General features: G+C 34.8%; 189 protein-coding genes, 2 tRNA genes and 2 pseudogenes (2 of these 193 only partly in view). 93 read left to right on the top strand and 100 right to left on the bottom strand.

Annotated elements, in window-relative coordinates:
* The 5 genes from ACNQGG_RS00275 to ACNQGG_RS00295 form a co-directional block, all read right to left on the bottom strand.
* A protein-coding gene (locus ACNQGG_RS00275; protein WP_417960419.1) for a TonB-dependent receptor crosses the window boundary here: on the bottom strand, nt 1-49 show its 5' portion. 2,171 nt of this gene lie to the left of the window's left edge; the window shows 49 of its 2,220 coding nt (coding positions 1-49); it begins with the start codon at nt 47-49; its stop codon lies beyond the left edge, outside the window.
* A 152-nt stretch (nt 50-201) separates the two neighbouring features.
* Nucleotides 202-555, bottom strand: a complete 354-nt coding sequence (locus ACNQGG_RS00280) for a hypothetical protein (protein ID WP_417960421.1) — start codon at nt 553-555, stop codon at nt 202-204.
* 220 nt (nt 556-775) lie between these two features.
* Nucleotides 776-1,765 (bottom strand): aspartate-semialdehyde dehydrogenase, encoded by a 990-nt coding sequence (locus tag ACNQGG_RS00285; RefSeq protein WP_039110375.1) that lies wholly within the window; start codon nt 1,763-1,765, stop codon nt 776-778.
* 232 nt (nt 1,766-1,997) lie between these two features.
* On the bottom strand, nt 1,998-2,414 hold the full coding sequence (gene mscL / locus ACNQGG_RS00290) for a large conductance mechanosensitive channel protein MscL (protein WP_417960424.1): 417 nt from the start codon (nt 2,412-2,414) through the stop codon (nt 1,998-2,000).
* A gap of 88 nt (nt 2,415-2,502) precedes the next feature.
* Entirely contained in the window at nt 2,503-4,950 is a 2,448-nt protein-coding gene (locus ACNQGG_RS00295; RefSeq protein WP_417960426.1) for a bifunctional UDP-N-acetylmuramoyl-tripeptide:D-alanyl-D-alanine ligase/alanine racemase, read from the bottom strand.
* Between the two features lie 301 nt (nt 4,951-5,251).
* Between ACNQGG_RS00295 and ACNQGG_RS00300 the strand changes: the two genes are divergently transcribed.
* Entirely contained in the window at nt 5,252-5,857 is a 606-nt protein-coding gene (locus ACNQGG_RS00300; RefSeq protein WP_417960428.1) for a hypothetical protein, read from the top strand.
* Here the strand turns inward: ACNQGG_RS00300 and ACNQGG_RS00305 are convergent.
* From ACNQGG_RS00305 to uxuA, 3 genes are all read right to left on the bottom strand, one after another.
* A complete protein-coding gene (locus ACNQGG_RS00305; RefSeq protein ID WP_417960430.1) occupies nt 5,852-6,553 on the bottom strand; it encodes a porin family protein in 702 nt (233 codons plus the stop codon). The two genes, ACNQGG_RS00300 and ACNQGG_RS00305, sit on opposite strands and share 6 nt — an antisense overlap.
* Nucleotides 6,554-6,841: 288 nt before the next feature.
* Complete coding sequence (locus tag ACNQGG_RS00310; protein WP_417960432.1) at nt 6,842-7,657, bottom strand: SDR family oxidoreductase; 816 nt, start codon at nt 7,655-7,657, stop codon at nt 6,842-6,844.
* A 1-nt stretch (nt 7,658) separates the two neighbouring features.
* Nucleotides 7,659-8,834 (bottom strand): mannonate dehydratase, encoded by a 1,176-nt coding sequence (gene uxuA, locus ACNQGG_RS00315; RefSeq protein ID WP_417960434.1) that lies wholly within the window; start codon nt 8,832-8,834, stop codon nt 7,659-7,661.
* Nucleotides 8,835-9,180: 346 nt separating this feature from the next.
* Between uxuA and gnd the strand changes: the two genes are divergently transcribed.
* From gnd to ACNQGG_RS00330, 3 genes are all read left to right on the top strand, one after another.
* A complete protein-coding gene (gnd, locus tag ACNQGG_RS00320) occupies nt 9,181-10,080 on the top strand; it encodes a phosphogluconate dehydrogenase (NAD(+)-dependent, decarboxylating) (protein WP_417960436.1) in 900 nt (299 codons plus the stop codon).
* 88 nt (nt 10,081-10,168) lie between these two features.
* A complete protein-coding gene (locus ACNQGG_RS00325) occupies nt 10,169-11,488 on the top strand; it encodes a gluconate:H+ symporter (RefSeq protein WP_417960438.1) in 1,320 nt (439 codons plus the stop codon).
* 18 nt (nt 11,489-11,506) lie between these two features.
* Nucleotides 11,507-12,925 carry a gluconokinase gene (locus tag ACNQGG_RS00330; protein WP_417960439.1) on the top strand — a complete coding sequence of 473 codons (1,419 nt, stop codon included), beginning with the start codon at nt 11,507-11,509 and terminating at the stop codon, nt 12,923-12,925.
* A gap of 192 nt (nt 12,926-13,117) precedes the next feature.
* Here ACNQGG_RS00330 and ACNQGG_RS00335 read toward each other — a convergent pair.
* From ACNQGG_RS00335 to ACNQGG_RS00360, 6 genes are all read right to left on the bottom strand, one after another.
* Nucleotides 13,118-13,204 (bottom strand) — tRNA-Ser (locus ACNQGG_RS00335).
* Nucleotides 13,205-13,260: 56 nt separating this feature from the next.
* Nucleotides 13,261-14,289 (bottom strand): asparaginase, encoded by a 1,029-nt coding sequence (locus ACNQGG_RS00340; protein ID WP_417960440.1) that lies wholly within the window; start codon nt 14,287-14,289, stop codon nt 13,261-13,263.
* Nucleotides 14,279-15,415: a 1-acyl-sn-glycerol-3-phosphate acyltransferase gene (locus ACNQGG_RS00345; protein ID WP_417960441.1), complete on the bottom strand. Its 1,137-nt coding sequence runs from the start codon at nt 15,413-15,415 to the stop codon at nt 14,279-14,281. The genes ACNQGG_RS00340 and ACNQGG_RS00345 overlap by 11 nt, the downstream gene beginning before the upstream one ends.
* 65 nt (nt 15,416-15,480) lie before the next feature.
* Nucleotides 15,481-16,260: a TatD family hydrolase gene (locus ACNQGG_RS00350; protein ID WP_417960442.1), complete on the bottom strand. Its 780-nt coding sequence runs from the start codon at nt 16,258-16,260 to the stop codon at nt 15,481-15,483.
* A 150-nt stretch (nt 16,261-16,410) separates the two neighbouring features.
* A complete protein-coding gene (locus tag ACNQGG_RS00355; protein WP_417960443.1) occupies nt 16,411-17,136 on the bottom strand; it encodes a tetratricopeptide repeat protein in 726 nt (241 codons plus the stop codon).
* A 2-nt stretch (nt 17,137-17,138) separates the two neighbouring features.
* Complete coding sequence (locus ACNQGG_RS00360; protein WP_417960444.1) at nt 17,139-17,726, bottom strand: RNA polymerase sigma factor; 588 nt, start codon at nt 17,724-17,726, stop codon at nt 17,139-17,141.
* Between the two features lie 388 nt (nt 17,727-18,114).
* Between ACNQGG_RS00360 and ACNQGG_RS00365 the strand changes: the two genes are divergently transcribed.
* The 6 genes from ACNQGG_RS00365 to ACNQGG_RS00390 all read left to right on the top strand — a co-directional run bounded on the left by ACNQGG_RS00365 (nt 18,115) and on the right by ACNQGG_RS00390 (nt 26,149).
* Nucleotides 18,115-19,092 carry a hypothetical protein gene (locus ACNQGG_RS00365; protein WP_417960446.1) on the top strand — a complete coding sequence of 326 codons (978 nt, stop codon included), beginning with the start codon at nt 18,115-18,117 and terminating at the stop codon, nt 19,090-19,092.
* Between the two features lie 209 nt (nt 19,093-19,301).
* Nucleotides 19,302-21,254 (top strand): PKD domain-containing protein, encoded by a 1,953-nt coding sequence (locus ACNQGG_RS00370; protein WP_417960448.1) that lies wholly within the window; start codon nt 19,302-19,304, stop codon nt 21,252-21,254.
* Nucleotides 21,255-21,396: 142 nt separating this feature from the next.
* On the top strand, nt 21,397-21,813 hold the full coding sequence (locus ACNQGG_RS00375) for a GxxExxY protein (protein ID WP_417960450.1): 417 nt from the start codon (nt 21,397-21,399) through the stop codon (nt 21,811-21,813).
* Nucleotides 21,814-22,177: 364 nt separating this feature from the next.
* Nucleotides 22,178-24,838, top strand: coding sequence for a CHAT domain-containing protein (locus ACNQGG_RS00380; RefSeq protein WP_417960452.1), 2,661 nt, complete (start codon nt 22,178-22,180; stop codon nt 24,836-24,838).
* 78 nt (nt 24,839-24,916) lie between these two features.
* Nucleotides 24,917-25,354: a retropepsin-like aspartic protease gene (locus ACNQGG_RS00385; protein ID WP_417960454.1), complete on the top strand. Its 438-nt coding sequence runs from the start codon at nt 24,917-24,919 to the stop codon at nt 25,352-25,354.
* Between the two features lie 27 nt (nt 25,355-25,381).
* Nucleotides 25,382-26,149 carry a hypothetical protein gene (locus ACNQGG_RS00390; protein WP_417960456.1) on the top strand — a complete coding sequence of 256 codons (768 nt, stop codon included), beginning with the start codon at nt 25,382-25,384 and terminating at the stop codon, nt 26,147-26,149.
* Nucleotides 26,150-26,226: 77 nt separating this feature from the next.
* Here ACNQGG_RS00390 and odhB read toward each other — a convergent pair whose 3' ends face one another.
* The 3 genes from odhB to ACNQGG_RS00405 all read right to left on the bottom strand — a co-directional run bounded on the left by odhB (nt 26,227) and on the right by ACNQGG_RS00405 (nt 30,915).
* A complete protein-coding gene (gene odhB, locus ACNQGG_RS00395) occupies nt 26,227-27,465 on the bottom strand; it encodes a 2-oxoglutarate dehydrogenase complex dihydrolipoyllysine-residue succinyltransferase (RefSeq protein ID WP_416855614.1) in 1,239 nt (412 codons plus the stop codon).
* 81 nt (nt 27,466-27,546) lie between these two features.
* Nucleotides 27,547-28,128 carry a hypothetical protein gene (locus tag ACNQGG_RS00400; RefSeq protein WP_417960458.1) on the bottom strand — a complete coding sequence of 194 codons (582 nt, stop codon included), beginning with the start codon at nt 28,126-28,128 and terminating at the stop codon, nt 27,547-27,549.
* A 6-nt stretch (nt 28,129-28,134) separates the two neighbouring features.
* Nucleotides 28,135-30,915, bottom strand: a complete 2,781-nt coding sequence (locus tag ACNQGG_RS00405; RefSeq protein ID WP_417960460.1) for a 2-oxoglutarate dehydrogenase E1 component — start codon at nt 30,913-30,915, stop codon at nt 28,135-28,137.
* 117 nt (nt 30,916-31,032) lie between these two features.
* Here ACNQGG_RS00405 and ACNQGG_RS00410 point away from each other — a divergent pair, with 117 nt between their 5' ends.
* Together ACNQGG_RS00410 and ACNQGG_RS00415 are read left to right on the top strand one after the other, a co-directional pair.
* On the top strand, nt 31,033-31,575 hold the full coding sequence (locus ACNQGG_RS00410) for a hypothetical protein (protein WP_417960462.1): 543 nt from the start codon (nt 31,033-31,035) through the stop codon (nt 31,573-31,575).
* Between the two features lie 9 nt (nt 31,576-31,584).
* Nucleotides 31,585-32,916 (top strand): alkaline phosphatase D family protein, encoded by a 1,332-nt coding sequence (locus ACNQGG_RS00415; protein ID WP_417960464.1) that lies wholly within the window; start codon nt 31,585-31,587, stop codon nt 32,914-32,916.
* On the opposite strand, the gene ACNQGG_RS00420 is transcribed toward ACNQGG_RS00415, so the two are convergent.
* On the bottom strand, nt 32,917-33,267 hold the full coding sequence (locus ACNQGG_RS00420; protein ID WP_417960466.1) for a hypothetical protein: 351 nt from the start codon (nt 33,265-33,267) through the stop codon (nt 32,917-32,919).
* A gap of 151 nt (nt 33,268-33,418) precedes the next feature.
* Nucleotides 33,419-34,393 carry a polyprenyl synthetase family protein gene (locus tag ACNQGG_RS00425; RefSeq protein WP_417960468.1) on the bottom strand — a complete coding sequence of 325 codons (975 nt, stop codon included), beginning with the start codon at nt 34,391-34,393 and terminating at the stop codon, nt 33,419-33,421.
* Between the two features lie 206 nt (nt 34,394-34,599).
* Here ACNQGG_RS00425 and ACNQGG_RS00430 point away from each other — a divergent pair, with 206 nt between their 5' ends.
* The 6 genes from ACNQGG_RS00430 (at nt 34,600) to ACNQGG_RS00455 (ending at nt 42,316) form a co-directional block, all read left to right on the top strand.
* On the top strand, nt 34,600-35,121 hold the full coding sequence (locus ACNQGG_RS00430) for a YceI family protein (RefSeq protein ID WP_417960470.1): 522 nt from the start codon (nt 34,600-34,602) through the stop codon (nt 35,119-35,121).
* 140 nt (nt 35,122-35,261) lie between these two features.
* Entirely contained in the window at nt 35,262-35,858 is a 597-nt protein-coding gene (locus ACNQGG_RS00435) for a TetR/AcrR family transcriptional regulator (RefSeq protein ID WP_417960472.1), read from the top strand.
* Nucleotides 35,858-37,201: a TolC family protein gene (locus ACNQGG_RS00440; protein WP_417960474.1), complete on the top strand. Its 1,344-nt coding sequence runs from the start codon at nt 35,858-35,860 to the stop codon at nt 37,199-37,201. Before ACNQGG_RS00435 ends, ACNQGG_RS00440 begins: the two co-directional genes overlap by 1 nt.
* Nucleotides 37,202-37,205: 4 nt before the next feature.
* Nucleotides 37,206-38,267: an efflux RND transporter periplasmic adaptor subunit gene (locus tag ACNQGG_RS00445; protein WP_417960476.1), complete on the top strand. Its 1,062-nt coding sequence runs from the start codon at nt 37,206-37,208 to the stop codon at nt 38,265-38,267.
* An 86-nt stretch (nt 38,268-38,353) separates the two neighbouring features.
* On the top strand, nt 38,354-41,530 hold the full coding sequence (locus tag ACNQGG_RS00450; protein WP_417960478.1) for an efflux RND transporter permease subunit: 3,177 nt from the start codon (nt 38,354-38,356) through the stop codon (nt 41,528-41,530).
* Between the two features lie 306 nt (nt 41,531-41,836).
* Entirely contained in the window at nt 41,837-42,316 is a 480-nt protein-coding gene (locus ACNQGG_RS00455) for a regulatory protein RecX (protein WP_417960480.1), read from the top strand.
* 19 nt (nt 42,317-42,335) lie between these two features.
* On the opposite strand, the gene ACNQGG_RS00460 is transcribed toward ACNQGG_RS00455, so the two are convergent.
* The 4 genes from ACNQGG_RS00460 to ACNQGG_RS00475 form a co-directional block, all read right to left on the bottom strand.
* A complete protein-coding gene (locus ACNQGG_RS00460) occupies nt 42,336-43,490 on the bottom strand; it encodes a beta-ketoacyl synthase N-terminal-like domain-containing protein (protein WP_417960482.1) in 1,155 nt (384 codons plus the stop codon).
* A 101-nt stretch (nt 43,491-43,591) separates the two neighbouring features.
* Nucleotides 43,592-44,863, bottom strand: coding sequence for an adenosylmethionine--8-amino-7-oxononanoate transaminase (bioA, locus tag ACNQGG_RS00465; RefSeq protein ID WP_417960484.1), 1,272 nt, complete (start codon nt 44,861-44,863; stop codon nt 43,592-43,594).
* A 56-nt stretch (nt 44,864-44,919) separates the two neighbouring features.
* Entirely contained in the window at nt 44,920-45,540 is a 621-nt protein-coding gene (bioD, locus tag ACNQGG_RS00470; RefSeq protein WP_417960486.1) for a dethiobiotin synthase, read from the bottom strand.
* A gap of 52 nt (nt 45,541-45,592) precedes the next feature.
* Nucleotides 45,593-46,732 carry an aminotransferase class I/II-fold pyridoxal phosphate-dependent enzyme gene (locus tag ACNQGG_RS00475; RefSeq protein WP_417960488.1) on the bottom strand — a complete coding sequence of 380 codons (1,140 nt, stop codon included), beginning with the start codon at nt 46,730-46,732 and terminating at the stop codon, nt 45,593-45,595.
* Nucleotides 46,733-47,028: 296 nt separating this feature from the next.
* On the opposite strand from ACNQGG_RS00475, the gene ACNQGG_RS00480 reads away from it, so the two are divergent.
* From ACNQGG_RS00480 to ACNQGG_RS00505, 6 genes are all read left to right on the top strand, one after another.
* A complete protein-coding gene (locus tag ACNQGG_RS00480) occupies nt 47,029-47,568 on the top strand; it encodes a hypothetical protein (protein ID WP_417960490.1) in 540 nt (179 codons plus the stop codon).
* Between the two features lie 484 nt (nt 47,569-48,052).
* Entirely contained in the window at nt 48,053-49,258 is a 1,206-nt protein-coding gene (locus tag ACNQGG_RS00485; RefSeq protein WP_417960492.1) for a hypothetical protein, read from the top strand.
* A 109-nt stretch (nt 49,259-49,367) separates the two neighbouring features.
* Entirely contained in the window at nt 49,368-50,291 is a 924-nt protein-coding gene (locus ACNQGG_RS00490; RefSeq protein ID WP_417960494.1) for a hypothetical protein, read from the top strand.
* Nucleotides 50,281-51,837: a vanadium-dependent haloperoxidase gene (locus tag ACNQGG_RS00495; protein ID WP_417960496.1), complete on the top strand. Its 1,557-nt coding sequence runs from the start codon at nt 50,281-50,283 to the stop codon at nt 51,835-51,837. Before ACNQGG_RS00490 ends, ACNQGG_RS00495 begins: the two co-directional genes overlap by 11 nt.
* 230 nt (nt 51,838-52,067) lie before the next feature.
* Nucleotides 52,068-52,490 carry a DoxX family membrane protein gene (locus ACNQGG_RS00500; protein ID WP_417960498.1) on the top strand — a complete coding sequence of 141 codons (423 nt, stop codon included), beginning with the start codon at nt 52,068-52,070 and terminating at the stop codon, nt 52,488-52,490.
* Between the two features lie 269 nt (nt 52,491-52,759).
* The gene (locus ACNQGG_RS00505) at nt 52,760-52,978 is read left to right on the top strand and encodes a hypothetical protein (protein ID WP_417960500.1); all 219 of its coding nucleotides are present in this window, start codon (nt 52,760-52,762) and stop codon (nt 52,976-52,978) included.
* A gap of 52 nt (nt 52,979-53,030) precedes the next feature.
* On the opposite strand, the gene ACNQGG_RS00510 is transcribed toward ACNQGG_RS00505, so the two are convergent.
* From ACNQGG_RS00510 to ACNQGG_RS00540, 7 genes are all read right to left on the bottom strand, one after another.
* Complete coding sequence (locus ACNQGG_RS00510; protein ID WP_417960502.1) at nt 53,031-53,312, bottom strand: F0F1 ATP synthase subunit delta/epsilon; 282 nt, start codon at nt 53,310-53,312, stop codon at nt 53,031-53,033.
* Between the two features lie 69 nt (nt 53,313-53,381).
* Nucleotides 53,382-54,893 (bottom strand): F0F1 ATP synthase subunit beta, encoded by a 1,512-nt coding sequence (atpD, locus tag ACNQGG_RS00515; protein ID WP_073204939.1) that lies wholly within the window; start codon nt 54,891-54,893, stop codon nt 53,382-53,384.
* Nucleotides 54,894-55,147: 254 nt separating this feature from the next.
* Complete coding sequence (locus tag ACNQGG_RS00520; protein WP_417960504.1) at nt 55,148-56,713, bottom strand: G-D-S-L family lipolytic protein; 1,566 nt, start codon at nt 56,711-56,713, stop codon at nt 55,148-55,150.
* 28 nt (nt 56,714-56,741) lie between these two features.
* Nucleotides 56,742-59,576 carry a TonB-dependent receptor domain-containing protein gene (locus ACNQGG_RS00525; RefSeq protein ID WP_417960506.1) on the bottom strand — a complete coding sequence of 945 codons (2,835 nt, stop codon included), beginning with the start codon at nt 59,574-59,576 and terminating at the stop codon, nt 56,742-56,744.
* 351 nt (nt 59,577-59,927) lie between these two features.
* Nucleotides 59,928-61,775, bottom strand: a complete 1,848-nt coding sequence (glmS, locus tag ACNQGG_RS00530) for a glutamine--fructose-6-phosphate transaminase (isomerizing) (RefSeq protein ID WP_417960508.1) — start codon at nt 61,773-61,775, stop codon at nt 59,928-59,930.
* Nucleotides 61,776-61,784: 9 nt separating this feature from the next.
* On the bottom strand, nt 61,785-63,380 hold the full coding sequence (locus ACNQGG_RS00535; RefSeq protein WP_417960510.1) for a DUF4270 domain-containing protein: 1,596 nt from the start codon (nt 63,378-63,380) through the stop codon (nt 61,785-61,787).
* 21 nt (nt 63,381-63,401) lie between these two features.
* The gene (locus ACNQGG_RS00540) at nt 63,402-64,208 is read right to left on the bottom strand and encodes a glycogen/starch synthase (RefSeq protein WP_416855642.1); all 807 of its coding nucleotides are present in this window, start codon (nt 64,206-64,208) and stop codon (nt 63,402-63,404) included.
* Between the two features lie 78 nt (nt 64,209-64,286).
* Here ACNQGG_RS00540 and panC point away from each other — a divergent pair, with 78 nt between their 5' ends.
* From panC to ACNQGG_RS00590, 10 genes are all read left to right on the top strand, one after another.
* Nucleotides 64,287-65,165 carry a pantoate--beta-alanine ligase gene (gene panC / locus ACNQGG_RS00545; protein ID WP_417960512.1) on the top strand — a complete coding sequence of 293 codons (879 nt, stop codon included), beginning with the start codon at nt 64,287-64,289 and terminating at the stop codon, nt 65,163-65,165.
* A gap of 14 nt (nt 65,166-65,179) precedes the next feature.
* Entirely contained in the window at nt 65,180-65,530 is a 351-nt protein-coding gene (panD, locus tag ACNQGG_RS00550; RefSeq protein ID WP_035668843.1) for an aspartate 1-decarboxylase, read from the top strand.
* A gap of 129 nt (nt 65,531-65,659) precedes the next feature.
* Entirely contained in the window at nt 65,660-66,805 is a 1,146-nt protein-coding gene (locus ACNQGG_RS00555; RefSeq protein WP_417960515.1) for an alpha/beta hydrolase, read from the top strand.
* Nucleotides 66,805-68,166: a DNA repair protein RadA gene (gene radA / locus ACNQGG_RS00560; protein ID WP_417960517.1), complete on the top strand. Its 1,362-nt coding sequence runs from the start codon at nt 66,805-66,807 to the stop codon at nt 68,164-68,166. Before ACNQGG_RS00555 ends, radA begins: the two co-directional genes overlap by 1 nt.
* Nucleotides 68,167-68,244: 78 nt before the next feature.
* Entirely contained in the window at nt 68,245-68,487 is a 243-nt protein-coding gene (locus ACNQGG_RS00565) for a hypothetical protein (protein ID WP_417960519.1), read from the top strand.
* Nucleotides 68,488-68,489: 2 nt separating this feature from the next.
* Nucleotides 68,490-69,677 carry a hypothetical protein gene (locus tag ACNQGG_RS00570; RefSeq protein WP_417960520.1) on the top strand — a complete coding sequence of 396 codons (1,188 nt, stop codon included), beginning with the start codon at nt 68,490-68,492 and terminating at the stop codon, nt 69,675-69,677.
* Between the two features lie 234 nt (nt 69,678-69,911).
* Nucleotides 69,912-71,555: a carboxylesterase/lipase family protein gene (locus ACNQGG_RS00575; RefSeq protein WP_417960522.1), complete on the top strand. Its 1,644-nt coding sequence runs from the start codon at nt 69,912-69,914 to the stop codon at nt 71,553-71,555.
* A gap of 271 nt (nt 71,556-71,826) precedes the next feature.
* Nucleotides 71,827-72,231, top strand: a complete 405-nt coding sequence (locus tag ACNQGG_RS00580) for a hypothetical protein (protein WP_417960524.1) — start codon at nt 71,827-71,829, stop codon at nt 72,229-72,231.
* 73 nt (nt 72,232-72,304) lie between these two features.
* On the top strand, nt 72,305-72,745 hold the full coding sequence (locus tag ACNQGG_RS00585; RefSeq protein WP_416834924.1) for a hypothetical protein: 441 nt from the start codon (nt 72,305-72,307) through the stop codon (nt 72,743-72,745).
* 209 nt (nt 72,746-72,954) lie between these two features.
* Nucleotides 72,955-74,922 (top strand): transglycosylase domain-containing protein, encoded by a 1,968-nt coding sequence (locus ACNQGG_RS00590; RefSeq protein WP_417960526.1) that lies wholly within the window; start codon nt 72,955-72,957, stop codon nt 74,920-74,922.
* Between the two features lie 89 nt (nt 74,923-75,011).
* On the opposite strand, the gene ACNQGG_RS00595 is transcribed toward ACNQGG_RS00590, so the two are convergent.
* The 3 genes from ACNQGG_RS00595 to ACNQGG_RS00605 form a co-directional block, all read right to left on the bottom strand.
* Entirely contained in the window at nt 75,012-76,049 is a 1,038-nt protein-coding gene (locus ACNQGG_RS00595; RefSeq protein WP_417960528.1) for an aldo/keto reductase, read from the bottom strand.
* Between the two features lie 165 nt (nt 76,050-76,214).
* Nucleotides 76,215-77,156 carry an OmpA/MotB family protein gene (locus tag ACNQGG_RS00600; RefSeq protein ID WP_417960530.1) on the bottom strand — a complete coding sequence of 314 codons (942 nt, stop codon included), beginning with the start codon at nt 77,154-77,156 and terminating at the stop codon, nt 76,215-76,217.
* 145 nt (nt 77,157-77,301) lie between these two features.
* Nucleotides 77,302-78,063, bottom strand: a complete 762-nt coding sequence (locus tag ACNQGG_RS00605) for an exodeoxyribonuclease III (RefSeq protein ID WP_417960532.1) — start codon at nt 78,061-78,063, stop codon at nt 77,302-77,304.
* A gap of 202 nt (nt 78,064-78,265) precedes the next feature.
* Between ACNQGG_RS00605 and ACNQGG_RS00610 the strand changes: the two genes are divergently transcribed.
* On the top strand, nt 78,266-80,068 hold the full coding sequence (locus tag ACNQGG_RS00610; RefSeq protein WP_417960534.1) for a GNAT family N-acyltransferase: 1,803 nt from the start codon (nt 78,266-78,268) through the stop codon (nt 80,066-80,068).
* Between the two features lie 55 nt (nt 80,069-80,123).
* Here ACNQGG_RS00610 and ACNQGG_RS00615 read toward each other — a convergent pair whose 3' ends face one another.
* The 3 genes and pseudogenes from ACNQGG_RS00615 to ACNQGG_RS00625 all read right to left on the bottom strand — a co-directional run.
* Complete coding sequence (locus ACNQGG_RS00615) at nt 80,124-80,405, bottom strand: TM2 domain-containing protein (RefSeq protein WP_416855654.1); 282 nt, start codon at nt 80,403-80,405, stop codon at nt 80,124-80,126.
* Nucleotides 80,406-80,451: 46 nt separating this feature from the next.
* Nucleotides 80,452-80,889, bottom strand: coding sequence for a VOC family protein (locus ACNQGG_RS00620; RefSeq protein WP_417960937.1), 438 nt, complete (start codon nt 80,887-80,889; stop codon nt 80,452-80,454).
* Nucleotides 80,863-81,801 (bottom strand): annotated as a pseudogene (locus tag ACNQGG_RS00625) (2-hydroxyacid dehydrogenase); the annotation flags it as partial. The gene ACNQGG_RS00620 and the pseudogene ACNQGG_RS00625, both read right to left, overlap by 27 nt.
* Before the next feature lie 115 nt (nt 81,802-81,916).
* On the opposite strand from ACNQGG_RS00625, the gene nhaA reads away from it, so the two are divergent.
* A complete protein-coding gene (nhaA, locus tag ACNQGG_RS00630; protein WP_417960536.1) occupies nt 81,917-83,068 on the top strand; it encodes a Na+/H+ antiporter NhaA in 1,152 nt (383 codons plus the stop codon).
* A gap of 188 nt (nt 83,069-83,256) precedes the next feature.
* Here nhaA and ACNQGG_RS00635 read toward each other — a convergent pair whose 3' ends face one another.
* From ACNQGG_RS00635 to ACNQGG_RS00695, 13 genes are all read right to left on the bottom strand, one after another.
* On the bottom strand, nt 83,257-83,853 hold the full coding sequence (locus ACNQGG_RS00635; RefSeq protein WP_417960538.1) for a hypothetical protein: 597 nt from the start codon (nt 83,851-83,853) through the stop codon (nt 83,257-83,259).
* Between the two features lie 62 nt (nt 83,854-83,915).
* Nucleotides 83,916-84,296 (bottom strand): Dabb family protein, encoded by a 381-nt coding sequence (locus tag ACNQGG_RS00640; RefSeq protein WP_417960540.1) that lies wholly within the window; start codon nt 84,294-84,296, stop codon nt 83,916-83,918.
* A gap of 274 nt (nt 84,297-84,570) precedes the next feature.
* A complete protein-coding gene (locus tag ACNQGG_RS00645) occupies nt 84,571-85,164 on the bottom strand; it encodes a hypothetical protein (protein WP_417960542.1) in 594 nt (197 codons plus the stop codon).
* A gap of 138 nt (nt 85,165-85,302) precedes the next feature.
* Nucleotides 85,303-86,205, bottom strand: a complete 903-nt coding sequence (locus ACNQGG_RS00650; protein WP_417960544.1) for a hypothetical protein — start codon at nt 86,203-86,205, stop codon at nt 85,303-85,305.
* A gap of 560 nt (nt 86,206-86,765) precedes the next feature.
* Nucleotides 86,766-87,542, bottom strand: coding sequence for a pyrroline-5-carboxylate reductase (proC, locus tag ACNQGG_RS00655; protein WP_417960546.1), 777 nt, complete (start codon nt 87,540-87,542; stop codon nt 86,766-86,768).
* A gap of 223 nt (nt 87,543-87,765) precedes the next feature.
* Complete coding sequence (gene mgtE / locus ACNQGG_RS00660) at nt 87,766-89,115, bottom strand: magnesium transporter (protein ID WP_417960548.1); 1,350 nt, start codon at nt 89,113-89,115, stop codon at nt 87,766-87,768.
* The gene (gene rsmA, locus ACNQGG_RS00665) at nt 89,105-89,884 is read right to left on the bottom strand and encodes a 16S rRNA (adenine(1518)-N(6)/adenine(1519)-N(6))-dimethyltransferase RsmA (RefSeq protein ID WP_417960550.1); all 780 of its coding nucleotides are present in this window, start codon (nt 89,882-89,884) and stop codon (nt 89,105-89,107) included. The genes mgtE and rsmA overlap by 11 nt, the downstream gene beginning before the upstream one ends.
* Nucleotides 89,885-89,980: 96 nt before the next feature.
* The gene (locus ACNQGG_RS00670; protein ID WP_417960552.1) at nt 89,981-90,511 is read right to left on the bottom strand and encodes an ORF6N domain-containing protein; all 531 of its coding nucleotides are present in this window, start codon (nt 90,509-90,511) and stop codon (nt 89,981-89,983) included.
* A 181-nt stretch (nt 90,512-90,692) separates the two neighbouring features.
* Nucleotides 90,693-91,004, bottom strand: a complete 312-nt coding sequence (locus tag ACNQGG_RS00675) for a DUF4286 family protein (protein ID WP_417960554.1) — start codon at nt 91,002-91,004, stop codon at nt 90,693-90,695.
* A 63-nt stretch (nt 91,005-91,067) separates the two neighbouring features.
* Nucleotides 91,068-92,846 carry a tetratricopeptide repeat protein gene (locus ACNQGG_RS00680; protein ID WP_417960556.1) on the bottom strand — a complete coding sequence of 593 codons (1,779 nt, stop codon included), beginning with the start codon at nt 92,844-92,846 and terminating at the stop codon, nt 91,068-91,070.
* Between the two features lie 71 nt (nt 92,847-92,917).
* Complete coding sequence (gene serS, locus ACNQGG_RS00685) at nt 92,918-94,189, bottom strand: serine--tRNA ligase (RefSeq protein WP_417960558.1); 1,272 nt, start codon at nt 94,187-94,189, stop codon at nt 92,918-92,920.
* Nucleotides 94,190-94,281: 92 nt separating this feature from the next.
* The gene (locus tag ACNQGG_RS00690) at nt 94,282-94,821 is read right to left on the bottom strand and encodes a DMP19 family protein (protein WP_417960560.1); all 540 of its coding nucleotides are present in this window, start codon (nt 94,819-94,821) and stop codon (nt 94,282-94,284) included.
* A gap of 68 nt (nt 94,822-94,889) precedes the next feature.
* The gene (locus ACNQGG_RS00695; protein ID WP_417960562.1) at nt 94,890-95,060 is read right to left on the bottom strand and encodes a hypothetical protein; all 171 of its coding nucleotides are present in this window, start codon (nt 95,058-95,060) and stop codon (nt 94,890-94,892) included.
* Between the two features lie 409 nt (nt 95,061-95,469).
* Between ACNQGG_RS00695 and metG the strand changes: the two genes are divergently transcribed.
* From metG to ACNQGG_RS00720, 5 genes are all read left to right on the top strand, one after another.
* Nucleotides 95,470-97,530, top strand: a complete 2,061-nt coding sequence (metG, locus tag ACNQGG_RS00700; RefSeq protein ID WP_417960564.1) for a methionine--tRNA ligase — start codon at nt 95,470-95,472, stop codon at nt 97,528-97,530.
* 81 nt (nt 97,531-97,611) lie between these two features.
* Nucleotides 97,612-98,298 (top strand): HAD family hydrolase, encoded by a 687-nt coding sequence (locus tag ACNQGG_RS00705; protein ID WP_417960566.1) that lies wholly within the window; start codon nt 97,612-97,614, stop codon nt 98,296-98,298.
* Nucleotides 98,299-98,597: 299 nt separating this feature from the next.
* Complete coding sequence (locus tag ACNQGG_RS00710) at nt 98,598-99,854, top strand: OmpA family protein (RefSeq protein WP_417960568.1); 1,257 nt, start codon at nt 98,598-98,600, stop codon at nt 99,852-99,854.
* 391 nt (nt 99,855-100,245) lie between these two features.
* The gene (locus ACNQGG_RS00715; RefSeq protein ID WP_417960570.1) at nt 100,246-100,755 is read left to right on the top strand and encodes a ferritin; all 510 of its coding nucleotides are present in this window, start codon (nt 100,246-100,248) and stop codon (nt 100,753-100,755) included.
* A gap of 48 nt (nt 100,756-100,803) precedes the next feature.
* Nucleotides 100,804-100,974, top strand: coding sequence for a hypothetical protein (locus ACNQGG_RS00720; RefSeq protein WP_417960572.1), 171 nt, complete (start codon nt 100,804-100,806; stop codon nt 100,972-100,974).
* Between the two features lie 192 nt (nt 100,975-101,166).
* Here ACNQGG_RS00720 and ACNQGG_RS00725 read toward each other — a convergent pair whose 3' ends face one another.
* Nucleotides 101,167-101,499 carry a single-stranded DNA-binding protein gene (locus tag ACNQGG_RS00725; protein WP_417960574.1) on the bottom strand — a complete coding sequence of 111 codons (333 nt, stop codon included), beginning with the start codon at nt 101,497-101,499 and terminating at the stop codon, nt 101,167-101,169.
* 220 nt (nt 101,500-101,719) lie between these two features.
* Here ACNQGG_RS00725 and ACNQGG_RS00730 point away from each other — a divergent pair, with 220 nt between their 5' ends.
* From ACNQGG_RS00730 to ACNQGG_RS00785, 12 genes are all read left to right on the top strand, one after another.
* The gene (locus tag ACNQGG_RS00730) at nt 101,720-103,249 is read left to right on the top strand and encodes a carbon-nitrogen hydrolase family protein (protein WP_417960576.1); all 1,530 of its coding nucleotides are present in this window, start codon (nt 101,720-101,722) and stop codon (nt 103,247-103,249) included.
* On the top strand, nt 103,246-103,596 hold the full coding sequence (locus ACNQGG_RS00735; protein ID WP_417960578.1) for a hypothetical protein: 351 nt from the start codon (nt 103,246-103,248) through the stop codon (nt 103,594-103,596). The genes ACNQGG_RS00730 and ACNQGG_RS00735 overlap by 4 nt, the downstream gene beginning before the upstream one ends.
* A gap of 102 nt (nt 103,597-103,698) precedes the next feature.
* Entirely contained in the window at nt 103,699-106,020 is a 2,322-nt protein-coding gene (locus ACNQGG_RS00740) for a M28 family peptidase (protein ID WP_417960939.1), read from the top strand.
* Between the two features lie 139 nt (nt 106,021-106,159).
* Entirely contained in the window at nt 106,160-106,981 is an 822-nt protein-coding gene (locus ACNQGG_RS00745) for an SDR family oxidoreductase (protein ID WP_417960580.1), read from the top strand.
* 1 nt (nt 106,982) lies between these two features.
* Nucleotides 106,983-107,912 (top strand): DMT family transporter, encoded by a 930-nt coding sequence (locus ACNQGG_RS00750; RefSeq protein WP_417960582.1) that lies wholly within the window; start codon nt 106,983-106,985, stop codon nt 107,910-107,912.
* A gap of 783 nt (nt 107,913-108,695) precedes the next feature.
* The gene (locus ACNQGG_RS00755; RefSeq protein WP_417960584.1) at nt 108,696-111,014 is read left to right on the top strand and encodes a TonB-dependent receptor; all 2,319 of its coding nucleotides are present in this window, start codon (nt 108,696-108,698) and stop codon (nt 111,012-111,014) included.
* 149 nt (nt 111,015-111,163) lie between these two features.
* Nucleotides 111,164-111,829, top strand: coding sequence for an SCO family protein (locus ACNQGG_RS00760; RefSeq protein WP_417960586.1), 666 nt, complete (start codon nt 111,164-111,166; stop codon nt 111,827-111,829).
* Nucleotides 111,830-111,996: 167 nt separating this feature from the next.
* Nucleotides 111,997-112,239, top strand: a complete 243-nt coding sequence (locus ACNQGG_RS00765; protein WP_039108275.1) for a FeoA family protein — start codon at nt 111,997-111,999, stop codon at nt 112,237-112,239.
* The gene (gene feoB, locus ACNQGG_RS00770; protein WP_417960588.1) at nt 112,233-114,335 is read left to right on the top strand and encodes a ferrous iron transport protein B; all 2,103 of its coding nucleotides are present in this window, start codon (nt 112,233-112,235) and stop codon (nt 114,333-114,335) included. The genes ACNQGG_RS00765 and feoB overlap by 7 nt, the downstream gene beginning before the upstream one ends.
* A 6-nt stretch (nt 114,336-114,341) precedes the next feature.
* Entirely contained in the window at nt 114,342-114,473 is a 132-nt protein-coding gene (locus ACNQGG_RS00775) for a FeoB-associated Cys-rich membrane protein (RefSeq protein ID WP_417960590.1), read from the top strand.
* 670 nt (nt 114,474-115,143) lie between these two features.
* Nucleotides 115,144-115,665: a YfiR family protein gene (locus ACNQGG_RS00780; protein WP_417960592.1), complete on the top strand. Its 522-nt coding sequence runs from the start codon at nt 115,144-115,146 to the stop codon at nt 115,663-115,665.
* 135 nt (nt 115,666-115,800) lie between these two features.
* The gene (locus ACNQGG_RS00785) at nt 115,801-118,254 is read left to right on the top strand and encodes a PAS domain S-box protein (protein WP_417960594.1); all 2,454 of its coding nucleotides are present in this window, start codon (nt 115,801-115,803) and stop codon (nt 118,252-118,254) included.
* Nucleotides 118,255-118,404: 150 nt separating this feature from the next.
* Here ACNQGG_RS00785 and ACNQGG_RS00790 read toward each other — a convergent pair whose 3' ends face one another.
* The 3 genes from ACNQGG_RS00790 to ACNQGG_RS00800 form a co-directional block, all read right to left on the bottom strand.
* On the bottom strand, nt 118,405-118,719 hold the full coding sequence (locus tag ACNQGG_RS00790; RefSeq protein WP_417960596.1) for a hypothetical protein: 315 nt from the start codon (nt 118,717-118,719) through the stop codon (nt 118,405-118,407).
* 142 nt (nt 118,720-118,861) lie between these two features.
* Nucleotides 118,862-119,515, bottom strand: coding sequence for a metal-dependent transcriptional regulator (locus tag ACNQGG_RS00795; protein WP_417960598.1), 654 nt, complete (start codon nt 119,513-119,515; stop codon nt 118,862-118,864).
* Between the two features lie 166 nt (nt 119,516-119,681).
* Complete coding sequence (locus ACNQGG_RS00800) at nt 119,682-121,553, bottom strand: Nramp family divalent metal transporter (protein WP_417960600.1); 1,872 nt, start codon at nt 121,551-121,553, stop codon at nt 119,682-119,684.
* A gap of 107 nt (nt 121,554-121,660) precedes the next feature.
* Here ACNQGG_RS00800 and ACNQGG_RS00805 point away from each other — a divergent pair, with 107 nt between their 5' ends.
* The 4 genes from ACNQGG_RS00805 (at nt 121,661) to ACNQGG_RS00820 (ending at nt 126,097) form a co-directional block, all read left to right on the top strand.
* Nucleotides 121,661-123,922: a TonB-dependent receptor gene (locus ACNQGG_RS00805; protein WP_417960941.1), complete on the top strand. Its 2,262-nt coding sequence runs from the start codon at nt 121,661-121,663 to the stop codon at nt 123,920-123,922.
* Nucleotides 123,923-124,390, top strand: a complete 468-nt coding sequence (locus tag ACNQGG_RS00810) for a thioredoxin family protein (RefSeq protein WP_417960602.1) — start codon at nt 123,923-123,925, stop codon at nt 124,388-124,390. It abuts the gene before it with no gap.
* A gap of 35 nt (nt 124,391-124,425) precedes the next feature.
* Entirely contained in the window at nt 124,426-125,577 is a 1,152-nt protein-coding gene (locus ACNQGG_RS00815) for a lycopene cyclase family protein (RefSeq protein ID WP_417960604.1), read from the top strand.
* Nucleotides 125,578-125,686: 109 nt separating this feature from the next.
* On the top strand, nt 125,687-126,097 hold the full coding sequence (locus ACNQGG_RS00820) for a BrxA/BrxB family bacilliredoxin (RefSeq protein ID WP_035668910.1): 411 nt from the start codon (nt 125,687-125,689) through the stop codon (nt 126,095-126,097).
* 70 nt (nt 126,098-126,167) lie between these two features.
* Here ACNQGG_RS00820 and ACNQGG_RS00825 read toward each other — a convergent pair whose 3' ends face one another.
* Together ACNQGG_RS00825 and ACNQGG_RS00830 are read right to left on the bottom strand one after the other, a co-directional pair.
* Nucleotides 126,168-128,708: a PAS domain S-box protein gene (locus ACNQGG_RS00825; RefSeq protein WP_417960607.1), complete on the bottom strand. Its 2,541-nt coding sequence runs from the start codon at nt 128,706-128,708 to the stop codon at nt 126,168-126,170.
* A gap of 260 nt (nt 128,709-128,968) precedes the next feature.
* On the bottom strand, nt 128,969-130,045 hold the full coding sequence (locus tag ACNQGG_RS00830; protein WP_417960609.1) for a formylglycine-generating enzyme family protein: 1,077 nt from the start codon (nt 130,043-130,045) through the stop codon (nt 128,969-128,971).
* A gap of 698 nt (nt 130,046-130,743) precedes the next feature.
* Here ACNQGG_RS00830 and trhO point away from each other — a divergent pair.
* The 7 genes from trhO (at nt 130,744) to ACNQGG_RS00865 (ending at nt 138,296) form a co-directional block, all read left to right on the top strand.
* Nucleotides 130,744-132,111, top strand: a complete 1,368-nt coding sequence (gene trhO / locus ACNQGG_RS00835; protein ID WP_417960611.1) for an oxygen-dependent tRNA uridine(34) hydroxylase TrhO — start codon at nt 130,744-130,746, stop codon at nt 132,109-132,111.
* A gap of 185 nt (nt 132,112-132,296) precedes the next feature.
* Nucleotides 132,297-133,574, top strand: coding sequence for a PSP1 domain-containing protein (locus ACNQGG_RS00840; protein ID WP_417960613.1), 1,278 nt, complete (start codon nt 132,297-132,299; stop codon nt 133,572-133,574).
* Nucleotides 133,558-134,037 (top strand): gliding motility lipoprotein GldH, encoded by a 480-nt coding sequence (locus tag ACNQGG_RS00845; RefSeq protein ID WP_417960615.1) that lies wholly within the window; start codon nt 133,558-133,560, stop codon nt 134,035-134,037. The genes ACNQGG_RS00840 and ACNQGG_RS00845 overlap by 17 nt, the downstream gene beginning before the upstream one ends.
* Nucleotides 134,038-134,046: 9 nt before the next feature.
* Nucleotides 134,047-136,359 (top strand): penicillin-binding protein 1A, encoded by a 2,313-nt coding sequence (locus tag ACNQGG_RS00850; protein ID WP_417960617.1) that lies wholly within the window; start codon nt 134,047-134,049, stop codon nt 136,357-136,359.
* A gap of 138 nt (nt 136,360-136,497) precedes the next feature.
* The gene (locus ACNQGG_RS00855; protein WP_417960619.1) at nt 136,498-137,199 is read left to right on the top strand and encodes a CoA transferase subunit A; all 702 of its coding nucleotides are present in this window, start codon (nt 136,498-136,500) and stop codon (nt 137,197-137,199) included.
* 38 nt (nt 137,200-137,237) lie between these two features.
* Nucleotides 137,238-137,585: a four helix bundle protein gene (locus ACNQGG_RS00860; RefSeq protein ID WP_417960621.1), complete on the top strand. Its 348-nt coding sequence runs from the start codon at nt 137,238-137,240 to the stop codon at nt 137,583-137,585.
* Between the two features lie 51 nt (nt 137,586-137,636).
* Nucleotides 137,637-138,296, top strand: coding sequence for a CoA transferase subunit B (locus tag ACNQGG_RS00865; RefSeq protein ID WP_417960623.1), 660 nt, complete (start codon nt 137,637-137,639; stop codon nt 138,294-138,296).
* A gap of 85 nt (nt 138,297-138,381) precedes the next feature.
* On the opposite strand, the gene ACNQGG_RS00870 is transcribed toward ACNQGG_RS00865, so the two are convergent.
* The 12 genes from ACNQGG_RS00870 to hemA all read right to left on the bottom strand — a co-directional run bounded on the left by ACNQGG_RS00870 (nt 138,382) and on the right by hemA (nt 150,114).
* Complete coding sequence (locus ACNQGG_RS00870) at nt 138,382-139,821, bottom strand: nucleoside recognition domain-containing protein (RefSeq protein ID WP_417960625.1); 1,440 nt, start codon at nt 139,819-139,821, stop codon at nt 138,382-138,384.
* 78 nt (nt 139,822-139,899) lie between these two features.
* A complete protein-coding gene (locus ACNQGG_RS00875) occupies nt 139,900-140,613 on the bottom strand; it encodes a 3'-5' exonuclease (protein WP_417960627.1) in 714 nt (237 codons plus the stop codon).
* 85 nt (nt 140,614-140,698) lie between these two features.
* The gene (locus ACNQGG_RS00880) at nt 140,699-141,169 is read right to left on the bottom strand and encodes a methylated-DNA--[protein]-cysteine S-methyltransferase (protein WP_417960629.1); all 471 of its coding nucleotides are present in this window, start codon (nt 141,167-141,169) and stop codon (nt 140,699-140,701) included.
* Between the two features lie 248 nt (nt 141,170-141,417).
* Nucleotides 141,418-141,825, bottom strand: a complete 408-nt coding sequence (locus tag ACNQGG_RS00885; protein WP_417960631.1) for a c-type cytochrome — start codon at nt 141,823-141,825, stop codon at nt 141,418-141,420.
* A gap of 95 nt (nt 141,826-141,920) precedes the next feature.
* Nucleotides 141,921-142,913: a porphobilinogen synthase gene (hemB, locus tag ACNQGG_RS00890; protein WP_417960633.1), complete on the bottom strand. Its 993-nt coding sequence runs from the start codon at nt 142,911-142,913 to the stop codon at nt 141,921-141,923.
* 109 nt (nt 142,914-143,022) lie between these two features.
* Nucleotides 143,023-143,949 carry an oxygen-dependent coproporphyrinogen oxidase gene (hemF, locus tag ACNQGG_RS00895; RefSeq protein ID WP_417960635.1) on the bottom strand — a complete coding sequence of 309 codons (927 nt, stop codon included), beginning with the start codon at nt 143,947-143,949 and terminating at the stop codon, nt 143,023-143,025.
* A 63-nt stretch (nt 143,950-144,012) separates the two neighbouring features.
* Nucleotides 144,013-145,674 (bottom strand): RNA-binding domain-containing protein, encoded by a 1,662-nt coding sequence (locus ACNQGG_RS00900; RefSeq protein ID WP_417960637.1) that lies wholly within the window; start codon nt 145,672-145,674, stop codon nt 144,013-144,015.
* A gap of 83 nt (nt 145,675-145,757) precedes the next feature.
* Entirely contained in the window at nt 145,758-146,138 is a 381-nt protein-coding gene (locus ACNQGG_RS00905) for a hypothetical protein (RefSeq protein WP_417960639.1), read from the bottom strand.
* Between the two features lie 71 nt (nt 146,139-146,209).
* Nucleotides 146,210-147,235 (bottom strand): uroporphyrinogen decarboxylase, encoded by a 1,026-nt coding sequence (hemE, locus tag ACNQGG_RS00910; RefSeq protein WP_417960641.1) that lies wholly within the window; start codon nt 147,233-147,235, stop codon nt 146,210-146,212.
* Between the two features lie 22 nt (nt 147,236-147,257).
* On the bottom strand, nt 147,258-147,941 hold the full coding sequence (locus ACNQGG_RS00915; RefSeq protein WP_417960643.1) for a uroporphyrinogen-III synthase: 684 nt from the start codon (nt 147,939-147,941) through the stop codon (nt 147,258-147,260).
* Nucleotides 147,941-148,861, bottom strand: a complete 921-nt coding sequence (gene hemC, locus ACNQGG_RS00920) for a hydroxymethylbilane synthase (RefSeq protein WP_417960943.1) — start codon at nt 148,859-148,861, stop codon at nt 147,941-147,943. Before hemC ends, ACNQGG_RS00915 begins: the two co-directional genes overlap by 1 nt.
* Complete coding sequence (gene hemA / locus ACNQGG_RS00925) at nt 148,858-150,114, bottom strand: glutamyl-tRNA reductase (protein ID WP_416855719.1); 1,257 nt, start codon at nt 150,112-150,114, stop codon at nt 148,858-148,860. Before hemA ends, hemC begins: the two co-directional genes overlap by 4 nt.
* A gap of 229 nt (nt 150,115-150,343) precedes the next feature.
* On the opposite strand from hemA, the gene ACNQGG_RS00930 reads away from it, so the two are divergent.
* The 7 genes from ACNQGG_RS00930 to ACNQGG_RS00960 all read left to right on the top strand — a co-directional run bounded on the left by ACNQGG_RS00930 (nt 150,344) and on the right by ACNQGG_RS00960 (nt 157,023).
* Nucleotides 150,344-151,219, top strand: coding sequence for a helix-turn-helix domain-containing protein (locus ACNQGG_RS00930; protein ID WP_416855720.1), 876 nt, complete (start codon nt 150,344-150,346; stop codon nt 151,217-151,219).
* A gap of 99 nt (nt 151,220-151,318) precedes the next feature.
* Nucleotides 151,319-152,374, top strand: coding sequence for a ferrochelatase (gene hemH / locus ACNQGG_RS00935; protein ID WP_417960646.1), 1,056 nt, complete (start codon nt 151,319-151,321; stop codon nt 152,372-152,374).
* Entirely contained in the window at nt 152,375-153,733 is a 1,359-nt protein-coding gene (locus ACNQGG_RS00940) for an MATE family efflux transporter (protein WP_417960648.1), read from the top strand.
* Complete coding sequence (locus ACNQGG_RS00945) at nt 153,717-154,274, top strand: CopD family protein (protein WP_417960650.1); 558 nt, start codon at nt 153,717-153,719, stop codon at nt 154,272-154,274. The genes ACNQGG_RS00940 and ACNQGG_RS00945 overlap by 17 nt, the downstream gene beginning before the upstream one ends.
* 2 nt (nt 154,275-154,276) lie before the next feature.
* Nucleotides 154,277-155,749 carry a sensor histidine kinase gene (locus tag ACNQGG_RS00950; RefSeq protein ID WP_417960652.1) on the top strand — a complete coding sequence of 491 codons (1,473 nt, stop codon included), beginning with the start codon at nt 154,277-154,279 and terminating at the stop codon, nt 155,747-155,749.
* A gap of 10 nt (nt 155,750-155,759) precedes the next feature.
* Nucleotides 155,760-156,542 (top strand): enoyl-CoA hydratase/isomerase family protein, encoded by a 783-nt coding sequence (locus ACNQGG_RS00955; RefSeq protein ID WP_417960654.1) that lies wholly within the window; start codon nt 155,760-155,762, stop codon nt 156,540-156,542.
* Between the two features lie 76 nt (nt 156,543-156,618).
* Nucleotides 156,619-157,023 (top strand): hypothetical protein, encoded by a 405-nt coding sequence (locus ACNQGG_RS00960; RefSeq protein ID WP_417960656.1) that lies wholly within the window; start codon nt 156,619-156,621, stop codon nt 157,021-157,023.
* Between the two features lie 105 nt (nt 157,024-157,128).
* Here ACNQGG_RS00960 and ACNQGG_RS00965 read toward each other — a convergent pair whose 3' ends face one another.
* The 3 genes from ACNQGG_RS00965 to ACNQGG_RS00975 form a co-directional block, all read right to left on the bottom strand.
* Nucleotides 157,129-157,782 carry an HD domain-containing protein gene (locus ACNQGG_RS00965; RefSeq protein WP_417960658.1) on the bottom strand — a complete coding sequence of 218 codons (654 nt, stop codon included), beginning with the start codon at nt 157,780-157,782 and terminating at the stop codon, nt 157,129-157,131.
* A 79-nt stretch (nt 157,783-157,861) separates the two neighbouring features.
* Complete coding sequence (locus ACNQGG_RS00970) at nt 157,862-158,848, bottom strand: acyl-ACP desaturase (RefSeq protein WP_417960660.1); 987 nt, start codon at nt 158,846-158,848, stop codon at nt 157,862-157,864.
* Nucleotides 158,849-158,858: 10 nt separating this feature from the next.
* Nucleotides 158,859-159,593 (bottom strand): lysophospholipid acyltransferase family protein, encoded by a 735-nt coding sequence (locus ACNQGG_RS00975; RefSeq protein WP_417960662.1) that lies wholly within the window; start codon nt 159,591-159,593, stop codon nt 158,859-158,861.
* A gap of 125 nt (nt 159,594-159,718) precedes the next feature.
* Between ACNQGG_RS00975 and rnpA the strand changes: the two genes are divergently transcribed.
* The 3 genes from rnpA (at nt 159,719) to ACNQGG_RS00990 (ending at nt 162,716) form a co-directional block, all read left to right on the top strand.
* On the top strand, nt 159,719-160,159 hold the full coding sequence (rnpA, locus tag ACNQGG_RS00980; RefSeq protein WP_417960664.1) for a ribonuclease P protein component: 441 nt from the start codon (nt 159,719-159,721) through the stop codon (nt 160,157-160,159).
* Nucleotides 160,160-160,272: 113 nt separating this feature from the next.
* A complete protein-coding gene (locus ACNQGG_RS00985; RefSeq protein ID WP_417960666.1) occupies nt 160,273-161,910 on the top strand; it encodes a S41 family peptidase in 1,638 nt (545 codons plus the stop codon).
* Nucleotides 161,910-162,716: an OmpA family protein gene (locus tag ACNQGG_RS00990; RefSeq protein WP_417960668.1), complete on the top strand. Its 807-nt coding sequence runs from the start codon at nt 161,910-161,912 to the stop codon at nt 162,714-162,716. The genes ACNQGG_RS00985 and ACNQGG_RS00990 overlap by 1 nt, the downstream gene beginning before the upstream one ends.
* On the opposite strand, the gene ACNQGG_RS00995 is transcribed toward ACNQGG_RS00990, so the two are convergent.
* The 7 genes and pseudogenes from ACNQGG_RS00995 to ACNQGG_RS01025 form a co-directional block, all read right to left on the bottom strand.
* Nucleotides 162,717-163,163 carry a GNAT family N-acetyltransferase gene (locus tag ACNQGG_RS00995; protein WP_417960670.1) on the bottom strand — a complete coding sequence of 149 codons (447 nt, stop codon included), beginning with the start codon at nt 163,161-163,163 and terminating at the stop codon, nt 162,717-162,719. It abuts the gene before it with no gap.
* Between the two features lie 49 nt (nt 163,164-163,212).
* Nucleotides 163,213-164,187: a DUF4837 family protein gene (locus tag ACNQGG_RS01000; protein ID WP_417960672.1), complete on the bottom strand. Its 975-nt coding sequence runs from the start codon at nt 164,185-164,187 to the stop codon at nt 163,213-163,215.
* Nucleotides 164,188-164,263: 76 nt separating this feature from the next.
* Nucleotides 164,264-164,842, bottom strand: a complete 579-nt coding sequence (locus tag ACNQGG_RS01005) for a 3-keto-disaccharide hydrolase (RefSeq protein ID WP_417960674.1) — start codon at nt 164,840-164,842, stop codon at nt 164,264-164,266.
* 154 nt (nt 164,843-164,996) lie between these two features.
* Nucleotides 164,997-166,850: a LysM peptidoglycan-binding domain-containing protein gene (locus ACNQGG_RS01010; RefSeq protein WP_417960676.1), complete on the bottom strand. Its 1,854-nt coding sequence runs from the start codon at nt 166,848-166,850 to the stop codon at nt 164,997-164,999.
* A gap of 292 nt (nt 166,851-167,142) precedes the next feature.
* On the bottom strand, nt 167,143-168,330 hold the full coding sequence (locus ACNQGG_RS01015; RefSeq protein ID WP_417960678.1) for a phosphoglycerate kinase: 1,188 nt from the start codon (nt 168,328-168,330) through the stop codon (nt 167,143-167,145).
* Between the two features lie 125 nt (nt 168,331-168,455).
* A pseudogene (locus ACNQGG_RS01020) lies at nt 168,456-168,647 on the bottom strand (hypothetical protein); the annotation flags it as partial.
* Nucleotides 168,648-168,736: 89 nt separating this feature from the next.
* Nucleotides 168,737-169,141, bottom strand: a complete 405-nt coding sequence (locus ACNQGG_RS01025) for a cupin domain-containing protein (protein WP_417960680.1) — start codon at nt 169,139-169,141, stop codon at nt 168,737-168,739.
* On the opposite strand from ACNQGG_RS01025, the gene ACNQGG_RS01030 reads away from it, so the two are divergent.
* Nucleotides 169,135-169,314, top strand: coding sequence for a hypothetical protein (locus tag ACNQGG_RS01030; RefSeq protein ID WP_417960682.1), 180 nt, complete (start codon nt 169,135-169,137; stop codon nt 169,312-169,314). The genes ACNQGG_RS01025 and ACNQGG_RS01030 overlap by 7 nt on opposite strands.
* Nucleotides 169,315-169,339: 25 nt before the next feature.
* On the opposite strand, the gene ACNQGG_RS01035 is transcribed toward ACNQGG_RS01030, so the two are convergent.
* The 6 genes from ACNQGG_RS01035 to ACNQGG_RS01060 form a co-directional block, all read right to left on the bottom strand.
* A complete protein-coding gene (locus ACNQGG_RS01035; protein ID WP_417960684.1) occupies nt 169,340-170,311 on the bottom strand; it encodes a PorP/SprF family type IX secretion system membrane protein in 972 nt (323 codons plus the stop codon).
* A 46-nt stretch (nt 170,312-170,357) separates the two neighbouring features.
* Nucleotides 170,358-187,319, bottom strand: a complete 16,962-nt coding sequence (locus ACNQGG_RS01040) for a T9SS type B sorting domain-containing protein (RefSeq protein WP_417960686.1) — start codon at nt 187,317-187,319, stop codon at nt 170,358-170,360.
* Nucleotides 187,320-187,479: 160 nt separating this feature from the next.
* Nucleotides 187,480-190,335, bottom strand: a complete 2,856-nt coding sequence (locus ACNQGG_RS01045) for a PorP/SprF family type IX secretion system membrane protein (protein WP_417960688.1) — start codon at nt 190,333-190,335, stop codon at nt 187,480-187,482.
* A gap of 1 nt (nt 190,336) precedes the next feature.
* Nucleotides 190,337-191,788: a T9SS type B sorting domain-containing protein gene (locus ACNQGG_RS01050; protein WP_417960690.1), complete on the bottom strand. Its 1,452-nt coding sequence runs from the start codon at nt 191,786-191,788 to the stop codon at nt 190,337-190,339.
* Nucleotides 191,789-191,893: 105 nt separating this feature from the next.
* Nucleotides 191,894-193,183, bottom strand: coding sequence for a hypothetical protein (locus tag ACNQGG_RS01055; RefSeq protein WP_417960692.1), 1,290 nt, complete (start codon nt 193,181-193,183; stop codon nt 191,894-191,896).
* A gap of 186 nt (nt 193,184-193,369) precedes the next feature.
* A complete protein-coding gene (locus tag ACNQGG_RS01060; protein ID WP_417960694.1) occupies nt 193,370-193,813 on the bottom strand; it encodes a hypothetical protein in 444 nt (147 codons plus the stop codon).
* 465 nt (nt 193,814-194,278) lie between these two features.
* Between ACNQGG_RS01060 and ACNQGG_RS01065 the strand changes: the two genes are divergently transcribed.
* The 7 genes from ACNQGG_RS01065 to ACNQGG_RS01095 all read left to right on the top strand — a co-directional run bounded on the left by ACNQGG_RS01065 (nt 194,279) and on the right by ACNQGG_RS01095 (nt 200,113).
* On the top strand, nt 194,279-195,427 hold the full coding sequence (locus ACNQGG_RS01065; protein WP_417960696.1) for a DNA polymerase III subunit: 1,149 nt from the start codon (nt 194,279-194,281) through the stop codon (nt 195,425-195,427).
* Between the two features lie 5 nt (nt 195,428-195,432).
* The gene (locus tag ACNQGG_RS01070) at nt 195,433-195,816 is read left to right on the top strand and encodes a DoxX family membrane protein (RefSeq protein ID WP_417960698.1); all 384 of its coding nucleotides are present in this window, start codon (nt 195,433-195,435) and stop codon (nt 195,814-195,816) included.
* Between the two features lie 41 nt (nt 195,817-195,857).
* Nucleotides 195,858-196,367, top strand: coding sequence for an acyl-CoA thioesterase (locus ACNQGG_RS01075; RefSeq protein WP_417960700.1), 510 nt, complete (start codon nt 195,858-195,860; stop codon nt 196,365-196,367).
* 206 nt (nt 196,368-196,573) lie between these two features.
* A complete protein-coding gene (gene recA / locus ACNQGG_RS01080; RefSeq protein ID WP_035674074.1) occupies nt 196,574-197,581 on the top strand; it encodes a recombinase RecA in 1,008 nt (335 codons plus the stop codon).
* Between the two features lie 134 nt (nt 197,582-197,715).
* Nucleotides 197,716-198,129 (top strand): hypothetical protein, encoded by a 414-nt coding sequence (locus ACNQGG_RS01085; protein WP_417960702.1) that lies wholly within the window; start codon nt 197,716-197,718, stop codon nt 198,127-198,129.
* A gap of 17 nt (nt 198,130-198,146) precedes the next feature.
* A complete protein-coding gene (locus ACNQGG_RS01090; RefSeq protein ID WP_417960704.1) occupies nt 198,147-198,689 on the top strand; it encodes an RNA polymerase sigma factor in 543 nt (180 codons plus the stop codon).
* Nucleotides 198,686-200,113, top strand: a complete 1,428-nt coding sequence (locus ACNQGG_RS01095; RefSeq protein ID WP_417960706.1) for a hypothetical protein — start codon at nt 198,686-198,688, stop codon at nt 200,111-200,113. The genes ACNQGG_RS01090 and ACNQGG_RS01095 overlap by 4 nt, the downstream gene beginning before the upstream one ends.
* Here ACNQGG_RS01095 and ACNQGG_RS01100 read toward each other — a convergent pair.
* Entirely contained in the window at nt 200,097-200,852 is a 756-nt protein-coding gene (locus ACNQGG_RS01100; protein WP_417960708.1) for a lysophospholipid acyltransferase family protein, read from the bottom strand. The genes ACNQGG_RS01095 and ACNQGG_RS01100 overlap by 17 nt on opposite strands.
* A gap of 136 nt (nt 200,853-200,988) precedes the next feature.
* Here ACNQGG_RS01100 and trpS point away from each other — a divergent pair, with 136 nt between their 5' ends.
* Nucleotides 200,989-201,960, top strand: coding sequence for a tryptophan--tRNA ligase (gene trpS, locus ACNQGG_RS01105; protein ID WP_417960710.1), 972 nt, complete (start codon nt 200,989-200,991; stop codon nt 201,958-201,960).
* A 6-nt stretch (nt 201,961-201,966) separates the two neighbouring features.
* Nucleotides 201,967-202,389, top strand: coding sequence for a hypothetical protein (locus tag ACNQGG_RS01110; protein WP_417960712.1), 423 nt, complete (start codon nt 201,967-201,969; stop codon nt 202,387-202,389).
* Nucleotides 202,390-202,430: 41 nt separating this feature from the next.
* On the opposite strand, the gene dprA is transcribed toward ACNQGG_RS01110, so the two are convergent.
* Nucleotides 202,431-203,552, bottom strand: a complete 1,122-nt coding sequence (dprA, locus tag ACNQGG_RS01115) for a DNA-processing protein DprA (RefSeq protein WP_417960714.1) — start codon at nt 203,550-203,552, stop codon at nt 202,431-202,433.
* A 179-nt stretch (nt 203,553-203,731) separates the two neighbouring features.
* Here dprA and ACNQGG_RS01120 point away from each other — a divergent pair, with 179 nt between their 5' ends.
* Nucleotides 203,732-204,676, top strand: a complete 945-nt coding sequence (locus tag ACNQGG_RS01120) for an HU domain-containing protein (RefSeq protein WP_417960716.1) — start codon at nt 203,732-203,734, stop codon at nt 204,674-204,676.
* A 45-nt stretch (nt 204,677-204,721) separates the two neighbouring features.
* Here ACNQGG_RS01120 and ACNQGG_RS01125 read toward each other — a convergent pair whose 3' ends face one another.
* The 6 genes from ACNQGG_RS01125 to ACNQGG_RS01150 all read right to left on the bottom strand — a co-directional run bounded on the left by ACNQGG_RS01125 (nt 204,722) and on the right by ACNQGG_RS01150 (nt 214,902).
* Nucleotides 204,722-206,992: a helix-turn-helix domain-containing protein gene (locus tag ACNQGG_RS01125; RefSeq protein WP_417960718.1), complete on the bottom strand. Its 2,271-nt coding sequence runs from the start codon at nt 206,990-206,992 to the stop codon at nt 204,722-204,724.
* A 295-nt stretch (nt 206,993-207,287) separates the two neighbouring features.
* Complete coding sequence (locus tag ACNQGG_RS01130) at nt 207,288-207,848, bottom strand: OmpH/Skp family outer membrane protein (protein ID WP_039109376.1); 561 nt, start codon at nt 207,846-207,848, stop codon at nt 207,288-207,290.
* Nucleotides 207,849-208,163: 315 nt separating this feature from the next.
* Entirely contained in the window at nt 208,164-209,012 is an 849-nt protein-coding gene (locus tag ACNQGG_RS01135; RefSeq protein WP_417960720.1) for a class I SAM-dependent methyltransferase, read from the bottom strand.
* Nucleotides 209,013-209,158: 146 nt separating this feature from the next.
* A complete protein-coding gene (gene mnmG, locus ACNQGG_RS01140; RefSeq protein ID WP_417960722.1) occupies nt 209,159-211,030 on the bottom strand; it encodes a tRNA uridine-5-carboxymethylaminomethyl(34) synthesis enzyme MnmG in 1,872 nt (623 codons plus the stop codon).
* Between the two features lie 153 nt (nt 211,031-211,183).
* Nucleotides 211,184-211,603, bottom strand: coding sequence for an rRNA maturation RNase YbeY (gene ybeY / locus ACNQGG_RS01145; RefSeq protein WP_417960724.1), 420 nt, complete (start codon nt 211,601-211,603; stop codon nt 211,184-211,186).
* Nucleotides 211,600-214,902, bottom strand: a complete 3,303-nt coding sequence (locus ACNQGG_RS01150) for a hypothetical protein (RefSeq protein WP_417960726.1) — start codon at nt 214,900-214,902, stop codon at nt 211,600-211,602. The genes ybeY and ACNQGG_RS01150 overlap by 4 nt, the downstream gene beginning before the upstream one ends.
* Before the next feature lie 190 nt (nt 214,903-215,092).
* On the opposite strand from ACNQGG_RS01150, the gene ACNQGG_RS01155 reads away from it, so the two are divergent.
* Together ACNQGG_RS01155 and gltX are read left to right on the top strand one after the other, a co-directional pair.
* Nucleotides 215,093-215,902, top strand: coding sequence for a Fic family protein (locus ACNQGG_RS01155; RefSeq protein ID WP_417960728.1), 810 nt, complete (start codon nt 215,093-215,095; stop codon nt 215,900-215,902).
* 82 nt (nt 215,903-215,984) lie between these two features.
* The gene (gene gltX, locus ACNQGG_RS01160) at nt 215,985-217,496 is read left to right on the top strand and encodes a glutamate--tRNA ligase (RefSeq protein ID WP_417960730.1); all 1,512 of its coding nucleotides are present in this window, start codon (nt 215,985-215,987) and stop codon (nt 217,494-217,496) included.
* A gap of 89 nt (nt 217,497-217,585) precedes the next feature.
* Here the strand turns inward: gltX and ACNQGG_RS01165 are convergent, their stop codons facing one another.
* A complete protein-coding gene (locus ACNQGG_RS01165) occupies nt 217,586-218,227 on the bottom strand; it encodes a PorT family protein (RefSeq protein WP_417960732.1) in 642 nt (213 codons plus the stop codon).
* 79 nt (nt 218,228-218,306) lie between these two features.
* Between ACNQGG_RS01165 and ACNQGG_RS01170 the strand changes: the two genes are divergently transcribed.
* The gene (locus tag ACNQGG_RS01170) at nt 218,307-219,293 is read left to right on the top strand and encodes an SPFH domain-containing protein (protein WP_417960734.1); all 987 of its coding nucleotides are present in this window, start codon (nt 218,307-218,309) and stop codon (nt 219,291-219,293) included.
* Between the two features lie 30 nt (nt 219,294-219,323).
* Here the strand turns inward: ACNQGG_RS01170 and ACNQGG_RS01175 are convergent, their stop codons facing one another.
* The 4 genes from ACNQGG_RS01175 to ACNQGG_RS01190 form a co-directional block, all read right to left on the bottom strand.
* Entirely contained in the window at nt 219,324-219,596 is a 273-nt protein-coding gene (locus ACNQGG_RS01175; protein ID WP_417960736.1) for a DUF6327 family protein, read from the bottom strand.
* A 5-nt stretch (nt 219,597-219,601) separates the two neighbouring features.
* Complete coding sequence (locus ACNQGG_RS01180; RefSeq protein WP_417960738.1) at nt 219,602-219,952, bottom strand: phage holin family protein; 351 nt, start codon at nt 219,950-219,952, stop codon at nt 219,602-219,604.
* Between the two features lie 40 nt (nt 219,953-219,992).
* Entirely contained in the window at nt 219,993-220,325 is a 333-nt protein-coding gene (locus ACNQGG_RS01185; RefSeq protein ID WP_417960740.1) for a YtxH domain-containing protein, read from the bottom strand.
* Between the two features lie 306 nt (nt 220,326-220,631).
* Entirely contained in the window at nt 220,632-222,734 is a 2,103-nt protein-coding gene (locus ACNQGG_RS01190; RefSeq protein WP_417960742.1) for a glutamine--tRNA ligase/YqeY domain fusion protein, read from the bottom strand.
* Nucleotides 222,735-222,839: 105 nt separating this feature from the next.
* Between ACNQGG_RS01190 and folB the strand changes: the two genes are divergently transcribed.
* Both folB and ACNQGG_RS01200 read left to right on the top strand, forming a co-directional pair.
* On the top strand, nt 222,840-223,199 hold the full coding sequence (folB, locus tag ACNQGG_RS01195; protein WP_417960744.1) for a dihydroneopterin aldolase: 360 nt from the start codon (nt 222,840-222,842) through the stop codon (nt 223,197-223,199).
* Between the two features lie 104 nt (nt 223,200-223,303).
* Nucleotides 223,304-223,374: transfer RNA gene (locus tag ACNQGG_RS01200), tRNA-Cys, on the top strand.
* Between the two features lie 340 nt (nt 223,375-223,714).
* Here ACNQGG_RS01200 and ACNQGG_RS01205 read toward each other — a convergent pair.
* Genes ACNQGG_RS01205 through rnr form a run of 3 tightly spaced genes read right to left on the bottom strand, consistent with a single transcriptional unit; the run spans nt 223,715 to nt 227,293 of the window.
* Nucleotides 223,715-224,392, bottom strand: coding sequence for a LysE family translocator (locus ACNQGG_RS01205; RefSeq protein ID WP_417960746.1), 678 nt, complete (start codon nt 224,390-224,392; stop codon nt 223,715-223,717).
* A gap of 38 nt (nt 224,393-224,430) precedes the next feature.
* Entirely contained in the window at nt 224,431-225,096 is a 666-nt protein-coding gene (locus tag ACNQGG_RS01210) for a head GIN domain-containing protein (protein WP_417960748.1), read from the bottom strand.
* A gap of 4 nt (nt 225,097-225,100) precedes the next feature.
* Nucleotides 225,101-227,293: a ribonuclease R gene (gene rnr, locus ACNQGG_RS01215; RefSeq protein WP_417960750.1), complete on the bottom strand. Its 2,193-nt coding sequence runs from the start codon at nt 227,291-227,293 to the stop codon at nt 225,101-225,103.
* 119 nt (nt 227,294-227,412) lie between these two features.
* On the opposite strand from rnr, the gene ACNQGG_RS01220 reads away from it, so the two are divergent.
* Both ACNQGG_RS01220 and rpiB read left to right on the top strand, forming a co-directional pair.
* Complete coding sequence (locus ACNQGG_RS01220) at nt 227,413-227,646, top strand: DUF2007 domain-containing protein (protein ID WP_417960752.1); 234 nt, start codon at nt 227,413-227,415, stop codon at nt 227,644-227,646.
* 721 nt (nt 227,647-228,367) lie between these two features.
* The gene (gene rpiB / locus ACNQGG_RS01225) at nt 228,368-228,796 is read left to right on the top strand and encodes a ribose 5-phosphate isomerase B (RefSeq protein ID WP_417960754.1); all 429 of its coding nucleotides are present in this window, start codon (nt 228,368-228,370) and stop codon (nt 228,794-228,796) included.
* Nucleotides 228,797-228,803: 7 nt separating this feature from the next.
* On the opposite strand, the gene ACNQGG_RS01230 is transcribed toward rpiB, so the two are convergent.
* Nucleotides 228,804-229,082 (bottom strand): DUF1294 domain-containing protein, encoded by a 279-nt coding sequence (locus ACNQGG_RS01230; protein WP_417960756.1) that lies wholly within the window; start codon nt 229,080-229,082, stop codon nt 228,804-228,806.
* Nucleotides 229,083-229,201: 119 nt separating this feature from the next.
* Here ACNQGG_RS01230 and ACNQGG_RS01235 point away from each other — a divergent pair, with 119 nt between their 5' ends.
* A protein-coding gene (locus ACNQGG_RS01235) for a Tex family protein (RefSeq protein ID WP_417960758.1) crosses the window boundary here: on the top strand, nt 229,202-230,686 show its 5' portion. 639 nt of this gene lie beyond the right edge of the window; 1,485 of the gene's 2,124 nt are visible here — the first part of the coding sequence; its start codon is at nt 229,202-229,204; its stop codon lies off the right edge, out of view.

The raw sequence follows: 230,686 nt of genomic DNA on the forward strand, positions 1-230,686 counted from the left end.
GAAGCATCGCCGAAAACCCTAAGAATAGGGCTATAATAAATTTTTTCATTGAAAATGATGGTATTGTTCCTCTCGCCCTCCCGATCCCGAAGCATCGGGACGGGACTCTCCAAAGGAGAGGGAGCCGAGACCGGAATTATTTAGTAAATAAAATAGAAATGATACCTGCTGAAAAAAAAATCAACAGAAGCTGAAATAAATTCAGCTTAAATTATTTACAGGTGGTCCGCGATGGGAATATAAACTTCCGGAAAACGAAAGAACCGTTTCCTTAGCAGCAAAGAAATAAGGAATTTCTTTGTGACTGGAGTGTAATTGATAGGAGAAATCTTTTGGAGAAACAGAACTGCCAAAAGTAAAATCACAGATATAACAATGCTCAAAATTGTGGTGTTGATGCGTTATCTCTTTATTGGTAACATTGTATTTATGATGGCACTTCTTTTCGGAGAGTTGCTGCTCTAAATGCTCATAGGTATGGAAGGATTGAAACAATATTGAGAACAATACCGCAATCGCCAAAGAAAGACTTAATAGGAGTTTATTCTTTTTCATCCTTCGCAAAGGTAACAAAACAATTTAGAAAAAGTAACACGCTTCTTTTTTAACATATAAGATATTTAAGGAAACTAAGGTTCTACAAACCTAAATAAACCTTCCTCTTAAATGAACTGTTTTTATTGGTTATGAAAGACTGCAAAAAAGAAAACCATTTGTTCTGACAAATTATATTTTGACAAAACAAATGGCTTTAATTTGAACTAAAAATTAAGTATTACACCAATTTAGCAGCAATCAAATATTCTGCAATTTGTATCGTGTTTGTAGCGGCTCCTTTTCTAAGGTTATCAGCAACAATCCACATATTCAAGGTGTTTTCCTGGCTTTCGTCACGACGAATTCTACCTACAAAAACATCATCTTTTCCTTGTGCGTACATTGGCATTGGGTACGTATAAGTATCATTGTTGTCTTGAACCACAACGCCATCGGTATGATGTAAAATATTTTGTACTTCGCTAATATCAAAATCATTAGTGAATTCAACATTTACCGCTTCACTGTGTCCACCAACGATTGGCACACGTACAGCAGTAGCCGTAACTGCAATTGAATTATCACTTAAGATTTTTTTAGTTTCTCGCACTAATTTCATTTCTTCTTTAGTGTACCCATTGTCTTCAAATGAATCACATTGTGGAATTGCATTTCTGTGAATTGGATATTTGTAAGCCATTTCACCTTGAACTCCTGCGTATTCGTTTTCTAACTGTTGCACTGCTTTTACGCCCGTTCCAGTGATGGATTGATACGTAGAAACAATAACACGTTTGATGTTGTATTTTCTGTGTAATGGAGCCAAAACCAACACCATTTGTATCGTAGAACAGTTTGGATTTGCAATGATTTTATCGGCTGCAGTCAATTCAGATGCATTGATTTCAGGAACGATTAATTTTTTGGTTGGATCCATTCTCCAAGCCGATGAATTATCTATAACGGTTGTTCCCGCTGCTGCAAATTTTGGAGCCCATTCTAGTGAAGTATCTCCTCCTGCAGAAAACAAAGCAATATCCGCTTTCATGTCTACAGCAGTTTGCATACCAACCACTTTATATTTTTTACCTTTATATTCTATTTCTTTTCCCACTGATCTTTCAGAAGCAACCGGGATTAATTCTGTTACAGGGAAATTTCTTTCTGCCAATACTTTTAACATTACTTCGCCCACCATTCCAGTAGCGCCTACAACTGCTATTCTCATAGTATATTTTTATTATTGAATATTAAATTTGAAAGGCAAAAGTAAGTAATATTCAAATCAAAACAAGTGTGTTCACAAAAAATAACAAAATGTTATAAATATAACAAATGAATTGTGTAGATCCGCAACAATCGTGATTTCGTATTATAACAAAAAGAAAAACCGCTTCAATTAAGAAGCGGTTTAGTCCTGAATTAATTCAGGGAAAATTAGAATATAAAGTATAGCGGTATTATTTTTTCAATAAATCTCTAATTTGTGTAAGCAATTCTTCCTGTGTGGGTCCAGCAGGAGCAGCAGGAGCAACTTCCTCTTTCTTTCTGGCTTTTTCAGCAGCTCGTAAAATTATAAAAATAAAGAAGGCAATAATAACGAAGTTGATAATCGCTTGAACTAAATTTCCATAGGTAATTACTGCAGCTCCGGCAGCTTTTGCAGCAGCTAAAGTTTCATAACTATTTCCATCCAGTGTGATGAATTTTTGTGTAAAATCAATTCCGCCAGTTATCAAACCTACAATTGGCATAATAACGTCATCTACAGCAGAACCAACAATTTTTCCAAAAGCAGCACCAATAACAACTGCAGTGGCTAAACTCAACACATCACCTTTCATTAAAGAGGCTTTAAAATCACCGAAAAATCCCATAATTAATTTTTTTAGGTTAAAAACATATTTTTGTTAAACGAATTTAATAAAAATTTTAATACAATTAACATCTGTTTACCCCAATTAATTACTCCCTGTAAAACACCCGTTTTACCCGTTGCGAAATGCTCGTAAGAATTTCATACGGTATTGTATTTAATTTTTGGGCTATGTAATTCACCGTCGGGCTTTCGCCAAAAATAATTACAGCATCTCCTTCTTTACAATCAATTTCGCTGACATCTACCATCAACATATCCATACAAATAACGCCAAGAATAGTCGCTTTTTCATTTTTAATGACCACAAAACCCAATCCATTTCCCCAACCTCTTGAAATTCCGTCCGCGTAACCAATAGGAATTGTGGCAATTTTTGTTGGTTTCTCCGCCATAAATCGTCTGCCGTAGCCCACACTTTCACCGGCAGGAATGGTCCTGATTTGGGAAATTACTGATTTGAGTGTTCCTACGTTTTCTAAATACTTCTGTTCTTCACTGTCATTTGAAACACCGTAAAGGCCAATCCCAAGGCGAACCATATCGTATTGCGAATCGGGAAAATTACTGATTCCCGAAGTATTTAAAATATGTCGAATGGGTTTTACTTCTAATTCAGTCATCAATTTTGATGATAATTTCTCAAACAAATCAATTTGTGAATACGCAAAATCCTTGTGTTCTAAATCGTCACTTGTAGCCATGTGAGACAAAACGCTTTTGACTTTAACGGTTTGATTTCCCTTTAAAGTCGCTATTAAATCATCAATCGTATTGTTCTCAAAACCCAAACGGTGCATTCCCGTATCGAGCTTTATATGAATAGGAAAATGTTTTAATTTTTTTTGTTCGGCAATTTTCAGGAAAGCGCGTAATCCCTTCAAGCTATAAATTTCAGGTTCTAACTGATGCTGAATGATCGCTGCAAAACTCGTAGTTTCCGGATTCAATACCATAATTGGTAAATTAATCCCACCATTTTTTAACGAGATCCCTTCATCGGCGAAAGCCACTCCCAAGTAATCCACTTTATGATGTTCCAGCAATTTGGCTATTTCAAGACCTCCGCTTCCGTAGCCAAAAGCTTTTACCATCACCATTATTTTGGTTTTTGGTTTCAGCTTTGATTTAAAGAAATTCAGGTTATGACTGATGGCATTCAAGTTAATTTCCAGAACGGTTTCGTGTGTTTTCTCCTCTAATAAAGCCACAATTTCTTCAAAATGAAACGTGCGTGCTCCTTTAATCAAAATCGTTTCATTGTTGAAATTCAAATCGTCGAAACTTGAAATAAATGCTTCCGTATTTTTGAACGTAACACAGTTGGTGAATTTATTTTCGAATGACGAAATGGTTTCTCCAATCCCGATAACTCTCGTAATTTTGTTAGAAACTACCAATTGGGAAACTTTCGAATATAACGCTTCATTGGACAAACCACTTTGAAAAATGTCCGATAATATCAGGGTCTTTTTTTGACGTTTATTTTGACTCTCGAGAAAATCCAATGCGATTTTCAGCGATTGAAAATCGGAACTGTAACTGTCATCGATAATACTGCAATTATTAATTCCGTTTTTAACTTTGAGACGCATTTCCACCGGATACAACAATTCCATTCGGTTTTGAATCGTCTTTTCGTCATATTTAAAATACAACAAAATCATCAAACACGAAATCGCATTTTCAATGGACGCTTTATCCTGAAATGGAATTGTCAATTTGAATGAATCGGTTTTGTATCGGTATTGAATGGTTGTGCTATCGTTTTTAATTGCTGCATTGAAGACAAAAACATCGGCATCTTTAGCATCAAAACTCCAGGTAAATGCTTTTGCATTTTTAGAAATAAAGGAATCAACTATTTCATTCTTTTGATAAATGACTATTTCTGAATCTTCAAAAAGCAGCATTTTTTCTTTTATTTTTTCTTCTAAACTGGTAAAACCTTCGTCGTGTGCAGAACCAATATTCGTTAAAATCCCAATCGTGGGTTTGATAATGGGTTTCAGTTTTTCCATTTCTGAACCGGTGGAAATCCCAGCTTCAAAAATCCCAAGATTGTGTTGTTCATTAATTGCCAAAACGGACAAAGGAACTCCAACCTGTGAGTTGTAGCTTTTTGGACTTCGAATAATATTATAATCCGGACTTAACAGAAAATTAAGCCATTCCTTCACTATCGTTTTACCGTTACTTCCCGTCAATCCGATAATAGGAAAATGAAAAAGACCGCGATAATATGCTGCAAATTGTTGCAATGCCTCCAATGTATTTTTGACAACCAGGAAATTAGCTTTGGTTTCACAATCATCAGGAATATAGGCAACTACGAAGTTCTGAACTCCTTTTTCAATTAAATCTTTAATGTAACTGTGCGCATCATTATTGGTTCCAACCAAAGCAAAAAACAAGGTTTGCGAACCATTTTGCAACGAGCGGCTGTCGATAGAAATAGTATCAATTGAAACGGCACTGTTGTCGCCTACAAACTCTGCCTGAATTTGAGGAATTATACTTTGGATTTTTAGACTCATTGTTTTGAAACGCGAATGACGCCGATTTTACTGATTAACAAGAATTATTATATCGAAAGGAAAACAGCGTAACTTTTGCGAAAGCGCAGTAATTAGTTGGTTTCTTTCTAAAACTTCCTCAAAAATAACACTTCTTTTCAAAATGAAGACTTCGAAACGCTACAATTTACAGCTATTGGTTCTTCTTAAAGACAGCCGAAACAACTTTTAAAAATAGTGTAAAAGTTAAAAACACCATAAACCTCTACCTACTATTTTATCAGAATCGCTATATTTGTTTATCCAAATAACACTCAAGATCTTGAAAAAAATCCTGCCGATATTCTCTTATATTTTCCATCCGATATTTATACCGTTAATGGCAACGTTGGTTTACCTTTTTTTCAATGCGTCTTATTTTACAAATCAGGAAAAAATTTTCGTTTTTTTCCAAATCTTAATCATAACGGTAATCGTCCCTGTCCTGCTGTTTTTTATATTACGTGCTGCCGGAAAAATTGATTCTATAATGGTTGCCGAAGTTTCACAACGTAAAATTCCTTTACTCCTTCACTCGTTTCTACTTATTCTATTGGTTCGAAAAAGCATCTCTTTAGATCGATATCCCGAATTGCATTTCTTCTTTTTGGGAGCGTTAATGAGCACTTTACAAGCTTTAATATTGTCCTTTTTTAAGACAAAAGCTAGTTTACACATGATGGGCATCAGTTCCTTAACGGTATTTATTATTGGAATAAGTATGCATTATCAAATTCAAAGCACTTTTCTAATCGCCTTTCTAATTCTCATGAATGGTTTAGTCGCTTCATCCCGTTTAGAAATGAAGGCGCATACGACTACTGAACTGATTATTGGGTTTCTCCTGGGAAGTGTGTCGCAATTGCTTTTGCTGTATTTATGGTTATAGAATATAGAAAATAATTCCAATATTCAAAGAAGTCATATCGATAGGTTTGCCATCAATTTTTGCAGATTTGAAAAGTGAATTCAAACCATAATACGCATATACATTTATCGTATTGTACCCCGATGCAATATAGGCACCATATAGAAATTTATTGAAATCTTTATTCCCTGAAACAACTATTTTCCCTTGATCATCACTATAAATAGAACGGTCATAAATTAAATAGCTGAATTTAAATCCTCCGTAAATCCTCCAAAACTTATAGCTTTCATAAGTTGACGTCCTCCACCTGAACTCAAGAGGAACCTCTATTAATAGTTGTGAAAATTTATTTTTGCTAAAGGTTGTTTCGCCACCAATAATGGAATATGTGGGCGTTTCATCCGTTTTAGAAATGGCAAGATTTTGGTTGTAATTGTTATACGAAAAACCAATTCCGGAAGCGATTGCAACGGTTCTATTTTTATTTATAGGCATATCCCTAAGAAAACCAGCCGAAAAACCGGTTGACAATTTATTTTGGGATAAACCTTCCGGTTTTTTCGTCAAAGTATTGTATGTAAATCCAAAATAAAACTGATCTTCTCTGTATAGCGAATCAATTTTAACTTTTGGATTATTTTCAGCAATCACATTTTCTTGAGAAAAAACATGAAAAACAGATAAGAAAAGGAAACAACTCAGAAATAATCGCATATGTCTTGGGTTTAAAATTGCTGACGGATAATTTCAAACAAAGATTAGTTTTCACTTCTCCTTCCAGCCTTACAAATATACCCATTTGATGGTTTTATTATATCTAATGGGGACAAAATAAATTTTTAACTCCCCAAATTAACGGAAGAATCTAAAAAGGGGATTAAAAGAAAAACCAGAATATTTGGTTTTCTTTTAATCCCCCTCTATTAATATAATTGTATCTTTTTAAAATAACAAAAAATGCTTCAACTGAATATTCTTCTTCGACATCAGGAAATTCCGTTACTAAACCCCGCTGTAGACACTAAATCCGCCATCAATAGGCATGACAATTCCAGTTATAAAACTTGCGGCATCTGAGCACAGAAACTGTACTGCCCCATTTAATTCATTGATATCACCAAAGCGTCCCATAGGAGTTTGGGCAATCACTTTCTTGCTGCGGTCCGTTAACGATCCGTCTGGATTAATCAAAATATTGCGGTTTTGCTCTCCGATGAAAAAACCCGGTGCAATAGCGTTGACACGTATACCATCCCCATATTTCATAGCCAAATCACAAGCCAACCATCTCGTAAAATTATCTACCGCACTTTTAGCGGCAGAATAGCCCGGAACACGGGTAATAGCAGCTATAGCAGCCATTGACGAAACATTTACAATAGAACCTTTTCCTTGTTTTGCCATTATTTTACCAAAAGCCTGACTTGGATAAACCGTTCCGTTCAGGTTTAAGTCCACTACTTTATCCCATTCGTTCAACTCCAAATCAAAAAAACATTGGTCCGACTTTAGTGTTGCACCAGGCGTATTTCCTCCGGCAATGTTCAATAAAATATCTATTCTGTCCCATTTTTCCACTATCTTTTGAGCAACTGTTTCTAATTCCTCTTTGTCCAACACATTGCAAACAAATCCAATCACTTCTGCTCCTGTAGCTTGAAGTTCAACAACCGTGGCATCCACTTTTTCTTGTTTTGTACCCAGCGCCACTACTTTTGCACCAGCGCTTACAAAATTACGTGCAATACTTCCTCCCAACACACCACTTGCACCAGTAATGACTGTAACTTTATCTTTTATACTAAACTGATTATCCATACTATTTACTGTTTATTTCATTTTTTACTGTGGCAATGATTCCTGAAACTTGAGCTAATGCAAACATACGTCCTAAAAATGAATACCCGGGATGATATGTTTTATCAACATCATCCAGCATCAATTTCCCATGATCGATACGCATGGGCAAATTTGGATTTTCTTTTTCGAAGATTCGGACAACCTCAATCAAATGACCGCGTCCTTCCAGATGGGATGCTTCCACGAAATTCCCGTTTTCATCTACATCAGTGCTTCTTAAATGTACAAAATGCGTGCGTTTTGCAAATTTTCTGGCCAATTCAGGCACATTATTACGCAAACTTGCGCTCAAAGAGCCGGCACAAAAAGTCAAGCCATTATTAGGACTGTCCACAGCATTCAAAAGCCATTCGATATCATCTGCTCCGCATACAATTCTGGGCAATCCAAAAACAGCAAATGGAGGATCGTCAGGATGCACACAAAGATTTACACCATATTCCTCAGCCGTCGGAATGACACTTTCGAGAAAATATTTCATATTTTCCCTCAATTGATTTCTGTCAATTCCGTCATATAATTTTAACAAACGCTTGAATAGCTCAACCGGTTGTTGATCCCCTTCTTTAATGTTCCCATTGATAAACCCCTGTGTTTTGACAATGATTGTTTGAATCAACTCCTCTTTTTCTGTTTCAGTGATGCTTTTATCCAATTCCTGAACTGCCTCTAATTCCTTAGCTGAATACTCTTTCTCAGCGCCTTCCCGTTTCAGAATTTTCAAATCGAAATAAGCAAAACGCACTTTATCAAAATAAAGCGTCATGGTTCCATCTTCCTGTTTTTTATATAAATCAGTACGAACCCAATCAATCACGGGCATAAAGTTATAACAAACTGTTTTTAGCCCTGCTTTTCCAAGGTTTTCAAGACTAGTTCGATAATTCTCCAGTAATTGCTCTCTTTCTTTTCCGCCATATTTAATACTTTCCGAAACCGGTAAACTTTCCACCACCGACCAGCGTAATCCGAAGCTCTCTATATAATGCTTCAAATCATTGATTGTATCCAATGTCCATACTTCCCCATTAGGGACATCATGCAATGCGGTCACAATTCCTTCTACGCCTATTTGACGAAGCATAGTAAGGGTAATATTGTCTTTTTTACCGAACCACCTCCATGTTTTTTCCATATAAATTACTTTTAATTATCACAAAATTTACTCCCCGGACGCAACTATTTTCTTCCAGTTGTCCAATGGCTTCTATTCTATTTTTTCTTTAATAAAAATCGTTATCTCCTTTAAAATTAATCAAGCACAATAATAAGAATCTAATTTTTTAGAACTATCCTGATTGCTATAATTATAGCAAAGTCATTAAATTAAACCGACTTAAATTAATCTATTGATTTAAAGAAGTTTAAACATTTTTTGAATAAATTGCTTGTTAAAAAATTAAAACCAATATTTTTACTTTAAAAATTTTTAACGATTACTCAAAAACGTCTTCAAATCAAGACTTAAAACAATATAAACGATGCAAATTGGAATTATAGGATTAGGAAAAATGGGCTTCAACCTTGCCCTTAACTTACAACGAAATGGTTACGACGTAGTAGCCCAAGATGTCAATACTGACTTTGTAACAAAAATTGGTCAGGAAGGAATCACAACCGCACATTCCGTGAAAGAATTGTGCCAAAAACTGAACGACCGAAAAGTGATTTGGCTAATGGTTCCGGCAGGAGAAATTGTAGACGGAGTTATCACTTCCCTAATTCCTTTTTTAGAAAAAAATGACATTATCATTGACGGAGGAAACTCTAACTATAAAGATTCGAAACGTCGCTATTCTCAATTGAAAGAACTTGGCATTGACTTTTTGGATTGTGGAACTTCAGGAGGAACTTCAGGAGCCTTGAATGGTGCTTGTACGATGATTGGTGGAGACGCTCCAGTATTTGAACATGTCGCGCAAGTTTTTAAGGATATTTCTGTTGAAAATGGTCATTTATATACCGGTGCAGCCGGAAGCGGACATTTTACTAAAATGGTTCACAACGGAATCGAATATGGAATGATGCAATCCATAGCTGAAGGTTTTGAGGTTTTTGAACATTCTGAATTTGATATTGATTTCGAAAAAACGGCTAAACTGTTCAATCATGGTTCCGTGGTGCGCAGTTGGTTAATGGAATTAACCCAAAATGCTTTTTCGAAAGACCCTAAATTAGATAGTATTAAAGGAATTATGCATTCTTCGGGTGAAGGAAAATGGACACTCGAAACAGCCTTGGATTTAGGCGTTCCTACTCCTGTTATTGCCCTTTCCATCATGATGCGCTACCGTTCCCAAATGCAGGATACTTTCTCCGGAAAAGTAGTAGCAGCACTTCGCAATGAATTTGGCGGTCATGCAGTAGAAAAAAATGAGTAATAGATTTTTTTATTTCATTTAAAAACAATCTCGACTGCGCTCAATTTGACACCCATTATCTGATTTCTAATTTATCAAATTCCAATCTATGTCCATATTGATCTTAATTGCAAGTATCCTTTTATTGCTTGTTTTGATATCCGCAGTAAAACTCAATGCTTTGATTTCATTGATTATTGCTTCCTTTTTTGTGGGAATTACCAAAGGCATGCTATTTCCTGACATCATAAATTCCCTTCAACAAGGAATAGGAAGCACACTGGGTTCTTTGATTTTGATTATTGCCCTTGGAGTTATCTTGGGGAATATCCTTTCAGATAGTGGTGCAGCACAACGAATAAGTTCGGTGATGATTCGGTCTTTTGGGATAAAACACATCAAATGGGCGATGTTGCTTACAGGTTTTGCAGTAGGAATTTCGATGTTTTACAATGCCGGGTTTGTGATTTTGATTCCAATGGTTTTCGCTGTCGCAAAAACTACTAAGCAACCCATTATTTATCTTGGAATTGCCATGGCTTCGGCACTTTCAGTAACACACGGTTTTTTGCCACCTCATCCTGGACCAACTGCCATTGCCGTGATTTTTAAAGCTGATATTGGAAAAACACTACTCTACGGATTAATAATTGCCTTTCCTACTTTAGTGATTGCCGGAATTATTTTTCCAGAATTCATTAAGAAAATTATCGCTAATCCACCCAAAGGATTATTCGAAAGCAAAACATTCAACGAAAACGAAATGCCATCTTTCGGCATCAGTTTTCTGACGGCGCTAATTCCTGTCATTTTGATGGCACTGGCAACAACAAGCGAATTAATCTTACCCGAAGAATCCTCTTTACGTCATATTCTTGGATTCATCGGAAACCCAACCACTTCAATGCTAATTGCGGTGCTGTTTGCAATTGTATTTTTAGGAATCAATCGCGGAAGAAAAATGCAGGACATTATGGATAAATCCAGCTCGGCATTGAGTTCTGCCACGATGATTATAATGATTATTGCGGCTGGGGGCGCTTTCAAACAAGTATTAATCGACAGTGGCATCGGTACTGATTTAGCTACTTCTTTCGAACAATCAACACTTTCTCCTTTACTTTTAGGTTGGTTAATCGCAACGATTATTCGCATTGCACTGGGTTCAGCAACTGTAGCAGGATTAACCGCTGCAGGAATTGTACAGCCTTTAGTGGCCAGTTCAGGAATAAATTCTGAATTAATGGTACTATCCATTGGAGCAGGAAGTTTAATGTGTTCACATGTGAACGACACGGGTTTCTGGATGTTTAAAGAGTATTTCGGAATCAGTATTTCGGATACATTTAAAACATGGACCGTCATGGAAACTATCATTGGAGTAATGGGATTGATTGGTGTCCTATTGCTGAATTTACTGGTGGGATAACCCAAATTAAACTAAAAAATGGAGCAATTTTACATAGGAATAGACATTGGTACCACAGCAACAAAAGCCGTGTGTTTTGACATAACTGGAAAAGTGATTCGGGAATGCAGCCAATCCTATCCCATGTATCATCCTGAAGCGGATTGGAGTATTCAAAAACCCGATGAAATTCTTGCGGCAGTTTTTGGATGCATCCAAGAAATCACAAAAGGGATTCAACCTCAATTCATCAGTTTTAGTTCGGCTATGCAAAGTATAATAGCAATAGATGATATTGGGAAACCGCTCACTGATGCCATTCTATGGGCAGACAATAGAGCACATTCACTTGCCGAAACAATAAAAAAATCAGAACAAGGACTCCGTTTTTATCAAAAAACAGGCATTCCTATTCATACTTTTTCTCCCATGACTAAAATTGCTTGGTTGAAAGAAAATGATGCTACAACTTTTTTTAAAGCGCATAAATTTATTAGCATCAAAGAATACATTTGGCATCATCTTACTGGTGAATATGCAATCGATTCCTCCATGGCATCGGGAACGGGCCTAATGAATATTCACACACTGCAATGGGAATCGGATATTTTGGATTATTTAAAAATAGCAGCATCCCAACTTTCCATTATTGTTAGTCCAACGCATCAAAGCAAAGGGCTTTCCGATGGTTTTGATTATATTCTAGGTGGCGGTGACGGAGTGCTGGCGAATTTAGGAGCCGGAGCAATGAAAACTGGACATATGGCGTTATCCATTGGAACCAGCGGTGCGGTGCGTTTGCCAATTGACAAACCTTATATTGATTCCCAAATGCGAACCCAATGTTACCATTTGATGGACAATCAATACTTAAAATTAGGAGCGGTTAACAATGGTGCAATTGTTTTGCAATGGCTGAAAGAATCCATCTTAAAAACAGACGAATCTTTTGAAGAATTGTTGGAACAAGCTAAAATAATTCCTGCCGGATCCGAAGGATTGCTTTTTGTTCCTTATTTATTAGGCGAAAGAGCTCCTATTTGGGATGCTTCTGCTCAGGGAACACTTTTAGGTATACGAATTATTCATACTAAAGCCCACCTGATTCGAGCGACATTGGAAGGCATTTTATTTGGTTTATTAAGCATTACTGAAATCTTACTTCCTAATCCGGAAGAAAGACATGCAACTACTATCATGGCCAGCGGAGGTTTTGGAAAAAGTGACCTTTGGCTGCAAATAGTCGCTGATATTTTTCAAATGAAAGTAATCGTCGCCGAAACAATCGAAGCTTCTGCTTGGGGAGCTGTTTTAATTGGGTTCAAAGCTACTGGCATTACTATTTCAAATCATTCCAGAATTGGCAAAATCTTTTTACCCAATAAGGATAACAAAGAAATCTACGAACAGGGTTTTGAGAAATTCAAACGAGTTTATCCTTTGTTGAAAGATATTTAGTTAAATGGATTTAAGTATATTTAAGCTGTAACTTGGAATTAACTTCGTTGATCCTTGAAGGCGTCTCACAAAGAAATCAATGCTTAGCATTTCATGCCTGATTCTTTTTTGTTTTATGGCTTAGACCAACAAAAAATTTGTCACGCTATAAAACAAAAAATGCTTCCCTTTCAGGAAGCATTAATTTTATTGCAGAGAGGATGGGATTCGAACCCACGATGCAGTTACCCACATACTAGCTTTCCAGGCTAGCTCCTTCAACCACTCGGACACCTCTCTATTTTGGTTTGCAAAGAACACAAAAAAAACTGACTTAGAAAAGTAAAATCTGAATATTATACCATTTCTCCCCGTAAAGCCGTTTCAAAGATAGTTTTGAAGTCTTTTGGAGCTATTTTTTGGCTTAATAAATACATTAATTTTGTTATTGCCGCTTCGGTAGTGATGTCTTTACCTGAGATCACTCCTATTTTTTTCATTCCTGTACTAGTTTCATAATGCCCCATGCTAACACTTCCTCCAGAACATTGGGTAACATTGATGATGTACAATCCTTTTTCAATTGCTTTTCTTAAAAGTGCTATAAACCATTCTTCGGTAGGAGCATTTCCGGCTCCGTAGGTTTCTAAGACAATCCCCTTAAGATTTTGAATATTAAAAATAGCTGACAGAACGGTTTCGTTTATTCCAGGAAACATTTTTACGATAACCACATTATCATCTAAAGTTTTATGAACCTTTAATTTTCTGACCCTTGGTATCGGTAAAAATAATTCGGGATTTCTATTTAAATGTACGCCAGATTCTACCAAAGAAGGGTAATTTGGGGATGTAAATGCTTTAAAATGTTCTGCATTTATTTTTGTCGTTCTATTGCCACGGTATAATTTGTATTCAAAATAAAGACAAACTTCTCTTATAACCGATTTTCCATTTTCACGTAAAGAAGCGATTTGGATAGCCGTAATCAAATTTTCTTTGGCATCCGTACGCAGATCTCCAATAGGTAATTGTGATCCGGTAAAAATGACTGGTTTAGATAAATTTTCGAGCATAAAACTCAATGCAGATGCCGAATACGACATGGTGTCCGAACCATGGAGCACCACAAATCCATCAAATTCAGCATAATTTTCTTCGATGATTGAAGCAATTTTAGCCCACTCTTGAGGATTCATATTGGAGGAATCTATGGGGCTTTCGAAAGAAACCGTTTCAATCTCACAATCCAATTGTCTCAATTCCGGGATTCTCTGTAATAATTTACTAAAATTGAAGGCCTTGAGCGCACCTGTTTCAAAATCTTTCCTCATACCAATGGTTCCACCAGTATAAATTAGAAGTATTTTGGCTTTAGATAACATTATGATATTTTAATTTATTCACAACCGGATTAGCATACATCGCTAAGAATCCTTCCAAGGCAATGGGATTATCATGATCAATACGCATTTCTAATCTACGCTCAAAAAGTGATTTCTCGTTTTCAGTATATAAATGCGAATAAGTATTGGTTTTATTTACAATATCATATGCGATGAAATTCGTTGGCCACAATTTATAGTTGCTCAATACCGCATCATCAATAACTTGTGCCAGTGCTACTATTTGTTTATTGCAATTGTCATTCTCAGTAGCAAGTACGTCTATTTCAGTGTCTAAAACTTTCCCTATGTGAATATGGATCCTTTTCTTTTGTCCCAAAGCGCCACTAAGAATTGTCATGAAATCTTCGTTTTTTTCTTTAATGTAAACTTCATTATTGGCTTCGGCCATTAATTGAGGCATTTTCAACGCATCCGTTGGATCATATTCATAGGAAATCGAAACCGGTACGATTTTGATTTTTTTGAAATAATCCATCAAATTCTTTTCATCAGAAGCCATTCCCAACATTTTCAAAACACCCGGATTAGTGGCATCATTGCCATCTTTTGTTCTTCCTTCGCGCTGTGCTATCCAAACGGAACGGTTTTCATGAAGTAACAGATGACCTATATATTCTGACAACAGTTTTGAACTCTGTAACATTTCTCTTGGCGTTAAGCCACGTTGTACCAGAAAATTACGATTCAATTTTGCTAATGTCTTTAGAAAAGATTTCTTTACTAAATTATCTCCTATTGCAGAAGCTGTCATCACTAATCCATGCTCAAATAAAGCAGAATTTAATAATGTGGTATCTAAAAGAATATCACGATGATTCGAAATAAACAAGTAAGAGGTATTGGGTTCTAAATTTTCGAACCCTGAAGTGGTTAACCCTTCCGAACTTTTTTCTAATACTTTCTGAACGGAGTGGTAAATAAAATTACATTGAAAATCACGAATAGAATGCGTTTTTCTGAGCTGTTCTTTCCAAACTTCGTCAGCAACATCTGGAAAAGAAAAATTCATTAATGCCTTCATCATCGGATGATGAATCACATCTTGTAGAGCCTCGTTTATTTCGGAGTCATAAAATGGCCGAATCGCGTCAAATTTCTGCATTGTTAGTTTTCTATGTTTGTCTGGGCAAAAGAACAAAAAAAAAGTTAAAATAAAGTAAATTTGTTTTAAATCCCAAAAATTGCTTTAGAATTATCTGTTGTTATTGTCGCAATTTCATTTGGCGTCAGACCATAAATTTCAGACAACTTATTTACAACATTAACAAGATAGCTGCTTTCGTTCCTTTTTCCTCTATAAGGGATAGGCGCTAAATAAGGGGAATCCGTCTCTAAAACGATGTGTTTCAAATCTATTTGATTCAGAAATTGATCGATTTTCCCGTTCTTGAAAGTAACCACTCCGCCAATTCCAAGTTTCATATTATACGAAATCGCTTGTAATGCTTGCTCATAAGTCCCCGAAAAACAATGAAAAATCCCAAACAAATCCTCAGATTTTTCTTCTTCCAGAATTTCGAATATCTCCTCAAAAGCTTCGCGACAATGAATCACGATTGGTAATTTATAGTGTTTTGCCAGTTGAATCTGTCTTCTGAAAGCAATTTGTTGCTGTGGCAAATGCGTTTTATCCCAATACAGATCAATTCCTATTTCGCCAATAGCATAGAATTTTCTTTTAGCCAACTCTTCTTCCACATGTTGCAACTCTTCCAGATAATTCTCTTTTACATAAGTGGGATGCAAACCCATCATCAAGTATACATTATTTGGATATTTATGCTCTAAATCATACATCGATTCTGTACAAGTAGAATCGATTGCAGGAATAAAAAACCGGGAAACTCCGGCATCAATGGCTCTTTGAATCATTTCGCCACGGTCTTGATCGAATTCCTCCGAATATAAATGCGTATGTGTATCGGTGATTGTTGTTTTTGTTTCCAAGTGTAAAGTTTAAGGTTACAAAGTTGCGAAGTTTTTTAAAATTTACCCACAAAAGTCACAAAAGAAAAAAAGATACTCCAGAAAATTCTTTTGTATCTTTTTGTTGTGCTCATAAAAATGCTTCTTTTGTGACTTTTACACTCAAAAAACCTAATCCAACTCCTTCAGCAATTCCTGAACTTGATCATAACCTTCGTAATCTGAAGGAATCGTCAACAAGATTTCCTTACATGATTTATAGTCTTTCTGTTTTAATTTAGACAAGGCAAGACTCCAAATCGCTTTATTTTTATAGATGGAAGTTCCCGCTTTCAGTTCATTAAAAACAGATTCGGCTTCTTGAATTTTATTCGATTCCAATAATGAAATTCCATAAAAATATTGAATTTCGGGAGTTTTTTTCTCTTTTAGAACCGCTTCAAAAAACGGAATAGCGGCTGCATAATTTTTGGCATTGAAAGTCGTTTCTGCTTGTTTCAAATTGGCATCAACAGTGCCTCTTTCAGTGAAATAAGCATTCTCCTGTTGGTTGAAATCTTCAAAATTTGGATTTGGATTAAAAAGAAACAACCCAAACAAAACAGCAACTGATGCGGCAACCAAATAAATCCAAGGCTTGAATGCAATGACTTTTGCTTTCGGCTTAGAATCTTTAAAATGATTATTAGAAATCGATTGTAAATTTTCTTTGAAAGCACCAAACGCATCGGCATTCCCAAATTTATTTCCCAGGTGAAGATTCAATTCCTTGAAAGTGTCAAATGCTGAAGCCAATTCCGGATCTTCAGCCAATTGGTTCTCGAACTTTACTTTATCCTCGGCAGACAATTCGTCCTGAAGATATTGGTCGAATAGTATATAATGTTTCTCGTTCATGGCTAGGTGATTTTTAAAGATTTAAAACGACTCGTTTCCTGAATCCACTGGGTCAATTGCCCCGTACACAACGATTTTTTCTTGCGGACATACCCGTAAGTCACATTGAGTTTCTCCGCCACTTCTTCCATTGACTTAATAGTAAAACTCAATTTTAATAACTCTTTGCATTTGTCGCCCAGTTTTTGAAACATAGCATCAAAAAGCTGTTGTTTTTCCTCGAATGCTTCGGTTTCTGTAACCATCTCGGCTGTGGGTTCATTATTAGATGTAAAATCTTCATCAATTGTTACCTCTTTATTTGATGCTTTTTTCAATTCATTCAACCATTTCCTTTTACACAATAAAAAAAAGTACGCATCAAACGGGCAGGTGAGTTGCAATTTATTGGCTTTAGCCTGATTAAAAAGCAAAATCATAATTTCCTGTACCACATCTAGAGCCTGATCTTCATCACCGGAATTATTCCTTATATAGGAAACCACTTTGGGAACAAACTTCTTATAAATAGATTGAATGATTGCCGAATTATTATTGGTAAGTCCGTCTATATACATTTGGTCTGCATGAATCGCATTATTGTTAGCCATAAAAAACATTTTAAGGCTAATGTAAAAAAGAATCTGAAATAAATTCAAATTAAAGGGGTAACAATTATAAAACCAACTTGATATAGCTATGTAAACGTTCTTTAAACAACTTGAAATTATCCAACTTCTAAAAAAAATTAAAATTAAGGGGTAACAAAATAACAAGAGAGTTGATATAAAGATGTAAACGTTCTTTAAACAACTTGAAATTATCTAACCTCTGAAAAAAATTAAAATTTAAGGGGTAACAAAATAACAAGAGAGTTGATATAAGAATGAAGCCAAAAGAATCTGAAATAAATTTAGATTAAAGAGGGGTAACAATTACAAAACAAAAAGTATCTACTAAAAAAACAATTAGAAAAAACAATTTAAAAAATTAGAAATCATGAAAACAAATTTTAAAAACATCGGATTATTATTCTTAGCAACAATTTCATTAGTAAGCTGTAATGATGGCGACGACACCACTATTTCACCGGCATCGGCAGCAGAATTTACAGCTGTCAGAGCAGCGGCTTTAGAGGGACAAACACAAGATTTCACCATGACCGCAGGAACTGGAGTAATCACGTTAACCTCAGCCAAAGGAGTAAAAATAAAAATAAACGGCGATTGTTTGACCAAAGCAGGAAACCCAGTAACAGGAACCGTTGACATACAATTTGTAGAACTATTCGACAAAGGAAATATGTTAGTAACTAACAAACCTACCATGGGAATAATGGGAAATGGAAATAGAAACTTACTGATTTCCGGCGGAGAATTCTTTATCAAGGCAACACAAGGAGGAGTCGAACTTGCAACCACCTGTAACATTAATCTAATGGTTCCCGCAAGTTTAACAGACGGTATAGATACTGCCATGACATTTTGGACTGGAATTATAGATGCTAATGGAGACTTGGCCTGGAAAGATGCCAGAGATGCAGCTGGAACAAACGGAGGTAAAGGCGGCGTACAAGCAGAAGGAAACAACTATTATGTTTCTTTTGGAAACTTTGGATGGACCAATGTAGATAAATTTTACAGCGACCCAAGGCCTAGAACTACCATTCTTGCTGATGCACCTGACGGTTATAACAACACTAATAGCGCGATTTATTTATCATACGATGGCGAAGGACAAAATGCATTGGCAAAATTAGACACCTACACTGCAGCCGGATTATTCAGCGAACATTACGGTCAAATTCCAATAGGATTAGCATGTCACGTGATTTTTGCAACCGAAGACAACGGACAATGGAGATACGCCATCAAAGCCGTTACCGTTCAGGCAAACGATGTGTACACGTTCACTCTTGCTGAAACTACACTAGGTACCGAAGCCCAATTAGTAGCCGCAATCAATGCTATTCAGTAGCTTACAAAATAAATTTAATAAAAAAGTGGTGATTTGCTCATCACTTTTTTTTACATTTAAAAATATTTTTGAATTTATCCTGATGCTTTTTCAGGAGCTAATCCTGCTGTATACTGTATCTTTCTTGTCCAGAACTTGCTTCTGGAGCCTGAACTAAATTCAGGACAAGAAAGGATGCCGTTTCCATCAGGGCTAAAACCACCCCGATTATGAAACCAACTTTATTTTTCCTCTTATTTCTAACCTCTTTTCTACTTTATTCCCAAACAAAAGTAAAAGATACCATCACCCGAAGAGCAAACATTGGTTACAATCAAAAAGGGAATCTAGTCACTTTCAAGCCCGAAACACCGCCACTTATCCCAATCGCCGGCGCACCAAAACCCAGTTATTCCTACTTATGGGAAATGGGTGACGGACATTACAGCAAAGAAACGGAACCTAAACATGTCTATAAAACCAAAGGAACCTATACCGCGCGACTTACCGTCACCAATAATTACGATAACGGAAAACCACCGGCAACAAGACCAAAAAAAGTAGCGATAAACGAAGTTTCAGAAGACGTTTACAAAGACATTGCTTCTATCGAAGACCAAAACGGATTCGCTATCCAAAAAAATTGCGACCCTATTCCAGAGCAGGAAATGGTTGTTATTTTAAGTTATCAAAACATGGAAAACTATGTGAGCAGTGGTAAATTGTATCTTTTCTACAACGAAAAACAATTCAAAAACAACAACTTCGAATTGGTCGATTTTAGAACGCATGCCGGCGAACGCGAAATCAAGGAAAACACCATTGTATCGATAAATGATTTGGATGATTCTAATTCATATTTGGCCTCCAATGAAACTTTGTTTCCAGCCAAAAAATACAAAACCACCACCACCGAAGAGGATTTAGACGCCACGCTTTTAGAAGCCAATAAAACATACAAAAACGTTTCCATTCTGGAATTTGACGATAGTAATGCAACTGAAACCCGAAATGTTTTTTACACGTTCAAAACTACTCCCGAAATGATCAAAGATACCAGCGCAACCGTAACCATGCGAGGCATATTTGTTCCCAACCGAAGCTTCAAAAACCATAAAATAAAAAATCTGGAAATGCAAATCGTCACTTCGCACGATCCTAACAAAATGGGTTCTAATGGAAGTTTTCTGAATTACAGATTGGTGCGTTTCAAGAGAGTTAACTTCAAAACCCGTTTCCAGAACAATGGCGAAGGCCCAGCCAGAATGATTCGGCTAGAAACTGATATTCCGGATATGTTTGACAAGAAAACATTTCAAATTGATGATATGTATCCAAAATGCCCTATTTATCCCAAAGGCGAAGTACCCACAACGAGTTGTCTGGACACAATTATCAAACAAAATCAGATATTCTTCACCTTCAAAAATATTTATTTACCCGGAAGCAACCAAAAAAATGTAAAAGAAATTGACAGTACCAAGGGCTTTGTGAAATACTCCATGAAATTCAACAAAGACTTTCATAAGATAAAAACCAAAAGCAGAACCGCGATAATTTTTGACAAAAACGAGCCTATTATTACCAATTATGCCACTACCCGATTCTTACCGGGAATCTCCATTGGCGCCAAAGCCGGTTATAATTTGTATCCCGATTTAGAAAACTCCAAAAGCTATTTTGTTGGTGCAACCATTTCGCCTTTCAAATCCTATCGGTATTATTGGCAAGCCGAATTCCTAAACAGTATTCATTCCTTTGACAGTTCAATTGCTGTTGAAGAGACAATCGTAACCACCACTAATGGTGTTCGACAACTGCAGCGCACAACAAAAGCTACCAGCAACCAAAATATCAATTGGGAAATCCCGGTATTGATTCGTTATAACATCAATAATTATATTGGGGTTGGAGCCGGTTTGCAAGCGAACATCAATATTTCGGAAAAACAGCAACAAAGCCGTACAATAGAGACTTTTGAAGGCCCTACCGATAAATTTTTAATCAGCACAACCAAAGAATCTAATGCGGTTTCCAACTCTTTTACCAATTTAAAAACAGGTTTGCTTTTTGATTTAACGATTGGTGCAGCTAGAATTGGCCCAAGTCTGGGCGCCCGATATGTAATAAATTTCAAGGAGAATTTTAATTATTTTCAGTTTTATGGGATATGGAAGTTTTGAGTTAGTTTAAACACAAAAGTCATAAAAGAAAAGCAAAAGTCACAAAAGAAAAAATGATTAAAAAATTCCAATTTATAGGATATGGAAGTTTTAGTTTAAACACAAAAACCATAAAAGAAAAGCAAAAGTCACAAAAGAAAAAATGATGCAAATAACGAAAACGTATTTAAAGGATTTAACATATAAAATAAATGGCGCTGCAATAGAAGTCCATAAAGAATTAGGCCCTGGATTGTTAGAAAGTGTTTATCATAAATGCATAAAAACAGAATTAACGTTAAGAGGAATTTCATTCAAATCAGAATTGAAAGTGAGAATAAACTTCAAAGGAAATGAACTTGAAACGGATTACAGATGTGATTTATTAGTAGAAGATTGTATTGTAGTAGAATTAAAAGCACAAGATAACCTCCCTTCAATTCATCAAGCACAAATATTAACATATATGAAGCTCTTAAAAAAACCAAAAGGAATACTCTATAATTTTCATTGTATCAACTTATATAACGAAGGACAAAAAACATTCGTAAATGAATACTTCAACCTTTTAGACGATTAAAAGAAATGCCTTTTGTGACGAAAAAATTTAACACAAAAGACACAAAAGACACAAAAGCTTAGATAATATTAACTAGTAAAACTTTTGTGACTTTTACTTTTCTTTTATGACTTTTGTGTTTTAAACCCTTTTTAATGACAAAACCTATTTTCTTCCTTTTACTCTTTACAACTCTGACTATATTCGGACAGAAACCACTTACCCAAAAAAATAAAATATACAATGCCGTCGATGCTTTTGTGGCGAAAAAATTTAACACCAAAGACACAAAAGCCTGTGTCAGTTTTATCTGTATTTTATTAACTAGCAAAACTTTTGCGACTTTTGCTTTTCTTTTATGACTTTTGTGTTTAAAAACTTTTTAATGGCAAAACCTATTTTCTTCTTTTTATTCTTTACAACTCTGACTATATTCGGACAGAAACCACCCACCCAAGAAGACAAAATATACCATACAATTGATGCTTTTGTAGCTAATCCATCAGCTGAAAACTTACAAAATCTTACCACAACAGAAAAAGAATTTTGGAAGAATTCAAAGCCAAAATCTAAGAATGAACTGCTAGCCATGGTGGTTTTAAATTGCAACATTGCTTTCTATCAAAACCAATTTGGCAGAACCAATCAAGCAATTTCAAGCTACGAAAAAGCGTGGCAAATCTTTCAGAAAAACAAACTTCAGGATTATGACATTATCGAATATTGTCTGAAACCGTTAGGTAATTTATACACAATTTTAGGCGATTATGACAATGCCGAAAATACCATAAAACAGTATTATTTCATTGCAGAAAAAGAAAAAACTCCCGAAGCTTCGGGACAAAAAATAGCGGCCATTCTCAATTTGTCAAACGTGTACCAAAGTTCCGGCAAGAGTGTATTGGCTATAGAATTATTAGAAAAAACGATTAAAACGAAGCAGCTCTCAAACGCCCAAAAAGGAATTCTACTCAATAATTTGGGAGCCAATTATATCATTAGCGGTCACGCAACAAGTATAAATCCTGATGCATATCGAAAAGCTCAAAGCGCATTCGAAATGTCTAAAAAATTATTAGAAAAAGAAAAAAATCAATCTGAAACACTATCTAACGTTTACCGAAATTTAGTCTCGATTTATAGCCAGCAACAAGACTATGGACGTGCCAATTCGTATTTTGAAAAGGCAAGAAAGCTTTTTTTAGAAACCAACAATAAATCCCGAAGTTTCGGTACAAGAAAAATAGCAAAACTCGATTATGAAAATGCTTTACTGCTATTTGAACAGAAAAAATACACAGAAGCAAGTGGATTCATTTCGAATGTTTTGAGAACTTTAATTCCAAACTATTCCAATAAAAAAAACATTTTACCCAACCAAAATTCACTTTACGCTGAAACCGTTTTGCTGGACGCGTTAGATTTACAAGCCGAAATTTTCCACAGACAAAATCAATCCAAAAAAGCATTGGAAGCCTATGCGCTTTCATTCCATATCGAAGATTTATTTGCCAATCTTTTAGTTTATGAAAACTCGAAAATCATCAACCAAACCCGAGTTAGAAACCGTACCGAAAAATGCATCGCCATTTATGATTTACTTTATCAAAAGGAGAAAAAAAGCAACTATATAGAAAGTGCTTTCCAATTAGCCGAACGAACAAAATCAGGTGTTTTAAAAAGCTACATTGCCCAAAACAAAACGGCCACAAAGGAAGAAAAACTGCATTTGGAACAACTTCAAAACTGGAATAATGAAATCACAAAAGAGCAACAGAAAGGCGCTTTAGCCGATATTTCAAAAATAAACGAAGCCATCAAAAAGCAAAATTCATTGATGCTTTCGCTAAAAGATATTCACATCAAAAATGCTAATTCTGTTCCTGAAAATTTAGATCTAAACGCTCTATTTTCAAAACTGGAAAAAGACAAAACCATAATGATTTGCTATTTCTCCGGTTCCGAAAAAATGTATTATTTTACTTTGGAAAACCGACGAATCAAATTAAACTCTTTTAGTAATAATGCAAATTCCATTGTTAAAATATGGCAATTCTTAGACTATTTTAGTGATGCCAATGCCATTATAAATGATGTAAAAGGGTACAACCTTCATGGTAAAATTGCTTTTGATTTGCTGAAACTACCCAAAAACACAACCAACAAAAATCTCATTATTGTTCCTGATGGCATATTGAATTTTCTTCCGTTTGAAGCTTTAATCACAAAAGAAACGGCAACGAGTAATTTTGCCAAAATGCATTATTTATTGAATGATTTCAAGATTGCCTATAGCAATTCAGCTACATTTTATTTGAATGCAAAACCACATTCGACTGGACAGCAAACTGTTCTAGGGATATTTCCTATTTTTGAAAATACCGATTATCTATTAGCTTTTTCGAAAGCCGAAATGCAATCCATAAAAAAGGATTTTGGAGGGCAGTTTTTTGAAAACGCAACCGCAACATTCAATAATTTCAAAACGAATGCCCCTAATTATTCCATTTTACATTTATCCACACATGCAAGTGCAGGTGATACTGAAACGCCGGCCAGCATCAAATTTTACGATCAGGAAATCCTATATTCAGAATTGTACAACTTAAAAATCAGTCCTGATTTGGTCGTGCTGAGCGCCTGTGAAACGGGGATAGGAAAACTTTATAAGTCCGAAGGGGCCATGAGTATTGCCAGAGGTTTTCAATTTGCTGGAGCACAAAATTTGTTGTTCTCGTTATGGAAAGTAAATGATTATAGCACCTCCGTTTTTATGGATTATTTTTATAAAAATATAAAAAATGACGAATCCTATTTTGAAGCCAATGCCAATGCCAAACTGGGTTTCTTACAAGATAAATCGATTTCAAACGCCAAAAAATCTCCTTATTACTGGAGCGCTTTTGTTTTTTACGGCGGAATTGAAACTCCAAAAAACAATAGTCTCTTAATCTATTTGTTGCTGTTTTTGGGTTGCTTCGGATTATTTTTCCTGTTGAAAAAATTATTTTCCAAAGTAAAAAAGAAGATTAGCAAAGTTCCTTAAACAACGAATCCTTCGTGTATCTTTGTAAAGACCCTTTCCTCTAACATAAAACCAGATACTGAAATAAATTCAGCATAAATGAAAAACCTCCACGATATTCTTAAAAAAGAAAAGTACAAAAAAGTAAAATTTAAGATTACCAAAACACAGCATTTATTAATAAAAGCAAAGATTAACGGCGTACTTGGCAACTTTATTCTTGACACAGGAGCTTCAAATAGTTGTGTAGGATTTGAGAGTATTGATTTGTTTTCATTGGAAGCCAAAAAATCTAAAACCAAAGCTTCGGGAGCTGGCGCAACCGGAATGCATACACAAATTGCCACAACTAACATTCTTCAACTGGGCAACTGGAAAGATGTAGCGTTTGATCTCGTAATTTTCGATTTATCCCATGTGAATGAAGCGCTGATCCAACACAAATCAAAACCTGTACATGGAATCATAGGTGCCGATGTTTTAATGAAAGGAAAAGCGATCGTGGACTATTTTAATTATTGCTTATATTTACAATAATAACCGTCATTTAAACCTCAAAGAAACATGAAAAATATTTTCAAAAAACTATTGATATTGATGGCACTACTTTTATTTTCTTGTTCTCCCGATAACTTAACAAACGAAAATGAAACAATAACCAATTCAGATTCCAACAATTCCAGTATTTTGAAAACCAGCGCTTCAAAAATTTCAAATACTACCGCTTCAAAAATTTGGAACTTCAATAATTTAACGGAATGGGAAGATGCTACTCAAGTTGGCAATCCAAATTACTGGATTGAAAATGGAAATTTGCGCATTTTTACCAATCCAAATACTTGGGAACGATCAAAAGTAAAAACGATTTCAAGTTTTGCCGCAGGAACATACCGTTGGACTGTTTTTGTCCCTGAAATGGGTGTTGGCGACATGGCAAGCATTGGAGCTTTTTTATACAATAACGACACACACGAACTTGATTTTGAGATTGGTTACGGAAAGCAAGCCGTCCGAGATCAATTAGCGGCAGAACCAGACGATCTTATCGTATATATGACCTCACAGGGCTATCCATTCCAATCTGTTCAAAAGAAGATCAAAAGAGAACAATGGTATAATCTTACGTTACAATTAACACTAACCTCAAACGGGCGTTATACCGTAAGTTGGAAAATCAATGATGCAATTATGGCAACTGTTCAACTTAGTTATGGAAAAACCACCAAATTTAAGATCTATTGCAGTGTCGAGAACTTACAATTTATAGGCGAACACATTCCGCAAAGTCAAAATTATACTCTTTTTGATGTGGTGGAGTTTAAAGGAATTTAAAAAAATTCATAAAAAAATCCCGTTTAGTAAAACTAAACGGGATAGAGATTCTTCTTGTCAGAATGACAAAATAGGTATTACAATTCTAATGCTTTTTTAGGATTGTTATCCAACAATAATTCTAATGGGTTTTCCAAAGCTTCTTTTACTGCTACTAAGAAACCAACAGACTCACGTCCATCAATAATTCTGTGATCATACGATAAAGCTACGTACATCATTGGGTGAATTTCCACTTTACCGTTTACAGCAATTGGACGCTCGATAATGTTGTGCATTCCAAGGATTCCAGATTGTGGAGGATTGATAATTGGTGTACTCAACATACTTCCAAAAACACCACCGTTAGTAATCGTGAACGTTCCCCCAGTCATATCATCAACTGTGATTTGCCCGTCACGAGCTTTTAATGCTAATCTTTTAATGTCCGCTTCAACTCCACGGAATGTCAAGTTTTCAGCATTACGAACTACAGGAACCATTAATCCTTTTGGTCCTGAAACCGCAATTGAAATGTCGCAAAAATCGAAAGCAATCTTATGATCACCATCCATCATTGAATTTACATCTGGGAATAATTTTAATGCTCTGGTTACTGCTTTTGTAAAGAAAGACATATATCCTAAACCAATTCCACCATGTTTTGCTTTGAACGCATCTTTGTATTCATTACGGATCAAGTTGATAGGCGTCATGTTTACCTCGTTGAACGTAGTCAACATCGCTGTTTCATTTTTAGCGGCAACTAATCTCTCCGCTACTTTTCTACGCAACATAGATAATTTAGTACGCTCTGTTCCACGAGATCCACCTGTAGGTGTTCCCATAGATGGAACTGCATTTACTGCATCATCTTTAGTTATTCTTCCGTCTTTTCCAGTTCCTGTTACTGAAGCTGGTGCTATATTTTTTTCGTCTAATATTTTTCTTGCTGCCGGAGATGGAGTTCCTGAAGCATAAGTTGCTGCTGGAGCTGCCGCTACCGGAGCCGCTTTTGGCGCTTCTGCTTTAACTTCAGCTTTTGGCGCTTCAACTGCTTTTGCAACTTCTGCCGCTGGTGCAGCACCAGATGGTTTTGCAGCACTAGTGTCGATTAAACAAACTACTGCTCCTACTGCTACAGCATCGCCTTCTTCTGCTTTTAATGTAATGATTCCGCTTGCTTCTGCAGGCAATTCTAATGTTGCTTTATCAGAATCAACCTCAGCAATTGCTTGGTCTTTCTCTACATAGTCTCCGTCTTTTACCAACCAAGTTGCAATTTCAACTTCTTTTATAGATTCCCCTGGTGATGGGACTTTCATTTCTAAAATCATGTTCTATTATTTTAAATTATGAATTTTAATTTTTACAACAATTACTTTATTACTAACAAAATAATTGGATTATTTTTTTGTTTATGGGGTCGAAATATAACTATTATTAACTGGCAATATAGTATAAACTTCTCCATCTGCTTTTCGCTTGGTATATTTTTCCATCGAACGTTTCACTAAATCCTCTTGATCTTTTTTGGCTTCAGCCAAATCATCATCACTAATACTGTATTCTTTTGCACCTGAAATAGCTTCTAAAATATTTGCTTTTTTCCTTTCGTACTTTTTAATATTTTTATAATTATTCTGATTATTATCAAAAGGAACTAATTTCACTCCAGCCTTAAAAGCACCCATTTGAGGCTCTGAATCAATTATATAGACTTTCCCTGCTTCTAGTTCAGCTTCAAGATAATCTATATTTTCAGATTTAGACCAAAACAAATGTTTTCCTGGTTCACATTCGTAAGCTAAAAACTTTCCATGATTAAACTTTCCTAAATATTTATCTCCATCAAAATATTTAAAATTAATTAAAAATCCTGTTGATGATATTCTGGTGAAATATACTATTGACTTTCCTTCACTTGGCTTTCTTAATTCTTGGGAATATGAAAAAGCAAAAATCAGATTAAAAAATAATAGTACTATAATTTTTTTCATAATTAACTATCTAAATAAATTTTTATCGAATACCATTCGTATTGCATCGGCCTGACGGCGTTTCGCTCTTGTATAACTTCCTGCTGCCGGTGCTGCATAAGCTTTTAACGAAGCCAATCTCCATTTTACTAAATCGAAATTCATCAACATGTAACTGTAAGCTCCCATGTTTTTAGGCTCTTCTTGTGCCCAAACATAATCATCGGCGTTTGGATATTTAGCGATAATGGCTTTTAATTGTTCTACCGGTAATGGGAATAATTGTTCGATTCTAACCACTGCAACATCGTTACGACCGTTATTTTCTCTTTCGGCAGTAATGTCATAATAGAATTTACCCGTACAGAAAACTAATGTTTTCACCTCCGCTTTATTTACTGTTACATCATCAAATGTTTCTTGAAAACTACCATTTGCAAAGTCTTCAACAGAAGAAACTACTCTTGGATCACGCAATAGACTTTTTGGTGTAAACACAATAAGTGGTTTACGGAAAGTGGTTTTCATTTGTCTTCTCAACAAGTGGAAGAAGTTGGCTGGCGTTGTACAATCAGCAACATACATGTTTTGTCTGGCGCAAAGTTGTAAATAACGTTCCATTCTAGCTGAGGAATGTTCCGCTCCCTGTCCTTCATATCCGTGAGGCAATAATAAAACAATACCGTTTTGATTGTTCCATTTATCTTCCCCACAAGAAATGTATTGGTCAATCATAATTTGAGCTCCATTACTGAAATCTCCAAACTGTGCTTCCCATATTGTAAGTGTATTTGGGTTTGCAAGAGCGTAGCCATAATCAAAACCTAAAACACCATATTCAGATAAAAGAGAATTAAAAATATTGAATTTCCCTTTTTTATTTTCGATAGCATTCAATAAGATTACTTCTTCCTCAGAATCTTCTACTTTAACCACAGCGTGGCGGTGAGAGAATGTACCACGCTCCACGTCTTGACCTGAAATACGAATATCAAAACCTTCTGTCAAAAGCGAACCATAAGCTAATGCCTCTGCAGTTCCCCAATCTATAGTGTTATTGTCGTAACCCGTTTTTCTATCAGTAACAATTTTACTTATTTTATTGATGAACTTCTTATCTGACGGTAAGCTTGAGATTGTTTTTATGATAGAATCTAATTCATCTTTAGAATAAGAAGTATCTACGTTTTCAAGCATTTGAGTATCTGTCACTTGTTCAAATCCTTTCCATTCATTTTTCATAAATGGAGTAATAATTGTCAAGTCTTTTTTACGGGATGCCTCAAGATTTACTTCAAGATTAGATTTGTATTCTTTTTCTAATCCATTTACATAAGTAGCATCAATAACTCCTTCGGATAATAGCTTTTCAGCATAAATATCTCTAGGATTTTGATGTTTTGCAATAATTTTATATAAAACCGGCTGCGTGAAACGAGGTTCGTCACCTTCATTGTGTCCGTATTTTCTATATCCTAATAAATCGATGAATACATCACGACCAAATTCCATTCTGAAATCCAAAGCAAAAGACATCGCATGTACTACCGCTTCTGCATCATCTGCATTTACGTGCAATACTGGCGAAAGGGTTACTTTGGCAACATCTGTGCAATAGGTTGAGGAACGGGCATCCAGATAATTAGTTGTAAAACCTACCTGATTGTTGATTACAATGTGAATGGTACCTCCCGTTTTATATCCGTCCAATTGTGCCATTTGCACTATTTCATAAAGAATTCCCTGACCAGCAATTGCGGCATCCCCGTGAACGGCGATTGGCAATACTTTAGAGAAATCATTAGGGAAATATTTATCTTGTTTTGCTCTTGTAATTCCTTCAATTACTGCACCCACTGTTTCAAGGTGAGAAGGATTTGGAGCTAAATTAATATTTATCTTTTTTCCTGTACGGGTAACTTTATCAGCTGTAAGACCTAAATGGTATTTTACGTCCCCATCAAAATATTCCTGATCGTAATCCTTTCCGTCAAATTCTCCAAAAATGTCTTGGGTAGATTTACCAAAAATATTGGCCAAAACATTCAAACGACCTCTATGAGCCATTCCCATTACAAATTGTTCCACTCCTTTTTCGGCTGCTTTTTCAATCAAAGCATCCAAAGCTGGAATTACAGATTCTCCTCCTTCAAGTGAAAATCGTTTTTGACCGACATATTTTGTATGTAGAAAATTCTCGAAAGAAACTGCTTCATTTAATTTATCAAGAATGGATTTCTTCTCCTCAGCAGAAAAATTAGGCTGATTATCATTTATCCCCAATTTATTCTGAATCCAGTCCACCACTTCCGGTTTACGAATATACATATACTCGACCCCAATGTGCTGACAATAGATTGCCTCAAGGTGCATTATAATTTCCTGAAGTGTACAAGGCTGAATACCGATAACCTTTGCCGCATCAAAAACAGTATTTAAATCTGCTGCCGAAAGCGAAAAATTCACGATGTCCAGTGTAGGCAAAGTAGCTCTTCTTTCTCTTACGGGATTTGTTTTTGTAAACAAATGTCCACGAGAACGGTACCCGTCAATCAATTTTAGTACGTTAAATTCTTTTTGAAGTTTTTCCGATACATTTGAACTCTCAATATTCCCAGCAGCAACATTTGCGATGTAGGTTACTGGAGTTTCTGGATTCTCATCATTATAAGTAGTCATTCCAAAGTCAAAACCTTGAAAGAAACTTCTCCAACTTGGCTCTACGCTATCTGGATTTACTAAATATTGATCGTATAATTGTGCGAAAAATTCGGTGTGTGCTGCGTTTAAAAATGAAAACCTATCCATAATGCTAGTGAATATACTTTTTGTTAAATAGTTTGACAAAAGTACGATAATCAATTCTATCTAAATCGATTTTTTACGTACTTTTACGTAAAAATTTGTTAAAAAAACCCTTAAAACATGAAAAAAACTCATCAATTAGCCATTTTAAGAACTTTTTTGATTTCGATAACCTTATTCTCTTCCCATTTTTTATTAGCACAACAACAAACGATTGATCCCCAATCGCAAAGTGATTTTTGGAAGAAAGTTCAATTTGGAGGAGGTATCGGATTGGGTTTTGGCTCTGAATATACTAATATTTCATTGGCTCCTAGTGCTATTTACAACTTCAATGAATATGTAGCTTTAGGCATTGGCGCCCAATATACTTACGCAAAACAAAAAAATTATTACGCCTCCCATTTATACGGCGGGAGTATTATAGCACTCTTTAATCCTATTAACGAGATTCAACTTTCGGCAGAGTTAGAGGAATTAAGAGTCAATGTAGATTTAGATGGTTCCAATAGCAATTCCCAAGATTACTGGAACACCGGTTTGTTTCTTGGTGCCGGTTATAGAACTGGGAATGTAACTATTGGCGCTCGCTACAATGTATTAAATGACAGCAACAATGATTATGGTAACGCCTTCATGCCTTTTGTAAGGGTTTATTTTTAAATTAGCATCATGAAAAAGACACTAGAATTATTCTTCATTTTATTTATAAGTTCTGGTTTTGCCCAAAACAGTATTTTACAATCTGGCCCTATGGTAGGTTATTGCGAAATGAAAGAGGCTGTTATTTGGTTACAAACCAATAAAGACGCTACAGTCAAAGTTGCCTATTTCTCAACTGATAATCCGTCCAAAATATTATATTCCGAGAATTACACTTCTTCAAAAGATGTCGGGTATACCTATCATATTATTTTAGACCAGTTACAACCTGGCAAAAAATACAATTACAACATTTTTATAAACAATAAAAAAATTGAATTGCCTTATAAAACTTCGTTTTCGTCAAAAAAATTATGGCAATGGCGAGAAGATGCGCCTGATTTCACAGTAGCATTTGGCAGCTGCATGTATATCAATGAAACTGAATTTGACAGACCCGGAAAACCGTATGGAAGCGGATATTCTATTTTTGAAAGTATTGCTAAAAAAAATCCAGACATCATGATTTGGGGCGGAGACAACTCCTATCTAAGAGAAGCTGATTGGGATAGCAAAACAGGGATTTACCATAGAAACACACATTCGAGATCTATCAAGGAGATTCAGCCCTTGTTGGCAAAAACTCAAAATTTTGCAATCTGGGATGATCATGATTTTGGTCCGGATGATAGTGACCGTAGTTTTTATAACAAACACATCACTCAAAAAGCATTTAAAGATTTCTGGGCTAATAAAAGTTATGGAATAAGTCCGAATCAAAATGAAGGTGTTTTTTCTACTTTTAATTGGGGTGATGCGCAGTTTTTTCTAATTGACGATCGCTTTTTCAGATCCCCGGACAATAGAATTACTGGCGATAAAACTATGATAGGAACTACACAATTCGAATGGCTTATTGATGCTTTAAGTTCATCAGATGCCAGTTTTAAAATAATAGTAATTGGCGGTCAGGTAATTAACGCTGTTCCAAACACCGAGAATTATGGCCGCTTTCCCGAAGAAAAAGAAAAACTGCTAAGGGAGATTATAGACAATAAAATAAAAGGAGTCTTTTTTCTAACTGGCGACAGGCATTTTGCCGAAATGTCAATGCTTCCTCGTGAAAACACTTATCCCATTTATGACTGGACCGTTTCGCCATTGACAGCTGGAATTGTCTCTAAAAAAGTGTTAGATGAAAACAATAAATATAAAGTTATTGGGAGCGCATTTGTACAGAATAATTTTGGGACAATCTCTTTTTTAGGTCCGAAAGAAAACCGACAAATGAAACTTACTTTATTTGATGTAAATGGAAATGAATTATGGAATAAAATAATCTTAAAAAAAGAATTACAGTAACTAATACTTATTCCTAAACCATACTTTTTGCCATTCTCTTTTTAGGATTAAAAAAGCGACTTGTTCAGCCAAAATTACTAAATCTGAACCATCCAGCTTTTTTATTTGCTCTTCAGAAACATCAATAATATAAAGTAGATTAAGGTATTCGGCAAATTTATATTGAATTAGTCTGTAGATTTTTTCATGTAATTGTATCTTCAATTCATTGGGAGAGATACTCAACGGAAAATCAATTCCTTCGTTCGCAAGATTGAAATCCTTGTTGATCTGTTCAATTAATTTCAAATATAAATTTTCTCCTTCCGCTTCGGTAAGTAGTAAATCGGTATTTTTTGGAGCTATAAACATTTGATTTCAGATTGTTGATTAACGATTTTTGATTTTAAGAAACTGCTCTAAATATTTCATTTTTTTGAATTATACTGATTTTTGAAATAAACCATTATTTATCCGAAGTAAAACTTCTGCGATCAAAAATCGTTAATCTGCAATCAAAAATCTAAACTTTTCTTCCCATTAAATTTTCACCAAAAGTTCTTAGCATTGCTTTTTTATCAGCACTGATATTCATTTTATCTAATGTTTGGAAAGCTTTAAATGTAAAATCCTGAATGGCATCTTGTGTTGCTTTTGAGGCACCGGAGCTATTAAAAATCTCTTTCGCCGCCTTGATTTTATCTAAATTATCTTCTGGTTGAACAGAAAACAAATCCATCAATTGTTGTTGCTGCTCTTTTTCTGAAAAAGCAACGGCTTTTAGATATAAATACGTTTTTTTGTTTTCAATAATATCACCACCGACTTGTTTTCCAAAAGTTTCCGGATCTCCAAAAGCATCCAGATAATCATCCTGCAATTGAAAAGCTAAACCTAAATTAAGTCCAAAATCATAAATAAGATTTGCATTTTCCTTTGAGGCTTTAGCAATAATAGCACCCATTTTCATTGCTGCAGCAACTAAAACGGCTGTTTTATATTCGATCATTTTAAGATATTCCGGAATAGTAACATCATCTCTTACTTCAAAATCTACATCCCATTGTTGCCCTTCGCAAACTTCGAGAGCTGTTTTGCTGAACAATTTAGCCAGTTTACGAAATATTTTAGGCTGGTATTTCTCAAAATATTGATATGCCAAAATCAACATCGCATCACCTGATAAAATTCCGGTATTTATATTCCATTTCTCATGCACGGTTTGCTTCCCTCTTCGCAAAGGAGCATCGTCCATAATATCATCATGGACCAACGAAAAATTATGAAAAACCTCAACAGCCAAAGCAGCTGGCAACGCTTTTTTATAATCTCCGTCAAAAACTTCAGCGCTCATAAGTGTAAGTACCGGACGCATTCTTTTTCCTCCAAGATCTAAAATATAATGTATGGGTTCATACAAATTTTTGGGCTCTTTGGCTTCATATTGCGATTGCAAATATTCCGAAATAAACTCCTGATACTGATAAATGGTATGCATAAATTAATTTTTGGCTAATTTACAGTATTCACTCTTTATTCCAAACTACGTTTCTTAATGAAATGTTAAATAATCTAAAATACATTGGAAACTATTTTGGTATTCAAAGTTTCCTGTCTACATTTGCATCGAAATTTAACATTTCAATTACAGTCATTTCAACCCATTGTGAAATGAAAATCAAACCTAAATAAATCCAAAATATTATGACAACAACCTGGACAATTGATTCAACACAATCTGATGTTTTGATTAAAATAAGACATTCTATAATCGCCTATTTAGCTGGAACTATTAACAAATTTAAAGGACATATAGACATTCTGGATAATGAAATTGAAGATGCTTCGATCGAATTTTCTTTAGATGTAAACAACAAGGATACAAAACTGGAACAAATTGATTCGCATCTAAAATTGAATGATTTTCTTGACATCAATGAATATCCAATTATAAGTTTTAAATCTACCTCTTTTCAAAAAGTGAACAAGAATATTAATTTTTTGAAAGGAAATTTAACTATCAAAAACATAACAAAAGTTGTTGAGCTTGACGCAGAATTTATTGGGATCAACGCTTATAATGGCGATCAAAAAGCTGCATTTGAGATAACGGGAGACATTAATCGCAAAGATTTTGGATTAACATCAAATGCATTTACTCAAACTGGTGGAATAACTACTGGGCAAGACATCAAACTTATTGCAAATTTAGAATTTACAGTTTAAGTCGTTTTATGTAAATGTTAAATAATTACAAAATAACTGGAAACTATTTTGGTGTTCAGAGTTTCCTTGTTACATTTGCACTCGAAATTCAACCTATTTCTATAAATTAAACGAACCGTAACAGGTTAAGAATAAACAAAATGAAAGAGAAAATTATATCAAAAGCAAGTGAGATGTTCTTAAAGCTAGGTTTTAAGAGTATCACCATGGATGATATTGCCGGAGAAATGTGCATTTCTAAAAAAACGATTTACAAGTATTTTTGTAATAAGGAAATACTCATTGAGGAAAGTACTGCAACAATTCATAAAGAAATACACCAGATTATTGACGATGTTATTTTAAAAAATTACAATGCAATTCAGGAAAATTTCGAGATAAGAAAATTATTTAAAGAAATGTTTAAATCATCGGACACTTCTCCGGTATATCAATTAAAAAAGCATTACCCAGAAATATACGAAAAGGTAATGTCCAGAGAAATTAACGAATGCAACACTATTTTCAAACAAAATATTGAGAAAGGGATTAGACAAGGATTGTATCGCGAAAATGTAAATATTGAAAGCTATATCCGATTTTATTATCTCTTGGTTTTTAGCATTAAAGAAACCACTCGTTCTGAAAAAGAAGCTCAAAAATTAGAACTTGAAATTTTAGAATACCACACAAGAGCTTTGGCAACGCCAAATGGAATTACTGAACTTGAAAAACACATACTAAAACCTAATATATAATGAAGAATATAATTTTAACCACTTTCTTGATTTTTGCAATCGCTGCAAAATCACAAGAAATCAAATCGTTAACACTAAAAGATGCGATTAGCTATGCTTTAGAAAATAAAGCCGATGCTAAAAAAGCCAAACTTAAAGTAGAAAACAGCGAATACCAAATTCAAGAAGTTCGTTCTAGAGCTTTACCTGAAATTTCTGCAAACGGAGGATTGACTTATAATCCTATTCTACAAACTACTTTCCTTGACGGAGGGTCTTTTGGTGGTGAACCAGGATCTACGGTTAAACTTAATTTTGGCCAAAAATGGAATTCAACTGCGGGTCTTTCTTTAACACAAACTCTTTTTGACCAATCCGTTTTTACAGGTTTGAAGGCAGCAAGATCAACCAGAGAATTCTATCAGATAAACGATCAACTGACAGAAGAGCAAGTAATCGAAAGAGTAGCCAACAATTACTACCAAGTATATGTTCAACGCCAAAGATTAAATGTACTGGACAGTAATTATGTCAACACTAATAAAGTGAAAACCATAATTAAAGGACAATTTGATAATGGTTTGGCCAAAAAAATTGACTTGGATAGAATTTTAGTAAAAATTTCAAACATCAATACACAACGTCAACAAGTTTTAAATGCGGTTCAGCTGCAAGAAAACGCTTTGAAGTTTTACATCGGGATGCCAATTGAGACTAAAATCAGTATTCCACAATCTGAATTTCAAGTTACACCTCAGGCATTATCTGAAGTACCAAATACAGAAAGCAGAACAGAATATTTGCTTTTGAAAAAACAAGAACAACTATTAATGTTCCAAAAGAAAGCAGATGAAGCTGCATATTACCCAACGCTATCCCTTTCGGCAGGTTACAATTATATTGGTCAAGGCCCAAAAATGCCTTGGGGAGCAAAACCAGCTGACGGTGTTTACTGGTCTGATTACTCTTCTATTGGTTTGAACTTAAAAGTACCAATTTTTAAAGGCTTTTCAACTAGAGCAAAAGTAAGACAAGCAGATGTTAATTTAAGATCCTTGAAGGAAGACATAAAGGACACCAAATTAAGTCTTGATTTAGCGTATGAAAACGCAAACATTCAAATTAACAACAGCATCATTACTATAAGCAACCAAAAGGAAAATGCGCAATTAGCCCAAGACGTTTTAAGTAACACCAGAAATAATTACATACAAGGATTAGCTTCTTTAACTGATTTATTGGACGCTGAAAATTCATTGACAGAGGCACAAAACAATTACACTTCTGCAATATTAGATTACAAACTGGCAGAAATTCAATTAATCAAATCAAAAGGAGAATTAAAAACTTTATTAAATAACTAACAACATGAAAAAAAATATAATAACCGGAATAATCATTTTAGGCGCAATCGTAATCATTGCCGTAGTTTTAACGAACAACAAAAAAGAAAACGAAGCAAAAACAGCTATTGTTGCTGAAAAAAACGCAAGTGTTTCCGTTAAAGTTGAAACGGTAAAAACAGAAGAAGTTTCACTTGATTTTTCGGCAAATGGAAATTTTGAACCCCTTCAAGAATTGAGTTTTTCAGCAGAAAAACCAGGAAGAGTGGTACGTGTTTTAGTAGATGAAGGATCAACAGTACATATAGGTCAAACCTTGGCAATTGTAAGAAGCGAACAAATTTCATCGGACTTAGAAACAGCACAGGCTTCTTATCAAAATACATTAAGTGATTACAATCGTTTTGAAAATGCATTCAAAACAGGAGGAGTTACAAAACAACAGTTGGATCAGGCAAAACTAGGGTTAGTAACTGCAAAATCAAGATTACAACAAGCTAAAGTTAATATTGGCGACACTAATATCAAATCTACCATTAACGGGATTATAAACAAAAAATACATTGAGCCAGGATCAGTTCTTGGTGCTGCAACTCAAATGTTTGACATTGTAAATGTTACTCGATTGAAATTAAAAGTTACCGTAAATGAAAATCAGGTTGCCGGTTTAAAATTAGGAAACAATGTGAATGTTAAAGCAAGTGTTTATCCTGATGCTACTTTTTCAGGTAAGATTACTTTCATAGCCCCAAAAGCGGATTCCCGTTTAAACTTTCCTGTAGAAATAGAAATTGCTAATAATTCCTCTAATGATTTAAAAGCTGGTATGTATGGAACAGCTGAATTTGCTTCAAGCCAACAAAAACAATCTTTGATGATTGTTCCTAGAAATGCATTTGTGGGAAGTGTAAGCAGCAATCAAGTGTTTGTAACAGAAAACGGAATTGCTAAACTAAAAACGGTTACTGCCGGAAGAATACTTGGTGATAAAGTAGAAATTTTAAATGGTCTTTCTGATGGTGATACCGTAATTGTTACAGGACAGATAAACCTACAAGACGGATATAAAGTAGATATTATTAAATAATTATTAATGGCAATAATGGTTCGTTAAAAACAATTGACCTTAAAAATTATATGACCATTAATACTTAATAATCAACAATAAAACATATGAAATTAGCAGAAATATCTATAAAGCGTCCCTCCTTAGTAATTGTATTGTTTACAATGCTAATTTTAGGCGGACTGTTCAGCTACAGCCAACTGGGCTATGAATTAATTCCAAAATTCGAACAAAATGTAATTACCATTGCCACAATATATCCTGGAGCTTCTCCAAGTGAAGTTGAAAATACGGTAACCAAAAAAATTGAAGATGCTATTGCTTCTTTAGAAAACATCAAAAAAATTGATTCTAAGTCCTACGAAAGTTTATCTATCGTATCGATTTCTTTGACTTCAACAGCCAAAGTTGACATTTCGATGAATGATGCACAACGAAAAATAAATGCGATCATCAGTGATTTACCCGATGATGCCAAGACACCTTCGTTATCCAAATTCTCTTTGAGTGATTTACCAATCATGACTATTGGTGCCAACGGAAAAATGGACGAAGTAGCTTTTTATGACTTAATAGACAAAAAAGTGGCTCCAGTTCTTTCTAGAGTTGCAGGTGTTGCGCAAGTAAACATTATTGGAGGACAAGAACGTGAAATTCAAGTAAATCTTGATGCAGTAAAACTGCAAGGGTACGGACTTTCAGTTCCGCAAGTACAACAAACTATTTTGAGTTCAAATTTAGATTTTCCAACAGGGAATATTCAAACTCGTGATCAAAAAATATTAATTCGTTTAGCGGGTAAATATAAAAATGTTGAAGAATTGCGACAATTAGTAGTGTCGTCTCAAAACGGAGTTCAAGTTCGACTTGGTGACATTGCAGATGTTCAGGATACTCAAAAAATTGCTGAAAAAATATCGCGTGTCGATCAAAAAAGTGCTATTGTTTTACAAATCATTAAACAATCTGATGCGAATGCGGTTGCCGTAAGTGAGGAATTGGTTAAAACCATTAATAAACTTACAGCCGATTATAAAAAGAATGGATTAGAACTTCAGATAGCTAAGGACAGTACCATTTTCACACTCGAAGCAGCTGATTCTGTTGTCCATGATTTACTTATTGCAGTACTTTTAGTTGCCTTTGTAATGTTGTTTTTCCTACACAGCATTAGAAACTCGCTTATTGTAATGGTTTCTATTCCAGCATCATTAATTGCTACATTTATCGGGATTTATTTAATGGGATATACTTTAAACTTAATGAGTTTACTTGGACTATCTCTGGTAGTTGGTATTCTGGTCGATGATGCGATTGTGGTACTCGAAAATATTTACAGGCACATGGAAATGGGTAAAAACCGTGTTCGTGCTTCCTACGACGGAACAGCTGAAATTGGCGGAACAGTAGTATCAATCACTTTAGTTATTGTGGTTGTGTTTTTACCAATCGCCATGAGTTCAGGTTTAGTTTCTAACATTATTACACAGTTCTGTGTAACCGTTATTATCTCAACATTATTGTCATTGGTAGCTTCGTTCACCATTATTCCTTGGTTGTCTTCTCGTTATGGAAAATTAGAACATATTGAAGGTAAAAATCTTTTTGGAAGAATCATCCTTGGATTTGAAAGCTATTTAACCCGTTTCATCAACTGGATTTCAAGTTTATTGACTTGGAGTTTAGACCACTACAAAACTACCTTAGCGATTGTTATTGTTCTATTTTTCGGATCAACCATAGGATTGGTTGGTGGAGGTTTTATCGGTGGTGAATTCTTTGCAGCGTCAGATAGTGGTGAATTTTTAGTTCAAATAGAAATGCCAAAAGATGCGTCATTAGAACAAACCAACTTTATGACACAAAAAGCAGAAGCATTTTTGAAAACGCAAGAATATGTTCACAGTCAAATTACAACGGTTGGTCAAACCAGCGAAGGCTTAGGAGGCTCCCAAGCAACGGCTTACAAAGCCGAGATTGATGTAAAAATGATTGAACAAAAAGATCGTACTGATGGAGCATCCGTTTACGCAGCAAAAATCAAACGAAAATTAGAAAAAGTATTGATTGGTGCTAAAGTAAAAACGGTTCCGGTTGGTATTTTAGGAACAGCTGAAAATGCCACTTTAGGTTTAATTGTAACTGGACCAAACGTGGAAAGTGCCATGAAATTTGCCAAATTAGCAGAAGCTGAATTAAGAACAATTCCTGGAACTACAGAGATTAAATTAACTGTTGAAGATGGAAATCCTGAAATTAATGTGCAAGTTGACAGAGATAAAATGGCCCTTCTTGGACTTTCTTTGCAAACTGTTGGTTTAACCATGCAAACGGCTTATTCCGGAAATACAGATGGAAAATTTAGAGCAGGAGAATACGAATATGACATCAATATAAAATACAACAGTTTTGACAGAAAAAGTATTGAGGATGTTAGTAATCTAATTTTCATCAACTCTTCGGGTCAGCAAATTAAATTATCCCAATTTGCCACAATTAAAGAAGGTTCTGGACCAAGTCAGTTAGAACGTAGAGACAAAACAGCTTCGGTAACGGTACAAGGCCAAAATGTAGGTGTACCTTCTGGAACAATTGTAAATCAATGGCAAGAAAAGCTGGATAAGTTAGAAAAACCAACTGGTGTAAATTACATTTGGGGTGGCGATCAAGAAAACCAAAGTGAAGGTTTTGGAACATTAGGAATTGCATTATTAGCGGCAATTATCTTAGTTTATCTTGTAATGGTTTCTTTATATGACAGTTTTGTACATCCATTTGTGGTATTGTTTGCCATTCCGCTTTCGTTCATCGGAGCAATGTTAGCCTTGGCGTTAACTAATAATACTTTGAATATTTTCACCATTCTAGGAGTAATTATGCTTATTGGTCTAGTGTGTAAAAATGCGATTATGCTAGTCGATTACACCAATCAGCGAAGAGCTGCAGGAGAATCGATAAGAACGGCATTAATTCAGGCCAATCATGCGAGACTTCGTCCAATTTTGATGACGACTATTGCAATGGTATTTGGTATGTTCCCAATTGCATTAGCATCGGGAGCCGGAGCTGAATGGAAAAATGGTTTGGCTTGGGTAATTATTGGAGGATTGATTTCATCATTGTTTTTAACCCTGATTGTTGTTCCGGTGATATACGAAATTATGGAGAAATTAATTTCTAAATTTAGTAAAGGAGAAAAAACAGATTACGAAGCTGAAATGGTGGCCGATTATGTCCATACAGAATTGAGTGAAGATGGTTTTAATCCAAAACACACCGTGTAATACTAAATGTCCTCGCCCTAAAAAGTGAAACCATTTTATCAGATAAAATTAATTAAACCGTTGCAAAAATATTCTTGCAACGGTTTTTTGTTTCAATGCCGTTTTGGAATTTTATCCTTTAGATCTAATCCTTTTAGATGCAACTAATAAAAGTATCATTTAGGAATTATGAGAAGGTTAAATGTTTTTTCATGTTTCCAATTGTCTATAATTAAAGTCTTATTTTTGTACGAATTAATAGTGCTGTTTTTTCATTTGACAGCAATCATTATTTCATAAAGTCAATAAATTAAGAGAACCAAACCAATGAATGACGTTTTTTCTATAAAAGAAGCCATCCAAAAGATAGAACATTTTTGCGCCTATCAAGAACGTTGTCATGAAGAAGTAGTACAAAAACTGAGAAGCATGAAGATGGATTCTGAAGAAATTGATGCCATTATGGTTCATCTTATCAGTGATAATTTTCTCAATGAAGAACGCTTTGCCTGCAGTTTTGCAAGAGGAAAACACCGCATTAAACATTGGGGAAAAATTAGAATCGTAAACGAATTAAAGTCAAAAAAAATAACGCAAACTCTTATTAATATTGCACTAAAGGAAATCGCTCCTGAAGAATATGCAACAACTTTTCACACGTTAGCCGAAAGACATTGGGAATTCATACGAGAAACTAATTTGATAAAAAAACGTAAAAAATTCTGTGATTATATGTTACGCAGAGGATTTGAAAGTAATTTAGTTTTTGAAAAAGTCAAAGAGCTGGAGCATTCAAAAGAAGAATAAAAAACAAGTTTAATCCTAACTACAAACTCAAAAGTACGCTTACCGCATTTCCACCAAAACCTACAGCATTAATTAATACTTTTCTAATCGGTTTTGTCTGTAATTGTGCTTGCGCAAAAGGGACTCCGATGAACCTATTGTGTTGCATCATCATAATGGCCAATTCCATACTGAGTATTCCTGAAGCGCCAAAAGTGTGTCCAATTTTCCATTTATTGGTAGTCAATAAAGGAAGCTTTGCTCCAAAGACTTTCTCAATCGCTTTGTATTCTGTCAAATCGCCTTTTATCGTTCCTGGCGCATGCATGACAATCACATCAACTTCGGATAAATTCGTATTTTTCAACGCCATTTTCATTGATTTCTGGAAACAAGTCGCTTCTGTTGAAATGGAAATATTATGTTCTAAAATTTCTGTTGCATAACCAATTCCTTCGATAAAAGCCAGTGCCTTTTCTTTTTTACCTATTTCGAGACAACAGACACCCGCACCTTCGCCAAGAATCATCGTGCTTTGTTTTTTTTCTAAATCAAGAGCGCGATTGGGATACGTCTCTTCACTATTCGAATAAATTTTCAGCGCCCGCATTTGCGCAATAGTAAAATCGGTTAAAGGAGCCTCGCTACCACCAACCAGAAATTTATCAGCCATTCCGGATCGCAGCCAAGCCACACCGTTCAGCACAGCGTGTAAAGCAGTAGAACACGTAATGGAGTGTGAAATTTCCGGGCCTGAACTTTGCAGATCATGGCTCACCCACGAGGAAATATTCCCCAAAGTTGTTGTAGGAGAAGCAAGCGTATGCGCTTTTCCGGTTTCTAAATATTCCTGATAGTGTTTTTCGAATAAATCAGTGGCACCACGAGAAGAACCAATATTGATCCCAAAAATATCATTTGGAGTCCAACCAGCATTTTGCATTGCTTTCCTTGAAGCGGCCATCGCATACAAAACGGATTTATCTAACGATTTGTATTTAGTATCTGATTCTCGTAATTCAGCAATAACTTGTTCTGAATCATTGTCTAAAGCTGCTACAAAGGTTTTTTTATTGTCTAAATCATGTTCCGTAAAACAATGATTTTCATTAAGATAATTTTCCCAAATCACTTCTGGTGTATTTCCTAAAGATGAAATGGAAGCAATGGCAGTTATGGAGATTGTTTGAGACAAAATAGTGTTGTTATTTATGCGTAAAGGTCGCAAAGTTTTTTGCAAAGTTCACGAGGGTTTGAAAATTTATACGTTCAAAATGCCGCTTTATTGTTATAAATTTAAGCTTTTTCTAAAGCCTTTTCGACCACTTGATATACTTTTTGCAATTGCGCATCGGTGATAATATAAGGAGGCAAAATATAAACTATGTTGCCAACTGGACGCAGAATTATTCCATTTTCAATAAAGAAATCATAGAGTTTGTTGCGCAAGGTTCCATAATAACTGGCAGCACTCTCGGTTTTTATTTCTAAAGCAAAAATGACTCCCAGCACACGAGTTGTGGTCACTTTTGGATGATTTTTTATATGTTCTTGAAAATCCAAATGCCTTTTATTTACGCGAACAATATTAGCTTGCATTTCATTGGTTTGCAACAATTCAAAACTTGCCAAAGCCGCCGCACAACCTGTAGGATTTGCCGTAAATGTATGTCCGTGAAACAACGCTTTATTAATATCCTCATCATAAAACGCTTCGAAAATGTCTTGGGTAAAAGTGGTAATTGCCATAGGAATAGTACCTCCGGTCAACGCTTTTGACAAACACATCATATCTGGTTTTTCAACCTGATAATCCGTGGCAAAAGTTTTTCCTGTTTTTCCAAAACCCGTCATCACTTCATCAGCAATGGTGAGTACCTTATTTTCCTGACAAATCCGGATTAATTGATCTAATGCTTCCGGCTCATACATCACCATTCCTGCCGCTCCTTGAACCAATGGCTCGTAAATAAAACCCGCACAGTTATTGTTTTTTATAACTGATTCTAAAGCATCATAACTTTCCTTTTCTTTCCCTTTTACCGGAACTGGAATCCGAACCACATCAATGAACATACCTTGAAAGGCCTGCGTATAAAATGAAATTCCGCTTGCCGCCATTGCCGCAAAGGTGTCACCATGAAAAGCATTTTCGAAAGCTATTATTGTAGTTCTCTTTTCCCCTTTATTGAAAAAATATTGTAAAGCGACCTTAATCGCTACTTCAACCGACGTAGAACCATTATCCGAAAAGAATATTTTTTGTTGGTTTTTTGGTAAAATTTCCATCAACTTCTCGGCAACCAAAACTGCTGGCTCATGGGTAAATCCACCAAAGAGAACATGCTCTAATGTTGTGAGTTGTTTGTAAATCGCATCCGCAATGAATTTATTAGAATGACCATAAGGATTTACCCACCAAGAAGCGATTGCATCAATATATTCTTTATCATTCTCATCCCAGAGCAAAGCACCTTCACCTTTTTTGATGGCAATAGGCAATGCTGCAGTTTTATGTTGTGTATAAGGATGCCAAAGATATTGGCTGTCTCTTTCGGTTAAAGTCATTTGATTTTAGATTGATGATTAACGATTTTTGATTTCAGATTTTGCCATTGAAATTGTCATTGAAGTTTTAGCAAATTCTCTCGAAACAAATCAGCATATTCTTTTATAACATTTTGGTCAAAATACGGTTCTTGCTCAATTCTTCCAATGCATTTTAGACCAGTTTTATTCAAAATTATTGTTTCCGTAGCTTTGTTTTCTTCACCAGAAAATATAATTCCGACACTATTTATTTTTCGGTTTTGTAAGGCTTCAATCGTGAGCAAAGTATGATTGATACTTCCCAAATAATGTCTGGAAACAACAATCACTTTATAATCGGGTTGAATCAAATCAATAACCAAATCATTCGCATTTAATGGTACAAAAACGCCTCCAGCCCCTTCAATCACTAAATGATTAGCTGTCTTAGGTTCGGTTATTTTCTTTAAATCAATAACAGTTCCATCTAATTCTGCTGCGAGATGCGGACTTGCCGGCGTATTCAAAGCATAACTGTTAGGATAAATTACCGTCTTTTTATTAGACAAAAACGATTTAATTTTATGACTGTCCGAATTTTCTAAATCACCTGCTTGAATGGGTTTCCAATAATCGGCTTCCAGTGATTCCGTTATAATGGCTGATGCAATAGTCTTGCCGACATCGGTAGATATTCCTGTGATGAATAGTTTCATTTATTATAATTTTACCCTGTCAGGGTTTTGAACCATGACAGGGTGTTTTGAACTAAAAAACAAAAGTACTTAACAATCGCATTACTTTGGAGATTTCTTCTTTTGAATTAAAGCTATGCAAACAAAATCGCAGTCGTTCCTGCCCTTCGGGAACCGTTGGCGAAAGTATGGCTTTTACATCAAATCCTTTTTCTTGTAGTTTTTGGGCTATGGATTTAACATTTTCATTTCCCGGAATAATCGCGGATTGTATGGCCGATTTACTTCTAACAAACAATTGTTTTAATCCGACTAAGTTCTTTTCCTGATTGAAATGAATGATATTTTCTCGAAGCTGTTCTATATTTTTATTTTCTTTGCCTAAATAGTGGTACCCCATTAAAATCGTGGCAACGGAATGTGGCGAAAGTCCTGTGGTGTAAATAAAACTTCGTGAAAAATTCACTAAATAATCCCTCAATTCTGCAGAGCCTAAAATCGCGGCACCATGACATCCCAATCCTTTTCCGAAAGTCATAATTCGAGCAAAAACCTGATCTTGCAGATTTAAATCCTGAACCAACCCTTCCCCCTTCTCTCCAAAAACACCCAAAGCATGCGCTTCATCGACAACTAAATAACAATTGTGTTTTTCGGATACTTCTACTAATTCTTCAAGATTGGGCGTGTCTCCGTCCATTGAAAAAACAGATTCGGTAACAATATAAATTACCGTGTTTTGATTTCGAAGAATTAATCGTTCCAAATCCTCAAAATCATTGTGATTAAATTTATAGGCTTTGGCATTCGATAATTGAATTCCATCCCTAATGGAAGCGTGACACAATTCGTCGTATAAAATTAAGTCCCCTTTTTGCGGAAGCGAACTAAAAAATCCAACATTAGCATCATAACCCGAATTAAAAATTAACGCCGATTCTGATTTATGAAACTGCGCGATGAAGTTTTCGGTTTCCGGATATAGTTTATGGTTTCCAGATAATAATCTGGAACCCGTAGCTCCATTTTGAATCCCATTGTTTTCAATTAAATACTGATGTGTCTCGTGGAAAATAGTTTCTGATTTAGACAATCCAAGATAATCATTGGAAGCAAAATCAATTCCTATGCTGGATAAATGCAATTGTCGCAAAGCATTATTTTGCTTTCGGGCTTCAAGTTTAACAGATAGATTTTCTGGAAATTTTCTCATACGTCACAAAAATAAGCATCTTTTTCGATTTATGTATTTTGTACCATTTTAGTTTAATGCCATTTTAAAATTAAGCTGTTTTTAAGATATTGCTTCGGCTTTCAGATTGCATTACATTATTCATAAAAATTAAATTCTTTAAAAATTAACAACTGAAAAATAATAGTCGAAATAAAATTGATAAAAATTTACGAAAACGGTTTCGATTCAACACATTGTTAAAATTATGTTAAAATTATCTTAAAATTAACTTCAAAGATATTTCATTATAAAATAGTTTTCTACTTTCGGCCATTATGAAACGAATTGCATCACTTTTCTTATTAGTAACATTGTTTTACAATGTACTGGGATACTATCTGATGTTTGCCTATCAACAAGAGCAAGCATGGGTGACTAGTATGGAAAAAGCACCTAGTTCAGAGATGCACGTAATTAAATTGAATGCCACTTTATATTCTTTCATTGAAGACACTGATTTTGAATATGTAAATGAGGATGTTGTTATTAACAATAAAAGTTACCATATTTTCAAAAAAAGAATTCAAAATAATATCCTAAGCCTTTACTATCTTCATAATTCACATCAAGATGCAATAGGCAAAGACTTAAAAGACATTGTTGACAATCAATTATTTAACGAATCTTCTTCCAAAGATACTCCTGTAAAAAAACTGATGAAATCTTTTCTGCAAGATTACATCCCAAACAATACTGTTGCCGTTGATTTTTCTCCAAAAACAGCTATAGGATCAATTAAACCTATTATTACGCCACAACAGGCATTAGATTCTGGATACATTTCCTTATCGTATTCCCCACCAGACATCGCATAATTCTTTCTACTACTTTAGTGAAATCACTCACTGTTATCCGGCATTTGTTAAGTCAAGATAATTCATGATTGTTTTAGCTAAGATGTACAATTATTACAATTTTATTGAAAATTAAGCCAAACCTTACAAATACAAAACAGTCTTTTGTATTTTATGAATTCACTTTTTAAAAGAGTTCACAGGCCTACTTTACAATTAAATTCTGTCTATTTGTACAACTAGCGTTCAGAATCATGACTTAAATTCATTTTTTACAAATTTAAAATGGATTTCTAAAGGTGCTATTTATTTCAAATAAATACCTACTCTATCTGTTTTACCGTGTAAAATCAAACGAAACTTTTTGGACGAAAGTCAAAATTGAATCTTGTTTTACAACAAGAATACGATCAACTAACTTATTTTTTTAACACCCAACCCCTCTTTACAGAAAGAGGTTGTTGTTGGCATATTTTATATCATTAACCATTCAAAAAACCAAACCTTGAAAAATTTATCCGCTTTACAATCCGCTTGCATTTTTATCTTATTTCTTACTATTGCTTTTAACACCCAACACATGACTGCACAAGGTTGTGTGGCTGTTCGCCAAATGGGGGGACAAAATTTAAATTCTTCAAATTCTTACAATCTAGATAGTGGTGAATTTCAAGTAGGCGTAAATTATCGTTATTTTCATTCTTGGAGACACTTTGTTGGTAAAGAAGAACAACTACAACGTCAATTAACCGGCGGTGGATTTGATGCAAATGGAAAAGAACGCGGTAATGCAGTAAACATCTATTCTCACGCAGTAGATTTAAATGTTTCTTATGGACTAACCGACCGTATTCAGTTGAACGCAACATTACCTTATGTAAACAATGAGCGTTCTCAAATATTGAGACAAACAACTCCTGTAAAAAACACCTACCGTTACAGTGTTTATGCTGATGGAATTGCTGATGCTCGTTTGAGCGTTAACTACTGGGTTGTTGATCCCAAAAAAGCAGAAAAAGGAAATATTATGGTAGGATTAGGTGTGAAATTAAACACCGGTAGTCATGACCGCAGAGACGATGCTCCACAAACTGATGGAACGACAAAAAGTGTTGTAATGGACCAAGCTATTCAGCCGGGGGACGGTGGCGTAGGTTTTTCAGTAGAACTTCAAGCATTCCGTCAATTGACAGGACGCCTTTATGGTTTTGCAAATGGGTATTATTTGTTTAATCCCAGAGAATCCAATGGCACTTTCAAATCAGCTCCAAAACCAGGACTGGAAGGATACAATATTTATGCATCACCTGATCAATATTTTGGACGTGCAGGATTTATGGCCGCTGTTGACAAAAAAGAAAATTTCACTGTATCATTGGCAGGAAGATTTGAAGGAATTCCAGCTTACGATGCTTTTGGCGGACAAGTCGCGTATCGTCGCCCTGGATATGTTATCGCAGTTGAATATGGCTTTTCATATCGCATAGGGAAACATGGTTTCAGTCTTTACATCCCTTACAATGTTGTGAAAAATCGCATTCAAAGCGCTGCTGATATTGCTGATCAAAATTTGAAGAATTCAGTAATAACTGATCCAAGCAAATACGTACATGTTCAAGGAGATGCCGCTTTTGCTGATTATTCTATCAATGTTGGTTATTCGTATCGTTTCAATTTAAATAAAAAAATGAAAGTATCGATGCCTCATTAATTTTAGATTAATGACTGAAGAGAAATAATTCTCTTCAGTTATTTTTTTAGAATAAATCATAAAACAAAAGATTACTTATATCATTTCATAATTAAACCATTTTATTAAAATGAAAAAATTTTACTTAAGTTGCTTATTATTAACACCTATTTTCATAAATGCTCAAACAGATATTGACGGCATCATGATGAGCAAAAATAATTTTTGTGTTGGAGCAATATATCAATATAGTAGCTGGGATGAATACTGGGAAGGATCTTTTAAAAGAGAAAATCTAAATCTTGGTACCGTATCAACAAAATCCATTGGACTTATGGGAAACTATGGCATCTCTGATCAGTTGAATGCAATTTTTAGTGTGCCATATATAGAAACTAATGCATCTGCAGGAACGATGAAAGGTCAAAAAGGAATACAAGATCTTTCGCTTACGCTAAAATACATGCCTCTGGAAAAAACAGTTGGCCAATCAACCTATTCTATTTATGCCTTGGGAAGTTTCACAACTCCTTTATCCGACTATCCTGCTGATTATTTACCGTTAAGCCTTGGTTTACAAAGCAGAACAGTCTCATTGCGATTAATGGGAGATTATCAGCGAGGAAACTTCTTTGCTACATTATCTGGTGCTTATGTAAAAAGAGCGAAAATAACAATTGATAGAAATGCCTATCTCACTGACGAAATTCATTATACGAACGAAGTCAATATGCCTGATGCCATATCAGTGAATTTTAGAGCTGGTTATCGTTCTAATAGATTAATAGCCGAATTTATTATAGACAATTGGGTAACTCAATCTGGAGGATTTGACATTACAAAAAACAATATGCCTTTTCCTAGTAATACCATGAATGCCCTAAAATATGGCATTAATTCAAAATATACATTTAAAAAAATACCTGAATTATCTCTTGTAGGTGGTTATAACTATGTAGTACAAGGTAGAAACGTTGGGAAATCAGACACCTTTTATGGAGGTCTATTTTATGTGATTAATTTTAAAAAAACGAGCAAACAAGATGAAAAATAATATACAAAAAACAGCCTATACTACTCTACTAGCGTTATTTCTTGCATGTACCTATTCGTGTAGTGATGATATTACTGAAAAAAACGAGCAATTTCATGCTTTAAACCCTACCAATACAGACGATTTAGCTGGTACTTGGAAAACTTTTTTATTAACAACTCCAAACGAATTCCCACTTGATGCACCTGTTGCCACAAATACGCCAGCATTCACAAGAGAAATTAACGAAATAAAAAGCTACCAAGTCAACATATCGGAAGACCAAAAAAGAATAATAAAATATTGGAGTGCCGGCGGCGTTTTACGTTGGAATGAAATCATGCGAACTTTAGTAGCAAGACACAACCGTCCTCCTTATCAAAATGAAGACGGGACTTATCCTGCACCATCGGCAGCAAATCCGTTTGCGAATCCTCAATTTCCTTTTTCAAACCCACCTTATGCAGCAAGAGCTTATGCCTATGTAAGTGCAGCACAGTATGATGCAATGGTTGCCACATGGTATTATAAAAAGCTATACAATAGAGCAGCTCCATTCACTGTCGAAGCAACTTTACAAGTTTTAATTCCAAAAAGCGCTATGCCGTCCTATCCTTCAGAAGATGGCGTGTTATCTGGTGTCACGGTTGAATTATTAAAATTATTATTCCCAACTGAAATTGCATACATTATCGAAAAAGCGGAAGAACAAAAACTCTATCGTATTATAAGCGGTGCTAATGTCCGTAGTGATGTAGAAGCTGGTATTATTTTAGGTAGAAAAATTGCTGCAAAATTTATTGCACGTGCCAGTACAGATGGAGCTGGAGCTGCAATTGGAAATCAAGCACTTTGGACACAATTAGAGACACAAACTACAGCTACTGGAGAAACGCCTTGGTTGTCATTAGATTTACCTGCAAGACCTCCAATGTTACCCTTGTTTGGCAAAGTAAAATCCTTCCTTATGACTCCTGAAATGGTTGTTGCTAACCGACCTGTTCCACCACCGTCAACAAAATCAGAACAATTTGCAAAAGAATTAGCCGAAATAAAAAATTATGGGACTAATCCATCTAGAAAAAACATGGAAATTGTTACTTTTTGGGCTGATGGCGTAGGAACTTACACACCACCTGGTCACTGGAATGCTATTGCATCAGAGTCATTTGTAGAACAAAATTATAGTGAAGTACGCTGGGCAAGAAATATGGCATTATTGAATATTGCTATGATGGATGCTGCCATTAGCTGTTGGGATGCAAAATATTTTTACTTCAATCCAAGACCATGTCAGATGGATGCATCAATAAAAACATTGACTGGAGTTCCCAATTTCCCTGCTTATGTATCAGGACACTCTACCTTTAGCGGAGCGGCCTGTGTCGTTTTATCACATTTCATTCCTGCAAAATCGCAAAGTTTTATAAATATGGCAAAAGAAGCATCTGATTCTAGAATGTTTGGATGCATCCATTACAGAAGCGATTGTGAAAAAGGACTTGAATTAGGGGAAAAAGTAGGGGAATTTGCTGTTGCCAGAGCAGCCATAGACGGTGCTGAATAATTTAAATAAATGAGTTGATACTTTGTCTTAATGGTTTGTTTTACTATTTCATTTTATCAGCTACAGCCTAACAGACGTTGGAAATCTGTTGGGCTTTTTATTCTTTAACTATTGAACTTCAAAACACAACAACAATCTTTTCTGATTTCAAAAAACAGAAAATGCATACAAACAACAATTTCATTATGAATCCAACATTCAACCTCCTTTATTTTAGATTTAGTAAAAAAATGGAAAAACACAGCATTAATTTGATGCGGATAGCGCTTGCCATAGTTTACATTTGGTTTGGTGCTTTGAAAATTTTCGGTATGAGTCCTGCCGGTGATCTTGTAGAACAAACTGTTTATTGGTTTAAACCCGAAATATTTATTCCAATCCTTGGCATTTGCGAAGTAATTATAGGTCTTGGTTTACTCATAAAACGATTCATTCCATATACAATTGTATTGTTATTGATGCATATGGCAGTTACATTTTTTCCCATTTTTATACTAAAAACAATATGTTTTGACGCTTTTCCATACTGTCCTACTCTAGTTGGCCAATACATAATTAAAAATCTCATCATAATTTCTGGAGCTCTTGTAATTGCAGCAAAATATAATGAAAAGTATTATGCCGAAATGAATTCGAAACTAATTATAAAATAAAAATTCAAATCCATTTTACATAATTAAAAGATTAGCTATTTTTATAATTACAGCTAAAACAAGTAGTAATCAATAGAATTGGACGAAACCTATAAATTATAAAAGAGCATCAACACTGGACGAACTGGAACAAATTAGAACACTACAGTTAATAAACAGTTCTCAAAACATAAGTGCTGAAGAAAAACTTCAAGAAGGATTTGTTACCGTACAACACACTGCTGCTTTACTAGCCTTAATTTCGTATCTAAAACTGGAGAGCATTACCAATGCAAAACCTATTACGATATAGAAAACAAGGAATATTTCGAGGACTTTATCATTGTTACAGAGAGGAACTGCAACATCAATTTGATTACTTAATCACTGAAGTTGCCGCTATAAACCTTCGTTCCATGCAAGCTCACGAAGTCGCTGGTTTCAAAATAATTGATAATTATAAAGAAGATGGGATTGTTTGGAATATCATCCTTTGGGATTGGGCATAAAAAAAGCCTAACGGTTGCGTTAGGCTTTTACTTTTTTATAATCGAAATTACTTTAGTCCGCTAAAATAATAACTTTATTATCTTTCATTTCAATTGTTCCTGAAGTGATTGCTAGCGTATAATTTTGATCATCTAGCTTTATGAATTTACTGGCTACTTCTTTTGCGAAAGCAAAATTAGAAGCTGTAATTTTCACAATACCTTTTCCTAAAATAGAAACGATTGGTGCGTGGTTATTCAAAATTTGAAAGCTTCCATCAACTCCTGGCAATGTAACCGAAGTCACTTCTGCTGAAAATAATTTTGCTTCTGGTGATACTATTTCTAAAATCATAGTTTTTAGTTTGCAGTCTCAGTTTACAGTCACGGTACGGAATACTGCGACTGAACACTGAATCTTAATTTATGCTTCCGCCAACATTTTTTCTCCAGCTTCGATAGCTTCTTCAATAGTACCTTTAAGGTTGAAAGCTGATTCTGGCAAGTGATCTAATTCACCGTCAATAATCATATTAAATCCTTTGATAGTATCTTTGATATCAACTAAAACTCCTTTTAATCCTGTAAATTGCTCAGCAACATGGAAAGGTTGAGATAAGAAACGTTGTACACGACGTGCTCTTGAAACGGCTAATTTATCTTCTTCTGATAATTCTTCCATACCAAGGATCGCGATGATATCTTGTAATTGTTTGTATTTTTGTAAAATTTCTTTTACTCTTTGTGCACAGTCATAGTGCTCATCACCTAAAATTTGAGGAGTAAGAATTCTTGAAGTTGAATCCAATGGATCTACTGCAGGATAAATACCTAACTCAGCAATTTTACGAGATAATACTGTTGTTGCATCTAAGTGAGCAAAAGTTGTAGCCGGAGCCGGATCCGTTAAATCATCCGCAGGTACGTAAACCGCTTGTACAGACGTAATAGAGCCTTTGTTTGTAGATGTAATACGCTCTTGCATCGCACCCATTTCAGTAGCAAGAGTCGGCTGATAGCCTACCGCAGATGGCATACGACCTAAAAGTGCCGAAACCTCAGAACCTGCTTGTGTAAAACGGAAGATATTATCCACGAAGAACAATACATCTTTACCTTGATCAGTTCCTGCACCATCACGGAAATATTCAGCGATAGATAATCCAGAAAGTGCTACACGAGCACGAGCTCCTGGAGGCTCATTCATTTGTCCGAAAACGAAAGTAGCTTTAGACTCTCTCATTCCTGGCATATCAACTTTAGATAAATCCCACCCTCCATTTTCCATAGAGTGCATGAATTCATCCCCGTATTTTATAATCCCTGACTCTAACATCTCACGAAGTAAGTCATTCCCTTCACGTGTTCTTTCTCCAACTCCTGCGAATACTGAAAGTCCACCGTGACCTTTTGCGATATTGTTAATCAACTCCTGAATCAATACTGTTTTACCAACACCAGCACCACCGAACAATCCAATTTTCCCCCCTTTTGAGTAAGGCTCAATTAAATCAATTACTTTAATACCTGTGAATAAAACTTCAGAAGAAGTAGATAAATCTTCGAATTTTGGTGCTTGTCTGTGAATAGACATTCCGTTTTCACCTGTTTTTGGCAAGTTTCCTAAACCATCAATGGCATCTCCAATTACGTTGAACAAACGACCGTAAACATCGGCACCAATCGGCATTTGGATAGGATTTCCTGTTCCAACTACTTCATAACCTCTACTCAAACCATCTGTTGAGTCCATCGAAATGGTACGTACTGTATTTTCACCAATGTGAGATTGTACTTCAAGTACTAATAAAGTACCATCTTTTTTTGTGATTTCTAATGAATCATAAATTTTTGGAAGTTCAACATCCTTACCGTTGAAAACTACGTCAACTACTGGGCCAATGATTTGGGCAACTTTTCCTATTACTTTTGACATTACTTATGTATTTATTAAATAGCTATTTAGGTTTATGAAATAATACCAACCGAAACTTATCGATTAGACACTTTTTTCAGTGCGCAAAGATAATTTTTTAAAATATAAAATCAATATTTTTTTTTATAAAAATCAGCATAATTTTACTGCTTTGTTTTTAATCGTGTTTTAAAACGTATAAAAACCTATTATTTGGATAAAAAAAACCACCACGTCATAAAACGGGTGGTTTTTAAGGTTTGGTTAAAATATGATTATTTTATTATGGCTGGGTATACTATTGGATAAAGACTTAAATCAACTTGTTTTAATGTTGAAGAATATTTAGCGTTAATTGCAACCGTAAATGCATTCGCAATTAAAGCATAACCTCTAGGACTTGGATGAACACCATCTAGTGAGAATGCTCCACCAGTTACATAAGCAGACGTTAATGTAAAACTATTACTTACAATTCCCCCACTTGACAATTGAGTCATAATCACTTTTGTATCAACAAAAGCCAATCCTTTAGCATCAGCAATTGTTTTTATAGAGACATTATAAGCATCCGTAGCCACCTTTACTTCCGCAACTTCCGTTGGCACTAAAACATGTTTGTCTTGTAATGGATAGGTAATTCCGAATTTATTTAAAGGAGATGGAGGCGCCATTCCAATACCAGAATCACTGGCAGTAGGAGCTACTCCAATTGCAGATTGTGTTGGCAAAACAACCAAATCCGCCGCAGTAGCTTGACGGGCTTGTCCAAAAACGCTTCCGTAAAAAGCAGCAGTACCCGCACCCAAGCTTGGAGTAAAAGCTGCTGTTAATTGAGCAGACAAATTTACCAAAGACTCATCTTTAATCAACATTGGGTTAGCAACCGTTGTAGAAAGAAGACTAATTCTATCTCCCGCTCCAAATGCAGTTAATGCTTGTTTTAACGGACCATACAACTGAGCATTCAAAGCAGAAATCGTAGCTTGACCTAGAGCTTCACTACCACCACCAAGAACTTTAGCAGTCAATGGATTATAAGGAACCGTCGTAAAATAAGGAAGTATATTTACATAAGGAAGATTTGCAACTACTCCTTTTGCGCCGTTGGCTGTTAAATTAGTAACCAAACTAGAATAAACACTTGCAAAAACAGTAGGATCTGTTATATCATTACTGCCATAAGTGGCTGGATTTAAATTCCCAGTTTGGTTTACACCAACACCACCAGATGTTGCATAACTCAAAACATCATTCACACCAATCCATAAAGAAAAGAAAGTAGGCGCTTGAACCAAAGCATCCGCTAAAATCGTTGTTCCAGAAGCAGTAGCAAATCGCGCGAAATAAGGATTTGCAGCACCAGAAGCAACACCAGCAACATTTCCATACCCTGGCGCTACAAGATGAAAACTTTTTGCCCCAGGAACTCCTAAATTATTAAAAGGCCCCGTAATTTTAGCAGTCACCTCAGTCGTAGGAGCCCCACTAACAGGTACAGGCGCCGTACCATTGAAATACAAACGAACCCCTGCTATTACGTTTCCTCCTAACAACAATCCTCCTACATTATCAGATGTAAAAGGCGTTTTAAACTCACCGCCGCCAGCTGTAGTAAATTGTTGCGATAGTATAGTAACATAGGAACCTTCTTGCCCCTTTTTGAAAAGTGCGCCATCACTATATCCCGCAGCAAAAGAATCTCCTAACGCCACGTATTTCGCAAAGTTAGCTGTCCCCGAAGTAACTGGCTCTTCAACAACAGTGGTATTATCATCGTCATTATTACATGCTACAAAGCTTAAAGAAACCAATAGTAGCCATTTGAAATTTTTTATCATGGTTATATTTTTTAAATTATTGACTCTATTACGGGTTGATTGTCCAAGAAGCAAAAAACTGCTGCCCAATTAATCCCGCACCTAATACTTGAGTATATTCTTTTCCACCAATGTTTGACGCTCCTAATTTAAAAGTTGATTTTAGCTTTGGTATATTGTAATTAATTTGAGCATCAATAACAGTAGCTGCATCGATCATGCCATCTACCATTGTAGATTGCCATAAATACTCACTATTCCATCTTCCGCTTATGTTAAAACCAAAATTATCAAACAACTTTTCGTTACCAAATGATGCTTTTACTCTATGTTTTGGCGTATTAAAACCAGCTTCAAAACTCGGATCTTTTTCTTGATCGAATTTAAATTCTGCATAATTATAATTCACCCCAACTTCAAAATTTCTATATACTTTTTTAGAAAGTCCAAGACCAAAACCAAGCGATTTGATTTCTATATCGGTATTAGTATACAATTGATACGCTCTGTAATTACCATTTTGAAGCGCATGTAAAGATTGAACACCCGGGTCTGTAGGCCCAGCTAAAGGATTTGGAGAATCTGCTGCTGTACCGTAAAAGGGAGCTACAACATTTAAATTACCAATAAAATCATTATAGATATTATAATACCCGTTAATATCAATAGATACATCTTCTATAAAAGAACGGTATCCAATTTCAAACGCCTTAACCTGCTCAGGTTTTACATAATCGACATTAGTTTTTCTCAACAAAGCTGATCCAGCGATAGGATTACTGCCCGCTATAGCACTAAATGCATTTACGGATGAAGCTGTATATGAATTATTATACGCATTCAAACCAGTCATAACAACTGAGGTTCCGCCAGCAAAAACTTGTCCAACTGCAGTAGAAACTGGCAAAGTTTCGCTATATCTCGTTAAATTGTCTGGAGCTGAACCAAGTAATATGGCACTTCCTACATTAAAGCCAATATATTGATCTTGTGTTGATGGATTTCTGAACCCTGTTTGAAAAGAAGTTCTAAAATTATGTTTTTTACTTTCACCGCCTGAATATACTAGAGATACTCTAGGAGAAACACTACCATCGAAATTTTTTGATTTATCATAACGAACAGACCCTGTAAATTTCAATCTGTCATCTATAAATCTTTTTGTTAATTGCGTATAAGCGCCGTATTCATTATAATTAATAGGACCATTTGCGTCTGTATAAATTCTACCATGAGAATTTAATTCGTAAAGTCTAAAAGATCCTCCAACTTGAATTTCAGCAAATTTTATAATGTCTTTAAAATTATAATTAGCATCCGAATGGTATATTTTGGAATTATCAACCAATTTTGAACCCGTAAGTACACTTGGCTCACTAATCACATTATTAAAAGCAGCTTTAAATTCAGGAGTACCAGGAAGAAATCTTCCGGTATCAGCCGTATTTCTTGCTATTATATGCGCATTTTCAGGTGTCATTCCCGCTAATGTAGATTGAATATAAGCTCCTGCATATTGCCCAAACCATGTTTTATCATCTTTCCATTTTCTATTTATGTTGATTCCTGTAAAAAGCATATCATACGATTTCCCTCCATCTTCGTTAGTAGTATACCCTCTTACAAAGAAGTTTTTCCCTTTTATTTCTAATTTATGCTGTTGCATGAAAAAATCATTCAGATAATATCTGTTAGCGCCTTGATAAACTGCGTTTCCAAAACCAAATTTACTTTGCCAAATAACTTCTAAATTTTCATTACCTAAAGGTCTATAGTGAAGTGAAAAATCAATTTTAGTATTACTTGCTTTATTGTCTGTTAAATCCACTTCATTGTACCCTGTTCTACTCACATTATAATTTGGAAGTAAATTAACCGCTCCCGCCGGTATTAAACCCAAAGAGGCTAAAGATTGTCCAACTCCTTTTATATTAGTAGTAACTTCATCACCATAAACATTAATACCATCATAATTTACGTTACTTCTATCTCTTCCCACAACAGACTTGTCATCATAATTTGTAGCATGCCAATCTGTACCGTGCATATAAGTGAAGTTCACTTTTCCAGCTAATTTTGAACTAAACGCATGCGCCATTCTAACTCCATAATCAACGAAATCATTTGACCCAGCGGCATCTTGAACTGTCTGTCCAAACTTTGCGTAAGCAGTAATTCCCTGACTTGCAAATGGACTTTTACTATTCATAAATAAAATACCATTGAAAGCATTTGCACCATATAATGCAGATGAAGCTCCTGGTAACAATTCCACACTTTGAACATCGATTTCAGAAACACCAATCATATTTCCTAATACGAAATTTAATAATGGTGAAGAGTTATCCATACCGTCAACCAATTGCATAAAACGGGTATTGGCTACAGTAGCAAAACCTCGTGTATTTATTGATTTAAAAGACAAACTACTGGTGTTCATTTGCACTTCCTTCAAGTTTTCTAAACCATCATAAAAAGTGGCAGATGCAGTTTTTTTAATATCCGCAATGCTCATTCTTTCAATTGTAACCGGAGATTCTAATACTCTTTCTGGGGTTCTTGAAGCTGAAACTACAATCTCATTCAACTTTGTCTCCTCATCAACTAGCTTAAACGTTACTTTTTGATTATTTGAAGAAACCGTTACTTTTTGAGAACTATAACCTATACTTGTAACATTAAGCACAAAGGGTAGCTTTGCGGATGATTTTAAAGTAAATGTTCCATCGAAGTCGGTAATGCTACCAGCGGTTTCTCCAACAATTTTGACGTTGGCTCCAGGAATAGGTTGATTATTACTGTCTGTAACAATACCTGAAATTGAGTTTTGAGCAAATGTTAGGCTACAAAAAAACAATGACAAAAAAAGTAAATACACTCTCATTGGGTTATAATTTGTTGGTTTATGACGCCAAAGTACAAATATTTTTGATATTAATAAAAAACAGCCTTTAAAATTTCATAATTATCAATGATTTTGAATCATTTAAACTTATTCAACATTTTTTGTTTTTTGTTTTTTGTTAAAAATTAAGTAAAAAAATAAAAATAACATTATGCACGCATATAATAAATACATTAATCTTAATAATTTTATTAATTATTAGCTATTTAATAAAAGTGAATAGACAGGAAAAAAAAATCATTTTTTAAGATATTTTTTTCAAATTAGCTCATAAAAAAACCTCGAAAGAAAAATTTTCCGAGGTTTATATCTTAAGTAAATGATATTTTACTATTCTACAGTAACTGATTTTGCTAAATTACGAGGCTGATCCACATTACATTCTCGCATCACGGCGATATGATAGGATAAAAGCTGCAAAGGTATTGTAGTGATTAACGGAGACAATGCATCAGATGTTTCCGGAATTTCAATTATATAATCTGCTAATTCACGAACTTGTGTATCTCCTTTGGTTACTACCGCAATAATCTTCCCGCTTCTGGATTTAATTTCCTGAATGTTACTTACAATTTTATCATAATGACCTTGCTTTGGTGCAATAACCACAACAGGCATATGTTCATCAATTAATGCAATCGGGCCATGTTTCATTTCAGCAGCAGGATAACCTTCAGCGTGAATGTAGGAAATCTCCTTAAGTTTCAAGGCGCCTTCAAGAGCTACCGGAAAGTTGTACCCTCTTCCTAAATATAAACAGTTAGGAGCATCCTTAAACATAGCAGCAATTTCTTTTGCCCTGTCATTTGTTTCTAAAGCCTCTTTAACTTTTTCAGGAATGATTTCTAATTCTTGTAAATACCTATGAAAATCCGTATTAGACATTGTTCCTTTGGCTTTCGCCAAACGCAGTGCTATCATTGTCAATACAGTGATTTGTGTAGTAAATGCTTTTGTCGATGCAACACCTATTTCTGGTCCCGCATGCGTGTAAGCACCTGCATTAGTTTCTCTCGAAATAGAAGAACCAACAACATTACAAACCCCAAACACAAAAGCTCCGTGTTCTTTGGCTAATTTAATGGCCGCCATTGTATCAGCCGTTTCACCTGATTGTGATATTGCTATTACTACATCGCGACTGTTTATGATCGGATTTCTATATCTAAATTCAGAAGCATATTCTACCTCCACCGGAATTCGGGCAAACTCTTCAAATATATATTCTGCTACTAAACCTGCATGCCAAGAAGTACCACATGCTACTATTATTATTCTGTCAGCATTTAGAAATTTTTCTAAATTATCCTCAACACCAGACATTTGGATAATCCCTTCATTTGCATGAAGTCTTCCACGGTAGGTATCTTTTATAACATCTGGCTGCTCGTAAATCTCTTTCAACATAAAATGATCGTAACCGCCTTTTTCAATTTGCTCCAAGTTCAATTGAAGTTCTTGAATATACGGATCGACTAAAGAATCATCTTTAATTTTTCTAACTTTCATTGGTTTATGCAACCTGATATTTGCCATCTCACCATCTTCTAAATAAATAGCATTAGAAGTATATTCAATAAATGGAGAAGCATCAGAAGCTATAAAATATTCCCCTTCTCCCACACCAATTGCTAGCGGACTTCCTAAACGTGCCGCAACAATTTCATCTGGATTTTTTTTATCAAAAACAGCGATTGCATAAGCACCAACCACTTGATTCAGCGCCACCTGAACTGCTTTACCAATTTTAAAACTTTCTTTTTTCTGAACTTCTTCTATAAGATTTACAAGAACTTCAGTGTCAGTGTCAGAATGAAAGACATATCCTCTTTTCATTAACTCCTTTTTCAATGGAGCATAATTTTCAATAATTCCATTGTGAATTATAGCCAAATCACCTGAATTAGAAAGATGTGGATGTGAATTAACATCGTTTGGAACTCCATGTGTTGCCCAACGCGTATGTCCCATTCCTATAGTTCCATTTATTGAGATTTCTTTAGTAGCCCTCTCTTCTAAATCTACAACTTTACCTTTAGTTTTAGAAATTTTCAAGTTCTCGCCGTCATATAACATAACACCAGCACTGTCATAACCTCTATATTCCAGTCTTTTTAGCCCTTTTATAACAATAGGATAAGCTTCTCTATATCCGATATATCCAACAATTCCACACATAATTTTTACTTAATTAGGTTTTGTATAAAAAATTTCAAGTTTTAATCTTTTGTCCTCAGCAACTGTTGATTTTCCCCCATAAATGATTGTCCCTAATGGATTCATTACACTAGCTTTTGGAGTTTGAGAGATAAATGCATTTGGAGTTTTCATTTTATAAGAAGTAATAGTACTAATATCTTCTGTAACAACAATACCTAACTTAACATTTGTTGAATCGGCATTTTTAATAAGATTACGGATTTGATTTGTAATTCTGATCTTATATGTTAATCCCCTTTTGGTTGTTGCATCTGTATTTATATTACCATCAAAAACTAATTTTGATTTTTTAACATCTGTACTTGTAGTCACATCATTATAATAATCTACAACAGGTCTATGATTTGTAAAATCATACAAATAAATTCTTCTAGGCTCATAGCTATTTGCCATTGTGCTTGCATCAATGTGGAAAACAAGATTTGCTTCATTAACCAACCATCCTTTACTTCTAATGTTTTCAAGCTCACCGGCAGTACTAAAAAGATCTAGAACAGCAAGAGAACCTTCTCCGCCTTTTAGATATAATTTTTCATCCCCTGCAGAAGTATTTCCCGTATTTGGCAACGCATTATAAGCAAGCCCACTACTTCCAAAATTATTATTCAACAAACTCACAGAGTTCCCGGTCATGTTAAGAACTATACTTTTCTTAACTCTTGTTGGTTCACCACCAGCAGTTGCTGAAGCCAAATCTTCATTATAATTAATAGTAATTTTTCCAGCTTTAAAATTTAACATCGCTAAATTTCCGGCGCTACTTCCTGATTTTTCCATTTTAAAGTAAAGCCCTCTAAAATACTCTTTAAAAACATCATTTGTAGCCAATTTACCTGCTGCGACAGCGTCAATAATTCTAGTTTTAAAATAGCTTTTATTCAAATCCAATTGCATCCCAGGAGGTGTTCTTGTAGTGGTAACAACTTTTGTAATAGAGTCTGTTGTAGTTACAACATGCTCTATTGGGTCAAAGAAGAAATTGTCATTCTGAGCCAGATTCGAATCCGTATTTAAACGGCTTCCAACTTTTACATTTTCAAAATCAGCATTTTGATTTGTAAAATACTTTTGAGTTTGTTGAAATCCACCTACAGGATCTGTATCTCTCATATAATATCCAGACTCATACACACTTAGTTTCATTGGTGCTTTATCCGCTCCATAAATGGAATCTAATGTGTAAACATGGCTACCATCAGTATTTGTAACTGTTTTATTGGCGTCATAATAATAAGGAATAGTCAAAACCACACTTACTACATGAGGTCTGGTACTAAGGGAAGTTAGAGGAGTTGACAAAACCAATTGTGTATTAAAATTAGCAGTAGTTTCACCAAAATTAGGGTTATTGTAAATCCCTAATGGATTCACGGGAAGATCATTAGACTGAATAGGTCCAATTTTTTGATTGTAAGCTACTACACTTGATGTATACTTGCTAAGATCAAAGTGGTTGTCACCAATTAAATCTCCACCAATTACATTATAATCTTTATCACATGAATACAAAAGAATAATGCTAGCAAAAACCAGCATTTTCTTGAAAAAAGAATTATTGTACATATTTAATAATAAAAGTTTAATTTAAAGAACTTCGTTTTTATAGAAATTAGTATACGCTTCCGCGAATTTGTCTTTCGGCACGAAAGGTAAAAAAGGTTTACCCGAAGATTCTATAAATTTTGTTAAACTTGAAGATAGGTTTTCTGAAGCAATAATTACAGCATCTGAATGCATAACAGTTACTTTTATAATGCTCTCATAATCCGGAATTTCTAAGTCCGCAATTGCTTCATCAGGAATACCGTCAAATTTCACCTTATTAATCATTTCTACGTCTAAAGTTCCTTCAAAAGACTGACTATAAACCGAAGTAACAATCTTTGTTTCTGAGAATAAAGCTTCATTTTTATAAAAATGTTTCAGATAAATAGGCAACATCGCCGCCATCCATCCGTGAACATGAATAATGTCCGGAACCCAATTCAATTTTTTTACGGTTTCTACAACTCCTTTTGCAAAGAAAATAGCCCGTTCATCATTATCAGGATACATAACCCCTTCTTCATCTGCAAATGTGGCTTTCCTTTTGAAATATTCATCATTATCAATAAAGTAAACTTGTATCCTCTCTTTAGGAATTGAAGCCACTTTTATAATCAATGGCATATCTAAGTCATTTACTACCAAATTCATCCCCGAAAGTCTAATTACTTCGTGTAATTGGTGTCTTCTTTCATTTATATTTCCATATCTAGGCATGAAAATTCTTATTTGTCCTCCCTGATCATTAATCATTTTCGGAACGTCATAAGACATTAAAGAAACCTCATTTTCAGCGAGATAAGGCACCACTTCAGATGATACATATAATATCCTCTTATCTTTCATATTGTAATTTACTTAATTTATTGGTAATAAAAACCATGCAAAATTACAAAAATTTATGCAGTTATTAACTAAAATATTATGTTTGCATTTAATTTTAATAATACCACCATGCATATTTTCTATGGAAAAGCAGCTTTGAGAGACTATTTGAAATCTATCAAAACTTCAGATTCCACCATTGGATTTGTCCCAACTATGGGCGCTTTACATGAAGGTCATTTGGCTTTAATGCAAAAATCGCTATTGGAAAATGGAAATACTGTAGTGAGTATTTTTGTAAATCCTACCCAATTTAACAATCCGGAAGATTTAGCAAAATACCCAAGGACTTTAGAAGAAGATGTGAAAAAACTTACTGCATTAAGTCCAAAAATCATCTTGTACGCCCCAACTGTCGAAGATATTTATGACGGACAGCCCCTGTCTCAATCTTTTGATTTTGATGGGTTAGAAAACCAAATGGAAGGAGAATTCAGACCTGGTCATTTTAATGGTGTTGGCACTATTGTAAAACGGCTTTTTGAAATTGTAGAACCTACAAACGCCTATTTTGGCGAGAAAGATTTTCAACAGTTACAAATTGTCAAAAAAATGTCTGCTAAAGCCAACTTGAAAGTAAATGTAATTGGTTGTCCCATTTACAGGGAATCCAACCATCTTGCCATGAGTTCCCGAAACGAACGTTTATCCCCACATGAAAGAGAAGAAGCCGCAATAATCTACAAAACACTAACTATTGCCAAAGAAAAATTTCAAACAGAAAGTCCCGAATCAGTAACGGAATGGGTTAAAAAAGCTTTCGAAAACAATGCTCTTTTCACATTAGAATATTTTGTAATTGCTGATGAGCAAACACTATTGCCCAGCGTAATAAAAGAACCAAATAAGAAATACCGCGCTTTTATAGCCGTTTTTGTCAACAATATTCGTTTGATTGATACCATTTCATTAAATTAATTTACTTTTGTAACATGCAAATTCAAGTCGTAAAATCAAAAATACACCGCGTAAAAGTAACTGGAGCCGATTTAAATTATATCGGAAGCATTACTATTGACGAAGCTTTACTAGATGCTTCTAACATCATTGAAGGTGAAAAAGTCTCCATCGTAAACATCAACAATGGGGAGCGCTTTGATACGTATGCTATCAAGGGCGAAAAAAATTCAGGCATCATTACATTAAATGGTCCAGCAGCTCGAAAAGTACAAAAAGATGACATTATTATCATTATATCCTATGCCACTTTAGAATTCGAAGAGGCTAAAACCTTCAAGCCTTGGATTATTTTTCCAAATGAGAATGACAATTCATTGACGTAGATTTTTAGAATAAGATCAAATTATTTCGCTTTTTTGAAGTGCCGTGTTTTTTGCTATTTCTATTTTAATAAAAGTAGTATATTGCTACTCCATTTAGAATAAATTTAATTTCTAAAACACTCCAAAATCATGAAACAGACATTACTCTTACTACTCTTTTCTATTTCAGCATTTTCCCAAAAAACAACACTGCCATTCGATTCAAACAAATTAGGAAGCCGGGAAATCACAATTGGATTACCGCCATCCTATGAAAAAAACACAAACAAAAGATATCCAATCCTGATTTTACTGGATGGAGATTACCTCTTTGATCCCTTTTACGGCGCTTTGAACTACGGCGCTTATTGGGATGATTTACCGGAAACCATAATTGTTGGCATCACTCAAAATAAAAAAGACGAACGTACAGAAGACAGTAATTATGATGCTACAGTTGGTTTGCCATCAGGAAAAGGAGCTGATTTTTTCGAATTTATCGGAGGGGAATTACTCCCGTATCTGGAGAAAAAATACCGTACCGCACCCTTCCGAATTATTGCGGGACATGATACCACAGCAGGTTTTTTAAACTTTTTTTTGTACAAAGACGCACCATTATTTAACGCCTATATTTCTTTAAGTCCAGAACTTGCCCCTGGCATGGAAAACCATATTCCAAAAAAACTTTCAAACATAAAACAACCCATTTTTTACTATCAATCCACTGGAGATGGCGATGTAAGACAACTTCAGGAGCCTATAAAAAGCCTCGACCAAAACATGAAGCTGGTTGCTAACCCGTTAGTCAATTATAAATTTGATAATTTCAAAGGAGCGTCACATTATTCACTCGTACTGTATTCGATACCAAATGCTTTGTATCAGTTTTTCGACTCTTACAAACCCATCTCATCAACGGAATACACCGATAAAATTGCTGTGCTTCCCGCTGGTTATGTAGATTATTTGACGAATAAATACGACGTTATTTCAAAAAATTTAGGCTTAAAAATTCCCATTCGAATCAATGATTTCAAAGCAATTGAAGCAGCAATTCTGAAAAACAAAGCCTATCCGGAATTAGACAAACTCTCTGATATTGCCAAGAAAAACTATCCGAAATCCATGCTTGCCGATTATGAATTGGGGCTTATGTATGAAAAAACGGGTGACGCAAAAAAAGCGGCAAAATCATATCAAACAGCTTCCCAATTAGAGGAAATCGGTAATTTAACCAAAGACATGATGTATCAAAAATACGATGATATGAAAAGTCTAACACCAAAAAAATAATGTCAAAAGTAAAAACTACTTTTTTTTGTCAGAACTGCGGAGCTCAATATGCCAAATGGCAAGGACAATGCAATTCCTGCAAAGAATGGAATACTATAGCGGAAGAAATCATTCAAAAACAAGAAAAAGTAGCTTGGAAAAGCGAACCAACTTCCAGCAATAAAGCACCAAAACCATTACGAATAAACGAAATTGATTCCACCCAGGAAATCCGCATGGATACTACTGACGGCGAACTCAATCGGGTACTTGGTGGTGGAATAGTTCCCGGTTCTCTGATCCTTTTAGGTGGCGAACCCGGCATTGGAAAAAGCACCCTTTTACTTCAAATATCCTTAAAATTACCTTACAAAACCTTGTATGTTTCGGGCGAAGAAAGTCAAAAACAAATAAAAATGCGTGCCGAAAGAATCACGCCAAGCGGTGACAATTGTTATATTCTTACCGAAACCAAAACCCAAAATATCTTCAAGCAAATTGAAGCCATACAGCCTGAAATCGTGATTATCGATTCCATTCAAACGCTTCATACCGATTATATCGAATCAACGCCCGGAAGTATTTCTCAAATACGGGAAACCACCGCCGAACTGATAAAATTTGCCAAAGAAACCAATATTCCCGTAATTCTTATTGGTCACATCACCAAAGACGGAAATATTGCCGGACCAAAAATATTGGAACACATGGTGGACACCGTTTTACAATTTGAAGGCGACAGAAATCATGTATATCGCATTTTGCGTTCGCTAAAAAACCGTTTTGGCTCTACCGCTGAAATTGGAATTTATGAAATGCTGGGCAACGGTTTGCGTGAAGTTTCGAATCCTTCGGAGATATTAATTTCGCACAAGGACGAGGAATTATCCGGAACGGCAATCGCCTCTACATTGGAAGGGATGCGCCCTTTGATGATTGAAATTCAATCTTTGGTAAGCACTGCAGTTTACGGTACACCGCAACGCAGCACAACCGGTTACAACGCCAAAAGGCTGAATATGATATTGGCAGTTTTAGAGAAAAGAGCTGGTTTTAGGCTTGGCGCCAAAGACGTTTTTCTCAACGTGACCGGAGGAATTTCGGTAGATGATCCTGCAATAGATTTAGCCGTGGTGGCAGCCATTTTATCCTCGAATGAAGATATTCCGGTAAACAAAGATTTTTGCTTTGCCGGCGAAGTCGGACTTTCTGGTGAAATTCGCCCTGTAAACCGCGTGGACCAACGCATTCAAGAAGCCGAAAAATTAGGATTTTCGACCATTTTTGTTTCGAAATACAATAAAATTGCCTTGAAAAATACGGGAATAAAAATTCGGCTGGTAGCCAAAATTGAAGACATCGCAAGCGAATTGTTTGGGTAATAAAATAATTTGTTAAAAAGGTTGTGAATCAGTTTTTTGGAACTAACTTTGAATGACGTTTACAAAATCATCTACATTATGGAAACTATATCTATTTTTTTAACAAACGTTAAAACCACTTTGGACAATTTAGTATCTGGCCTAACTTCTGAATTTTCAAATGAAAATTCATTAATTAGCAACGAAGTTATGGACATTATTGAAAATCCAAAAGACAAAAAGAAACTTGATGACGCTGTTGATTATTTATTAAACAACAAAAACATTAAAGAAAGGGAAGTTAAACTTTCAAACAAAACAATAACAATTTCATTAGGTTAAAATTGGACAATCTAGCATTAAACACTATATTTTATATACTAATATTTATATTTCCTGGGCTCTTGTTCAGGAAATTTTATTTTAGTGGCGATTTTACAAAACAATTTCAACAAGGTAACTTGATGGAAAGATTGCTTTGGACTTTATTTTTCAGTACATTAATTATTACATTGAGTGTTCTAGGATTTATTTTTATAGAAACCTACGCAAACATAAAAATACAAGAATATGTATCATATGAAAATGTAAAAAAATTATTCGAAACTTTATCTGCTAATAAATTACCTGAAAAGAGCGATGTTGACAAATATTTTTATAAAAACTACATCTATCTAATTTTAATAATATACTTTATTTCAATTTTTACAGGTTTTGTCTCTTATAAATTAATTCGTTTAACCAATATTGATGCATATATTCCCGCACTTAGATATAAAAATTATTGGCATTATCTAATTAGATCAAAAAAAATAAATGGTAAGAAAAATTCTAGTAATAAATATCTATATACAAATGCAGATGTTTTAATTGAGTGCAAAGACAAAACAGAACTTTATAGCGGCTACGTACAAAACTATTTTATTGACCCGTTAACAAACAGACTAAATTGTATAATATTAAAAGATGCTTATAAATTCATATCCATTTTAAATACAAGAAATCAAGATATTGAAACATCAATAGAAAATGAAGAAAACGTATATGAGAGACACAAAGTTTATTCTGACAAAGTTGTTTACAAAAAATATATCCCTGGAGATATTCTAACTCTTTTTGATGATAGAATAATAAATATTAATTTAACTTATGTTGAACAAGTTTTAAATTTAAAAGAAAGAAGACAAGCATTTATAAACTCGCTTTATTATATTATTTTAACAGTAATTGTACTTACACCTTGGATTATTCAACATGATTTAATCCTGACAGTTAAAAGAAAAATCATAATAAATTTAATTGGTTACTTTACCCTAATTTCAATTAGAAATTATTTACTAGAACTGCTGAATTTAATTGATAAACCTTTAGGTTTTAAGAATTTTATTTTAGGGGTAATTCTATTTAATATTCCTCTTTTGTGGTTTTTTAAAATTCTTAATGTTTGGTGGACACTTTTGATAATTTTTTTATTTTTTATTTTTATGGTAATCATACTTAACAATTCAAAGAAACAAACAGAAAAAGAATAATATCATTGATAAGTTAATCCAAAGAATATTATTCCCGACCGCGCAGATATGTAAACGCAACAATTGTGCGAATTTGCAATCCGTGCCCAACAGTGAGCAGAAAACATAAATAGTTATAAAGTAAGGCTCAAAATTCGATTGGTCGCAAAGATTGAAGACATCGCAAGCGAATTGTTTGGGTAGAAATTCCATTTGTCTCTATAAAAAAATATTACACGATAAAACACATAAATTATGAATCTAAAAATAAAATGCATAGGATTTATGCTACTGGCAATACCTTTTTTTTCTAAAGCGCAACATGCCGAAAATCAAAACGCTTTCCCTGTTCAGATAGCCTCTGCAAACGGAATTATAGAAGGCGAATTTGATATAAAAACAAATATTCAAAGCTTCAAAGGAATTCCCTTTGCACAGCCACCAGTGGGTAATTTACGCTGGAAAGCTCCTCAAGCTTTAACCAATTGGGTCGGAGTAAAACAAACTAAAAAATTTGGACCAAGAGCAATCCAGTCCAATGTATTTGGCGATATGGGCTTTAGAAGTGACGGCACGAGCGAAGATTGCTTATATCTTAATGTTTGGTCTCCAGCCAAATCTGCCAATGAAAAACTTCCTGTTTTAGTTTATTTCTACGGGGGCGGTTTTGCCGCTGGCGATGGCTCCGAAAATCGTTATGATGGTGAAAACATGGCCAAAAAAGGAATAGTAACCTTAACCGTAAACTATAGATTAGGGATTTGGGGATTTTTCTCCCATCCGGAACTAACCAAAGAATCTCCTAATCACGCATCAGGAAACTACGGATTATTAGACCAAAATGCTGCCTTAAAATGGGTACAGGCCAATATTTCAAAATTCGGAGGTGATCCAAAACGCGTCACAATTGCAGGCGAATCAGCAGGTTCAATTGCCGTAAGCGCTCAAATGGCTTCTCCATTATCAAAAGGCCTTATTGCAGGAGCTATTGGCGAAAGCGGCGGTTCTATCTTCCCTACCTTATCTCCCGTTCCTTTGGCCGAAGGTGAAAAAACAGGTCTTGAATTTGCCAAAAAAATTGGAGCTTCATCCTTAAAAGACCTTCGCGCAATGTCTACTTTTGAGCTGTATCAAAAATCCCTCGGAACAAGTTTGGGTATTTTTAAAACAACAATTGACGGTTATTTTTTACCAAAATCGTTGCCGGAAATTTTTGAAGCCAAACAACAAGCTATGGTTCCTTTACTATTAGGATGGAATTCGGAGGAAATGACTTATCGCGCTTTAACAATGGGAAAAGACATAGACAATGAAAGTTATATCCAAAAAATAAAAGAATTATACGGCAACAAAGCGGATGAAGTTTTGAAATTATATCCTGTAGGAACTCCTGAAGTAACGGAGCAATCTGCCACCGATTTAGCTGGAGACCGTTTTATCGCCTACAGCACTTGGAAATGGTTTGATTTGCATCGAAAAAACAGCACACAGCCTGTATATCGTTATTATTATGCTCATCCAAGACCCGAAATGCGCGACAATGAACTTGAAGCAGCTCTTGCAGGCGGTGTCATTAAAAAAGACAAAAACACTCCAAAAGCACCAATACCAAAAGGAGCGGTTCACTCTGCAGAAATAGAATATGCAATGGGGAATTTAGCCTCTAACAAAAATTATGCTTGGACTGACGATGATTACAAAGTTTCGGATACAATGATGAACTTTTTTGCCAACTTCATTAAAACAGGAAATCCAAACGGTGATAAACTTCCTGTTTGGCCTATCGCAAAAAACGAAGAAAACCCAGAAATCATGATTATTGATGTAAATTCAAAATCAAAAAAAGCAGAAAATGAAGCGCGTTACTTATTTTTAGAAAAAGAATATTCGAAAAAATAATTTTCCTGCTTTCGCAAAAAAGAGGATGTCATTAAAAACGGCATCCTCTTTTTTTATGCCACATAATTATAATTAGTACGATTTCTATTCGTAAGAAAAAGCCATAATCAGTTCGAATCAATTTTAAAAAAAAATTTTTATTTTAGCTGTAAGTCAACTGATTATATGCAATGAAATAAAAATATCGCTTAATAAAAAATAAAAAATCAGGAATGAGATTCATTATTTTGTTGTAAATTTATGTGTTGTTTTTTTATCTAAAGATTGAAAAATGAAACCATCACACCAAACCATGACGCATCTCTATGAGCACTTAGGAAAAGTGTTTTATTGCATTGCGGCCATAGATAAAACGATTCGTAAAGAGGAAATCGCACAACTCAAAGAAATTGTAAAAACAGAATGGCTTCCGCTTGAAAATACTTTTAATGAATTTGGAGACGACACAGCCTATGAAATTGAAATTGTTTTTGACTGGCTTATAGCCAATAAATGGGATACTGAACAAGTAATTCCTGATTTTAAAATTTTCAGAAAAGAGCATGACCATTTGTTTACCCCTGAGGTTATCACCTTGATTCTAAAAACTGCAAATGCTATTGCAAATTCTTTTTTAGAAAAAAACAAATCAGAACATGTTTTCATAAGTCAGCTCAGCGCTATCCTGATACAATAATGCAATTAAATCTTTTTTGAATCAAAATAAAGCTGTTTTAAAACAATCTACTTTAACCTAAAAAATCAAAGACATGAAAAAGCAAACTGGCATTTGGATAGACTCCTCAAAAGCAATAATTGTTGCTCTTGATGGTGATACAGAAAAAATTACCGAAATAGATTCTGATGTAGAAAACAGCGTTTATCATAACAAAGAAGGCAACAAAGGGACTTTTTCGGGAAGTCATCATGGTGATAGCGATAAAAAATTTGATGATCGAAAAAAACAAGAACTGGATTATTTTATAAAATCAGTGCTGTCTTATGTTAAAAAATCGGATGAACTTATTGTTTTTGGTCCGGCACAAACCAAAACAAAACTGGAACAAAAATTAATGGATGAAAATTTAATTGAACCCGGAAAACTAAAATCAGTGGAAACTGCCGATAAAATGACCTTAAATGAAATTGTGGAAAAAGTCAGACGATTCTATAACCCATTTGAATACAAAGAACCAAAACCGAAAAGCTAATTTAAATACCCTAAAAACAAATTTAGAAACTACAATACTTTTTAGGTTGTAGTTTTTTTATGCTTTTTAGAGAAAATAAAACGTTTATACCCCTCAAAATTCTAAAGAAAACCATAAAAAACTTTCCTTTTGTATTATTTTCCTTTTCTTTATAAGCACGATTCCAAGCTCTATTAATTCTTATATTTTTATCGAATACAAAACTGTTTATGAAAACCGGAAAACAAAAAATAATTCTAGCGACAAAAATACTTGGTGTACTGTTTGTAGCTCTAATTGTTGCTTTTTACATCTTTCGTGATGCGGTTTTACAGCAGACGATTGCTAAGGTTTCTAATGAAATGGAAGTCGATTACAACAGTATTTTTTCAGTAAAAAAAGCTTCTTTTGACGGAATCTCAGGTATAAATCTTTCTGAAGTAGTATTAGCGCCGAAAAATGCCGATACCCTTTTTAAAATACAAAAACTGAAAACGAGTGTCAATTTATGGCAATTAGTATTAGGTAATATGCAACTGGGAACTTTAGAAATCAAGAATGGTTTTGTACAGCTCGTAAAGAAAGGAAAAGTGAGAAATTTTGATGCTTTTCTAAAAAAAGACAAGCAAACAGAAATAGGGAACGAAAAAAGAGATTACGCTCAATTTGCCTACAGAATCATATCTAAAGCACTGAATTTAGTTCCAACGGACATGGTTTTGGACAATCTTTCCTTCCGACTTGATGACAATGGAAAAAAAGCGGTGATTAATTTGAAAAAATTACGATTGGTTAATAAGCAGCTTGAAACTTCAATAAAAGTCCAAACCAATACCTTTACACAACGCTGGAAAATCAAAGGATTTGCCGATCCAAGAAATAAAAAAGCCGATATTCGTTTCGTAAATATTGACACTGGCGCCATCAAAGTTCCATATTTTGACGAACGTTTCAACCTGAAATCGAGCTTTCAATCCATCCGGTTGAATATTGAAAACATTGATAAAGATGGTGACGAACTTCATATTGATGGCTTTATGGCTATCGCCAATTTAAAAGTAAATCATCCAAAAATTGCCAGTAAAGATGTAGTAATCAAGAATGCTAAGTTTGATTACCGATTCTTATTGGGCTCTGATTTCATTTCAATAGACAGTACTTCAACGGTCCAATTCAATAAAGTGAAATTCCATCCTTATGTAGCTTATGAAACCGAGAAAGATACCATTTACAAACTCAAAGTAGCCATCCCAAAAATGAAAGCACAGGATTTTATCGCTTCACTTCCTGATGGTTTATTCACCCATTTTCAGGGAATGGAAGCCGAAGGTAATTTTGACTACAACTTGAATTTCATGTTCAATAAAAACAAACCCAATCAACTGGTTTTTGACAGTAAATTGAATAAAGAAAATCTGAAAATTACAAAATACGGTGAAGCGAATCTCAATAAACTCAATGGAGAATTTATTTATCGGGCACTTATAAAAAATATTTTGCAGCGACCTGTTTTAGTTGGCTCAGCGAATCCTAATTATACGCCATTAGACCAAATTTCCCCTTATTTAAGAAAATGCGTCTTAACAACCGAAGATCCTTCGTTCTTTTCGCATCATGGTTTTATCAGCGAAGCATTCAAACAATCCATTGTTAAAAATATAAAAACCAAAAAGTTTTCGCGTGGTGCCAGTACCATCAGCATGCAGTTGATAAAGAATGTTTTTCTTACCCGAGAGAAAACAGTCTCGCGCAAACTAGAAGAAATTTTACTGGTTTACATTCTGGAAAATAATAGAATCGTAAGCAAGGAACGCATGCTGGAAGTGTATTTTAATATTATCGAATGGGGACCAAACGTATATGGAATTGGCGAAGCGAGTCGGTTTTATTTCCAGAAGAGTCCTTCAGAATTGAACTTAAATGAATGTCTTTATCTTGCCCGAATTATTCCAAGCCCAAGAAAATTCATGTACCAGTTTAATGACCAAGGGATGCTGAAAAATTTTGCAGTGAAACAAGAATCCTTTTTAACCAATATCATGTTTAGGAGAGGGCTACTGAGCCCTGACGATACTATTTACAAAACACAGCCTATCCTGATTTCAGGACCTGCAAAATCTTTTCTAAGGATAAAAGCTCAAGATACCACACAAATAAAAATCGATTCTTTGGCAGTTGACGAAGAATTTGATCTTTAATTCTAAAATTAAAAAGCAACCCTGTCAGAGTTTTGAACTCTGACAGGGTTGCTCGAAAATTTAAATTCACATCTATTCTTTTCAACAAATTACGGCGCCGGGTCAGGAATTACCGCTTGAACTTCGTCAATTGCTTTTAAGATTTCATCAGAAAGTGAAATGTGAATTGTATCAATGTTTTCTTTTAATTGTTCCATTGTTGTGGCGCCAATAATCGTGCTGGTTACAAACGGCTGTTGCTCTATGAATGCCAAAGACAATTCAGTCAAGGTCAATCCGCTTTTCTTGGCGATTTCCTGATACAATCGAGTAGCTTCATAACATTGCTCGCTGTTGTATCTTGAAAATTGTGGAAATAAATTGATTCTCGCGTTTGGAAGACTTTCGCCTGTTAGGAATTTCCCGGATAAAACACCAAAAGCCATTGGTGAATACGCCAATAATCCCACATTTTCTCGCATACAAATCTCAGCGGAACCCGCTTCAAAAAGTCTGTTTAGTAACGAATATGGATTTTGAATCGTTTTTATTTTTGGTAAATTATTGTATTTACTTTCTTCCAGAAAACGCATAATTCCCCAAGGCGTTTCATTAGAAAGTCCAATGTGCTTGATTTTCCCTTCTTTGACAAAACCGTCTAAGGTTTCTAGAACATTGTGAATGTTATCTTCCCAGGCATCATCCTGCACTTTGAAACCACGCTGTCCAAAAAAATTAGTTTTGCGTTCCGGCCAATGCAATTGATAGACATCCAGATAATCAGTTTGTAAGCGAAGCAAACTTTGGTCTAATGCAAACTTGATACTTGTTGGCGAAAAATCATTTTTCTCACGCATGTACGTGAAATTAGGATTTGGTCCCGCAATTTTTGAAGCCAAAATCACCTCTTCTCTTTTGCCTGTTTTTTTGAACCAAGTTCCTAGTATTTTCTCCGTACTTCCGTATGTTTCCTGACGTGCTGGAACAGAATACATCTCGGCAGTATCAAAAAAATTGATTCCTCTTTCAAGAGCGTAATACATTTGTGCATGACCATCAGCTTCTGTATTTTGTTGTCCAAAAGTCATGGTTCCAAGGCAAATTTTGCTGACTTTTATATCGGTGTCCGGTAAAGTAGTATATTTCATAATTAAGAAAATTGTATTTTAATTTTTCAAAAACAAAGATAAAATTAGTTTATTGTTTTGGTTTCCAGTTAACAGAAATTTTGGAAACGTTTATACGTTTTGACACTAAAAAAGGCCCAAAGTATAAGCTCTGAACCTTTGTATTTTTTGAACCTTTACTTCAATTTAATTGATATCATTCAACATTTTAGAAATCTCGTCTAATCTTGGTGTCAAAATAATTTCGATTCTGCGGTTTTTTGCTTTTCCTTCAGCGGTTGAATTACTTGCCAAAGGAGAAAATTCTCCTCTACCAGCTGCGGTTAAGTTTTCCTTGTTGATTTTCTTGTTTTCACTCAAAATAGCAACTATCGCTGTGGCTCTTTTAGTCGATAAATCCCAGTTGTCAGCAATTGGCCCTGAAGCGGCGAAAGCATCATCATCTGTATGTCCTTCAATAAGGACTGAAATTTCCGGGTTATCACCCAAAACTTTTCCTAACTCTACAACTGCCTTTTTACCTTCGGAACCCACTGCCCAGCTTCCAGAATTGAAAAGCAGTTTGTTTTCCATGGAAACATATACTTTTCCATTTTTTTGCTGAACGGTCAACCCTTTTCCTTCAAAGCTATTCAAGGCTTTAGACAGTGTTTCTTTTAGTTTTTTCATGCTGGCTTCTTTGGCAGCAATCAAAGATTCCAACTCATCTAAACGTTGTGCGCTTTTGTTTAAACGTTCTTGTTCTAGCGCTAACGCTTTTCCTTTTTCATCTAATTGATCCAGCAAATCACGATTTTTCTTCATGTTGTTTTGTAAAGCGTCACTGCTATTTTTTTCTAAAGCGTCATAGGAATCCTGCAATACTTTAAATTTATTTTGAGCAGCCGCGTAATCGGCTTTCAATTTTTCCAGTTCCGATTTTGATTTGCTTAAATCAGATGTTAAAGCACTTCGGTCTAGTTCTAATTGATTTTTAACTTTTAAAAGATCTTCATTCTCATCCGTTAATCTTCTATTTTCTTTTTTGGAATCGGTGTACTTGCTTTCCAAATCATTGTATATTTTCTTAGATACACATGAAGTTGAAAGTGCCAGAACTAGTAATCCGATGGAAACTCTTTTAATCATTTTGTTTTATTTATGTTGTTGTTTTGAAAGCAAATTTTAAATTATATTCGGATGCCCTAGCCCCGATAGAAGTGAAAATCCTTGTTGTTTTTTCTTTAAAAACAACAAGATTGCAACGAATAGCGGGAAACAGCTCCTGAAAATGCTACTCGATTTCTACCAAAATTGGGCAATGATCTGAATGCACTGCATCTGGTAGAATAACGGCTCTTTTTAGTTTATGTTTTAAGGAATCGCTGACTAAATTGTAATCAATGCGCCAACCCTTGTTGTTTCCTCTTGCTCCGGCACGATAACTCCACCACGTATATTGATGCGGTTCACTGTTGAAATGACGAAAACTATCCACAAATCCAGACTTCATGAATCCATCGAGCCAGGTTCTTTCTTGTGGCAAAAATCCGGAAACGGTCTTATTTCTTACAGGATCATGAATATCGATTGCTTCGTGACAAATGTTGTAATCCCCGCAAATAACAAGATTTGGAGTTTCTTTTTTGAGTTCGTCAATGTAAGTCTGAAAATCATCCATAAACATAAATTTATGGTCCAATCGCTCGATATTTGTCCCCGATGGTAAGTACAAACTCATCACAGAAAATCCATCAAAATCAGCACGAAGGTTTCTTCCTTCAAAATCCATGTGGTGAATTCCAGTTCCATGAACGACATTGTTAGGCTTGATTTTGGAAAGAATGGCCACGCCGCTGTAGCCTTTTTTGGTCGCTGAATAATAATATTGATAGGGATAACCCGCCTTTGTGATAGCATCAACGGGAATTTGATCTTCGGTTGCTTTAATTTCCTGAAGGCAAATAATATCTGGATTTGCGTGTTGCAGCCAGTCAATAAACCCTTTTGAAATGGCGGCTCTGATTCCGTTGACGTTGTATGAAATGATTCTCATTAAAGTAATTTTTGAATTTCTTGCGAAAAAATATTTTTAGCCTGCGGTTTGTTCAAAGCCAATTTTTTATTTTATCGGAAAAAATTATATTGTTTTTATGTCCGTTTCAAATGTAATAAAAAAGTATAAGTTTGATTCAGAAAAATAGAGAAAATGGAGTTTTTTGCTATCTTTGTTTCTTGCTCAAAAAAAACAAAAATACATGGGTTTAGTAACCGCCAAAGAAGTTGCCAAAGCGATAAATGTAGATAAGTACGGAGTTTTAGGTACTTTTTCCGGATGGATGCTCATGAAGGTGCTAAAAATCTCTACCTTAAATAAAGTATACGATAGAAATAAACATTTGAAAGATGTTGATTTCCTCAATGGAATATTAGATGATTTACAAATAAAATTTAAAATCCCAGAAGAAGATTTAAAACGATTGCCAAAAGACGGTGCTTACATAACGATTTCAAATCATCCTTTAGGAGGTATTGACGGCGTTTTATTATTGAAATTAATGCTTGACAAAGAGCCTAATTTCAAAATTATCGCCAATTTTCTTTTGCATCGAATTGAGCCTCTCAAAAAATACATTATGCCTGTAAATCCTTTTGAAAACCACAAGGATACCAAATCAAGTGTTGTAGGAATAAAAGAAACATTGCGTCATTTAAGCGATGGAAAACCGCTGGGAATGTTTCCTGCGGGAGAAGTTTCTACGTATAAAGACGGAAAATTAATGGTGGATAAACCTTGGGAAGAAGGGGCTATTAAAGTAATTAGAAAAGCACAGGTTCCTGTTGTACCTATTTATTTTCATGCTAAAAATAGTCGTTTATTCTATCTTCTTTCTAAAATAAGCGGAACTTTTAGAACTGCAAAACTACCTTCGGAAGTGTTTAGCCAAAAACACCGTGTGATCAAAGTGCGTATTGGCAAACCGATTTCGGTAAGTGAACAAAATGAACACACAACACTAGAGGAATATTCAGAATTTTTGAGAAAGAAAACGTACATGCTTGCAAATCCTTTCGAAAAAGAAAGCCCTTTTTTACCCACACCAACATTAAAGCTTCCTAAAAGCCCGAAGAAAATTGTTACGGCCGCAAATCAGGATAAAATGGTCAAGGAAGTAGACGCCTTGCGAAGTACTGATTGCCGACTTTTACAAAGTAAAAACTATGAAGTTTTCTTTGCTAAAGCATCTAAAATTCCAAATATTTTGCATGAAATTGGGCGTCTTCGGGAAATTACCTTTCGAGAAGTGGGTGAAGGAACAAATGAACCCATCGATTTAGACAAACACGACCAGTATTACCATCATCTATTTTTGTGGGATGCCGATGCCAACAAAATTGCTGGGGCATACCGAATGGGATTGGGTTCAGAAATTTATCCCAAATACGGAATAAATGGTTTTTACCTCAACGATCTTTTCCGATTTGAACCCGAATTACATGATATGATGCACAAATCCATAGAAATGGGTCGCGCCTTCATCATCAAAGAATACCAACAGAAACCAATGCCTCTTTTCTTGCTTTGGAAAGGAATTATGCATACCACGTTGCGTTATCCGGAGCATAAATTTTTACTGGGTGGTGTGAGTATCAGCAATCAATTTTCAGATTTTTCAAAATCGCTGATGATTGAATTCATGAAATCGAATTATTATGATCCTTATATTGCGCAATACATTCACCCCAAGAAAGCGTATAAAGTAAAACTAAAAGATGCCGATAAAGATTTCATTTTTAATGAAACCGAATCAGATTTAAATAAGTTTGACAAAATTATAGATGAACTAGAACCTGGAAGTTTGCGTTTGCCGGTTTTGATTAAAAAATACATCAAACAGAATGCAAAAGTGGTTGCTTTCAATGTGGATCCGCTGTTTAACAATGCTGTTGACGGACTGATGTACATCAGAATTGCAGATATTCCGGAAAGCACTATGAAACCTGTAATGGAAGAATTTCAGGCCGAACTGGAACGAAAACTGAGCGAAAAGGAAGATTGACTGCAGCATGTAGAATTATAAAAAAATCTCGAATTAATTTGAGATTTTTTATGTCCTAAAACCAGCCTTTTTTGCCTACTTGATACGTCTGGTAAAACTCTTCATCTGATTTTGTTAAATATAGAATTCCTTCAATTACTCCTAATATACCTGTTACTGTTCCACAAGTACACAAACTAATTACCAACCATATAATCCCCTCGGTTGTATAGCCTAAAAGGAATTTATGGATCCCCAAAGGTCCTAAAAGAATAGCAAGAAGCCCTGCTGCAAGTTTTTTATTATCTTGTTGATTAGGTTGTGGATTATTCCATGCCTCTGGTTTTGAATTTTCCATAATTAATTGTTATAAGGTTATTTTTCAGTGATTAAAAATATAAAAATTATTGGAATACTTTATCAATTGGCTCCCAGAGTTCTATCTTATTTCCTTCAATATCTAAAATCCAACCAAATTTTCCATACTCATAAGACTCCATATCACCCACAATTGTTACACCTTCCTCCGATAATTTTTTTAACAAATTTTCTAAATCATCCACTCTGAAGTTTTGCATGAATTGTTTTTCGCTTGGTGCAAAATAAGTAGTGTCATCAGCAAATGGCGACCATTGGGTAGAACAATCATTTCCCTCTTTGTCTTTCCACCAAAAAGTAGCACCGTATTCATCCGTTTTTAAACCCAAATGTTTTTCGTACCAAGCTACCAGTTTTTTCGAATCTTTTGATTTAAAGAAAAAACCGCCAATTCCCGTAACTCGTTTTTCCAGCTCCGCATCTTTGGCTGGACCAAAATATTTAGCTTTAATTTTATCTACAATCACTTGTGCCAACCGTTCATGGCTTTCGAATGTCCAACCGGCAATGTGTGGAGAAAGAATCACATTCTTAGCTTGCAATAAATACTGAAAAGCCTCTGGTGTATTTTTATCTTGAAAAAGGGTTTCGAATGACAATTTTTCATATTCCAAAACATCCAAACCGGCTCCAAGTATTTTCCCGGATTCCATCGCTGCAACTAAATCGGCAGTGACAATATTCTTGCCACGGGAGGTGTTTATAATCCAAAAGGGTTTTGCAAATCCATTAATAAAATCCGCATCAACCATTTTATCGGTTTCAGGTGTCCACGGAATATGTAGGCTTATCACATCTACTTTTTGCTGGAATTCTTCCAATGAAACCTGTTTGGCATTGCTATCCCCTACATTTTGCTGAATGTCATAACACAGCACTTCCACATCAAAACCACGAAGTTTTTTGGCGAATGATTTCCCCATATTTCCATAACCGATAATCCCCACCGTTTTACCATCGAGTTCATGACCGCGATTGCTTTCCCTGTTCCAGTGACCAGATCGTATTTCACTATCTGCTTCATTCAATTTATTAAAAAGAGCTAAAATCATGCCCAATGTATGTTCGGCAACAGCATTTCTATTTCCTTCTGGAGCTGCAATAAGCGTAATGTTTTTTGACAGAGCGTATTCACAATCGATACTTTCTAATCCTGCTCCCACACGCGCTATAAATTGCAAACCAGTTGCCTTGTCTAAAAATGTTTTGTCAATTTTAAATCGGCTTCGGATAACAATTCCCTGATAATCTTGAATTTTAGTTTCAATATCTTCTTTGGATGATGTAAAGTCACTGTGATTAATAAATCCGGAATTTTGCAATTGATCCCAAAGCAAAGGATTATTACTATCGATATGAAGGATTTTGATGTCCATAAAAAAGGTTTCTAAGTTTTGTACCCCAAATTAACAAAAAAATAGCTCCCAAATGTGTAAATTAGCCTGCTTTCTATTTTAGGATAAATGGAAGTTATTATTAAAAAATTCAAAAATGAGATTAACAAAAACATTCAAAGCATTCTTTGAAAGTGAAAAAGCGGGTGGGTTACTTTTGCTTTTTGTAACAGTACTTTCTCTTTGTCTTGCCAATTCCACATTTCAAACGGAATATATTACTTTTTGGGAAACCAAATTAGGTCACCATTCCATTACGCATTGGATTAATGACGGACTGATGACTATCTTTTTCCTGTTAATCGGTTTAGAACTGGAACGCGAAATTTATAATGGTGAATTATCCAGTATCAAGAATGCTGCCTTGCCTATTTTTGGTGCTTTAGGCGGTATGCTTGTTCCTGCCGGAATCTTCTTAGCATTAAATTTGGGAACTATAACACAAAATGGAGCCGGGATTCCTATGGCTACAGACATTGCTTTTGCCATTGGTATTTTATCCTTATTAGGAAATCGTGTTCCTGTTTCTTTAAAAATATTTCTAACTGCACTTGCAGTAATTGACGATTTGGGTGCTATAATTATCATAGCTATATTCTACACTTCAACAATTGCTTTTGTAAATTTATTTATAGCTTTAGGTATTTTAGGTGGTTTGTTTATCTTGAATCGAATGAAGGTTCATAATTTATTCCCGTATTTAATTGGTGGCGTTATCATGTGGTATTTCATGCTTAATTCAGGAGTACATGCTACTATAACTGGCGTTTTATTGGCTTTTGTAATTCCGTTTGGTGATGGAGGCAAAAAAACCTCATCTTATAAAATTCAGCATTTTTTACACAAACCCGTAGCCTTTTTTATTCTGCCTTTGTTTGCGATAGCCAATACGTGTATCGCGATAGATTCCAATTGGCATGAAGGACTGAATCATCCTAACACAATAGGAATAATATTAGGACTTGTGATAGGAAAACCACTCGGAATTTGGCTTTTCTCTTTTTTAGGCGTTACTCTCGGAATTTGTGTTTTGCCTAAAGATTTACAATGGAAAACTATTATTGGCGCAGGAATGTTGGGAGGAATTGGCTTCACGATGTCCATATTTATAACGTTGCTTGCGTTTAAAAATGACGGCGAAGAAGTAATTACCTATTCTAAAATTGCGATTCTGATTGCTTCCTTTATCGCAGGAACAGCTGGTTTTCTTTGGTTGAAATACACCTTGAAAACCCAATTAAAAAAATGAAGATTAAACCCATCATTTAATTGATTTGTCCAATAAAAAAAGGATGTTTAGCTTAAAGCTAAACACCCCTTTTTTTATTGAAACTTATGATTATAATTGAGCTATTTATAAGCTACTTCATTAAACAGGCTGTATAAATTTTTTTTTATTTTTATACCAATATATATTTCATTGGTTCGGTTTTTTTACTAAAAAATGTAGCCAATTCCCATATGCACATAGGGAATGTATTGATTTCTATTATAAGCACCATCTACATTTTGAACATTCCCGTTAACCGAATTCTCTTTCAAATACACCACGCGATACCCAAATCCTACAGCGGTTTCATATGTAAAATGACTCCCTATCAGACGTTTTAAACCCCAGGTAGGTACAATTGCAAAATCAGCTGTCTTAGTTACATTATCCGCTAAATTTATTACAAACCAATCCGGATGATAACTTGTTTTAATGGACAAATAATTTCCGCTATTATTGGTAGTATTTTTACCTTTTGAATTCCTTTTTTCGAGATTATAATAATATCTTGGTTCTACTGTTAGTACCGGTTGCAGTATAAAACCGGCTCCTTCATAATGATCACCAACCGTAAAATCTTTCTCAAGACCAATCTCGCCTCTTAATGCGATAGTATTTGATAGTTTACTCTCATTATTGAACCAAATTCCTGTGTGTACCCCAAAACCGGTTTGCACTCCAAAAATTGATTTTTCAACGCTAACCTCTTGAGCCGCTGCATTTAGATTGAATGCCAGAATTAGAAATACTATTACTTTTTTCATTTAAAGGATGCGAATTAATTATTTAGTAGTTATTTGTTTTATGTTTTTAAAATAGATTTCGCTTACTTATTAGCCCAATAATCAAACACCGTGACTTTCTCAGGAGCTGGGTTTAACAGCGCAACAAAAGCTTTGTGATCCGGATGAATAAGATAAGCATCTCTATCACTTTCGCTACTGAATGTAAGTATAAAGCAATGTGTCAAACCATTGCTTAAATTTTCAGGACTGTTATTGGTTCCCCATTCAAATGATTTAATAGTTGGGATTTTATGCTTCAAATCACTCAAAGCTGTTACCACTTTAGTGATATATGCGGCGTCCGTTCCATCTTTCCATCCAAACATTACTACATGACGTAGCACTTGTTTTTGTTTGCCTTGCTGGGCGTTTACGGTATGGATTGAAAGTAAAATAAGGAATATTAGCAATAGTTTTTTCATGGTAGTTTTTTTTTGAAATATACGAATTATTTGAGTTGGATTTGCAGGGGAGATTGACGCTATAGTAAATAATTACTTATGTTACTGGCTTATTGTTGTGGGCGCAAAGCAGAGACATTTGCAGCATAACCGATGAAGGCTTTGCGGAGCAAAGAAAAAGGAGTTCATTAGATAGTTGCTTCGTAACCTTTCGATTTCGGTTTTGCAAAAAACATGATGCGAAACGGTAATTCCAATAAATCACACACTAGCTCAAAACGACTGTTAACAGTCGTTAATTTTGAATTTGTTTCATCTCTTTAATATAATCTGCTTTCTTAATGCTATCATTCCTATTTTGCTTCTTAAGTTTAATTTCGGCATCTAAATCGTAATCTATGTAGTCAAATCCAAGTATATCATAAAAATAACCTTGTCTCATCACTTGCATTGGCTCTACCACAATTCTAAATTTATTGCCATTGCTAAAATAAACTTCATGCCCATTTTTACTGTTATAAAGAGTAATTCCATCTGTTAGTTCAAAGTTGATTTGCGACGGATCACTATATTCTCCAGTTCTAAATTCAACGTGATAAATTTTTCCATTGTAAGTCCAAACATTTACAGATTCAATGATTCCAATTTGGTCAATTCCAGTTCCTTTTGAAACTTTCAATTTATCTATATAATAAAATTTGATTTGGCTATTTGGTTTATTCGATGTATCTGATGTAAAATACTTATAATATAAGGAATTGGTAAATTCGCTACCAATTAATAAACCTTTTAACCCTATTTCTTTTTTTTCTACAGGTATTTCTACCTGAGGATTTTTATTTACACAAGAGTAAAGGCAAATAATTACTAAAAAAAGTATTTTGTTCATAGATTTTTTGATTTAATGACTGCTAACGTCCCGCTAATACAGTGGGTTTTGGACTAAATTAAGCCCATTATTCGGATTTGCCAAATCTCCCAAATACAAAACCAAATGCCCAAATCCGTTGTAGCTGTTAGCGGCAGGCTATTTGCTCTTTTGATATTTAATTTTGTTTGGCTTTTTTATTGAATCATATTTAGCCGTCTTATTGTTTTTTTGATTTATTGAGTCAATTGGTTTGTCATTATTTAACAAACCATCTTTGCCGTATAAGTTATCTTGATTTTCTTTAGTAAGTTTTATAATGGTTGATATTCCTCCATAAATTACAAAGCCAATGAGGATTCCTGCTACTAATTTGTTGTTTTTAAATTTATCTGAAATTTTTTCAAAATACGTTTTTTCTGATTGCGATTTTGAGATTAATTTTCCTTCTCGGTATAAATTTAATTCTTGAGAAATTGACTCATTAAATTTTACTGTAACCTCGGAGAGTATTTTAAGATATTTATCTAAATATTTTAAGTCTATTAATTTAGGTATTTCTTCAACACAATAAAAGTTTTTATTTATAATGGTAACTTCTTTTGATTTTCTATCAAGCCAACTAAATCTAAAGGTTTTATATTCTTCTAAATGTTTGTATTTAGCTCTTTCTGAAGAATTAAAATATTCATTTTCTTTTTTTTCAATTTCTTCGAGAAACTCTTTATACTTGTAGTTATTCCATTCTTTGGATATTTCAACAAAATATTCTTTTTCAACTTTATTTAAATTCCAACTATCAATGTTATCAATAACTTCTTCAAAAAATGTTGTAACCGTTAAAACATTACTAGTATGAATTATTTGATTAGTTTCTTCTTTTAAACCATCAAATAGATTGATCAAATGATTTATTTGAAATTCTAAATGTTCCTTGTTCCAACTGTTCTCTTCATTTTCATTCTTTTGAAAATAATCTGTGAATTCAAATATTGTTGGAGCTTTTCTAAATTCAATTAGTGTGTTTAATGCCCAATTTTTTCTTGGAAATATAGGTTGCATAAATTAAATTTAGTAAATATTTCTTGCTTTAGCTTGCTGCTAACTTTTAGCCAGCTATAAGAAGTACCTTCTTACAGTGGCTTTTCAAATATAAAACAATTTTTACAAAATTCACTAATGCTGGCAAAAAAGCGTTTTAAATACTTCAGATTTGACGTAAAAACTAACTAGTGTTTTAAACAAAATAGTCTCGCTAACAAATCTATCAAGAAGAAAACACACTACTTTACGGTTTTCCTTATTTGGATGAAAAAAATAAAAAAATTTCAGAAAATCGATTTAAGAATGAAGATTAACGATTTTTGATTTCAGATTTTATGCGGGATCTAAGATTGTCCATTTTAGCGATTTGTATTCGGTTTTCAACATCTAAAATCAAAAATCGTTAATCAAAAATCTGCAATCGTCACTATTCCTTATATCTGCGTGAAGGATAGTAGCAAGCTACCGAAGTAGCGCGGATATCCCGACGGTTCGGGACGACGCCAATAAAAAAGGGTCTTCTCAACAGTTACGCTGAGAAGACCCTTTTTTTTGATTGGGGCATGCCCAAATGCCGTTTATCCCTTGATTTGTTTCAAAGAAGTTTTGATTCCTCGTATCAATGACGAACTGAATCCGTGCATTTCCATTTCGTTCAATCCCGCAATGGTACAGCCTTGTGGCGTGGTTACACGGTCAATTAACTGTTCTGGATGTACTTGTTCTTCCATGATCATTTCGGCAGCGCCTTTTACGGTTTGTGCTGAAATAGCTAGTGCGGTTTGCCAGTCAAATCCTATTTCGATTCCGGCTTGCATCGATGCACGAATGTAACGCAACGCAAAAGCAGTTCCACTAGCCGCAAGAACGGTTGCTGCATCCATCAATTTTTCATCTATAATAGGAGCTGTTCCTAAATCTTGGAAAAGAGCGACTGTATTTTGTGCTTTCTCTTTGTTTTTTTCGTGAAACGCAATACAGGTTGCCGAAGCGCCAAATTGTGATGCGATATTTGGCATAATGCGTACGGCGCTATTTCCTTCGCCTATCTTATTTTGTAAATTTTCGATAGACAATCCACTTACTGCCGAAGCGATTACTTTATTAGAAATCACAGGAAGAATTTCGGCCAAAACGGTATCTACCTGATACGGTTTTATAGTAAGAATGATAATATCTGCAACTTGAATTTGATGCGTGTTGTCTGTTGAAACAGTTACGCCCAATTGCTCCAAATAAAGAATGCTCGCTGTATTTCTTCGGGTTACGGTGATTTGATTTCCTTGCGAAAATTTTGATAATCCTTTTGCGATAGCAACGCCTAAGTTTCCTCCGCCAATTATGTGTACTTTCATGCTGATTGTGATTTTCCTCTCCCCTCACGAAGCTTCGGGACCTCTCCGAAGAACTGAAGATATGGAAAGTGTTAATTGTATTTTTTTGTCTTTTGGTTTTATTCTTAATAACAAATTATTTTCATGAATTAAAATTCGTGTTAATCTGTTTAATCTTTGTCATCCGTGTACCGTTTTTAATGATTCACTTTTACGGGCAACTATCTTATGCTTTTTTTAAATTTTAAAATCCTAAAATGATATTGGCTATTCCGAAGTAGATCATAATTCCAAAAACATCATTTGTTGTTGTAATAAAAGGCCCAGTTGCGATTGCTGGATCAATATTATTTTTATGCAAAAAAAGCGGCACCAATGTTCCTAAAGTAGCAGCAAATAAAATAACTACAACAATGGATATGGAAATCGCCATTCCCACCTGAAACTGTCCATACATAAACGTATGATACCCCAATACCAACAGTGCTATTATAGTCCCGGAAATCATGGCTACTGCTATTTCTTTGCTAAAATAACTTCGGCTAAATTCTTTCAAAGTACCATTTGCCAAACCTTGTACAATAATTGCTGAAGCTTGAACCCCAATATTTCCCGCTGTTGCCGAAAGCAAAGGCATAAAAATAATTAGCGTATAAAATTTTTGGGAAGTGGCTTCATTTCCTTTAATAACATACGATGCAATAAGTTCAATTAACATTCCCATCAACAACCAAGGCAAACGCGCTTTGGTATGCTCGTAAATGCTGTCATTCGTTTCAACGTCTTGGGTAATACCCGCAGCCAACTGGTAATCTTTGTCGGCTTCGTCTTTGATTACATCTATAATATCATCAATGGTGATTCGCCCTACAAGTCGTCCTAATTCATCAATAACAGGAATGGCTTCTAAATCGTATTTCTGCATGATTCTGGCCACCTCAACATCTTCGGTATCTACATTCACCGAATTTAATTTCCGAATGTACACATCACTTATCGCCGTTCTGGTTGAAGTCGTCAATAAATCCTTTAGCGACAAACGTCCTTTTAACCGGTCCTCATCATCCACCACATAAATAGAATGCACCCGAGAGATATCTTTAGCCTGAATTCGCATTTCTTTTACACAAGTCAGTACGTTCCAATTTTCATTGACCTTAACCAACTCTTTGTGCATAATTCCACCCGCTGTATCCTCATCATAACGCAGTAAGTCAACGATATCCTTGGCATGCTCAACATCTATTAATTCAGAGATTACTTCTGCTTTTATGTCTTGCGAAAGTTCAGCAATAATATCGGCAGCATCATTGGTCTCTAATTCATCTAATTCTTCTGCAATCTCTTTTGGCGAAAGCCTGCTTAATATATTCTCCCGCAAATCATCTTCTAATTCAAGAAGAATCTCTGCTGTTTTTTCACTGTCTAATACTTTAAAAATGTAGGTTGCTTCGTCAAAATCAAGCTCGTCAAGAATCTCGGCAATATCAGCATGGTGCATGTCATTGAGTAAGGATTCTAATTCCTTATCATTTTTATTAACAATGTGTTGCTCTAATTCCTGGATTAGCGCTTTGCTGATTTTAAACTCCATCGGCTTCTATTTTTTGAGTGAGTTCTATGAACTGTTCTACATTTAATTGCTCTGGTCGAAGATCAAAAACTGTATCTTCTCTTAAACTATCGGACAAATTTAAGGTTTTTAAACTGTTTCGCAAGGTCTTTCTGCGTTGTTGAAATGCCGTTTTTACCACAGTGAAAAACAATTTTTCGCCGCAAGGCAAACTATAGTCTTCTTTTCTGCGCAAACGCAACACTCCCGATTTTACTTTTGGTGGCGGAATAAATACATTTTCATCAACAGTAAATAGATATTCGGCATCGTAAAAAGCCTGTACTAAAACCGACAGAATTCCATAGGCTTTGGTTCCCTTTTTTTCGCAAATACGTTGCGCCACTTCTTTCTGGAACATACCGGCAAATTCAGGAATCTGATTGCGATATTCTAATGCTCGAAAGACAATTTGAGTCGAAATATTATACGGAAAATTTCCGATTATAGCGAATTGCTTTCCTTCAAAAATCTCATTAATGTTGTATTTCAGAAAATCTTTAGAAATAATCTTATCCTTCAATTTTGGATAATTTTCGTCTAAATACGTTACGGATTCGGTATCGATTTCTATCACATACGTATTGATTGGTTTGTCCAATAAATACTTTGTCAAAACACCCATTCCGGGACCTATTTCTAATACATCATCATATCCTTCTAAATTCAGTGTGTCAGCAATGTCTTTTGCGATGCTTTCATCTTTCAAGAAATGTTGTCCGAGGTGTTTTTTGGCTTTTACTTTTTCCATTTTGTTTGTTTTTTTGCCACGAAGGCACAAAGGCGCAAAGTGTTATTTATATGTTTTTAAATATCCAGAAAATTATCGCAAACTGAACACTGTTAACTATTTCTTATATCCTATCTTTTCTCGTTCTGGAGTGATTTCTTTCTTTTCCATAAGTTCATCTACATATTGAAAAACGAGTTCTATGTTTTTTCCTTGATTTTCAATTTTATTTTTCATTATTTCAAAATCAATTCGTAAATCAGAATTATCAGAGAGCAGTTGCCTAGTTTTTGTAAATATCCTCATAATCTGAATGTTAGTTTGAATTGCTTTTTCACTATTCAAAACACTCGAAAGCATCAATACACCATGTTCTGTAAAAGCCATCGGTGCATATCGCAAACCCATCTTTTCAGAATTGGAGGTCACAATTTGTGACCTCCAATTCTCAAACTCTTCCTTATTCAATTCAAACATAAAATCTTCAGGAAAACGATTGATATTTCTCCTAACCGCTTGTTTAAAAACCTTAGTCTCGACACCGTAAAGCATTGCCAAATCACGATCTATCATTACTTTTTGATTTCTGATGAAATAAATCTTATTGATAACGGTGTCATCCGGAATTATTGAAATTTTATCGCTCATAAAATATGCTTTCTATAATTGGAGGTCACAAATTGCGACCTCCAATTTTTATGCTTCATTATAAATTCAACTTGATATCGCTAATTGCGACTTCAAGATTTACTATTTCAAATTGAACACTAACAACTGAGTGTGATTGCTTCATTCCTCGCAATGACAACTGAATACTGAACACTTTCTTCTAATGATCCGAAATCAATTCCAACTCGGTTCTAAAAGCAAGCATTTTGTCTCCAAACAATCTCACTCCTTCTTCGCGAAAAGCAGGTGCATCTTCCTGATAATATTTCTCCAAAGTTTCTTTGCTATCCGTAGTATATTGAACCGAATAAGTCACTCCGCCCATTTCTTCTTCAATTAAAACCCGCACCATTCTTGCCGAGGAAAATTTTCCTGTAGCCAAAATTTCGGGAATGTGCTTGTGTTGCATCCAAATCATCCATTGATCATGAACGCTTTCATGTATGTTTGTGGTAACGTTGTATATTATCATTTCTTACTGTTTAATCGTTGATTTGTTTAATCGGTTAAAACAATTAACCGATTAAACATTAATTCACATATTTGTATCGCCTCGCAATTGCCTGAATTTCTTTCTGGCTTCCACAAAATAGATACTGTCTTCGTGACTGAAAATTATCTTTTCGTATAATGGTTTTGCCTTTTCGGGCTGTTGCAACTTTTTGTTATAAATTTCCGCAGAGAAGTATAAAGCTTCATCAATATAAATACCGTCGCTGTATTTGTCTATAATAGTTTGATATTGGCTTAAAGCCAAAGTAAAATCACCTAATTTTTCGTAAATTTTACCCAAACGCAACAACGTTACCGCCTCTATTTCCTGTCCTTTATAGTTTTTCAAAATCGTCTGAAACTGCGTTATCGCTTCCTGATTTCTGTTTTGATATAAAAGGTAATCTCCTTTGGCAAATTGTTTCAAAGCCGTTTGTGTCGAATCGGCAACAGTATTATCATTTATCAAAAGAAAATATTCCAAAGCATCGTTGGCAATCAGTTGCGTATTCGCTGATTTTAATTCCTTGAATTGTTTCAAAGCCCAAATAAAATCCGTTTTGAAATAACTCGTTTTAGCGGCTTTCAAACTCGCTTCATGCGCCACAATATCATTTTTTAAATCCAATTCTATCTGTGAATAATAGATTAAAGCTTGATTGAATTTTTCTTCGTAAAGCAAAATATCCGCCAATTCCATTTTGGCATGAGCCACTTCGTAATCATTCAACTGTAATTCAAGTGCTTTCTTAACTATTGCTTTTCCTTCCTCCGGATTTTTCAAATTAAAAGCCACAAAATGTGCCTGAATCAGCTGCAAAGATAAGGTAAAAGGACTTATTTCAAATTGTTTCAACAAACCCTCTAATTCCGTATTGATGGCAGCATACTCTTTTTCTTGCGCTTTTTCTATTTTCATTTTTATCAAATAGGAATTCGCCTGAATCAACAGTTCTAAATCTTTTGTGTTTTCCAATACAAAACCCAGAATATCTTTGGCCGCTTCCTGATTGTCTTCTTCAATAGCCAATTGTCCTAAATTCACAATATTAGAAAGGGATTCCGGGTCGCGTTTATAAATGGCTTTTTCCTGAATAAATGCTTTTTCGAACTCTTTTTGTTGGGTATAAAACCAACTCAAATAATGATTCCAAAAAAGATCTTGATTTTTTTGAGCTCTAACAATTAATGCTTTGCGCAGTATTTCGCTAAAATTGGCATCGCCCTCATCAACCATAAAACGAGACAGTTGATTTTGAATTTGTATCGAATTTTGGGGATTCGCATAGGCTTCATTCAGAAAAGTATTAATCATCATTTCCTGATTGCCTAATTGCCCATAAAGCAACCCAATTTGATAATTGAAATTAAAATTAGCCTCAGATTCTGTTGCAGTTTGATACGCTTTCAAGGCATATTCCAACAACACTTTTCTCTCAAAAGAATTGGAAATACCGTACACTTCATTTGGATTTTTTTTGATTCTGTCTAATGCTTGCTCGTAGTAAATTTTGGCTTTGGCATCATTTTTTTGCAACTGGTAATTGTATCCCAATTCGACCAGAAGATTCCCTTGTTTGTATTTGTCTAATCGGCTCAGTATTGCTTTTTCGGCAACAGAAAATTGCTGTAATTGTTGGTAACAGTCAATGGTTCTTAAAAAATACTGTGTGTTTTGTGGCAGGTTTTCCAGTAACTCTTCATAACTGATTTTGGCTTTTTCAAAATCGCCTTTGTCATAATAATACTGCGCCAATTGTTCGTTTTGGGCGAAAGCAAATAGCGAGAATGACAAAGTGATATAAAGAAAGAGCTTTTTCATTTCCAATATTTGGTTTTAGTCACAGTTTACAGTCACAGCGCTGTAAACTGTGACTGATAACCGCAAACTAATTAATCTATAATATCAAATCCGCAATACGGTCGTAAAACTTCTGGAATTACGATTCCTTCCGGAGTTTGGTAATTTTCTAAAATTCCAGCCAAAACTCTTGGCAAAGCCAATGAACTTCCGTTTAAAGTGTGTGCCAATTGGTTTTTTCCGTCTTTGTCCTTAAAACGCAATTTCAAACGATTCGCTTGAAAAGTCTCAAAGTTAGAAACTGAACTGATTTCCAACCAGCGATCTTGCGCCGTAGAAAACACTTCGAAATCATACGTCAAAGCCGATGTGAAACCCATATCACCACCACAAAGACGCAATATTCGGTATGGTAATTTTAATTCCTGTAATATATTTTTAACGTGCTCCACCATTCCGTCCAAAGCTTCATATGATTTATCCGGATGTTCTACACGTACGATTTCTACTTTGTCAAATTGATGCAAACGGTTCAATCCTCTTACATGCGCACCATAAGAACCTGCTTCACGACGGAAACATGGCGTATAAGCCGTTGTTAAAACGGGTAATTCATTTTCGTTCAAAATCACGTCACGAAACAAATTCGTAACTGGAACCTCTGCCGTTGGAATCAAGTATAAGTCATCTGTTTTATCATGGTACATTTGCCCTTCTTTGTCCGGTAATTGTCCCGTTCCATAAGCCGAAGCTTCGTTTACCATGTGTGGCACCTGAACTTCATTATACCCTGCAGCGGTATTTTTGTCCAAGAAATAATTGATCAAGGCGCGTTGTAATCGTGCTCCTTTTCCTTTATAAACAGGAAATCCTGCGCCCGTGATTTTCACACCCAATTCAAAATCAATGATATCATATTTTTTTACCAATTCCCAATGCGGTTGCGCTCCTTCATGCAAAACTGGAATTTCCCCTTCTTCAAAAACGTTTAGGTTTTCCTCCGGTGTTTTTCCGACAGGAACAATATCAGCAGGCAGATTGGGTAAAGTATATAATTTTTCTAAAAGTTCAGCGGCAAGCGCATCAGCTGTTTCCGCTAAAGCTTTGCTTTTATCTTTGTTTAAAACAGTTTTTTCTTTTAGAATTGCGGCTTTTGCTTTCTCTCCGCCTTTCATCAATTCGCCAATATCTTTGGATAATTTATTAGATTCGGATAAAATGTTGTCTAGCTCCACTTGCGTAGCGCGACGTTTTTCATCCAGTTGTACCACTTCTTCAACAACACTTGTAGCATCGATGTTTCTCTTTGCCAAAGCCTTGATTACTTTTTCTTGATTCTCTCTAATAAATGCGATTTGTAACATAGTTGATTTTTTTAACGCTAACTTATATAATAATGGGAGCAAATTTAAGGAAATGTTTGATAGAAACGGGACAAAGTTTTGATGAAAATTAGCTACTCCCTTTTAATCTCATGACCCACAAATTCTTCTAAGGCGGCAAACATGTCGTCTACAGAAAGGACTTCGAAATCGGGGTGCGTTTTTAAGAAAGCAGCATTCAATGTAACCAGATTCTCTTCAATTTCGAAAAAAGTGTCATTGTTGAGCAAATCTCGGATAGGATTTACGCCTTCCAATTTCCCTTTCAGGAATTTATTCAGTTTTACACTGCTCATTAATTTTACCTTTTTGGATTGCTGTTGGAACAATTCCAAATGGTTATAGGCGCCAATCAAAGCCAAACCTTCTTCTATCAATTCGTTTAACTCTTTATCCCAACTCGAATTGTATGCAAACTGAGCAAAATTTCCTTCAGTATATTGCGACGTATAATAATCTAAATAATAACTCATCAAGGCATCTTCATGAATCAAATCATCGTTCACGCCTTCCTCGCGCATTAAGTTGATTACCGAAATATTAGAGTGAATTACATCTTGTAGATTTTCACTGTTCATTGCCGTTTCTGAAATAATTATTCTACCGAATTCCATAGGTTTTGTGTTTGAATATTTGTTGCAAATTTCGGGTAAATTATTACAGAAAAGAAATGCAATGTGATTTATATGCCATCAGATTCGTTATCATTCTTTTTCTGATTCATTTTTATAACCAAAGCTTTCAAACGCAACGCTTTTTCTTTTTTTTCTTCTTGAATTTTGGCTTTCTTTTGATTGAGCAATTTTGTGTGTAAAGCTTTATTTTTAGTGTTTTTTTCGGGTCCTTTTGCCATAAATGTAGAAGCTTTGTTAATTACGGTTACAAATATAAATAAACTGATAGTTCGTACCTAAGGCACTTTATGAATACATCGTCAAATATGGACGGATTAAAATCCATCCCTACAATATTTGCCGAGCCTACGGCTCTTATAGGTGAGTAAAAGTTCCGTAGGAACGATTCATATTGTAGCAACGGATTTTAATCCGTTGGAAATAAAATAAAAGGAATAAAGTTCCGTAGGAACGACACCTATTAAATTATTGGCAAAAATTCATCGAAAACCCAAATGCCCTAGCCCCGATAGCAGTGAAAATCCTTTTACTTTTTTCTTTAAAAAAGTAAAAGATTGCAACGGATAGCGGGAAATAGCTTCAAATAAAAATTCTATTGCTTATTTTTGCACTCAATAAAATTGAATCATGATACAGAATCCAAAAAGATATACCATTACAGCGGCATTGCCTTATACCAACGGACCGATTCACATTGGCCATTTGGCGGGTGTTTACGTGCCTTCGGACATATATTCCAGATATTTAAGATTGCAGGGAAGAGACGTTTTGTTTGTTTGTGGAAGCGACGAACACGGTGTGGCGATTTCGATGAAAGCCAAAAAAGAAGGCATTACGCCACAGGAAGTAATCGATAAATATGATGGAATTATCAGAAAATCATTCTCGGATTTTGGAATTTCGTTTGATAATTATTCCAGAACGTCGGCTAAAATTCATCATGATACGGCTTCGGAATTTTTCAAGAAACTGTATGATAAAGGTGATTTTATCGAAGAAGTGACCGAGCAATTGTATGATGCGAAAGCGGATCAGTTCTTGGCGGACCGTTTTGTGGTGGGGACTTGTCCAAAATGCGGTAACGAAGAAGCATACGGTGATCAATGCGAAAAATGTGGCTCAACACTGAATGCTACGGATTTAATCAACCCAAAATCGACAATAACTGGAGAAACTCCGATTTTGAAATCAACGAAACACTGGTTTTTGCCTTTGGACCGTTATGAAGATTTCTTGAAAGAATGGATTCTCGTTGGACATAAAAATGACTGGAAACCGAATGTTTACGGTCAAGTAAAATCGTGGATTGATGGCGGATTGGAACCTCGTGCGGTAACTCGCGACTTGGATTGGGGAATTGATGTTCCGGTGGAAGGTGCCGAAGGAAAAAAATTATATGTTTGGTTCGATGCACCAATCGGCTACATTTCTTCCACCAAAGAATGGGCTTTACGTGAAGGAAAAGAGTGGGAACCGTACTGGAAAGATAAAGACACAAAACTGGTTCACTTTATTGGGAAAGACAATATTGTTTTCCATTGCATCATTTTTCCTGCGATGTTGAAAGCCGAAGGAAGTTATATTTTGCCAGACAATGTGCCTGCGAATGAGTTCTTGAACTTGGAAGGAAATAAATTATCTACATCTAAAAACTGGGCAGTTTGGTTGCACGAATATTTAGAAGAATTCCCGAATCAGCAAGATGTTTTGCGTTATGCGTTGACATCAAATGCGCCGGAAACCAAGGATAATGATTTTACCTGGAAAGATTTTCAGGCGAGAAACAACAATGAATTGGTTGCGATTTATGGAAATTTCATCAATCGTGTTGTGGTTTTAACCAATAAATATTACAACGGAATTGTTCCGCAACCGAATGAACTTTCGGAAGTGGACGAAGCAACTTTAACCGAATTAAAAGCGTATCCTGCTGTGATTTCAAGTTCTCTGGAGCGTTACAGATTTCGTGAAGCTTTGAGCGAATTGATGAATGTGGCTCGTTTGGGAAATAAATATTTGGCTGACGAAGAGCCTTGGAAAGTCATCAAAGACAATCCGGAGCGTGTGCAAACGCAAATGTATGTTGCGTTGCAAATTGCAGCTGCGTTGAGCTCACTTTGCGAACCGTTCTTGCCCTTTACAGCAAAAAAATTATCCAGAATTCTAAAAATAGAAAGTCCGTTGAACTGGAATACTATTGCTCAAAATTCTGATTTGATTCCGGCTGGACACCAAATTGGTGAAGCTGAATTATTGTTTGCCAAAATTGAAGACGAGGAAATCCAAAAACAAATAGACAAATTGGAAGCTACTAAAACTGCAAACAAAGCGGAGAATAAAGTTGCAGAACCACAAAAAGAAGCAATTCAATTTGAGGATTTTGCCAAAATGGATATCCGTACAGGAACGATACTGGAAGCCGAAAAAATGCCGAAAGCCAACAAGCTTTTGATTTTGAAAGTTGATACGGGAATTGATGTTCGCACCATTGTTTCGGGAATTGCAGAGAGTTTTAAACCAGAAGACATTGTTGGAAAACGCGTAACTGTTTTAGTGAATTTGGCTCCAAGAAACCTTCGTGGTGTAGAAAGCCAAGGAATGATTTTGATGACTACCAATCCTGAAGGAAAATTGGTTTTTGTGAATCCAGATACGGATGGAGTTGCTAATGGAGAAACGATAAATTAAGAAAAAACAACCGCGAATTCGCTAATTAATATATATTCTGTAATATATTAATTAGCGAATTTGCGGTAAAATCAAACAAATATGAGCTTAAAAGTAATTGCTTTCGACGCCGATGATACCTTATGGATCAACGAAACGTATTTTGATGAAACCGAGAAGAAATTCTGTGGTTTGATGGAAGATTATTTGTCGCATCAAGGAATTTCTAAAGAATTATTTAAAGTCGAAATCGACAATTTAAAACTATACGGTTACGGAATCAAAGGCTATATTTTATCGATGATTGAAGCAGCAATTAATATTTCGAACAATACCATTCCTATAGAAATTATTGAAAAAATCATTCAATACGGAAAAGAATTACTGGAGAAACCGATTGTTCTATTGGAAGGTGTAGAAGAAACTTTAGAAGCTTTACACAGTAAGTACAAATTGGTTGTTGCCACCAAAGGTGATTTATTAGACCAACGTCGAAAATTGCATAATTCAGGTTTAGGTCATTATTTTCATCATATCGAAGTAATGTCAGACAAGCAAGAAATAGATTATTCAGATTTGATTAAACGTTTGGAAATAAAACCTGAAGAATTTTTCATGATTGGTAATTCTTTAAAATCAGATGTTTTACCGGTTTTGGCCATCGGTGGACACGCCGTTCATATTCCTTTTCATACGACTTGGGCACACGAAAAAATCGACCATAAAGTGGAACATGAAAACTTCAGTGCTTTCGAAAAAATAATTGATGTTTTAAAAAGGCTGGGATAGAATTAAGCAATTATAGAACATGGCATTAGACACCTGAAAAATTATTTTTTAACCCAAAAAAACTTATATTATTGATTAAAAAAAGCACAAAACGACATGTTTTTTAAATTATTGGTTAATTTTTTTTAAATAAGAATACTTTTTTTTAATATTTACAAAACTCTAAAAACCAATGTATTACGTAAAAAATTCATTTTTTATCATTATAAAATTATTATTAATTCTTACATAATTAACTGTTTCAATTTTTTAATCAAACTTTGTGATGTAATTTTGCATTAAATTAAAATTGAAACAATATGAAAAAAATCATACTTACTTTAGTATTTGCTTCTGTAATGACCACTATGAGTGCTCAAACAGAAACTGTAAAAAGCACAGAAGATGGCTTTAACAAATGGTCAGTTGAATTAGCTGGCGGTTTTAACAAACCACAAAGACCAATGACTCCTGGTTATTCGACTACATTAGTGAGCCCTTATGTAGTTGATTTCGGTGTTCGTTACATGTTTAATAACAAATTCGGTTTAAAAGCTGATTTTGGTTACAACAGTTTTGAAGGAAAAGACAATTCTAAGGATTTTGACATGAAGTACTACAGAGTAGACTTACAAGGTGTTGCTAACTTAGGAAGAATCATGAGTTTTGAAACTTGGACTAATACAATTGGTTTATTAGGTCATGCTGGTTTTGGTTTATCTCAAATGGAAAGTCAAAAGTCTTCTCTAAAAGACAGAATGGGTAATTTCATGGCGGGTGTAACTGGTCAAATCAAATTAACTAACAGAATTGCATTAACAGGAGATTTTACAACAATTCTTAATGCAAAACAAAATGTTGCTTTTGATGGCGCTAGCACATCAAGCACTAGAGGTTTTGGTGGAATCCTTTTTAACGGTACTGCAGGTATAACAGTTTACTTAGGTAAAAACGAAAAACATGCTGACTGGGTTCTTGATAATGAAGATAGATTCAATGTTATAGATAATAGACTTACAGCTATTGAAACTAAGATGCTTGATACTGACAATGACGGTGTAGCTGATTATTTAGATTTAGAGCCAAATACTGCTGCAGGAGCAATGGTTGATACTAAAGGTAGATCTATTGACAAGAACAACAATAACGTTCCTGATGAAACAGAAGCTTATATCTTGAAAAATTACGCTAACAAAACTGGTGATACAACTACTGTATACGATAACGAATTAATCAAAAGTTTAATCAACGGTGGTTATGTTGCTGTTTATTTTGATTTTGATAAATCTAAACCAACTAATGTTTCTACTGAAGGAATTGATTTCATCTTAACTTATTTAAGAAACAATCCTTCTGCATCAGTTGATATTATTGGTCATGCTGACGAATTAGGAAGATCTGCATACAATGATAAATTATCTAATGCAAGAGCTGCTAATGTAAAAAATACCTTAGTGAAAGCTAACGTTGATGCATCAAGATTGAATGTAATTGCTGCTGGTGAAGATACTTCAGTTGATAAAACTTCAGAAAATGCAAGAAAATTAGTTAGAAGAGTTACTTTCACAGTAAAATAATCTACTTCTTTTTATATTAAAAAGCCCTAAAGAAATTTTTTTTAGGGCTTTTTTTATATCAAAAAATTTCACTTTTAAGAACTGCAACATATCAATTTCATCAGATAAACGTTCTTCAAACTTGAAACTACTTTAATCATTTCCCTAAATGATTTTTGATTGCAAATATAGTTGTGATCAAATTAATAGCTTCACAACTATTGGCCCTAAAGGCAGCACTGATTGATTTTCTTTACAAAAACGACAGTCTCAGAGACTCCTATGAATATCCGCTCATGTGCGTCATGGACTAATGAATAGTTTGTATCTGGGCAAATTTACAACTCATTTTTAAGAGATTATGGATCTGTAAATTAAGTATTTTTTGTAACTTTACTTAAAACTTACTACCATGCTATCAAAAAACATAGAACTCGCGTTGAATCATCAAATTCGTATTGAAGCAGAATCGTCCCAAACTTATCTTTCTATGGCTTCTTGGTCAGAAACTCATGGTTTGGAAGGAATTTCTAAATTTATGTATGCCCAATCTGACGAGGAACGAGCACATATGCTTAAACTGGTCCGGTATATAAATGAACGTGGCGGCCATGCAAGAGTAAGCGAATTAAAAGCACCAAAAATTAGTTATGAAACATTCAAGGAAATGTTTGAAGAACTTTACAAACACGAAATTTTTGTTTCTGAATCAATTAATGAACTGGTTCATATTTCGTTTTCAGAAAAGGATTATGCCACACATAATTTTTTGCAATGGTACGTAGCCGAACAAATTGAAGAAGAAGCTCAGGCTAAACTCATTTTAGACAAGATAAACCTAATTGGTGATGACAAAGGCGGTTTGTATTTGTTTGACAGAGATATCCAACAAATGGCTTTAAACAGCTCTACAAACAAATAATTTTTTCGAATATATAAATAATTATCTTGATTTTAATTCTTTGAAAAATTGAGTAAAAAGAAAAAAAATAAGGAAAAGAAAAAGGATAAAAAAAAGACCCTTAAAAAGGATGTTCCTAAGGGCAAACTCAAATCAAAATGTTGTGAGAATTATAAAAAAGGGGAAGACAAACGTTGCAAACGTTGCCCTAGATTTGATTTGGAAAAAAAAGAAAAATAAAAAGTGTGCAGTCGCAGTTTGCAGTTGCGGTCCATACATTTAGTTAAAAAAACCATCGCTATCGATGGTTTTTTTGTTTGGTTTTCAGTGACAGTTTATAACATTACAATAACTGCTTTCCCCTTCTCCTGAAGCTTCCGGAGAATAACAACTGCAAACTGATACCGAAAACCGGGACTGATCACTAAAAAACTACTTCCCTAAAAGAAGTACATCATTGACCACTACTTCCGTAATATAGCGCTTTTCACCATTTTTATCATCGTAACTTCTGTGGGTCAATTTACCTTCAATGGCAATTTCTTTTCCTTTGGTTACATATTTCTCTATGATTTCAGCAGTTTTTCCCCAAGCTACAAGTTTGTGCCATTGGGTTTCTTCTACTTTTTCTCCTTTATCATTTTTGTAACTTTCATTTGTCGCTAAAGTGAAATTGACTAATTTTTTTCCTCCATCAAATGTTTTGATTTCTGGATCATTCCCTACGTGTCCAATTAACTGTACTTTGTTTCTTAATGCATTCATGGCGTGTAAAATTTAAATGTTTTAATCTGAACTCGTTTCAGATTCTTTTTTTGTTATTGATAGTGTATCATCAAAATTATTTTTATTTCAAATCAACATTGCAAAGATGCGGTGGGTTCCAAAAATTATTCGGTTACTAACTGTTTACTTTCGGTTGTAACTATTTGTAAACGTTTGTAAATGGAAATATTTTATTACATTTGATGGAAATCGACTTCTTATGCAAGCCAAAATAAAAAAAGTAGAATTACGAAATCTAGAATTTGACGACTATAAGCAGTTAAAAAAATCCATGGTGGTATCTTATCCAGAAATGGTGGATTCGTATTGGAAAGAACAAGACATTGAGCAATTACTGAGTCTGTTTTCTGAAGGACAATTAGTGATTTTAGCCGACGGAAAAGTGGTTGGGGCTGCGCTATCATTAATTGTAAATGAGGTTTTAGTTGACAAAAACCCAAATTATGCTAAAATAACCGGAAATTTTACTTTCTCGACACACAATCCAAAAGGGGAAATATTGTACGGAATTGATGTATTTATTCATCCTGATTATAGAGGTTTGAGACTGGGCAGACGATTGTATGATGCACGAAAAGAATTGTGTGAAAAATTAAACCTAAAGGCTATCGTTTTTGCCGGAAGAATTCCAAATTATAATAAATACGCTGAAAAGCTGACTCCAAAAAAATATATCGAAAAAGTAAAACTAAAAGAATTGCATGACCCTGTGCTTTCGTTTCAGTTGAGTAATGATTTTCACGTAATGAGAATTATGAAAAACTATTTGGCGGGAGACCCTGATTCTAAAGAATTTGCTGTACTATTAGAATGGAATAATATTTATTATGATGAAAGCCCTCAATTAATAAATACCCAAAAAAGTATCATCAGACTTGGATTAATTCAATGGCAAATGCGCCCTTTAATAAACTTAGATGCCCTATTTGAACAAGCTGAATTTTTTATTGATGCCGTATCCGGTTATAAAAGTGATTTTGCCCTTTTTCCGGAGTTGTTTATTGCCCCACTAATGGCAGATTACAATCATTTATCGGAACCTGATGCCATTAGAGAACTTGCAAAATATGCAGATCCCATTCGCAAAAAATTTCAGGAATTTGCTATTTCCTATAATATCAATATCATTTCAGGAAGTATGCCTTATATAGAAAATGGCACTTTGTACAACGTTGGCTTTCTTTGCAAAAGAGACGGAACCTCTGAAATGTATTATAAGATTCACATCACTCCAAATGAAGTGTTGCATTGGGGGATGAAAGGCGGTTCACAAATTAGAACTTTTGATACTGACTGTGGAAAAATAGGAATTATGATTTGTTATGATGTTGAATTTCCAGAACTTTCCAGATTATTGGCCGATGAAGAAATGAATATTTTGTTTGTACCATTTTTAACCGATACCCAAAGTGGTTACACCAGAGTAAAACACTGTGCACAAGCACGAGCCATAGAAAATGAATGTTATGTAGCCATTGCAGGATGTGTCGGAAATCTTCCAAAAGTGAACAATATGGACATCCAATATGCACAAACGGCTGTCTTTACACCTTCGGATTTTGCATTTCCCAGCACCGGAATAAAAGCGGAAACAACACCTAATACTGAAATGACTTTGATTGTAGATGTCGATTTAAATTTACTTAAAGAGCTTCACGAACATGGAAGCGCAAGAATTCTAAAAGACCGTAGAACTGATTTATACGAAATAAAAAGAATCAATCCATGAATAAGACCTGCTTAGAATGTGGAGAAAAGATAGTAGGCCGAGAAGACAAGAAGTTTTGCAGTGACGGCTGTCGGAATGCTTACAATAACAAGATAAACAAAGACAGCACAAATTTTATGCGCAACATCAACAATAAGTTGCGCAAGAATTACCGCATTCTATCCGAACTTAATGTGGAAGGAAAATCAAAAACCACTAGAGCGAAACTCCTAAGCAAAGGTTTTGATTTTGAATTTTTCACCAATATTTTACAAACCAAAACAGGAAATACCTACTATTTCCTTTACGACCAAGGCTATATGCTTTTGGATAATGATTTTTATATGTTAGTTAAAAAAGATATTTAATACCACAACCCCCAATCTACTTACCTACCCATGAAAAAAGATTATTCCTCTATTTTTGCCAGTTTATTCATCCTAGTCATTCTGGGATTGATTTACTTTACAATGATGCCACATTGGACTTCGGATGACGAAGGTCCGCTTTCTGAATTTTCGACCAAAAGGGCTTTAGTTCAAGTAAGAGCCATTTCAAAACAACCTCATTATGTAGGTTCCCAGAATCATGAAGTCGTAGCCAACTATCTCCAAAAAGAGCTCAACAAACTTGGATTAGAAACAACTGTTCAAGAAGGATATACATTGAGTGATTGGGGAAATCTGGTAAAATCTAAAAATATATTGGCTCGAATAAAAGGAAGCAATAGTTCTAAAGCTTTATTGTTGCTTACCCATTATGACAGCGCACCGCATTCCTACTCTCACGGCGCTAGTGATGCCGGCTCCGGCGTAGCGACAATCTTAGAGAGTGTTCGTGCTTTCTTATACAATAAAACACCCCATAAAAACGATATTATCATTCTGTTTTCGGATGCGGAGGAATTGGGATTGAATGGTGCAGCACTTTTTGTAACCCAACATCAATGGTCAAAAGAAGTGGGCTTGGTGCTGAACTTTGAAGCACGTGGTTCTTCTGGGCCAAGTTATATGTTGATGGAAACCAACAAGGGAAATGCAGGATTGGTGAAAGAATTTGCTGCTGCAAAAGCTACTTTTCCTGTTTCTAATTCGCTAATGTATAGCATTTATAAAATGTTACCCAATGATACGGATTTAACCGTTTTTAGAGAGCAAGGTAATATTCAAGGATATAATTTTGCCTTTATCGATGACCATTTTAATTACCATACCGCTCAGGATGATATCAACCATTTGAACAAAAACACTTTAGCACATCAAGGCACATACTTGATGCCTTTGTTAAATTATTTTTCGAATGCTGATTTGAGTACCATACAAGCTACTGATGACGATGTTTATTTTACCATTCCATACACTTTCATAAGCTATCCTTTCAGTTGGGTTTTGCCAATGGTGGTGATTGCACTGGCACTATTTATTTTCCTGTTGTTTTTAGGAAGAGCCAAACGCATTTTATCATTTCGGGAAATTGGTCTAGGATTTATTCCTTTTTTGGGCTCCCTAATCGTTACTGGATTAATTACTTTTTTTGGATGGAAAATCGTATTGAAAGTGTACCCGCAATACAATGATTTACTCAATGGATTCACGTACAATGGACACGCTTATATTGCTGCATTTGTACTTTTGGCTCTAGCGATAAGTTTGGCATTTTACAACCAATTTTCTGCCAAAAAGGTAACGATGAATCATTATGTGGCACCATTATCTTTATGGATTATCATCAACGGTGGTCTTGCTTTTGCTTTACAAGGTGCAAGCTTTTTGATTATTCCAGTTTACTTTGGGCTATTTATTTTTAGTGTTTTTATTGTTACCCAAAGATCCAATAAAACACTAAATCTTATTTGCAGCATTCCTGCTTTGATTATCATAGCACCATTTATACAAATGTTCTCTATCGGTTTGGGATTAAAAGTGCTGTTTGGAAGTGCGATTCTTACCGTATTGACATTCAGTTTATTGTTGCCAGTTTTTGGGGCTTTCGCCAAAAAGGGAATCTGGTCATTCGTATTTTTTGTACTCGCAATCGGCTTTTTTGCGAAAGCGCATTCGGAATCAGGATACGAATTGGGAAAAGCTAAATCAAATAGTTTGTTATACGTCTATAATGCCGATACGAAAAAAGCCAATTGGGTAACGTATGACACCAATCTTGATTCCTGGACGAAAGGCTATTTAGGCGAAAACCCTAAAGACGCAACTAAATTGAATGAAACTCCTTTATTCAGCAAATACAATTCCGGGTTTACTTATCAAGCTTATGCTCCCATGAAAGCATTGGAAAAACCAACTATCGAATTTCTTGAAGACCGAATTGTGGGCAATCAAAGGTATTTGAAAATAAAAATTTCTCCGAACCGAAAAGTAAACCGTTATGATATTTTTGCCAATGAAAAAATGGCTTTTCATAATTTCAAAGCAAATGGCGTGACCTCTTTAGGTCAGAAAAATTCATTATATCAACGAAAAGGAAAAAAAATACTGAGTTACTATGTAGTTGACAATGTTCCTTTGGAAATGCAATTCACGATAAATACCTCTACCGTTTTTGACATGGGGTTGATGGAAAGTTCTTTTGATTTAATGACCAATCCTTTATTTGGAATGGCAAAAAGAGAAAACTGGATGATGCCAACACCTTTCGTTTTGAATGATGCGGTAGTGATTAAAGAAAAAATAAAACCAAGTCCTGTAGTGGTAGTAAACACTTTGAATAATGGCATTACAACTCCTGTTGCAAAAGATAGTTTGACGATTGTGAAAGACAGTTTGAAAGTGAAGTAATTAAAAATACACGGTCACAAATTGTGACGACATATAAAAGTCAAACACGAATTTCACTAATTGATTCGTGCGAATTAGTGAAATTCGAGTTTAAAATTTCTATCTTAATATTTGTACCGCATATAAATTTGAAAAAAAATTGATTACAAAAAATAAAATTACACAAGTTAGCATTCTAGGTTGTGGCTGGTTGGGTTTGCCTTTGGCGAAAGCCTTATTAGGAAATGGATTTTCAGTAAATGGATCGACGACTTCAGTAGAGAAATTATCAGTGTTGGAAAATTCAGGAATCACTCCTTTTTTAATTGCTCTTTCAGAGCATAAAACGGATGGAAATATAATCGATTTTTTAGAAAATTCTGAAATTTTGATAGTTGATGTTCCACCAAAACTTCGTGGTTCAGAAAAAGAAAACTTCGTTTCAAAAATCAGAAATATGATTCCGTTTATAGAAAAATCTTCTATTGATAAAGTGATTTTCATTAGCTCCACTTCCGTTTATGGAGATACTCATACTGTCGTTTCAGAAGAAACACCACCTCAACCGGATACCGAAAGTGGAAAACAATTACTGGAGACAGAGCAGCTTTTGCAAAGCAATAAAAACTTCAAAACTAGTGTGCTGCGTTTTGGCGGTTTAATTGGCGAAGACCGACATCCTATAAAATTTCTCGCGGGGCGTGAGAATCTTGATAATCCCGAAGCGCCTATAAATCTAATCCATCAGGAAGATTGCATTGGTATTATTCTAAAGATTATTGAGGATAATTCTTGGAATGAAACCTTCAATGCGGTAACGCCATCACATCCTTCACGAGAAAGCTATTATACCCAAAAAGCTATAAATTTAAATTTGGTTTTGCCAAAATTTAATCATTCGATGCCATCAATAGGGAAAACTATTTTGAGTGATAAAATAGAAACTGTTTTAAATTATACTTTTACCAAACCAAATTTATAAAGTGAAAACTAAAATTAAAAACGCTTTTTCATCTAAAATTAACGCTATTGGATTACCCATATTAGCCTTATGTTGGGTCAGTTTTTTTTGGGGCACCACATGGATAGCTTCAAAAGAAGGGGTAAAACACATGCCCGCGATACAACTTGCCGCCATCAGACAGTTCATAGCCGGGTTTCTTTATATTGCCTTTTTCATGTTTAAAAAAACCCCTTGGCCAAAAGGAAAACAGTGGAAAACAATTATCATTCTAAGCATCCTTAATTTTGTTTTAAGCAACGGACTAAGTACTTGGGGCGTGAAGTACATCAGTAGTGGTTTAGGCGCTATCATAGGCGCTCTTGTTCCTCTATGGGTTGTGATAATCAGTTTTTTTAGAGGCGAACGATTGGTACGATTAGCCGTTATTGGTTTGACAGTGAGTTTTGGTGGCGTGTGCGCCATTTTCTACGACCATTTAAGCGATTTCTTGCTTCCTGATTTTAGATTTGGTATTTTTATTTCGATTATTGCTACTTTAACCTGGGCGTTTGGAACCTTATATACTAAGAAAAAAGCAGCTAGTTTTAACCCTTATTTTAGTTTAGGATTACAAATGTTCTTGTCTAGTATTTTGCTTTTTGCCTTTACAGGTGCTACCGGAACATCCGTAAGTTTAGGTTCTATTCCTATGATTTCTTGGTTATCAATTGCTTATTTGGTCATCATTGGTTCTATTCTTACTTTCATTGCCTTTATCTATGCGCTTCAAAACTTACCGGCAGAAATAAATAGCATTTATGCTTATATCAACCCAATTGTAGCAGTCATTTTAGGCACAATAATTTTTGGAGAACCGCTGACTATTGCATTAGGTATAGGAGGCGGAGTAACATTATTCGGATTGTATATGGTGAATTATTCCTTGAGAAAAGGGCGTAAGATAGTATAGATTAGTGGTAAATGTCCCTCCTGAAATAAGCTGATGCAAAATCGAGTTATTACTTTCACGCTCGTATTTTGAAAATTTACAACTATTAAATTACGATTTTAATGAAGAAGCTCTTTTTTGGCTTCTTTTTCATCCATTTTTTTATTAGAAAAACAACGATCCAAATCAAAAAATTCACTAACTTTAATACGCCAAAACTAAAAAAAAATCAACAGCGAAACCTATAAAAACACCGAAGTGAAAGCTGGCTCGTGATTTCTTTATAAGAAAGCGGATTTGGTTCCAAGTATGAAACAACAATAAGGCGCAAGGTGATGTCTGATTTTGGATACTTGGTACTTTCCGAAATATCCAATAATAAAATTCTTTTCAATAAAGAAGCAGAAGGCACTAAACTTCCATCTATAGAAGAAAGGGCATAAACAGAAAAATTTGAACACTGGTTACTATCTAAACTATGGTTACAGTCCAACTTATACGGAGACATTAAAATCGTTTTTGGCTTTCTGCCATAAAAAACAATTGTCAAAAAAACTGAGGATATGATACTTTATAACACTAATTTCATCCTTAAAAAATTATCGGCATACTATCAGAACTAAATTGTAAATAGGATAAACTATTTTTAAGACCACTTGGATTCGAAAAAATGGAAATTAAAAAACCAGTGGTTATTTAAAAGATAACAGAAAAAAATTACAGCGTTAATTGAGCTTATTTGATCATACCGGAAGAGATATTTTTTTACCAACAAATTATCAATTATTAATAAAAAAAGAAATCATGAAAAAGTCTTTATTTATTATATTGGTTCTCACAGTAAATATAGGTTTTGCACAACGAATAGTAACTGGGGTAATAACCGACAAAACAAGCAGACCTATTGAAAGTGTAAAAGTCAGTGTGAAAAATACCGACCTAGCAACTTTCACAGATGACGCGGGAAAGTATTCCATTGAAGTGCCGGTAACTTCTGGGATACTTGAATTTGCAAAAGAAAATTTCAAAGTTCAGGTGATTGAAATCACCAGTGATATGGTAAATTTAAACATTACATTGATTGCTGGAATTGACTTATTTGAGCTCAGTTTAGAAGAACTGATGAATATTGAAGTTATAACTGCTTCTAAAAAACCAGAAAATCAAAAAATTGCACCGGCAACAATTTATGTTGTCACTGAAAAAGATATTATCGAAAACGGCTACACTGATTTAACAAATTTATTAGAAAACGTTCCGGGTGTGGTTGCCATAAGAACCGATCACTTTACTTTTGGCGGACAACGTGGTTTTTTAAGTAATTTTTCGCAAACAATACTATTGATAAACGGACGGGAAATGCAAAATCTATTTGCTTCCGAAACATTTATTTCAACACAATTTGCAACGCATAACATAAAACAAGTTGAAATTCTGCAAGGTCCGGCTTCTGCTCTTTATGGTGCAAACGCCTTGGTTGGTGTTATTAATATCATCACAAAAAATGACTCCCCTGATTTTAATAAAATAGAGTATCATACTGGAATTGGGACACAAGGTACTCAATCTCAAAGTATTGTTTTTGGAAGAAATCTAAATGATTTTCGTATTAGTGGGAGTTTTAGATATTTCCGCAGCAATCTTTGGGATTATAAAGATTTTATAAAAGACACCATAAATTTCAGACAAGGAGTCCCTTCTAACGCGTTTCCCGTAAACCAAGAATTTAAACAGCGGAGCTGGTCTCTTCCCTATGCCGCAAAAATTTCTTACAAAGGCTTTTATGTGGGAATAGAAGGTTACGAGCTTAAAGGCAGTAAAGGACTTGAAAATATTTCGTTAGATTACATTAATCAAAGTGATTACCGTCAATTGGCCTTGTATTATGCCGGTATGGAAAAAGAAATTACTGCCAAACTTAAAATTAATACAGAACTTCAATTTTATAAAGAAAGATTCTGGGGGGTAAACTACACTTTTGACAACGCCATCTATGACACTCTTGTGAAAAAGGGGCATAATCCGGACTTACCCCTTACGGATCAAGAAATTAAAAATAATTTTATGATGGCCTATTCACAGCAATCGAGTTCAGGTTCAAAACGATATAAAGGAAATATACAATTAAATTATGTTCCAAGTCAAACCTTGTCTATTATCGGTGGGTATACTTTTGATATGTTTGATTTGTTAGGTTTAGCTCGTTCTACGGATAGATTAAATATTAGTTTTGATGAAACACGTTCAATTGAGAATAGAATGCGCAAACCATTTTTTTGTCAATACAAAAACTCCCTGTTTTTACAATTGCAAAAAACGCTTTTTGATAAATTATATATCACGCTGGGTGGACGATTTGATCACCACAATATCTATAAATCCATTCTTACCTTTCGCAGTGGTTTGGTTTACACACCGTTTCAAAAAACTTCAATACGATTTCTTTTTGGGCAAGCTTTCCGTGAACCTAATATTTTTGAACTTGGTGCCTCATCAGTAAATAATGTGGTTAATGAACTTGATCCGGCACGTATGAATACTTTTGAAGTTGGAATCAATCAATCGTTTACAAGTAATTTAATAGCAAATATTGTTGCCTACAAAAACACAGCAACAAATTTTATTGAACCTACCGAAACGGGGGGGTTCATAAATTCAGATAATGCAATAAATGTCTTTGGAATTGAAAGCCAATTGTTTTATAAAACAGGGAACATTAGAACTGAAATTGGTTATTCTTATGTTAAAAAAGATGCTGATGATTACGCTGGCACTAGTACCGTAAATCTGGGAGTTTATCCCCATAGAATAACTGGAGGTTTGACTTTTAATACAACTGATAACTTTACAATCAATTCAAGAATCAATTATTATTCTCAAATTCAAGCAAAACATGGTAATAAGGATGTTACACAAATAATTACCATTCCATCTTTTACTAAGGTCGATTTGACATTTTCTTATGTTAAAATAAAAGTGTACGATGCCGAAATCACAACACAATTACTAGTTACCAATGTATTTGATTCTCAATTTTATCAACCCAATGTAAGAATAGGCGGTCCTAAACAATTTTTACAGCATGGAAGACAACTATTTTGCAATTTAATAGTTAAATTTTAAAAATGATAAATGATAAATGATAAAAAAATTCAATAGTATTTCTCTTAAGAATACAGTTGTTTCTAATTTTTTTGCTTTCAAATTTGATAAAATTAAAAGAGATTCTTTTTTAAAATTACCTTTTCGTATTTTTGCTTCAAATTACTTTTATGAAATCTATTTTTTATAAATACCGAAAGTTTTTTGGTGTTTTATTAGCCTTCTCCATCATAACAATTTACTTGTTTTATGTAGCTCTTAAACCAAGCAAAACACTACCTATTTTTAATCCTTCAGATGTAAACCCGGAATTAGTAGACAGTACCGTTCAATACATCAGTAAATACCATACCATTGCTGATTTTTCGTTTGTAAACCAAAACGGAAAAACCATCACCCAGAAAGATTATGAAGGAAAAGTATATATTGCTGATTTTTTCTTTACTACTTGCGGTTCTATTTGTCCAAAAATGACAACTAATTTAGCAGAAGTTCAAAAAGCAATTATTAATAATCCAAAAGTAATGTTACTTTCCCATACTGTATTTCCAGAAATTGACAGCATTCCGGTTTTGAAAGCGTATGCTATAAAAAATGGAGTTGTTGACAGCAAATGGAACTTGGTAACCGGCGATAAAAAAGCCATTTACACGATGGCAAGAAAATCCTATTTAGCAGTCAAATTAGGGAGACCAGAACAGTTGTATGATATGGTTCACACCGAAAATTTTGTTTTGGTTGACACTAAAAGACGGGTTCGCGGTTTTTATGACGGAACTAAAAAAGAAGACATGAAACGTTTGATAGAGGATATTGATTTTTTGTGTACTGAATAAAAAAATTAAAAAATTGGGCTCCAGCTGTTTCCTATCTTTATTAGCCCAATAAACAGTCTCCATTTCTTAGCTTTTATTTATCCCAAAAAGTTACAAAAATGATAATTATCATTTGTTTTGGCATTATAATATGTACTTTTGTAATCTTAATTCAATCTAAATAAGCCTTGCGAACAACGATACAATCCCTCAAAAAAGGCGAAAAAGCCATTATCAAAGATTTTGATATTGATATCGTTCCTTTAAAACTTTTAGAAATGGGTTGTTTACCCGGAAATATGGTAGAATTACTTCAAATTGCTCCTTTTGGAGATCCTTTATATTTGAATATTAATGGTTCACATGTTGCTATTCGTATAGAAACGGCGAAAGAAATCGAAGTTGAAATCATGAAAACCAACTTATGGTAAGCAATCGAAACATTAATGTCGCTCTTATAGGAAATCCTAATGTGGGTAAAACATCCGTTTTCAATCAATTGACGGGTTTAAACCAACAAGTGGGCAATTATCCTGGAATTACGGTGGAGAAAAAAATTGGATTTTGCAAATTACCCAATAATGTTAAAGCTAATATTCTAGATTTACCGGGGACTTACAGCTTGAATGCCAGTTCAATTGACGAAAATGTTGTTATTGAATTACTCCTGAATAAAAACGACAAATTATATCCAGATGTTGCTCTTGTAGTTACAGATGTAGAAAATTTGAAACGTAATTTACTTCTTTTCACACAAATAAAAGATTTAGAAATCCCTACTATCTTAGTCATAAATATGGCTGATAGAATGACATATAAAGGAATTTCACTAGATCTTACTTATCTTGAAGAGCATCTCAAAACTAAAATTGCATTGATTAGTTCAAGAAAAGGTTTTGGTATAGATCAATTAAAAAAATTAATTGTCACTTTCAAAACTATTTCAAGCGAACCTTGTTTGAATGCATCAAGTATTGATCCTGAATATTTCAATACACTTCGCAAAACATTCCCTAATCAATTGTTATATAAATTGTGGTTAGTGATCACACAGGATGTAAATTTCCTGAATTTAGATCGTAATGAAATCCGAAGTTCATTGACCAAATCACATTCGGATTTAAAGCGTTTACAACAAAAAGAAACCATAAAACGCTACCAATTTATCAATGATGTGCTGAAAGTAGGATTGAAAGTAGATGAAACCGTCGCTAAAGATTTTCGAAGCAAACTGGATCGTGTGCTCACGCATAAAGTGTGGGGCTATGTAATTTTCTTTTTGATATTATTTGTCATTTTTCAATCTATTTTCGAATGGTCCAAAATCCCTATGGATTTCATTGATAGTACTTTTGCCTCGTTGAGCTCTCTTACTGCTGACCATTTACCCCCAGGAGTTTTAACCAATTTAATTTCACAAGGAATTATTCCAGGAATTGGCGGAATTTTGATCTTTATTCCACAAATTGCCTTCTTGTTTATGTTCATTTCCATTCTCGAAGAAAGTGGCTATATGAGCAGAGTAGTTTTCCTGATGGATAAAATCATGCGAAAATTTGGTTTGTCAGGTAAAAGCGTTGTACCGCTTATTTCAGGAACAGCCTGTGCAATTCCTGCGATTATGGCAACCCGAAATATAGAGAACTGGAAAGAAAGACTCATCACCATACTGGTAACGCCTTTTACAACCTGTTCAGCAAGATTGCCTGTTTACGCCATCATTATAGCGCTGGTGATTCCTGATACGCGCGTTTTTGGGATTTTAAATATGCAAGGAATGACCTTAATGTTATTGTATCTTTTGGGTTTTGGAATGGCAATTTTTTCGGCTTACATTTTAAATAAGATTCTAAAAATAAAAGGAAAAACATATTTTGTTGTTGAAATGCCCAATTATAAATTACCTCTTTTTAAAAATGTGGGAATTAATGTAATCGAAAAAACAAAAGCATTTATTTTTGGCGCAGGAAAAATCATATTAGCAATTTCGATTGTTTTATGGTTTTTGGCTTCCTATGGTCCTGGAGAGAAATTCAATAATGCAGAAACTATTGTAGTTGAAAAAACCAAAGAGAAACCGTTGTCAAAAACAGAATTTGAAAATGCAGTTGCCTCACAAAAATTAGAAAATTCTTATATTGGTTTAATGGGAAAAACCATTGAGCCTGTTATTTCTCCTTTAGGTTATGACTGGAAAATAGGCATTGCCATTATCAGTTCGTTTGCGGCCAGAGAAGTATTTGTGGGAACATTAGCGACCATTTATAGTGTTGGCGGCAGTGATAATGAAGTCACCATAAAGAATAAAATGGCATCCGAAATCAATCCTGAAACCGGAAATAAAATATTCAATTTTGCTTCAGGGATATCCTTATTGCTATTTTATGCTTTTGCATTGCAATGTGCGAGCACACTTGCCATTACCAAAAAAGAAACCAACAGTTGGAAATGGCCATTAGGACAACTTATATTCATGAGTGGTTTTGCCTATGTTGTAGCATTGATTGCCTATCAAATTCTAAAATAAACGATTATGGATATTCAGGAAATTATAGCTTTTGTTGCACTAGCAATTGCACTAGCTTTTTTAATCCGAAAATTTTTTTTAAAAAAGAAGAAATCAGGTAAAAATTGCGGCAGTGATAATGATTGTGGCTGTCATTAAAGTTTTTGTGTAAATTCATTTATTTTTAAACTTTAAGAACGAAGCGATAATAAGAATCTAAATATTAACCCATTTCACCAATTAGCGAAAATTTTTAGAAGCTACAGCGAAATGTACTAAAAATGCATTGTTTTAAATTATAATTCGAGACCAATAAAAATCAACCCATTAATTTAAACTATTTGATTTAAATTAACTAAATTTACATAGTCTAAAATTTTGCTTTTAGACTCAAAATTAGTCACTTTCATTTTTTACTTTTAAAAAAATAGATCTTAATTTGTACTTGAATATAAAGTACTTTTTGAACATAATTTCAGGACTTTTAGCTTTACTCCTACCCAGCGATTGGAATTATAGAATTACTATGAATTGGTAATCGGTATCTTTTAATAATTTAAAGGAGAAACTACAAGAAACCTTGATACAGCACCTATTTATTATTAAAAAAGCAATTCGCTTTTTTAATAATTATTCATTTTTAAATGGCTATTTTTCAAAAAAAATTGCCTTAAGCAACTAAATGAAAACCTCTTACAGTTATTATGCAATTGATTACACTTTGACCTCTTAAAAACCTTGTTCATCTTGTTATTAAGCTATAAAATCTAAAAACATAATAGGATTAATTTTTTCAAATCATGTCGGAACTTCGTTAAAACAAAATGTCATGACACTTAAAAATCATATCTTTTTTTGGGGAGTAATCATCATACTGATGGGAGGAAATCTTATAGTAGCTCAAGAGAATGCTGGGGGAAAGGAATATGCCTTAAAAGCTGCTTTTCTGTATCGCTTTATAGATTATGTTAATTGGAAAGATTATTCAAAAAATCAAACTTTTAAGATCGCTATTCTGGAAGGAAGCCCAATTACCGCTTCATTACAAGACATCCCTAAAACTAAAAAAATTGAGATCAAGGAATATAAAAACTTGAAAGATATCAGTTTTTGTAATATTCTGTTTGTTCCTTACAATAGTACCATCCCAATCGAAACCATTCTTTCAAAATTTTCAGGAAAGCCCGTATTAATCGTAACAGAGCGAAATGGTTATGGAAAAAAAGGGGCGCAGATGAATTTTGTTATTATCGAAAAAAAATTAAAATTTGAAGTAAATCTTAAAGCTATAAATAAATCTGGAATTGGAATCAGCTCATTCTTGCTGCAACATGCAATTATTGTGCAATAATCATCTCAAATTACACATTTGCATCGTTCCATTTCTGCTTGTATTTGAGTTAAGAAGAAAAAACTTAACAAGTAATGTAATTACTGCACCTTTAGCGTGCGAAGTACTATTTTTAGGATTAAAAAACTACAAAAAATGATGAATTTACGAAACATCTCCATTAAAAATAAGCTGGTACTCATGCAGGTTTTCACCTCCGCATTTGTATTAGTGCTTTGTATTACAGCTTTTGTCCTAATAGACATAAAAGGGTTCAAAGACCGAAAAATGATAAGCTCAATTGCTATTGCGCAAGTGGTAGGTTTTAATAGCGTTTCTGCACTTGAATTTTTAGATAATGCTGCCGCAAAGAAAATTCTCTCTGAATTAGCCGTACAAAACGACATTATAAATGCAAGTATACTCGACAAAAAAGGCCATGTTTTTGCATCCTATACTAAAGCGGGCGCCAATCCTAAATTTCGGTTTGTTGTACCTGAAATGGATCAAAAAAGTTTTCTGTTTACCAATAAAAATCTTTTTGTTTACAGCAAAATTAAAAAAGACAATAAAACAATAGGATTAGTATGTGTCAACTTTGAACTATCGGAATTGAATAAAATAAAAATGGATGTGTTGCGTCTGGGAATCGTATTATTAATTGTAGGGATCGGACTTGCTTTCTTAATTGCCATGATTATTAAAAAATACATCTCAAAACCGTTGTTAAACTTGGTAACGGTAATACAACAGGTAAAGGATACCGGAGATTATAAAACCCGTATGGTTGTTGAAGGAAAAGATGAAATTAGTATCCTTTCCCAGGGACTTAATAATATGCTGGAAAACATTGAAAAAAGAGACAATGAAGTGGCACTATCCAAAGAACAACTGAATAACCAAAATACCCTTTTACAATCCGTTATACAAAATATGGGTGATGGATTAATCGTTGCCGATGAGAATAGAAAATTCATACTTTGGAATGCTGCCAGTGAAAAAATAATTGGAATTGGGCCAATGGATATACCCATCGAGAGATGGGCTGAAACCTACGGCTTCTTTTTGCCTGATACCAAAACAACTTTTAATACTAATGAACTTCCTTTAGTGAAAGCATTAAATGGTGAAGAAGTGGATAATATGGAAATATTCATCCAAAATTATAAAAAACCCGAAGGTCTTTCAGTAGTTGTAACTGCCAGACCTTTAAAAAATCCTGCTGGTCGAATAACTGGCGGTGTTTTGGTTATTCATGATATCACGGAACGAAAAACTTCAGAAACAGAAATCAAAAACCTCAATGAGGAACTGGAACGAAAAGTAACAGAACGCACGGCCCAATTAGCCGAAGCCATAGAAACCCTTCGCAAAAGCGAGGAAAAATACCGTGAAATTGTGGAAAATATCAGTGATGTAGTCCATACTTCGGATTACAAAGGGTATTTTACTTACATCAATCCTGCCTGCAAGAAACTAACGGGTTACACTCAAAATGAAATTATAGGGAAACATTTTTCAGAAATCGTTGCCCCGGAGTGGAGAGATCGTGTGGCTGAATTCTATTTTGACCAATTTAAAAATAAAATAGATGAAACCTTATTCTCATTTCCCATCCTTACCAAATCCAGAGAAGAAAAATGGGTAGAACAAACAGTGATGCAGTTAAGAGAAGGAAATAGAATAACCGGACATAAATCTATTATGAGAGATATTACGGAACGAAAAGCAGCAGAACAAAAACTAAAAGAGAGTGAAGGTCAATTACAAACCATATTTAATGAGGCTCCAGATGCTTTAATTGTGATAAATGATGAGGGAATCATTATCAGATGGAATCCACAAGCCGAAAAAACATTTGGATGGTCATTAGCTGAGGCTATAGGAAAACCCATGCGTGATTTAATTATTCCTGAAAAGTATAGAGACGATCATACCAAAGGTTTCAAAAATTTCCTTACAACAGGTGAAGGACTCATTATCAATAAAACAATAGAAATCACGGCCCTTAACAATAAACATGAAGAGTTTGATATTGAACTAACAGTATCTCCGGCCACTATTTTAGGTAAATATATTTTCATTGCTTTTATCAAAGACATATCGCTTAGAAAAAAAATGGAAAATGAAAAAAAAGAAGCCGACAAATTAGTGCATCTAAATGAACTAAAATTGAAATTAATTCTGGAAAATATTGGCGAAGGAATTATTGTAACTGATAACCAAAAAAGAATAGTTTTATCCAATCACATGGCGGAAGAAATTATAGGAATAAAACAAGATGCCACAGTCCCAACAACTCTTGATTGGTCCACTAAATATGAATTGTATTATCCTGACGAAAAAACCATTTTTCCTGCCCAGAATCTCCCACTGGAAAAAGCACTAAAAGGAGAATCAACGGATGATGTTGAGATAATAATTGAAGATTCTGAAACTAAAGCCAAAAAGCGAGTGATTATTAGCGGCAGACCAATAATTGACGAAAATAACTATGTTATAGCTGCAGTTGCTAATATAAAAGACATTACCTATTACAAAGAACTTGAGGTCGCTTTAGAAGAAAGCGAACAGAAATACCGAAAATTAATTGGTTTTAAAAAGGGATAAAAACAGAACTACACTATCAATTAAACATAGAATAGTGAACTCTTTTTTAAACTTAAATTCCTTATATGGTTTATATTTTTCACCATATAAGGAATTTAAGTTCATTTAAGGAATAATAAAACATCGCTATAATTACTGTTGGCACAAGGTTTATTTTATATACCCAATTTTGATATAATAGTCTTTTTTAGCAACAGTTACTCCTTGTCTTGGATAAGGAAAAACGCTGCTGTTTTTTATTTTTCTTTGTTTTTCCGGTAGATATTTAGCAAACCATTCCTTGTTTTCTTCCTCATTTTTAACAGAAAAAACGAGGGTTTTGTCCTCTACTAATTTTGAATCTTTGTACACGCAAATAACTGCTGAGACTTCTCCAGCCCAAACACAAGTAACTCCTTCCGGACAGCGGGAATCAGAGACGACTGCTTTCAAAACCAATTGACACCCTGTTTTTTTAAGGCACATTTTTTGGCTGATCTTTACGTACTTTATATTTTCCTTTTTGGTGTTTTGAGCAAAAACGGAAATACAGAAAATCAGTAAAAAGGCTAAGAGACTATTTTTCTTTTGATTTTTCTTTTGATTAAACCAAATATAGTCCTTTTGGCTAGGTAGTTTTCACAAAAAGATTGGTGGCAATTTTATTCGAAATGGTTAAATCCTTGTGATCCACTTTTATTTTCAGAGACAAGTCAAAACTTTCCTTACTGATTATTTCAATTTTAGAACCCAATGCGATTCCTTGCTTGTCTAAATATTTAAGGAATTCAGATGAGGTGTCTTTTACACCCACACATATTCCCGTTTGATTTTCTTGTAATTCTGAAAGCAGTTGTTTTTCAATTTTAATCATACGCCCGTTGGCATCCGGAATAGGGTCGCCATGTGGATCTTCGGTTGGGTTTCCTAGAAAATCATCGAGTTTATTAATCAGTTTTTCGGATTTTATATGTTCTAATTGTTCTGCAATATCATGAACCTCATCCCAGGAAAAGTCTAATTTATCCACTAAAAAAACTTCCCACAGCCGGTGTTTTCTCACAATCATTTTGGCTGTTATTTTTCCGTGTTCTGTTAGAGAAACCCCTTGGTATTTTTTATAATGGACCAAATCCTTTTCGGCTAATTTCTTGAGCATATCGGTTACGGATGATGCTTTGGTTTCCATCATTTCAGCAATGGCATTAGTGCTTATTTCTGAATCCGAAAGAATTGTTAAATGAAATATGGTTTTGAGATAATTTTCTTCTGAAAAAGTCATTTGATTTGAGATTGAATATTATTGATTTTTGATTTCAGATGCCTTAGCCCCGATTACTTCACTTGATTTCTATTTTCATCGGAGTTCAGTGAACTTCTTTTGAAGTGGAAATTCTTTCTAGTCCTGAACTTGTTTCAGGATCCTGAAACAAGTTCAGGACTAGAATTTAATTTTTTACGATCAGTAATGGAATCGTTATTTTGTGTCGCAATTTGTCAACGGTAGTTCCAAAGATTAGATCTTTGAATCCGGTATGTCCGTGGGTTCCCATGACCAAGATATCAAAATTTCCTTTATTGATAATATCAGGAATCACTTTATTTGGTTTCCCAAATCCCAATTTTGTTTCCACTTTAAATCCTTTTTCCGACAACATTTCTTTGTATTCGTTTAATAGTTTTTCGTCTATTATTGTCTCATGGTCATCGATATTTTCGCCATAGACAAGTGCTCCAACGGTTTCTACCACGTGAATTAACGTGTATTTCGCATCGATTCCGCCTAATTGAAAAGCGTTATTCAAGGCTACTTCATCAGCGCTGGAAAAATCGACCGAAACAGCAATATACTTTTTGCTGTAGATTGCAGTTTTAGAAAATTGCAATTTTAAGCTATGTGGCGAATGGTTTAGAATCCTAGTTTTTGTTTTAGAAATAAAAGGTTTCACTATGATATAAAGCAACAAAATCAAGAAGCCTATAGCTAAAGGAACCACGGTAAACCATAATACTATTGGATTTTTAGAAGTTTCTAACCAACCATTAATTTCATCAAAAACTAATTTTGCATTCAATGAAACAATAATGGTTGCAATGATCCATGAAGCGATTTGGGTAACCTTTCCAATGTGAAATCCCTTCATTTTTGATTTGTCGCTTACAAAATGGATCAGCGGAATAATAGCAAAGCCCAATTGTAAACTCAAAATTACCTGGCTCAAAATCAGTAATTTTCCAGTGACACTTTCACCGTAAATCGTAATTACAATAACTGCAGGAACAATGGCAATCAGTCTGGTGATAATTCTTCGAACCCAAGGCTGAATACGTAAATTAAGATACCCTTCCATCACAATTTGACCAGCAAGTGTCCCTGTAATTGTGGAACTTTGCCCAGCAGCAATCAAGGCTACTGCAAATAAAACAGGGGCAAATTTACTTCCTAAAAGAGGTTCTAAGAAGCGATGGGCATCTTGAATTTCTGCCACTTCAAACATTCCGTTTTTGTAAAATGTGGCTGCAGCCAATATCAAAATGGCGGCATTCACTAAAAAAGCTAAGTTTAATGCAATGGTAGAATCGATGAAATTGTATTTTAAAGCCTGCTTAATTCCGGCATTGCTTCTATCGAAATTTCTGGTTTGCACCAATGAGGAATGCAGGTACAAGTTATGCGGCATAACCGTAGCCCCAATAATTCCAATAGCGATATATAATGCCGCTTGATTTGGCATCGAAGGAATTAACCCAAACAACACTTTATCCATCTCAGGCTGGGCAAAAATCATCTCAAAAATAAAAGAGAACCCAATGATTGCTACCAATACAATAATGAAGGCTTCCATTTTACGGATGCCTTTATTGATCAAGAATAATAACAAAAAAGTATCTAATACTGTAATTAATACCCCTTCGATCAATGGAATATCAAACAATAAATTAATACCGATTGCCATTCCTAAAACCTCGGCTAAATCGCAGGCTGCAATAGCAATTTCAGCAAGGAAATACAATATATAATTGATAAATGGAGAATACGTTTCCCGTGAGGCTTGCGCCAAATCGCGTTGAGTAACAATTCCCAGTCGCGCACTCAAACTTTGCAACAACAAAGCCATAATGTTACTCATCAATAAAACCCAGAGTAAGGCATAACCAAACTGGCTTCCGCCGGCAATATCAGTGGCCCAATTTCCCGGATCCATATAACCAACACTGATTAAATAGGCTGGTCCGAAAAAGGCTAATATTTTTCTGAAAACTGATTTTTTATTTTGTGTGACTACCGATCCGTGAACTTCTTCTAAAGATTTTCCCATGGTTGAAATTAAATTATTGACACAAAAGTAATTAAAAAATTTGTTTTACAAAATATAATTTTTAGCTTTGCCTAAATTTTAATTTAAACATTGTGAAAAAAATATTTATGTTATTTGTTTTTCTTGTTGTGAACTTCAGTTATGCACAAGAAAAAACTTTTGTTTCAGGATTCGTTTCATCAGAGAAAAAAGCGATTCCTAGTGCAAGTATTGTTGTAATGGGAACTAATTATAAAACTAAAACCGATAGCTTAGGTAACTATAGATTAGAAAATATCCCAGAAGGCACTTATAAAATTCAGGTTGTGGCCAACAGTTTTCAAACATCCAGAAAAAATATTAGTGTCAAAAAAGACGAAAATACTATAGTGGACTTTGAACTTTCCAATACGGAAAACCAACTGAACGAAGTAGTTGTTTCAGGAACCTTGAAAGCGGTAAAAAGATTAGAAAGTGCCGTTCCGGTTGAAGTTTATTCCCCAATATTTTTTAAAAAAAATCCTACAGCAAGTATTTATGAAGCGCTCCAAAACGTAAACGGGGTCCGACCACAACTTAATTGTGGCGTTTGTAATACCGGTGACATTCATATTAACGGACTGGAAGGTCCGTATACCTTGGTTTTAATTGACGGAATGCCCATCGTAAGCAGTTTATCAACTGTTTATGGATTATCCGGAATCCCAAATTCCCTGGTAGAAAGAATTGAAATTGTAAAAGGTCCCGCATCCTCATTATACGGCAGTGAAGCTGTGGGAGGTTTAATTAATATCATCACTAAAAACCCGATAAATGCTCCATTATTCTCGGCGGATGTTTTTAGTACTTCTTGGCTGGAAACCAATGTCGACTTAGGTGTGAAATTGAATGTTGGTAAGAAAGCAACGGCGTTATTAGGTCTAAATTATTTCAAGTACAACAATAGAATTGACAATGATAAAGATGGATTTACCGATGTTTCACTCTCAGACCGAATTTCACTTTTTCAAAAATGGACTTTTGATAGAAAAGAAAACCGATTATTCACTATTGCAGCACGTGCGGTTTATGAAGACCGTTTTGGCGGAGATATGCGCTGGGAGAAAAAACACCGTGGAGGAGACGAAATTTACGGCGAAAGCATCTACACAAAACGAGCAGAACTTATAGGAAGTTATCAATTGCCATTTCAAGAGAAATTGATGTTTTCATTTTCAGGAAACGTGCATTATCAGGACAGTCGTTACGGCCTGACAAACTATATTGCCAACCAAAAAATTGGGTTTATGCAATTAACCTGGGATAAGAAATCAGGGAAAAATGACCTGCTCACAGGAATAGCAGCACGTTACAATTATTATGATGACAATACTCCTGCGACAACAGCTCTTGGAAATAACAATCCAGAAAAAACTTGGCTACCCGGAATTTTTGTTCAAGACGAAATCACGTTCACGGAGAAACATAAACTATTACTGGGAATGCGTTACGATTACAACTCCTTTCACGGGAGTATTTTAACACCCCGATTAGCCTATAAATGGAAATTAAATGAGAATAATATCCTTCGTTTGAATGCCGGAACAGGTTTTAGAGTTGTAAATTTATTTACCGAAGACCATGCTGCCTTAACAGGTGCTCGGGAAATTGTAGTGGCCCACAACTTGAAACCGGAACAATCCGTAAATGCAAATTTGAATTACATCAAAAAAATAAATTTCGGCAATGGAACATTTATAGGAATTGAAACGGCCCTTTTCCATACCCGATTCAGCAATAAAATTGTTTCCGATTATAACACGGACCCCAATAAAATAATTTATGACAACATCAACGGATACGCTATAAGCCAGGGAATCAGCATGAATATAGACATCAATTTTCCTAACGGGTTAAAGATCATAACAGGAGCTTCCCTTCTTAATAATAAAAATGTTGAAAACGGAATAAAGGAAACGCCCTTTCTAACCGAAAATTTCACTGCAACATGGAGTGTATCGTATAAAATAAAAACTATCGATTTGAATATTGACTACACAGGAAATGTATATGGACCAATGAAATTACCTTTATTAAGTGCATTAGATCCTCGAAGCCCAAATTCGCCATGGTATAGTTTGCAAAACATACAGCTTACTTATTCGGGTTGTAAAAATTTTGAGTTCTATGCCGGAATTAAAAACATATTGAATTTTCTGCCAAAACAAAATAATCCATTTTTGATCTCCAGAACAAATGATCCTTTTGACAAAAATGTAGAATATGACACTAACGGACAAGTGTTGGCTACATCCCAAAACCCTTACGGATTGACATTTGACACCACTTATGTTTATGGCCCTAACCAAGGTATTCGCAGCTTTTTTGGACTGCGCTATAATTTAAAGTAAATGAGAAAAAAACTTCTTTTACTGTTGCTTTTATTTTCGGTGATTCCATCTGGTTTTGCGCAGCTAAACTTGGTCTCCTTTGAACAAATAGATAGTCTGCAAAATATTGAAAAAAGAAAAGTTATTATTTTTATTCATACGGATTGGTGCCAATTTTGTCATTCCATGAAAAACACAACGTTCAAAAACGAAAGCATCATAAAGGAATTAAACAATACTTTTTATTTTATTGATTTTAATGCCGAAGAAAAACGGACAATTACTTTTAACAAAGCTTCTTTTAAGTTCAAATCCACAGGAAATACTTCCGGAATTCACGAACTCGCCATGCAACTGGGAACCATCAACAAACAGCTGAATTATCCTGCTTTATGTGTATTAAACAGTGAAAACGAAATCATTTTTCAAGACAACAATTACATAAAACCGAAAGAGTTTCACCTCATTTTAGAGAAACTAAAAGAATAAAATGTCTATTTTTGGAGTAATTGTCAAATTTTCCAATGAAACACTTCGATTACATCTTTACCGGAACAGGCTTATCGGCTTTGATGACCGTTTATAAAATGGTGCTTTCGAGAAAATTTAACGATAAAAGCATTTTGCTTATCGATGAAAACACTAAAAAAGCGAACGACAGAACTTGGTGTTTCTGGGAGAAAAACGATACTCTCTGGGAAAATTCAATTTCACAGCAATGGCATTCTGCTTTGTTTGCCAATCAAGACTTTCGTAGGGCTTTAGATTTAAAACCGTATCAATACAACATGGTATGCGGCTTGGATTTTTATAACTCAGTATTTGATTTGATTTCGAAACAAGAAAAAATCACTTTCATCAATCAAAAAGTATTAGAGATTGAAGAATCTGAAAATATAATTCTGATACAAACTGATGCTGAAAGTTACTCCTGTTCAAAACTATTCAATAGTATTTACAACAGACAAAAAGTAGAAAATCAAACTAAATATCCTGTTTTACAGCAGCATTTTATTGGTTGGTTTATAAAAAGTGAACAGCCTGTTTTTAATCCGGAACAAGCCACTTTTATGGATTTTTCGGTAGAACAAAGAGGAAATACACGCTTTATGTATGTGTTGCCCACTTCCAAAACCGAAGCTTTACTGGAATACACTTTATTTTCTCACAATCATCTGGAGAAAGCGGAATATGAAACTGAAATCAAAAAATACATTAAAAATCTTGGCATTACTGATTACGAAATCATAGAGAAAGAACAAGGAAGCATCCCTATGACGTGTTATCCTTTTTGGAAATTGAATACCAAAAATGTTATTAATATTGGCACTTCAGGAGGTTGGACCAAAGCCAGTACAGGCTACACTTTTAAGAATTCTGATAAAAAATCTACACAATTGGTTTCTTTTCTACAAACGGAAACTGATTTCACCAAGTTCCATAAAAAGAATAAATTCTGGTTTTATGATTTGTTGCTTTTGGATATTTTGGCCCGAAAAAATGAATTGGGAAGTACTATTTTTTCTTCCATGTTCAAGAAAGGAAGTCCTACGTTGATTTTTAAATTCTTGGACGAAGAAACGACTCTTTTAGAGGACATTCGAGTGATATTAAAATGCCCTAAAATACTATTTACCAAAGCGGTATTTCATATTATTTTTAAAACAATCAAATAACAATCAAACTATAACAAAACTTTATGGCACAAATAAACGTGTTGGTTTTAAACTTTGTAACTTTGCATGATTAAACAACAAAAATTTTAAACTTTTTAAAATAAAAAATATGTATCCAGAAGAAATGGTAAAACCGATGCAAGCTGAATTAACAGCTGCAGGTTTTCAAGATTTACATAGTGCTGAAGCAGTTGAAAACGCAATGAAAGCTGAAGGTACAACACTAGTGATTGTAAACTCAGTTTGTGGTTGTGCTGCAAGAAACGCACGTCCGGGAGCAAAAATGAGCTTAGATGGGGCAAAAAAACCAGATCATTTAATTACTGTTTTTGCAGGAGTTGATAAAGAAGCTGTTGATGCTGCCAGACAACACATGTTCCCTTTTCCTCCGTCATCGCCAAGTATGGCTTTATTCAAAAACGGAGAATTAGTTCACATGTTAGAACGCCACCACATTGAAGGTCGTCCAGCAGAATTAATTGCTGAGAACCTGAAAGACGCTTTCAACGAGTATTGTTAGTCCAATAAAAAAACCACGATTTGCTTTCGCTGAATCGTGGTTTTTTATACGTTTTTCTCATAAGAAATGATCAAGTAACCGTATCGCCCCCTTTTCTAAAGCCTATTAACTGTCTGTACTTTAATTCTGTTTCTTTTAGTTCTTCTTCCATCTGTTTGTATTTACTGATGTCTTTTATGGTAACAACAGCCGCAACTACCTTATTATCCTGATCCACTAATGGCCTGCCGCTGATAAGTACCCTTCTCTTTTGTTGCGCAACGGGATTCCAAAGAACGACTTCAACATCATTTGTTTCCTCTCCGTCCAGCGCTCGTTCCATTGGTAATTTTTGGGAAGGGAAGACCGTTTTTTCATCTGGGAAATACAACTCAAAATGATCGGTTAAATTAGACGATATTTTGTCATCCTCTTCAATCCCGAAAATTTCATTTGCCATGTAATTGGCCATTACTACTTTCCTGTCTGCATTTGCAACAATAACACCCTCACTAATATTCTCTAAAATCAATCGTAACTTTTCTTCATTCTCATACAATTCATCAACAGCTTTTTTACTTTCAGTAATATCTCTCACAAAACCAATAAAAAAATATTTTTCACCCATTTTAATAGGTGAAACACTAATAGACACCGGAAATTCAGTTCCTTCTTTATTGACCGCTTCTATCTCGTATGTTTTATTTAAAATAGCTCCGATACCTGTCGTTAAAAAATGTTCCATACCGGTCTTATGCTCTTCTCTGTAGCGTTCAGGAATAATGAATTCATAAAGATGTTTCCCCATAACTTCGGCCATTTTCCATCCAAAAACAGATTCAGCCTTTGGATTCCACCTTAAAACATTGCTTTCACTGTCAATTACGATAACCGGATCAGGGGCACCATCAAAAATGGCTTGTATTTGCTGTTCATTCTCTTTTAATTTCTGGGTGTAATTATTTAACCTTTCTTCATCAAGCCTTTTTTGGGTGATATCACGTAAAACTGCATATATCATTCCCTCTCTAATATCCGTTGCTATAACCGATTCCGTCCATTTATAGGAACCATCTTTACATAATAAAGGAAACATAACATCTGCCTCTACCAGTTCTCCTTTCAAACGTTTTTCCCGTCTTTCACTTACAATTTTTAAATAATCTGGATGCAGCAGATCTAAAAGTGATATTTTCTCTAAGTCATTTTGATTATACCCCAAAATTTTAGTGAATGCAGGGTTAATTTTTATGATTTTATTTCCTTTTTCAACAAAAAAAGCATCAAATGACATCTCAAAAAAACTATTAACTATTTTTAAGGATTGTTCATCTTTAACTTTTTCGGTAATATCACGTGCAACAGAATACACAACGCCTTGCTCTATATCAATAGTGCTATGCCAGTCCAGCCATTTGTAGGTTCCATCTTTACAACGGACGCGATCTTCAAAATTTACAATTGCATCTCCTCTTAGAAGTTTAGCCAATACTTCATCGGCTATGTTCTTATCATCAGGATGCGTTAATTCCATAAATTTTATAGTATTCATATCTTCTTGGGTGTAACCCAGTGTTTTGGTAAAAGCCGGGTTTATTTTTATAAAATACTCCCCTTTTGCAACGACAAGCAAATTATTGGACATATTGAAAAACTTGTCTGCAATAACCAGAGAATCTTCGGTTTCTTTTTGTGCCGTAACATCCCGTCCAACTGCGTATAATAATCCTGTTGAAAGTTCAGGAGAAATGGACCATACAAGCCATTTTATTGTTCCGTCTTTACAAACAAATCTATTTTTAAACTGAATCATTAAAGCCCCTGTTTGAAGCTTAGCAACTTCTTTTTTTGTAATTTCTAAGTCTTCTGGATATACAAAAAAAGTATAGGGTTTATTCAACAACTCCTCCTCTGAATACCCCAAAATCTTTATAACGGCGGGGTTAACTTTACCAAATTTTTCTTTCGTTCCAATAATCATCAAATCCGAAGACATATTAAAAAACTTATCAGTTACTTTGAAAGACTCTTCTAATTTCTTTCTTTCTGAGATATCCGTCGAAATTCCGCCAATAGCATAAACCCTTCCTGTTGAGTCATATAGAGGGAATTTAACTGCCAGATAGGTATGAGGACCGTCTGTTTGTTGTATAGTTTCTTCTGTTTTTAGTTCTTTTAATACTTTTGCCACTTCAAGATCAGAATTTCGATAAACATCAGCCACTTCTTTTGGTAAAAAATCATGATCTGTTTTCCCTATTATTTCTTCATTCGGGATTTGAAATAAAGATCCAAATTGTTTATTAACCAATAAATATTCTCCATTTATTTTTTTTATAAAGATGGGACTCGAAGTGTTATCAATGATAGACTGAATCAATTGTTTGCTTTCTAGGAGCAGGTTTTGAGAAATATTTTTAGCCCGTAATTGAGCCTTAATTATAAAATAGACGATGGTCAGTAAAATAATTGAAAGGACAAACAAGGAAAGTTCTATCCAATTTAACAAAGAATCATTTGATTGATCTCTTTGTTTGTCAAACCGAGAAATAAAAACCCATCCTGAAGCAATGACAACTAGTAAATTGATAATAAACCCTAGTAATATTTTTTTTTCAAAGGAAATTTTCATGGTAAAAATGGCTTTAAATTTAATATTTATCAACGGCAACAAACCGAATAATCATCTGCTTATACACATGAAAGTTAGTGATTTATATTCAATAATCAAAGACGGATTTATCATATCCGCTCTGAACGCCCCATTAAATCAGAAAGAAAACATTTACATCCACAATAAATATACCCAGGTATTGGAACAATCTTTAGGATAAAAAAAGAAGTAACTTCTCTTTGCTACTTTGAACAAATTTTTGACAACATCTTTTGGCTTTAGTTATCTTTTACACATCTAAATCCCAAGTGGTTGCAAGCACTTGTCGTTTCTCCTTTACCACGACTTCCGGCAACATACCGAATACAATATTGGTCACTACACAAGAAAGATCCTCCGCGCTGTACATGTTTTTCGACCCCGGATTCTTCAGGATCATTACTTGAAGATGGTCCTTTGGGATTATTATTAGGACTATCTTTATAGTAATCGTCACGGTATAAATCACTACACCATTCCCACACATTTCCTTCTAAATCATAAATTCCAAAAGGGTTTTTAGGAAAAGACTTTACTGGAGCTAAACTTACAAAACCATCTTCAGCTGTATTCTCATTTGGAAAACTTCCCTGAAAAATATTGGCCACCCATTTACCTTTTGGTTTAAGCTCAGTACCCCAATAATATTTAGTATACGGTCTTCCTGCTCTGGCCGCAAACTCCCATTCGGCCTCTGTTGGCAGTCGTTTTCCCGCCCATTCCGCAAAAGCCTGAGCATCTACATAACTGATTTGGACTACAGGATTATTTTCAAGTCCAATGATACTGCTCTCCGGTCCAGTAGGATGTTTCCAGTTTGCTCCCGGCACATATTTCCACCATTGCTGGATATTATCCAAAGAGACTTTATTCGTTGGTGCAGAAAACACTGCCGAACCCGGCACTAAATTTACAAGCGGAACACCTGGGTAATCACCTGGATTCAGTGGTCTTTCGGATATTGTTATATATTTAGTTGCTGTTACAAAAGCCATGAACTGAGCATTCGTTACTTCATTTTCATCCATCCAATACCCTTTGACACTAACTTTATGAATAGGCTTTGCATCAGGATAATCATTGGTTCCCATATCAAATTCCCCTGCTGCCACCCAAATCATTCCATTCGTTGAAGCAGCAACAACAATCTCTTTGGAACTATTTTCAATCGATTGCAACAACAATGCTTTTTTGGAAATATTTGCTTTACACATAGCCTGACAGCTATTTGCGGTAACTGCTACAGTTTTACTTTCTTGTGCAAAAGAGGATAAACCCGACAAAATAATTCCAGCAATAAAACGATATATTTTCATGTTTCTATTATTCATTATCCGTATTCCGATAGCTATCGCGAACAACTTACGGCTGTTTTTTTTGCAATTATTATTATTTGATCAAAGATGATAAGCTGCCTTTAAAATTGGAATAAAAGGTTTCACCTCTACTCCAATTGGCTATTGCACCTTCTAAATCATACATTTCCGAAAAGCCATCTTTTAATATTTTACTAAAGTACCACTTCTTCCAATGTTAATCAAATTGACAAACACTGGGTTTGATTTTGGGCAAAACTACCACATTCGAATGGAGCGCCAAATGCAAAAGATACCTGCATGATCAAAAAAGGGATGTATTTAATAGTCTTCTAAATTTAGCCTTTTGTTGTGATAAATGCAGTTTTTCTAACACTACTATTTCAATAGCCAAATAAAAATTACTAATAACCCTCAAGACATTTCTGGAAAAATATATCCTAAAACTGCACTTTTATACCATACAATGGATCTTTAAAGAAAGAGAATCCAACTTTTCTGGACATAAATATACAAACCACAACTTTACTTTCATTTTTAACTCCAAATTATTACCCATTCCTAAAAGAAGTCCAGAAGCTAATTTTTTTGATAATCATAAAGCAATTATTCAACAATTTGTTACTTTTGCACCGTTCAAGAAAATTGACTTGACTATTTTATCGAAAATAAATTTCTCAACTTAAAATGTTTATAGCATGCAACTGTATAACACCTTAAGCGCAGAAGAAAGAGCCATCATGATTGATGATGCCGGAAAACAACGTCTTACGCTGTCTTTCTATGCTTATGCGCAAATCTCAGATCCAACACAATTTCGTAACGAATTATTTCTGGCTTGGAACGCTCTTGAAGTTCTTGGTCGAATTTATGTAGCCAGCGAGGGAATCAACGCCCAATTATCACTTCCTGCAAATAATTTCTATGCCTTCAAAGATTCCATCGAAGTCTATGATTTCATGAAAGGCATTCGGTTGAATATCGCCGTAGAACAAGATGATCATTCGTTCTTGAAACTGACTGTGAAAGTCCGTGATAAGATTGTGGCAGATGGTTTAGTCGACGAAACTTTTGATGTAACCAATATAGGAATTCACTTAAAAGCTAAGGAGTTCAATGACCTTCTGGAAGACCCAAACACCATTGTGGTCGATATGCGAAATCATTACGAAAGTGAAATTGGACATTTTACCAAAGCCATAAAACCAGATGTTGATACTTTTCGGGAATCGTTACCCATTATCGAAGAACAACTTTCTGAACACAAACAAGATAAAAAATTATTGATGTATTGCACCGGAGGAATTCGTTGCGAGAAAGCCAGTGCGTATTTCAAACACAAAGGTTTTGAAAATGTATACCAACTCGAAGGTGGAATTATTGAATACACACGTCAGGTAAAAGCGGAAGGATTAGAAAGCAAATTCATTGGAAAAAACTTTGTATTTGATCACCGCTTGGGCGAAAGAATTACGGACGATATTGTTTCACAATGCCATCAATGCGGAAAACCTTGTGACGTTCATACAAATTGCGTCAATGAAGGCTGTCATTTGCTTTTCATCCAATGTGAGGAATGCAAAACGGCCATGGAAGGCTGTTGTTCCGCTGAATGTGTGAGTGTGATACATTTGCCGGAAGAGGAACAAAAGGCCGTTCGAAGAGGAATAAAAAACGGAAATAAAATCTTCAAAAAAGGAAAATCAGATGTTTTGACTTTCAAAAACAATGAAGAAACGCATGGTGTTTTTGTTGTTTACAAACCATCCCGAAGCATCGGGACTACAATCAAAAAAGAACCAAAAGTTAAGAAAATTTATATTGGAAAAGGGACCCATTTCTTTCCAAAACCAAGTATTGGCCAGTTTTTAATTGAAGAAAACGAAATCAAAATTGGCGATACCATTTTAATTAAAGGTACTACAACCGGCGAACAAAAATTAGTAATCGAAGAAATGCTCGTTAACGATTTGGATCAAGAAAAAGCAATTTCTGGAGACACTTGTACTTTTAAACTGCCATTCCGAATCCGATTATCAGATAAATTATATAAAATTTTAGATTAAAAATTAGGATAAAATCTTATGAAATTAACCCATTACAAAACAAATTGTAATGGGTTTTTTTATTAAATATTTATGATTTATTGGTGCTTTTATGCGTTGCTACTTAAAACTAAAAAATACTATCTTTACACATTAAACGTTTTAAGAACTTAAGTTGTGCCAGTCACAACACTACATATAAGATTATGGCATGTACAAGTTGTTCAACTTCTGATGGTGGCGCACCTAAGGGTTGTAAAAATAATGGGACTTGCGGCACCGATAGCTGCAATAAATTAACGGTTTTCGATTGGCTTTCTAATATGAGTTTGCCTAATGGCGATGCTCCTTTTGACTGTGTTGAAGTACGTTTCAAAAACGGAAGAAAAGAATTTTACCGCAATACGGAGAAGTTAACGTTAAGCATGGGCGACATTGTCGCTACCGTTGCTTCACCAGGACACGACATAGGAATTGTAACTTTGACAGGCGAATTAGTAAAAATTCAAATGAAGAAAAAAGGAGTGAATCATTTAAGCAATGATGTCCCTAAAATCTATAGAAAAGCATCTCAAAAAGATATCGATATTTGGTCAACCGCAAGAGACAAGGAAGAGCCTATGAAGGTTCGTGCTCGTGAATTAGCGATTGCTCAAAAACTGGAAATGAAAATTTCTGACATCGAATTTCAAGGGGACGGATCTAAAGCTACTTTTTACTACACTGCAAATGATCGCATCGATTTTCGTGCGTTGATTAAAGATTTTGCTAAAGAATTCAGTACCCGAATCGAAATGAAACAAGTAGGTTTCCGTCAGGAAGCAGCTCGTTTAGGAGGAATTGGTTCTTGCGGAAGAGAATTATGTTGTTCTACCTGGTTAACCGATTTTAGAAGTGTAAATACTTCGGCAGCTCGGTACCAGCAACTGTCTTTGAATCCACAAAAACTGGCAGGACAATGCGGAAAATTAAAATGCTGCTTGAACTATGAGTTAGATACGTACATGGATGCCTTGAAAGATTTTCCCGATTTTGAAACCAAATTGGTAACTGAAAAAGGAGATGCCATCTGTCAGAAACAAGACATTTTCAAAGGACTGATGTGGTTTGCTTACACCAATAATTTTGCTAATTGGCATGTTCTGAAAATTGAACAAGTCAAAGAAATTGTTGCTGAAAACAAACTAAAAAACAAAGTCTCTTCACTGGAAGATTTTGCAATAGAAATCATTGTAGAACCAGAGAAAAACTTCAATAATGCGATGGGTCAGGAAAGTTTAACTCGTTTTGACCAACCAAAACCAAAGAAAAAACAGAATAAAAAACGCAAATCGGCCGGTGAAAACGCAATTGTAGCAAACAACAATAAACCTGCAAACAACAATAATAATCGTCAGGCTCCAAATGAAAAAAAACCAGTAGCTGCAAAACCCACTGAACCAAGAAAACCTATAATTATTACTAAAAATGAGGCTAAAAAATAGCATTTTACTTCTTTTGGTGGCAATCCTTTTTTTTTCCTGTGATAAAAAAAGAGTGTTTGATGAATATAAATCTGTTGGAAGCGCATGGCATAAAGACAGTATTGTAACGTTCGATTTACCCGAACTGGACTCTACAAAACAATATAATTTGTTTATCAATTTAAGAGATAATGACAATTATCAATTCAACAACTTGTTTTTGATTGTGGCACTGGAAAAACCAAATGGGTATACAAAAGTTGACACACTTGAATACCAAATGACAGATCCTGACGGGACCTTGCTAGGCAATGGATTTACGGATATAAAAGAAAGTAAATTGTACTTTAAAGAAAATGCAACGTTCAAAGGAAAATATAAAGTCCATATAAAACAAGCGGTCAGAGAGACGGGTAAAGTCCCTGGCGTGACAGCTTTGGACGGAATTACTGAAGTAGGTTTTAGAATAGAAAAAAAAGATTAAGAAAGTATTATGGCGATCAAAAAAAATAACAATCAGACAAAAAACATTGATAAAGATATAACCTACTACAAAAAGAAATTTTGGAAAATTTTCTTTTATGGAATGGGTGCTATCGGTTTGTTTTTCTTATTTGCTTCATGGGGACTTTTTGGTTCGATGCCTTCCTTTGAAGATTTGGAAAATCCAGATTCAAACTTAGCCACAGAAATTATTTCAGCAGATGGAGTAGTTTTGGGTAAATATTTTCAAAAAAATAGATCGCAATTAAAATATTCTGACTTACCAAAAAACCTAGTTCAGGCACTGGTAGCTACTGAAGATGCTCGTTTTTATGAACATTCTGGTATTGACGGCAGAGGAACTTTGAGAGCCATTGCAAGTTTAGGAACAAGTGGAGGAGCGAGTACCTTAACACAGCAATTAGCCAAACAATTATTCCACGGAGAAGGTTCTAAATTTTTGCCTTTTAGAATTGTACAAAAAATAAAAGAATGGATTATTGCTATTCGATTAGAAAGACAATACACTAAAAATGAAATCATTGCCATGTATTGTAACGTATATGATTTTGGTAATAATTCAGTTGGGGTAAGTTCAGCTGCTAAAACTTATTTTTCAAAAGAACCAAAAGACTTGACCATTGACGAGTCGGCAATATTAGTTGGAATGTTTAAAAATTCCGGTTTATACAATCCGGTAAGAAATCCGGAAGGGGTAAAAAACCGCAGAAATGTGGTGCTTTTGCAAATGGAAAAAGGAAATATCATTACCGAAGACCAAAAAGTAAAATTACAAAGTTTACCTATCACTTTACATTTTAAATTAGAAACACATAAAGACGGTACCGCGACTTATTTTAGAGAATATTTACGTGATTACATGAAAAAATGGGTTGAAGAAAATAAAAAACCGGATGGTTCTGATTATGACATTTACAAAGATGGTTTAAAAATTTACACCACCATAGACTCAAGGATGCAATTGCATGCTGAAGAAGCAGTTTCGGCACACATGGCGAACCTGCAAGAAGAATTTTTCAATCAATCTAAAGATAATAAAAATGCTCCTTTTGTCAATATCTCTTCTGTAGAAACACAACGGATTCTGAATCAGGCTATGAAATCTTCCCACCGTTGGGAGGTTATGAAGGCAAATGATAAAAGTGAGGAAGAAATTCTGGCTTCTTTTAAAGAAAAAACAAAAATGAAAGTATTTACCTGGAAAGGAGAAAGAGATACAATCATGACGCCACTGGATTCCATCCGTTATTACAAACACTTTTTACAATCCGGATTGATGGCTATGGAGCCGCAAACGGGTAATGTAAAAGCTTGGGTGGGCGGTATCAACTATAAATATTTTCAATACGATCACGTAGGACAAGGAGCAAGACAAGTAGGGTCTACATTTAAGCCTTTTGTTTACGCCACCGCTATTGAGCAATTGAACATGTCTCCTTGTGATTCTATTCTTGATGGTCCTTTTATGATAAGAAAGGGGCGTCATCATGTTACTGAAGACTGGGAACCAAAAAACTCTGACAATAGATACCGTGGAATGGTTACCTTAAAACGAGGTTTAGCAAACTCTATAAACACCGTATCAGCAAAATTAATTGACAAAACTGGTCCGGAAGCGGTTGTAGAATTAACCCATAAATTAGGGGTAAAATCCGAAATTCCGGTACAGCCTTCCATCGCTTTAGGAGCTGTAGAAATAACCGTCGAGGACATGGTAGCCGCTTACAGCACCTTTGCCAATCAAGGGGTTTACATGAAACCGCAATTTATAACACGAATTGAAGACAAAAGTGGTGTAATAATCTACGAACCAATACCGGAATCACATGATGTTTTAAATAAAGACATCGCTTTTGCAGTCATCAAATTATTAGAAGGGGTAACTGAAGGCGGTTCAGGTGATCGTTTGCGCACAACAGGTGGCGGAAGCGGTGACAATCGTTGGACGGGTTATCCTTATTCATTCCGGAATCCTATCGCTGGTAAAACCGGTACCACTCAAAACCAGTCTGATGGTTGGTTTATGGGAATGGTTCCTAATCTTGTAACTGGAGTTTGGGTAGGCTGTGAGGATCGTTCGGCTCGTTTCAAAAGCATTACTTATGGTCAAGGAGCAACTGCAGCACTTCCTGTTTGGGGTTATTTCATGAAACTTTGTTATGCTGATCCAGGTCTTCACGTATCCAAAAGTGATTTCGACAGACCTGCAAATCTTTCTATAAAAGTAGACTGTTATACGCCAAGAGCTGTCGTAAAAGATACTACTGATGTCCAACAGGACACTGAAGAATTTGAATTGTAAAATTTTTATTAGGAGCTATTTCCGGCTGTACACTGTATCTTTCTAATACTGAATTTGTTTCAGAATACTGAAACCAGTTCAGTACTAGAAAGAATGCCGTTCCCTCCCGAAGTTTCGGGATGGGCTAAAAAACATACTATGATCAATAAAAAAGTAAATACCGTTCAAGATGCACTTCAAGGCATTGAAAACGGAATGACCATAATGCTGGGCGGTTTTGGACTCTGTGGAATCCCCGAAAACTCCATTGCCGAATTAGTAAAAAAAGAAAACAAGGATTTAACCTGCATTTCCAACAATGCCGGTGTTGATAATTTTGGACTTGGATTGCTTTTGCAAAAGCGTCAAATCAAGAAAATGATTTCTTCCTATGTAGGAGAAAATGCTGAATTTGAACGTCAAATGCTTTCCGGTGAACTTGAAGTAGATCTAATTCCACAAGGAACACTTGCGGAACGTTGTCGTGCAGCACAAGCGGGAATTCCTGCTTTTTTCACACCTGCCGGTTTTGGAACTGAAGTAGCCGAAGGTAAGGAAACACGCGAATTCAATGGAAAAATGCATGTCATGGAATTGGCCTTCAAAGCTGATTTTGCCATTATAAAAGCATGGAAAGGTGACGAAGCTGGAAACTTAATATTCAAAGGAACTGCAAGAAACTTCAATCCTTGTATGGCCGGAGCAGCAAAAATTACTGTTGCCGAAGTAGAAGAATTATTGCCTGCAGGAAGTTTAGATCCAAATGAAATTCATATTCCAGGGATACTTGTAAATAGAATTTTTCAAGGCGTGAATTATGAAAAAAGAATTGAACAAAGAACGGTTCGTGCAGAAAATTAAACAATTTAGCAATTTTTCAATATAACAATTAATAAAAAATGGATAAAGAGAATATTGTTGTTACTAAATCCATTGATTTTGCATTAGGCATTATAGCTTTTTGTGAAATATTAGAAAATAAACGCAAATTTATTGTTGCCAATCAACTATTAAAGTCAGGAACAAGTATAGGCGCTAATATTCATGAAGCACAGAATGCAGAAAGTAGAGCAGATTTTATTCACAAAATTAAAATTGCTGCCAAAGAACTTGAGGAAACAAAATACTGGCTTTTGCTTTGTGAAAAAGCATCCTCCTATCCTTTTGATGAAAACCTAAAAATTCAAATTAATGAATTAGGATTAATAGTTTACAAAATCCTAAGCACTAGTAAAAGTAATAAGTAACAATTGTCAAAATTGATATATTGTTACATTCATAAATTGATACATTAAGAAATGGCTTTAGATAAAAATCAAATTGCAAAACGCATTGCCAAAGAATTAAAACACAACTATTATGTGAATCTCGGAATCGGAATTCCAACATTAGTGGCTAATTATGTTCCAGAAGGAATTGACGTTGAATTTCAAAGTGAAAATGGAGTTCTGGGAATGGGTCCGTTCCCTTTTGAAGGCGATGAAGACGCTGATTTAATCAACGCAGGAAAACAAACGATAACTACCTTGCCCGGAGCAAGTTTCTTTGACTCAGCATTCAGTTTTGGAATGATACGTGGGCAACATGTTGATTTGACAATCCTAGGTGCTATGGAAGTTGCGGAAAACGGTGATATTGCCAACTGGAAAATTCCAGGTAAAATGGTCAAAGGAATGGGTGGTGCAATGGATTTAGTTGCCTCTGCCGAAAACATTATTGTTGCCATGATGCACGTAAACAAAGCCGGAGAATCAAAAATTCTTAAAAGATGCACGTTACCGCTAACTGGTGTAGGTTGCGTTAAAAAAGTAGTTACTGAATTAGCCGTTTTAGAAATAACTCCACAAGGTTTCAAACTCTTGGAACGCGCACCAGGTGTAACCGTAGAACATATCATCGCTTCCACTGAAGCAAATTTAATTATTGAAGGTGACGTTCCGGAGATGGTTATTGATTAAAATCAACACTTTTATAAAACATAAAACCACGAATTTCAATCTTGAAATTCGTGGTTTTATGTTTTATAATTCCTCCACTTTTAGTTTAAAAAAACCAAGTCGCTACAAAAATAGCCGTAATCACACAAATCAAATCGACTATAAGCATCGTTCCTAGTGCATAACGAGTGTTTTTAATATTTACGGAACCAAAATAAACTGCTATCACATAAAAAGTACTTTCGGCACTACATTGAAAAATACTGCTCAATCTTGCCGTTAAGGAATCTGCCCCAAAAGTGTTCATCGAATCAATCAAAAATCCTCTTGACCCGGCCGAACTAAAAGGACGAAGTAAAGCGACTGGTAAAGCGTCCGTAATTTCCTTACTTACTCCCATATTAGAAAAAATGAAAGCGATCCAATTGCTAATAATTTCAAATAAACCACTGTTTCTGAATAAAGAAATGGCAACCAACATTCCCAATACATAAGGAAAAATAGTCACGCCAGTTTTCACACCATTATTGGCTCCCACTACAAAACTTTCAAAAACTGTAGTAGATGCTTCAGTAAATTTTTTTTCATGAATAAACGAAAAGATCAAGGTAAAGGCAATTATTCCAATTAATATTAAAACCGAAAGATTAGATGTAAAATAGTTTTTTCCAATTAAATCCAAATGGTTCACATACATCAACAAACCAACAATTGCAGCTATTAATGTTATCAATACGATAACCAAAGAAGCACTTTTGAAATTTATTTTTTGTTTGATTCCAACTATCAGAAAAGCCGCAATTGTTCCTATAAAAGAAGTGATAATACAAGGCAACATTACATCCGCAGGATTGCTTGCATTAGCTGCAGCACGATATCCTATAATAGAAGTAGCGATTAAAGTAAGACCCGAAGCATGCAAACACATGAACATAATTTGTGCATCACTGGCCTTGTCTTTGTCTGGATTTATTTCTTGTAAACTCTCCATGGCTTTTAGACCAAAAGGAGTTGCAGCAGAGTCTAAGCCCAGAAAATTAGCCGCAAAGTTTAAAGTCATGTAGGAAATAGAAGGATGGTTTTTGGGAATACTCGGAAACACTTTTACAAAAACAGGACTCAATGCTTTAGCCAACTTTCCAGAAGCTCCGGAAATGATTAAAAGCTCCATCAATCCACAGAAAAAAGCCAAATAAGCCATCAGTGGCAGGATTAATTCTAGTAAAGTACTTTTACACGTTGGCAATAAACCATCTGATTTTTGAACACCACTGTAAATTTTTACGGTTTTGTTTTTATAAACATAAGTCGTGTCCGCATTCAGCGTGTCCCGATTGATAATCATGGTTTGTTCTGGTGCTGTCTTAATGCTGTCTTTTATAAAAGCAGGAAGTTCTTCGGTAAATTTCTCCGAAACCAGAATTGGATCATCTTTCTTTCCGTTCAAAACGTGGTCAATAGTATAACTGTCTCCAGAAAACAAACTAAACACTACAAATACAATTGCTGAAATAAAAATAACCAACCAGAATCTACTCAATACCATAATTTATAATTTTTGTAAATGTAAATATTTATTAACAAACCTCATCAGGATTTTCAACCCTGATTGGGTTGCGACAGTTTAAACATGAATAATCTCCTCATCAATCAACAAATCTTCTCGTCGCAAACGAAGGAAAATTTGCGCTACTGCAATCGTGTCTTTTTCACAATAAGTTACAATTCGATCGATGTCTTTATCAACATAAAAAACATGTCCTACCTGACTGCCGTCGATATCGCCTTTTGGTGAAGGAATTCCAAGTACTTTACACATTAACTTTAAAGAAGTGTAGTGTTTATAATCTCCAAATTTCCACAATTCCAACGTATCTAAATGTGATATTTCCCAAGGTTTTTTTCCAAATAGGTTCAGTTTGTTGGGAATAGCAATTTGGTTTATAATCATTCGTCTGGCGATAAATGGGATATCAAATTCTTTAGCATTATGACCACACAAAACATGTTGCGGTTGGTTGAAATGAGTGTTTAATAAATTATTAAAATCTAGGAGAATTTTCTTTTCTTCTCCAAAAAAAGAAGTCACCCTAAAATTTCGAATATCCCCTTTGATCGTAAAAAAGCCTACGGAGATACAGACAATTTTACCAAACTCAGCCCAAATCCCGGCACGGTCATAGAAATCCTCTGGACTGTATTCGTCTTTCCGCTGGTATTGGGTTTTGTGTTCCCAAAGATCTTTCATTTCAGAATCTAATGCATTGAAATCTTCCGCTTCCGGAACTGTTTCTATGTCGAGGAATAAGATATTATTGAGGTTTATTTTTTCAATCATATTTTAGATTTTGTTAGACTTCTTAGATTTTTAGACATTTTAGATTATTAGACTATATTGGCCTTTTAAAATCTAAGGTTCTATTTTAAAACAAACTTTGTTGTGTGGTTGGATTTTCGTGTTCCAATAGCCATTTTTTACGCCATAAACCACCTGCATACCCTGTAAGTGAACCATCAGTTCCAATAACCCGATGACAGGGAATGACAATCCAGAGCGGGTTTTTTCCATTGGCAGAAGCCACTGCTCGAATCGCTTTGACATCGCCTAATCTTTTAGATAAATCCATATAAGACATGGTTTTCCCAAATGGAATTTCCAGTAATTCTTTCCACACTTTTTGTTGAAAATCAGTTCCTTTTGGATTCATGGTAAAATCAAAACCCGTTCTTTTTCCATCAAAATAATCGTTGAGTTGCGAGACCACTTCTTGTAAAACAGTTGGGATTACTGTTGAAACAGTTCCTTCATCAGTAACTGAAATCACCGAAATACCATTTTCATCGCCCATGATTGTTGCAATTCCTAAAGGAGTTTTAATATAAGCTGTTTCCATATTTTAAAGATAAAAAAATTAACCGCAATGTTCCTGTAGAAGACACAAAGTTGTAAAAAAATAAAATCGAATCGTATTAGAAATAAAAAAACCATTCGATTACACGAATGGTTCTTGTGTTTTAGCCCCGATAGAAGGGAAAAATCCTTTCTAGTCCTGAACTTGTTTCAGGATCCTGAAACAAGTTCAGGACTAGAAAGATTGGAATGATAGCGGGATTAGCTCCATATTTCGACGATAATAAAAATCTATTTCAGATTTGAATATACATAAGCTTCTAACGCCTGTAATTCTTCGTCAGTAAACGTTTTTGTAAGGACAATATTTGGTTGCATTAATGCATATTGAGCGGGATCAACAATAGGTTTGCTCTCCCCTTTCAAGAAAGTAACGATATTACCATTTTTCTCTTTGTACATTTTGGCAATGTCTTGTAAACTTGGTCCTATCAACTTTACATCTGTTTTATGACAAGAGATACAAGTTCCTTTTCCTTCAAAGATTTGCTTTCCTAATTGTTCTGGTGTTTGAACTTCTTCTGCCATTCCTTCAGAAGATGCTGCCTCTGATGCTGCAGGTTCGGATTGTTTTTCAGCTTCTTGTTTTTTACAAGAAAAAGCTAAAAATGCAATTGCAATTATTAATACTTTTTTCATTTTGGTTTTTTTTAGTTTTCTCAAAAATAAATCATTTTTTGAAATTAAAATCAAAAAAAAGAATTAAAATTATTAGAATCAAAAAAATCTCAATTTTACTTGTTTAAAAGTACTGCTGCTTCCTTAGCAAAATAGGTCGAAATCAAGCTTGCCCCTGCCCTTTTGATACACATTAATTGTTCCATCATGATTTTGTCATGGTCGAGCCAACCTCTTTCGGCAGCAGCTTTAATCATCGCGTATTCCCCTGAAACATGATAAACCGTTACAGGAACATTTACCGCATTTTTAACCTCACGAACGATGTCTAAATAGGCAATTCCGGGCTTCACCATCACCATATCGGCACCTTCTTCCACATCCCATAACGCTTCTTTGATGGCTTCAATGCGATTGGCATAATCCATTTGGTATGTTTTTTTATCTTTTGGAATTTCAGTTGCATCAACTGGAGCGCTGTCTAATGCATCGCGAAATGGTCCGTAAAAAGCAGAGGCATATTTTGCAGAATAACTCATGATGCCTACATTATGAAAACCGGCAGCATCTAAACCTTCGCGCAAACGCAACACACGTCCGTCCATCATATCCGAGGGCGCTACAAAATCGGCACCAGCTTGCGCATGAGAAACAGCCATTTTGACTAAAGCATCCACAGTCGAATCATTTTCTATATCGTCGTTTGCAATAATTCCGTCATGACCATAAATAGAATAAGGATCTAAAGCCACATCAGGCATTACAATCATTTCCGGACAAGCGGCTTTGATGGCACGAATGGCATTTTGCATCAATCCGTTTGGATTCCAAGCTTCCAGTCCCGTATTGTCTTTTAAATTTTCACTGACCTTTACATAAATATTGACCGCACGAATGCCTAAATCGAATAATTCTTTGATTTCTTTTACGGTTAAATCGATAGAACGACGAAATATACCCGGCATGGACTCAATTTCCACTTGCACATTTTCGCCTTCCGCAATAAACATGGGAAACATAAAATCCGATGGACTTAAACTGGTTTCGCGAACTAAACTTCTAATGGATTCATTAGTTCTTAATCTTCTACCTCTGTGTAATGGGAACATATTTTTTAGTTTAAAGTTAAACTTTAATTTATTTTTTGAACCATTAAGAAATTAAGGTTCATTAAGGTTCTACACTTAATTTTTCTTAATTTCTTAATGGTTTAAATATTTAAATCCAATCTCTTGGGTTTTCTAATACGTTTACTAATTTTTCTTCTTCGCTTCCGGCTTCTGCATGATGATCGTACACCCATTGCACATGTGGTGGCAAACTCATCAGGATACTTTCGATTCTTCCGTTAGTTTTTAAACCAAATAAAGTGCCTTTATCGTGAACCAAATTAAATTCCACATAGCGACCACGGCGAATTTCTTGCCACGTTCTTTGTTCTGGTGTATATGGTAAATCTTTTCTTTTTTCTACAATTGGCACATACGCTTCCAGGAAACTATTCCCCACTTCGGATACGAAATCGAACCAGTTATCCATAGTCATGGTCTCCGTTGCTTTGCAATAATCGAAAAATAATCCGCCAATTCCACGGGCTTCATTTCTGTGAGCGTTCCAAAAATAAGCATCGCATTGTTTCTTGTATTTTGGATAAAAATCTGTCCCGACGCTTCGGGAGTGTTTGTCACAAGCGGTTTTACAGGTTTGATGAAAATGAATGGCATCTTCTTCAAACAAATAATACGGTGTTAAATCCTGTCCGCCACCAAACCATTGCTGAATCACATTTCCGTTATCATCATACATTTCGAAATAGCGCCAATTGGCATGAACTGTAGGAACCATTGGGCTTTTTGGGTGCAAGACCAAACTTAATCCGCAGGCAAAAAAATCAGCTTCGCCTACATTGAACATTTTCTGCATGGCTTCCGGTAATTTTCCGTGAACTGCCGAAATATTAACCCCGCCTTTTTCGAAAACTCCCGACCCTTCGGGATCGTTCTCTATCACGCGTGTTCTTCCTCCTCCGCCTTCCGGACGTTCCCAAAGGTCTTCACGGAATTTGGCTTGACCTTCAACACCTTCCAAACCTTTACAGATTTGGTCTTGAAGGTTTAGTATGTATTGATAAAATTGTTCTTTCATTATTGAATGGCAAAAGCGTTTTAAAAAGTGTCTAAAAAGTGTCTAAAAAGTATTTAAAAGTGTCTAAATTAATTCCCAATAATATCCTGGAAGACATTGTATTTTACCCTCTCTTCCCAAGGCAGAAAGAAAATTTGTAACTTTCTTTTTCTTTTTGTCTTCTGAAAGCACAGCGGAAAGTTTTGGAATAATTAAGTTATCAATTTTATTACGTTTCGTCTTTCCCCATTTTTTAAGACATTCAAGTATCATATCTTTAAAATGAGAATCGTCAAAACTACGATTAGCTAAATATTCGGCTTGTAAATTTTCATCATTTGTAGACTCAATAATGTGATATGATAAGTAAAAATTAAGTCTACTCCCTTCAATATACTTTAATTTTTTTAGATGTTTAAATTCCCTTTCTGAAATTTCTTTGTATTTTTGAACTTTATCCAACAAAATGATTTCGTCTAAGCCTAAGTTTGAATTTTTGATAATAATTTTAGCAAAGTTTTCATCTAAAATTTTACCCGTTATCGTTACCTTAACTTTATTATCTTCAAAATTATAATTTGGCAAAGGAAAAAATCTTTGTTTTTGGAAGTTAAATATTTTTCGAATTCCTCCTCCTTGGGTTTCAATCATATCCAAATTTTTCATTGCTTCAACTAAAAAGGGATTTCTATACACTTCTTCTGGCGTATCATTCAAAACCACATCCTCAACTGACTTTGGTAAAAATGAACCATAATTAGAAAACACTAAATGATCATCTTCAAATTCAACAACATTAATTCTTGCCCCTTTAAAATAATCTTGATGCGCAATAGCATTATTTAAAGATTCTCTTATAATAAAGGGCTCGTATCGCAACACTTCGTCTGGGAATAATGTCCCATCTCGTAAATAGCGGTATTTTAAATTTCTAATTTTTTTATAAACTTCATCAACTGATAATATGAATGGAATAGAAAATATTTCAAAATCTTTATCTTGATTATCAATCGTTTTTAGATTCCACCTAATTTTTACGGAAGAACCTAAATAATGTTCTGATTCATCTTTTCCTAAAAGAATTAGAGCCGTTCTAGTTATCTTTCCTTTAATAGTAAGTTTTGCTTTATTTAAAAAATCTACATCATTCCAATTGTCAACTTCATCTGAATATTTAGGGTTTCTTTTTTTAAATTCAACTCTGGCTTTTTTTATAGCCTCTGAATCTAAATCTTCCAAAGTTGCTTCTGGAATAGTTACTTTAGACCAATCTTTGTTAACCTGAACTTGCTCAAGGATTGCATCCAATCTTGCTTTGGTCATTTCGACTAAATTATCATCAATACGTTGCCAAGTTTTTTTATTAGCATAAACCGGTAACCTGAACTGATGTTTTGGAATATGGAAAATCCAAACCACTTTATTGGTGTCAGATGTAATGAATTCTTGAACGCTAAATACTTCTACGTTTAGATTAGTAATATTTCCATTAATTCTAAATCTAATATTTTCAATTGTATAACCGGCAAAATCTTGAATTCCTACAATATTCAAGGTTTTGTCTTGAATTCCAATTATCAAATTTCCACCTTGCATATTGGATATGGCAGAAATATAGGAGATTATATCACTACCAGCAGCTCCTGAAACAGAATTTTTTAAAGACTTAAATTCTTTCCACTCGCATTTTTCATTTTCGATTGGATAGTTTGTCTTTAAATAATCATGTAATTCTTTTTCAGTCATTGTTTGGTGCATTTGTTAATTACAAATATAGAGACGCAAATCTAGTTTTCAATTCAAGCAAATAATCGATTTCATCAACGCTTTTATAAATTTGCTCTTGCAGCAGCTATTTTACTATTAATTCCAAACGAAAACACTTTACTTTCCTGCTGAATATAATTGTAAATGGCAATTGCTTTTTGAGAAAAATCAAACGGATTATTTTTCGAAGCAATCACTAAAAAATCAGCAAATTGCTCTAGCTGATTCCAATCCAAATGACAACGTAATAAATGCGTAATTAAATCCTTTTCATTACAATCGATCAGACTTTGAATGTTTAATCCAAAGTCTTTCAATTGCTCTTCTATGTTTGTTTTATCTTCTAAATTCCAAGACTTAGGCACAAAAACTATAGAAAGCAATGTCTTTAGCACATTGTCTATTCGAATACTTTCCTGGTCTCGTAATACTTTGTTTAGCATAATTTTCAGTATTCAGTCGCAGTATTCAGTCGCAGTTTCGAATTCTGGAAACTGAGAACCGAGACTGTAAACTATTTCCCGTACTCCTTCACTGCATCAATGAACGCTTTCGCGTGATCCACGGGAATATTTGGTAAAATTCCGTGACCTAAATTCACGATGTATTTGTCTTTTCCGAATTCGTCAATCATTTCATGAACCATTTTCTTAATCACCGGAATTGGAGACAACAATCTTGACGGGTCAAAATTCCCTTGTAACGTGATGTTTCCACCTGACAAGTATCTTGCATTTCTTGGAGAACAAGTCCAGTCAACACCTAATGCTGATGCTCTACTTTTTCCCATTTCACCCAACGCAAACCAACATCCTTTTCCAAAAACAATTACCGGTGCATCATCAGCCAAAGCTTCAATGATTTGGTTGATGTATTTCCAAGAGAATTCCTGATAATCAACTGGAGAAAGCATTCCGCCCCAAGAGTCAAAAATCTGAACGGCATCAACCCCAGCTTTTACTTTTTCTTTCAAGTATAAAATAGTGGTGTCCGTGATTTTTTGCAATAAAACATGCGCAGCTTCTGGATGTTGAAAACAAAATCCTTTGGCCATGTCAAAACTTTTAGAACCTTTCCCTTCCACAGCGTAACACATAATTGTCCAAGGAGAACCTGCAAAACCAATTAATGGCACCTCATCATTCAACATTTCTTTGGTCAATTTGATAGCATCAAAAACGTATCCTAATGTTTCATGTACATCAGGAACAATTACTTTTTCTACATCTTGAATCGTACGAATAGGATTTGGTAAAAACGGACCAAAATTTTCTTTCATCAACACCTCAATTCCCATGGCCTGTGGAATTACCAAAATATCCGAAAATAAAATCGCAGCATCCGGAGCAATTCTGCGTATCGGTTGTACGGTGATTTCAGCAGCTAATTCTGGAGTTTGACAACGGGTGAAAAAATCATACTTGTCACGCAAAGCGATAAATTCCGGTAAATATCTTCCCGCTTGACGCATCATCCAAACTGGTGGACGTTCTACAGTTTCTCCTTTTAGTGCTCTTAAAAATAGGTCGTTCTTAATCATGTATTTAAATTTTAGCAGATTGCTAGATGCTTTCCGGTGTATAATATTCAATAACTTCCAAAATCACCTCTTCGATAGTTGGTGTTTCGGCAATTACTATGTTTTTAATTTTCTTTGTTTCTAATGCTGATGCTGTAGTAGTGCCTACGCAAAAACAAACTTCATTCTTGATTTTATTGTTTGTCAAATAACTTTCAACGGCAGATGGGCTAAAAAACATAATTCCGTCAAAATTTTCTTGGTCTGATATTTTAAAAGGCGCAAGCGTTGTTTGATACACTTCGATTTCGTTAAAAGTTATTCCTGCACTTTTTAATGCTTCAGGCAACGTTTCTTTACGCAAATTTCCGCTTAAAAAAGTATAGCTTTCCTTATTGTAAATTAAAGTGATTATTTCGGCTAATTCAGATGCGTAATCCAAATAAACATCAACTGTAAAACCATGTAATTCAAGTAATTCCTTAGTTTTAATACCTACACAAAAAACAGGTTTAGTCTTTAAAACTTCCCAACCGTTTTGTTCTATCAAACTTAAAACAGCATTTTGGCTACTAAAAATTAAATTGTTGTTGATTGTATTCAGTTCAAAAAGGTTGTTTTTAATTTCGATGAAATCTTGTTCTAAAAGATCAAAATTAGCATCAATAAATACTTGCCTTTGTTCTGCCGACAATGTTTTGGTGGATAAAATGCTTGTTTGGCTCATTATTTCTTCAAATTAATTTTAATTTCTGTCATCAATTCTATCCCGCCATTTTCTAAAATTTCTTTGGCACAATAAAAACCTAGTTTTTTCCATTCTTGCATCGGAACGGTTTTTTCGATTTCGATTTTTTGTTTACCATCGATAGAAAAAAGGACTCCTTTAAACCAAATATCATCTTCAACAAAAGTAGCTAAAGCGCCAATTGGTGCCGTACAACCACCTTCGAGTGTTTTTAAAAACTGTCTTTCAATATGCGTACATACTTCGGTATCAATATCATTCAGTTCAGAAACGGCTTCTCTACAAAAATCATCATTTGCCATAGCGACAACAACCATAGCACCTTGAGCCGGCGCCGGAATCATCCAATCCAAATCGATATAATTTGACGGTTTCAAGTTGATTCTTTCCAATCCAGCTGCTGCAAAAACAGCTCCATTCCAATCGCTGTCCTGCAATTTTTGCATTCTGGTATTGACATTTCCACGTAAATCAACTACGTTGTGATTGGGATATTTATTTAACCATTGTGCCTGACGACGCAAACTGCCTGTCGCAATTGTTCCTGCTCCGTTAAGAAAATCAAGATTTCCTTTGTATACCAAAATATCTAAAGTATTCGCTCTTTCCAGAACAGCCGCTTGCACAATTCCTATTGGTAAAGCCGTAGGAACATCTTTCATGGAATGCACCGCAATATCAACCTGACCATTGATCATGGCGATATCCAATGTTTTGGTAAAAATCCCTGTAATTCCTAATTCGTAAAGTGGCTTGTCGAGAAGAAGATCTCCTTGTGATTTTACCGCTATGATTTCGGTTTTATAGCCTAAATCATTTAGTTTTTTTTCGACAGTGTGGGCTTGCCAAAGTGCGAGTTCACTATCGCGTGTTCCTATTCGTATGGTTTTATTCATTATTTTGTAGTCGCTCCAATTTTAAAAACTTTCTCAATCCATTCGATACTTTCATCTACCATGGTATCATCATCTTTTAAATGGTTTGCAAAATGTGTGGTTATTTTTTGGATAATTCTATTGCTGATAATCTCTGCTTGTTCTTCATTGAAATTTGAAATTTTCTTGCTTTGAAAATCCAATTCGGATATTTTTATAGCGTTCAATTTTGCTTTTAAAGCATGGATTGTTGGAGCAAATTTTCTGCCTTTGGTCCAAGTAATGAATTCTTCTTTTATTTCTTCAATAATAGCTTCGGCAGCAGGAATGTGTTTTTTTCTATTTTCTAAAGTCTCATCCGTTAGTTGTGACAAATAATCCATGTGAATTAGCGTAACGCCTTCGATTTCTTCCACATCCTCATTCACATTTTTCGGAATGGATAAATCCAGAATCAATAATGGTTTCTTCAAATTCAGAATGGCTTTATCGACCGTAGGATTTTGAGCGCCGGTAGCCACTACAACAACATCTGCTTTTTGCAGTTCAAGATGCAATTCCGAATAATCTTTTACAATTAAATTCAATTTTCCGGCTAGCTCCTCAGCTTTGGCTTTCGTTCTGTTAATTAAAGTGATATGCTCATTTTTAGTATGTTTCACTAAATTTTCACAGGTATTTCTACCAATTTTACCAGTACCAAATAATAGAATATTTTTATTTCCAATGTCTTCTACGTTGTTGATAATATATCGAACCGCCGCAAAAGAAACCGAAGTAGCACCAGAGCTAATCTCCGTATCGGTTTTTATCTTTTTACTGGCTTGTATAACGGCATTCACCAATCTTTCCATAAAAGTATTGGCTAAACCAAAAGATTTTGATTGTGCAAAACTGGATTTTATTTGAGCAATAATTTCGAAATCACCCAAGATTTGACTGTCCAAACCGGTTCCTACGCGAAATAAATGACTTATCGCTTCTTGGTTTTTATAAACAAAACCAACTTTTTGAAATGCTTCAACAGAACCTTGACTGTTTTCGCAAATTAATTTGATTAATTGGAAAGGATGCTCCGCGAAACCGTAAATTTCGGTTCGGTTGCAGGTAGAAGTAACTATTAAACTTTCTATTCCCTCAGTTTTGGCTTGCTCCAATAAACGCGTTTTTGCAGCAGCATCTAAACTAAATTTCCCTCTAATCTCGGCATCTGCTTTTTTATAACTCAATCCAACGGAGTAAAAATAATGATGCTTTGATGTGTTATTGTTTTCCATATTTTGCACTTTACCAGAAAGTGAGACAAAATTATCACTATAGTATTTATAAAAGTAACGCTAGAAGTTCTTTTTGTATCGTTAAATGATTTTTTGATTCTAATTGCTTATTTTATTGTAAAAAATTCTATTTTTGTAATGAAATCAAGTTGTTTGAATCGCTTTATTTAGAGCTATTCTAAATAAAAACATCTAATAAATATCATTTTCATATTAAAAAAATATCGCTATGGGTTCTCAGGAAATTATAAAAATAGAAGATGATTTTACCCTGATTCGTTTTCAAAATGACAGTATTGATACTTTCAATGCGCAGCGTGAAGTGGGCAGTGGTTTGATTCAGTTTCATTTTGGATTAAAAGGAAGTGCCAAGTTCATCTTCAATCAAGGGAATTATGCTTTGGAATTAAAAGAAGAAAAATCATTGCTCTTATACAATCCTCAGAAAGAATTGCCTTTAAATCTGGAGCTGGCGCCAAATTCCTGGGTGATTTCTGTTATTATTTCGATCAAAAAGTTCCACGCTTTGTTTTCGACAGAAGCCGATTACATTACTTTTTTAAGTGCTGACAATAAGGACAAAAAATATTATAACGAGGGAAATATCAGTCCGTCGATGGCAATTGTTTTATCGCAATTGTTTCATTACAGTTTGCATCCGTCCATCAAAAACCTATATTATAAAGGGAAAGGATATGAATTATTGAGTTTGTATTTCAACCGAACGGAAGATCCAAACGCGGAACAATGTCCTTTTTTAATAGACGAGGACAATGTAATGAAAATTAAAAAAGCCAAAGAAATTATTATTGCTAATATGGCCGAACCACCCGGATTACAGGAATTGGCGGATGAAATAGGTTTGAATCTAAAGAAACTAAAAATGGGTTTCAAACAAATTTATGGTGATACGGTTTATGGGTTTCTATTTGACTACAAAATGGATTTTGCCCGAAAATTACTGGACAGTGGTTCGTATAATGTAAACGAAGTAGGATTGAAAATTGGGTACAGCACCGGAAGTCATTTTATAGCGGCATTCAAAAAGAAATTTGCAACCACGCCCAAAAAATATTTGATGTCAATCAATCCAAATACGCAGTAAATAATTGATTTCTTATATTAAACAATAAATAAAAAATAGTTAATCCCAATTTATAAAAAAGTAAGTTTATTTACTTTTGTACCAACAAAAAAAGATAACATGAAAGGTGTATTATTAGTAAATCTTGGTTCTCCAGAAAGTCCAACTCCAAAAGATGTAAAACCCTATTTAGATGAATTTTTAATGGACAAATACGTAATTGACGTTCCGTTTTTGTTACGAGCATTATTAGTTCGTGGAATAATTTTGCAAACAAGGCCAAAAAAATCAGCTGCCGCTTACGCAAAAATATGGTGGGACGAAGGTTCTCCGCTGGTGGTTATTTCCAAAAGAATGCACGCCAAAGTAAAACAATTAGTTGACATTCCTGTTTCCTTAGCGATGCGTTATGGAAATCCGTCTTTATTATCTGGTTTACAAGAACTACATGATAAGGGCGTAAATGAAGTACTACTTTTTCCATTGTATCCACAACATGCGATGGCTTCCACGACTACCATTCTGGAACTGGCCGAAGAATTGCGTAAAAAGCACTTTCCGGAAATGAAATTTACTATCGTTCCTGCATTTTACAACAAACCGGACTATTTAAAAAACCTAGCCGATTCTATCAAAGATCATTTAAAAGGTTTTGATTACGATCATTTATTATTCTCCTACCACGGAATTCCGGAGCGTCACATTCGCAAGACGGATATTACCAAATCACATTGTAAAATTGACGGTTCTTGTTGCAACATGCCTTCACCGGCACATGAATTTTGCTACCGTCACCAATGTTACGAAACCACAAAACAAGTCGTAAAATTACTGGTAATTCCGGAAGGGAAATACAGTCAGACATTTCAGTCGAGACTGGCAGGAGACAAATGGCTGACACCTTACACAGATGTGGAAATAAATAAAATGCCTGAACGCGGCATTAAAAAACTTGCCGTTGTAACACCCGCATTCGTATCCGATTGTTTGGAAACTTTGGAAGAAATTGCGATGGAAGCTAATCATCAGTTTAAAGAACACGGAGGTGAAGAATTCTTGGCAATTCCTTGTTTAAACGACAGCGATGATTGGTGTAAAACCGTGAGTAATTGGATTACGAATTGGTCCAACGCTTCTTCATCAGTTAAAGCTGACTCTGAAAAAATTAACGCTTAAATGGCTGTTACCGCTGATGAACTAGGAACACAAGACATCAAAAAACTCTTGATAAAACAAGCAGTTCCGTCCTCTATTGGTATTTTATTCATGTCGGTTAATATTTTAATCGACACCATATTTGTAGGACAATGGATTGGTTCTTTAGCCATTGCCGCAGTAACTGTTGTATTACCAATTACTTTCTTGATTTCATCATTAGGAATGGCAATTGGCGTGGGTGGAGGTTCTGTTCTTTCGAGAGCTTTGGGATCCAATCACAAGGAAAAAGCACTGCATGTTTTTGGTAATCAAATCATGATGACCTTTTTATTGTCTTCCGTTTTTGTGTTTTTTGGCGTGTTTTTTAGCGACGAAATGCTGTTGCTTTTTGGTGCCAAGGGAGAAATAATGAAACCCGCCAAGGAATTTTTCTTTCCAATTATTCTTTCTGTTCCATTTTTGGCACTTTGCATGATGGGTAACAATATTATCCGTGCAGAAGGCAAAGCTAAATTTGCGATGATTTCCATGATTATTCCTGCTTTTGTAAATATTGCACTGGATATTCTTTTTATAAAAGTGATGAATTTAGGCATGTTTGGGTCAGCAATGGCAACGGCAATTTCCTATTTCATGTGTTTTGTCTTTGTGTTATGGTTTTTTGTTTTTAAAAGCGAATTAAAGTTAAAAGCGAGACATTTTAAGTTTAAAATTACCATCGTAAGAGAAATCACTGAACTCAGTTTTGTGACTTTTTCAAGACAAGGCGTAGTAAGTATTTTAGCCATAATCATAAATCACACTTTATATACATACGGAGGTGAACATTCAGTGGTAATTTATGGAATTATTAGCCGAATGTTGATGTTTGCTTTGTTTCCAATTCTGGGAATTACGCAAGGTTTCCTGCCTATTGCAGGCTTTAATTACGGCGCAATGAATTACGAAAGAGTTAAAGAAAGCGTATTGCTTTCAATAAAATATGCTGCTTTTTTAGCAACGCTTATTTTTGTTGTCATTTTGATTTTTGCCAGACCAATCGTGGCCATCTTTACCACAGACTCATTAGTGATTGCTCAAACTCCTGAAGCGTTGCGCTGGGTTTTCGCCGCTTCGCCAATCATATCGATTCAGTTAATCGGAGCTGCTTATTTTCAAGCTGCGGGAAAGGCAAAAAAAGCATTGCTGTTGACATTAAGCAAACAAGGATTTTTCCTAATTCCATTAGTGCTGATTCTACCAAATTTTTTAGGTATTTTTGGAGTATGGATTGCATTCCCCATTGCTGATATTTTATCAACAATACTAACTGGCTATTTTCTAAAAAAAGAAATGAATACTAAATTTACAAAAACCACCGATGGATCAATACTATAATTATCTCAAATCATTACACCTCATCTTTGTAATCACATGGTTTGTAGGCCTATTTAATATTGTTCGACTATTTGTTTACCAAATAGAAGCGGCAGATAAACCCTCGCCTGAAAAAGAAATTTTACAAAAACAATTTAAAATAATGACCTACCGCATGTGGTATATCATCACTTGGCCTTCGGCTGTTTTAGCGAGTATTTTTGCTTTTTGGATGTTGTTTTTTACTGATTTAGGCAATGTTTGGTTAAAAATGCCCTGGATGCATGTAAAACTTGGCTTCGTATTTGCGTTGTATTTATACCATGGAAAATGCCATCAAATTTTCAAACAATTGCAAAACAATCAAGTCAATTATACTTCAAACTTCATGCGTTTGTGGAATGAGGGTGCGACAATAATCCTTTTTGCAGTGGTTTTTTTAGTCATTCTAAAAAATGCTTTTAACTGGATTTATGGCGTAATCGGGATTATTTTATTCTCCGTTTTGATTATGCTAGGTTTTAAATTTTACAAAAGAATTCGAGAAAGAAATCAATCTTAATTATGTTCAATAACTTCAAGACAACAATGCTTTCATTGCGGGTTAGGATTTTCCTTTCCATGATTGTATTGATAGTTATGGCTTCCATTTTATTAGCTTCCATTTCAATTATTCAATTTAAAAACGAAGCCAAAGAATACCATCAAGAACGCTTAGAACGGAATGAAAATGCAGTAAAACAGCATATAAATTATGTTCTTTCCACAACAACTTATCCATTGACAACCCAGAATTTGGGTCTGATTTTTAAAGATAAAATTCACGAATTAGCACAAATTCACAATATTGAAATTAACATTTACAGCTTGGATGGGAAACTGCTCAAATCCTCTAAAGAATCGTTTTCAGTTGATAAAGTATCGCCTTCCATCCCAAAATACATTCTAAAACTAGTTCGCTCTTCTATTGAAAAAAGATACGTTGATATCAAAACCATTGACGGGATTAAAAATCGTTCTTCGTACAGCCAGATAAAAGACGACAAATTTAAACCTTTGGGCATTTTGAATCTGCCTTATGTAGAAGATGACGGGTTTTATGAAAATGAATTGAATAGTTTCCTCATCCGGTTAGGACAAGTATATTCGTTTATGCTAATTGTTGCTTTTGCGGTAGCTTATTTTCTTTCTTCGTATATCACAAAATCTTTGAAAACCATTTCAGACAAATTAAGTGAGACTAGCCTGTATCAAAAAAACGAAAAAATTGTATTAGAGGCCAACAGTAAAGAAATTAATTTGTTAATAAAGGCATACAACGGGATGGTCGATGAATTGGAAAAAAGTGCCATAAAACTAGCACAGAGTGAACGAGAAGAAGCCTGGCGCGAAATGGCAAAACAGGTTGCTCACGAAATCAAGAATCCGCTTACGCCAATGCGACTGACGGTGCAAAGTTTTCAAAGAAAATTCAATCCTAACGATGATGATGTAAAACAAAAAATGAAGGATTACTCCGAAACCTTGATACAACAAATTGACACGATGAGCGCCGTTGCTTCGGCTTTTTCAAATTTTGCATCTATGCCCGCACAGCAAAACGAAACCTTGAATGTGGTGGAGGTTGTTGAACTTGCCATGGATATTTTTAATGAAGAATATATTGAATTCCAAAGTGATTCTCCCGAAATTATTTCTAAAATTGACCGAACACAACTCATTCGAATTATCACGAATTTAGCCAAAAATGCGATTCAGTCCATTCCTGAAAATCAAGAAAAAAAATCAATACTTGTTACTATAAAAAAAGTATCCGACAATGTTTTGATTACTGTTACCGATAACGGAATCGGGATTCAACCGAAAGACATCAGCCGCATATTCGAACCTAAATTTACCACCAAAAGTAGCGGAATGGGTCTTGGTCTTGGTATTATTAAAAACATTATCGAAAATTATAAAGGAACGATTACCTTTGATACTGAATTTGGAAAAGGAACTACTTTCACGGTTTCACTTCCAATAATTAACTCCTAAAATTACCATCATGAACTACGAAAATCTTTTAATTACAACAGAGAATAATACTGCAACCATTACCGTTAATCGCCCTACAAAACTAAATGCTTTAAACAAAGCTACTATTACTGATTTGTATAAGGCATTCAAAACATTGGGGAAAAACAATGAAATTCGTGCTATTATTCTAACTGGAAGTGGTGAAAAAGCTTTTGTTGCAGGAGCCGATATTACTGAATTTGCTAATTTTTCTATCGAAGAAGGAATGCAATTAGCTGCTGAAGGACAAGAAAAATTATTTGATTTTATTGAAAATCTTAAAACTCCTGTTATCGCAGCAATTAATGGTTTTGCATTAGGTGGCGGATTAGAACTGGCGATGGCATGTCATTTCAGAGTCGCTTCGGAAAATGCAAAAATGGGCTTACCTGAAGTTTCCCTTGGATTGATTCCTGGCTATGGCGGAACGCAACGTTTACCCCAATTAATAGGAAAAGGACGTGCCATGGAAATGATTATGACCGCCGGAATGGTAACTGCTCAAGATGCTTACAGAACCGGACTGGTAAATCACGTGGTGCCTGATGCCGAGCTTTTGGATTATTGTACTAGTGTTGCACAAAAAATAATAAAAAACTCCCCATACGCAATTGGCAAAGCTGTAAAAGCGATCAATGCCAATTTCAAAGAAGGCAAAAATGGCTATGAAACGGAAATAAAAGCTTTTGGAAAATGTTTCGGAACTACCGATTTTAAAGAAGGAACAACAGCATTTCTAGAGAAAAGAAAAGCGGTATTTACAGGTAAATAGCACACAGTATTCAGTCACAGTCGACAGGCTGTAACATACTTTTAAAAAATTTAATCCACCATCAAAAAATTAACATATGTCCTTCCAACCAGTATTTGCTCAATTTTGGGAAAAAGTAAAAGAAAGCATCGAAAATAAAACCTACGCTAAATTAACTTTGGCAAAAACCATTGGCGACACTGAATTGAAAAACATTTATGTGCGTCCCGTTTTATTGGAAAATGACGTATTTAGCCTTTCGATTACGGCGCGTTACAAAACCGAAGAAGTAGAAAGTTTCCATTCGTTGGAAGAGGCCTTTTTTGTTTTGGCTCCGTATATGAATAACCCATTTTTAACGGCTTTGTTGTTTACAACGGAGAATGATATTACCTTTAAACTCAATAAAAAAAGAGTGGGAAGCATTATTGAACAAGCGCCAACTTTTAAAAATGCTTCGGATGTAATTATAGAAATGAAATCCAAAGGGATTTCGATTTAAGATATTTGATTAATCCCGAAGCTATCGGGACTGATTTTTGATTTAAAAAACCAGCAATCGAAAAAACATCTGAAATTTAAAATTGTTAATCCGCTATCAAAAATCCTATTTCTCCCCTTCCCATTCCACATAAAACTGCGAAATGAAACCTTCCATATAGCGGTGTCTTACCTTTGCAATTTGTTTTCCGGTTTCGGTATTCATTTTATCTTTTAAGAGCAATAACTTTTCATAAAAATGATTGATTGTCGGAGAATCGCTATTCTTGTATTCTTCCTTCGTCATCTTAGTGTTTGGCGCTATTTTAGGGTCATAGAGCGTTCTATTTTTAAATCCGCCGTAATTGAATGCTCTTGCAATTCCAATCGCACCAATAGCGTCTAATCGATCTGCATCCTGAACAACATCCAGTTCAATTGAAGAGAATTTCTTTTCGAAATTACCGCCTTTATAGGAAATGTTAGTAATGATATTCACCACATGAGCGATGGTCACTTCGGCAACAGTTTCTGATTCCAGGAATTCACGAGCTATTTTTGGGCCAATAGTTTCATCTCCGTTATGGAATTTACTGTCTGCAATATCATGAAGCAAGGCACCAAGTTGCACAACTGTCGTGTCACAAGCTTCGTTTTTAGAAATCAAAATAGCATTTCGATACACTCTTTCGATATGAAACCAGTCGTGGCCACCTTCGGCATTTTCTAGTTTTGTTTTTACAAAAAGAATTGTTTTACTAATTAAATCGGGGTTGTTCATTGTTATATTTTGTAAAAAAAATGTTGATTTTCAAAGACTACCTTCAAAAATCAACATTCCTTATTCTTAAATCAAAAATTTATAGTCTGGCCGGTTCTACCCATTTGAAAATATGTGACTCTTGAGGAATCACTAATCTTTCCGATATTTTTGCCATTCTTCCCGGTAATTTCATCAAATAATCACGCGCTTTCTCTGCTTCATCAGTCAAACCAGAAATCTTGTCAATTTCCCATTTGTCGATTAATTTCTGCATGATATCAACATAATCCGCTGCTGTATAAACCCCAATTCTTTGCGCCGAATCAGAAAACTGTTCGAAAGCAGTGCTTATTTTTTCACCGGATTCTCTCAAGAAATGCGCTGGCATAACAATTTTTGCTTTCATCATATATTGAAAAGCAAGCATCATTTCGCTAGGGTCAACCTGAAAAATTCGAGTTACAAATTCACTGTACGCATGGTGATGACGCATTTCGTCACCAGCAATCATTTTGCACATTTTAGACAATTTGTTATCTCCATATTTCTTAGCCATTTGAGCTACTCTGTTGTGAGAAACATAAGTTGCCAACTCTTGAAAACTGGTATATACAAAGTTTTTATAAGGATCTCTTCCGGTTCCAATATCAAAACCATCGTTGATAAGGTGTTGCGTTGTCATTTCTACTTCACGCATGTTGACACGACCTGACAGATACAAATATTTACTTAGCAAATCACCGTGACGATTTTCCTCTCCAGTCCACTGTCTAATCCATTTAGACCAACCGTTACGTTCTACATTATCAATTCCTTCTACGTCCATTAACCAGGATTCGTATGTAGGTAATGCTTCCTCTGTAATAGTATCCCCTACTAAAGTCACCCAGAAATCATATGGTAATTCTTTTGCAATTTCACGTAATTCTTTGACCTCATCAAAAAAAGTATCGCTTTGAGAATTAGGCAAAAAATCTGTTGGTTGCCATATTTTTTCTACTGGAATTAGATACTGATCGACAAAGCTATCTACGTTTTTTTCTAAAAACTGCATTACTTCTAATCGAATGTTTTTTATTGACATTATATATAAATTAAATTTTTATTCCTTGAACAACTGCTGTTTCTGTTTTTTCCATTAATTCAGCAAAATTATAATCTTTAACCGCTAATGGTTTGTGTACGACAAAGGTAAGATGATTTCCTAAACCTAAAGGAAAAAATCCGTATTTAACCATTTTCCAAGAATTGTTTATGCTTATTGGAACCACGTATGCCGATGGTGCATATTTACACAAAATTTTCAATCCGCTTTGAGCAAACTCTTTTGGTTTCCCTGTTATACTTCTTGTTCCTTCCGGAAAAATAACTGCCGTACGGTTGTATTTTTCTATATATTCCGACAATCCTTTAATGGCTGGAATGGCTTGTTTAGGGTCTTTTCTATCAATAAGAACAGAACCCCCATGACGTAAATTAAAAGATACACTCGGAATACCGCTTCCTAGTTCTTTCTTACTAACAAATTTACAATGAAATCGGCGGAAAAACCAAATCATAGCAATAATATCGTACATACTTTGATGATTGGAAACAAAAATCAAAGGAACATCTTTAGGAATGCTTTCTATATTTTCAAATTTATAGGTTGTTCCTAAAAGATTCGTACATTTTAATAAGAAAAAATTCAGGTAATCGACACTTATTTTGTGGGCTTGATAGCCAAAAACATGGAAGCAAACCCACTGAATTGGGTGAAAAATAACCAAGGTAAGACCAAAACATAAATAATAAATTATGGATATGGGATACGAAATTAGTTTTTGCATGCTTTAAAAATTTGCCACAAAAGTAAGAAATATATTTTTAGCCCGATTTAAATCGGAAACAATATACAGGCTCAGCGTTTAATCGTAACTTTGCCCGTCTAAATCTATGTCTTTTTTCTATTAAAATGAACTTCACTTACCCAAAAAACGAAAAATTAAAAAGTAAAATAACCATTGAATTATTGTTTTCTGAAGGGAAATCAGTATCCAAATATCCGTTGCGATTGGTTTATTACTCCGATGCTTTGGGTAATCCTGAATCCCGTCCCGAAGCGTCGGGATCGGGGACAGAAGAAAAAATTAAAATGGGCGTTTCGGTTTCTAAAAAACATTTTAAAAAAGCCGTGGACCGCAATTATTTTAAACGTGTGCTTCGCGAAACCTATCGTCTCAACAAACATTTATTGATTGATAATCTGGATCAACCTCATGCTTTTATGTTTTTTTACCAAAGTAAGGACCGATTAAGTTATGAAGAAATCAATACCAAAACCATACAACTGTTTGAGAAGTTTATTGCTCAAAACAGTAAAAAGCCTTTACCAGAAAGCGACCCAAATTTATAAAATAAATAATTCCAATTTTACTAAATACCGTAGAATTGCGTTTACACTTTATCCCGTATAATTATTGGTGATTTATTCTTAATTTAGTAATCTCAAATTTAGTCCAAAAAGCCATGAATTCTTTTTTCCAAAAAAAAATCATAATTCCTATTGTCGCTTCGGCATTTCTATATGTTGGCGTGAGTTTCAAAGACGATTTTTTTGAAATCGCCAAACAAATAGAGATTTTCACCACCCTTTTCAAGGAATTGAACAAGAACTATGTTGATGAAACCAATCCTGGCGACTTAATGGACAAAGCTATTAAAGGCATGTTAGCCAGTTTAGATCCGTATACTGTTTATTTTAATGAGCAAGATGTGGTCAGTTTTAAAATAAACAATACTGGAGAATATACTGGAATAGGCGCTTTACTTACCCGAAAAGACGGTAAACTCATCGTAAAAGAGCAATACAAAAACTTTCCGGCTGATAAAGCGGGACTTAGAGCCGGTGATGAAATTACCCAAGTAGGAGATATTCTCTTATCTAATTTTAGAGATGACGCCTCCGAATTATTCAAAGGTGCAAAAAACACTAAAATAGACATCAAATACATCCGTCAGGGAAAACCTTATACTACCCAAATTGTCCGTGACGAAGTGGAGATAAAATCGGTTCCTTTCTTTGGTAAAATAGATGCTGAAACCGGTTATATCGTTTTATCCCATTTTAACAACAAAGCCTCTGTAGAAACCAAAATGGCATTGGAACAGCTAAAAAACGAAGGTGCTAAGAGAATTGTTTTGGACTTAAGAGGCAATCCCGGAGGACTTTTGGGTGAAGCAGTAAATATTTGCAATCTCTTTGTTCCAAAAAATGAAATTATAGTAACTACAAAATCAAAGATTGAAAAATACAACAACACCTACAAAACAACAAAAGAACCTATTGACACTGAAATTCCCTTGATCATTATTGTAAATGGAAAAAGTGCCTCGGCTTCAGAAATTGTTTCGGGAGCTTTGCAGGATTTAGATCGTGCCGTGGTTTTAGGAAGCCGAAGTTTTGGAAAAGGATTGGTGCAAAGACCTGTTGATTTAACATACGGAACCCAACTAAAAGTGACCATTTCTCGTTATTATACGCCTTCTGGCAGGTGTATTCAAGCGCTGGATTACGCCCATAAAGATAAAAATGGATTGGCCGTAAAAACCGAAGAGAAGAATTATAATGCTTTCAAAACCCGCAAAGGAAGAACGGTTTATGACGGCGGAGGCATTCAGCCCGATGTGGAACTTGACGAAACAAAATTAAGTCCGATAACAAATGCATTGGTCAAAAATGACGGAATTTTTAATTATGTAACGGGTTATTATTACAAGAATCCAACTTTAGGCACTACCATCCCAACGATTTCTGATGCGGATTTCTTAGACTTTAAACAATTTTTAAAAGCACAAAAATTCTCTTTTGACACGGATACGGAGTTGGCATTGAAAAATACTTTGGCTGTAGCCAAAAAAGAAAAAATAGATGGATCCATAACTGCTGAGTACCAACAATTGCTGTCTACTTTGCAAAAAAGCGAAGATGCTTTATTGGATAAAAATCAAAAAGAAATCAAGAATTTAATTTTGGAAGAAATCATTAAACGCTACCAATATCAGGAAGGTTTGTATCAATATTACATAAAAAATAATTCGGAAATTAAGAAAGCCGTAGGTATTTTGAACAATAATGCAGAATATAAATCCATTTTAAAATTGTAATGTATCAATACTTTAAAATAATACTTTTATTGTTTTTTGGACACCTTTCAGCCCAGAAAAAACCAATACAAACTGTATATTTTGATTTTGACAAATTCACTCTTTCTAATCAACAAATTAAAACTATTGTTGATTTTGTAAAAAATTCAGACACCACAAAAATTGAATCTATCCAAATTTACGGCTATTGTGATGACAGAGGTGAAAATGATTATAATTACAAATTATCAGAAAAAAGAGTACGTACCGTTCAAAAAATACTCACTTCCAATGGTTTTAACAGAAACAAGATAGTGGTTATTGAAGGCCGAGGACGTATCATTTTGAAAAAAGACACTATAGTAAACCTAACAGAAACCAGATCTAAAAACCGGCGCGCCGATTTGTTTATTGTCAATAAAAACGGTTTTGGAAAAGGCATTTACAATTCTCTTCAGGAAAAGCATAAAGTTGGCGATCGTATCTATTTAGAAAACGTCCTATTTGCAATAGGAAGCAGTAAACTAACTTTACAATCAAAACAGGAATTGGACAAAACAATAGCCATCTTACAGAAAAACCAATCACTCCAATTTGAAATTAGAGGGCATGTTTGCTGCACTCCTCGCTATTATGAAGATGCGGTCGACAAAGCTACCAAGGAAAGAAAACTTTCATGGAATCGTGCCCGTAATATTTACAGATATCTGCTTTCGAGAAAAATTAATTCCCAACGAATAACTTACAAAGGTTGCGGCAATAAATTTCCTTTGGGAAAAGGAGATGTGCTTGATAGAAGAGTTGAATTTCTCATCACCAAACTATAATTATACTTTCTGCATCTCAATATGCGGAATATCATCTTCTAAATACATTTCGCTAGTTTGCACAAAACCTTGGCTTTCGTAGAATTTTTTCAGGTACAATTGGGCGCCAATAGTGATTTTACTTTCGCCAAAATGAGAAAGAATTCCTGCAATAGCTTCCCGCATCAAGTCATGACCCCATTTTCTGTCGCGGTAATTTGCGGCAACGGTCACTCTTCCGATAGAAGCATTATCAAAACTGATTCCTGCTTTGAAAAGTCGGGCATGAGCCACAATTGCACCTTCAAATTCTCCAAATAGATGCAACGCCAACTTGTCTTTCCCATCAAGATCAAGATAAACACAGTTTTGTTCCACTACAAAGATCTCGCTTCTTAGTTTGAGTATGTCATATAGTTCATGAACAGTAAGCGCCTCAAAAGGCTTTATTTTCCATTCTAATGCCATGGATTGTTTTCTTTTTAATATTAATTTTTAATTTAAAATAATTTAGACATTACCTTTTTTGAATTTCAACTGATTTTATAATGGATTCCAACTCATGCATCAAATCCCGTTTTTCCTTTGACGGAGCATAACACAAACCTTCCAAAACCAAAATCCTATTGTATTCCTTATCTATAACAGCATAATTGATGAAAGGACCCGCCATAAAATCATTCTTTAATTCCCAAGTTCCCTTGGTTTCATAAGCTTCTTTTTCATTAAGAGTAATCTTTGAAAGATAGGGCGCATAAGCTTCCTCAGTAATCATATTCGTATTGGGTTCAGTCCCGCTAATATATAAATTACCTATTGAATCCCGCATTTTTATGATATTCGAAATCAAATTTGACTTTTTAATGGAGTTTAAAGGAACCTGATAAATCAGCAGACTTGTATTTCCACCAACAATTTCCTTCTTCAACCATATGAAATTACTTTTGTGAAGTACATACATATAACCGGAAGGAATCTTTATCGAGATATGGAATTTATTACTGATTAACTGGGGATTGAGTAACGACTGACTATTTATTTTTTGACTTTCGGCTATTTCTCCCTGCTTGATCAATTGAATCATTTGCGGAGCATTTTTTTCTAAACATTCGATAATATCAGCGCCCGTTTTTCCTGAAATATGAAACACATTTTGAGGCAATGCGTATTGGTTTTTCTTTATTTCAAATTTATTTTGCTGTTCTCTCTTTACCACAATAATCGCTCTGGTATCTGTCATAAATCCCTCCAGAAGTTTAACCGGATATTGATTTATGGTAAAAAGTGGTTCTTCCTGTGGCAATCCAATTACAGGTGATGCAAACTTATTTCGAATGCTGTCTCCTATCTCACCATTCCACAACTGATCATCAATAATTACTGAAATTGTATTGATTTTTCCCGTCGTTTTACGATGCAGATTATCGTTCTTCTTTGTACAAGAAAAAAACAAGAACGAAATAAACAGACATAAAAAATGGATTTTATTCATTGATTCGGTAGGCTATAAAATGTTAATTACCAAATAAAGAGAAAAAACGGCAGCTTTTATAGAAAAAAGCAAAAAACTATTTGTGGATTTTTTTTAATTGGATGTTTCTAAAATCAATGGGCGAACCTTCATAATTTAAAGAAATTTTTCCTTCCTTAGAAGATACCTCAACACATTCATTTACTAATTTTCCGTTTAAATATTGCGTGCATTTCCCATTCAATGATCGGATGAGAATCGTATTCCATTCTCCATAAGGGTTCTCATTACTACTAAATTTTGGAGAAACTACACTTGCACCAGCCTCAATCAATTTTCCGTTTACTTTTGCTGTTACATTATCTAAAAAAATAAAATCGCCGGTAGTATTCTCTTTTATTTGAAATTGAATTCCTTTTGGCCAAATGTGATCGGGTGAATTTGAAGGTATGTTGTACATAACACCACTATTTTTTTTCACATCACCTCTATAGAATTCCTTTTCTAAATTCCACCTGAACTCTAAAGTTAACTCAAAATTTTTATACGAACTATTCGTCATTAAATAGCCATTATTCTCTCCATGCATTCTAATCATGCCATCCGTAAACTCATATACTTGTGATGGTGCTATTTTTTCGCTGCTGTTTTTAGTATACCCATACCAGTCATTCATTGACAAACTTTTTTGCTTAACTGCACAAGAACTTAACACAATAAAACAAACAAAAATTATTTTTTTCAACATTATAATACTTTATTTAAAACGGAGAAATTACGCTATTTATTAGCGATTGAAATTAAGAAAATGAAACTTAAACTATACTAGATTATCCGTTTATTTTTAATTTCATTCCGGGTTTAATATGTTCTCCGCGAATATCGTTCCATTTTTTAATATCTGAAATAGTTACTCCAGGATATTTTTGGGCAATACTAAATAAAGAATCCCCTTTTTTTACATAATATTCCGCTGCTTCTTTTTTAGAAACCGAAGCTATATTTTTTTTCTTGAAAGTACTGGACGCAGCTTTATCAGTAGTGATTACAATTTCGTTTTTGGCAACAATCAAAGTAGCTCCTAGAGCAATATTATGGTCTGATAAATTATTCCATTGTTCTAAATCCGTTAAAGTTGCTCCAAACTTCTTAGCGATATTCCCTAGATTGTCGCCTTTTTGAACGACATATTCGATGTCTTTTCGTTCTGGATTAGAAGCCAATTCTTCTTCTTTATTGATTTTAACTTCAGAAGTTGCTACTTTTTGACTTTCAGAAATTGTTTCTGTAGGAACTGTTTCCACTTTTCGTTCTTTCCTAACCGTTCTTATGACACTTTGTTCAGAAATGATTTTTAAACTTTTACCATATGAAACAGCATTGTTTCTCAATTTATTCCATTTTTTAATATCTGAAACAGCGACGTCGTATTTATCGGCAATTTCACTCAGATTATCTCCGCGTTTTACTTTGTAATATTTTGTTTTAGGAAGCGTAATGCGTTCTGTGGTATAATTCATCGTATCACGCACAACAATCGCTTTTGTAATCTGAAATGGTTTTTCACGAAGGTTCAGCTGATGTTCGGCGTAGGCATAAATTCGGTCTTCATTTGAAACAAAAACAGCTATTTTATCCTGTGGCAATCTTAAAAAATGATTTTCATCCTGATAAAACGGAATCACATTTAACTTGTACGATGGATTTAATAACTGCAATTGTGCAACGGGAACATCCAACAAATCGGAAATTTGTTTGAACGACATTTGCTTTTTAATCCGGATTGTATCTGTAGCAAAATGCTTAATAATCGCTCTGTCGGGTTTGATACCGTGTGCAGTATGGTATTCATAAATGTACATTGTTGCTAAAAAAGCAGGAACATATCCCTGCGTTTCTTTCGGAAGATTTTTTCTGATGTTCCAATAATTTTGTTGCCCGCCAGAACGTCTGATCGCCTTGGAAACATTTCCCGGTCCAGAATTATAAGAGGCTAAAACGAGATCCCAATCGCCAAATATTTTGTACATATTAGACATGTATTGTGCCGCAGATTCAGAAGCTTTCAGAGCATCGCTTCGCTCATCAATATAGGAATCAATTTTCAAACCATATTGCTTTCCCGTTTGATACATAAACTGCCAAAGTCCAGTGGCACCCATTTTAGAAACTGCTTTTGGGTTTAACGCGGATTCTACAACGGCTAAATATTTTATTTCTAAAGGAACATTTTGTTTGGCAAGCGCTTCTTCAAAAAGGGGGAAGTAATATTCGGAAATACCCATTAAACGTTCAAAAGATTTCTTTCTGTATTTTAGGAATGATTTGATGATATTTTCCAAACCTTGATTGTACTCAATATTGAAAGGTGATTTTGCATCCATCGCCGCCAGTCTTTCTTTTAAAAGTTCCGTAGGCAATTCATAATCCACTTTTTCATCGATATTGATATTTTTTATATCATCGGTTATATTGTTGTATAAATCCAAGTTGGTCAATTCTTTCATCCACAAGCTATCAACACAAGATGCCATTTCATCTTTTACGAAAGTTTTCTTGATAGAATCTAAATAGGATAATTTTGGTTCTATTTTTATAATATCTTTATTTTCAACGACTTCTTGCGAAAACAAATGCACTGATAACAATAGAAATAACGACAGGGTGGTATTTTTTATATTCATATTTTAATGATCAAAGGCCTATATTTCAAATGATTACATTGGTATTTTTTACAAACATAATAGGTTAAAACTGAAAATTTCTTTAAATATTGTTAAAAATGCAACTTTCAGTTCAATTATGAAGAATTTTCCGTGATTTCATTGTAAGAAATCCTTTTAAAACACAATTCATCAAATTTTAAAATTAAAAAAACCTTAGCGACAAATAGTTCATCGCTAAGGTTTCTTAGTATAATAGATATGGTCTTTTTAATCTGGATTACAGCTTAAAAGACCTTTTTAAATCAATGTATTAGTCCAATATTGCAGCAATTCCTGGCAATACTCTTCCTTCAAGCATTTCAAGCATAGCACCTCCACCGGTTGAAACATAACTCATTTTGTCTTCTAGTCCAAATTGTTTTACAGCTGCTACTGAATCTCCACCACCTACAAGTGAGAACGCTCCGTTTTCAGTTGATTCAGCGATAAAGTTCCCAAGTGCAATTGTTCCGTTAGCAAAACTTTCCATTTCAAAAACTCCTAATGGACCATTCCAAAGAATAGTTTTAGAATCCATAATGACTTTTTTGAAGTTTTCCAATGATTTTGGTCCAGCATCAAGTCCTTGCCATCCATCAGGAATCTCTTTTACGTCAACAATTTGAGTATCGGCAGTATTTGAAAAATCATTTGCTGCAACAACATCAACTGGAATGTGGATTTGAACTCCTTTTTCTTTAGCCAATCTCAAGATTTCCAATGCCAATTCTTGTTTGTCATCTTCACAAATAGAATCTCCAATTTTACCTCCTAATGCTTTCACAAAAGTAAATGTCATTCCACCACCAATAATCATGTGGTCTACTTTATCTAAAATATTCTCGATAACCGTAATTTTAGAAGAAACTTTAGATCCACCAAGAACAGCTGTTACTGGTTTTTCGCTGTTTTTCAAAACTTTGTTCAAGCTTTCGATTTCTTTAGCCAATAATAAACCGAAACATTTTTCAGTTGGGAAAAACTGAGCAATAATTGTAGTCGAAGCGTGTGCTCTGTGTGCTGTTCCAAAAGCGTCGTTTACATAAATGTCTCCAAGTGATGCTAATTCTTTTGCAAAAGCAACGTCTCCAGCTTCTTCTTCGCTATGAAAACGTAAATTTTCTAATAATAAAACTTCTCCAGCTTGTAATTTATCCGCAGCGTTTTTAGCTTCCACACCAACACAGTTTGAAGCAAACTTAACGGGCACTCCTAACACTTCTGAAGTAGTTTTTAGGATGTGTTTCAATGAATATTTTTCTTCAACACCTGATGGTCTGCCTAAATGTGACATCAAAATTACGCTTCCACCTTGAGCAAGAATAGCATCAATTGTAGGTTTTGCCGCTTCGATACGAGTGGCATCTGTTACATTGAAATTTTCATCCAAAGGCACATTAAAATCAACACGTATTATTGCTTTCTTAGTTGCAAAATTAAAATCGTTTAAAGTTTTCATTAAGTATATTTTTAGTTTGTTTTTTTTGAAAGAATAACAAATATAGAACTTTTCAGGAACTAAAAAATAAGAATAGTTTGAAAATTAGGGAAATCCACTAACGAAAACGTTGTAATAGTCTCAAATTACTTGTTTTTTGAAATTAAATTCAAAGAGCATTTGTCACTAAATGGTTCCTTTATGGAATTTCTAAAACGATAAGAAGCGTATTTTTCGGATAATGCTTCCCATTCTAAGGAGTCAATTCCAGATAAACTTAACCCGTCTTTTGATTCCAACAGCCGATTTTCGATTTCAAAAGCACCATTAATTACTAAAACAAAACGCCGTTCGAATTGTTTTTTAGCGAATAAAACCCCTCTTTTCTTGCCTCATACATTCCTATAAAACCAACTGTATTTGAAATTTAGAATAATGGAATTAATTGGTTTTCATTGGTTAAACCAAAATGAAAATGTTGAAAATTACTTTCAGAATCTTGACTTTTGGTATTGAATCCTATTTGTAAATAACTGACATTTTCTTCCTCGTAAGAATTAGTAAGCTCGAAAGACATTCTTTTTTTGGCAGAAATAATTCGAGTCTGTACCACTCCAATAAAACTTTCATTTCCTAAGCTGTCTTTATAAGCAACTCCGCCAAACAGTGGTAAAATAAGCACTGTAGTATTGGCTTCCAAAACCGTTATCATCGAATGTTGGGGCGCTACTATAATTTCATTCAAAAAATGCAAAATCCCGAATGGTTTTCTACTTTCTTCGAAATAATTTCCTGACGAAGTAAATGCATATGGCAACAACATAAATGCCAAACACAAGCGCAAATTCAACGCATAAAGGGAAATATCTTTTTCATGAATACTACTTAACCAATCAGATTTATGATTCTTATGGAAGCATTCAAATTATTGCGGTAAAAACATCGATTGTTGCGATTTCTCTCCCATTTAAAGGAATAGTGCGTATTAAATATAATAAATTGTAACGTTTAAATCAATCTATTTAAAATATTAATCGTGAACCGGACTTTGCGTACAAGGACAGTTGCTGATACCTGCCAGAAAATCAAGTCCTATTGTAACAACATGCGTTCCTGTATTAAAGACTGCCAATTGATTGAGGGTAATCTGGTAGGAATACCCAAAATAAAAATTAGACTTCTTAAAACCCAACATGGGTCCCACATTTAAAGGCTTTAACAGTTGATCATTAAGAAAGCGGTAGGATATTCCAGCCCAGTAATAATCCTCATATTTATTAAAATGCCTGTATTTTATATTCACGTCAGTACTGGAACGTTTATCGCTCGCAAACAATTGATAGTAAACAGAAGGTTCGTATTCTACCCTACTATTAGTAGGACTTTTAAAAACATATCCGGAATAAATTTGATAATTCAAAAGTAAACTTGGCTCTACACCCATGTACTTATCAATATTCTTTGTTAAAATGTTACTTGCATTAAAACTGAAATAAAATGCTTTGTTTCTGTATAAAGCTCCTACATCAAAGTTATTATTTGAATTAGATCTATTGTCTGTAATACTAGGGTCTATAACAGGAATTTCATAAGTAGTGTTAAAATTATTAATGTCTATTCTAAAATTATTAATGTTGTAGGAGATTCCAAAAGACAAGTATTGTTTAGAATAATAATCCAGTATTAAATGATGTGCAAAAGAGATTTTTGCACCCGTTTGTCTGGTATTCCCATTACTGTCATTGTACAAAGACACTCCTACCCCTGAGCGATCCGCAATTCTAAAATCAGCGTAAACGGATTGATTTTCTGGGGCATCTTTTATACCAACCCATTGGGTCAACCCATTAGCCCTAATTTTAAGATTATCTCCAATTCCTGCGAATGTCGGTGATATTACGAAATGATTATCTGCTAAATATTGCGTAAAAACCGGCAAATTTAACTCCTGGCTATAACCTGAAGTTACAGTCAAGAGAAGAAGTGCTATTATTTTTTTCATTGGAATCATTTTAATTTGGGACAAATTGGTCATTAGTGTTTATTTATTATCTGTAAAGGGTAAAATGACCAACAAACTCTCGAGCATCTTTCAAATCATTCAATTTTAAAACATACCAATAATCTCCTGAAGGAAGTTCGTTACCATTGTATTTACCATCCCAATATTGGCCCAGACGATAGGTTGCTATTTTTCGACCGTATCTGTCAAAAACATCGAATGTCAAGTCTTTATAATTAATCGTACATCCAGGAGCCCATCCATCCATCACTCCGTCACCGTTCGGTGTAAAGTAATTTGGAATACAGACATCAATAAACTCAAAATACCTAGTGGCAGTAGCAACGCAACCATTAGTATCTGTAACAGTCACCGTGTAATCTCCAGATTCTCTTATAATAAATGAATTAGAACTTCCATTAGATTCACCATTGAAAGTATATTGATATCCTCCTGCTCCTCCTGTGGCAACCGCTACAATTTCATTTAATCCTCCGTCGTTGAGGACTAATGCGAGAGGATCAACCTGCAAAATATCGAAAGTTGCAGTTCTCTGGATACATCCATTGGTATGTCTGACATCGATAAAATGGTTTATGCCCGGCACCACATCTGTAAATACATTAGCAAGTTGGTAAGCTGCACCATCCAATGAATAATCCAGATCAGTAAGATCAGTTATACTTGCATCTACTTTTACCGTAATTGAATTACTTGCCGAATTGTTCACACAACCATAATCCACAAGAGTTATCGGATTTATTTTAACTGATTCCGGCATAACAACAACAAATTCAACTGCACAGTCATTGGCATCCCTAATATAAACCGTATGGGTTCCTCCTGCTAATCCTGGGAAATCAAATTGTGCCTGAATCAAAGTGCCTGTTGTATAAACTCCGTTAGTGTTGTCTAAACTGACACTATATGGCATGGTTCCTCCAACAATATCAATACTAAATGCTCCGTCTTTATCTCCAAAACAAATTTCCGGAAGCATTGATCCTGCAGTAAGCAATGGAACTATTGGATTGGGTTCACTAATAACAATACCTGTGATGTACTGATAACATCCATTTTCGTCCTGAGCGATAATATCATAAAGACCCGGTTTAAGATTTATGAAAATTCCTAAATTAAAAAACTGATCCAATCTAGGAGAAATAGCATATTTAATAATACCGGTACCTCCTGAGGCGCTAACGTTTATTTGTCCATTTCCTTGTCCGAAACAAATAACATTAATTGCAGTATGTACAACACTAATTGCAGTCAAAGGCTCTTTGATAGCTATTGGAGTACCGGTGGTTGTACTACAATCTCCACTGTCCACGCGAACTTTATAATTGCCTGCCGCCAATTGGGTAAAATTACCCGGTGTAATTTGTGTTGGTGGCGGAACAATAGGTATTCCTGCTCCATCCAGTAAGGTATAAACATAATTCCCTAAACCTCCCTGAGCACTGGAAACTATTACTCCTGAAAGATCTCCTTTACAGTTGATTACAGCATTGGTACTATTCACATTCAAAATAAGTGTTTCCAATGATACGATCTCAATATCATTTGAAACAACACCAACACAACCATTAGCATCCTTAACATAGTAATGATACGTCCCAACTGGTACCGGGAAAGTTACTGATGATGCAAATGAACCTAAAATAGTGGTAAAAGCTGCATTGGTACTATAGGAATAAATTCCTGTTCCACCCGTTGCGCTCAATGTAAGCATCGTTTGCGTCAAACAGGTTTGCTTAGAAGCTACCACTAAACTAGATTTTATCTTTGTTGGTTCAGTAATGACAATAGGGCTTGAAGTAGCCGCGCAGTTGTAGCCATCAGTCACGGTAATAGTGTAAGTTCCTGCGCCTAAACCATTAAACACAGGAGAAGCTTGCGGACCACTGGCAGTAGCCGGAACTAAAGAAGTGGTATTTAACGTGTACATATAATTCGATCCCTGACCTCCGGAAGGTAAATTAACAGTAATCGTAGCGGTCTTATCTCCAAAACAACTTAGCATCGCTATATTTGAGCTTGCTGTTGCGGTGATTGGCGTTGGAATAGCCAAAGTTACGCTTGTTGTAGCCACACATCCTTTACTATCTCGTACATTTATTGTATAAGTTCCTGCTATCAAATTTGTAAAATTACGTTGAGTAGAATATGCAACAGTCGTTGGCCCTGTTAATTCAAACACATAACCTCCTGTCCATCCACCAACAGCTGATACTGCAATAGTGCCATCATTGTTACCTGTAACACACGTTATCGCAGTATGGGTTTCGGCTACAGCCAAAGCTTCTATCGGTTGCGCAATGGTAAAATTTTTGCTCACTGAACAAAACGGACTATTCGTCAATGTAGCTGTAATAGTGAACGTACCGGATACCAAATTATTAATAGTGATTGGTCCTGCAGTTACAGCTGTCCCAGCTGTAACCGAATTACCAAGGGCATCAACTATAGAATAATTGAATGGTCCGGATTGATTCGGATTAGTTGCCGTTACTACTCTGTCGATAAAAGTGACATTAACACTACCGTTATTTCCATTAAAACACGTTACATCAACAATTGTGTCTATTGTAAGGTCGAAAGTATTCGGGTTGTTTACATGATGCACGCTTTGTATGCTGCATCCTGTATCCAAATTTTCGACTGTAATTATATAATTTCCAATATTTAATCCCGTGAAAACTCCTGTCGCATTGGTGAAATTATAATTAGCTCCAATCACGCCTGTAGTCGCATTAAAATCAGCAACAGTATATTGCAGGTTCGTCGGTGTTCCTCCAATGCTGCTTACCGAAACCGTAATATCTTCCAGATTCGTACAGGTAATGGCATTGTTAATAGCAATATTTATTTTGTCTAAAGCAATAAATGGATTTATAACAATAGGTGCTGTCGTAGTACCTAAGCAACCTTTGTTGTCATAAACATTTACAGTATAACTTCCTCCCAATAAATTGGCTTCCGTATATATATTGCTGGCACCAAACTGAACTCGAGTTCCTCCTTTTATGAATTCATAATTGGTATAGACTCCAGAACCTCCCGTTACTTCCGTTACGGTAATCGTGGCAAAGTTCATTGCGTTTGAACCTGAATTACAGCCGAATTGCACCACAACAGGAGCGGGAACCGTTATAACAGCCGGCTCAGCTACAGTAATGGTTTGAGTTGCCACACAACCTCTTCCTGAAGTTACTTCAACAGTATAAGTTCCAGCAATTAATCCACTAAAAATAGTTGACGTTTGAGTGGTTGCACCGCCATCAATACTGTATGTGTATATCGGATTGTCATTCACTCCCACGGCAGGAATGTTTATAGTCGCGGTAATAATCCCATCGTTTCCTCCATTACAAGTAACATCCTTTTTTGAAAGGATAAAACCTGTGATTTGCGTTGCCGCCGAGAAAGTTACCGGAATAGATTTGGTACAAGTTGTGGTAACATCTCTAACGGTTAGCGTATGAGTTCCTGCAAAAATATTAGTAAAGTTTGCTGAAGCTTGATACGTTCCAGAGTCAATACTATATTCATAATTGCCTGAACCTCCAGAAGCTAAAAGTGTTAATATTCCATCCCCATCCGTACAACTTGGTAAAGCGGTAATGTTTGACTGTAATTGTAAGGCTGGCAAAATAACAACTAAACCGGTTGCTGTTGTTGAACAACCATTGGCATCTTTTACAATTACATCATAGGTTCCCAGTGCGTTCACGGTAAAGGTTGGACTCGTTTGGAATCCACTTCCAATGCTGAATTCATAAGGCCCTACTCCTGTTGCCACATTTACGGTAAAAGTATAAGTTCCTGTCGCACTCGGACATTGACTTAAACCATTAACCGTTATTCCTGATGGAATTGGATCTGTTGCAATAACAATTGACAATGGTGTTGTAATCACGCAATTATTGGCATCTTTCACATACACATCCCAAGAAGTAGCTATAGCTGGTTCTAAAACTGCCGAAGCGGAAGCAGAATAAGTTCCTGCCGGCACACCGCTTATCACATACGAATAACTGTAAGGCGCAACTCCTCCAGAAGCGGTCACGCTTACTTGGGCACCAAAATTACAATTGGCGTTGATAAATGGGTTTGCCACCAAGGCTAATGGTGCTGATTGCGCAACAGCAACCGAAGTTGTAGCCGTACATCCTGTAACCACATCAGTTACTACTATGGTTTGCGTGCTTGCAGAGCTTAATCCTGATACCGTTATCATTGGATTTGATTGTGGTGCGCTTGCAGCTCCTCCGTTGATTGAATAAGTATAGGTGCCTGCAAAATTTCCAACTGTAAACAATACTTCACCATTGGTTCCCGGATTACAAGTCACGTCACTAATTAACTGACCAGAAACGGTGATATTTGTTACCGGATTAACAGTGTATGATTCTTGATACGTACAGAAATTGGCATCTGTTACCTGAAATAAATAAGTATTAGGCAATAATCCTGTGAAAATTCCGCTTGAAACGCCTGTAACATTTGATGTCGCACTTGCAGGAGACACTATCGCATAACTTAATGCTCCAACTCCGTTTGTTGTCGTTAAGCGAACATCGCTTGTCAAAGCCAAACAAGTTACAGCCGTTGAAGCAAAATCTAAATTTGTTGGTGGGTTCAATGCTGGAACATTTACTGTTATGGGAACAGTACTTATACAACCATTGGCATCTTTAATATAAGCCGTTACCATTCCTGCAACGTTTATAGAATAGGTATTTGTTGCAGTATAATTTGCACCTCCATCAAAACTATACTCATAAGAACCTGTTCCTCCGTTTCCTGTCACGGTGACAAGAGCAGCTTGGGTCGCATTGCCTGCACCGCAAGTTAAACCTTGAGTCAATGTCGCTGTGCCTCCAACAATGGTTGGTTCTGTTATTGTTAATGGACTTGTTGCCGAAGCACAGCTTTTTCTGTCTATTACAACAACCGTATAGGTTCCTGCAGCATTCAATCCCGTAAATACATTTGAAGCTTGGTAAGTTACGCCATTGTCAATACTGTATTGGTATGGCGCAATTCCATTTGCCGCAGTAATCACGATACTGCCATCGGAACCTCCATTACAACTTACATTGGTTGGAGTAAAAGTAAATGTTGGAGTAGTTTGTGGTGTTACGGTAACTGCACTTGAAACAGCTTGGCAACCTTGAGTATCCGTTACTCTAAAAATATAGCTTCCGGCAGTTAATGTCGTTAGAACATTGCTGCCCATAGCTGTATAACTTGTTCCAGCATTTGTAGAATATTCATATAAAGTATAAGATGTCGTGCCTCCACCAGCGGTAAGTGAAATTACGGCATCCGGACTGGTCGTGCAATCTAATTCTTTTGTCAAGGCAGCATTCAATACTAATTGTGGCTGTACGATATAATCTACCACATTCGAACTACAACCATTGGCATCCACAATGCTCAACTTGTAAGTTCCCGGAGCAGTAATGGTGTAAATTGGACTCGTTTGATTCGAACCGTTAATAACATAAGATGCTGGACCCACTGCTACTGTTTGCCCAATTGAAAGATCAATCGTTAATGGTGTTCCAACAAAACATTGTGATGCAGGCATAACGATAATTGGCAAAGCATCTGTTGCAATAGTAATTGGCAATGGTGTTGTTATCACGCAGTTATTAGCATCTTTTACGTACACATCCCATGTTGATGCCATAGCTGGATCTAAAACTGCCGAAGCGGAAGTAGAATAAGTTCCGGCCGGTGAACCGCTTATTACATACGAATAACTGTAAGGAGCAACGCCTCCAGAAGCGGTCACGCTTACTTGGGCACCAAAATTACAATTGGCATTAATAAATGGGTTTGCCACCAAGGCTAATGAGGCAGATTGTGCAATAGTAACAGAAGTTGTGGCTGTACATCCTGTAACCACATCATTCACTACTATAGTTTGCGTGCTAGCAGCACTTAATCCTGAAACTGTTATCGTCGGATTTGATTGTGGTGCACTTACAGCTCCTCCGTTGATTGAATAAGTATAGGTGCCTGAAAAATTTCCAACCGTAAACAACACTTCTCCATTGGTTCCCGGATTACAAGTCACGTCACTAACCAACCGACCTGAAACAGTGATATTTATTACTGGATTAACCGTGTATGATTCTTGATAGGTACAGAAATTGGCATCCGTTACTTGAAATAAATAGGTTCCCGGTGTCAAACCTGCAAAAGTAGTTGTCGTTTGTTGAGGTGCTATTATTGGCGATGGTGCAATGATTTCATATTGCAATATTCCAACTCCTCCCGTGTTACCCGTAATTTCAACTGTTCCAGGTGCTAAACAAGTAACTGCTGATGTTGTGCTGAACATTAAATCCGTTGGTGGAACTAAAGCTGGTATGTTTACACCATTTGGTAAAGTATAAACACAACCTTTTGCATCTTTTACAAGAACATTAAAAGTAGTTCCAACATACGATTGATAGGTATTGGTAGAAGAATAATTGGTTCCTAAATCAAAACTATAAACGTATGGGACTGTTCCGCCAACACCTTTTATGGTTACTGTTGCGGGTTGTGCCACATTTCCTGCACCACAAGTTAATGGCGTGGTCAAGAATGTAGTTGCCGTTAAAGCCGTTGGCTCCGTAATCGTAATTGGAGCACTCGGATAAAGACACAATTTTGCATCTTTGACCGTAATGACATAAGTAGTTCCTGCATTTAATCCCGTGAATACATTTGAAGATTGGAAAAGTCCAGCATTCAATTGATATGTGTAAGGACCAACTCCAGAAGTTACATTCACCGTAATCGTTCCATCAGTACCTGCATTACAACTTACATTGGTTTGTGTTGTTGTAAATACCGTTGGCACAATTGGATCTAAAGTAAAAGTTGTCGTTGCTTGACACAGCGTTGGATTATTGGCATCCGTAACTCTGAAATCATACGTTCCAGCTATTGCTGCAGAATATACATTGGTAGCCATAGCTGTCCAAGTTCCGCCACCATTTGTAGATACTTCATAAGTATAATTAGCAGACGGTGTTGTGTTTCCTCCTGTTGTTGTTAAAGTAACTTCGGCATTTGGTGTTGCTGTACAATCCAATTCTTTGGCTAAAGTGGCCGCTAAATTTAACTTTGGATATACTTCATAATTCACGTTTGCAGTACAGCCATTTCCATCTTTAATTACCAAATTATACGTTCCAGCGGCATTGAATGTAAAGCTTGATGAATTTTGGAAAGCACTTCCGTTGACGCTGTAAGTTGCACCTCCAACAATGTCTGAATCTACTGTTCCAGTAATTGTAATTATAAACGGTGTGCTACCATCGTAACAGATTGGAGCTACCGGTGATGAAATTGTAGGAGTATCATCAGCATCTAATGTTATGGCATCTTGTTTGATACAACCATATACATCTTTCACATAAACAATGTAATTTCCTGTTACACTTGTCGCAAAAGTAGTGTTAGCAATCCAGCCCGGAGTTGTTGCGGTCGGCACAGGATCAGAAGCCAGTAAATATTGGTAAGTGTAAGGTGCTGTACCGTCTTTGGCTTGAGCCGCAATAATACCGTCTTCATTACAATTTACATTTTTGATTTTAGCTGCCGTGAATAACAACATTGAGGTAGATTCCTTAATATTAAAATTAGCAGAAGCTTTACCACAACCTGCATTTGCTCCAGAGGTTTCTTTTATATAAACATAATACGTTCCAACTCCAAGATTTATAGGAATATTTGGAATGTTAATTGTACTTGATCCTGAAACTGAAAAAGTGCCTGATACATATTTAGAGATGTTGGTAAACGCTTCAAATATTTCATAGGTATAATCTAATGAAGTGCCCCCAGCATTTGTAACATCAAAAGACACATTCCCATCATTATTTCCAATACACGTAATATTTTTTGGAACTAAATTAGCAACAGAAAGAGAGGTATTTGACGGTACTGGAATAGTCGAAGTTTCATAATAATAACATTTAGTGTCTTCATCATATACTATGAAAGTGTAAGTCACCCAAGGTGATAAATTGGTAAAAAGAGTTTCTTTACTGTCTGGAGGAGTTTCACCTTGCCAACCATTTGTCCCATCGGCAACCCAAACTTGACCAGGTCCATTATAAATATTGAAATGAAAAGGTCCAGAACCTGCAAAAGTTGAGGTGATTTTTACTATAGCAGTTCCTCCAGTGGCACAAGTAACCGAAGGATTAATTGTAATACCTAAAGAATTGGGTGGTGATGCAACTAAAATATCTTTCTCTATAACCGAACAACCATTCGCATCGACAACTCTTATTTGATATAAACCAAAATCTACGATATCAAAAGTAGTTGATGTATTTCCAGTTGGATTTGGTTCCGATTGATTATATCCATTAATCCCTGTCACATAGTAAGTATATGGAGCAGTTCCTCCGGTTCCTCCTATGGTGCTAATACCGTCTGTTATTTTATCAATTATAATTGAACCTTTTGAAATACCAGTACCATCACACGTAATTGGTTTAATTGTTTTTTCAATAACCATTTTTGCTGGCTCAGCAATAGTAATATTTTCGGTATCGGTACAACCTTTGGCATCAGTAACCGTAATTAAATAATACCCTGCCGGCAAACCTGATGTTTGGGTAAGAAAATCTTTTATTAACACTGTATGAGTAGCATCAGTATATTGTTTTACATTAAACACAAATGGTGATTGCCCTTTGGTATTGTCAATTGCAATCGAAATGGCTGCTGTTGCGTCACCATTACAATTAATGAATTGTGTTTGCGTAACTCCAGTAATATCAGGATTTATAGGTAATATGGTAACAATTGGAGTTGTCGTTACAGCACTGCAACCATTGGCATCCGTAACCTTAAAAGTATAACTTCCCGCGGCACTTGAATTAAACACATTGCTTGCCATATCGGTATAAGAACCCGAAGCTTCTTTCGATTCATAAGTGAACGGAGTGGTGCCTCCTGTTGCAGTTATAGTTATTTGGGCTGCGGTCGGTACTGGATTACAAGTAATTCCTTTATTCAAAACGGCAGTCAATGTCAATTGTGGCGCAACTATTACTGGTGCGCTATCGGCGGTACATCCATTGGCATCTTTTACTCGAATGGTGTAACTGCCTGCTGTAGCAACCACGAAAGTATTTGCTGCTTGATAGGAACCTCCATTATTAATACTGTAAGTCAATGTTCCAACTCCACCTGAACCTGCGGCGGTGATAGTGTAACTTCCCATTCCCAAACATTGTGTTGTAGCGGTTGCTGTAACTAACGGAACTGGATCTGTAGTAATGACAATGTCATATTTAACGGTACATCCATTAGCATCTTTTATCCATACGTCCCAATTTGCATTTGTGACAGGATTTAAATTGGCGACATTAACAACTGCATAATCTGTTGTTATTGGAGCTATATTGTTTTGTTTGTAGGCATAAGTATAAGAAGCTGTTCCTCCACCTGGAGTAACCGTAACCTGTGAAGTTGGTGTAAAACAGTTGGCGTTTACTTGTGCTATGGTTGCTGATAAAGCAGCTGTAGGTTGTGTTATTGTAATTGATGTAGGAGCAGTACAGTCTGTAGTTTCATCTGTAAAAACAACATTGTAAGTAGCCGCCCCAAGGTTTGGCAAAGTAACTACTGTGGCTGTTTGACCTGTGATGGCCGTTCCTCCATTTACACTATAACTATAGGTTGTAAATCCGCTTACATTGTAACGTATAGCGCCTGTTGTATTTCCAAAACAATCTACATCGGTCAATTTTGTTGCTATAACTGCAATTGGCGTAACTGGATTTACAATATGTGATTCCGTATAATAACATCCATTGGCATCCGTAACTTTAAAAATATAAGTTTCTGGAGATAATCCCACAAAAACACCTGTCGTATTTGAAGTCGCTGCAGCAACTGGAAATACAATTTCGTAAGTCAAAGTCCCGACTCCATTTGTTCCATTAGCTGTCACGGTTGTTGTGGTCGCAGTACACGTTATTGGGGCGGCCGTAAAACTCAAATCCGTTGGTGGATTTAATTTTAATAAGGTACCGCCACCTGAAACAATACAACCCTTAGAATCTCTTACACCATAAGTATAAGGCTGATCCAATCCATTATCATTCAATGTTAATGTATTGACATTCGTATAACCTCCTCCATTAAAACTGTATTGATATGGTGCCGTTCCTAATGTTGCAGTTACTGTTACTATTGCCGCTTGTTTGGTGTTCGTAGTGCTGCAAGCAAATGGAGTTACTGATGATGTTGCCGCTAAACTGGCGGGCTGTGTTAGAATAACCGTTTTAGTAATAAAACATTCTTTGTTGTCTTTGATATAAAAAGTATACGTTCCATCTCCAAGACCAGTAAATAAAGAACCCGAAACATAAGTAATTCCATCTTTGCTGTAGGTATAAGGTCCTACTCCGCCTGATGGAATTATTTGTACCGATCCGTCCAAAACACCATTACAAGATGGATCAATATTGGTAGTGGTTGCCATTATTGGAACCAAAGAATTTACCGTGGCCGTGGCGGTTATGATACAGCCGTTGGCATCGGTAACTCTAAATTGGAAAGTACCGGCTACCAAAGTCGAATACACATTGGTTCCCATTGCGGCATACGTGCTTCCTCCATCTGTTGAAACTGCATATGAATACGGACTTTTTCCTCCTGCAGCTGTAACTGTAATAATTGCAGCTGGTGATGCTGAACAATCCAACTCTTTTGTAATCGCTGGCAAAACAGTTAACTGTGGATAAACGATGTAAGTTGTTGTTGCAATACATCCGCTGGCATCTTTAAGACTTAAAGTATAAGTTCCTGGAGCATTGATTGTGAAATTTGGACTCGATTGGTATCCGCTACCGATGCTGTAAGTTGGCACTCCCACGGATGTTCCTGTAATGCTAATATTAATTGGTGATCCAACATAACATTGTACGGCAGGAGTGTCAATCGTGGGTAAAGCATCACTAATTACTGTTACCGTGGTGATTGCGATACAACCTTTGGCATCTTTTACATAAACATCCCAAGTTAAATTAGTTGCCGAGTTGGTGTCAACGGTTACTACATTGCTGTTATTATAAGTTGTCGGAGCCGTAGAACCCGAAATTACTGCTGCATAACTATAATTTGCCGTTCCTCCTGAAGCAATTACCGTAATTTGTGAATCATCGTTGTTGCAGTTAACATGGGTTGCAGTTGCAGAAGATGCTACCAAAACTGGGGGTTGCGTTATTGTTATTGAAGCATTCGCAGTACAACCGGTTACCTCATCAGTAATTAAGATTGCATACGTTCCAGCAGATTGATTGGTCAGGTTGATTGTTGTTGCTGTTTGTCCCGAAATAGTTGAACCGCCATTGATACTATAACTATACGCTCCCGAAAATCCAGAAACGGTGTATTGAATTGATCCCGTATTTCCTCCATTACACAATACATCGCTCAATTTGTTTCCGATAACCGCAATTGGCGTAACCGGATTTACAACATAAGATTCTGAATAATAACATCCATTGGCATCGGTTACTTTGAAAATATAAGTATCCGGAGATAATCCCGCAAAAATACCCGTAGTATTTAAAGTCGCGGCAGCAACTGGAAACACAATTTCGTAAGTCAAAGTCCCGACTCCATTTGTTCCATTAGCTGTCACGGTTGTTGTAGTCGCCGAACACGTTATTGGGGCGGCCGTAAAACTCAAATCCGTTGGTGGATTTAATTTTAATAATGTAACGGTGCTTCCATAAATACATCCTTTGGCATCTTTTACGGAATACGAAATTGTTTGATCTGTCCCGTCGTCATTTAGGGTCAAAGTATTGGTATTGGTATAACCGCCTCCATTAAAACTGTATTGGTATGGTGCTGTTCCTGTTGTAGGAACTGCAATGGTTATTGTTGCTGATTGTTTCGTGTTGGTAGCACTACAACTAAACGCGGTTGCCGTTGCCGAAGTCACTAAAGCAGTAGGCTGTGTTAGAGTAACCGTTTTAGTAATAAAACATGCATTGCTGTCTTTGATATAAAAAGTATAAGTTCCATCTCCTAAACCTGAAAATAACGAACCCGAAACATAAGTAATTCCATCGCTGCTGTAAGTATAAGGCCCTACTCCGCCTGATGGAATTATTTGTACCGACCCATCCAAAGCGCCACTACATGAAGGGTTAACATCGATAGTGGTTGCCGTTATCGGAACCAAAGGATTTACAGTAGCCGAGGTGGTAGCGATACAGCCGTTGGCATCTTTTATTTGAAATTGATACGTACTGCCAATTGCAGTTGTATAGGTAAAAGTAGTTGCCGTTGGTTGTGCTATTATTCCCGGACCCGTTCCAGAAAGTACCGTTACCGTAAAAGGAGCCGTTCCACCAGATATGGTTCCCGTGATTACAGCATCAGAATTAGCAGTACAATCCAATTTTTTGGTAGTATTGGCCACGGCAATTAATTGAGGAGCAATGACAATACCACTTATTGTAGCTGTACAATTGTAACTGTCTGTAACCACTATGTTGTGGGTTCCCGTTCCTACATTAGTGAAAGTATTGCTGTTTTGAGACGCTGTACCATCTAAACTATAGGCAAACGGGGCTTTTCCTCCTGATGCATTTACAACTAATGAGGCTTGATTCACGCTGTCAAAACAGATGTCGGAACTGGCGTCTAAAGTAGCCGTTAAGGTTGGTGGAGCCACGACATTTATCGCAGCACCAACAGCACTAATACAGCCATTGGCATCTTGTACAAAAACAGTATAATTCCCTACAGGCACATTGGTAAACTGGGTATTTAATTGGTATGGTCGAATAACGACAACTCCTGCAGCATCCCTTAATTCGTATTGGTAAGCCAAAGTTCCTCCTGCCCCAACAGCAGTAATGGTGGCGCCTGTAGAACAAGTAGCTGCCGTAGTTACCGAAGCCGTAACCGTAAGAGGTGTTGGTGCCGTGATAATTTGAGAAAATGTTTTAACACAAGTTCCAGTTGAAGTGGCATCGTAGCGTATTTGAACAGCATAAGTGCCATTGGCCAATCCTGTAATTGTGTATGGAGAAGTCATTTGGGTAAACCAAGTTGCTCCATTATCAATAGAATATTGAAAGCCTTTTGTAGTATCAAAATTTTGAGCCGCAATTGTAATTGCCCCGTCAGAAACTCCTGAACAACTTATAGCTTTAAAACTTGTAATAGCAGCGGTAAAAGCGTTTCCTGATGCTACCACGAAATAAAAATCACTTTGTGGAATACAGGATAAAGCAGTACTTGTCGAATTATATTTAACCGAAATCGTATGATTACCCGAAGTTACTCCAACAAAAATATTTGAAGGGATATTTGTATTTGATACTCCATCTAAAAGATATTGATAACTATAATTTGCATTTGCAATAGTTGTAACTGTTACCGTACTCGTTGCAGTACCGTCACAATTAAAAACAGGATCTGTAGCCGCAATAGTCGGTTGTACAGGTCTTGGTTCAATAATTATATTTGGCATTGTGTAAATACAGCCATTAATATCTCTAATGTATAATGTATAATTCCCTGGCGCCTTATAAGCATTGCTAACCGTGGCCCATGTAGCTTGATTGTCAAAACTATATTCATATGGAGCAGTTCCTCCTTGCGGATTGGTAATGCTTATTTTTCCTTCTCCCGATGGGCCACAACCCGCTAACTCAGAAACTCCTGCAGAGGCCGATAAAGCAGTCGTTGGTTGTGTTATGGTGATTCCTTCCATAGTCCCATAACAAACAGATGTACCCAAAGTATAACGTACAATAGTGTTGTACGTTCCTGCCACTAGATTGGAAAAAGTCGAATTTGCAGCATATGTAACACCATTATCTATACTATAAGCCAGAGTATAACCATTAGTATCAGTAACATTAAAATTAATTGCACCCGTACTGTCATTGTAACATTTAATATCTGTTTTATTAACGGTATAAACTGGCGGAGGTGTTGCAGCAACCGTTATTGCAGTAGTTGCTCTACAGTTTTTACTGTCTTCAATAATTACAGTATATATTCGACCAGCAGGAAGTGGATTTGTAACTACAATTTGTGGAATAAATTGGAAATTGTCAGTCCCGTTAATATAATAGGTATACGGTGGTGTCCCTCCGACTGGATATACCGTTATTTCCCCATCCAAACATGTCAATGGTTTAGTAAGTGCTGAAGTTGCTGTTAATAAAGCAGGTTCTTTTATTTCAACATCAGTAGAATAATCACAACCATCATCAGTCCAAACCCTTACTTTATAAACACCTGGATTTAAACCCGAAAATGTATATTCACTAGCCATTATTGGTCCCACACTATTAACCAGTGTTGTCCCCTGATAAACACTATAATAATATTGTGGAAGAGCGTCATAAGCCCGTAAAATAATACTACCGCTATCTCCATTACATAAAGGTTGAATTACTTCTGCCTCTCCCATAAAATTGCGCTGTCTGATCAGTATATCAGGCACTGGGAATTTACACGGATTGGTAGCTACCCCTATCTGTTTTATATAAACCGTATGATATCCTGCGGCTACAACAGGGAAATCGGCATTAGGGAATATATTACTTGACTGGTATATTCCATTACCTCCTCCGTCTAAACTATATTCGTATCCAGCGGGAACATTTTCAACGATTATCTGCCCAACGGTAGTACAAATAATATCTTTAGTCCTAAAAGTAGGATTTAAAAGATTTTGATATACATTGAAATAAAACCGACTAAAACATCCTCCGGTATAATTTATCGTAATCCTGAATTGTCCCGAGGTATTTGCATTATAATTAGCCCCTGTTCCTACCTGACTCCAGGTACATGCATTATCTTCATTAGCACAATTTGGTATGGCTACGGCACAACTTCCCTCGTTCAATTTTTCCCAAACAATTGATAAGGCATCGGTAATCCCTGTATTGATTGAACGGATATCCCCCAAGCCGCAAAGAAAGATATTAGGTAATAATTTTCCATTATTTGGACAGGTTACTACCTGATCCGCAAAAGGGATAACGGGGTTTGTAACCGTGTTACCAAAAGGGATTACAGTAATCTCTTCAGTAATAGGCAAACATGTGGAGGTGGATGTGGAACGAACATAATAGGTTCCTGTTTGCGTCGCCGTAAACGTTTTATTGGTGCCAATAATTGGTGACCCGGTAGAACTGGTTGACCAAGAATAATTATCGTATCCGTCTGAGGCTGATAATACCACACTGGCTCCACATAGAACTACTTTTTGAGTAAATTTACAATTAGTAATGTCCACCAAAAAATTTGTAGATTGAGGGGAACCCAATTTACAGGCAGTCGAGTCAAAACTACCTTCTTCTTGAACTATTTTTGGATTAATTATACCGCTATAAGTTGCGAAGGCCTGATTCATAATTATGTTAGAACAAGCATCACTTAACAAATTACAATCTGGAACAATTTGTACATTTAATCGTATGGTATAAGTAGATCCATTGACTAATACCGAACTATTCGGGATCTTAAAAATAATTGTCCTTGTTGCTGCATTATAAGATTGTAATGTAGCGCCTCCTGCATTAGTATAATCTATGCCGGTTGCCGGATCAAAAATAATATTAGTTGGAAGTACATCTTTTATGGTAAAATTATTCACATTGTCATTACCAACACTTTGATAACTAATCTCATAGGTTAAATATTGCCCTAAAACAACATTAGCTCCACCTACATTAACCCCTGAAGTGCTCTTTACCAGTTTAGTTAAGTCTATTTTTGGTGAAATAATATCTACAGCATAAGCACTAAAAAAAACAAAAACGGGATCCGCCTGTCCTTTAGCCACTTGCAATGTAAAATCGGTTGAATTTTGATTGTTATTAATATACTCAGGCTGTGCGGACTTCACTTCTAATACGCCGGTATCATAACCCAAAGTGTTAGTTCCCGAAGGATTTCTTGGCGTCGAAACCCCATTGGTGTTTTCAATGGTAGAATTAAAGAATCTATTAGCAGATCGTAATGGAGTTGTAACCTCTTTTGTTCCAAATTCCAGTTTAGTTCCCCCTTGAGGTTTATCTCCATCTAAAGCTGCATAGGCAAATTGTAAATCTATATTACCCGATGGTGGTGTTAAAAATCCCGTAACAGGAATTTTTTCAAAATGAGACGAATATACATGACTAAATCCATCGAAGATGCTAAATGATTTCATGTGAAGACTAGGGTCTTCGTAAACCACAAAAAGAGTCCATCCGGCAGACAATCCCGTCGTGCCATTAGAACCTAAACCCGCAATAACATTAGCAACAGTATAAGTCCCTGCCAAACTTGATAATCCGCTTAACAAGTTAGTCACATTAGCGTAACAGGCATAAGGCTTATTTGCATCGGGAATTATGGGATTGACAACCGCATCATAAATCACCTCGCCGGTTATATCATTGTAAGTTGTAGCGCCGGGCAATTTCAATTTTACCTTATTGATATCGGTTCTGCTACCGCTTTGGAGTATTGCTCCCCAATACAAAGCGGCATAGGCAATTCTATAACAAGAACTGGAGCTGCCATCTTTTTGTTTTGGCACTAAAAGATCCGCACTACTGGAACTAAAAGTAGTGATATCACTATCAATATCAATATACTTCATTGCTATGTCCTGATTGGCTTTTGTGCCATCGTTGAAAGGAAGATTGTCTTTGCCCAGAATATTATTTCCTGCAACAACCATACTACCTCTAATATCAATTTTTTCTCTTATAGAAAAAGCCTTATAGGTTTGAGAGTAGGATGTTACACTCAACAATACCATTAAGAGCGCTAAAACCGTTTTAAAAAAAATAGCTTTTTTGGTCACTTTTAATAGCACATTCCTTTTTATTTTAACAACATCGCCTAAAAATCTGGTCGAAAAAGAAAAGGCAAGTTGCCCAAAGACGGTATAATTATTTGCTGAAAAAAAAGCAGCAATTAGTAGGTAGTTTTTTAATTTCATTGGGACAAAATTATAGTTCCAAGCAATGTTGCCTGAAGGTTTTTATTAATTTAAACTCACTCTCAGGGGCATGAAGGTCAATTTAAAATTGCATAAAACTGGTCTTATTTTTTTAAAAAAAAATAATTATTACTATTTTTCCATAACGGATTTTTATTTATTAATTTTCAATTTTAGCTATAGACATCTTACTATTATAAGGCTTATTCCCTTTTGCTTGTAATGCTTTTTTTGCTTGTTCTATAGTATCAAATTTGTCGTAGTAAATAAAATATTTACTTGTATTGATATCATAAAAGAAATCTATATTTGATTGGCCCGCTGCTACTGATTTTGTTAAAAAATCATCTCTTTTAGCAACATCATTATGGACCGCAACTACTAAATAATAGCCACTTTCGACATTTTTAATATTTTTTAGAATTTGCATATTAGACTGCTCATCACCATAATCAAAATCTTCCGCCTTTAAAGGAATTGCGCTAAAAGGGGTTTTCTCTTTTATTCGGCTTAATGTCGCTTTATCTTTCAAATACCTACTTTGATCATTCTCAAAACCTGCACGTTTAATTCTTCTCTTTTTCTCAATTTCGGTCTCAGCCTTAATTTTTTCTAATGAAGAAATTAAATTCATATTTGCCTGTATTACTTTTAATTGTTCTGCTTTTAGTGATTCTATTGTTTTTAAATAATACTGATTTGTTGCATCATTTTTATTAGGCACTTTTTGGATTCTTTCTTTGTATAAGTTATCTAACGCAATAATCTTTTCATTTTGAGTTTTGTTTACCACAGCTATTTCTAGTTTTAAAGCTTCTAATGCACTGTTTTCAGCAGACACACTTTTGAACGGTTTTGGCTCACTTAAAATACCTTTATCACTTAAATCATTTTCCTCTTTTAAATCTTTAAGGTCTTTTTCTTTACTAGCGACCGTTGCATCGAGTCGCGTCAATAATTGCTGTTGTGTGTTCTTAGAATCTTCAACTAATTTGGCCAAATTATCCATAGATTTAATGTCCGAATCCTTAGCTGTAGCAGCTAATTTCGCTTGTATGTCAGCATCTGCTTTGGCTTTAGCATCAGCGGCTAATTTTGCTTGCATGTCAGCATCTGCTTTGGCTTTAACATCAGCGGCTAATTTTGCCTGAGCAAGCGCATCGGCTTTAGCTTTACCATCCGAAACTAATTTTGTTTGGGCAAGCGCATCGGCTTTGGCTTTAGCATCTGCAACTAATTTTTCCTGAGCAAGCGCATCGGCTTTAGCTTTGGCATCCGCAGCTAATTTTGCTTGCGCTAGAGCATCGGCTTTAACTTTGGCGTCTGCAACTAATTTTGCTTGCACGTCAGCATCTGCTTTGGCTTTCGTATCAGCGGCTAATTTTTCTTGGGCAAGTACATCGGCTTTGGCTTTAGCAGCAGCAACTAATTTTGCTTGAGTAAGCGCATCGGCTTTGGCTTTAGCAGCAGCTAATTTTGTTTGGGCAAGCGCATCGGCTTTGGCTTTAGCATCTGCAACTAATTTTTCCTGAGCAAGCGCATCGGCTTTAGCTTTAGCAGCAGCAACTAATTTTGCTTGCATGTCAGCATCTGCTTTGACTTTGGCGTCCGAAGCTAATTTTGCTTGAGTAAGCGCATCGGCTTTGGCTTTAGCAGCAGCTAATTTTGCTTTGGCATCCGCAGCTAATTTTGCCTGAGCAAGGGCATCGGCTTTGGGTTTAGAAGTAGGATCCAACTTGGCTTTAGCCTCTGTTACCGGTTTGGCTATCACCTGAAGATTAGTTGTAAGTTTGGCTTTGGCAGCAGCATCGGCAATTAATTTGGCTTTGATAGCTGCAGCATCCACATGTTTGGCAGAGGCTGCAGCATCCAACTTGGCTTTGTTATCAGCTGCTAGTTTAGCTCTTGCTTCGGCAATTTCTTTCAGTTTAAACAATCGGATTTCTTCTTTCTCAGCAATCATGGCAAGTTTAAGTTCCTTCAATCTTTGAGCATCAATTGGGGATAAAATCGCTGATTCTTTTGGTGCTACAGAACGTGATTTTCTCGCTTCGACAGGAGTAATAATAGAACCCTCTTCCTCATCATCACCATAATAGTAGGAATTACTTTTAAATTTATAAGCAAAAACTATTTCATGAGAAGAACCAAAATTAGATAGATTGCCAGTCGCTTTTTCGAAATTATACTCAATAGAAATTTTTGGGGTAATATTCATCCCTATTCCTCCAGACATTCCATATACAGTATTATACCCTGCTTGCGCCCATACTCCTTTTGGAATGGCGAACATCATTAAACCTGAAAGGATAGTTTTGTCTTTCTTGAACTCTGTCTTAAGTAAGGCAGAAAATTTACTTTTATCAAAAAAACCATACGTGTCTAAATATCCCGTATGCATTATGTGGGCCTCGATGCTTTTTTCGGGATCGTCTTCAATTATCTTAGAAGTTTTAAGATTATACAAGATCAAATTATTTACGGATAGGCCAAAATCAAGAAAAGCGGTTCCATAGTTTATACCGGGATTAACCATAATTAAAGAATTTGAAGGTATATTTTCTAATGATGGATCTGAATAATTTGTGATAACCTTGGATTTATTTAAGCCACTTTTATAGAATCCTACATTCATTCCAAAAGTTAAATTACTGTCTTCTTGAAGTATAACATTATGAGCTAAATTTGCAACAGCACCAAAGGTGGTTAAAACGCCATAATTTTGCTGGAATAATCCAATTGAGATTCCTTCATTCTCTCTAAACCTTCCGGAATAGCTCGCTAAATAAGTCTGCGGAGCATCATCAAACTGAACCCATTGCCTTTTATTATAAAAACTGATATTTGTAGTCTGCTCTCTTACAAAACTAAAGGTTGGATTTATAAGGAATTTATTAAACTTCAAAGAATTTCTGATAGGTAATGAAAACGAAACAACTCCGTCCTCATGCTCTTGAGAATAGAGTATTTGAAGTGTACCGTAAAAAAAAACTATGAATAGTAACGCTTTCCTCATATTATTTTAATACCGTTATTGAACCCTTTTTTACTTTTTTGTCTTGGGTGGTTATTATGTAATAATACACTTGATTGACATTTTTAAAATCCAATTTGTTTTCGGGCCAATTATTTTGATAATCATTTGTTTTAAGCACTATTTCTCCCTGCGAACTAAACAATAGCACTTCAGTATTTGTTCCGCTTACGTATTCTTGAGGAATAATCCAGGTGTCATTTATACCATCGTCGTTAGGACTTATTAAATTTGGTATGTTTACAACATCCGGAAATGAATTGGGATCAACTGTAGTGTTTACCGTAAAAGGAAATTCACTTGAAGTACCGCATCCAGTAGTTTGAGTAATTACTACCTTATAACTTCCTATACTTTTCACATCATAAGTATTTCCTGTGGCATCTGGAATAATAGTTCCATTGAGATACCATTTATAATCAGGATTCGAAGCTGATGTGGTTACAATTACTGCTAGAGTTTCTTCCAGCGAAATAGTATTTGTATCTGGAACGTTGATACTGCTGGTGAATTGATAATTTTGTAAATTGATAGCAGCATTAGCCACACAACTACCAAAATTGACAGCTACAGAATAGGCCCCTATCTGATTAGTTGCATAAGTTTGGCTTGTTGCTCCTGATATAGCCACATTATTTTTATACCATTGGTAACTATTTCCTGCTGATGTCGTCAATGTCGTAGCACCTGCACTTGAACAAAAAGGATTCCCAAGGCTGGAAGTTATTGTGGTTGCAGCCGAAGAAGTTGCCGCATTTACGGTTACCCTGTTGGAATAGGAATCTGAAGTACAAGAACCATAATTAGTCTCAACATAATATTTTCCGGGTTGGTTCACGCTTAAACTTTGCCCTGTAGCTATAGGAGTTAAACCCGGTTCCTTAAACCAATTATAGGTTAATGAAGGGTATTTTAATGGGGAATCGTTTGATCCTGTGCCGGGATTATCTATCGTTAAAACATAACTCCCACCAGAACAATAAGTAGCGGTCGAAACAAAATTGTTAATGGAAAACGGAGTATCCTGAGCTTTATAATAGGCCGAAAAAGCAGAAGAATTAGGACTCGTGGACGCTGGACTTGTGCTTTTAATTCTCAGTCTATATTTTTCTCCGGCAGTTGTAGTTGGCACCGGAAAAGTTAAAGTTGCAGGAGAAACTGTAACAGTACCCGCGCCAGAGGTAAAAACGACAGTGGGACCGGTAAAGCTTCCGTTTGGATCTGATAATTCTACTATAAATTGATTTGTCGAATTCAAACCCGAAACTGGTGAGAAAGAAAAAGTTACGTTAAAAGTATTAAACGAGGAATTAGCACAAATTTGACTAAATGATAAACTAGGAGTCCCTATAACTATCTGAGCATTACCATTATTAGTTAAAGGCAAAACCAAAAATAAAAAATAAAAAAAATATTTATTTACAATAGTAGTCATTCCGCATGTATTCTTTATTTAATAGCATTCATAAACATAATAACTAATAGTCCCTCATTATTTAAACTTTTGTTTGAGATAAATCACTCAAAAACAGTAGTTGTTTTAATGATTGCTTAATGCGGTTATTTTAGCAATTCGCAATCTAAAGTCAGGCTTTTTTTCATTTATGAGGTCAATAAATGTTTCCTTATTATCACTTTGAGAATACACATTAGAAAACGCACTATTGCCGTACCAATTCTCTAAATCTTCGTTATTAGAATTATATTCTGTAAAAATATTCCCTTTGCAAAAATTAAAATACATTGCTTCAAATTTTATTTTTTTTAAATTCTCACCGTTAATTTCAATTTTATTATTCAACAATACTGCGGGGTTAAAACCAGAAATAACACTTCTTTTAAAATCGATATTAGCATTTTCCGCAATATATACGGCTTCCTTAACTAAGCCCGATTGAATATCAGCACTTATATTTTCGCTGTTATTAATCAATGTTAAATTGGTTGCAGTAACCAATGTTTGTTTTTTATTAAAATCAACTTCTTCTTTTTTATCATAAGAAGCAACATCTATACATCGAGAGCCTGTATTGCTTGTTAAATAAGAAGAACGAATTGCTAACGAATTGTCAATTCGGCATTGTGTTCCAAAATTAAATTTATAATCATCACTACTTGATTTAAAAGAAACCAATTTATTCAAATAAAGTTCACCGCCAAATATTTCAAAGGAATCACCCGCAGAATAACTTATCATTATGTTTTCTAATGTTGTTTTGTTACCTACACCCGCTAATAATAACGCATTGAAGTTACCTAAACCTTTAATTTTTTTTCCAGCAAATTCTATTCTTACAAATTTTAAAACACCCGAATTACTACCTGCGTTAGTACCTCCGTAAGAAGTCAAAGAATTATCTAAACCAAAATTTATAGCTGAAACATTTCCAAATTTATTCGTTGGTGCATCCCCCAATAGAACTATCCCTCCCCAATCTCCTGCTTTTTTTACACTTCTGTTAGAAGTAAAAACGATTGGGTCCGTCTCTAAACCTTCGGCAATAAGAGTAGCGCCTCTAGTAATAATAAGAGTAGCGCTAGATTCAAAATCCCCAATTATTACAGTCCCTGGCTCTATGGTTAGAGTCGCATTATTTGTCACGTAAACATTTCCCTGTAATAAGTAAATATTTTTCTTGTACAATTTTGTGTTAACAGTAATATTACCTGACAATATTTGATTTGCTTCACCATAATCAGTTTTGTTAGGTTTAAATTCTGTCCAATTATTTAACCAGTTACTAGAACCCGTTATCCCTTTTTCTTGCTGTGCACTTACTCCACAAACCACTAAAAAGAACATCCATATACTTTGAGTAAAGTTTTTCATGATTAAAAGATTTAAATATTGATACTTAGAAAGTATTTGAATTAATAAAATTAAAAAGACACGTTATGAGTTATTCGAACTACTCTGAATACACGATAGCTAGTCTAAAAAAGATTAATATTCTATTATCGCGGCAATATTCTAAATCACTTGTGAATGAACATTAAAAAGGAATTAAAGTAATCCTTACATATCATTGAATTCATGTAATGATTTCAATGTGTTTTCATAAAATAGAATTGCTGCCACTAAATTATCTGTATCTGAATAAGGCACCATTCTCCTTTGAAACGCAACTGTTACATCAAGAAAACTTGTAGTACTTTCGACTTGATCAGCTAATGTTTTTCTATTATCCGCATCATTTGGAATTCCCAGATCAGTCATAGTAACTCCTGGTTTAGTAGCCAAAGCAATGTAGGGTAATGTTTTTACCAGAACTTTTATACGCTCAATATAAAGTTCTAATAATTCTCCTTTTTTCATCCCTTGTAACTCTTTTTGGTCATGGTATTTTTTTATTAAAGCATTTATGCTAATAATACTTTTAGGAGCATTTTTATCTTGTGCTGAAACCACGCCTGTCGCTAACAAAAAAAACACACTAAAAAAAATAATTTTCCCTTTCATAATTTAAATTTACCAGTTAATTTATCAAACAAAAATATACAATAAAACTCAAAATGCAATTTACCAATATTTTTTTTGATTACAAAAGATTACAAAATGTAAAAAAAAACGTATTATAACGAACAAATTTACGTTTCATCGGATAGATGGATTTTTCATTACACAAGTTGATATTATTGGGTTTAACACTTTCCAACTGTATAATAAAAGCTTTTAAAAAGAAAATTTAATTTTCTCAAACTAATTTTTCATTTATTAATATTTAACCTACACTTCAACAGAGTGACATTGTTAAATTCTCATAAATACCCCTCTTTTTTATCCTTTTTAAGCTTTTTTTTTCCTAAAAAAGTTAAATTTTAACCTTAAAAAAGGCACTTACATAATGTCATTTGTAACATTACTTTTCCTGAAACTTTGCATCCTAAAATTTTAGACTAAACCATTTTCTTATATCTTTGCTTCATGCAATTTTCAGAAATTTTAGGACAAGAACACATTAAAAGTCATTTGACAAAAAGTGCGGATTTGGGCAGAATTCCCCATGCACAATTATTTGTTGGTCCTGAGGGAAGTGGTACTTTGCCCATGGCGATTGCTTATGCACAATACATTATCTGCAGCAATCAAAACTCAGAAAACTCGGGTTTAAACGAAGCTTGCAACATCAAATTCCAAAAAACCTCCCATCCGGATTTACATTTTATTTACCCAACCGTAAGTACCGAAGATGTAAAAACAAAACCAAAAAGCATCGATTTTATCACGGAATGGCGGGAGTTTTTAAACCAAAATCCGTACGGGAGTTTGTTCGACTGGTACCAATTGTTAGGTGTTAAAAATAAACAAGGAGAAATAAGGGTAGATGATGCTCAGGAAATCTTGAAATCACTCGCTTTAAAATCCTATGAAGGAGGATACAAAATAATGATTATTTGGATGGCCGATAAATTGAATATTGCCGCTTCCAATAAATTATTAAAACTCCTCGAAGAACCTACGGACAGAACCGTTTTTATCTTGATTTCAGAAAATGAAGAAGATATAATCCAAACCATTCGTTCCCGATGCCAGGCCTTGCATTTTAATGGTTTGAGCGAAAAAGTCATCTCAGAAACTTTAATTTCAAGAGAAAATATAGAATCTAAAACAGCTATAAAAATAGCGCATCAAGCACAAGGAAATTATAACAAAGCACTGCAGTTATTACGACCGGACAGTGAATCCGTTTTTTTTGAAAAATGGTTTGTTGACTGGGTTCGAGCCGCTTTTAGAGCCAAAGGAAATGCAGCGGCCATACAGGATTTGATTCAATGGAGCGAACAAATTGCCAGTTTAGGAAGGGAAACCCAAAAGAAATTTTTACACTTTTGTATCGATATGTTCCGTCAGGCCATGTTGTTGAATTATCAAACCCCAAGTTTGGTTTATATGGAACCGCAAGTGGAGAAATTCAAACTGGAGAATTTTGCGCCTTTTGTAAATGGCAACAATATAAATGATATTTTTAAAGAGCTTTCGGATGCGATGTATCATATTGAACGCAACGGAAATGCTAAAATTATTTTAACCGATTTATCTATAAAACTAACCCGTTTAATTCACAAAAAATAAAAAAAATGAACAATATTACTTCTATTTTAATTTTGATTTTTCTGGCGATTACTTTTCTGCAATCCGGTTATGACAAGCTCTTTTATTGGAAAGATAATGTAGAATGGTTAAAAGGTCATTTTGCTAAAACACAATTAAAAAATCAGGTGCCTCTCGCTTTACTGAATATTTTAATTTTAGAATTAATCTCTGGTATTTTATGCGTTGTTGGTTGCATTGAATTATTCGTAAATAATGGCAGAATATTCGGTTTTTACGGAGCAGTTTTCTCCTGTATTACTTTATTGATGTTGCTTTTCGGCCAAAGATTGGCCAAAGATTATGATGGAGCCAGAACCATTGTTATCTATTTTATACCCGCTATATTGGCCGTTTATTGGTTAAACTAAACCAACACTATTAAAAAAACAATTACTTTTTATACAAAAAAATGAGTCCAAAACATCCTTCAGAATCCCTGACGATATTAACCGATTTGGTTTTACCGAGCGAAACCAATCCTTTGAATAATCTTTTTGGTGGCGAATTGTTAGCCAGAATGGATCGCGCAGCGAGTATTGCAGCCGGAAGACATTCCCGAAGAATAACTGTGACTGCATCCGTAAATCACGTGGCGTTTAACAGAGCTATTCCACTGGGAAGTGTGGTAAATGTGGAGGCCAAAGTCTCCAGAGCTTTCAAAAGTTCAATGGAAATATTTATTGATGTTTGGGTAGAAGACAGACAATCAGGAAACCGTACCAAAGCCAATGAAGCCATTTATACTTTTGTAGCCGTTGATGATACCGGAAGACCTGTTGAAGTGCCCCAAATAGTCCCAGAAACTGATCTGGAAAAACAACGTTTTGATGCAGCATTACGACGCAAACAGCTGAGTTTAGTTTTAGCCGGGAAAATGAACCCTCACGACGCTACAGAATTGAAGGCATTGTTTCAATAATAATCTTAATATTAGCTTGTTATTTTTTATTAAAATTTAGATTTGAAAATATTCTTGAAAGAGAAAATTTACATTGAAAAAAGAAGTATTTTTACGAAAATAAATATGTCTTACATAAACGAAATTTTCAGGATAATTAGTCACCCTGTCAGTTTCTTACAGTTATAAAATAATACAAATAGATGAAAGAAAAGGTAAAAGAGAAGATGAGTACAGAAAAAGAATCCAAATTAAAAGCGCTACAACTTACGCTTGACAAACTAGACAAAACATACGGAAAAGGAACCGTAATGAAAATGGGGGATAAAGCCATTGAGGAAGTAGAAACTATTTCTTCCGGGTCTTTAGGAATCGATTTGGCATTAGGGGTTGGAGGATATCCAAGAGGAAGAATCATTGAAATATACGGTCCAGAATCGTCTGGAAAAACAACTTTGACGCTTCATGCCATTGCTGAGGCTCAAAAAGCGGGTGGAATTGCTGCTTTTATTGATGCGGAACATGCTTTCGATAGAAATTATGCAGAGAAATTAGGCGTAGATATCGAAAACCTAATCATTTCTCAACCTGATAATGGAGAACAAGCTCTAGAAATTGCTGAAAACCTGATTCGTTCAGGTGCAATTGACATTGTTGTTATTGACTCAGTTGCTGCTTTGACTCCAAAAAGTGAAATTGAAGGGGAAATGGGAGATTCTAAAATGGGTCTTCATGCGCGTTTGATGTCTCAGGCATTGCGTAAATTAACAGGAACCATCAGTAAAACGCATTGTACCGTTTTCTTTATTAACCAGTTAAGAGAGAAAATTGGAGTAATGTTCGGTAATCCTGAAACTACAACGGGAGGAAATGCATTGAAGTTTTATGCTTCGGTTCGTTTAGACATCCGTCGTTCAACCCAAATAAAAGATGGTGATAATGTACTTGGAAACAGAACCAAAGTAAAAGTGGTGAAAAACAAAGTCGCTCCGCCATTTAAAATTGCTGAATTTGACATCATGTATGGTGAAGGAATTTCAAAAACAGGAGAAATTTTAGATCTTGCAGTAGAATTTGAAATCATCAAAAAAGCGGGATCTTGGTTCAGTTATGGTGAAACTAAATTAGGTCAAGGCCGTGATGCTGTTAAGTCTTTGATAAAAGACAATCCGGAATTAGCGGATGAATTAGAAGAAAAAATTAAAGCCAGAATAAAAGAATTAGCAGAAGCATAAAAACTAAAACCCGAAATTATTCGGGTTTTTTTTATTTTTACACGCAACCTTTTTCAAAAATTTATATCTTTTAAAAAACAACCTCAACCTCAATTTGATGAAGCTGATTAGTATAAATTTATAAAATGAAAAAAATGAAGAAATTTGCCCTTTTTATCCTACTAATTACAACTCTGATAGGATGTACCATTGGTGATGACAATCGAGATTCCTTTACCTATGAAGTCCTTCCTGTTGATAGTTATACCTTACCCGATAAATTTGCATTGGGAAATACCTATGAAATAAAATTAAAATACACAAAACCTTCTTCATGCCATTCTTTTCAAGGTATTTATTACAGTAAAAACCTAAATACACGAACCGTAGCCATTCAAACAAGTATAAACAATAACCAAGTTTGTATACAATCCATCCCAGAACCTTCAGAAGCTTCTTTTAATTTTTACGTAACAAACACCGGTTCCTATATTTTCAAATTTTACAAAGGAAAAGATGCCGCTGGTACAGACCTTTTTGAAGAAGTAGAAGTTCCTGTAGTCAACTAACAAATAGAATAAATTCTGTGGGATTAGATCAAATAATTAATGACTGTAAAAAAAGTTGCTCCAAAGCTCAAGAACAATTGTATCAATTGTTTTCTAAAAAGTTTTTTGGGGTATGCTTGAAGTATTCCAGTAATTATGCTGATGCCCAGGACAATTTACAAGATGGTTTTTTAATTATTTTCAGAAAAATAGACCAGTTTAGCGGCAAAGGATCTTTTGAAGGCTGGGCCAAAAGAATAATGATAAACAATGCACTCCAAAAATACAAAGGTGTCCGGTATATGGAGGTTATCAATGAAAATATTCCAGATACAGCTATTGAAATTGACGACGAGAATATCCCAATTGAATATTTAATGCGAATCATCCAAGAATTACCTGATCAATATAGATTAGTCTTCAGCCTGTACGTTCTCGATGGTTATTCTCATAAAGAGGTTGCAGAAATGCTTAAAATAACAACAGGAACCACAAAATCCAATCTTGCCAGGGCACGGTTGATTTTAAAAGAGAAAATAGAAGCACATACAAGAATTGAAATAAAGTCATTGGCAAAATGAACGACAAAAAAAATATAGACCGACTGTTTCAAGAAAGATTTAAAGATTTTGAAGCAGAACCAAACGATCAAGTTTGGATAAACATAGAAACGGCTTTAAAGAAAAAGGAAAAAAAACGAAAAATAATTCCGTTTTGGATGCGATTTTCAGGAATTGCCGCTGCCTTTATTTTAGGCTTATTTGCTTTAAAAATGGTCTTCAAAACGAATACTGAAACTAAAAACAGTATCGTTTTAGACACCAAAACTTTAGACAAAAAATCCAATCAAAACAAGTTACTTCCAAATAAAATTGAAAAAGAGAGAAAACCATACGAGATAAAAAATAGTCAACAAATAGTAATAACTAACCCCAAAATCGTTATCAACCATGAAAAAGAAACTACAATTTTTACTCCATCAAAAACCATTGCTCACAAAAAGAAAAATCAAAATAATACTAACCTTTATTTCTCAAAAAATCATCCACCGCTAAAACAAACTAAAGCTGAGATCGATTACAGCTCATTAATTACAGATAAAAAAAGTACTACAAACCCAAACACGTTTGAGAACATTCAAAATCAAGTTTTAGAAAAAAAAGTACTACAAGCGAATGAGGAAGCTAAAACTGTGGTAAGCGAATCTAAAAAACAGCCTTCAATTATTCCGGAATCTCCAAACGAATTAGAGGAAATTCTAAAAAAGAAAGCACCCGAAAAACAAACTGTAGTTCTTAATAACAACAAATGGCAAATTGTACCTAATGTAGGCGCAGTGTATCTGAACTCAAATTCAGTTGGATCGGCTATTGACCCTCAATTCTCAAAAAACCAAAAAACGGCCGATAACAGCCTAAGTTTTGGTATTGGGGTAAATTATGCTGTTTCGAAAAAAATTATCTTACGATCCGGAATTAACAAGCTTACATTAGGATACAACACTAATAACGTTGTCTATTCCGCAGGATTATCAAACAAGAGTTTGGCGTATATTAATTATAGTTCAAACCAATTAATCGAAATTAAAACCGAAACTGCCCTTAACACACTAATCTCTTTTGAAAAAGGCCTACAAAAAACAAATACTGGTTCACTAAATCAAAAAATGGGCTATTATGAAGTACCGCTCGAACTTTCATATGCGCTTTTAAACAAGAAATTTGGTATTAACGTAATTGGAGGAATTAGTACATTATTTTTAAATCAGAATAAAATATCATTAGTTTCCTCTAACACTAATGTAAAATTAGGAGAAGCTACAAATTTGAACGAAATCCATTTTAGTACTAATGTTGGATTGGGATTTAAGTACCAATTGGTAAAGTCTTTTCAAATTAATTTTGAACCCATGGTAAAGTATCAATTGAATACCTATTCCAAAGACTATGGAGATTATAAACCAATTTTTATTGGACTGTATTCCGGGATTATTTATAATTTTTAATGGAATCAAAAGCGATTAATTGGGTATGGATTATTTCTCGTACTTCCTCGCGAATTTCTTTTCTATCCAATCCCGTTTTGCCTAAAGTGTCCACATGCGAATGAACTTTTACTCGCATAAGCCCCGGACTTCCACTGAAAAAGGTATAGGAAAATCTTTTTTTATTGTCTGCAAAAGTAATAGGGACAATGGGAATTTCATGATCAATTGCCAATCTAAAAGCACCATCTTTAAAAGAGTCTAACAAAACGGATTCATCATCCGGAATGCCACCTTCAGGAAAAATACAAATACTTAATCCTTGATTTATCCTTTTTTGTGCCCGATTAAAAACTTCCATTTTACTTTTAGAACAACTTCTATCCACCAAAATACAGGTTCTTTTGTAGAAAAATCCAAACAAAGGAATTCTTGACAATTCTTTTTTGCCTACAAAAACAAAAGGGTTTTTAATTGTGGCAAGCATCAGCATAATATCGGCCATTGAGGTATGATTGGCAACAATCATATAACTTTTATGAGATTCTAATGCTTGGTTTTTATCTATTTTATAATAAAAACCCATTCCAAAAAGAATGAATTTTGCCCAAATTCGAGCCATCTTAAAAAAATAGGGATACCCGCTTTCCGTCAAGATTGATAATACTAAAAAAGGAAACATTACAATTATGGGAATAGCCATCAAAACATAAAACCACACACGCCATAACGACCAAAAAATAATTTTCATTCCTCTCATAAGTTCAAAAATAAGGAATCATATGATACTATTATTAAAAAAATTAAATTTGAAAACTATTTAATACTGTAAAAACTTAAAAAACCTTGTGAACTTTGCGAAAAACTTTGCAACCTTTGCGGTAAATAAAATCATAATGGCAAAAATACTTACAGGTGTTCAAAGCACAGGAACACCACATTTAGGCAACTTACTTGGCGCAATCATTCCAGCAATAGCATTATCTGATAATCCGGAAAACGAATCGTTCCTTTTCATTGCCGATTTACATTCGATAACACAAATAAAAAACGGAGAAACTTTAAGAGCAAATACCTACAGCACGGCTGCCGCTTGGTTGGCTTGTGGATTAAATGTAGACAAAGTAGTTTTCTACAGACAATCAGATGTGCCCCAAACAGCCGAGTTATCTTGGTATTTAAGTTGTTTTTTTCCTTTTCAACGCTTGACATTAGCGCATTCTTTCAAAGACAAAGCCGACAGGCTGGAAGATGTAAACGCTGGTTTGTTTTCCTATCCAATGTTGATGGCTGCTGATATTTTATTATACGACGCCGAGTTTGTTCCCGTAGGAAAAGATCAATTGCAACACCTTGAAATTACACGCGATGTAGCGTCTCGTTTCAACCACCAGATGGGAGAAACTTTTGTAATTCCTGAAGCCAAAATTCAAGAAGACAGCATGCTTATTCCTGGAACAAATGGTGGAAAAATGAGTAAATCTGCCAATAATATTATCAATATTTTCTTGGATGACAAAGCCTTGCGCAAACAAGTGATGAGCATTGAAACCGACAGTACACCACTTGAAGAACCTAAGAATCCAGATACGTGTAATGCTTTTGCTATTTATTCTTTATTAGCAAATGAAGAACAACTTGCCATTATGAAAGCCAATTATTTGGGCGGAAATTACGGTTACGGTCATGCCAAACAAGCCTTATTTGAATTGATAACAGAAACATTCAAAACCGAAAGAGAAAAATACAATTACTACATCAACAATCTCCCTGAAGTAGACGCTTTACTCAAAAAAGGAGCCGAAAAAGCAGCAGTTGTTGCCAGTGGTGTTTTGAGTAGAGTGAGAGAAAAACTAGGGTTTGAGTAAAATCAGATGAAAAACACACTTAAATTTTTTGCATTATTATTCATTTTAATAAACAGCAGTTGCAAACCACAAATGGTGCAAACAACTAAAGATGCTTATTTATTAAAAACAAATGAGCAACAATTTATTAATAAACCGTTAAATGATTTGCTGAAGGAAATCAAACCCGAAATAAAAACGGGTTATGGAACCAATGAAGAAGGATTACAATATTTCGCTTTTAGATTTAGAACGCCTGAACAATGGAAAAAGAATCAGGGAGTCTGGGAAGATCATGTGGCACTATACGTATATGTAAAAGACCCAATAGATTGGCAATATGAAAAAAGACCTAAAGGAAAAGAAACTGTTTGGACTAAAGAAGATGCTGAAAAATATGGAAAACTTATTATAACCAGAATAAAAGTAATTAATAAACCTAAAGAATAAAAAATATAAAAAAGCAGTTTCATGTCCTTGAGACTACTTTTTTATATTGCCTCAAACAATTTCCCCGGCAACGGCCGAATCACACCTTTGAGTTCCATGTTCAACAGCATTCCTGAAATTTTATAAATAGGAAAATCACACCGCAAGGCAATAATATCCATTAATTCTTTTCCGGTTTTTAAAAGGTAATCATACACTTTTTGTTCGTCGTCTTCTAAAGTCACAAACAATTGTTTTTGTACCGGTTTTTTGTCATTGCGAGTTTCCGAAGCAATCCCTTCCAAGTCCCAATTCAAGATATAAATTAAATCGGCGGCGCTGGTGAGCACATTTGCTTTTTGGGTTTTTATCAGATTATTGCAACCTTGGCTGTATTTATCGGTAACACGACCCGGAACGGCAAAAACATCACGGTTATAATCATTCGCCATATTTGCCGTGATTAATGAACCGCCTCTATCGGCTGATTCTATCACGATAGTCGCCTCAGACATTCCTGCAACGATTCTGTTTCTTCGAACAAAATTTTCTTTGTCAGGATTCGAGGAACTCCAAAACTCGGTCATGAAACCACCGTTTTGTTCTACTTTGGCGACGTACTTTTTATGGGGTTTAGGATAAATTTGGTTCAAACCATGCGCCACAACTCCTATCGTTTGTAAATTATGTTCCATTGCCAGTTGATGCGCAACAATATCCACCCCATAAGCAAAACCACTTACAATGATGGGATCGAGCGGTGCCAAATCTTCTATCAGTTTTCTGCAAAATTCTATCCCATAAGAAGTGATTTGACGCGTCCCCACAATGCTGATTATTTTTTTATTTTTTAAGTTGATATTCCCTGAGGTAAATAATAAAAGCGGGCCATCGACACAATGTTTCAACCGTTCCGGATATCCTTCATCTTGAAAATAAGCGACATTAATCTCATTCGATTTTATGTATTGAAGCTCATGATTCGCTTTTTCAAAAACTGATTTGTCTTTTATATTTTTCAGTAACATAGAACCCACACCATCAATGCCGGCGAGTTGTCCTGTCTTTGTATGGAAGACTTCTTCGGCACTTCCGCAATGTGTAATCAGTTTTTTGGCCATAATATCGCCCACGCCTTCTACTCTTTGCAATGCCAATAAATAAAATAAATCTTGTTCTAACATAGTTTTTATTTGTTTGGTTGTTTAACCATATTGTCCCCTAGACGATTAAACTAATAAACATTTTGCCGATTAAACGATTTAACAAATAAACGATTAACCATTTGAAATTGAAAGCGGATTGTTAATAAAAATTGTGAATAAAATTTTGATAACTATTTTCGTTGTATAACTTTGTAAATATGAAAATCGAACTATACATCGCACAGCTTTTATACCGTTATCAATGTGTAACCGTTCCGGGATTCGGAGCTTTTTTGACCGAAACTCAATCGGCTCAACTCAACGAAAGCACGAATTCATTTTCTCCTCCAAAAAAAATAATTTCTTTTAATGCTAATCTAAAGAATAATGATGGCTTATTAGCGAATCATATTGCTCAAGCTGAAAAAACATCTTATGAATATGCCGTAAGTGCTATTCAGTATGAAGTTTTTACTTGGAAAAAAGCATTAGAAGAAAACAACCTGTCTATAAAAAACATAGGCGATCTTTCTTTGAATGCCGATAATAATTTGGTTTTCAAACCTTACAATCAAACTAATTATTTGTCAAGTTCTTTCGGTTTAGCTCCTTTCGTGTCTCCTCTTGTAAAAAGAGAACTCTTCGAAAAAGAGTTGGAAGCAATCGAAGAAAAAGAAACAATTCAATTGGTTCCTGAAACAAGAACAGCAAGTCCATATTTGAAATATGCCGCGATTTTTGTATTAGGATTAGGTCTTACCGGAAGTGTTGGTTATTCTATTTACCAAAACCAAATCGCCTCAGAAACAATGCTTGTTGAAACTGCTGTTCAAAAACAAGTACAAAATAAAATTCAGGAAGCTACTTTCTTTATCAAAAGTCCAGTTCCAGCTGTAACATTATCAGTTAAATCAGCCGTTAAGGAGGTAAAAATGCCGTATCACATTATGGCTGGGGTTTATAGAGAAGAAAAAAATGCAGATAAAACCTTTAATCAATTAATACATTTAGGATACAACGCACGTCGCATTGCTCCTAATAAACATGGATTGTTTCCTGTACTTTACGGAAGCTATTCTACTTTTGCAGAAGCGCAAAAAGCACAATCTGAAATTCAGAAAAAGCACAATCCAGAAGCTTGGATATTAATTCAATCCTTATAAATACAAAAAAACCTATTCAAATCGAATAGGTTTTTTTGTAAATACTTAATTCAAACTCGCTTTAAACATTTTCAGTTCGTCCCACGTAAATTTCTCGCCTACTTGTTCTTTCAAATTATTCAAAGATTCCTCTTTATAGCCTCTAAAAGCTTCTGCAAGTTCCCGTAGCTTATCTTCAGGTAAAACATCGGTAATGGCAATGGTCCCTGCTTGAATAAGCCGCACTAAATGCCCGTCGATAGTTTGTATGGTCAGTTTTCTGATGGCAGCGATTTCTGCAACCGAATTCTTCTCCAGCCACAATTCATAGGTTTCCTGAACGGTAGATTTCTTAGTTTCTTTTTTATCTGATTTCTTTTTTGAAGTGTAACGCTCAATATCTTTATCATCATCAATCAAAGTGATATTTAATTTCTTGAATTGATTTTGAATCGCTTCCGTTTTTCGGCTGATGTAGTTTTTAATTTCTGACGAAGTCAATTTCTCTTTAGAGATGGTTTCACCTGCAACAACGGTTTCTATCAATAATTTGGCTTTCATTAATCGCAAAACGGCTTTGGACTGCAATTCTTCCAAAACGATTAATTCATCATAAAAAGCTTTTACTTTCTTGATGCGCTTTACTTCTTCCAGTTTCCAAAGGATTTCAAAAACCAAATCATCCATTGGTTCCAGAAAATAACCAAATGCCGCTTGTATTCTTTCCGAAATGTGGTTTAAATCGGCGGTTTCTTGGCTGAAAAGCTTATTCAATTGGGATATGAATTTTTTGGATGGGTCCAAAAGTTGTTCGATGATTTCCGTTTGCTTTTTGGCCCAAACCGCATGTTTGGATTTCTCTGAACTTTCTGATTTTTCCGAATAGCTGAATCTATGATTGCGCCATTCCTGAGCTAAATCGCCCCAATCGAAGCTGTTAATCAAATAATTATGGATGAAATTCTTAGTTTCAAAGTGCAGTGCATTTTCTAAAAATGAATCCGAAGCTTTATTGAGTGAATAATCCATCACGTCCTGATCATTAGAAATCCCATTCATTCGCAGCGGAGAAAGCAAAATAAGCCCTTCTAACGAGCGCAAACGTGATAATGCCACATATGCTTGTCCTGGAAGAAAAACTTGCGAAACATCGAGCGCAGCTTTATCAAAGGTCAATCCTTGGCTTTTATGTACCGTTATCGCCCAAGCTAATTTTATCGGGTAATGAACAAAAGTTCCCAAAACCTCTTCTTCTATCTCTTTGGTCATTTCGTCTACTTTGTAGCGAATGTTTTGCCATTCGTACTTTTCGACTTCTATCGTTTTGTTTTCTTCTGGAAAATGAACCAAAATTTCATGACTGGAAAGCGATTTGACAACGCCCATTTTTCCGTTGAAATAATTTTTATCAAAGGATAAATCGTTTTTGACAAACATTATTTGTGCACCTACCTTCAATTGCAACTGTTCTTCCACAGGGAATATTTTTTCAGGAAAGTCTCCCACAATATCTGGTTTATAAACCACCAACTTTCCCTCTAAATCTTCCAAAGCCTGCGCATTCATGGAATCCGCTTTATTGTTATGCGTGGTTAAAGTAATGTATCCTTTATTGGCTTTTAAATCAAAATCCGGTTTTACGTATTGATTTAAAGTTTGTATATCTTCTTGAGAAATCTGGTTGTTTCGCAGGTTGTTTAAAACTGCAATAAAAGTATCATCGGTCTGACGAAAAATCTTGGATAGTTCAATGTATAACGGTGGATTTTGCTGTACAACATGGGAATGGAAAAAGAATTTCCCTTTGTAATATGTTTTTAAAGTTCTCCATTCTTCATCCCGGATTACCGGAGGCAATTGTAATAAATCACCAATAAACAATACTTGAACGCCACCAAAAGGGGTACTTTTTTTACGGACGGTTTGCATCATATAATCCATGGCGTCCAATAAATCAGCGCGAAGCATACTGACTTCATCAATTACCAACAATTCCATATTGCGGATTACAGATTTCTTCAAACCGCTCATTTTGAAATGCCTGCGCAAAGTAGCTTTGGTTTCAAATTTGGTACTTTCTGAAAATTGAGGGGATGAATTATCGGGAATAAATCCTCCAAACGGCAACTGAAACATGGAATGTATCGTTACACCGCCCGCATTTAACGCGGCAATTCCCGTAGGCGCAACAACAACAGTATTCTTGTGCGTAGTTTGGATAATTTCGCGTAAAAGGGTGGTCTTTCCAGTTCCTGCTTTTCCGGTAAGGAAAACGGATCGATGGGTTTGATTGATGAATCGTAAGGTGTAGGCGGCGGCTTCAGAAATTGTTTGCATTAGGCGTATATATATAAAGCTAAAGTATTGAAAATAGGATTCATATTTTAATTTTTGGAAGACAATTTATGTCTTGATTCCACAATTTTTTAGCCCCGATAGCAGCGGAAATCCTCGAGATTTAGAAAGTGATTTTTTCTAGCCGGAAAAGAGCGACCGCAGGAAGCTCCTTTAATGGGTAAGAAAAAACGCATTCTAAACGATAGATTGTAGCGAATAGCGGGAAATTGCTTCAAAAAAAATGCCTCCAATCTAAATTTTAGACGAAGGCATTCATTTGAATTAATATAAAAAATTATTTTTTAGCTTCTTCTTTTGGAGTTGCAGATTTGTATTTATCGTTCAATTCTTTAATGATTTCTTTTGTGATATCATATTTGTCTTCAGCATACAAAATTGAAGCTGCGTCGCCTGTTCCGTAGATGTAAGAGTATCCTTTTTCTTTACCGTAGGTTTTGATGAATTTTTTTACACCGCTAACCAACGAATCCATTTCTTTTCCGCTTTCTTGTTGCAACTCTTGTGCTAATTGTTGTTGCGCAGCACCTAATTGTTGCTCTCTTTTTTGCAATTCAGCTCCTTTTTGTTGTGCCCAAGCTTGACCGTTAGCCTGTGCTTGTGCTTGAAAACCTGCTGCTTCTTGTTTGAAACGATTAATTTCAGCTTCTAGCTGTCTTCCTTTCTCTTCTGATTTAGCTTTATATTTTGCTTCTAGATCTTTTGCTTCTGTATATTCTTTCATCAACACTGAAGTATCTACGTAAGCTGTTTTTACTTCCTTAACTTCCGCTGCTGGTTTGTTACAAGATACAATTGAAATTGAAAGTGCGATAATTACTAATGCTATTTTACTCATATTTTTAAAATTTCTTTTTTGGTATTGCGTTGCCAGTTCGCTAACGCTCGTGTCGTGAATCTTCGATTTCATTTTGGTGAATTTCTAGTTTTAAGTATTGGTGACAAAAATATAAAAAAATAGATAGCATTGACATAAAGTTTGAAAAATGCAAAATATTTATGATATAAGATTTTATTATTATAATTGATAAATGTATAATTTGTAACTATTAAAAACGAACCTCATATCTTTTAAATAAACGAATTAGTTTAAAAATCCAGCAACACTTCTATTCTCTTGAAAAACGTCGTTTAAACGGACTTAAAATCCTTTTTAGTTGTTTTTTAAGATATAAATGTGCGAGGAATACTCAAAATCACTCGTCGCTTCCCAATTGGATTGCAACCCGACGAAAAAGGCTTTGATGAAATTCATTTTCCCTGTTTTATATTTTTCGGAAAGCAAGCTCACATAAAAAGAATCAAATTTCATAGGAAGCACTTTTACCAATTGCATTTCTTTTTTTTCGAAAAGCATTTTTATTGCCTTTTTCGAAAAATGCCAAAAATGAATTGGCACATCGTAAGCCGCCCAAAACTTTCCGTAATATTTTGCGTCGAAAGATTTGAAATTTGGAACCGCAATTATTAAAGTTCCTTTTGGTTTCAATAAGCGTTTTAATTCTTTTAGTTGCTCGTCTAAATCAGGAACGTGTTCTAGAACATGCCACATCGAAATGACGTCAAAAGAATGACTTTCTAATTCACTCGTTTCACCAACAAATGAAACACCTTTCTGTTTTGCAATCGCTTTAGCTTTATCACTTGGCTCCACTCCTATCGTATGCCAACCATTTTCTTTGGCCACCGATAAAAAATCTCCAGTTCCTGCACCAATATCTAAAATGCTTCCTTTATTCGGTTGTAGCGAATTAATTAAATTCAGCTTGTTTTTTAGCGCGATGCTTTTTACAAAATGATATGCTTTTTCAAACAAAGATCGCTTACTGTCTGTATGGGAAATATAATCCACACTTTCGTAATACTTCCCTAAATTTTCTAAACTGGGTTGCGGATACGTGATTAACATATCCAACGCTTCGTCATGATATAAATCAAATGTTTCTTGAGAAACGGAATAATCTTTAACGGTTAAAAAATGCTTTTTGTTTGAAATATCCATAATGTTAGTTTTCAGTTTTCAGTCGCAGTTTGCAGCTGAATCCCTTTATATATAATGCAAATTTGATTTTGTTTCACGTGGAACGTATTGTTGAGTATTCATTTTTACTGAACACTGAGACCGCAAACTGATTACAGGCTACTTTCTCAACGTCCCATATAAATCAACAGCACCGAAACGTCGCTTGGTGAAACACCGCTAATCCTTGATGCTTGAGAAATGGTTATCGGGCGAATCTTGCTTAATTTTTGTTTTGCTTCAATTGACATTGATTTGATTTTGTTATAATCAAAATTCTCAGGGATTTTTACATCTTCCAAGCGCGTCAATTTATCCGCGTTGTTTCTTTCTTTTTCGATATAACCCGAATATTTCACTTGAATTTCGGCTTGTTCTAAAATTTCCTGATCCAAATCATTCTCCGCAACATAAGTCGCCACTTTTTCGAATTTCATTATGTCTTCCAAATCAATTTGCGGACGAGAGAAAACTTTAAACATTTTGTCTCCCTGACTAATCAGAGCGGTACCTTTTGATTCCAAAATAGGATTTGCTTCTGCAATCGAAACACTCGTTTCTTTGAAGAAAGCCACCATTTTTTCTGATTCATTTAATTTGTGTTCCATTCTACGCAAACGTGCTTCAGAAGCCAAACCAATTTCATGCGACATAGGTGTTAATCTAAAATCAGCATTATCCTGACGAAGCAACGTTCTGTATTCTGCACGAGAAGTAAACATTCTGTATGGTTCTTCCGTTCCTTTAGTAATTAAGTCATCAATTAAAACTCCGATATACGCTTCATCTCTTTTTAAAATTAACGGCGCTTTTTCATGCACTTTTAAATGCGCATTGATACCAGCCATCAATCCTTGAGAAGCTGCTTCTTCATATCCAGTTGTACCGTTTATTTGTCCAGCGAAATACAATCCTTCAACAAGCTTTGTTTCCAAAGTATGTTTCAATTGTGTTGGCGGGAAATAATCGTATTCGATTGCATAACCCGGTCGAAAGAATTTCACTTTTTCAAATCCCACAACAGAACGCAACGCTTTAAATTGAATATCTTCAGGAAGTGAAGTTGAAAAACCATTTACATAAACCTCACACGTATTCCATCCTTCCGGCTCAACAAATAATTGGTGTCTTTCTTTATCGGCAAAACGATTAATTTTATCTTCAATTGATGGACAATATCTTGGCCCAAGACTTTTTATTCTACCGTTAAACATCGGAGAACGATCAAAACCTTCTCTCAAAATATCATGCACATCAAGAGACGTATACGTCATGTGACATGATTTTTGAATAACCAACGGTGATGTTACATCCGAATAAGAAAATTTATCCGGCTTAGCATCTCCCTTTTCCTCGTTCATTTTTGAATAATCCAATGAGCGTCCATCCACTCTTGGAGGCGTTCCTGTTTTCATTCTTCCTGCTTGAAAACCTGCATTCACTAAATCTTCGGTAATTCCATAAGCAGCACTCTCCCCTGCTCTTCCTCCACCAAATTGTTTTTCACCAATATGAATCAAGCCATTCAGAAAAGTTCCATTGGTCAACACAACCGATTTAGACCGAATCTCCACTCCTAACGAAGTGCGAATTCCTTTTATTTTTCCGTTTTCAATAATCAAACCTTTCACCATCTCTTGATAAAAATCAAGATTTGGAGTTCCTTCCAGCATCATTCTCCATTCTTCAGCAAAACGCATACGGTCACTCTGAACACGCGGCGACCACATCGCAGGTCCTTTGGACTTGTTCAGCATCTTGAACTGAATAGCAGTTCTGTCCGAAACAATTCCGGAGTACCCACCCAAAGCATCAATCTCACGCACAATTTGTCCTTTGGCAATTCCGCCCATCGCAGGGTTGCATGACATCTGGGCAATGTTCTGCAAACTCATTGTCACCAATAAGGTTTTCGAACCCAAATTTGCAGCAGCGGCAGCAGCCTCAGAACCGGCATGTCCTGCGCCAACAACTATCACATCATATTCATCTAGAAACATCTTCTTGTATGATTTAATCCTTCAATTATATTCCGGATTGTAATTTTGAAATCTATTTTTATTTTGTTCCACGTGAAACATTGTATTGTCAATTCTACCGAATATAAAAATGCTCCACGTGAAACACTTCGGCTTTGGATAATAAAAAAAGTCTTACTGTTCCACGTGGAACAGCGCTAATTTTTCATCTTCTTTACAACGCATTAAAAGCTCATCCTCCTCGCCTTTGTCTTTGTATCCACAGTAGTGCAAAACTCCGTGAACTAAAACACGCTTCAATTCGTCTTCAAAAGGAACGTTAAAATCAACCGCATTGTCTTTAACCCTTTCAACAGAAACAAAAACATCTCCACTTAACTCATTCCCCATCGTGTAATCAAAACTAATAATATCCGTTAATGTGTCGTGATTAAGGTATTCAAGATTAATTTTATGCAAATACTCATCGTCGCAAAAGATGTAGTTTATCTCTCCCTCTTTCTTGTTTTCGGAAGTAATAACATTAGACAGCCATAAAGCAACAGCTTCTTCATTGTCTAAAGTAAAGTCGGTTTCGTAATTAAAATTGATCATTTTTTATTAAAATATTCTTGAACCTTTTGATTAAAATTCGAGCGCAAAGGTAAGGATTGTCTATTTAATATTTCTATGCTATTCAAATAATCTAATAAAGCAGCTGGCAGTGCATTAGATTGATTATTAAACTCCTTTTTATTGGTTTCTGATTGACGTTTATTTTCTTCTCCTTGTTGCTGTAAAGCCGTATTCAATTTTAACAATTCCTGCTTCACATTTAGAATCTTTTGAAGTGTTTCATTTTTAAATCCCTTGTTTAATAATTGTTTTTCAATTTGCTTCATTTGTTCCAAAACACTTTGTCCATTGCCCCCCAAACCTTTTTTATTAAGTTCATTTTGCAAAGCTTCACGCAACTGCTTTTGTTCTTTATAAATCTCCATTATGGATTGGGCATCTCCTTCTCCATCACCATCCTGACTTTCGCCTTTACCGGATTTTCCGTCTTTCCCGCTTTCCCCTTTTGGGCCATCACCAGGTTTTGGACCTTTCTTAATTCCTTCTTTCATCTTCTCCCCCAATCCCTCTTGTTTTTTAATAATATCTGGCAATTGTATTCCCTGTCCTTGACCCGGTTTTGGCTTTCCGGAACCCATCCCAGACAATGACATTTGCATCGTGTTAAGCATATTGCTAAGCATATCAGCCAATTTATTGGCTGCAGCAATCGAATATTGCTGATGGGATAATCCTTTAGGAACCATAGCATCGGACAAACTCTCTAGCGATTTATCAATATTGTAATGTACGTTGCCTATTTCTTTAGTCACCTCTTCGGCAATTATAGGGTTTCTTAAAGACATCGCAAACAAACTATCGTCAACATGTTTGAACTGCTGTTTTAAATCCTGTTGGATTTTAATGTTTTTATTATAGCCTGGAGAACCGGCTTTATGCCCTTTAAACTGATTCATTAACTCTTCCTGTGACAAAGAAAATGCCAATAAATTGTCCAGAATTTGTCGCAACATAGCAACATCCTCTAGCAGTTCTTCCTTCTCATTTCCTTCCAAAGTTTGTGCCATCTTTGCGGCCATCTCTTTCATCTTTTTCGAGGCGCTTTTTTGATTTGGTTTAGCCTTCGCTTTATTGTCTTTCTTCAATTCCTCTGAAGCTTTCTTTAAATCTTCGTCGATACTTTTTTCTTTAGTGGCATCTTTAGGAAGATCCATCGGGGATTTCAATTCTTTATTTTCCTTTTCTAAATCTTTTAAATCTTCTTGAATCTTATCAAAATCAGCATTGATATTTTCTTGTTTATCCAATTTGTTTTCCTTTTCATCATCGGATAATTTATCTTGCTTTTCAGAAAGCTTGTCTAGTTTATCACCTAATTGTTCTGTTTTCTTTTCTACATAATACTTCTTAGTCAACTCAACTAATTGTTCTAAATTTTTAATTTGGTTTTTACTGTTTTGCTTAAATTTATCTAACTTCGAAAGTAGTTCTTCGTTTTTAATTTTATCATTCAGTTCTTTTAACTCATCCAATAACTTTTGATTTTTATCCAAATCCTTGTCGGCTTTATCCATTCGTTTTTGCAACTCTTCTTTTAGCTTATCCTTTTCATCCGTTTTGAATTTATCTAAATTATCTTTCATTTTCTCTGCAAACTGTTTCATCATTTCATCTTGCTGCTTTTGGCGTTTGATGAAATCATTTACTTTCTGTTGGTCTTTAAATTCAAGGTTGTCTTTTTCTTTTCCTGTTTTTTGTATTTTTTCAATTTCGGCTATTTGCTTGTCTTGATTTTTTAAGGAATTCTCTAAACCATTAATATTATCATTTTGCTGTTGTAAAACTTCATCTTCTTTCTCTTCATCTGTCGAAACACGATTCGAGAAAACAGAAGATTTTGTGCTTTTAAAATGATGAATGGCATCGTTGTCATACACTTCAAAATAATAGTCATACGACACTCCTTGCTCAACTGGAAGATTACTTGGGAACGAAAATACAAATTGATCTACTGTAGCTTTTTTAACAGCAATTGTTCCACGTCTGGCAATCTGAGGTTTGTTTCTTTCGTAATACACAATCTGAAGTTTTGACAATCCATAATCATCTGAGATTTGCCCTAAAACATAGTTCCTTCCCACCTTCAAACTGTCTGGCGCATTGTTCACAGTAATCGCTGGAAATTGATCTTTGACAATTGTAAGCTGATAATTCAGTTTTTCATAGTTTTTTACCTTGTCATTCGAAGTAAGAATTTGATAATCTGTGTTTTGAAGTATATTTTTTGATAAAGTAAAGCTGTTCTCAGTTTTCGAAAAGGAAATAGTAGACTTTCCGTCCATCCAATCTACTTTTTGTGTCGCTTGCGTATCCATTTTCCAAATTACACGAGTTCCTTCGGGAATAATGGCGTTACCGGTTCCTTTGATGTTCTCTGGTTTTTTATTCAAATAAGAAGGAAAATTCAATTGCATTTCGAAATTAGCAATCGACGGAACCGTAATCACTTTCAATTCATAATCCAATGAAGAAACCGCATTTCCCTCCACGTGGAACAAAACAGCTTCAGAAGGTTTTAAAATTTTAAATTCAAACTCCCCTCCTTTTGTATTTTCCATAAAATAACTTTCATCCCCAATGAAAATCATCACATTCTCAGGAACAACTTTGCCTACAGTTTTGACTTGAAATATAAAATCTTTTCCTTGTTCCGTTTGCAGATTCGAATTTAAAACCACAAACTTAAAAGGAGCCGGAGGTAAAAAAGCCGAATTGAAATGCACTACTCTATTCAAACTTTGAGAAATCACATTGCTGTTACCAGAAAAATAAAAGAAAGCAAAAAACAAAATAGGAATTAGTGCTAACGGTAAATATTTCTGGTTTGTATTGAAGTTTATGGCCTTCCCAAAAGGGATTGGTTGTAACGCATTGGCTTTTTGTTCAATCGAAGCCACAAGCAATTCCGATTTATTCTGATGATTATCCGAATTTGATAACTGCAGAAAATTCGTCAACTTGTCGCTCACTTCCGTAAAATGATTTCCAATAATAGCCGACGCCTGATTGTAATCAATTCCTTTTTGGAGTTTGAATAATTTAAATATTGGAAATAAAATAAATCGCGACAATAAAAGCACTTCCACTGCTACAAAAACCCAAAATAAAATGGTTCTTCCCATTGGCTTAAGCCAAAGAAAATATTCGACAAAAAGCGTAAATAGAAAATACAACAATCCTAAACCAATAAAAAAAATGATTCCTCGTATCAATTCATTGGTATAAAACTTTCGGATAAAAGCTTCGAGTTTCTGATAAATAAAATTTGAGTGCTCCAAAATTTATAACATGTTTTTATAACCAATAAAAGTAACCATTTTTGAATTCAGTCCATGTTAAAAATATAATAATCAAAAAAAGTGATGTTTCGATAAAAAATAACCTTTGCGACTTTGTGTCTTCCTCACAAAAAAGAACTTTTTATAAAGCCAAAAAAAGCGTATTTTTACAATAGTTATTTATAGAAAAATGGAAAAACTAATCGACTTATTAAAAAAGTATGCAGCATTAAATGTCATTCCATCTTTGGAAGAAGAGCAAGCACAATTGTGTGAATATGTCTATACCACTAACCGATTAGAAGGCAATCAATTATCACTTTTGCAAACTACCGAATTATTCAAAAGCGACACCATTTCTGGAAATAACATCCGAAATTCCGATATTTTAGAACAAAGAGGAATGTATCGCGCATTGAAAAGAATGCTTTTGGCGGTAAAAAACAAAGAAGAATTATCGATAAAATTGATTTTAGAATTAAATTGGTTGACTATTGGAAGCCTATGGAATGAAGATTATTATACGAATGCCAAAGAAAAAGGGCAACTGCAAAATCAATTTAAGGTTAGCCAAAACGTGATTTCCATAAAGCAAAACGGAGTTGAGAAAGAACGAATAATGCCTTTGAGCTCTCCTGCTGATGTTCAAAAAAATATGGAAGCCTTGATTGAAAATGTCAACAAAAGCGAGGCTTCTGTCTTGGACAAAGCTGTTTTCTTGGCTCAAGAAATTTGGATTCATCAACCCTTTGTAGACGGAAATAAAAGAACGGGAAGACTTTTAATTAATTTTTTATTGATGAAAGAAGGTTTTCCTTTGTTTTCTTATGACACGGAAAATTTGAATTATAATAGTTTACTAGTCGAACAATATTATGATTCGAAACCTGATTTAGTAAAAAACTATATTATTGAAACCCTTTACAAAAAAATGGATGACGAAATCGAAGCCTATTCAAAAATCAAAAAAGATTTTAAAGGTTTTCGATTGATGCTGTAAATCTACTTCCAAACTATAAACTTTATGCCTTTGTGTCTTCGTGGCGAAAAGAACTTCTTATCTTTGCAAAAAATTTACAGCAATGTCTAAACAAGTTCGTGTGCGTTTTGCACCAAGTCCAACTGGACCTTTACATATTGGCGGAGTACGTACCGCATTATTCAATTATTTATTTGCCAAAAAAAACAATGGTGTTTTCTTCTTACGAATTGAAGACACTGATCAAAACCGTTATGTTCCAGGAGCCGAAGAATATATCATCGAAGCACTGGAATGGCTAGGAATAGCACCAGATGAAACCATTGGAAAAAACGAAAAATTTGGTCCATACCGTCAAAGCGAAAGAAAAGATTTATACCACCAATATGCTGATCAATTAATCAATTCCGGTAATGCCTATTATGCTTTTGATACTGCAGAAGCGTTGGACGCAGCAAGAAAATTAGAAGAAGAACAAGGAAAAACCTTTATATACAATCACCACAACAGAGAAAAACTAGACACTTCTTTAGTTATTTCTTCTGAAGAAACTGCCAGAAGAATTGCTGATGGAGAACATTATGTAATTCGTTTTAAAACTCCGGTAAACGAAACCTTGCATTTGCATGACATCATTCGTGGAGACGTAAAGTTTGAAACGAGTCTTTTAGATGATAAAGTATTGTTTAAAAGCGATGGAATGCCAACCTATCATTTGGCTAATATTGTAGATGATCATTTAATGGAAACTTCTCATGTAATTCGTGGTGAAGAATGGTTGCCATCAATGCCTTTACACGTTTTATTGTACAGAGCCTTTGGTTGGGAAGCACCCAAATTTGCACATTTACCATTGATTATGAAACCTGTTGGAAACGGAAAATTATCCAAACGTGATGGTGACAAAATGGGATTCCCTGTATTTCCATTGGACTGGAAAACCGCCGAAGGTGTTTCATCAGGGTACAGAGAAAAAGGATTTTTCCCGGAAGCAGTTGTTAACTTCTTAGCTTTATTAGGTTGGAATGATGGAACCGAAAAAGAATTATTCTCACTGGAAGAATTAGTTGAAGCATTTGATTTAAACAGAGTTCACAAAGCTGGAGCTAAATTTGATCCAGAAAAAAACAAATGGTTCAATCATCAATATTTGGTCAAACAAAAAGATGTCGATTTAGCGAAATCCTTTGCTCCTATTGTAGAATCTAAGAATGTTAACCGATATTACTCTTTAGTGGAACTGACAAAGATTGTTTCATTAATCAAAGAACGTGCGCATTTTGTTTCTGAATTTTGGGAATTAAGTGATTTCTTTTTTATGGCTCCAATATCGTATGATGAAAAAGCAAGGAAAAACTGGAAGGAAGAAACGCCAACATTGATGGAAGAATTAATATCTGTTATAGAAGAAATAACTGATTTTACTTCGATGAATATAGAAACTATTGTAAAAGATTGGATGACGAAAAACGAAATTGGAATGGGTAAAGTAATGCAACCGTTTCGTTTGAGCTTGGTTGGAGCGCTTAAAGGCCCTCACCTATTTGATATCGTTGAAGTAATTGGAAAAGACGAAACGATTAACAGAATTCAAAAAGCAATAGCTACTTTATAAAAAAGAACCCTTTCAGTTCCGAAGCTTCGGGATGAAAGGGTTTAATGATAAAAGGCTTCTTATCCAGATTCAGGATTAGAAGCTTTTTTTTATAAATAAAGAATCAAATCACCATTTATAATTCCTGGATTCCCTTTGAAATTTACTCCTAAATTCTTCGTGTTCAAGTTGCCCAGCATATTGCTAATCCCATATTGATAGGAAACATTAACCCGGAAATGACGCACTCCTGCTGTTATTCCTACCGTAGGATAAAAATTAAATTTTGAAATATCCACAATATCTTTGGCTAACAATGTTGTCCCGGAAATGTTATTATTTTCATTTTCGTTATCAATTTTAAATTTTCCGTTTACTTGAACCAAAGGTCCAAACTCAACACTCAAATGATTTTCGATTAATTTATAACTTAATTGCAACGATATCTGCGCCGAAGCCAGTTTATAATTTACATCCTCATTTCCTAAAAAAAAGTTTTTTGTGGCTACTGAAAAATTATTTTCGCTAAACTGCATCGCGTAAACCATATCCCAATCATCATAGAAATTTCCTCGCATAGAAAGTCCTGCATTCCATCCTGTTCCTGGCTTAGTCTGGAAATTAGTAGTGTTCAACGTAAATTGATTAACACCAAAACTGATACCAATTCTGTTCGAATCTCTGTATCCGTATTGTGCAAAACCAGTTAGGGTAATTAAAATAAAAACTGAAGTAAGATATATCCTTTTCATAAAAATTAAATTAAACGAAGACAAACCTAAAGTTTTTTTGTAATTTAACAGTAATTTTTCTAACTAATTTATTCATACTATGGACATTCCGTTGATTATTTTACTTGTATTTGCGTTATTTATTTTACTTTCCTCCTTTTTTACTGTCAAGCAGCAGACCTCAGTTGTTATTGAACGCTTCGGCAAATTTTTAAGTATTAGACAATCTGGTCTGCAACTTAAAATTCCTTTAATTGATAGAATTGCCGGACGTGTCAATCTAAAAATCCAACAGTTAGATGTGATCATCGAAACCAAAACCAAAGACAACGTTTTTGTAAAACTAAAAGTTTCAGTTCAATTTATGGTAATAAAAGAAACTGTTTACGATGCTTTTTACAAATTGGAATATCCACACGATCAAATCACTTCTTATGTATTTGATGTCGTTCGTGCCGAAGTTCCAAAACTAAAATTAGATGATGTTTTCGAAAGAAAAGATGATATTGCCATTGCTGTAAAAAGAGAATTAAACGAAGCGATGACTACTTATGGTTACACGATTATCAATACATTGGTAACGGATATTGATCCGGATATTCAGGTGAAAAACGCAATGAACAGAATCAATGCTGCAGACAGAGAAAAAACTGTAGCGGAATTTGAAGCAGAAGCATCAAGAATTAGAATTGTTGCTAAAGCCAAAGCAGAAGCAGAAAGCAAACGTTTACAAGGACAAGGTATCGCTGACCAAAGGCGTGAAATTGCAAGAGGTTTGGTAGAAAGTGTTGATGTACTAAATAAAGTGGGTATAAACTCTCAGGAAGCTTCGGCTTTGATTGTGGTTACGCAACATTATGATACTTTACAGGCCATTGGCGCAGACACAAACTCCAATTTGATTTTATTGCCAAATTCTCCTCAAGCAGGAAGCGATATGCTGAATAATATGGTAGCTTCATTTTCTGCATCAAATCAAGTAGGCGAAATGATGAAGAAAACCAACAGAAAGCCAAAACCAAAAAATGAGGAACATACCAGTTTTCAAGCTCCGCAACCACCAGAAAATCCTGAAATAGAAATATAATATTTGATTGTTTTAAAAAGAAAAAGAGGCTTAATTGCCTCTTTTTCTTTTTGACAACCAATTTTTAATAAATGGTACCGCTTTATTTAGTATAAAAGGAAGCGCCGTTGATACGATAGTTCCATAAGGAATAGCGGAACTATAGGTTCCTATTAAATCACTTACGATGTTTTGTGGTGTAAAGCTCTCTTTAGTTTTTTTGACACCATAAACCAATTTTTGATAACTGATTTCTTTTTCAATTTTTAAGATTTCCAGTTCCCTTTCTATTTGAGCATAAGAAGAATATTTTTTAGTTTCCATAGTTTTTAGTCGTTAAAAAATATTTCTGAAAATTTCTCTAATATTGGACCTTCAACTATTTTGTCTTTAATTAAAAACAAAAGAGCTGTTACAACAAGATACCCTCCTCCAATAATCAAAAATCCCAACGGATAACTATCTAAAGAATTTCCTATTGCTAAAGCAGCCGCTACAGAGCAAAATAATAAAACCATACCAAAACACAAAAAAATCAATGTGAACTTAAGGATCATGGTAGTCGATTTCATTGCAACTTTGAAACCCCATAATTTATAATAAGCCTTATTGTTTTTTAAATACTCCTGGATTTGTTCCTGAATATCCTCCGTATTTTCTTTTAATTCTTCAAAAGCCATAATTTATTTGTTTTTAATATCAATTAGGAAGTAACCAATATTATTTTTGAAGTTTGGCGTTTTGTTCTTTCAATTCAGCCAATTTTGATTCTAAAAAGGAAATCACATCCTCTGCTTTATGACTCACATTAGAAATCAAATCGTCATATGTTTCTTGTAAATCGTAATTTTTACTACAAGATAATTTATGTTTTAATTCATCTGATGCATTTTCGAATTTATGTTTTAAATCCCTCTTGGCATCATCATAACCATCTTTTAATTTTTCTCTTGTTCTTGTACCTTTATCTGGCGCAAACAAAATTCCAATTCCAGCTCCAATGGCTGCACCAGTTAATAAGGCTAATAATGTATTTCCTGCGTTATTCGACATGATATTCCATTTTTGATTGTTAATTACTAAAATTACAAATTTTATTAACACATCGTTGTTAACAAGCAGTTAATTTATTTTAAACAAGGCTAGAAAACGAAATAAAATGCGCTGTTAAAACAAATGCTCAACAAGTATATTACAACCCATAAAACTTAAAAAAAGGCTTTAAATCCAGTTTATTTAAGTTGTTTTTAATTAGTAAAATTTATGAAAAATTATTTTTTTATATTAATTTTCTATAATAAAAAAAGCGCCTTATAAAAGACACTTTTAATCATTAAAATCTATAAGAAAGATTTAGTACTAAAATTTCAGTTCATTTAATAATTCTAAAACTTTTTCGTTTTTTTCATTCTTTTTTAATTCTGAAAGTTGCGTTTTGAAAAGACTGAAATTATTCAAATCATTTTGTAAATTTTGAATAGCCAAAATTCTAACGGCAGCCATTTGACTTTTTAATGACATCGTATATAATTTTGTTAAAGATTCTTCTTCAATATCTTTTACTTGTACTTTATCTGAATGATGCAAAACTAAATTAGAAAACAACAACGAGTTATTGTCATTCTTACTATTTTTGACAATAGTCTGAATAATTAAACTGTAGTTATCAATACTTTTTATGTTATCAACAATACTTTTTAAAATAAAATTCGCATTGTTTTCATCTTTTTCCTTTACATATTTATTGATTTCTTTTTGGGTATTCATCAATAAATTTTCTTCTTTTTTACCTTTCTCTTCCCACGCATCCTTCAATCCTACGGTTTTATTAAATACAATTTTACCTTCCGTTGTATCTTTATCCACATTGAAATATCCCAAACGTTGAAACTGGAATTTTTCATCTGATTGTACCGTTGACAAACTTGGTTCCACGAATCCTTTTACAATTTGCAACGAGCCCGGATTCATAAATTCTAAGAAATTTTTCTCCTTATGGCTGTCCGGTGCTTCATCAATAAACAAACGATCGTACAAACGAACTTCCGCCTCTAAAGCATGTCGCATAGAAACCCAATGCAAGGTTCCGGCCACTTTTCTTTGACTGGCTTCACTCCCACTTCCGCTTCGGCTGTCTTCATCATAAGTCACGTGAATTTCAGTAATAGTTCCTGCAGCATCTTTAACGACACTTTCTCCTTTAATGATATAGGCGTTTTTAAGACGCACTTCTCTGCCCAAACTCAAACGGAAAAATTTAGCTGGTGCTTCTTCTAAAAAATCATCTCTTTCAATGTATAATTCTCTTGAAAAAGGGACTTTTCTAAATCCTGCACTTTCATCTTCCTGATTATTTTCGGCTTCCAGCCACTCTTCTTTATCTTCAGGATAATTTGTAATCACCAATTTTATCGGATCTAAAACTGCCATAACTCTTGAAGCTGTTTTGTTTAAATCTTCGCGTAAACAAAATTCCAAAAGTGAAAAATCAATTATATTCTCTCTTTTGGCAACACCAATGATATCACAAAACTTACGAATAGAATTGGCTGTATAGCCTCTTCTTCTCAATCCTGAGATAGTTGGCATTCTGGGATCATCCCAACCATTTACGATATTTTCCTGAACCAATTGCAATAGTTTTCGCTTGCTCATTACGGTGTAATTCAAGTTCAAACGAGCGAATTCATATTGATGTGGTCTTACTTTTAATTCATCATAAATCTGGTCTAAAAACCAATCGTATAACTCACGGTGCATCACAAATTCAAGGGTGCAAATAGAATGCGAAATTTGCTCTAGATAATCACTTTCTCCGTGTGCATAATCATACATTGGATAGATATTCCAATCATTTCCGGTTCTGTGATGATGACGGTGTAAAATACGGTACATCAATGGATCACGCATCAACATATTAGTCGAAGCCATATCTATTTTGGCACGTAAAACATGGCTTCCTTCCGGGAAATCACCATTTTTCATTCCTTCGAATAAAGTAAGATTTTCTTCAATGGAACGGTTTCTGTAAGGCCCATCAACTCCGGGTTGAGTTGGCGTTCCTTTTTGAGTCGCCATGTCTTCAGAAGACTGGCTGTCTATATATGCTTTACCATTTTTAATCATGGCAACCGCCCATTCATATAACTGCTGAAAATAATCAGAAGAATACAATTCTTCCGTCCAATCAAAACCCAACCATTTCAAGTCTTCTTTGATAGCATCTACATATTCCTGCTCCTCTTTGGCTGGATTGGTATCATCAAAACGCAAGTTAACTGGCGCATTGTATTTTAATCCTAAACCAAAATTTAAGCAAATAGATTTTGCATGACCAATATGTAAATACCCATTAGGTTCTGGCGGAAAACGAAAACGTAATTTATCTTGTGGAAAACCATTGGATAAACTGTCTTCAATGATTTGTTCTATAAAATGGAGTGATTTTTCTTCGGTTGACATTTTTTTGTTTAATTTTAGCAAAGATAAATAAATGGTTTAATGTTTACAGTTTAAAGTTAAAGAGATAGCTTTAAACCTAAAAAACTTTGAACAAAAAATTAAAAAATGGGATTTATAAAACTAAAAAATATCCGAACCTACTCCTATCACGGTTGTTTGATTGAAGAAGGAAAAATTGGTTCTGATTATTCAGTTGATTTAAAAGTTAAAACAGATTTGCGACAATCATCTATTACAGATAACTTGGTTGATACGGTTGATTATATATTGTTAAATCAAATTGTCGTGGAAGAAATGGCTATCAGAGCCAACTTATTAGAACATGTTGCACAACGCATCATTGCCAGGATTATGAAAGAAGTTCCAGCTATTTCAAGAGTTATTCTGGGTGTTTCAAAATTAAATCCTCCTATTGGTGGTGACGTTGAAGCGGTTACAATAGAAATGGAACAATATAGGAGTTAAATTAAAAATGTTTCAAAGGGTTTAATAAATATTTTTTGAAACTTTTAAACTTTAAACTTTTAAACTTTAAACTTTTTAGTTACTTTTGCCATCCGTTCAACTACGGCGTCGTGGCCGAGCGGCTAGGCTGGGCTCTGCAAAAGCTCCTACTCCGGTTCGAATCCGGACGATGCCTCTAAAACCTTCAAAGCAATTTGAAGGTTTTTTTATGTCTAAATTTTTAAGAAAAATTAAATAAAGATATAGTTCGAATCCGAACGAAACTCATAACCTTCAAGGAAACTTGGAGGTTTTTTATAGCTAATTTTAAGAAAAATATAGAATTTAATACTATTCTTTTAAAACTTAAATGAACTTATATTCCTTAAATAGTTTGGAATTTTCAACATATAAGGAATGTAAGTTCATTTAAGAAATCCTGTAATTATTCAATTTGTTAGAAAAAAAAAGTCTAAATCTGAATATTTCTATCGGATTTAGACTTTTTTTATTTTTTGAAATAAAAACGTATTTACTTATTTTTCAATCTTCTCAAATGCATTTTTAACCATTTCTTTTTCCTTTGGGAACCATCCTTGTGTGATTAAAACTATTCCGAAAACCATCATAACGATGCTGATCCCTTTCTTAATTTTAAGAATATTGTTGGGTGTTAATTTAGTTTTTAATTGTTTGGCCAGTAGTATTTTAATACAATCAATTATTAAGTAAGATACAATTACAGTAACAAAAAAAGTTATCATTCTGGACGTTTGCATTTCTAGTTTTGGTCCTACAGAAATAATAATAGCCAACCAAAAGCCAAGAACTCCAATATTTATAATATTTAATAAAAAACCTTTTAAAAAAAGACCTGCATAATTCTTTCTTATAATCTCATTATCTATTTCGTCTGTATTTACTTTTTCTTCTTTTTTTAATAGTACAAAAGAAATGATGCCATAAACTAACATCAAGATTCCACCAAAAATAAAAAGGGCAGGTTTATCTTTTAAACTTTGAATTAATCTGTAACTGCCTAAATACGCAATCGCAATAAAAACAATATCCCCTAAAACAACACCTAAATCGAAAACTAAAGCGGCTCTAAATCCTTTTATAATACTAGTTTCAAGCAGTATAAAAAACACAGGACCAACCATAAAACTTAAAAAAATTCCCCAGGGAATACCGGATAAAATATCGTTTATCATTAAAATTTAAAATTTATCAGAATAGAAATGTAAAACTATTATTTTTCTAGGATTGTTCCACCAATAAAAACTTCTTTATTAATTTGTTTTGGTTTTCCATAAATGTAAATAGAGCCTCCGGCCTTCACTTTTGCATCCACCAATGTAGTCGCATAAATTTCAGATTTTCCTCCAGCAGCGACGCTTATTACTGTTTGAGTCGTATGTAAATCGGCTGCTTTTAGAATACCACCAGAAGTGATAACTACATCTTGATTAGTTGCTTTACCTGATATATCAATTATTCCTCCTGAATTTGCCTTTATATTTACTTTGTCAACATCTATAACCATCTTTATTTCTGCTCCTGATTTTACATTTAAATCCAGCATTGTTTGTTTAAAATCAGTTTCACTTGAAACAGAACTTCCTTCGCTTGCACTGATGCTTTCAATAGTATTAAAATACAATTTTACTACGATGTTGTTTCCAGATAGCAATTGTGGAAATGGCATTCTTATTTTTAACTCCCCATTTTTATTAACAGTTTCAACTTCATCTGCTCTGTCTCCTGTTATAACAACTTTATTTTCTGAGGATGAAATTAATTTTACAGTAATTTTATCAAATACTTTTACTTCATCAAAATCACCTAAATTTCTGCTTACCTGTGCATTTGTTATTTGGCTTAAAAATACAAAGGCAATAATCACTAATTTTTTCATTTTTTTATTTAATTGGTTCTTCAATTCTTCTTAAAAAATTAAAATCCAGTTGTTTTTTAACTAAATCGGCATTTTTTACTTTAACGTAAATTTCATCTCCTAATTGTAATAATTTACCAGAAGTTGCGCCAGTCAATGCATATTGTTTTTCATCAAAGGTGTAATAGTCGTCTTTTATATCGCGTATTCTACACATTCCTTCACATTTATTCTCTATAATTTCTACATAAATTCCCCATTCCGTCACACCAGAAATTACTCCTAAAAATTCCTGATCTTGATGATCTTGCATGTATTTTACCTGCATGTATTTGATAGAATCACGTTCAGCATTGGTAGCTAAACCTTCCATAGTTGAAGAATGAACGCATTTCGTTTCATAGGTTTCTTCATCAGCTGATTTTCCACCGTCAAGATAATGCTGTAATAATCGATGCACCATTACATCTGGATAACGACGAATTGGTGATGTAAAATGCGAATAATAATCAAAAGCCAATCCGTAATGTCCTATGTTATCAGTAGAATATTTGGCTTTACTCATACTTCTAATCGCAAGAGTATCAATTAAATTCTGTTCTTTTTTACCATTCACTTCTTCCATCAACGCATTCAATGATTTAGAAATATCGCCTTTATTACGGAAATCTATTTTGTAACCAAACTTTGCAATTACCGTTTGCATAGCAATTAATTTATCTTCGTTTGGTTCATCGTGAATTCTATAAATGAAAGTTTTCTTTTGTTTTCCAATGAATTCTGCTACTTTTTTATTGGCCAAAAGCATGAACTCCTCAATTAGATGATTGGCATCTTTAGAAACTTTAAAATAAACTCCTTGAGGTTCTCCAGCTTCATCTAAATTGAATTTCACTTCCACTTTATCAAAAGAAATTGCTCCATCAGCCATTCTTCTTTTTCTAAAAATTTTAGCCAATTCATCCATTTTTAGCGTCGCTGAGACAATTTCTTTCGAAACTTGATACGAACTTCCAGTTATTGAAATTTCTTCCGGAATCACATCGTCTTTCGTTTCTATGATATACTGCGCTTCTTCATAAGAAAAACGCTGATCAGAAAAAATTACAGTTCTACCAAACCATTGATTGACTACCTGAGATTTTTCGGTGATTTCGAATATAGCTGAAAATGTATATTTTTCTTCATTTGGACGCAACGAACAAGCAAAATTTGATAATACTTCCGGTAACATGGGTACTACCCTATCTACTAAATAAACAGAAGTTGCTCTTTGATACGCTTCATCATCCAGGATGGTTCCTTCTTCAAGATAATACGAAACATCAGCAATGTGAATACCAATTTCGTAATTGCCATTTTCTAATTTTTTAAATGATAAGGCATCATCAAAATCTTTGGCATCTTTTGGATCAATTGTAAAAGTCAACGTGTCGCGCATGTCACGACGTTTGGCAATTTCACTTGCTTCTATTGAAGTATCTATTTTTTGGGCATAAGTTTCTACTTCTATAGGAAATTCTGCTGGCAAACCATATTCAGCAAGAATAGCATGAATCTCCGTATCGTGTTCTCCTGGTTTCCCTAAAACTTTTATTACAGAACCAAAAGGGCTATCTGCTCTAGCTGGCCAATCCTCAATATGAACCAAAACTACATCTCCTTGCTCCGCCTCGCCTATTTTATCTTTTGGAATAAAAATATCAGTATACATTTTTGGATTGGCAGTAGAAACAAAAGCAAAATTAGCTTGAATGTCAATAACACCAACAAAATCAGTTTTATTTCTTTCAATCACTTCAATCACTTCGCCTTCAGGTCGTTTTCCTTTTCTTCGATTGTAAACATATACTCTTACAATATCTTTATCTAAAGCGTGATTTAAATTATTGGTTGGAATAAAAACATCTTCTTCTAAATCGGAACAAACAAAATAGGCTGTTTTACGACCAGTCATATCAATCTTACCTTCGTAATAGTCTTTGCTTACCGCTTTTACTAAATATTTCCCCGGTTCTGATTCTATAATTTTATCTTGAGAAGCCAGAATCTTCAAATCTTTTATAATTTGATTTCTACTTTCGGTGTCATCTAATTCCAGCTTTGCTCCTATTTGTTTATAATTGAATGGTTTATTAGCACTTTGCGACAATATTTTTAATATTTTATCCGAGAAATCTTTCTCTTTTTTGATCGGCTTTCTTAATCTTTTACTCATACTTCTTTTCTTATAGCGCATAAAATTACGAAATAGTTAATCGTTATCAATAACCAGCTACCAGTTTTAAAGAAAATATAACTTTACATAATAGTTGTATCTTTATAAAAACAATTAAAATGGAAGATTTTCAAACCATTGCTATTTTTAATTATTCACATGAAATTGTTGTTCTGAAACATATTTTAGATCAAGAAGGAATTTCTTATTTTTTTGAAAATGAAATGACTTTATCCGTTGCCCCTTTTTATTCGAATGCTTTAGGCGGAATTAAGTTAAAAGTGCATTTGAACGATTTTGAAAGAGTTCAGGAAATTTTAGATCATTTAAACAATAATCTAACCATAGTTTAATTCAATTTTTATTTTTTATTTTTTTAAAGTTGTCAACATATATTTAAATAAACAAAAAGAAAAATTAAATTTAAATTCTTTCTTGGTTGTTATTATAGCATGTTAATAGCCCCAATAAATTTATTTTAAAAGGTATTGAAATGAAGTTTAAAGTTGTTATACCGACTTATTAACAATGTTATTTTAAGGTAAAAGATTAGTTTTAAAGAGTTTTTAAAATTTAATTAACAATGGTTAATAATTCAAATCGAATTGATTTTGTAAATAACTACTTTTAGAGTTTTTGTTAATAAACTGTTTTTTTATACTGATAACTATTCTAAAAATTTACCAAACAATATTTGGATTTCTAATGTGGGTTTTGGATTACTTATTTTTAAGTTAGAACCAAAAAAAACTTCTAATATTCTATCCAAAGTTATGAACAGATTCTGTTAATTTAAAGTTAACTGAATATCAAGTGATTGCGTTTTACTATTAACAATGTAAAAAATTAACATTTTAAATATAATATATATATTGATTTACAGCTATTTATATATTTATTAAAATTGTTTATAACCGCTAATCAAATAAAAATCTGATAGTTATACATCTATAATTTACTTTAATTTTTAAGGACTTATTTGAATTGAATTCTACCATTAAAGAAAGGTAAATTTAAATTAGACAAAACTAAATTTCTTTATTTAAATTTGCAGCACAACTTAACATAATAAAAATGAAAATATCCATAGGAAACGATCACGCTGGTCCAGAATACAAAAAAGCAATCGTTGAAATGCTTAAAGCAAAAGGACATGAAGTAACTAATTACGGAACTGATTCTGCAGATAGTGTAGATTATCCTGATTTTGGACGTCCGGTTGCCATAGATGTTTCTGAAGGAAAAGCTGATTTTGGAATTGTTATTTGCGGAAGCGGTAACGGAATTTCAATGACAGTAAATAAACAGTCTAAAGTGCGTGCCGCTTTATGCTGGATAAAAGAAATTGCAGTTTTAGCCCGTCAACATAATGATGCTAATATTATCAGTATTCCTGCACGTTATACGTCAATTCCACAAGCAATAGAAATGGTTGAAGCTTTTCTGGATACAGAATTTGAAGGTGGAAGACATCAAACAAGAGTGGATAAAATAGGTTGTTAATAATTATTTATAGGAATATATTTTCATAAAAATAAAATAATGCAACAGCAATTAAAATTTGGATAAATACTATTCTGTAAAACTTAAAAAGATAGTATTTCTTGGAAGTTTTATGTCTAAAAATATACATGGCTAATGCCGAACCAATTGTGCCGCCGACAGCAGCAAATATTAAAAGGGTTTCTTCTGAAATCCTTTTTTTATGGGAAATGGCTAATCGTTTATCATAAGCAGTAATTATAAAAGCTAAAATATTCAAGGTTAAAAAAGGATATAATAAAGTCATAAATGATATAAATTTCAAGTTTAAAGCTATTATTTTAGCTAAAAATTAATTAGACAATTTCAATTTTTTCTAATTAAAAAATTTTCAAGTTAAAACATTTAAAATTATCTAATTACATAATGACTAATATACAATTTATAAATAAAACTGTTGCTACAGCAGCCATTAATATTCAAAAAACTGTTCAATTATTGCAAGAGGATTGTACCATTCCGTTTATTTCCCGGTATCGAAAAGATACTACAGGAAATCTGGATGAAGTACAAATAGAACAAATTGCAAAGTTTCAAAAAGAATACGAAGTGATTGTAAAACGCAAAGAAGCGATTTTAAAATCCATTGCCGAACAAAATGCACTTTCGTCGGAATTAGAGAAAAAAATCCAACAAAGTTTTGATTTACAGGAACTGGAAGATTTTTATCTGCCTTTTAAAAAGAAGAAGAAGACCAAAGCCGATGTCGCTCGTGAAAATGGATTAGAGCCTTTGGCAAAAATTATCATGGCACAAAATAATGATGCTATTGATTTTATTTCTTCTAAATATTTGAATGAAAATGTTATCAATGAAGATGCTGCGCTACAAGGCGCCAGAGATATTATTGCCGAATGGATTAATGAAAATATTTATGTTAGAAAACAACTCAGAAGATTGTACGAACGTAAAGCAATCATTACCACCAAAGTAGTAAAAACTAAAAAAGACGAAGAAGCGGCACAAAAATTCAATCAATATTTTGAATGGTCAGAACCATTGACTAAAGCGCCATCCCATCGATTATTAGCAATGCTTCGTGCCGAAAATGAAGGGTTTATCAAGTTTAAAGTAGAAGTTGATATCGATGAAGCGTATGATATTATTGATACCTTAATCCTAAAAAGCCAAAATAGCACAACATCTCACGTACAATTAGCCATCGAAGACAGTTATAAACGATTGTTGCATCCGGCAATTTCAAATGAAGCTTTGCAAGAAGCAAAAGCTAAGGCTGATGCCAATTCTATTCAGGTTTTTGCGAATAATCTTGGACAGTTATTATTGGCTCCTCCTTTGGGCGAAAAACGAATTTTGGCGATTGATCCGGGATTTAGAAGTGGCTGTAAAATTGTTTGTCTGGATGAAAAAGGCGATTTGTTGTACAATGAAACTATTTATCCGCATGCGCCTCAAAAAGAAGAAGCGATGGCGATGAAAAAAATCCGTTCGATGGTGAATTCCTATAAAATTGATGCGATTTCCATAGGAAACGGAACGGCTTCTAGAGAAACTGAATTCTTCATCAAGAAAATAGCGTTTGATAAACCAGTTCAGGTTTTCATCGTTTCTGAGGCCGGAGCATCTGTTTATTCCGCATCAAAAATTGCCAGAGAGGAGTTTCCTGATTATGATGTTACGGTTCGTGGTTCGGTTTCTATCGGGAGACGATTGAGTGATCCATTAGCTGAATTGGTGAAAATTGACCCAAAAGCCATTGGTGTAGGCCAGTACCAACATGATGTGGACCAAAACAAGTTGAAAGAAGAATTGGATAATACAGTGATTCGCTGCGTGAATTCCGTTGGGATAAATATCAACACGGCGAGTAAACATTTGTTGAGTTATGTG

Source organism: Flavobacterium esculini (assembly GCF_048284325.1).
Taxonomy (GTDB): Bacteria; Bacteroidota; Bacteroidia; order Flavobacteriales; family Flavobacteriaceae; genus Flavobacterium.

Coding starts and splice junctions, on each gene's coding strand:
- ACNQGG_RS00635 (WP_417960538.1), bottom strand. CDS start 83,853: ATGAAAAAAGTAATAGTATTTCTAATTCTGGCATTCAATCTAAATGCA.
- ACNQGG_RS00610 (WP_417960534.1), top strand. CDS start 78,266: ATGGGTTTAGTAACCGCCAAAGAAGTTGCCAAAGCGATAAATGTAGAT.
- ACNQGG_RS00505 (WP_417960500.1), top strand. CDS start 52,760: ATGCAAAACCTATTACGATATAGAAAACAAGGAATATTTCGAGGACTT.
- serS (WP_417960558.1), bottom strand. CDS start 94,189: ATGTTACAAATCGCATTTATTAGAGAGAATCAAGAAAAAGTAATCAAG.
- ACNQGG_RS00525 (WP_417960506.1), bottom strand. CDS start 59,576: ATGAGAGTGTATTTACTTTTTTTGTCATTGTTTTTTTGTAGCCTAACA.
- ACNQGG_RS01065 (WP_417960696.1), top strand. CDS start 194,279: ATGCAATTTTCAGAAATTTTAGGACAAGAACACATTAAAAGTCATTTG.
- ACNQGG_RS00810 (WP_417960602.1), top strand. CDS start 123,923: ATGAGAAAAAAACTTCTTTTACTGTTGCTTTTATTTTCGGTGATTCCA.
- ACNQGG_RS01045 (WP_417960688.1), bottom strand. CDS start 190,335: ATGAGGAAAGCGTTACTATTCATAGTTTTTTTTTACGGTACACTTCAA.
- ACNQGG_RS00340 (WP_417960440.1), bottom strand. CDS start 14,289: ATGTTATCTAAAGCCAAAATACTTCTAATTTATACTGGTGGAACCATT.
- ACNQGG_RS00930 (WP_416855720.1), top strand. CDS start 150,344: ATGGGTTCTCAGGAAATTATAAAAATAGAAGATGATTTTACCCTGATT.
- ACNQGG_RS00295 (WP_417960426.1), bottom strand. CDS start 4,950: ATGAGTCTAAAAATCCAAAGTATAATTCCTCAAATTCAGGCAGAGTTT.
- ACNQGG_RS01170 (WP_417960734.1), top strand. CDS start 218,307: ATGGACATTCCGTTGATTATTTTACTTGTATTTGCGTTATTTATTTTA.
- ACNQGG_RS01035 (WP_417960684.1), bottom strand. CDS start 170,311: ATGAAAAAAATAATAGCACTTCTTCTCTTGACTGTAACTTCAGGTTAT.
- ACNQGG_RS00670 (WP_417960552.1), bottom strand. CDS start 90,511: ATGAGCGATAAAATTTCAATAATTCCGGATGACACCGTTATCAATAAG.
- ACNQGG_RS00855 (WP_417960619.1), top strand. CDS start 136,498: ATGATCAATAAAAAAGTAAATACCGTTCAAGATGCACTTCAAGGCATT.
- ACNQGG_RS00815 (WP_417960604.1), top strand. CDS start 124,426: ATGAAACACTTCGATTACATCTTTACCGGAACAGGCTTATCGGCTTTG.
- ACNQGG_RS00790 (WP_417960596.1), bottom strand. CDS start 118,719: ATGTGCCTTAAAAAAACAGGGTGTCAATTGGTTTTGAAAGCAGTCGTC.
- panD (WP_035668843.1), top strand. CDS start 65,180: ATGCAAATTCAAGTCGTAAAATCAAAAATACACCGCGTAAAAGTAACT.
- ACNQGG_RS01210 (WP_417960748.1), bottom strand. CDS start 225,096: ATGAAAAAATTAGTGATTATTGCCTTTGTATTTTTAAGCCAAATAACA.
- ybeY (WP_417960724.1), bottom strand. CDS start 211,603: ATGATCAATTTTAATTACGAAACCGACTTTACTTTAGACAATGAAGAA.
- ACNQGG_RS00710 (WP_417960568.1), top strand. CDS start 98,598: ATGAAAAAAATCATACTTACTTTAGTATTTGCTTCTGTAATGACCACT.
- ACNQGG_RS00500 (WP_417960498.1), top strand. CDS start 52,068: ATGGAAAAACACAGCATTAATTTGATGCGGATAGCGCTTGCCATAGTT.
- hemE (WP_417960641.1), bottom strand. CDS start 147,235: ATGATTAAGAACGACCTATTTTTAAGAGCACTAAAAGGAGAAACTGTA.
- ACNQGG_RS00860 (WP_417960621.1), top strand. CDS start 137,238: ATGGATAAAGAGAATATTGTTGTTACTAAATCCATTGATTTTGCATTA.
- ACNQGG_RS01155 (WP_417960728.1), top strand. CDS start 215,093: ATGGAAAAACTAATCGACTTATTAAAAAAGTATGCAGCATTAAATGTC.
- gltX (WP_417960730.1), top strand. CDS start 215,985: ATGTCTAAACAAGTTCGTGTGCGTTTTGCACCAAGTCCAACTGGACCT.
- ACNQGG_RS00945 (WP_417960650.1), top strand. CDS start 153,717: ATGGATCAATACTATAATTATCTCAAATCATTACACCTCATCTTTGTA.
- ACNQGG_RS00325 (WP_417960438.1), top strand. CDS start 10,169: ATGTCCATATTGATCTTAATTGCAAGTATCCTTTTATTGCTTGTTTTG.
- glmS (WP_417960508.1), bottom strand. CDS start 61,775: ATGTGTGGAATTGTTGGATATATCGGATATAGAGAAGCTTATCCTATT.
- hemB (WP_417960633.1), bottom strand. CDS start 142,913: ATGTTCCCATTACACAGAGGTAGAAGATTAAGAACTAATGAATCCATT.
- radA (WP_417960517.1), top strand. CDS start 66,805: ATGTCAAAAGTAAAAACTACTTTTTTTTGTCAGAACTGCGGAGCTCAA.
- trhO (WP_417960611.1), top strand. CDS start 130,744: ATGCAACTGTATAACACCTTAAGCGCAGAAGAAAGAGCCATCATGATT.
- ACNQGG_RS00870 (WP_417960625.1), bottom strand. CDS start 139,821: ATGGTATTGAGTAGATTCTGGTTGGTTATTTTTATTTCAGCAATTGTA.
- mnmG (WP_417960722.1), bottom strand. CDS start 211,030: ATGTTTCTAGATGAATATGATGTGATAGTTGTTGGCGCAGGACATGCC.
- ACNQGG_RS00565 (WP_417960519.1), top strand. CDS start 68,245: ATGGAAACTATATCTATTTTTTTAACAAACGTTAAAACCACTTTGGAC.
- atpD (WP_073204939.1), bottom strand. CDS start 54,893: ATGTCAAAAGTAATAGGAAAAGTTGCCCAAATCATTGGCCCAGTAGTT.
- ACNQGG_RS01220 (WP_417960752.1), top strand. CDS start 227,413: ATGGAAGATTTTCAAACCATTGCTATTTTTAATTATTCACATGAAATT.
- ACNQGG_RS00940 (WP_417960648.1), top strand. CDS start 152,375: ATGGCTGTTACCGCTGATGAACTAGGAACACAAGACATCAAAAAACTC.
- ACNQGG_RS01190 (WP_417960742.1), bottom strand. CDS start 222,734: ATGTCAACCGAAGAAAAATCACTCCATTTTATAGAACAAATCATTGAA.
- bioA (WP_417960484.1), bottom strand. CDS start 44,863: ATGACTTTAACCGAAAGAGACAGCCAATATCTTTGGCATCCTTATACA.
- ACNQGG_RS00370 (WP_417960448.1), top strand. CDS start 19,302: ATGAAACCAACTTTATTTTTCCTCTTATTTCTAACCTCTTTTCTACTT.
- ACNQGG_RS00775 (WP_417960590.1), top strand. CDS start 114,342: ATGGATATTCAGGAAATTATAGCTTTTGTTGCACTAGCAATTGCACTA.
- rnpA (WP_417960664.1), top strand. CDS start 159,719: ATGAACTTCACTTACCCAAAAAACGAAAAATTAAAAAGTAAAATAACC.
- ACNQGG_RS01010 (WP_417960676.1), bottom strand. CDS start 166,850: ATGAATATAAAAAATACCACCCTGTCGTTATTTCTATTGTTATCAGTG.
- ACNQGG_RS00310 (WP_417960432.1), bottom strand. CDS start 7,657: ATGGATAATCAGTTTAGTATAAAAGATAAAGTTACAGTCATTACTGGT.
- panC (WP_417960512.1), top strand. CDS start 64,287: ATGTTTGCATTTAATTTTAATAATACCACCATGCATATTTTCTATGGA.
- proC (WP_417960546.1), bottom strand. CDS start 87,542: ATGAAAGTACACATAATTGGCGGAGGAAACTTAGGCGTTGCTATCGCA.
- ACNQGG_RS00285 (WP_039110375.1), bottom strand. CDS start 1,765: ATGAGAATAGCAGTTGTAGGCGCTACTGGAATGGTGGGCGAAGTAATG.
- odhB (WP_416855614.1), bottom strand. CDS start 27,465: ATGATTTTAGAAATGAAAGTCCCATCACCAGGGGAATCTATAAAAGAA.
- ACNQGG_RS00825 (WP_417960607.1), bottom strand. CDS start 128,708: ATGAAAATTTCCTTTGAAAAAAAAATATTACTAGGGTTTATTATCAAT.
- ACNQGG_RS01015 (WP_417960678.1), bottom strand. CDS start 168,330: ATGAAAACTTTAAACGATTTTAATTTTGCAACTAAGAAAGCAATAATA.
- ACNQGG_RS00885 (WP_417960631.1), bottom strand. CDS start 141,825: ATGAAAAAAGTATTAATAATTGCAATTGCATTTTTAGCTTTTTCTTGT.
- ACNQGG_RS00645 (WP_417960542.1), bottom strand. CDS start 85,164: ATGAACAAAATACTTTTTTTAGTAATTATTTGCCTTTACTCTTGTGTA.
- ACNQGG_RS00540 (WP_416855642.1), bottom strand. CDS start 64,208: ATGAAAGATAAGAGGATATTATATGTATCATCTGAAGTGGTGCCTTAT.
- ACNQGG_RS00760 (WP_417960586.1), top strand. CDS start 111,164: ATGAAATCTATTTTTTATAAATACCGAAAGTTTTTTGGTGTTTTATTA.
- ACNQGG_RS01205 (WP_417960746.1), bottom strand. CDS start 224,392: ATGATAAACGATATTTTATCCGGTATTCCCTGGGGAATTTTTTTAAGT.
- ACNQGG_RS00440 (WP_417960474.1), top strand. CDS start 35,858: ATGAAGAATATAATTTTAACCACTTTCTTGATTTTTGCAATCGCTGCA.
- ACNQGG_RS00555 (WP_417960515.1), top strand. CDS start 65,660: ATGAAACAGACATTACTCTTACTACTCTTTTCTATTTCAGCATTTTCC.
- nhaA (WP_417960536.1), top strand. CDS start 81,917: ATGAGATTAACAAAAACATTCAAAGCATTCTTTGAAAGTGAAAAAGCG.
- ACNQGG_RS00795 (WP_417960598.1), bottom strand. CDS start 119,515: ATGACTTTTTCAGAAGAAAATTATCTCAAAACCATATTTCATTTAACA.
- ACNQGG_RS00345 (WP_417960441.1), bottom strand. CDS start 15,415: ATGCAGAAATTTGACGCGATTCGGCCATTTTATGACTCCGAAATAAAC.
- ACNQGG_RS00915 (WP_417960643.1), bottom strand. CDS start 147,941: ATGAGCCAAACAAGCATTTTATCCACCAAAACATTGTCGGCAGAACAA.
- ACNQGG_RS00375 (WP_417960450.1), top strand. CDS start 21,397: ATGATGCAAATAACGAAAACGTATTTAAAGGATTTAACATATAAAATA.
- ACNQGG_RS00605 (WP_417960532.1), bottom strand. CDS start 78,063: ATGAGAATCATTTCATACAACGTCAACGGAATCAGAGCCGCCATTTCA.
- ACNQGG_RS00740 (WP_417960939.1), top strand. CDS start 103,699: ATGATGCCACATTGGACTTCGGATGACGAAGGTCCGCTTTCTGAATTT.
- ACNQGG_RS00365 (WP_417960446.1), top strand. CDS start 18,115: ATGAAAACAAATTTTAAAAACATCGGATTATTATTCTTAGCAACAATT.
- ACNQGG_RS00850 (WP_417960617.1), top strand. CDS start 134,047: ATGGCGATCAAAAAAAATAACAATCAGACAAAAAACATTGATAAAGAT.
- ACNQGG_RS00305 (WP_417960430.1), bottom strand. CDS start 6,553: ATGCGATTATTTCTGAGTTGTTTCCTTTTCTTATCTGTTTTTCATGTT.
- bioD (WP_417960486.1), bottom strand. CDS start 45,540: ATGAAACTATTCATCACAGGAATATCTACCGATGTCGGCAAGACTATT.
- ACNQGG_RS00385 (WP_417960454.1), top strand. CDS start 24,917: ATGAAAAACCTCCACGATATTCTTAAAAAAGAAAAGTACAAAAAAGTA.
- ACNQGG_RS00715 (WP_417960570.1), top strand. CDS start 100,246: ATGCTATCAAAAAACATAGAACTCGCGTTGAATCATCAAATTCGTATT.
- ACNQGG_RS00695 (WP_417960562.1), bottom strand. CDS start 95,060: ATGGCAAAAGGACCCGAAAAAAACACTAAAAATAAAGCTTTACACACA.
- ACNQGG_RS00445 (WP_417960476.1), top strand. CDS start 37,206: ATGAAAAAAAATATAATAACCGGAATAATCATTTTAGGCGCAATCGTA.
- ACNQGG_RS00865 (WP_417960623.1), top strand. CDS start 137,637: ATGGCTTTAGATAAAAATCAAATTGCAAAACGCATTGCCAAAGAATTA.
- ACNQGG_RS00705 (WP_417960566.1), top strand. CDS start 97,612: ATGAGCTTAAAAGTAATTGCTTTCGACGCCGATGATACCTTATGGATC.
- trpS (WP_417960710.1), top strand. CDS start 200,989: ATGGCAAAAATACTTACAGGTGTTCAAAGCACAGGAACACCACATTTA.
- ACNQGG_RS00690 (WP_417960560.1), bottom strand. CDS start 94,821: ATGGAATTCGGTAGAATAATTATTTCAGAAACGGCAATGAACAGTGAA.
- ACNQGG_RS01060 (WP_417960694.1), bottom strand. CDS start 193,813: ATGAAAGGGAAAATTATTTTTTTTAGTGTGTTTTTTTTGTTAGCGACA.
- ACNQGG_RS00280 (WP_417960421.1), bottom strand. CDS start 555: ATGAAAAAGAATAAACTCCTATTAAGTCTTTCTTTGGCGATTGCGGTA.
- ACNQGG_RS00355 (WP_417960443.1), bottom strand. CDS start 17,136: ATGAACGAGAAACATTATATACTATTCGACCAATATCTTCAGGACGAA.
- ACNQGG_RS00955 (WP_417960654.1), top strand. CDS start 155,760: ATGAACTACGAAAATCTTTTAATTACAACAGAGAATAATACTGCAACC.
- ACNQGG_RS00415 (WP_417960464.1), top strand. CDS start 31,585: ATGAAAAAGACACTAGAATTATTCTTCATTTTATTTATAAGTTCTGGT.
- metG (WP_417960564.1), top strand. CDS start 95,470: ATGATACAGAATCCAAAAAGATATACCATTACAGCGGCATTGCCTTAT.
- ACNQGG_RS00965 (WP_417960658.1), bottom strand. CDS start 157,782: ATGAACAACCCCGATTTAATTAGTAAAACAATTCTTTTTGTAAAAACA.
- ACNQGG_RS01120 (WP_417960716.1), top strand. CDS start 203,732: ATGAAAATCGAACTATACATCGCACAGCTTTTATACCGTTATCAATGT.
- ACNQGG_RS00970 (WP_417960660.1), bottom strand. CDS start 158,848: ATGTCAATAAAAAACATTCGATTAGAAGTAATGCAGTTTTTAGAAAAA.
- ACNQGG_RS00900 (WP_417960637.1), bottom strand. CDS start 145,674: ATGACTGAAAAAGAATTACATGATTATTTAAAGACAAACTATCCAATC.
- ACNQGG_RS00985 (WP_417960666.1), top strand. CDS start 160,273: ATGAATTCTTTTTTCCAAAAAAAAATCATAATTCCTATTGTCGCTTCG.
- ACNQGG_RS00995 (WP_417960670.1), bottom strand. CDS start 163,163: ATGGCATTAGAATGGAAAATAAAGCCTTTTGAGGCGCTTACTGTTCAT.
- rnr (WP_417960750.1), bottom strand. CDS start 227,293: ATGAGTAAAAGATTAAGAAAGCCGATCAAAAAAGAGAAAGATTTCTCG.
- ACNQGG_RS01130 (WP_039109376.1), bottom strand. CDS start 207,848: ATGAGTAAAATAGCATTAGTAATTATCGCACTTTCAATTTCAATTGTA.
- gnd (WP_417960436.1), top strand. CDS start 9,181: ATGCAAATTGGAATTATAGGATTAGGAAAAATGGGCTTCAACCTTGCC.
- ACNQGG_RS00400 (WP_417960458.1), bottom strand. CDS start 28,128: ATGAAAAAAATTATAGTACTATTATTTTTTAATCTGATTTTTGCTTTT.
- ACNQGG_RS01095 (WP_417960706.1), top strand. CDS start 198,686: ATGAACGACAAAAAAAATATAGACCGACTGTTTCAAGAAAGATTTAAA.
- ACNQGG_RS00425 (WP_417960468.1), bottom strand. CDS start 34,393: ATGCATACCATTTATCAGTATCAGGAGTTTATTTCGGAATATTTGCAA.
- ACNQGG_RS00405 (WP_417960460.1), bottom strand. CDS start 30,915: ATGGATAGGTTTTCATTTTTAAACGCAGCACACACCGAATTTTTCGCA.
- ACNQGG_RS00450 (WP_417960478.1), top strand. CDS start 38,354: ATGAAATTAGCAGAAATATCTATAAAGCGTCCCTCCTTAGTAATTGTA.
- ACNQGG_RS01180 (WP_417960738.1), bottom strand. CDS start 219,952: ATGGCTTTTGAAGAATTAAAAGAAAATACGGAGGATATTCAGGAACAA.
- hemF (WP_417960635.1), bottom strand. CDS start 143,949: ATGAAAGAACAATTTTATCAATACATACTAAACCTTCAAGACCAAATC.
- ACNQGG_RS00675 (WP_417960554.1), bottom strand. CDS start 91,004: ATGATAATATACAACGTTACCACAAACATACATGAAAGCGTTCATGAT.
- hemH (WP_417960646.1), top strand. CDS start 151,319: ATGAAAGGTGTATTATTAGTAAATCTTGGTTCTCCAGAAAGTCCAACT.
- ACNQGG_RS01165 (WP_417960732.1), bottom strand. CDS start 218,227: ATGAAAAGGATATATCTTACTTCAGTTTTTATTTTAATTACCCTAACT.
- ACNQGG_RS00785 (WP_417960594.1), top strand. CDS start 115,801: ATGATGAATTTACGAAACATCTCCATTAAAAATAAGCTGGTACTCATG.
- ACNQGG_RS00650 (WP_417960544.1), bottom strand. CDS start 86,205: ATGCAACCTATATTTCCAAGAAAAAATTGGGCATTAAACACACTAATT.
- ACNQGG_RS00990 (WP_417960668.1), top strand. CDS start 161,910: ATGTATCAATACTTTAAAATAATACTTTTATTGTTTTTTGGACACCTT.
- ACNQGG_RS00435 (WP_417960472.1), top strand. CDS start 35,262: ATGAAAGAGAAAATTATATCAAAAGCAAGTGAGATGTTCTTAAAGCTA.
- ACNQGG_RS00380 (WP_417960452.1), top strand. CDS start 22,178: ATGGCAAAACCTATTTTCTTCTTTTTATTCTTTACAACTCTGACTATA.
- ACNQGG_RS00840 (WP_417960613.1), top strand. CDS start 132,297: ATGGCATGTACAAGTTGTTCAACTTCTGATGGTGGCGCACCTAAGGGT.
- ACNQGG_RS00585 (WP_416834924.1), top strand. CDS start 72,305: ATGAAAAAGCAAACTGGCATTTGGATAGACTCCTCAAAAGCAATAATT.
- ACNQGG_RS01230 (WP_417960756.1), bottom strand. CDS start 229,082: ATGACTTTATTATATCCTTTTTTAACCTTGAATATTTTAGCTTTTATA.
- ACNQGG_RS00390 (WP_417960456.1), top strand. CDS start 25,382: ATGAAAAATATTTTCAAAAAACTATTGATATTGATGGCACTACTTTTA.
- ACNQGG_RS00730 (WP_417960576.1), top strand. CDS start 101,720: ATGCAAGCCAAAATAAAAAAAGTAGAATTACGAAATCTAGAATTTGAC.
- ACNQGG_RS00430 (WP_417960470.1), top strand. CDS start 34,600: ATGACAACAACCTGGACAATTGATTCAACACAATCTGATGTTTTGATT.
- ACNQGG_RS00495 (WP_417960496.1), top strand. CDS start 50,281: ATGAAAAATAATATACAAAAAACAGCCTATACTACTCTACTAGCGTTA.
- ACNQGG_RS00510 (WP_417960502.1), bottom strand. CDS start 53,312: ATGATTTTAGAAATAGTATCACCAGAAGCAAAATTATTTTCAGCAGAA.
- ACNQGG_RS00735 (WP_417960578.1), top strand. CDS start 103,246: ATGAATAAGACCTGCTTAGAATGTGGAGAAAAGATAGTAGGCCGAGAA.
- ACNQGG_RS01110 (WP_417960712.1), top strand. CDS start 201,967: ATGAAAAACACACTTAAATTTTTTGCATTATTATTCATTTTAATAAAC.
- ACNQGG_RS01175 (WP_417960736.1), bottom strand. CDS start 219,596: ATGGAAACTAAAAAATATTCTTCTTATGCTCAAATAGAAAGGGAACTG.
- rsmA (WP_417960550.1), bottom strand. CDS start 89,884: ATGGAAAAAGTAAAAGCCAAAAAACACCTCGGACAACATTTCTTGAAA.
- ACNQGG_RS01030 (WP_417960682.1), top strand. CDS start 169,135: ATGCCAAACACAAGCGCAAATTCAACGCATAAAGGGAAATATCTTTTT.
- ACNQGG_RS00755 (WP_417960584.1), top strand. CDS start 108,696: ATGAAAAAGTCTTTATTTATTATATTGGTTCTCACAGTAAATATAGGT.
- ACNQGG_RS00880 (WP_417960629.1), bottom strand. CDS start 141,169: ATGGAAACAGCTTATATTAAAACTCCTTTAGGAATTGCAACAATCATG.
- ACNQGG_RS00420 (WP_417960466.1), bottom strand. CDS start 33,267: ATGTTTATAGCTCCAAAAAATACCGATTTACTACTTACCGAAGCGGAA.
- ACNQGG_RS00780 (WP_417960592.1), top strand. CDS start 115,144: ATGACACTTAAAAATCATATCTTTTTTTGGGGAGTAATCATCATACTG.
- ACNQGG_RS00615 (WP_416855654.1), bottom strand. CDS start 80,405: ATGGAAAATTCAAAACCAGAGGCATGGAATAATCCACAACCTAATCAA.
- ACNQGG_RS00410 (WP_417960462.1), top strand. CDS start 31,033: ATGAAAAAAACTCATCAATTAGCCATTTTAAGAACTTTTTTGATTTCG.
- hemA (WP_416855719.1), bottom strand. CDS start 150,114: ATGGAAAACAATAACACATCAAAGCATCATTATTTTTACTCCGTTGGA.
- ACNQGG_RS00805 (WP_417960941.1), top strand. CDS start 121,661: ATGTTATTTGTTTTTCTTGTTGTGAACTTCAGTTATGCACAAGAAAAA.
- ACNQGG_RS00595 (WP_417960528.1), bottom strand. CDS start 76,049: ATGAAATATACTACTTTACCGGACACCGATATAAAAGTCAGCAAAATT.
- ACNQGG_RS00830 (WP_417960609.1), bottom strand. CDS start 130,045: ATGAAAATATATCGTTTTATTGCTGGAATTATTTTGTCGGGTTTATCC.
- dprA (WP_417960714.1), bottom strand. CDS start 203,552: ATGTTAGAACAAGATTTATTTTATTTATTGGCATTGCAAAGAGTAGAA.
- ACNQGG_RS00820 (WP_035668910.1), top strand. CDS start 125,687: ATGTATCCAGAAGAAATGGTAAAACCGATGCAAGCTGAATTAACAGCT.
- ACNQGG_RS00845 (WP_417960615.1), top strand. CDS start 133,558: ATGAGGCTAAAAAATAGCATTTTACTTCTTTTGGTGGCAATCCTTTTT.
- mscL (WP_417960424.1), bottom strand. CDS start 2,414: ATGGGATTTTTCGGTGATTTTAAAGCCTCTTTAATGAAAGGTGATGTG.
- folB (WP_417960744.1), top strand. CDS start 222,840: ATGGGATTTATAAAACTAAAAAATATCCGAACCTACTCCTATCACGGT.
- ACNQGG_RS00975 (WP_417960662.1), bottom strand. CDS start 159,593: ATGCAAAAACTAATTTCGTATCCCATATCCATAATTTATTATTTATGT.
- mgtE (WP_417960548.1), bottom strand. CDS start 89,115: ATGGAGTTTAAAATCAGCAAAGCGCTAATCCAGGAATTAGAGCAACAC.
- ACNQGG_RS00960 (WP_417960656.1), top strand. CDS start 156,619: ATGTCCTTCCAACCAGTATTTGCTCAATTTTGGGAAAAAGTAAAAGAA.
- ACNQGG_RS00475 (WP_417960488.1), bottom strand. CDS start 46,732: ATGAGAAAATTTCCAGAAAATCTATCTGTTAAACTTGAAGCCCGAAAG.
- ACNQGG_RS00480 (WP_417960490.1), top strand. CDS start 47,029: ATGAAACGAATTGCATCACTTTTCTTATTAGTAACATTGTTTTACAAT.
- ACNQGG_RS01085 (WP_417960702.1), top strand. CDS start 197,716: ATGAAGAAATTTGCCCTTTTTATCCTACTAATTACAACTCTGATAGGA.
- ACNQGG_RS00875 (WP_417960627.1), bottom strand. CDS start 140,613: ATGATTGAAAAAATAAACCTCAATAATATCTTATTCCTCGACATAGAA.
- ACNQGG_RS01125 (WP_417960718.1), bottom strand. CDS start 206,992: ATGCAAACAATTTCTGAAGCCGCCGCCTACACCTTACGATTCATCAAT.
- ACNQGG_RS00950 (WP_417960652.1), top strand. CDS start 154,277: ATGTTCAATAACTTCAAGACAACAATGCTTTCATTGCGGGTTAGGATT.
- ACNQGG_RS00680 (WP_417960556.1), bottom strand. CDS start 92,846: ATGAAAAAGCTCTTTCTTTATATCACTTTGTCATTCTCGCTATTTGCT.
- rpiB (WP_417960754.1), top strand. CDS start 228,368: ATGAAAATATCCATAGGAAACGATCACGCTGGTCCAGAATACAAAAAA.
- ACNQGG_RS00535 (WP_417960510.1), bottom strand. CDS start 63,380: ATGTACAATAATTCTTTTTTCAAGAAAATGCTGGTTTTTGCTAGCATT.
- ACNQGG_RS01000 (WP_417960672.1), bottom strand. CDS start 164,187: ATGAATAAAATCCATTTTTTATGTCTGTTTATTTCGTTCTTGTTTTTT.
- ACNQGG_RS00905 (WP_417960639.1), bottom strand. CDS start 146,138: ATGCTAAACAAAGTATTACGAGACCAGGAAAGTATTCGAATAGACAAT.
- ACNQGG_RS00725 (WP_417960574.1), bottom strand. CDS start 101,499: ATGAATGCATTAAGAAACAAAGTACAGTTAATTGGACACGTAGGGAAT.
- ACNQGG_RS00800 (WP_417960600.1), bottom strand. CDS start 121,553: ATGGGAAAATCTTTAGAAGAAGTTCACGGATCGGTAGTCACACAAAAT.
- ACNQGG_RS01005 (WP_417960674.1), bottom strand. CDS start 164,842: ATGAATGACTGGTATGGGTATACTAAAAACAGCAGCGAAAAAATAGCA.
- ACNQGG_RS00600 (WP_417960530.1), bottom strand. CDS start 77,156: ATGATTAAAAGAGTTTCCATCGGATTACTAGTTCTGGCACTTTCAACT.
- ACNQGG_RS00455 (WP_417960480.1), top strand. CDS start 41,837: ATGAATGACGTTTTTTCTATAAAAGAAGCCATCCAAAAGATAGAACAT.
- ACNQGG_RS00590 (WP_417960526.1), top strand. CDS start 72,955: ATGAAAACCGGAAAACAAAAAATAATTCTAGCGACAAAAATACTTGGT.
- ACNQGG_RS00640 (WP_417960540.1), bottom strand. CDS start 84,296: ATGAAAAAACTATTGCTAATATTCCTTATTTTACTTTCAATCCATACC.
- uxuA (WP_417960434.1), bottom strand. CDS start 8,834: ATGGAAAAAACATGGAGGTGGTTCGGTAAAAAAGACAATATTACCCTT.
- ACNQGG_RS00330 (WP_417960439.1), top strand. CDS start 11,507: ATGGAGCAATTTTACATAGGAATAGACATTGGTACCACAGCAACAAAA.
- feoB (WP_417960588.1), top strand. CDS start 112,233: ATGGTAAGCAATCGAAACATTAATGTCGCTCTTATAGGAAATCCTAAT.
- recA (WP_035674074.1), top strand. CDS start 196,574: ATGAGTACAGAAAAAGAATCCAAATTAAAAGCGCTACAACTTACGCTT.
- ACNQGG_RS01075 (WP_417960700.1), top strand. CDS start 195,858: ATGAGTCCAAAACATCCTTCAGAATCCCTGACGATATTAACCGATTTG.
- ACNQGG_RS01135 (WP_417960720.1), bottom strand. CDS start 209,012: ATGGATATTTCAAACAAAAAGCATTTTTTAACCGTTAAAGATTATTCC.
- ACNQGG_RS01100 (WP_417960708.1), bottom strand. CDS start 200,852: ATGAGAGGAATGAAAATTATTTTTTGGTCGTTATGGCGTGTGTGGTTT.
- ACNQGG_RS01070 (WP_417960698.1), top strand. CDS start 195,433: ATGAACAATATTACTTCTATTTTAATTTTGATTTTTCTGGCGATTACT.
- ACNQGG_RS01185 (WP_417960740.1), bottom strand. CDS start 220,325: ATGTCGAATAACGCAGGAAATACATTATTAGCCTTATTAACTGGTGCA.
- ACNQGG_RS00360 (WP_417960444.1), bottom strand. CDS start 17,726: ATGGCTAACAATAATGCGATTCATGCAGACCAAATGTATATAGACGGA.
- ACNQGG_RS01040 (WP_417960686.1), bottom strand. CDS start 187,319: ATGAAATTAAAAAACTACCTACTAATTGCTGCTTTTTTTTCAGCAAAT.
- ACNQGG_RS00490 (WP_417960494.1), top strand. CDS start 49,368: ATGAAAAAATTTTACTTAAGTTGCTTATTATTAACACCTATTTTCATA.
- ACNQGG_RS00580 (WP_417960524.1), top strand. CDS start 71,827: ATGAAACCATCACACCAAACCATGACGCATCTCTATGAGCACTTAGGA.
- ACNQGG_RS01050 (WP_417960690.1), bottom strand. CDS start 191,788: ATGACTACTATTGTAAATAAATATTTTTTTTATTTTTTATTTTTGGTT.
- ACNQGG_RS00575 (WP_417960522.1), top strand. CDS start 69,912: ATGAATCTAAAAATAAAATGCATAGGATTTATGCTACTGGCAATACCT.
- ACNQGG_RS01055 (WP_417960692.1), bottom strand. CDS start 193,183: ATGAAAAACTTTACTCAAAGTATATGGATGTTCTTTTTAGTGGTTTGT.
- ACNQGG_RS00520 (WP_417960504.1), bottom strand. CDS start 56,713: ATGATAAAAAATTTCAAATGGCTACTATTGGTTTCTTTAAGCTTTGTA.